197 protein-coding genes, 1 tRNA gene, 2 pseudogenes and 1 riboswitch (2 of these 201 cut by a window edge) are annotated in these 230,686 nt (G+C 54.5%); of the genes and pseudogenes, 112 read left to right on the top strand and 88 right to left on the bottom strand.

The window, feature by feature from the left end; translation table 11 throughout:
- The 4 genes from hutG to hutH all read left to right on the top strand — a co-directional run.
- A protein-coding gene (hutG, locus tag CKO_RS09980; RefSeq protein ID WP_012133208.1) for a formimidoylglutamase crosses the window boundary here: on the top strand, window positions 1–931 show its 3' portion. The gene continues 11 nt to the left of window position 1, outside the view; the window shows 931 of its 942 coding nt (coding positions 12–942); the start codon falls outside the window, past its left edge; it ends in the stop codon at window positions 929–931.
- Window positions 932–1,019: 88 nt separating this feature from the next.
- Window positions 1,020–1,739: a histidine utilization repressor gene (locus tag CKO_RS09975; protein ID WP_012133207.1), complete on the top strand. Its 720-nt coding sequence runs from the start codon at window positions 1,020–1,022 to the stop codon at window positions 1,737–1,739.
- A gap of 139 nt (window positions 1,740–1,878) precedes the next feature.
- Window positions 1,879–3,564: a urocanate hydratase gene (gene hutU, locus CKO_RS09970; protein ID WP_012133206.1), complete on the top strand. Its 1,686-nt coding sequence runs from the start codon at window positions 1,879–1,881 to the stop codon at window positions 3,562–3,564.
- Window position 3,565: 1 nt separating this feature from the next.
- Window positions 3,566–5,086 carry a histidine ammonia-lyase gene (gene hutH, locus CKO_RS09965; RefSeq protein ID WP_012133205.1) on the top strand — a complete coding sequence of 507 codons (1,521 nt, stop codon included), beginning with the start codon at window positions 3,566–3,568 and terminating at the stop codon, window positions 5,084–5,086.
- 105 nt (window positions 5,087–5,191) lie between these two features.
- Here hutH and CKO_RS09960 read toward each other — a convergent pair whose 3' ends face one another.
- Window positions 5,192–5,668, bottom strand: coding sequence for a kinase inhibitor (locus tag CKO_RS09960; RefSeq protein ID WP_012133204.1), 477 nt, complete (start codon window positions 5,666–5,668; stop codon window positions 5,192–5,194).
- Between the two features lie 65 nt (window positions 5,669–5,733).
- Window positions 5,734–7,023, bottom strand: coding sequence for an adenosylmethionine--8-amino-7-oxononanoate transaminase (gene bioA / locus CKO_RS09955; protein ID WP_012133203.1), 1,290 nt, complete (start codon window positions 7,021–7,023; stop codon window positions 5,734–5,736).
- 86 nt (window positions 7,024–7,109) lie between these two features.
- Here bioA and bioB point away from each other — a divergent pair, with 86 nt between their 5' ends.
- From bioB to uvrB, 5 genes are all read left to right on the top strand, one after another.
- Complete coding sequence (bioB, locus tag CKO_RS09950; protein WP_012133202.1) at window positions 7,110–8,150, top strand: biotin synthase BioB; 1,041 nt, start codon at window positions 7,110–7,112, stop codon at window positions 8,148–8,150.
- Window positions 8,147–9,301 (top strand): 8-amino-7-oxononanoate synthase, encoded by a 1,155-nt coding sequence (gene bioF, locus CKO_RS09945; protein ID WP_012133201.1) that lies wholly within the window; start codon window positions 8,147–8,149, stop codon window positions 9,299–9,301. Before bioB ends, bioF begins: the two co-directional genes overlap by 4 nt.
- Window positions 9,288–10,043 carry a malonyl-ACP O-methyltransferase BioC gene (bioC, locus tag CKO_RS09940; RefSeq protein WP_012133200.1) on the top strand — a complete coding sequence of 252 codons (756 nt, stop codon included), beginning with the start codon at window positions 9,288–9,290 and terminating at the stop codon, window positions 10,041–10,043. Before bioF ends, bioC begins: the two co-directional genes overlap by 14 nt.
- Window positions 10,036–10,722 (top strand): dethiobiotin synthase, encoded by a 687-nt coding sequence (bioD, locus tag CKO_RS09935; protein WP_012133199.1) that lies wholly within the window; start codon window positions 10,036–10,038, stop codon window positions 10,720–10,722. Before bioC ends, bioD begins: the two co-directional genes overlap by 8 nt.
- A gap of 567 nt (window positions 10,723–11,289) precedes the next feature.
- Window positions 11,290–13,311 (top strand): excinuclease ABC subunit UvrB, encoded by a 2,022-nt coding sequence (uvrB, locus tag CKO_RS09930; RefSeq protein WP_012133197.1) that lies wholly within the window; start codon window positions 11,290–11,292, stop codon window positions 13,309–13,311.
- Between the two features lie 102 nt (window positions 13,312–13,413).
- Here the strand turns inward: uvrB and yvcK are convergent, their stop codons facing one another.
- Window positions 13,414–14,322 (bottom strand): uridine diphosphate-N-acetylglucosamine-binding protein YvcK, encoded by a 909-nt coding sequence (gene yvcK / locus CKO_RS09925; protein WP_024130513.1) that lies wholly within the window; start codon window positions 14,320–14,322, stop codon window positions 13,414–13,416.
- A gap of 286 nt (window positions 14,323–14,608) precedes the next feature.
- Window positions 14,609–14,755, top strand: a riboswitch (molybdenum cofactor riboswitch).
- Between yvcK and moaA the strand changes: the two genes are divergently transcribed.
- The 6 genes from moaA (at window position 14,743) to CKO_RS09895 (ending at window position 18,205) form a co-directional block, all read left to right on the top strand.
- On the top strand, window positions 14,743–15,732 hold the full coding sequence (gene moaA / locus CKO_RS09920; RefSeq protein WP_024130512.1) for a GTP 3',8-cyclase MoaA: 990 nt from the start codon (window positions 14,743–14,745) through the stop codon (window positions 15,730–15,732). Its footprint overlaps the riboswitch before it by 13 nt.
- Window positions 15,733–15,756: 24 nt before the next feature.
- Entirely contained in the window at window positions 15,757–16,269 is a 513-nt protein-coding gene (gene moaB / locus CKO_RS09915) for a molybdenum cofactor biosynthesis protein B (RefSeq protein ID WP_012133193.1), read from the top strand.
- 2 nt (window positions 16,270–16,271) lie between these two features.
- Window positions 16,272–16,757 (top strand): cyclic pyranopterin monophosphate synthase MoaC, encoded by a 486-nt coding sequence (moaC, locus tag CKO_RS09910; protein ID WP_012133192.1) that lies wholly within the window; start codon window positions 16,272–16,274, stop codon window positions 16,755–16,757.
- Window positions 16,750–16,995, top strand: a complete 246-nt coding sequence (moaD, locus tag CKO_RS09905; protein ID WP_012133191.1) for a molybdopterin synthase sulfur carrier subunit — start codon at window positions 16,750–16,752, stop codon at window positions 16,993–16,995. Before moaC ends, moaD begins: the two co-directional genes overlap by 8 nt.
- Window position 16,996: 1 nt before the next feature.
- Window positions 16,997–17,449: a molybdopterin synthase catalytic subunit MoaE gene (gene moaE, locus CKO_RS09900; protein WP_012133190.1), complete on the top strand. Its 453-nt coding sequence runs from the start codon at window positions 16,997–16,999 to the stop codon at window positions 17,447–17,449.
- Window positions 17,450–17,500: 51 nt separating this feature from the next.
- Window positions 17,501–18,205: a Bax inhibitor-1/YccA family protein gene (locus tag CKO_RS09895; RefSeq protein WP_024130511.1), complete on the top strand. Its 705-nt coding sequence runs from the start codon at window positions 17,501–17,503 to the stop codon at window positions 18,203–18,205.
- A 69-nt stretch (window positions 18,206–18,274) separates the two neighbouring features.
- On the opposite strand, the gene CKO_RS09890 is transcribed toward CKO_RS09895, so the two are convergent.
- From CKO_RS09890 to CKO_RS09880, 3 genes are read right to left on the bottom strand one after another with little or no spacing between them, the layout of a single operon-like run.
- The gene (locus CKO_RS09890) at window positions 18,275–19,237 is read right to left on the bottom strand and encodes a lysylphosphatidylglycerol synthase domain-containing protein (protein ID WP_012133188.1); all 963 of its coding nucleotides are present in this window, start codon (window positions 19,235–19,237) and stop codon (window positions 18,275–18,277) included.
- Window positions 19,237–20,478, bottom strand: coding sequence for a cardiolipin synthase ClsB (gene clsB / locus CKO_RS09885; RefSeq protein ID WP_012133187.1), 1,242 nt, complete (start codon window positions 20,476–20,478; stop codon window positions 19,237–19,239). The genes CKO_RS09890 and clsB overlap by 1 nt, the downstream gene beginning before the upstream one ends.
- Window positions 20,475–21,236 (bottom strand): endonuclease/exonuclease/phosphatase family protein, encoded by a 762-nt coding sequence (locus CKO_RS09880; RefSeq protein ID WP_012133186.1) that lies wholly within the window; start codon window positions 21,234–21,236, stop codon window positions 20,475–20,477. The genes clsB and CKO_RS09880 overlap by 4 nt, the downstream gene beginning before the upstream one ends.
- Window positions 21,237–21,369: 133 nt before the next feature.
- Between CKO_RS09880 and CKO_RS09875 the strand changes: the two genes are divergently transcribed.
- Window positions 21,370–21,780, top strand: a complete 411-nt coding sequence (locus CKO_RS09875; protein ID WP_024130510.1) for a YbhQ family protein — start codon at window positions 21,370–21,372, stop codon at window positions 21,778–21,780.
- Here the strand turns inward: CKO_RS09875 and CKO_RS09870 are convergent.
- The 5 genes from CKO_RS09870 to cecR all read right to left on the bottom strand — a co-directional run bounded on the left by CKO_RS09870 (window position 21,742) and on the right by cecR (window position 27,478).
- On the bottom strand, window positions 21,742–22,848 hold the full coding sequence (locus CKO_RS09870) for an ABC transporter permease (protein WP_012133184.1): 1,107 nt from the start codon (window positions 22,846–22,848) through the stop codon (window positions 21,742–21,744). The two genes, CKO_RS09875 and CKO_RS09870, sit on opposite strands and share 39 nt — an antisense overlap.
- 105 nt (window positions 22,849–22,953) lie before the next feature.
- On the bottom strand, window positions 22,954–24,087 hold the full coding sequence (locus CKO_RS09865; RefSeq protein ID WP_012133183.1) for an ABC transporter permease: 1,134 nt from the start codon (window positions 24,085–24,087) through the stop codon (window positions 22,954–22,956).
- Window positions 24,080–25,816 (bottom strand): ATP-binding cassette domain-containing protein, encoded by a 1,737-nt coding sequence (locus tag CKO_RS09860; RefSeq protein WP_012133182.1) that lies wholly within the window; start codon window positions 25,814–25,816, stop codon window positions 24,080–24,082. The genes CKO_RS09865 and CKO_RS09860 overlap by 8 nt, the downstream gene beginning before the upstream one ends.
- Entirely contained in the window at window positions 25,809–26,804 is a 996-nt protein-coding gene (gene hlyD / locus CKO_RS09855) for a secretion protein HlyD (RefSeq protein WP_012133181.1), read from the bottom strand. The genes CKO_RS09860 and hlyD overlap by 8 nt, the downstream gene beginning before the upstream one ends.
- Entirely contained in the window at window positions 26,801–27,478 is a 678-nt protein-coding gene (gene cecR, locus CKO_RS09850) for a transcriptional regulator CecR (RefSeq protein WP_012133180.1), read from the bottom strand. The genes hlyD and cecR overlap by 4 nt, the downstream gene beginning before the upstream one ends.
- 229 nt (window positions 27,479–27,707) lie before the next feature.
- On the opposite strand from cecR, the gene rhlE reads away from it, so the two are divergent.
- Together rhlE and dinG are read left to right on the top strand one after the other, a co-directional pair.
- Window positions 27,708–29,072, top strand: coding sequence for an ATP-dependent RNA helicase RhlE (rhlE, locus tag CKO_RS09845; RefSeq protein ID WP_012133179.1), 1,365 nt, complete (start codon window positions 27,708–27,710; stop codon window positions 29,070–29,072).
- Between the two features lie 96 nt (window positions 29,073–29,168).
- A complete protein-coding gene (gene dinG / locus CKO_RS09840; RefSeq protein ID WP_012133178.1) occupies window positions 29,169–31,346 on the top strand; it encodes an ATP-dependent DNA helicase DinG in 2,178 nt (725 codons plus the stop codon).
- Here dinG and CKO_RS09835 read toward each other — a convergent pair.
- The 5 genes and pseudogenes from CKO_RS09835 to CKO_RS09815 all read right to left on the bottom strand — a co-directional run bounded on the left by CKO_RS09835 (window position 31,333) and on the right by CKO_RS09815 (window position 36,695).
- Window positions 31,333–31,836 (bottom strand): fimbrial protein, encoded by a 504-nt coding sequence (locus tag CKO_RS09835; protein ID WP_024130509.1) that lies wholly within the window; start codon window positions 31,834–31,836, stop codon window positions 31,333–31,335. The two genes, dinG and CKO_RS09835, sit on opposite strands and share 14 nt — an antisense overlap.
- Window positions 31,837–31,841: 5 nt before the next feature.
- Window positions 31,842–32,831 (bottom strand): fimbrial protein, encoded by a 990-nt coding sequence (locus CKO_RS09830; protein WP_012133176.1) that lies wholly within the window; start codon window positions 32,829–32,831, stop codon window positions 31,842–31,844.
- A gap of 22 nt (window positions 32,832–32,853) precedes the next feature.
- A pseudogene (locus CKO_RS09825) lies at window positions 32,854–35,384 on the bottom strand (fimbria/pilus outer membrane usher protein).
- Between the two features lie 30 nt (window positions 35,385–35,414).
- Window positions 35,415–36,089 (bottom strand): fimbrial biogenesis chaperone, encoded by a 675-nt coding sequence (locus CKO_RS09820; RefSeq protein ID WP_012133173.1) that lies wholly within the window; start codon window positions 36,087–36,089, stop codon window positions 35,415–35,417.
- A 69-nt stretch (window positions 36,090–36,158) separates the two neighbouring features.
- Complete coding sequence (locus tag CKO_RS09815) at window positions 36,159–36,695, bottom strand: fimbrial protein (RefSeq protein WP_024130508.1); 537 nt, start codon at window positions 36,693–36,695, stop codon at window positions 36,159–36,161.
- Window positions 36,696–36,948: 253 nt separating this feature from the next.
- On the opposite strand from CKO_RS09815, the gene ybiB reads away from it, so the two are divergent.
- A complete protein-coding gene (ybiB, locus tag CKO_RS09810; protein WP_012133171.1) occupies window positions 36,949–37,917 on the top strand; it encodes a DNA-binding protein YbiB in 969 nt (322 codons plus the stop codon).
- A gap of 122 nt (window positions 37,918–38,039) precedes the next feature.
- On the opposite strand, the gene ybiJ is transcribed toward ybiB, so the two are convergent.
- From ybiJ to mcbA, 3 genes are all read right to left on the bottom strand, one after another.
- Entirely contained in the window at window positions 38,040–38,300 is a 261-nt protein-coding gene (gene ybiJ / locus CKO_RS09805) for a DUF1471 family protein YbiJ (RefSeq protein ID WP_012133170.1), read from the bottom strand.
- A gap of 287 nt (window positions 38,301–38,587) precedes the next feature.
- Window positions 38,588–38,854 carry a DksA/TraR family C4-type zinc finger protein gene (locus tag CKO_RS09795; RefSeq protein WP_012133169.1) on the bottom strand — a complete coding sequence of 89 codons (267 nt, stop codon included), beginning with the start codon at window positions 38,852–38,854 and terminating at the stop codon, window positions 38,588–38,590.
- 192 nt (window positions 38,855–39,046) lie between these two features.
- The gene (gene mcbA / locus CKO_RS09790) at window positions 39,047–39,307 is read right to left on the bottom strand and encodes a DUF1471 family periplasmic protein McbA (protein ID WP_012133167.1); all 261 of its coding nucleotides are present in this window, start codon (window positions 39,305–39,307) and stop codon (window positions 39,047–39,049) included.
- Between the two features lie 286 nt (window positions 39,308–39,593).
- On the opposite strand from mcbA, the gene rlmF reads away from it, so the two are divergent.
- Complete coding sequence (gene rlmF / locus CKO_RS09785) at window positions 39,594–40,520, top strand: 23S rRNA (adenine(1618)-N(6))-methyltransferase RlmF (protein WP_012133165.1); 927 nt, start codon at window positions 39,594–39,596, stop codon at window positions 40,518–40,520.
- Here the strand turns inward: rlmF and ybiO are convergent.
- From ybiO to rhtA, 6 genes are all read right to left on the bottom strand, one after another.
- Window positions 40,517–42,751 (bottom strand): mechanosensitive channel protein, encoded by a 2,235-nt coding sequence (gene ybiO, locus CKO_RS09780; RefSeq protein WP_012133164.1) that lies wholly within the window; start codon window positions 42,749–42,751, stop codon window positions 40,517–40,519. The genes rlmF and ybiO overlap by 4 nt on opposite strands.
- Window positions 42,752–42,869: 118 nt before the next feature.
- Complete coding sequence (gene glnQ, locus CKO_RS09775) at window positions 42,870–43,592, bottom strand: glutamine ABC transporter ATP-binding protein GlnQ (RefSeq protein ID WP_012133163.1); 723 nt, start codon at window positions 43,590–43,592, stop codon at window positions 42,870–42,872.
- Window positions 43,589–44,248, bottom strand: a complete 660-nt coding sequence (gene glnP, locus CKO_RS09770) for a glutamine ABC transporter permease GlnP (protein ID WP_012133162.1) — start codon at window positions 44,246–44,248, stop codon at window positions 43,589–43,591. The genes glnQ and glnP overlap by 4 nt, the downstream gene beginning before the upstream one ends.
- A gap of 95 nt (window positions 44,249–44,343) precedes the next feature.
- On the bottom strand, window positions 44,344–45,090 hold the full coding sequence (glnH, locus tag CKO_RS09765) for a glutamine ABC transporter substrate-binding protein GlnH (RefSeq protein ID WP_012133160.1): 747 nt from the start codon (window positions 45,088–45,090) through the stop codon (window positions 44,344–44,346).
- Window positions 45,091–45,454: 364 nt separating this feature from the next.
- The gene (gene dps / locus CKO_RS09760) at window positions 45,455–45,958 is read right to left on the bottom strand and encodes a DNA starvation/stationary phase protection protein Dps (protein WP_012133159.1); all 504 of its coding nucleotides are present in this window, start codon (window positions 45,956–45,958) and stop codon (window positions 45,455–45,457) included.
- Between the two features lie 305 nt (window positions 45,959–46,263).
- On the bottom strand, window positions 46,264–47,148 hold the full coding sequence (rhtA, locus tag CKO_RS09755; RefSeq protein ID WP_012133156.1) for a threonine/homoserine exporter RhtA: 885 nt from the start codon (window positions 47,146–47,148) through the stop codon (window positions 46,264–46,266).
- Window positions 47,149–47,501: 353 nt separating this feature from the next.
- Here rhtA and ompX point away from each other — a divergent pair, with 353 nt between their 5' ends.
- Window positions 47,502–48,017: an outer membrane protein OmpX gene (ompX, locus tag CKO_RS09750; protein WP_012133153.1), complete on the top strand. Its 516-nt coding sequence runs from the start codon at window positions 47,502–47,504 to the stop codon at window positions 48,015–48,017.
- A gap of 152 nt (window positions 48,018–48,169) precedes the next feature.
- On the opposite strand, the gene CKO_RS09745 is transcribed toward ompX, so the two are convergent.
- Window positions 48,170–49,756 carry a phosphoethanolamine transferase gene (locus tag CKO_RS09745; RefSeq protein ID WP_012133152.1) on the bottom strand — a complete coding sequence of 529 codons (1,587 nt, stop codon included), beginning with the start codon at window positions 49,754–49,756 and terminating at the stop codon, window positions 48,170–48,172.
- Between the two features lie 289 nt (window positions 49,757–50,045).
- Window positions 50,046–50,174 (bottom strand): manganase accumulation protein MntS, encoded by a 129-nt coding sequence (gene mntS / locus CKO_RS09740; RefSeq protein ID WP_047457949.1) that lies wholly within the window; start codon window positions 50,172–50,174, stop codon window positions 50,046–50,048.
- Between the two features lie 186 nt (window positions 50,175–50,360).
- On the opposite strand from mntS, the gene mntR reads away from it, so the two are divergent.
- Together mntR and CKO_RS09730 are read left to right on the top strand one after the other, a co-directional pair.
- Window positions 50,361–50,834, top strand: coding sequence for a manganese-binding transcriptional regulator MntR (gene mntR, locus CKO_RS09735; RefSeq protein ID WP_012133150.1), 474 nt, complete (start codon window positions 50,361–50,363; stop codon window positions 50,832–50,834).
- Window positions 50,831–51,940 carry an anion transporter gene (locus CKO_RS09730; RefSeq protein ID WP_012133149.1) on the top strand — a complete coding sequence of 370 codons (1,110 nt, stop codon included), beginning with the start codon at window positions 50,831–50,833 and terminating at the stop codon, window positions 51,938–51,940. The genes mntR and CKO_RS09730 overlap by 4 nt, the downstream gene beginning before the upstream one ends.
- Window positions 51,941–52,020: 80 nt before the next feature.
- Here CKO_RS09730 and ldtB read toward each other — a convergent pair whose 3' ends face one another.
- A complete protein-coding gene (gene ldtB / locus CKO_RS09725) occupies window positions 52,021–52,941 on the bottom strand; it encodes a L,D-transpeptidase (RefSeq protein ID WP_012133148.1) in 921 nt (306 codons plus the stop codon).
- Window positions 52,942–53,159: 218 nt separating this feature from the next.
- On the opposite strand from ldtB, the gene CKO_RS09720 reads away from it, so the two are divergent.
- Window positions 53,160–54,755 (top strand): ABC-F family ATPase, encoded by a 1,596-nt coding sequence (locus CKO_RS09720; protein WP_024130507.1) that lies wholly within the window; start codon window positions 53,160–53,162, stop codon window positions 54,753–54,755.
- A gap of 82 nt (window positions 54,756–54,837) precedes the next feature.
- Here the strand turns inward: CKO_RS09720 and CKO_RS09715 are convergent, their stop codons facing one another.
- Window positions 54,838–57,201 (bottom strand): glycoside hydrolase family 31 protein, encoded by a 2,364-nt coding sequence (locus CKO_RS09715; RefSeq protein WP_012133146.1) that lies wholly within the window; start codon window positions 57,199–57,201, stop codon window positions 54,838–54,840.
- A 17-nt stretch (window positions 57,202–57,218) separates the two neighbouring features.
- Window positions 57,219–58,520, bottom strand: a complete 1,302-nt coding sequence (locus CKO_RS09710) for an MFS transporter (protein WP_012133145.1) — start codon at window positions 58,518–58,520, stop codon at window positions 57,219–57,221.
- A gap of 292 nt (window positions 58,521–58,812) precedes the next feature.
- Here CKO_RS09710 and CKO_RS09705 point away from each other — a divergent pair, with 292 nt between their 5' ends.
- Complete coding sequence (locus CKO_RS09705) at window positions 58,813–59,886, top strand: LacI family DNA-binding transcriptional regulator (protein ID WP_024130506.1); 1,074 nt, start codon at window positions 58,813–58,815, stop codon at window positions 59,884–59,886.
- On the opposite strand, the gene CKO_RS09700 is transcribed toward CKO_RS09705, so the two are convergent.
- From CKO_RS09700 to CKO_RS09670, 7 genes are all read right to left on the bottom strand, one after another.
- Window positions 59,883–61,145 (bottom strand): DUF1479 domain-containing protein, encoded by a 1,263-nt coding sequence (locus CKO_RS09700; RefSeq protein WP_012133143.1) that lies wholly within the window; start codon window positions 61,143–61,145, stop codon window positions 59,883–59,885. The two genes, CKO_RS09705 and CKO_RS09700, sit on opposite strands and share 4 nt — an antisense overlap.
- 150 nt (window positions 61,146–61,295) lie before the next feature.
- Window positions 61,296–62,111 carry a Cof-type HAD-IIB family hydrolase gene (locus tag CKO_RS09695; protein ID WP_024130505.1) on the bottom strand — a complete coding sequence of 272 codons (816 nt, stop codon included), beginning with the start codon at window positions 62,109–62,111 and terminating at the stop codon, window positions 61,296–61,298.
- 135 nt (window positions 62,112–62,246) lie between these two features.
- Window positions 62,247–62,927 (bottom strand): DUF2931 family protein, encoded by a 681-nt coding sequence (locus CKO_RS09690; RefSeq protein ID WP_012133140.1) that lies wholly within the window; start codon window positions 62,925–62,927, stop codon window positions 62,247–62,249.
- 5 nt (window positions 62,928–62,932) lie between these two features.
- Window positions 62,933–63,616, bottom strand: coding sequence for a DUF2931 family protein (locus CKO_RS09685; RefSeq protein WP_012133138.1), 684 nt, complete (start codon window positions 63,614–63,616; stop codon window positions 62,933–62,935).
- Window positions 63,613–65,598 carry an Hcp family type VI secretion system effector gene (tssD, locus tag CKO_RS09680; RefSeq protein WP_012133137.1) on the bottom strand — a complete coding sequence of 662 codons (1,986 nt, stop codon included), beginning with the start codon at window positions 65,596–65,598 and terminating at the stop codon, window positions 63,613–63,615. The genes CKO_RS09685 and tssD overlap by 4 nt, the downstream gene beginning before the upstream one ends.
- A gap of 225 nt (window positions 65,599–65,823) precedes the next feature.
- A complete protein-coding gene (locus CKO_RS09675) occupies window positions 65,824–68,256 on the bottom strand; it encodes a glycyl radical protein (protein ID WP_012133136.1) in 2,433 nt (810 codons plus the stop codon).
- A 4-nt stretch (window positions 68,257–68,260) separates the two neighbouring features.
- Window positions 68,261–69,160, bottom strand: coding sequence for a glycyl-radical enzyme activating protein (locus CKO_RS09670; RefSeq protein WP_012133135.1), 900 nt, complete (start codon window positions 69,158–69,160; stop codon window positions 68,261–68,263).
- 135 nt (window positions 69,161–69,295) lie between these two features.
- Between CKO_RS09670 and fsa the strand changes: the two genes are divergently transcribed.
- On the top strand, window positions 69,296–69,958 hold the full coding sequence (gene fsa, locus CKO_RS09665) for a fructose-6-phosphate aldolase (protein ID WP_024130504.1): 663 nt from the start codon (window positions 69,296–69,298) through the stop codon (window positions 69,956–69,958).
- 175 nt (window positions 69,959–70,133) lie between these two features.
- Here the strand turns inward: fsa and moeB are convergent, their stop codons facing one another.
- Together moeB and moeA are read right to left on the bottom strand one after the other, a co-directional pair.
- A complete protein-coding gene (gene moeB / locus CKO_RS09660; protein ID WP_012133132.1) occupies window positions 70,134–70,901 on the bottom strand; it encodes a molybdopterin-synthase adenylyltransferase MoeB in 768 nt (255 codons plus the stop codon).
- Entirely contained in the window at window positions 70,901–72,136 is a 1,236-nt protein-coding gene (moeA, locus tag CKO_RS09655; protein WP_012133131.1) for a molybdopterin molybdotransferase MoeA, read from the bottom strand. The genes moeB and moeA overlap by 1 nt, the downstream gene beginning before the upstream one ends.
- A gap of 205 nt (window positions 72,137–72,341) precedes the next feature.
- Here moeA and iaaA point away from each other — a divergent pair, with 205 nt between their 5' ends.
- The 5 genes from iaaA (at window position 72,342) to gsiD (ending at window position 78,679) form a co-directional block, all read left to right on the top strand.
- Complete coding sequence (gene iaaA / locus CKO_RS09650) at window positions 72,342–73,283, top strand: beta-aspartyl-peptidase (protein ID WP_012133130.1); 942 nt, start codon at window positions 72,342–72,344, stop codon at window positions 73,281–73,283.
- A 10-nt stretch (window positions 73,284–73,293) separates the two neighbouring features.
- The gene (gene gsiA, locus CKO_RS09645) at window positions 73,294–75,165 is read left to right on the top strand and encodes a glutathione ABC transporter ATP-binding protein GsiA (protein ID WP_024130503.1); all 1,872 of its coding nucleotides are present in this window, start codon (window positions 73,294–73,296) and stop codon (window positions 75,163–75,165) included.
- 35 nt (window positions 75,166–75,200) lie between these two features.
- On the top strand, window positions 75,201–76,739 hold the full coding sequence (gene gsiB, locus CKO_RS09640; protein WP_012133128.1) for a glutathione ABC transporter substrate-binding protein GsiB: 1,539 nt from the start codon (window positions 75,201–75,203) through the stop codon (window positions 76,737–76,739).
- Window positions 76,740–76,844: 105 nt separating this feature from the next.
- Window positions 76,845–77,765 (top strand): glutathione ABC transporter permease GsiC, encoded by a 921-nt coding sequence (gsiC, locus tag CKO_RS09635; protein ID WP_012133127.1) that lies wholly within the window; start codon window positions 76,845–76,847, stop codon window positions 77,763–77,765.
- A gap of 2 nt (window positions 77,766–77,767) precedes the next feature.
- The gene (gene gsiD, locus CKO_RS09630) at window positions 77,768–78,679 is read left to right on the top strand and encodes a glutathione ABC transporter permease GsiD (protein WP_012133126.1); all 912 of its coding nucleotides are present in this window, start codon (window positions 77,768–77,770) and stop codon (window positions 78,677–78,679) included.
- A gap of 111 nt (window positions 78,680–78,790) precedes the next feature.
- Here gsiD and rimO read toward each other — a convergent pair whose 3' ends face one another.
- Window positions 78,791–80,116, bottom strand: a complete 1,326-nt coding sequence (gene rimO / locus CKO_RS09625; protein WP_024130502.1) for a 30S ribosomal protein S12 methylthiotransferase RimO — start codon at window positions 80,114–80,116, stop codon at window positions 78,791–78,793.
- A 231-nt stretch (window positions 80,117–80,347) separates the two neighbouring features.
- On the opposite strand from rimO, the gene bssR reads away from it, so the two are divergent.
- Window positions 80,348–80,731 carry a biofilm formation regulator BssR gene (bssR, locus tag CKO_RS09620; RefSeq protein WP_024130501.1) on the top strand — a complete coding sequence of 128 codons (384 nt, stop codon included), beginning with the start codon at window positions 80,348–80,350 and terminating at the stop codon, window positions 80,729–80,731.
- Between the two features lie 103 nt (window positions 80,732–80,834).
- The gene (locus CKO_RS09615; protein ID WP_012133121.1) at window positions 80,835–81,950 is read left to right on the top strand and encodes a PQQ-dependent sugar dehydrogenase; all 1,116 of its coding nucleotides are present in this window, start codon (window positions 80,835–80,837) and stop codon (window positions 81,948–81,950) included.
- Here the strand turns inward: CKO_RS09615 and CKO_RS09610 are convergent.
- Window positions 81,947–82,573, bottom strand: a complete 627-nt coding sequence (locus tag CKO_RS09610; RefSeq protein ID WP_012133120.1) for a glutathione S-transferase family protein — start codon at window positions 82,571–82,573, stop codon at window positions 81,947–81,949. The genes CKO_RS09615 and CKO_RS09610 overlap by 4 nt on opposite strands.
- A gap of 244 nt (window positions 82,574–82,817) precedes the next feature.
- On the opposite strand from CKO_RS09610, the gene dacC reads away from it, so the two are divergent.
- Window positions 82,818–84,020, top strand: a complete 1,203-nt coding sequence (gene dacC / locus CKO_RS09605; RefSeq protein WP_024130500.1) for a serine-type D-Ala-D-Ala carboxypeptidase — start codon at window positions 82,818–82,820, stop codon at window positions 84,018–84,020.
- 50 nt (window positions 84,021–84,070) lie between these two features.
- On the opposite strand, the gene deoR is transcribed toward dacC, so the two are convergent.
- Window positions 84,071–84,829: a DNA-binding transcriptional repressor DeoR gene (gene deoR / locus CKO_RS09600; RefSeq protein WP_012133118.1), complete on the bottom strand. Its 759-nt coding sequence runs from the start codon at window positions 84,827–84,829 to the stop codon at window positions 84,071–84,073.
- Between the two features lie 71 nt (window positions 84,830–84,900).
- Window positions 84,901–85,509, bottom strand: coding sequence for an undecaprenyl-diphosphate phosphatase (gene ybjG / locus CKO_RS09595; protein ID WP_012133117.1), 609 nt, complete (start codon window positions 85,507–85,509; stop codon window positions 84,901–84,903).
- A gap of 312 nt (window positions 85,510–85,821) precedes the next feature.
- Between ybjG and CKO_RS09590 the strand changes: the two genes are divergently transcribed.
- Window positions 85,822–87,054, top strand: coding sequence for an MFS transporter (locus tag CKO_RS09590; protein WP_012133116.1), 1,233 nt, complete (start codon window positions 85,822–85,824; stop codon window positions 87,052–87,054).
- 37 nt (window positions 87,055–87,091) lie between these two features.
- On the opposite strand, the gene CKO_RS09585 is transcribed toward CKO_RS09590, so the two are convergent.
- Window positions 87,092–87,907 carry a Cof-type HAD-IIB family hydrolase gene (locus CKO_RS09585; RefSeq protein ID WP_012133115.1) on the bottom strand — a complete coding sequence of 272 codons (816 nt, stop codon included), beginning with the start codon at window positions 87,905–87,907 and terminating at the stop codon, window positions 87,092–87,094.
- Window positions 87,907–89,115 carry an MFS transporter gene (locus CKO_RS09580; protein ID WP_024130499.1) on the bottom strand — a complete coding sequence of 403 codons (1,209 nt, stop codon included), beginning with the start codon at window positions 89,113–89,115 and terminating at the stop codon, window positions 87,907–87,909. The genes CKO_RS09585 and CKO_RS09580 overlap by 1 nt, the downstream gene beginning before the upstream one ends.
- 86 nt (window positions 89,116–89,201) lie before the next feature.
- Here CKO_RS09580 and CKO_RS09575 point away from each other — a divergent pair, with 86 nt between their 5' ends.
- The gene (locus CKO_RS09575; RefSeq protein ID WP_048902397.1) at window positions 89,202–89,744 is read left to right on the top strand and encodes a TetR/AcrR family transcriptional regulator; all 543 of its coding nucleotides are present in this window, start codon (window positions 89,202–89,204) and stop codon (window positions 89,742–89,744) included.
- Between the two features lie 167 nt (window positions 89,745–89,911).
- On the opposite strand, the gene CKO_RS09570 is transcribed toward CKO_RS09575, so the two are convergent.
- Window positions 89,912–91,597, bottom strand: coding sequence for an aspartate:alanine antiporter (locus CKO_RS09570; protein ID WP_012133110.1), 1,686 nt, complete (start codon window positions 91,595–91,597; stop codon window positions 89,912–89,914).
- A 270-nt stretch (window positions 91,598–91,867) separates the two neighbouring features.
- Between CKO_RS09570 and CKO_RS09565 the strand changes: the two genes are divergently transcribed.
- A complete protein-coding gene (locus CKO_RS09565; protein WP_024130498.1) occupies window positions 91,868–92,245 on the top strand; it encodes an inner membrane protein YbjM in 378 nt (125 codons plus the stop codon).
- Between the two features lie 30 nt (window positions 92,246–92,275).
- Here the strand turns inward: CKO_RS09565 and CKO_RS09560 are convergent, their stop codons facing one another.
- Window positions 92,276–92,539, bottom strand: coding sequence for a GrxA family glutaredoxin (locus CKO_RS09560; protein WP_024130497.1), 264 nt, complete (start codon window positions 92,537–92,539; stop codon window positions 92,276–92,278).
- 172 nt (window positions 92,540–92,711) lie between these two features.
- On the opposite strand from CKO_RS09560, the gene CKO_RS09555 reads away from it, so the two are divergent.
- From CKO_RS09555 to CKO_RS09500, 12 genes are all read left to right on the top strand, one after another.
- Window positions 92,712–93,002, top strand: coding sequence for a YbjC family protein (locus CKO_RS09555; RefSeq protein ID WP_012133107.1), 291 nt, complete (start codon window positions 92,712–92,714; stop codon window positions 93,000–93,002).
- Window positions 92,986–93,708, top strand: a complete 723-nt coding sequence (gene nfsA, locus CKO_RS09550) for a nitroreductase NfsA (RefSeq protein ID WP_012133106.1) — start codon at window positions 92,986–92,988, stop codon at window positions 93,706–93,708. The genes CKO_RS09555 and nfsA overlap by 17 nt, the downstream gene beginning before the upstream one ends.
- A gap of 52 nt (window positions 93,709–93,760) precedes the next feature.
- On the top strand, window positions 93,761–94,663 hold the full coding sequence (gene rimK, locus CKO_RS09545) for a 30S ribosomal protein S6--L-glutamate ligase (protein WP_024130496.1): 903 nt from the start codon (window positions 93,761–93,763) through the stop codon (window positions 94,661–94,663).
- A 90-nt stretch (window positions 94,664–94,753) separates the two neighbouring features.
- A complete protein-coding gene (locus CKO_RS09540) occupies window positions 94,754–95,230 on the top strand; it encodes a YbjN domain-containing protein (protein ID WP_012133104.1) in 477 nt (158 codons plus the stop codon).
- 417 nt (window positions 95,231–95,647) lie between these two features.
- Window positions 95,648–96,760, top strand: coding sequence for a spermidine/putrescine ABC transporter substrate-binding protein PotF (gene potF, locus CKO_RS09535; RefSeq protein WP_012133103.1), 1,113 nt, complete (start codon window positions 95,648–95,650; stop codon window positions 96,758–96,760).
- A 97-nt stretch (window positions 96,761–96,857) separates the two neighbouring features.
- Window positions 96,858–97,991 carry a putrescine ABC transporter ATP-binding subunit PotG gene (gene potG / locus CKO_RS09530; RefSeq protein ID WP_012133102.1) on the top strand — a complete coding sequence of 378 codons (1,134 nt, stop codon included), beginning with the start codon at window positions 96,858–96,860 and terminating at the stop codon, window positions 97,989–97,991.
- A 9-nt stretch (window positions 97,992–98,000) separates the two neighbouring features.
- Window positions 98,001–98,954, top strand: coding sequence for a putrescine ABC transporter permease PotH (potH, locus tag CKO_RS09525; protein ID WP_012133101.1), 954 nt, complete (start codon window positions 98,001–98,003; stop codon window positions 98,952–98,954).
- Window positions 98,951–99,796, top strand: coding sequence for a putrescine ABC transporter permease PotI (potI, locus tag CKO_RS09520; protein ID WP_012133100.1), 846 nt, complete (start codon window positions 98,951–98,953; stop codon window positions 99,794–99,796). Before potH ends, potI begins: the two co-directional genes overlap by 4 nt.
- Before the next feature lie 60 nt (window positions 99,797–99,856).
- Window positions 99,857–100,345: a YbjO family protein gene (locus tag CKO_RS09515; RefSeq protein WP_012133098.1), complete on the top strand. Its 489-nt coding sequence runs from the start codon at window positions 99,857–99,859 to the stop codon at window positions 100,343–100,345.
- Window positions 100,346–100,385: 40 nt separating this feature from the next.
- Window positions 100,386–101,516: a 23S rRNA (uracil(747)-C(5))-methyltransferase RlmC gene (gene rlmC / locus CKO_RS09510; RefSeq protein ID WP_012133097.1), complete on the top strand. Its 1,131-nt coding sequence runs from the start codon at window positions 100,386–100,388 to the stop codon at window positions 101,514–101,516.
- A 132-nt stretch (window positions 101,517–101,648) separates the two neighbouring features.
- Window positions 101,649–102,356 (top strand): response regulator transcription factor, encoded by a 708-nt coding sequence (locus CKO_RS09505; RefSeq protein ID WP_012133096.1) that lies wholly within the window; start codon window positions 101,649–101,651, stop codon window positions 102,354–102,356.
- A complete protein-coding gene (locus tag CKO_RS09500; protein ID WP_012133095.1) occupies window positions 102,340–103,809 on the top strand; it encodes a sensor histidine kinase in 1,470 nt (489 codons plus the stop codon). The genes CKO_RS09505 and CKO_RS09500 overlap by 17 nt, the downstream gene beginning before the upstream one ends.
- Window positions 103,810–103,846: 37 nt before the next feature.
- Here CKO_RS09500 and artJ read toward each other — a convergent pair whose 3' ends face one another.
- From artJ to CKO_RS09470, 6 genes are all read right to left on the bottom strand, one after another.
- A complete protein-coding gene (gene artJ, locus CKO_RS09495; RefSeq protein WP_012133094.1) occupies window positions 103,847–104,578 on the bottom strand; it encodes an arginine ABC transporter substrate-binding protein ArtJ in 732 nt (243 codons plus the stop codon).
- A gap of 261 nt (window positions 104,579–104,839) precedes the next feature.
- Window positions 104,840–105,508 carry an arginine ABC transporter permease ArtM gene (artM, locus tag CKO_RS09490; protein ID WP_012133092.1) on the bottom strand — a complete coding sequence of 223 codons (669 nt, stop codon included), beginning with the start codon at window positions 105,506–105,508 and terminating at the stop codon, window positions 104,840–104,842.
- Window positions 105,508–106,224, bottom strand: coding sequence for an arginine ABC transporter permease ArtQ (gene artQ / locus CKO_RS09485; RefSeq protein WP_012133091.1), 717 nt, complete (start codon window positions 106,222–106,224; stop codon window positions 105,508–105,510). The genes artM and artQ overlap by 1 nt, the downstream gene beginning before the upstream one ends.
- 6 nt (window positions 106,225–106,230) lie before the next feature.
- Window positions 106,231–106,962 carry an arginine ABC transporter substrate-binding protein ArtI gene (gene artI, locus CKO_RS09480; protein WP_024130494.1) on the bottom strand — a complete coding sequence of 244 codons (732 nt, stop codon included), beginning with the start codon at window positions 106,960–106,962 and terminating at the stop codon, window positions 106,231–106,233.
- Between the two features lie 17 nt (window positions 106,963–106,979).
- The gene (gene artP / locus CKO_RS09475; RefSeq protein ID WP_024130493.1) at window positions 106,980–107,708 is read right to left on the bottom strand and encodes an arginine ABC transporter ATP-binding protein ArtP; all 729 of its coding nucleotides are present in this window, start codon (window positions 107,706–107,708) and stop codon (window positions 106,980–106,982) included.
- A gap of 392 nt (window positions 107,709–108,100) precedes the next feature.
- Window positions 108,101–108,616, bottom strand: a complete 516-nt coding sequence (locus CKO_RS09470; RefSeq protein WP_012133088.1) for a lipoprotein — start codon at window positions 108,614–108,616, stop codon at window positions 108,101–108,103.
- Between the two features lie 127 nt (window positions 108,617–108,743).
- Here CKO_RS09470 and CKO_RS09465 point away from each other — a divergent pair, with 127 nt between their 5' ends.
- The 3 genes from CKO_RS09465 (at window position 108,744) to CKO_RS09455 (ending at window position 110,810) form a co-directional block, all read left to right on the top strand.
- Window positions 108,744–109,067 carry a heavy metal-binding domain-containing protein gene (locus CKO_RS09465; protein WP_012133087.1) on the top strand — a complete coding sequence of 108 codons (324 nt, stop codon included), beginning with the start codon at window positions 108,744–108,746 and terminating at the stop codon, window positions 109,065–109,067.
- The gene (locus CKO_RS09460) at window positions 109,064–109,894 is read left to right on the top strand and encodes an N-acetylmuramoyl-L-alanine amidase (protein WP_012133086.1); all 831 of its coding nucleotides are present in this window, start codon (window positions 109,064–109,066) and stop codon (window positions 109,892–109,894) included. The genes CKO_RS09465 and CKO_RS09460 overlap by 4 nt, the downstream gene beginning before the upstream one ends.
- Before the next feature lie 292 nt (window positions 109,895–110,186).
- Window positions 110,187–110,810 (top strand): helix-turn-helix domain-containing protein, encoded by a 624-nt coding sequence (locus CKO_RS09455; protein ID WP_012133085.1) that lies wholly within the window; start codon window positions 110,187–110,189, stop codon window positions 110,808–110,810.
- Between the two features lie 86 nt (window positions 110,811–110,896).
- Here the strand turns inward: CKO_RS09455 and CKO_RS09450 are convergent, their stop codons facing one another.
- Both CKO_RS09450 and CKO_RS09445 read right to left on the bottom strand, forming a co-directional pair.
- Window positions 110,897–111,397, bottom strand: coding sequence for a hypothetical protein (locus CKO_RS09450; RefSeq protein WP_012133084.1), 501 nt, complete (start codon window positions 111,395–111,397; stop codon window positions 110,897–110,899).
- Window positions 111,397–112,974 carry an ExeA family protein gene (locus CKO_RS09445; RefSeq protein WP_012133083.1) on the bottom strand — a complete coding sequence of 526 codons (1,578 nt, stop codon included), beginning with the start codon at window positions 112,972–112,974 and terminating at the stop codon, window positions 111,397–111,399. The genes CKO_RS09450 and CKO_RS09445 overlap by 1 nt, the downstream gene beginning before the upstream one ends.
- A gap of 300 nt (window positions 112,975–113,274) precedes the next feature.
- On the opposite strand from CKO_RS09445, the gene gspC reads away from it, so the two are divergent.
- The 15 genes from gspC (at window position 113,275) to CKO_RS09370 (ending at window position 129,581) form a co-directional block, all read left to right on the top strand.
- On the top strand, window positions 113,275–114,006 hold the full coding sequence (gene gspC / locus CKO_RS09440) for a type II secretion system protein GspC (protein WP_024130492.1): 732 nt from the start codon (window positions 113,275–113,277) through the stop codon (window positions 114,004–114,006).
- 13 nt (window positions 114,007–114,019) lie between these two features.
- Window positions 114,020–115,942 (top strand): type II secretion system secretin GspD, encoded by a 1,923-nt coding sequence (gspD, locus tag CKO_RS09435; RefSeq protein WP_012133078.1) that lies wholly within the window; start codon window positions 114,020–114,022, stop codon window positions 115,940–115,942.
- Between the two features lie 14 nt (window positions 115,943–115,956).
- A complete protein-coding gene (gene gspE / locus CKO_RS09430; protein ID WP_012133077.1) occupies window positions 115,957–117,435 on the top strand; it encodes a type II secretion system ATPase GspE in 1,479 nt (492 codons plus the stop codon).
- Window positions 117,435–118,643, top strand: a complete 1,209-nt coding sequence (gene gspF / locus CKO_RS09425; RefSeq protein WP_012133076.1) for a type II secretion system inner membrane protein GspF — start codon at window positions 117,435–117,437, stop codon at window positions 118,641–118,643. Before gspE ends, gspF begins: the two co-directional genes overlap by 1 nt.
- Window positions 118,644–118,645: 2 nt before the next feature.
- A complete protein-coding gene (gspG, locus tag CKO_RS09420; protein WP_012133075.1) occupies window positions 118,646–119,095 on the top strand; it encodes a type II secretion system major pseudopilin GspG in 450 nt (149 codons plus the stop codon).
- Window positions 119,095–119,580, top strand: a complete 486-nt coding sequence (gene gspH / locus CKO_RS09415) for a type II secretion system minor pseudopilin GspH (protein WP_012133074.1) — start codon at window positions 119,095–119,097, stop codon at window positions 119,578–119,580. Before gspG ends, gspH begins: the two co-directional genes overlap by 1 nt.
- Window positions 119,573–119,953, top strand: a complete 381-nt coding sequence (gene gspI / locus CKO_RS09410; protein ID WP_012133073.1) for a type II secretion system minor pseudopilin GspI — start codon at window positions 119,573–119,575, stop codon at window positions 119,951–119,953. Before gspH ends, gspI begins: the two co-directional genes overlap by 8 nt.
- Window positions 119,950–120,615, top strand: coding sequence for a type II secretion system minor pseudopilin GspJ (gspJ, locus tag CKO_RS09405; protein WP_012133072.1), 666 nt, complete (start codon window positions 119,950–119,952; stop codon window positions 120,613–120,615). The genes gspI and gspJ overlap by 4 nt, the downstream gene beginning before the upstream one ends.
- Window positions 120,612–121,628, top strand: a complete 1,017-nt coding sequence (gene gspK, locus CKO_RS09400; protein WP_012133071.1) for a type II secretion system minor pseudopilin GspK — start codon at window positions 120,612–120,614, stop codon at window positions 121,626–121,628. The genes gspJ and gspK overlap by 4 nt, the downstream gene beginning before the upstream one ends.
- Before the next feature lie 15 nt (window positions 121,629–121,643).
- The gene (gene gspL / locus CKO_RS09395) at window positions 121,644–122,789 is read left to right on the top strand and encodes a type II secretion system protein GspL (protein ID WP_012133070.1); all 1,146 of its coding nucleotides are present in this window, start codon (window positions 121,644–121,646) and stop codon (window positions 122,787–122,789) included.
- Window positions 122,786–123,271 (top strand): type II secretion system protein M, encoded by a 486-nt coding sequence (locus CKO_RS09390; protein WP_012133069.1) that lies wholly within the window; start codon window positions 122,786–122,788, stop codon window positions 123,269–123,271. The genes gspL and CKO_RS09390 overlap by 4 nt, the downstream gene beginning before the upstream one ends.
- The gene (locus tag CKO_RS09385) at window positions 123,268–124,065 is read left to right on the top strand and encodes a prepilin peptidase (protein WP_012133068.1); all 798 of its coding nucleotides are present in this window, start codon (window positions 123,268–123,270) and stop codon (window positions 124,063–124,065) included. The genes CKO_RS09390 and CKO_RS09385 overlap by 4 nt, the downstream gene beginning before the upstream one ends.
- 264 nt (window positions 124,066–124,329) lie before the next feature.
- On the top strand, window positions 124,330–127,038 hold the full coding sequence (locus CKO_RS09380) for a glycosyl hydrolase family 18 protein (RefSeq protein WP_012133067.1): 2,709 nt from the start codon (window positions 124,330–124,332) through the stop codon (window positions 127,036–127,038).
- A 133-nt stretch (window positions 127,039–127,171) separates the two neighbouring features.
- The gene (iagB, locus tag CKO_RS09375; RefSeq protein ID WP_012133066.1) at window positions 127,172–127,615 is read left to right on the top strand and encodes a type III secretion system invasion protein IagB; all 444 of its coding nucleotides are present in this window, start codon (window positions 127,172–127,174) and stop codon (window positions 127,613–127,615) included.
- A gap of 145 nt (window positions 127,616–127,760) precedes the next feature.
- Window positions 127,761–129,581: a glycoside hydrolase family 19 protein gene (locus tag CKO_RS09370; protein WP_024130491.1), complete on the top strand. Its 1,821-nt coding sequence runs from the start codon at window positions 127,761–127,763 to the stop codon at window positions 129,579–129,581.
- A gap of 150 nt (window positions 129,582–129,731) precedes the next feature.
- Here the strand turns inward: CKO_RS09370 and CKO_RS09365 are convergent, their stop codons facing one another.
- The 4 genes from CKO_RS09365 to poxB form a co-directional block, all read right to left on the bottom strand.
- Window positions 129,732–130,745: an NAD-dependent epimerase/dehydratase family protein gene (locus CKO_RS09365; protein WP_012133064.1), complete on the bottom strand. Its 1,014-nt coding sequence runs from the start codon at window positions 130,743–130,745 to the stop codon at window positions 129,732–129,734.
- A 98-nt stretch (window positions 130,746–130,843) separates the two neighbouring features.
- Entirely contained in the window at window positions 130,844–132,274 is a 1,431-nt protein-coding gene (locus CKO_RS09360) for an SDR family oxidoreductase (protein WP_012133062.1), read from the bottom strand.
- 10 nt (window positions 132,275–132,284) lie between these two features.
- A complete protein-coding gene (gene ltaE, locus CKO_RS09355; protein ID WP_024130490.1) occupies window positions 132,285–133,286 on the bottom strand; it encodes a low-specificity L-threonine aldolase in 1,002 nt (333 codons plus the stop codon).
- A 38-nt stretch (window positions 133,287–133,324) separates the two neighbouring features.
- Window positions 133,325–135,043: a ubiquinone-dependent pyruvate dehydrogenase gene (gene poxB / locus CKO_RS09350; RefSeq protein ID WP_012133060.1), complete on the bottom strand. Its 1,719-nt coding sequence runs from the start codon at window positions 135,041–135,043 to the stop codon at window positions 133,325–133,327.
- 153 nt (window positions 135,044–135,196) lie between these two features.
- On the opposite strand from poxB, the gene CKO_RS09345 reads away from it, so the two are divergent.
- Entirely contained in the window at window positions 135,197–135,631 is a 435-nt protein-coding gene (locus tag CKO_RS09345) for a DoxX family protein (RefSeq protein ID WP_024130489.1), read from the top strand.
- An 89-nt stretch (window positions 135,632–135,720) separates the two neighbouring features.
- Here CKO_RS09345 and hcr read toward each other — a convergent pair whose 3' ends face one another.
- From hcr to aqpZ, 4 genes are all read right to left on the bottom strand, one after another.
- Window positions 135,721–136,689 (bottom strand): NADH oxidoreductase, encoded by a 969-nt coding sequence (gene hcr / locus CKO_RS09340; protein WP_024130488.1) that lies wholly within the window; start codon window positions 136,687–136,689, stop codon window positions 135,721–135,723.
- 11 nt (window positions 136,690–136,700) lie between these two features.
- Window positions 136,701–138,353, bottom strand: a complete 1,653-nt coding sequence (gene hcp / locus CKO_RS09335; RefSeq protein WP_024130487.1) for a hydroxylamine reductase — start codon at window positions 138,351–138,353, stop codon at window positions 136,701–136,703.
- A 145-nt stretch (window positions 138,354–138,498) separates the two neighbouring features.
- The gene (locus tag CKO_RS09330) at window positions 138,499–139,398 is read right to left on the bottom strand and encodes a LysO family transporter (RefSeq protein ID WP_012133055.1); all 900 of its coding nucleotides are present in this window, start codon (window positions 139,396–139,398) and stop codon (window positions 138,499–138,501) included.
- A gap of 175 nt (window positions 139,399–139,573) precedes the next feature.
- A complete protein-coding gene (gene aqpZ / locus CKO_RS09325) occupies window positions 139,574–140,269 on the bottom strand; it encodes an aquaporin Z (RefSeq protein WP_024130486.1) in 696 nt (231 codons plus the stop codon).
- Window positions 140,270–140,559: 290 nt separating this feature from the next.
- On the opposite strand from aqpZ, the gene CKO_RS09320 reads away from it, so the two are divergent.
- The 3 genes from CKO_RS09320 to macB all read left to right on the top strand — a co-directional run bounded on the left by CKO_RS09320 (window position 140,560) and on the right by macB (window position 145,425).
- Window positions 140,560–142,218, top strand: coding sequence for an ATP-dependent endonuclease (locus CKO_RS09320; protein WP_024130485.1), 1,659 nt, complete (start codon window positions 140,560–140,562; stop codon window positions 142,216–142,218).
- Window positions 142,219–142,384: 166 nt separating this feature from the next.
- Entirely contained in the window at window positions 142,385–143,482 is a 1,098-nt protein-coding gene (gene macA / locus CKO_RS09315) for a macrolide transporter subunit MacA (protein WP_370662145.1), read from the top strand.
- Window positions 143,479–145,425, top strand: a complete 1,947-nt coding sequence (gene macB, locus CKO_RS09310) for a macrolide ABC transporter ATP-binding protein/permease MacB (RefSeq protein WP_012133051.1) — start codon at window positions 143,479–143,481, stop codon at window positions 145,423–145,425. Before macA ends, macB begins: the two co-directional genes overlap by 4 nt.
- Before the next feature lie 136 nt (window positions 145,426–145,561).
- On the opposite strand, the gene cspD is transcribed toward macB, so the two are convergent.
- Window positions 145,562–145,783, bottom strand: a complete 222-nt coding sequence (cspD, locus tag CKO_RS09305) for a cold shock-like protein CspD (RefSeq protein WP_000447499.1) — start codon at window positions 145,781–145,783, stop codon at window positions 145,562–145,564.
- Window positions 145,784–145,933: 150 nt separating this feature from the next.
- On the opposite strand from cspD, the gene CKO_RS23605 reads away from it, so the two are divergent.
- From CKO_RS23605 to cas6f, 4 genes and pseudogenes are all read left to right on the top strand, one after another.
- Window positions 145,934–146,008, top strand: a complete 75-nt coding sequence (locus CKO_RS23605) for a hypothetical protein (RefSeq protein WP_213164981.1) — start codon at window positions 145,934–145,936, stop codon at window positions 146,006–146,008.
- A 98-nt stretch (window positions 146,009–146,106) separates the two neighbouring features.
- Window positions 146,107–146,427 (top strand): ATP-dependent Clp protease adapter ClpS, encoded by a 321-nt coding sequence (gene clpS / locus CKO_RS09300; RefSeq protein ID WP_012133050.1) that lies wholly within the window; start codon window positions 146,107–146,109, stop codon window positions 146,425–146,427.
- 30 nt (window positions 146,428–146,457) lie between these two features.
- The gene (gene clpA, locus CKO_RS09295; protein WP_012133049.1) at window positions 146,458–148,734 is read left to right on the top strand and encodes an ATP-dependent Clp protease ATP-binding subunit ClpA; all 2,277 of its coding nucleotides are present in this window, start codon (window positions 146,458–146,460) and stop codon (window positions 148,732–148,734) included.
- A 230-nt stretch (window positions 148,735–148,964) separates the two neighbouring features.
- Window positions 148,965–149,333, top strand: a pseudogene (gene cas6f / locus CKO_RS09290) (type I-F CRISPR-associated endoribonuclease Cas6/Csy4); the annotation flags it as partial.
- Between the two features lie 136 nt (window positions 149,334–149,469).
- Here the strand turns inward: cas6f and CKO_RS09285 are convergent.
- The 3 genes from CKO_RS09285 to CKO_RS09275 form a co-directional block, all read right to left on the bottom strand.
- Window positions 149,470–149,557: transfer RNA gene (locus CKO_RS09285), tRNA-Ser, on the bottom strand.
- Between the two features lie 146 nt (window positions 149,558–149,703).
- Entirely contained in the window at window positions 149,704–150,381 is a 678-nt protein-coding gene (locus tag CKO_RS09280) for an isochorismatase family protein (RefSeq protein ID WP_012133047.1), read from the bottom strand.
- Window positions 150,382–150,402: 21 nt separating this feature from the next.
- A complete protein-coding gene (locus CKO_RS09275) occupies window positions 150,403–151,269 on the bottom strand; it encodes a pirin family protein (RefSeq protein ID WP_012133046.1) in 867 nt (288 codons plus the stop codon).
- A 108-nt stretch (window positions 151,270–151,377) separates the two neighbouring features.
- Between CKO_RS09275 and CKO_RS09270 the strand changes: the two genes are divergently transcribed.
- Complete coding sequence (locus CKO_RS09270; RefSeq protein ID WP_012133045.1) at window positions 151,378–152,289, top strand: LysR family transcriptional regulator; 912 nt, start codon at window positions 151,378–151,380, stop codon at window positions 152,287–152,289.
- A 494-nt stretch (window positions 152,290–152,783) separates the two neighbouring features.
- On the opposite strand, the gene infA is transcribed toward CKO_RS09270, so the two are convergent.
- The 5 genes from infA to trxB all read right to left on the bottom strand — a co-directional run bounded on the left by infA (window position 152,784) and on the right by trxB (window position 158,606).
- The gene (gene infA / locus CKO_RS09265) at window positions 152,784–153,002 is read right to left on the bottom strand and encodes a translation initiation factor IF-1 (protein ID WP_001040187.1); all 219 of its coding nucleotides are present in this window, start codon (window positions 153,000–153,002) and stop codon (window positions 152,784–152,786) included.
- A gap of 284 nt (window positions 153,003–153,286) precedes the next feature.
- Window positions 153,287–153,991: a leucyl/phenylalanyl-tRNA--protein transferase gene (gene aat, locus CKO_RS09255; RefSeq protein WP_012133041.1), complete on the bottom strand. Its 705-nt coding sequence runs from the start codon at window positions 153,989–153,991 to the stop codon at window positions 153,287–153,289.
- 44 nt (window positions 153,992–154,035) lie between these two features.
- The gene (cydC, locus tag CKO_RS09250) at window positions 154,036–155,757 is read right to left on the bottom strand and encodes a heme ABC transporter ATP-binding protein/permease CydC (RefSeq protein ID WP_012133040.1); all 1,722 of its coding nucleotides are present in this window, start codon (window positions 155,755–155,757) and stop codon (window positions 154,036–154,038) included.
- Complete coding sequence (gene cydD / locus CKO_RS09245; RefSeq protein WP_012133039.1) at window positions 155,758–157,524, bottom strand: heme ABC transporter permease/ATP-binding protein CydD; 1,767 nt, start codon at window positions 157,522–157,524, stop codon at window positions 155,758–155,760.
- A gap of 113 nt (window positions 157,525–157,637) precedes the next feature.
- On the bottom strand, window positions 157,638–158,606 hold the full coding sequence (trxB, locus tag CKO_RS09240; RefSeq protein WP_012133038.1) for a thioredoxin-disulfide reductase: 969 nt from the start codon (window positions 158,604–158,606) through the stop codon (window positions 157,638–157,640).
- Between the two features lie 547 nt (window positions 158,607–159,153).
- On the opposite strand from trxB, the gene lrp reads away from it, so the two are divergent.
- The 8 genes from lrp to CKO_RS09200 all read left to right on the top strand — a co-directional run bounded on the left by lrp (window position 159,154) and on the right by CKO_RS09200 (window position 171,348).
- The gene (gene lrp / locus CKO_RS09235; protein WP_000228469.1) at window positions 159,154–159,648 is read left to right on the top strand and encodes a leucine-responsive transcriptional regulator Lrp; all 495 of its coding nucleotides are present in this window, start codon (window positions 159,154–159,156) and stop codon (window positions 159,646–159,648) included.
- Window positions 159,649–159,782: 134 nt separating this feature from the next.
- Complete coding sequence (gene ftsK, locus CKO_RS09230) at window positions 159,783–163,697, top strand: DNA translocase FtsK (protein ID WP_024130483.1); 3,915 nt, start codon at window positions 159,783–159,785, stop codon at window positions 163,695–163,697.
- A 122-nt stretch (window positions 163,698–163,819) separates the two neighbouring features.
- Entirely contained in the window at window positions 163,820–164,431 is a 612-nt protein-coding gene (gene lolA / locus CKO_RS09225; RefSeq protein WP_024130482.1) for an outer membrane lipoprotein periplasmic chaperone LolA, read from the top strand.
- Between the two features lie 10 nt (window positions 164,432–164,441).
- Window positions 164,442–165,785 carry a replication-associated recombination protein RarA gene (rarA, locus tag CKO_RS09220; RefSeq protein ID WP_024130481.1) on the top strand — a complete coding sequence of 448 codons (1,344 nt, stop codon included), beginning with the start codon at window positions 164,442–164,444 and terminating at the stop codon, window positions 165,783–165,785.
- Between the two features lie 91 nt (window positions 165,786–165,876).
- Window positions 165,877–167,169 carry a serine--tRNA ligase gene (serS, locus tag CKO_RS09215; RefSeq protein ID WP_012133033.1) on the top strand — a complete coding sequence of 431 codons (1,293 nt, stop codon included), beginning with the start codon at window positions 165,877–165,879 and terminating at the stop codon, window positions 167,167–167,169.
- A 241-nt stretch (window positions 167,170–167,410) separates the two neighbouring features.
- Window positions 167,411–169,855, top strand: a complete 2,445-nt coding sequence (dmsA, locus tag CKO_RS09210; protein WP_012133032.1) for a dimethylsulfoxide reductase subunit A — start codon at window positions 167,411–167,413, stop codon at window positions 169,853–169,855.
- Between the two features lie 10 nt (window positions 169,856–169,865).
- Window positions 169,866–170,483, top strand: coding sequence for a dimethylsulfoxide reductase iron-sulfur subunit DmsB (gene dmsB, locus CKO_RS09205; RefSeq protein WP_012132456.1), 618 nt, complete (start codon window positions 169,866–169,868; stop codon window positions 170,481–170,483).
- Window position 170,484: 1 nt separating this feature from the next.
- Window positions 170,485–171,348: a dimethyl sulfoxide reductase anchor subunit family protein gene (locus tag CKO_RS09200; RefSeq protein ID WP_024130480.1), complete on the top strand. Its 864-nt coding sequence runs from the start codon at window positions 170,485–170,487 to the stop codon at window positions 171,346–171,348.
- A gap of 97 nt (window positions 171,349–171,445) precedes the next feature.
- On the opposite strand, the gene ycaC is transcribed toward CKO_RS09200, so the two are convergent.
- The gene (gene ycaC, locus CKO_RS09195) at window positions 171,446–172,072 is read right to left on the bottom strand and encodes an isochorismate family cysteine hydrolase YcaC (RefSeq protein ID WP_012133028.1); all 627 of its coding nucleotides are present in this window, start codon (window positions 172,070–172,072) and stop codon (window positions 171,446–171,448) included.
- Window positions 172,073–172,385: 313 nt separating this feature from the next.
- Between ycaC and CKO_RS09190 the strand changes: the two genes are divergently transcribed.
- Entirely contained in the window at window positions 172,386–173,534 is a 1,149-nt protein-coding gene (locus CKO_RS09190; RefSeq protein ID WP_012133025.1) for an MFS transporter, read from the top strand.
- A gap of 78 nt (window positions 173,535–173,612) precedes the next feature.
- Here CKO_RS09190 and pflA read toward each other — a convergent pair whose 3' ends face one another.
- The 4 genes from pflA to ycaO all read right to left on the bottom strand — a co-directional run bounded on the left by pflA (window position 173,613) and on the right by ycaO (window position 179,905).
- Entirely contained in the window at window positions 173,613–174,353 is a 741-nt protein-coding gene (gene pflA, locus CKO_RS09185; protein WP_024130479.1) for a pyruvate formate lyase 1-activating protein, read from the bottom strand.
- A 191-nt stretch (window positions 174,354–174,544) separates the two neighbouring features.
- Window positions 174,545–176,827 (bottom strand): formate C-acetyltransferase, encoded by a 2,283-nt coding sequence (gene pflB, locus CKO_RS09180; protein ID WP_012133023.1) that lies wholly within the window; start codon window positions 176,825–176,827, stop codon window positions 174,545–174,547.
- A 51-nt stretch (window positions 176,828–176,878) separates the two neighbouring features.
- Window positions 176,879–177,739: a formate transporter FocA gene (gene focA, locus CKO_RS09175; protein ID WP_024130478.1), complete on the bottom strand. Its 861-nt coding sequence runs from the start codon at window positions 177,737–177,739 to the stop codon at window positions 176,879–176,881.
- Between the two features lie 405 nt (window positions 177,740–178,144).
- Window positions 178,145–179,905: a 30S ribosomal protein S12 methylthiotransferase accessory factor YcaO gene (gene ycaO, locus CKO_RS09170; protein ID WP_024130477.1), complete on the bottom strand. Its 1,761-nt coding sequence runs from the start codon at window positions 179,903–179,905 to the stop codon at window positions 178,145–178,147.
- Window positions 179,906–180,314: 409 nt separating this feature from the next.
- Here ycaO and serC point away from each other — a divergent pair, with 409 nt between their 5' ends.
- The 12 genes from serC (at window position 180,315) to CKO_RS09110 (ending at window position 194,666) form a co-directional block, all read left to right on the top strand.
- Entirely contained in the window at window positions 180,315–181,403 is a 1,089-nt protein-coding gene (serC, locus tag CKO_RS09165; RefSeq protein ID WP_012133020.1) for a 3-phosphoserine/phosphohydroxythreonine transaminase, read from the top strand.
- 70 nt (window positions 181,404–181,473) lie between these two features.
- Window positions 181,474–182,757 carry a 3-phosphoshikimate 1-carboxyvinyltransferase gene (aroA, locus tag CKO_RS09160; RefSeq protein WP_012133019.1) on the top strand — a complete coding sequence of 428 codons (1,284 nt, stop codon included), beginning with the start codon at window positions 181,474–181,476 and terminating at the stop codon, window positions 182,755–182,757.
- Window positions 182,758–182,938: 181 nt separating this feature from the next.
- The gene (gene cmk / locus CKO_RS09155) at window positions 182,939–183,622 is read left to right on the top strand and encodes a (d)CMP kinase (protein ID WP_012133018.1); all 684 of its coding nucleotides are present in this window, start codon (window positions 182,939–182,941) and stop codon (window positions 183,620–183,622) included.
- A gap of 113 nt (window positions 183,623–183,735) precedes the next feature.
- Entirely contained in the window at window positions 183,736–185,409 is a 1,674-nt protein-coding gene (gene rpsA / locus CKO_RS09150; RefSeq protein ID WP_012133016.1) for a 30S ribosomal protein S1, read from the top strand.
- A gap of 157 nt (window positions 185,410–185,566) precedes the next feature.
- Window positions 185,567–185,851, top strand: a complete 285-nt coding sequence (gene ihfB / locus CKO_RS09145; protein WP_000167332.1) for an integration host factor subunit beta — start codon at window positions 185,567–185,569, stop codon at window positions 185,849–185,851.
- A gap of 490 nt (window positions 185,852–186,341) precedes the next feature.
- The gene (locus CKO_RS09140) at window positions 186,342–188,606 is read left to right on the top strand and encodes a ComEC family protein (protein WP_012133013.1); all 2,265 of its coding nucleotides are present in this window, start codon (window positions 186,342–186,344) and stop codon (window positions 188,604–188,606) included.
- 36 nt (window positions 188,607–188,642) lie between these two features.
- The gene (gene msbA, locus CKO_RS09135; RefSeq protein ID WP_012133012.1) at window positions 188,643–190,391 is read left to right on the top strand and encodes a lipid A ABC transporter ATP-binding protein/permease MsbA; all 1,749 of its coding nucleotides are present in this window, start codon (window positions 188,643–188,645) and stop codon (window positions 190,389–190,391) included.
- Complete coding sequence (lpxK, locus tag CKO_RS09130) at window positions 190,388–191,365, top strand: tetraacyldisaccharide 4'-kinase (protein WP_012133011.1); 978 nt, start codon at window positions 190,388–190,390, stop codon at window positions 191,363–191,365. Before msbA ends, lpxK begins: the two co-directional genes overlap by 4 nt.
- Before the next feature lie 43 nt (window positions 191,366–191,408).
- Window positions 191,409–192,641: a winged helix-turn-helix domain-containing protein gene (locus CKO_RS09125; protein WP_012133010.1), complete on the top strand. Its 1,233-nt coding sequence runs from the start codon at window positions 191,409–191,411 to the stop codon at window positions 192,639–192,641.
- A 51-nt stretch (window positions 192,642–192,692) separates the two neighbouring features.
- Window positions 192,693–192,875: a protein YcaR gene (gene ycaR, locus CKO_RS09120; protein WP_012133009.1), complete on the top strand. Its 183-nt coding sequence runs from the start codon at window positions 192,693–192,695 to the stop codon at window positions 192,873–192,875.
- On the top strand, window positions 192,872–193,618 hold the full coding sequence (gene kdsB, locus CKO_RS09115; protein ID WP_012133008.1) for a 3-deoxy-manno-octulosonate cytidylyltransferase: 747 nt from the start codon (window positions 192,872–192,874) through the stop codon (window positions 193,616–193,618). Before ycaR ends, kdsB begins: the two co-directional genes overlap by 4 nt.
- 154 nt (window positions 193,619–193,772) lie before the next feature.
- Window positions 193,773–194,666, top strand: coding sequence for a YcbJ family phosphotransferase (locus CKO_RS09110; RefSeq protein ID WP_012133006.1), 894 nt, complete (start codon window positions 193,773–193,775; stop codon window positions 194,664–194,666).
- On the opposite strand, the gene elyC is transcribed toward CKO_RS09110, so the two are convergent.
- Window positions 194,643–195,422 (bottom strand): envelope biogenesis factor ElyC, encoded by a 780-nt coding sequence (elyC, locus tag CKO_RS09105; protein ID WP_012133005.1) that lies wholly within the window; start codon window positions 195,420–195,422, stop codon window positions 194,643–194,645. The two genes, CKO_RS09110 and elyC, sit on opposite strands and share 24 nt — an antisense overlap.
- A 135-nt stretch (window positions 195,423–195,557) precedes the next feature.
- On the opposite strand from elyC, the gene cmoM reads away from it, so the two are divergent.
- From cmoM to CKO_RS09070, 7 genes are all read left to right on the top strand, one after another.
- Window positions 195,558–196,337 (top strand): tRNA uridine 5-oxyacetic acid(34) methyltransferase CmoM, encoded by a 780-nt coding sequence (gene cmoM, locus CKO_RS09100; protein ID WP_012133003.1) that lies wholly within the window; start codon window positions 195,558–195,560, stop codon window positions 196,335–196,337.
- Window positions 196,338–196,340: 3 nt separating this feature from the next.
- Window positions 196,341–197,663, top strand: coding sequence for a chromosome partition protein MukF (mukF, locus tag CKO_RS09095; RefSeq protein WP_012133002.1), 1,323 nt, complete (start codon window positions 196,341–196,343; stop codon window positions 197,661–197,663).
- Window positions 197,644–198,348, top strand: coding sequence for a chromosome partition protein MukE (gene mukE / locus CKO_RS09090; RefSeq protein WP_024130476.1), 705 nt, complete (start codon window positions 197,644–197,646; stop codon window positions 198,346–198,348). Before mukF ends, mukE begins: the two co-directional genes overlap by 20 nt.
- The gene (mukB, locus tag CKO_RS09085; protein ID WP_012133000.1) at window positions 198,348–202,817 is read left to right on the top strand and encodes a chromosome partition protein MukB; all 4,470 of its coding nucleotides are present in this window, start codon (window positions 198,348–198,350) and stop codon (window positions 202,815–202,817) included. Before mukE ends, mukB begins: the two co-directional genes overlap by 1 nt.
- A gap of 272 nt (window positions 202,818–203,089) precedes the next feature.
- Window positions 203,090–204,952, top strand: coding sequence for a L,D-transpeptidase (gene ldtD, locus CKO_RS09080; protein ID WP_012132999.1), 1,863 nt, complete (start codon window positions 203,090–203,092; stop codon window positions 204,950–204,952).
- Between the two features lie 180 nt (window positions 204,953–205,132).
- Window positions 205,133–205,681, top strand: a complete 549-nt coding sequence (mepK, locus tag CKO_RS09075; RefSeq protein ID WP_012132998.1) for a peptidoglycan L,D-endopeptidase MepK — start codon at window positions 205,133–205,135, stop codon at window positions 205,679–205,681.
- 28 nt (window positions 205,682–205,709) lie between these two features.
- Entirely contained in the window at window positions 205,710–206,357 is a 648-nt protein-coding gene (locus tag CKO_RS09070; RefSeq protein WP_012132997.1) for an MBL fold metallo-hydrolase, read from the top strand.
- A 73-nt stretch (window positions 206,358–206,430) separates the two neighbouring features.
- Here the strand turns inward: CKO_RS09070 and aspC are convergent, their stop codons facing one another.
- From aspC to pncB, 4 genes are all read right to left on the bottom strand, one after another.
- On the bottom strand, window positions 206,431–207,621 hold the full coding sequence (gene aspC / locus CKO_RS09065; RefSeq protein ID WP_012132996.1) for an aspartate transaminase: 1,191 nt from the start codon (window positions 207,619–207,621) through the stop codon (window positions 206,431–206,433).
- Between the two features lie 184 nt (window positions 207,622–207,805).
- Window positions 207,806–208,894: a porin OmpF gene (ompF, locus tag CKO_RS09060; protein WP_012132994.1), complete on the bottom strand. Its 1,089-nt coding sequence runs from the start codon at window positions 208,892–208,894 to the stop codon at window positions 207,806–207,808.
- 594 nt (window positions 208,895–209,488) lie between these two features.
- Window positions 209,489–210,889 (bottom strand): asparagine--tRNA ligase, encoded by a 1,401-nt coding sequence (asnS, locus tag CKO_RS09050; protein ID WP_024130475.1) that lies wholly within the window; start codon window positions 210,887–210,889, stop codon window positions 209,489–209,491.
- 215 nt (window positions 210,890–211,104) lie between these two features.
- Entirely contained in the window at window positions 211,105–212,307 is a 1,203-nt protein-coding gene (pncB, locus tag CKO_RS09045) for a nicotinate phosphoribosyltransferase (RefSeq protein ID WP_012132990.1), read from the bottom strand.
- Window positions 212,308–212,992: 685 nt separating this feature from the next.
- Here pncB and CKO_RS09040 point away from each other — a divergent pair.
- Window positions 212,993–214,000 (top strand): Stealth CR1 domain-containing protein, encoded by a 1,008-nt coding sequence (locus tag CKO_RS09040; protein WP_012132987.1) that lies wholly within the window; start codon window positions 212,993–212,995, stop codon window positions 213,998–214,000.
- A 214-nt stretch (window positions 214,001–214,214) separates the two neighbouring features.
- The gene (pepN, locus tag CKO_RS09035) at window positions 214,215–216,827 is read left to right on the top strand and encodes an aminopeptidase N (protein ID WP_012132985.1); all 2,613 of its coding nucleotides are present in this window, start codon (window positions 214,215–214,217) and stop codon (window positions 216,825–216,827) included.
- A gap of 72 nt (window positions 216,828–216,899) precedes the next feature.
- Here the strand turns inward: pepN and ssuB are convergent, their stop codons facing one another.
- From ssuB to ssuE, 5 genes are read right to left on the bottom strand one after another with little or no spacing between them, the layout of a single operon-like run.
- The gene (gene ssuB / locus CKO_RS09030) at window positions 216,900–217,667 is read right to left on the bottom strand and encodes an aliphatic sulfonates ABC transporter ATP-binding protein (RefSeq protein WP_012132984.1); all 768 of its coding nucleotides are present in this window, start codon (window positions 217,665–217,667) and stop codon (window positions 216,900–216,902) included.
- A complete protein-coding gene (gene ssuC, locus CKO_RS09025) occupies window positions 217,664–218,455 on the bottom strand; it encodes an aliphatic sulfonate ABC transporter permease SsuC (RefSeq protein ID WP_012132983.1) in 792 nt (263 codons plus the stop codon). The genes ssuB and ssuC overlap by 4 nt, the downstream gene beginning before the upstream one ends.
- 11 nt (window positions 218,456–218,466) lie before the next feature.
- The gene (gene ssuD / locus CKO_RS09020) at window positions 218,467–219,612 is read right to left on the bottom strand and encodes an FMNH2-dependent alkanesulfonate monooxygenase (protein WP_012132982.1); all 1,146 of its coding nucleotides are present in this window, start codon (window positions 219,610–219,612) and stop codon (window positions 218,467–218,469) included.
- Window positions 219,609–220,583 (bottom strand): sulfonate ABC transporter substrate-binding protein, encoded by a 975-nt coding sequence (locus CKO_RS09015; protein ID WP_012132981.1) that lies wholly within the window; start codon window positions 220,581–220,583, stop codon window positions 219,609–219,611. The genes ssuD and CKO_RS09015 overlap by 4 nt, the downstream gene beginning before the upstream one ends.
- Window positions 220,576–221,151, bottom strand: coding sequence for an NADPH-dependent FMN reductase (ssuE, locus tag CKO_RS09010; RefSeq protein WP_012132980.1), 576 nt, complete (start codon window positions 221,149–221,151; stop codon window positions 220,576–220,578). Before ssuE ends, CKO_RS09015 begins: the two co-directional genes overlap by 8 nt.
- Before the next feature lie 243 nt (window positions 221,152–221,394).
- On the opposite strand from ssuE, the gene pyrD reads away from it, so the two are divergent.
- Together pyrD and zapC are read left to right on the top strand one after the other, a co-directional pair.
- Entirely contained in the window at window positions 221,395–222,405 is a 1,011-nt protein-coding gene (gene pyrD, locus CKO_RS09005; protein WP_012132979.1) for a quinone-dependent dihydroorotate dehydrogenase, read from the top strand.
- 170 nt (window positions 222,406–222,575) lie between these two features.
- Window positions 222,576–223,118: a cell division protein ZapC gene (zapC, locus tag CKO_RS09000; protein ID WP_024130474.1), complete on the top strand. Its 543-nt coding sequence runs from the start codon at window positions 222,576–222,578 to the stop codon at window positions 223,116–223,118.
- Here zapC and CKO_RS08995 read toward each other — a convergent pair.
- Window positions 223,115–224,224, bottom strand: a complete 1,110-nt coding sequence (locus tag CKO_RS08995; RefSeq protein ID WP_024130473.1) for a YcbX family protein — start codon at window positions 224,222–224,224, stop codon at window positions 223,115–223,117. The two genes, zapC and CKO_RS08995, sit on opposite strands and share 4 nt — an antisense overlap.
- 153 nt (window positions 224,225–224,377) lie before the next feature.
- Here CKO_RS08995 and rlmKL point away from each other — a divergent pair, with 153 nt between their 5' ends.
- The 4 genes in view from rlmKL to pqiB are tightly spaced (at most 14 nt apart) and all read left to right on the top strand, a layout consistent with a single transcriptional unit that may run on beyond the window.
- A complete protein-coding gene (gene rlmKL, locus CKO_RS08990; protein ID WP_012132976.1) occupies window positions 224,378–226,486 on the top strand; it encodes a bifunctional 23S rRNA (guanine(2069)-N(7))-methyltransferase RlmK/23S rRNA (guanine(2445)-N(2))-methyltransferase RlmL in 2,109 nt (702 codons plus the stop codon).
- Window positions 226,487–226,498: 12 nt separating this feature from the next.
- Window positions 226,499–228,406 (top strand): ABC transporter ATP-binding protein, encoded by a 1,908-nt coding sequence (locus CKO_RS08985; RefSeq protein WP_024130472.1) that lies wholly within the window; start codon window positions 226,499–226,501, stop codon window positions 228,404–228,406.
- Between the two features lie 14 nt (window positions 228,407–228,420).
- A complete protein-coding gene (gene pqiA / locus CKO_RS08980; RefSeq protein WP_024130471.1) occupies window positions 228,421–229,674 on the top strand; it encodes a membrane integrity-associated transporter subunit PqiA in 1,254 nt (417 codons plus the stop codon).
- A 4-nt stretch (window positions 229,675–229,678) separates the two neighbouring features.
- A protein-coding gene (pqiB, locus tag CKO_RS08975) for an intermembrane transport protein PqiB (RefSeq protein ID WP_024130470.1) crosses the window boundary here: on the top strand, window positions 229,679–230,686 show its 5' portion. It continues 633 nt past the right edge of the window; the window shows 1,008 of its 1,641 coding nt (coding positions 1–1,008); its start codon is at window positions 229,679–229,681; its stop codon lies beyond the right edge, outside the window.

The following is a 230,686-nucleotide window of genomic DNA, read 5'->3' as shown; positions in this document are numbered from 1 at the left end:
GCAACCCGCATCCCCCACGCTCTGGCAGGGGCGTGATGACAGCGCCGAGGCGGCTAACGCGCTGCGTCTCTTTCAGACGGTGACGCGCAGCCCGACGTTTTCTCCCGAAATGTATCGTGAAAAAATCGCCTTGCTCGGCTTTGCCTGTGACGAAGGCGTGAAGCGAAACCAGGGGCGACCTGGCGCTGCTGGCGCGCCGGATGCCCTGCGCCGGGCGCTGGCGAACCTGGCCTCTCACCACGGCCACGATCGGCTGGTGGATTTAGGCAACATTATTGCGCAAGCCCCCGATCTGGAAGGCGCGCAGCAGGCGCTTCGCGATGCGGTACGGCGCTGCCAGCAGGCGGATATGCGCACGTTTGTGCTAGGCGGCGGACATGAAACGGCGTTTGGGCATGGCGCGGGACTGCTTGATGCGTTCCCGCATGCCAGAGTCGGCATTATTAATCTTGATGCGCATCTGGATCTGCGTCGGGCTGACCACGCCACCTCCGGTACGCCGTTTCGCCAGTTGGCGCAATTATGCGATGAACAGCAGCGTGAGTTTCATTACGCCTGTTTTGGCGTCAGTCGGGCGGCAAATACGCAGGCGTTATGGGATGAGGCGCAACAACGCGGAGTGACCATCGTAGAAGACGTGGATTGTGATACCGCTCAGGCACCGTTGGCGCAGGTTATCGACAGCGTGGATAAGATCTACCTGACCATCGATCTTGATGTGCTGCCCGCCTGGGAGATGCCCGCAGTGTCTGCGCCCGCAGCGCTCGGTGTGCCGTTGGCGACGGTGATGCGGCTTGTCGATGCCGTTTGTCGCAGCGGTAAGCTACAGGCGGTGGATATGGTTGAATTTAATCCGCGCTTTGACGATGATGGCAACGCAGCGCGTGTTGCGGCACGCCTCGGCTGGCAAATCGCACACGGGTGGCGTTAATCGCGATGTTTGTCCGGCCCGAAATCGCGTTACAGGCCGGATAATGCCATCCGGCAAATAAAATCATACGCTTAAGGAAGGCTTACGCATGCTCCCATCCCGTTCTGCCCCTGTGCCTTTCTATGAAAAGGTCAAACAGACGATCAGCGACAACATCGCCAGCGGCGTCTGGCGCCCGCATGACCGTATTCCCTCGGAAGCGGAACTGGTGGCGCAATTTGGCTTCAGCCGGATGACAATCAACCGGGCGTTGCGGGAATTAACGGATGAAGGGCTGCTGGTGCGTTTACAGGGCGTCGGCACATTTGTGGCGGAACCGAAAGGGCAGTCCGCACTGTTTGAAATTCGCAGCATTGCCGATGAAATCGCCGCCCGTCACCATCAGCACCGCTGTGAGGTGCTGACGCTGGAACAGACGCAGGCGAATGCGCTTCAGGCCACGGCCCTGAATGTGCGTGAAGGCACGCTGATTTTTCATTCGGTGATGGTGCACTATGAAAACGATCTGCCGGTGCAGATTGAGGATCGCTGTGTGAATGCCGGCGTTGTACCGGATTATCTGGCGCAGGATTACAGCCAGACCACGCCTCATGCATACCTGTCGCTGATCGCCCCGCTAACGGAAGGGGAGCACATTGTGGAAGCCGTGCGCGCCACGGCGGAAGAGTGCGCGCTGCTGAACATTAAGGAGCACGATCCCTGCCTGTTAATTCATCGGCGCACCTGGTCTGCGTCGCACATTGTTTCTCACGCTCGCCTGCTTTTTCCCGGTTCTCGCTACCGGTTGCAGGGCCATTTTATGTCCTGAATGACGGCGCGATAAAAAGCGTGATTGCTGACGCAATATAACAAAAATGTATCTCAGTTGTTAAAATCAGCCTTGCGACAAGTTGTATAGACAAGTATATGTTACTTATCTGTCCGATCATCGTAAGGAGTCTGGTGTCATGCCTCAAAGCAAGTATCGTCAGCAGGATATCCGCGCCCCGAGGGGAACAACCCTGACGGCAAAAAGCTGGTTAACCGAAGCGCCGCTGCGCATGTTAATGAACAATCTCGATCCCGATGTTGCCGAGAATCCGCATGAACTGGTGGTTTATGGCGGCATTGGCCGCGCGGCGCGCGACTGGGAGTGCTATGACGCCATCATCAATGCGCTGACCAAACTGGAGGCCGATGAAACCTTGCTGGTGCAGTCCGGTAAACCGGTCGGCGTGTTTAAGACCCACGAAAACGCGCCGCGTGTCCTGATCGCTAACTCCAACCTGGTGCCGCACTGGGCGACCTGGGAACATTTCAATGAGCTGGACGCCAAAGGGCTGGCGATGTACGGCCAGATGACCGCCGGAAGCTGGATCTACATCGGCAGCCAGGGCATCGTGCAGGGCACCTATGAAACCTTCGTTGAAGCAGGACGGCAGCACTATCAGGGGAATTTGTCCGGGCGCTGGGTGCTGACCGCCGGGCTTGGCGGTATGGGCGGCGCGCAGCCGCTGGCCGCGACGCTGGCGGGGGCGTGCTCGCTGAATATCGAATGCCAGCAAAGCCGTATTGATTTCCGTCTGCGTACCCGCTACGTCGATGAACAGGCCACCTCGCTGGACGACGCGCTGGCGCGAATTGAAAAATATACCCGTGAAGGTAAAGCCGTCTCCGTTGCGCTGTGCGCCAACGCGGCGGACGTCGTGCCGGAACTGGTAAAACGCGGCGTTCGCCCGGATCTGGTGACCGACCAGACCAGCGCGCACGATCCGCTGCACGGTTATCTGCCCTCTGGCTGGCGTTGGGAGGAGTATCAGGCGAAAGCGGCGTCAGATCCACAGGGCACGGTACAGGCGGCGAAACGCTCAATGGCGAAGCACGTACAGGCGATGCTGGCGTTCAGTGAAATGGGCGTCCCGACCTTCGATTATGGCAACAATATCCGCCAGATGGCGAAAGAGATGGGCGTAGAGAACGCTTTTGATTTTCCTGGGTTCGTTCCGGCCTATATCCGCCCGCTTTTTTGTCGGGGGATCGGCCCATTCCGTTGGGTGGCGCTTTCCGGCGATCCAGAAGATATTTATAAAACCGATGCCAAAGTCAAAGAGATTGTGGCGGATGACAAACATCTGCATCACTGGCTGGATATGGCGCGCGAACGTATTAACTTCCAGGGCCTACCGGCGCGTATTTGCTGGGTGGGGCTGGCGTGGCGGCAAAAACTGGGTCTGGCGTTTAACGAAATGGTACGCCGTGGAGAGGTCTCCGCGCCGATCGTCATTGGCCGCGATCATCTGGATTCCGGCTCCGTCGCCAGTCCAAACCGGGAGACGGAAGCGATGCGCGACGGTTCTGATGCGGTATCCGACTGGCCGTTACTGAACGCGCTGCTCAATACCGCCAGCGGTGCGACCTGGGTTTCGCTGCATCATGGCGGCGGCGTCGGCATGGGGTTCTCGCAACATGCCGGAATGGTGATTGTCTGCGACGGCACCGACGAGGCGGCGGCGCGTATCGCCAGAGTGTTGCATAACGATCCGGCGACAGGCGTGATGCGTCATGCTGACGCCGGGTATGAGATTGCGGTTGAATGCGCCGCAGAACAAGGGCTGAACTTGCCGATGATCGCGGCTACTCAAGGAAAACGCTGATATGAATACGCTTACGTTAACCCCGGGTCATCTGAGTTTTGCGCAGCTTCGCGCCGTCTGGCAGCAGCCAGTGCAACTGCGTCTTGATAGCAGCGCGGTTGACGGTATTAATGCCAGCGTCGACTGCGTGAACAATATCGTCGCCGAGGGGCGCACGGCCTACGGTATCAATACCGGTTTTGGTCTGCTGGCGCAGACGCGCATCGCCACGGAGGATCTGCAAAACCTGCAACGTTCGCTGGTGCTCTCCCACGCGGCGGGTATTGGCGAGCCGCTGGACGACGCGATGGTGCGTTTGATCATGGTGCTGAAAATCAATAGCCTGGCGCGTGGTTTCTCGGGCATTCGCCTGAGCGTGATTGAAGCGCTGATTGCGCTGGTCAACGCAGAAGTCTGGCCGCTGATCCCGGCGAAAGGTTCTGTAGGGGCATCGGGCGATCTGGCGCCGCTGGCGCATATGTCGTTGACGCTGCTTGGCGAAGGGAAAGCCCGCTGGCAGGGGGAGTGGCTTCCGGCGAAAGAGGCGCTGAAAAAGGCCGGACTGGAACCGATCACGCTGGCGGCGAAAGAGGGGCTGGCGCTGCTGAATGGCACCCAGGCCTCCACCGCCTTTGCGCTGCGTGGGCTGTTCGAAGCGCAGGCGCTGTTCGCCTCTGCGGTGGTCTGCGGGGCGTTAACCACCGAAGCCGTTCTGGGGTCGCGCCGACCGTTTGATGCGCGCATTCATGCCGCGCGCGGTCAGCGTGGGCAGATTGACGCCGCCGGGCTGTTCCGCCACGTTCTGACGGAGACCAGCGCGATAGCACAGTCGCACCATAACTGTGAAAAGGTGCAGGACCCGTACTCGCTGCGCTGTCAGCCGCAGGTGATGGGCGCGTGCCTCACACAACTGCGTCAGGCGATGGAGGTGCTGCTCGTTGAAGCCAACGCCGTTTCGGATAACCCGCTGGTGTTTGCCGAAGAGGGGGATGTGATTTCCGGCGGTAACTTCCATGCCGAACCGGTGGCAATGGCGGCGGATAATCTGGCGCTGGCGATTGCGGAAATCGGCGCGCTGTCGGAAAGGCGTATCGCGCTGATGATGGATAAACATATGTCGCAGTTGCCGCCTTTCCTGGTGAAAAACGGCGGCGTCAACTCCGGTTTTATGATTGCGCAGGTGACCGCTGCGGCGCTGGCCAGCGAGAACAAAGCGCTGGCGCATCCGCACAGCGTGGACAGCTTACCGACGTCGGCCAATCAGGAAGATCATGTGTCGATGGCGCCCGCGGCGGGTCGACGACTATGGGAAATGGCGGCAAACACGCGTGGGGTCATTGCGGTAGAGTGGCTGGCGGCCTGCCAGGGTATCGACCTCCGGGAAGGGTTAACCTCAAGCCCGCTGCTGGAGCAGGCGCGAAAAGCGCTGCGCGAGCAGGTGCCGCATTATACTCAGGACCGTTTCTTCGCGCCGGATATTGAGTGCGCGACCGAACTGCTGGCGCGCGGGGACTTGTTCCGGTTATTACCTGATTTCTTGTAAAAAAATGCCGGATGGCGCTGACGCTTATCCGACCTACGGCGCTGGATGTCAGGTGCCGCAGGCCGGATAAGACGCTTTAGCGTCGCCATCAGGCAACAACGGCACTTAGCTGAACATTGCGGTAATCGACGCGCTGGCGAGCGAATGGAAATGGACGTTAAAGCCCACCATCGCGCCGCTGGCGCCTGCATCGACATTAATGCGCTCCACATCCAGCGCGTGAACGGTAAAGATGTAGCGGTGCGTTTCCCCTTTCGGCGGAGCTGCGCCGCCGTAGCCTGCTTTACCAAAATCGGTGCGCGTCTGGAGAGTCCCTTCCGGCATCGCCACCAGGCCGGAACCAAACCCTTGCGGCAGTACGCGGGTATCGGCTGGCAGGTTGGCGACAATCCAGTGCCACCAGCCTGAGCCGGTTGGCGCATCGGGATCGTAGCAGGTCACGACAAAGCTTTTCGTACCGGCGGGCACCTCGTCCCAGGCCAGGTGCGGGGAGATGTTGTCCCCGTCATAGCCCATGCCGTTAAACACATGGCGATGGGGCAGTTTTTCCCCGTCGCGCAGGTCGTTGCTGATAAGTTTCATACCGCCTCCATTAATCTACTGATTAGCAAGGAAGTGTAGTCAGAACCGCTACAGCTTACCGCTGATTAATGGATAAAAAATGTTTCATTGCGCACAGCGTCGTTCACCGCCTGCGTCAGACGATGCAATTGTTCCGGCTGGATGATATAGGGCGGCATCAGGTAGATCAGTTTACCGAACGGGCGCACCCAGACGCCTTGCCCGACAAAGAAACGCTGCAACGCCGCCATATTGACCGGGTGCGTGGTTTCCACGACGCCGATGGCGCCGAGTACGCGCACGTCAGCGACCCAGGACGATGCGCGCGCGGGCGCTAATTCCTGGCGTAACTGCGTTTCAATCGCCGCCACCTGCTGCTGCCACTCGCCCGTTTCCAGCAGGGAAAGACTGGCGCAAGCCACGGCGCATGCCAGCGGATTGCCCATAAAGGTCGGGCCATGCATAAAGCAACCGGCTTCACCGTTGCTGATGGTTTCAGCGACCAGACGGGTGGTTAACGTGGCGGAAAGCGTCATCGTACCGCCGGTGATGGCCTTACCGAGACACAAGATATCCGGCGTAATGTCTGCATGTTCGCAGGCAAACAGTTTACCTGTGCGGCCAAATCCGGTGGCGATCTCATCGGCAATCAGCAGAATCCCTTCACGATCGCACATCTTGCGGATGCGGCGAAGCCACTCCGGGTGATACATCCGCATCCCGCCTGCGCCCTGGACAATGGGCTCCAGAATCACCGCCGCAATCTCATGCCGGTGCGCCGCCATCAGGCGGGCAAAGGCCACCATATCCCGCTCGTCCCATTCGCCATCCATCCGGCTTTGCGGGGCGGGGGCAAAGAGGTTTTCCGGCAGATAGCCCTTCCACAGGCTGTGCATTGAGTTATCTGGATCGCATACCGACATCGCGCCGAAGGTGTCTCCGTGATAGCCGTTGCGAAAGGTCAGAAAACGCTGACGAGACTCGCCTTTCGCCTGCCAGTATTGCAGCGCCATTTTCATCGCCACTTCCACCGCCACCGAACCGGAGTCCGCCAGGAACACGCACTCCAGCGCTTGCGGCGTCATCGCCACCAGCTTGCGACACAGGTTGACCGCAGGGGCATGGGTAATGCCGCCAAACATCACATGCGACATGGCGTCAATTTGCGTTTTCATCGCGGCGTTGAGCTGTGGATGGCTGTAACCGTGGATCGCCGCCCACCATGACGACATGCCGTCGATCAGACGGTCGCCGTTGGCCAAAATCAGTTCGCAACCCTCGGCGCGCGCAACCGGATAAACCGGGAGCGGGGAGGTCATGGAGGTATAGGGATGCCAGATATGGCGTTGGTCAAAGGCAAGATCGTCCGTTGTCATAATCGACTTGTAAACCAAATTAAAAACATTTAGGTTTACGAGTCTACACCGAATCAAGAATTAACAACACCCTTTGGAGAGGCCCTATGGCTCACCACCCACGCTGGACATTGTCGCAAGTTACCGAATTATTTAATAAACCGCTGCTGGATCTGCTGTTTGACGCGCAGCAAATCCATCGTCAGCATTTCGATCCGCAACAGGTGCAGGTCAGCACGCTGCTGTCGATTAAAACCGGCGCCTGCCCGGAAGACTGCAAATATTGCCCGCAGAGTTCCCGCTATAAGACGGGGCTGGAAGCGGAACGTCTGATGGAAGTGGAGCAGGTGCTGGACTCCGCGCGCAAAGCGAAGAACGCCGGTTCAACCCGTTTCTGCATGGGCGCGGCATGGAAAAACCCGCACGAGCGCGATATGCCGTATCTGGAACAGATGGTGCAGGGCGTGAAGGCGATGGGGCTGGAAGCCTGTATGACCCTCGGCACGCTCAATGAATCTCAGGCGCAGCGCCTCGCCAACGCCGGGCTGGACTACTACAACCACAACCTGGATACCTCCCCGGAATTTTACGGCAACATCATCACGACCCGCTCGTATCAGGAACGTCTTGATACGCTGGACAAAGTGCGTGAAGCGGGGATTAAAGTCTGCTCTGGCGGTATCGTTGGCTTAGGCGAAACGGTTAAAGATCGCGCCGGGCTGCTGTTGCAACTGGCGAATTTGCCGACCCCGCCGGAAAGCGTGCCGATCAACATGCTGGTGAAGGTCAAAGGTACGCCGCTGGCGGATAATGAGGATGTGGATGCGTTTGATTTCATCCGCACGATCGCTGTCGCGCGCATTATGATGCCAACCTCCTACGTGCGTCTTTCTGCGGGTCGCGAACAGATGAACGAGCAAACGCAGGCGATGTGCTTTATGGCGGGGGCGAACTCCATCTTCTACGGCTGTAAGCTGCTGACCACGCCGAACCCGGAAGAAGACAAAGATCTCCAGCTGTTCCGCAAACTGGGGCTGAACCCGCAGCAAACGTCGGTGCTGGCTGGTGACAACGAACAGCAACAGCGTCTGGAACAGGCGCTGATGACCCCGGATACAGACGACTATTACAACGCGGCAGCAGTATGACCTGGCAGCAAAAAATCGACGATGCGCTTACGGCGCGTCGTTCTGCCGATGCGTTGCGTCGCCGCTATGCGGTGACGCAGGGGGCAGGGCGTTGGCTGGTGGCTAACGAACGCCAGTATCTGAATTTCTCCAGCAATGACTACCTCGGTTTAAGTCACCATCCGCAGATTATTCGCGCCTGGCAACAGGGTGCGGAGCGCTTTGGCGTCGGCAGCGGCGGCTCCGGCCACGTCAGCGGCTACTCCGTGGCGCATCAGGCGCTTGAGGAGGCGCTGGCAGGCTGGCTTGGCTATTCGCGGGCGCTGCTGTTTATCTCTGGCTTTGCGGCGAATCAGGCGGTTATCGCCGCGCTGATGGCGAAAGACGATCGGATTGTCGCGGACCGTCTCAGCCACGCCTCATTGCTGGAAGCGGCAAACCTCAGCCCGGCGACGCTTCGCCGCTTTACCCACAACGATCCTCAACACCTGGCGCGCCTGCTGGACGCCCCGTGCGGCGGGCAGCAACTGGTGGTGACAGAGGGCATATTCAGTATGGACGGCGACGGCGCGCCGCTGGCGGAGATCCACCGTGCCGCACGGCAGCGTAACGCCTGGCTGCTGGTGGATGATGCGCACGGTATTGGCGTTACGGGTGATGAGGGGCGCGGAAGCTGCTGGCGACAGCAGGTCAAACCTGAGCTGCTGATTGTGACGTTTGGCAAAGGTTTTGGCGTCAGCGGGGCGGCGATTCTCTGCTCTGAAAGCGTTGCGGATTATCTGTTGCAGTTTGCCCGCCATCTGATCTACAGCACCAGTATGCCACCGGCCCAGGCGCAGGCGCTGAGCGCGGCGCTGGCGGTGATCCGAAGCCCGGAAGGCGCAGATCGCCGGGAAAAACTGGCTGCGTTAATTCAGCGCTTCCGTTCGGGCGTTAAGGCCAGCGATTTTACGCTGGCAAATTCGCACAGTGCGATTCAGCCGCTGATTGTCGGAGACAATGCGCGCGCGTTACGGCTGGCGGATACTCTGCGGGAGCAGGGATGCTGGGTGAGCGCGATCCGACCGCCTACCGTTCCGGCCGGTACTGCCCGGTTGCGCCTGACGCTCACTCAGGCGCATGAAGCGCAGGATATTGATCGCTTACTGGAGGTGCTGGATGGCGCAGGTTGATAAGCAGGCGATTGCGGCCGCGTTTGGGCGCGCGGCGTCGCATTATGAGCAGCACGCTGAACTGCAACGCCAGAGTGCGGACGCGCTGCTGGCGCTGCTGGCAGGGCGCGAATGTGCGCACGTTCTGGACGCCGGTTGTGGGCCAGGGCGGATGAGCCGCTTCTGGCGAGAGCAGGGATGCGAGGTCACGGCGCTCGATCTCTCGGCGCAAATGCTGGATGAGGCGCGTCGTCAGCAGGCTGCTCACCATTACCTTGCGGCGGATATCGAAGCCATCCCGCTGGCGGCGGCGCGGTTTGATTTGGCATGGAGCAACCTGGCGGTGCAGTGGTGCGGCGACTTGCGCGGCGCGCTAAGCGAACTGTATCGCGTGGTGCGTCCTGGCGGCGTGGTGGCGTTTACCTCGCTGGCGCACGGATCGCTGCCGGAACTGCGTCAGGCCTGGCAGGCGGTAGATAACCGGGGGCATGCCAACCACTTTTTGTCGCCAGAGGCGATCGGCAATGCGATGCACGGCTGGCGCGTCCGTCAGCAGATCCAGGCGATCACCCTGTGGTTTGATGATGCGCTCAGCGCGATGCGTTCGCTTAAAGGCATTGGGGCGACGCATCTGCACGAGGGGCGTGAACCGCGCGTGTTAACGCGTTCGCAGTTGCGACAGTTACAGTTGGCCTGGCCGCAGCAGCAGGGGAAATATCCGCTGACGTATCAGCTTTTTTTGGGAGTCATTGAACGTGATTAAACGGTATTTTGTCACCGGGACGGACACTGAAGTCGGAAAAACGGTCGCCAGTTGCGCCCTGTTACAGGCTGCCGCGCAGAGCGGCTTTCGGACGGCAGGCTACAAGCCCGTGGCGTCGGGCAGCGAGATGACGGCGCAGGGGCTGCGCAATAGCGATGCCCTGGCGCTACAGCGCAACAGCACGCTGACGCTGGCCTATGAAGTGATCAACCCCTACACCTTTGCGGAACCGACCTCGCCGCACATTGTGAGCGCAGAGGAGGGGAGACCCGTTCAGGCCTCGGTGATGTCCGCCGGTTTACGCGCGCTGGAACGCCAGGCCGACTGGGTGTTAGTGGAAGGGGCGGGCGGCTGGTTTACTCCGCTTGGCGAAACGCTGACGTTTGCCGACTGGGTTGCGGCGGAGCACCTGCCGGTGATTCTGGTGGTGGGCGTGAAGCTTGGGTGTATCAATCATGCCATGCTGACGGCGCAGGCCGTGCAGCAAGCCGGGCTGACGCTTGCCGGGTGGGTAGCCAATGACGTGACGCCGCCCGGAAAGCGCCATGCGGAATACATGGCGACGCTAACGCGGGTGATTACGGCTCCTCTGCTGGGCGAAATCCCCTGGCTTTCCGGGAAGGCGGAAAGTGCATCAACAGGACAATATCTCGACCTGACGCGCCTGAAGGCGGTGTAAAACAGGTGAAAATGCGAGCAGGATCTCGCCTGCCGCCCGCGTTTCGTTAGCTGATAAAAATCAAAAAAAAGCGATAATTTTTTTTTAGCCCCTCATCAAGGGGCGTCCGCGCGATTTTGCCAGGCGGCAGTCCATACGGGCTGGACGCAGTTATCCACCATTCCTGTGGATAACCTTGTGTATTAGAGTTAGAAAACACAACGTAAGCGAGAGAAGACGCGGCCTGCGACTAAATTGATGCGAAAGGCGTCTTAAGTAAATAGTGCTTATGAAACAATTTGTTAGATAAAAGCAATGGCTGTAAGGAAAGTGTCACGGGTTGCCACAAATCTTTCATCACACATCTTGACAAGTGTTAAAAAAGTCTTTGGTTTGGGGATAACCGCATCTCACTGGTTTTTTATCTCGTCAGGGTCTACATTTTACGTCGCAATGCCGGGTGTTATCCCTTATTTGAGTAATACCTTAAGTCGCCACTGTTTTTTCATCCAGTATATTTTGCTGGCAATATTAGCGGCTCCGGGTAAAATTAGTGTCCTGCCCGCCCATTCCTTCAGGTAGCTGCCCATGAGTAAACCGTTCAAACTGAATTCCGCTTTTAAACCTTCAGGCGATCAGCCGGAGGCGATACGTCGTCTGGAGGAAGGTCTTGAAGATGGTCTGGCGCACCAGACGCTGTTGGGCGTAACGGGGTCAGGGAAAACGTTCACCATCGCCAATGTGATTGCCGATTTACAGCGCCCGACGATGGTGCTTGCGCCCAATAAAACGCTGGCGGCCCAGTTATACGGCGAAATGAAAGAGTTCTTCCCTGACAACGCGGTGGAATATTTCGTCTCTTACTATGACTACTATCAGCCAGAGGCGTATGTGCCCAGCTCCGACACCTTTATCGAAAAAGATGCGTCGGTGAATGAACACATAGAACAGATGCGACTGTCGGCGACCAAGGCGCTGCTTGAGCGGCGGGACGTTGTGGTCGTGGCTTCGGTTTCCGCTATCTACGGTCTGGGCGATCCCGATTTATACCTGAAGATGATGCTGCACCTGACGGTGGGGATGATCATCGATCAGCGCGCTATCCTGCGCCGTCTGGCGGAGTTGCAATATACCCGCAACGATCAGGCCTTCCAGCGCGGCACTTTCCGCGTACGCGGCGAGGTCATCGACATCTTCCCGGCGGAGTCTGACGATATTGCGCTGCGGGTTGAGCTGTTTGACGAAGAGGTTGAACGTCTGTCGCTGTTTGACCCGCTGACCGGGCAGGTTGAATCGACTATCCAGCGCTACACCATCTACCCGAAAACGCACTACGTTACGCCGCGCGAGCGCATCGTACAGGCGATGGAGGAGATCAAAGACGAACTGGTGGACAGACGCAGGATCATGCAGGAAAACAATAAGCTGCTGGAAGAACAGCGCTTAACCCAGCGTACGCAGTTCGATCTGGAAATGATGAACGAACTGGGATATTGCTCGGGGATTGAAAACTACTCCCGCTACCTTTCCGGGCGCGGGCCTGGCGAGCCGCCGCCGACGCTGTTTGATTATCTGCCAGCCGATGGCCTGTTAGTCGTGGATGAATCTCACGTCACGATTCCGCAAATCGGCGGGATGTTTCGTGGGGACAGGGCGCGCAAAGAGACGCTGGTGGAGTACGGTTTCCGTCTGCCGTCAGCGCTGGATAACCGTCCGCTAAAATTTGAAGAGTTTGAAGCGCTGGCCCCGCAAACCATCTACGTTTCCGCCACGCCGGGCAACTATGAGCTGGAGAAATCCGGCGGCGAGGTGGTGGATCAGGTGGTGCGTCCTACCGGGCTGCTGGACCCGATCATTGAAGTTCGGCCGGTGGCGACGCAGGTTGATGATCTGCTCTCTGAGATCCGCCTGCGGGCGGCGATTAACGAACGTGTGCTGGTGACAACGCTGACCAAACGAATGGCGGAAGATCTTACCGAATATCTCGAAGAACACGGCGAGCGCGTACGTTACCTGCACTCGGACATCGATACCGTTGAGCGTATGGAAATCATTCGTGATTTGCGTCTGGGCGAGTTTGACGTGCTGGTGGGGATCAACCTGTTGCGAGAAGGGCTGGACATGCCTGAGGTCTCGCTGGTGGCGATTCTGGACGCAGACAAAGAAGGGTTCCTGCGTTCAGAGCGTTCGCTGATTCAGACCATTGGCCGTGCGGCGCGTAACGTCAACGGGAAGGCGATCCTCTATGGCGATAAGATCACCCCGTCGATGGCGAAAGCGATAGGCGAAACCGAACGTCGTCGCGAGAAACAGCAGTTATACAACGAAGAGCACGGTATCGTTCCGCAGGGGCTGAATAAGAAAGTGGTCGATATTCTGGCGTTGGGTCAGAACATCGCGAAAACCAAAGCGAAGGGCAAAGGGAAGTCCCGCGCAGCGGCGAAATCGGGTGTGGTTGAGATGGATATGACGCCGAAAGCGTTGCAGCAGAAAATTCATGAGCTGGAAGGCCAGATGATGCAGCATGCGCAAAACCTGGAGTTTGAAGAAGCCGCAGAGATCCGCGACCAGTTGCATCAGCTACGTGAGCTGTTTATCGCGGCGTCCTGACGATGGCGGATGGCGACGTAAAGCGTCTTATCCGGCCTACGGTTGTGCCGCCTGTTGTGTGTAGGCCCGGTAAGCGAAGCGCCACCGGGCAAATCTGAACGCTTACCCCAACGCCTGTATCGCTTTCTCCAGCGCGTTATGCAGCAGCTGTCGGTCATGGCGATACGGAATATCGCTGGCTTCCAGCACTTCCTGAATCACAATCCGGCCCGTCACCGCCGAGGCATCCACTTTCGGGCCAACCACAATGGCGTCGATAACCTGTTTCCCGACGTATTGCTCCATAATCGCCAGTTTGTCGACAAGCGTTAAGCTGGCGGCGGGCAGACTCAATTCGCGCCCCAGATTACCGATATAGACCATCGGCGCTGGAGTACGGCGCAGCGCCTGCGCCAGCTCATCAAGCAGCAGAATCGGCATCAAACTGGTGTAGAAACTTCCGGGGCCAATCAGAATCAAATCGGCTTCGCTAATGGCCTGCACCGCTTCCCGGGTGGTGGGGACTTTCGGTGACAGCATCAGCTCCTGCGGCGGGGTTGCCAGTTGATCGATATTCACCTCGCCGTATACTTCATGCCCCTGATCGTCGATGGCCATCAGGTCTACCGGCAGCTCCGACATAGGGATTAAATGCGCATCCACCTTCAACAAATTGCGAATTAAATTTATCGCTTCGAGAGGCCGCACGCTCAGGTGATCCAGCGCCTTTAACATCAGATTTCCGAGGTTATGGCCGGAAAGTTCACCATTACCGCCAAAACGGTACTCAAACATCGCCGACGCGACGCTGGGTTCGGTAATTAACTGGTTCAGACAGTTGCGCATATCGCCCCAGGCGATGCCCCCTTCAGAGCGGCGAATACGGCCTGTGGAACCCCCGTTATCGGTAGTGGTGACAATACCGGTCAGGCGCGAGCCTAATGAAGAGAGTGAAGAGAGAACGCGTCCTAATCCATGCCCTCCGCCAAGAGCGACAACACGGTCCAGGTCTGCCAGCGTACGATTGCGCATACAAATTCCTAATATCAGAGATACTGCGCTACAGTAGCGCAAATAGCGCCTTTTCAGCAATTAGCCAACGAACAACGATGGAAAATAAATCCATCCCCTCTACCTCTTTCGGATAGGGTTAGCCTGATGGCTAACTGATGTATATCAATGCAAAAGTGTGATTTTTGCTTATTCTGTAGCGAAATAGCACGATCATGACGCTATATACATGATTATATAGCGTAAAGTGGGAATGGCAAAAATGCTATTTACACGCTAGTATCGGCATAACCACCTTTTTAAGCGATGCTTAAAAAGACACTCTAGCCTCTACGCCTGTGTCAAATTGATATGGTGTTTTGGCCGTGACAAGCCTCGAAAGAGTTTGCCACCAGGGCGCAGGAAGAAATGACTCCGCCTCCCGTATTTGGAAAGGTGTACATGGCCTCACAACTTACCGATGCTTTCGCACGTAAGTTTTATTACTTACGTCTGTCGATTACTGATGTGTGTAACTTTCGTTGCACATACTGCCTGCCGGATGGCTACAAGCCTGGCGGTGTCACCAATAACGGCTTTCTGACCGTCGATGAAATTCGCCGTGTGACGCGCGCGTTTGCCAGTCTGGGCACCGAAAAAGTGCGCCTTACCGGCGGTGAACCGTCGCTGCGTCGCGACTTTACCGACATCATTGCCGCCGTGCGTGAAAACGACGCGATTCGCCAGATTGCGGTGACCACTAATGGGTATCGTCTGGCGCGTGATGCGGCGAACTGGCGCGACGCGGGTCTGACGGGCATCAACGTCAGCGTCGATAGCCTTGACGCCCGTCAGTTTCACGCCATTACCGGGCAGGATAAATTCCAGCAGGTGATGGCGGGCATTGACGCCGCGTTTGACGCCGGTTTCGCAAAGGTCAAAGTGAACACCGTGTTGATGCGCGATGTGAACCATCATCAACTGGACACCTTTCTCGCCTGGATTCAGGCACGCCCTATTCAACTGCGCTTCATTGAACTGATGGAGACGGGAGAGGGGAGCGAACTCTTTCGTAAACACCATATTTCTGGACAGGTGCTGCGTGATGAACTGCTGCGTCGCGGTTGGATTCATCAACTGCGCCAGCGCAGCGACGGCCCGGCGCAGGTTTTTTGTCATCCTGACTATGCCGGTGAAATCGGTCTCATCATGCCGTATGAAAAAGATTTCTGCGCCACCTGCAACCGTCTGCGCGTTTCCTCGGTCGGTAAGCTCCATCTTTGCCTGTTTGGCGAAGGCGGCGTGAGCCTGCGTGACCTGCTGGAAGACGATGCACAGCAACATGCGCTGGAAGAACGCATTTCAGCCGCGCTGCTGGAGAAAAAGCAGACCCACTTCCTGCACCAGAACAATACCGGTATTACGCAAAATCTATCGTACATAGGCGGTTAACGCCTTAACGGACAAGGAGTTTTTATGAGTCAGGTAAACGCTGAGTTTATCCCTACCCGCATTGCTATTCTTACGGTTTCCAGTCGTCGCGGCGAAGAAGACGACACTTCCGGTCATTTTCTGCGCGACGCCGCGCTGGAAGCAGGGCATCAGGTCGTGGACAAAGCCATCGTTAAAGAGAACCGCTACGCCATTCGCGCGCAGGTTTCCGCGTGGATCGCCAGCGATGACGTTCAGGTGGTGCTCATCACCGGCGGCACCGGGCTGACCGATGGCGATCAGGCGCCGGAAGCGTTACTGCCGCTCTTTGATCGCGAAGTCGAAGGGTTTGGCGAAGTGTTCCGCATGTTGTCGTTTGAAGAGATTGGCACATCGACCCTGCAATCTCGCGCGGTGGCCGGCGTTGCCAACAAGACGCTGATTTTTGCGATGCCGGGCTCCACAAAAGCGTGCCGCACCGCCTGGGACAACATCATCGCGCCGCAGCTTGATGCTCGCACACGCCCGTGTAACTTCCACCCACATTTGAAGAAATAAGTATGTCGCAACTGACCCATATTAATGCCGCTGGCGAAGCGCACATGGTGGACGTCTCTGCCAAAGCGGAAACCGTACGTGAGGCGCGCGCCGAAGCGTTTGTGACGATGCGCAGTGAAACGCTGGCGATGATTATCGACGGTAGCCACCATAAGGGCGATGTTTTCGCAACCGCGCGTATCGCCGGTATTCAGGCGGCTAAACGTACCTGGGAGCTGATCCCGCTGTGCCATCCGCTGTTGTTGAGTAAGGTCGAAGTGCAATTGCAGGCGGAGCCTGAACACAACCGGGTACGCATTGAATCGCTGTGTCGCCTGACGGGGAAAACCGGCGTGGAGATGGAAGCGCTGACAGCCGCTTCCGTGGCGGCATTGACGATCTACGACATGTGCAAAGCAGTGCAAAAAGATATGGTGATTGGCCCGGTGCGCTTGCTGGCGAAAAGCGGCGGTAAATCTGGCGATTTTAAGGTGGATGCGCATGATTAAGGTTCTGTTTTTCGCTCAGGTGCGTGAACTGGTGGGAACGGATGCGTTAGAGGTCGCCGCCGATTTCCCAACCGTAGAAGCGCTGCGTCAGCATCTGGCGGCGCAAAGCGATCGCTGGGCGCTGGCGCTGGAAGACGGCAAGCTGCTGGCCGCCGTCAATCAGACGCTGGTCAGTTTTGAACATCCGCTGACGGCGGGTGATGAAGTGGCCTTTTTCCCACCGGTGACAGGAGGCTGAGATGGCTGAAACGCGAGTGATCGTTGGCCATGCGCCGTTCAGCGTCGGGGAGGAGTACCCCTGGCTGGCGGAGCGTGATGAAGATGGCGCAGTCGTGACCTTTACCGGTAAAGTCCGCAATCATAATCTGGGCGACAGCGTTAAAGCGCTGACGCTGGAACATTACCCGGGGATGACGGAAAAAGCGCTGGCGGATATCGTGGACGAGGCGCGCTCGCGCTGGCCGCTGGGGCGCGTGACGGTGATCCATCGTATTGGCGAACTGTGGCCGGGCGATGAGATTGTCTTTGTCGGCGTAACCAGCGCGCACCGCAGCAGCGCGTTTGAGGCCGGGCAATTCATTATGGATTATCTGAAAACCCGCGCGCCGTTCTGGAAGCGTGAAGCGACGCCGGAAGGCGACCGCTGGGTGGAAGCGCGCGATAGCGATCGGCAGGCGGCAAAACGCTGGTAGCAGAATGTGATACCCTTATTCAGGGGTATCACTTTTAATCAGGAGATCATCATGGACCGATTCCCACGATCCGATTCTATCGTACAGACCCGTTCCGGCCTGCAAACGTATATGGCGCAGGTATATGGCTGGATGACGGTTGGGCTGCTGCTGACCGCATTTATCGCCTGGTATGCGGCGAATACGCCTGCGGTGATGATGTTTGTCTTTTCCAGCAAAATCACCTTCTTTGGCTTGATTATCGCCCAGCTTGCGCTGGTTATTGCGCTGTCGGCAATGGTGCAAAAACTTAGCGCCGGGATGGCGACCACGCTGTTTATGCTCTATTCGGCGCTGACGGGCCTGACGCTGTCGAGCATTTTTATCGTTTATACCTATTCGTCTATCGCCAGCACGTTTGTCGTGACCGGCGGGATGTTTGGCGTGATGAGCCTGTATGGCTACACCACGAAACGCGATCTCAGCGGCTGGGGCAGCATGCTGTTTATGGCGCTGATCGGTATCATTCTGGCATCGTTGGTCAACTTCTGGCTCAAAAGCGAAGCGTTGATGTGGGCGGTGACCTATATCGGGGTGGTTGTCTTTGTTGGCCTGACCGCCTATGACACGCAGAAGCTGAAAAACATTGGCGAGCAGATTGATGTTCGTGACAGCTCGACGCTGCGGAAATACTCGATTCTCGGCGCGTTAACGCTGTATCTGGACTTCATCAACCTGTTCCTGATGTTGCTGCGTATTTTCGGTAATCGCCGTTAATTGGCGTGAACGCTGTATCCGGCCTACAGGTTAGGCCGGTAATACACCTGATAAGCAGCAAATAACCCGTCACTTCGCTAAGGCTTTCTCGTTTTTCGCCCGCAGCTTCTTTGCCCGACTTTCCAGCAGCAGATAGCAAATCAACGCCAGCAATAGCGGAATAAAATAATAGAGCACACGCCAGGCGAGCAGGGCGGCGATAATGGTGCCTTGCGACGTATGCTCACCCGCCAGCAGCGCCATAAACACGGCTTCCAGAACGCCGATCCCGGCCGGGATATGCACGATCACTCCGGCAATACTGCTCACCAGTAGCACGCCAAGTACAAAGAAATAATTAACGTCTTGCCCCATCAGCAGCCAGATAATGGCGCCCATCACCATCCAGTTCGCGCTGGAAATCCCCATCTGCGCGAGGGCGAATTTCCATGACGGAAGCATCAGCTTTTGGCCTTTAATCGTGATATGACGCCGTTTCGCAAAGGCGCAAAACCACAGGTAGACGGCAATCACCAGTAACAACACAATACCGAGAATGCGCAGCGTATTTTCATCGATATACCAGTGGGCCGGGAGTTGCACGACGCCGAAGGTAAAAATAATTCCGCCCAGCAGAATATAGCCCAGCCAGTTGGTGGTAATGCTCAGCGAAAAAATACGCGTGATGGTGCTCCCCGGTAAGCCGAGGCGGGAGTACAGACGGTAGCGCATACCGATTCCGCCGACCCAGGTGCTTAACGTCAGATTGAAGGCGTAACAGATAAACGACACCAGCATGACCTGCCGCTTCGCCAGCTTGTGGCCGCAGTAAAAACGTCCCAGCAGATCGTAGCAACCGTAAAGAAGGTAGCTGACAATCACCAGCCCAACCGCGCTCAACAGCGCAATCCGGTTGTAATCCCGGATCACCGTCCAGACATCTTCCCAGTTGACCTTTCCGGCATAAATGACCAGCAGGACAATCACCGCGATAAAAAACAGCCAGGTGAGGATCTTTTTCGCCAGCCGACATCGCGGGTGTGATGTTGACATCAGGGCTTCACCCCCGTGTTTTCCGCTTCGACCCGATCCTGCGTTTCCATCGTCGGTTGGGCGGGTGGTTCAACCTGCGCCAGATGCGGCGTGTGCGCCGGCAGCCAACCGACCAGCGCCGGGAAGTGGCGCAGGAAGTGGAACGCCAGCACGCTTTTGCTCAGATTCCACCAGGTGCGCTTCGGCAGCATAGACTCGTCCACCTGCTTGCAATCATTGGCGATAATGGCGTTCAGGTTGTCGCGCAGCGTCTGGTTAAACGTGCGGTCATGAATAATGACGTTTGCTTCAAGGTTAAGCGACAGACTGAGCGGATCGAGGTTGCTGGAGCCGACGGTCGCCCAGTGATCGTCCATCAACGCCACTTTGCCGTGCAGCGGGCGACGGCGATATTCATAGACATGGACGCCGCCTTTCACCAGATAGTTGTACAGCAGACGCGCGCCGACTTTGACGATGGGCATATCGGGTTCCCCCTGGATTACCAGTTTTACCCGCACGCCGCGTCGGGCGGCTTTGCGCATGGCATGCAGCAGGCGATAGCCGGGAAAGAAATAGGCATTGGCGATAATCACTTCACGTTTCGCCTGCGTAAGCATCTTCAGATAGTGACGTTCAATATCGTTGCGATGTTCATCATTATCGCGCCAGATAAACAGCACCTGCGCTTCGCCGGGTTTCCGGTTTTCTTCGGCGCGATGATGGCGTCGCCACCAGCGGCGCGCGGCGCTTTGCCCCGGCAGGTTTTCCAGCTCAAACTGCAAAATATCCTCCACGACCGGCCCTTCGACGCGAACGGCGTAATCCTGTTTGGCTTCCGGGCCGTAATCGGACATATGTTCTGCGGAGTAATTCAGCCCGCCGACAAACGCGACCCGATCGTCAATAACCACGATTTTACGGTGCATACGGCGAAAGAGGTTGGTGCGCATGCCGAACAGGGGAGGACGCGGATCGTAATAGCGGAAGATTATCCCCGCTGCGGTCAGTTCCCCGACAAACGCCTCGCTGAGGTCAGGTGAGCCGTAGCCGTCTAACAGCACTTCCGCTTTTACGCCGCGTCTGGCCGCTTTAAGCAGCGCTGCGTGTAGCTGCTTACCTACGTCATCTTCAAACCAGATGAAGGTTTCCAGGATGATCCTCTGCTGTGCCTGCGCGATAGCGTCAAACACGGCGGGATAGAACTGGTCGCCGTTTTCCAGTAGCTGAATCTGATTGCCTTCACGCCATCCACATTTCATAGATGTATCTCCGCGCTAAGAGGGGCATGGTCAGATAAATGTCGCCAGTTACGCAACGGCAACGCCGCAGGAGAGCTGGCATTGGCATTCTTGACGTATATACGATCGAGTCGCAGTATCGGCAGCCTGACCGGAAAGGTGCGCGCCGGGCGGCCATGCGCGCGGGTGAAGATCTCCTCCAGCCCCGCAGACGCTTTTAACGGATAGTTGGCTTTCTGCCGCCAGTCGTTGAAATCCCCGGCGACCACCACGGGTTCGGATTCGGGAAGGGCGTTAACCCATTCAACCAGCATATCCAACTGCGCCTGGCGGTGGCCTTCCCGTAAGCCGAGATGCACGCACATCACATGAATTGGCTGAGCCAGCATCGGCGGAACAATACGGCAATACAGCACGCCGCGTTTTTCACTGCCGCCGACGGAGACATCGCGATTTTCATAGTGTTCAATCGGATAGCGCGACAGCACCGCGTTGCCGTGATGCCCTTCCGGGTAGACGGCATTACGACCATAGGCGAAATCGCTCCACATGGTGTCGGCAAGAAATTCGTAATGGGTGGTATCAGGCCAGTTCTCGACGTGCAGCGGATGAACTTCATGCGCGCCCATCACTTCCTGTAGGCAGACAATATCCGCGCTGACGGTTCTGACGGCGTCGCGCAGCTCCGGCAGAATAAAGCGCTTATTAAAGGCGGTAAAACCCTTATGCGTGTTAATTGTGAGCACTTTGAATGAAAAATTTCGCGTTTGTTGGATCATTTTCTTCCTGTCCGCGTCACTATCCTGATTGAAATAGTGTAGTCGTCGTCACAAAAAGATGCGGTCTTACGGAATTTTCCGTAAAGTTCGGTACTCTGAATAATTAGATAAAAATCCTTCAGGAGAAAAAGCCATGAGGTGGCAACAACGTGTTCGTGTCGCAACGGGTCTTAGTTGCTGGCAGATAATGTTGCATTTACTGGTAGTGGCGCTGCTGGTAATGGGCTGGATGAGCGGCGCTTTAGTCCGCGTCGGCCTGGGATTATGCGTGCTTTATGGCGTGACGGTGCTGCTGATGCTGGCGTTACAACGCCACCACGAACAGCGCTGGCGCGACGTTGCGGATGTGCTGGAAGAGCTGACGACCACCTGGTATTTCGGCGCCGCGATGATTGCCCTGTGGCTGCTGTCCCGCGTACTGCACAACAACCTGCTGCTGGCGCTGGCTGGGCTGGCGATCCTTGCCGGGCCTGCTGTGGTTTCGCTGCTGGCGAAGGAGAAAAAGCTACATCACTTTGCGTCTAAACATCGCATACGCCGCTGACCCCGTTGTGGCCGTGATCACCAGTAGCGGCCACAAACTCCCCCAGACGATCTTCAGACTCGCATCTTTCAAATAAATCTGCTTGGTGATGTCCGTAAAATGGCGGATAGGGTTTATCCACGTCAGATTTTGTAGCCATACCGGCATGTTCTCGACCGGAGAAACGTATCCCGATAGCAGGATAGCAGGCATCATAAAGACGAATACGCCGATGAAAGCCTGCTGTTGGGTGGAGCAGAGCGACGAGATTAACAAGCCAAATCCAACCAGCGACAGCCCGTAAATCACCATTGTGAAGTAGAACAGCGCCAGCGAACCGGCAAAGGGGATGTGGTACGCCCAGATGCCAATAGCCAGTACGATCGTGGCCTGAAAAGTGGCGACAATCAGCGCGGGCACCGCTTTACCGATGAAAATTTGCCAGGTGGTGAGAGGGGAAACCAGCAGTTGATCCAGCGTACCCTGTTCACGCTCGCGGGCAACGGAAAGCGAGGTGACGATCATGACGCCTATCGTGGTGATCATGGCGATCAGGGACGGCACCACAAACCACTTATAGTCCAGATTCGGGTTGTACCAGTTGCGTACCACCAGCTCACTGTTGTTGGGCTTGGGTTTGCCCTCTATCAGCTCCTGCTGATAATCCTTGACGATCTGCTGGAGATAATTGGCGGCGATTTGCGCGCTGTTGGAGTTACGGCCATCAAGAATGAGCTGTAGCGGCGCGGGCTGGAGGTTATCCAGGTGACGGGAAAAATCGGCCGGAAAGCGTACCAGCAGCAGCGCTTTTTGCGTGTCGATCGTCGGCTGGATTTCCTGCGGGCTTTTCAGCAGCAGGATATGGGTAAACGCTTTGGCGCGCGCGAACCGTTGCGTCAGCTCGACGGCATGTTTGCCATTATCTTCGTTATAAATGGCAATGGTGGCATTGGTCACTTCCAGCGTGGCGGCAAAGGGAAACAGCAGCACCTGGATCAGCACCGGTAAGATCAGGATCGCGCGGGTCTGCGGCTCGCGTAACAGCGATTGCAGCTCTTTGCGGATTAATGTCCACAGGCGATGAAACATGTTTCTCTCCCTTATGCCATGCCGGATGGCGGCGTAAACGCCTTATCCGGCCTACAAAATATGTGGTCGTAGGCCTGATAAGCGAAGCGCCATCAGGCAGAAAATTTAATCCAGCCGGCGTTTGGTCTTCATCCACGTCAGGCCGATAAACATGGCTGCCGAAGCGATTAAAAATAACGTATTAACGATCAACACAATGGGGATGTTCCCCGCCAGAAACAGGCTTTGCAGAGTGCTGACGAAATAGCGCGCCGGAATAATGTAAGTCACCGCGCGGATGACGGCAGGCATACTGTCTATCTGGAAAATAAAGCCTGACAGCATAATCGACGGTAAAAAAGCGGCGTTCAGCGCGACCTGCGCGGCGTTAAACTGGTTACGGGTAATGGTGGAAATCAGCAGTCCCATTCCCAGCGTACTGAGCAGAAACAGGCTGGTGATAAGAAACAGAATCACCAGCGAGCCGCGCCAGGGCACGCCAAGAATAAACACCGACACCAGCATACACAGCAGCATCGCCAGCATGCCGAGGAAGTAGTAGGGGATCAGTTTGCACAGCAACAATTCTGCGCGCGTCACCTCGGTCGAGAGCAGGGCCTCCATCGTCCCGCGTTCCCACTCGCGTGCAACCACCAGCGAAGTGAGAATGGCGCCAATCACCGTCATAATAATGGTGACCGCGCCAGGAATGATAAAGTGCTGGCTGATGGCCGCCGGGTTAAACCAGTAGCGGGTCTGCACGTCGATCAGTGGTTCAAATTCTTCCCCACGATCTTCAGCCCGCTGCATTTGCCAGATCTGCCAGACCCCCTCCACGTAACCCTGCACGAAGTTGGCGGTGTTCGGTTCGCTGCCGTCGGTGATGACCTGTATCGGCGCGGTGTCATTCTCTCGCGCCATCTTTTGCGCAAAATCGACCGGGATCACCACCAGCCCGCGAATGCGCCCGGCCTGCATTTTCTCAATAAGCTCATGGCGGCTATCGCTGATGGTGGCGTCGATATACGGCGAACCGGTCATGGCGTGGGTGAAATCCAGCGCCTCCTCGCTCTGTTGTTCGAGCAGAATGCCGACCCGCAGCTTGCTGGAGTCGAGGTTAATCCCGTAGCCAAAAATAAACAGCAACAGCAGTGGGATCACCACGGCGATCAGCCAGCTACTGGGATCGCGGATAATCTGACGCGTCTCTTTCACGCACAGCGCGCGTACGCGCCGCCAGGAGAGCAGGGCGTTACTCATGAGTATGCTCCTTATCCCAGTCGTGAATGAGCGTGATAAAGGCCTGCTCCATCGTCGGATCCGGCGTGTCGTCGTCTGCCGCCTGCGCTTTCAGATCGTCCGGCGTCCCGCTGGCGATCAGCTTGCCGCGATAAACCAGCCCGATACGGTCGCAGTATTCCGCTTCGTCCATAAAGTGGGTGGTGACCATCACCGTGACCCCTTTTTCTACCATGCTGTTGATGTGCAGCCAGAACTCACGGCGGGTGAGGGGATCGACGCCGGAGGTGGGTTCATCGAGAAACAGAATGTCGGGTTCATGCATCAGCGAACAGGCCAGCGCCAGACGCTGTTTAAAACCGAGCGGCAGCGCATCCGTCGCATGAGAAGCGATGCTTTTCAGGCCGAAGGCTTCGCTCATGCGGGTGATTTTTTCGTTTTGCGCCCGGCCTCGCAGGCCATAAACCCCGGAGAAAAAGCGCAGGTTTTGCTCTACCGTCAGGTTGCCGTACAGGGAAAATTTTTGCGCCATATACCCTAAATGCTGGCGCGCCTTGCCGGAGCTGACTTTCAAATCCATATCCAGCACCAGCGCTTTGCCGGAAGTTGGCACCAGCAAACCGCACATCATCTTGAACGTGGTGGATTTCCCCGCGCCGTTGGGGCCGAGCAGACCGAAGATTTCTCCGCGCTCAACGGCGAAGTTAACGTGGTCGGTGGCGGCGAAGTCGCCGAATTTTTTGGTCAGTTCTTTGGCCTCAATGACCGTCTCACCCGGCGTGCCGTCAACGGTATGCAGGATCGCGCCGAGCGGAGACTCCGACGTACCCGCGCCGCCAAGCAGGTCGATAAAGGCATCTTCAAAGCGCGGCGTGGTGTCGTTAATCGTTATCTCCGGCATCCCTTCGGCCCGGCGGATATCCTCTGCGGTAGCCTCTTTTTTCAGGATCAGCCGTACCGATTTCCCCTGAATCATACCGTCGCTCACCTGCGGCAGTTTCAACGCGCGTTGCAGGAGCTTGCGGTTATTCTCCTGCGGGCTGCTCATTAAGAAACTGCGTCCTGCCATGGTCTGCGTTAGCTTAGTCGGTTCGCCCTGATACAGCAGCTCTCCTTCGTTCATCAGCAGCACGTCGCGACACTGTTCGGCTTCGTCCAGGTATGACGTACTCCACAGGATAAGCATGCCGTCACCCGCCAGTTCATGCACCATTTGCCACAGCTCGCGACGGGAGATGGGGTCAACGCCGACGCCCGGTTCGTCAAGCAGCAGCACTTTCGGCTCGCCGACCAGCGTACAGGCCAGCCCGAGTTTTTGTTTCATCCCGCCCGAGAGCTTGCCTGCCAGCCGTTTGGTGAAGGGGCCGAGGGCGGTAAATTCCAGCAGACGGGCAAACGTTTTTTGCCGTTCTTCGCCCGTTACGCTGCGTAAATCCGCATAGAGATTGAGATTCTCCATCACGGTCAGATCTTCATACAGACCAAATTTTTGCGGCATGTAACCGAGCACTGCATGCAATTCACTGTCGTTTTTGATCGGATCGAACCCGATCACCGACGCGCTGCCGCTATCGGGCTTGAGCAGCCCTGCCAGCATCCGCATCAGCGTGGTTTTGCCTGCGCCATCCGGCCCGACCAGACCCGTGACATAACCGGCGTGGATCGTACAGTCGAGCGGGGCGACCGCCGGTTTTTCCATTCCGGCGAAGCGCTTCACCAGGCCGTTTAACGTAATGACGGCGTCATTCATGCCGCGCCTCGTCGCTGAACGTCAGCGTCACCGGCATTCCCTGGCGCAGCGCATCGTCCGCGTCAGTCACCACAATGCGCAGTCGATAGACCAGGTCTGTGCGCAGATCCGGCGTTTCAACGGTTTTCGGGGTGAATTCAGCGGTCGGCGATACGAAGCCGATTTTACCGTGGTAAGGCTTGTCAGGGCGGCCATCGGTGTAGAGTAAAATTTCGCGGCCGGGCTGCGCCTGGCTGAGGTTGCGTTCATCCACGTAGGCGCGAACCCATACCGGACGAGTCAGCGACAGCGTCAGCACGGTGCTGCCTGCGTTGAGCATACTGCCGGGCTCTACCGCGCGGGTTAACAGCGTACCGTCAGAGGGGGCGATCAGCGTTGTATCCTGTAAATCGAGTTCTGATTGCGCCAGCTGCGCCTGCGCCTGTTCGAGGCTGGCTTTTGCCTGGGCGATATCCTGCTGGCGGTTACCGGTACGGTACTGGCTCAATTTGTCCTGTGCGGATTTCAGCTGCGCCTGCGCCTGATCGCGGGATGAGCGGGCGTTCTCCAGGTCGTTGGCGGAGATCGTGCGGCTTTTCCACAATCCCTGCTGGCGCTGATAAAAGTTCTGCGCATAGTCAAATGCGGCCTGCGCCTGTTTCACGGCGGCAGCGGCCTGGGCTATCTCTTCATCGCGATACCCCGCGAGCATCAGATCATACTGCGCCTGGGCGACGGAGACGCCTGCTTTAGCCTGCATCAACGCGTTCTCGTACGGGGCTTTATCCAGCACGCCCAATACCTGCCCGGACGTAATGGCGTCGCCTTCGTCAACGGCCAGCGAAGCCAGCCGGCCTCCGACGCGAAAACTCATATTGACGGTGCGAATATCCACATTGCCGTAGAGCGTCAGCCCGTTATCCTGCCGACTCTGATACCACCATGTACCACCGGCAAGCACGGCGGCCAGCGCCGCGACAGCCAGTGCGATAACGACAGGTTTTTTCATTGCTCCTGACTCCTTTGCGTTAAGCCTTGCAGAATGAGATCGATATGACAGGTGATCGTCTGGTAAATCTGTTCTGTTTTCTCTTCATCAAACGTTGACCAGCCGGTACGCAGCAAAATGGTTTCTTTCCCCAGGCGGAAAGCCAGCACTTCGCCCAGCAGCGCGTGCGTGTGGAGAATGGTTTGCGTATCTCCCGGATCGCGGCCGGTATACCCCGCAATCAGGCGCGTCAGATGCGTGTGAAGGGGGTTGAGAACCTGATCGTGTACCCGTTGATAAGCCGCCGTCGGGGAGAGCTGCTCGCGCGAAATAAATTTGCTCAGGTTAACCGTGTCGTCCTGGGTCAACAGCATGATCATATTTTTGCAGGCGCGCAGGATCAGCTCGCGCATTGCGGCGCGATCGGGCTGCGGCCGGGCGAACAGTCGTTCCGCTTCCTCGGCATGAGGGCGAAACTGGGTGCCGATGAAATCGGCTATCCACTGGGCGCAGGCGAGGTATAAATCCTCTTTGGAGCCAAAGTAGTAAGTGATGGCGGCGATATTTTGTCCGGCCTGGGCGGCAATGTCGCGCGTGGTGGCATGGAGGCCGTATTCGCCAAACTGCGCCAGCGCAGCGGCGATAAGCTGGCTTTTGGCCTGTTCGCCTTTCGTCGTCATGGTTGGGGTATTCATCGCGCAACCTAATTCTTAATCAATCGATTGATTAAGATTATGACCGATAATTGTTCTTGTCCAGTGTGGTGGTTTATTTTGTTTTTTCCAGTCACGGGGATAATTTATGCGGTATGTCACAAAAACTGCTACACTCCGCCCCTTCATGACATTGTGGTTTTTGTCATCCCTCTTGTGAGTATCTCCCTGAAAACTACACCGGTAACGGTCGGGGCGGTTCGGAGTAGTTATGTCTTTTGATTCCCTTGGGTTGAATCCTGATATTTTGCGCGCGATTGCCGAGCAGGGTTACCGTGAACCTACCCCTATTCAGCAGCAGGCGATCCCTGCGGTGCTGGAAGGCCGCGACCTGATGGCCAGCGCCCAGACGGGGACGGGTAAAACAGCCGGTTTTACGCTGCCGCTGTTACAACATCTGATCACGCAGCAGCCGCACGCGAAGGGCCGTCGCCCGGTACGCGCGTTGATTCTGACGCCGACCCGTGAGCTGGCGGCGCAAATTGGCGAAAACGTCCGGGATTACAGTAAATACCTGAACATTCGCTCTCTGGTCGTGTTTGGCGGCGTCAGCATTAACCCGCAGATGATGAAACTGCGCGGCGGCGTTGACGTGCTGGTGGCAACGCCGGGGCGTTTGCTCGACCTGGAACATCAAAACGCGGTGAAGCTGGATCAGATTGAGATTCTGGTGCTGGATGAAGCTGACCGTATGCTCGACATGGGCTTTATCCACGATATTCGCCGCGTGCTGGCAAAACTGCCGCCGAAGCGCCAGAACCTGCTGTTCTCCGCCACATTCTCTGATGACATTAAAGCGCTTGCTGAAAAGCTGTTGCATAACCCGCTGGAAATTGAAGTGGCGCGCCGTAATACCGCTTCTGAGCAGGTGACCCAGCACGTTCATTTCGTGGATAAAAAACGCAAGCGCGAACTGTTGTCGCAGATGATTGGCAAAGGCAACTGGCAGCAGGTGCTGGTCTTTACCCGTACCAAACACGGTGCCAACCATCTGGCGGAACAGCTGAATAAAGATGGCATTCGCAGTGCGGCGATCCACGGTAATAAATCTCAGGGCGCGCGTACCCGAGCACTGGCTGATTTCAAATCCGGCGATATCCGCGTCCTGGTGGCGACCGACATCGCGGCGCGCGGGCTGGATATCGAAGAGCTGCCGCATGTGGTGAACTATGAGCTGCCAAACGTCCCGGAAGATTACGTTCACCGTATCGGCCGTACCGGTCGTGCCGCCGCGACCGGCGAAGCGTTATCGCTGGTCTGCGTTGATGAACACAAACTGCTGCGCGATATCGAGAAGCTGTTGAAAAAAGAGATCCCGCGCATCACCACGCCGGGTTATGAACCGGACCCGTCAATTAAAGCGGAGCCGATTCAGAACGGTCGCCAGCAGCAGCGTGGCGGCGGTGGTCGCGGCCGAGGCCAGGGTCAGGGTCAGGGACAGGGCGGAGCAGGCCGTGCCCAGCAACCGCGTCGCAATGATGGCGGGGCGCCGAAAGCCAAACCGCGCAGCGGAGAAGGTAAGCCAGGCGGCGATAAACCGCGTCCGCCGCGCCGCCCGCGCAGACTGGCGGATTAATTGCGAGCCCGGCCGAAAGGTCGGGCTTTTCTTTTTGCGACCCGCGGCAGAAAGTGCCACAATAGTGGCTGTTTATACAGTACTTCAGGTTTTCTCATGGCATTGACCGCTGCGCTTAAAGCGCAAATCGCCGCCTGGTATAAGGCGCTTCAGGAGCAGATCCCCGACTTTATCCCCCGTGCGCCGCAGCGGCAGATGATCGCCGATGTCGCCAAAACGCTGGCGGGTGAAGAAGGGCGTCATCTGGCGATTGAGGCGCCGACCGGGGTCGGGAAAACCCTCTCTTACCTTATTCCCGGTATTGCCATCGCCCGCGAAGAACAAAAAACGCTGGTGGTGAGCACCGCCAACGTGGCGTTGCAGGATCAGATCTACAGCAAAGATCTCCCGCTGCTGCGCAAAATCATTCCTGACTTGCGGTTTACCGCCGCGTTTGGTCGTGGGCGCTACGTTTGCCCGCGTAATCTGGCGGCGTTGGCCAGCAGCGAACCGAATCAACAGGATCTGCTCGCGTTTCTGGATGACGAACTGACGCCGAATAACCAGGAAGAGCAAAAGCGCTGCGCCAGGCTAAAGGGCGATCTTGACAGCTACAAATGGGACGGGTTGCGCGATCATACCGATATCGCCATTGACGACGCGCTCTGGAAGCGCCTGAGCACCGATAAAGCCAGTTGCCTGAACCGCAATTGCCATTACTACCGCGAATGCCCTTTTTTTGTCGCCCGACGGGAAATTCAGGAAGCTGAAGTGGTGGTGGCGAACCATGCGCTGGTGATGGCGGCGATGGAGAGCGAAGCGGTGCTGCCGGAGCCGAAAAATCTTCTGCTGGTGCTGGACGAAGGCCACCATCTGCCGGATGTCGCGCGCGACGCGCTGGAGATGAGCGCTGAGATCTCCGCCCCCTGGTATCGCCTGCAACTGGATCTGTTCACTAAGCTGGTGGCGACCTGCCTGGAACAGTTCCGCCCGAAAACCACGCCGCCGCTGGCGAATCCTGAGCGCCTGAATGCGCACTGCGAAGAGTTGTACGAGCTGATTGCCTCGCTCAACAACATCCTGAATCTGTATATGCCCGCGACGCAGGACGCTGAGCACCGCTTTGCGATGGGCGAGTTACCGGATGAGATCATGGCGATCTGCCAGCGACTGGCGAAGCTGACGGAAATGCTGCGTGGGCTGGCAGAGCTGTTCCTTAACGATCTCAGCGAGAAAACCGGCTCGCACGATATTGTGCGCCTGCACCGGGTGATTTTGCAGATGAACCGCGCGCTGGGCATGTTTGAGGCGCAAAGCAAGCTCTGGCGGCTGGCGTCGCTGGCGCAGTCTTCCGGTGCGCCGGTCTCGAAGTGGGCCACGCGGGAGGCGCGCGATGGGCAGATACACGTCTGGTTCCACTGTGTGGGCATTCGCGTCAGCGATCAGCTTGAAAGGCTGCTCTGGCGCAGCGTGCCGCATATTATTGTAACGTCGGCGACCCTGCGTTCGCTTAACAGCTTCTCGCGCTTGCAGGAGATGAGCGGCCTGAAGGAGAAAGCGGGCGATCGCTTTGTGGCGCTGGACTCCCCCTTTAATCATGTGGAGCAGGGTAAAATTGTCATTCCGCAAATGCGCTATGAACCGTTGATTGATAACGAAGAGCAGCATATTGCGGAGATGGCGGCCTATTTCCGTCAGGCGCTGGAAAGCAAAAAACACCACGGCATGTTGGTTTTGTTTGCCAGCGGACGGGCGATGCAGCGCTTTCTGGAGCATGTGACCGATTTGCGTCTTTTGCTGCTGGTTCAGGGCGATCAGCCGCGCTATCGCCTGGTGGAACTGCACCGTAAGCGGGTGGCGAACGGCGAGCGCAGCGTGCTGATTGGCCTGCAATCTTTTGCCGAGGGGTTGGATCTGAAAGGCGACCTGCTGACTCAGGTACATATTCACAAGATTGCGTTTCCTCCCATCGACAGCCCGGTGGTGATCACCGAAGGCGAGTGGCTGAAAAGCCTGAATCGCTACCCGTTTGAAGTGCAGAGCCTGCCAAGCGCGTCGTTTAACCTGATTCAGCAGGTGGGCCGTTTGATTCGTAGCCACGGCTGCTGGGGAGAGGTGGTGATTTACGACAAGCGTCTGTTAACCAAAAGCTACGGGCAGCGTTTGCTGAATGCGCTCCCGGTATTTCCGATTGAACGCCCGGAAGTGCCGGAGGTAAAAAAACGCCCGACAAAAGTGGTTGCCGGGCGTAAAAAAAGCATCCGTGCGAAGGGGCGCGCTCCTACTGATAGGTAAATGTGACCTGTATAACGCTATCGAACGAGCCCGCGCTGACGGGCATGGACGTGGCGTAATAGCGGGCGGCTAACGGGAAAGTGGCCGTGTGATCGCTTTGGTTGATCAGCACGTTAAAACTTGCCTGCGGGGCGATGAGAATATTGTCCTGCCGATCGGCCAGCTCCAGCGCAAGCCCTTTCGCGCTGCCGCTGTTAGCAAATTTGGTCGGGTGTACGCTATCGGCCTGTCCGTAAAAAAACGCGTTGGCCAGCGTGAGTGTTTTTGGGCAATGCGTTACTTCCAGGGAAAACGCTTTCCATTCGCCGGTATCGCCTACGTCTTTGAAATCACTGGATGACGCCTGCCCCAAATCGACGGTTAAATCTTTACTGGCGCTGTCCACGGAGCAGGTGTTGGCATAGATGTTACCCACCATTTGCACCTGGATATCATCTGCGCAGGCATATGCCATCAGACCTGCGGCGAGTAAGAAAACCATTTTTTTCATCGCGATCACTTATAGGCCAGCGTAATCGTGGCGACGGTATTTGCCGGGCCTGGCGTAACGTCGTCGCTGATTTGCTCATAGCGGACCTGGAACGGAATATCCAGCGTTTCGTTGGCTTTTGCCTCGCTTTGCGTGTTGACGTAGTTGTCGAAGGTGGCGATATTGCCATCAAACAGCATTCTGACGCCGACGCCGGTCGCCATCCCACTTTGCTGAGTCAGCTTCATCACGCCGGCAAAACCCGATTCGTAGCCATTCGCACTGGTGATCTTCACTTCAGGCTGTACGGTGGAATTACAGTTGACCATAACGTTAAAATTCTGTGCTGGCATCGAGAGGGTGCCTACTCCCATAAAATCACTGATCGGAAAGTCGCCCAGATTGACGGTCAGGTTTTTCGGTAACACGGAGCAGGTTACGGTTTCGAGATCCACATTGCCGGCATAGGCAATGTGGTTAGGACTCCCGATACCTTCGTGACCAAACACGCCAATCCCAAACTCTGTTTGCGCCTGCACCAGTGTACCGGAGGTCACGTCACTGCCGGTTTTCACCAACTCAAGCGTGACGTTGAAGTTAAATGACTGCTGTCCATCGCTGGATACATAACCGATCGGCGTGCCGCGTGAATCGCACTGTACGCCGCCTGCGCCGCTGATCCGCTGGCCTTGCTCGTTCATCAGCGCGATACCAACGCCGGGCACCCCGGAGTCGTACACCCCTCTCAGGCCTGGTATCTCAGCGCCTGTTCCGTAATAGCAGGAGACAATTTCCAGACCGCTATCAATACTTTGATCGCACTGTCCGGCAACGTGTACGGTTTGCTCTGTTCCTGGAATGGTCTCACCAATCGCCAGCGTCGTCGGTACGGAAACAGATGCCACGTTGATCATTTTGGGCATATCCGGCGTTGTGCAGGCCGCCTTTGCATGCGGCATAAACAAGGCTGCGCTGGCCAAAATCAGGAGGAAAAAACACTGTTTAATCATTTGCATAATGTTGAGTCTGCATGGTGAATCAATGACACTGCGCGGCAGCGTTAATGATGCTGGTTTTATGTCTCTCATCCGTTAGCGTGTACTCTGCGACGCAGTGTTCGCTGGCATCCTGACCCCACGACACGAAGAGCGTTCCGTGCTGAGGTAAACCGGAGAGATAAGTCTGACCGCCGTTGCCAACAATAAACTCGCTGTCTTTATCGTCGGTGGTGACGGTTGCGCCAAAGGGCAGCGGCTTACCGTTTTGCGTGAGCATCATTAAAACCCTGCTGCCCACGCGGGTGTTAAAACTGGCGCGGACTACCGCGCCGCGCGTTGGGGTCACTATTCGCGCGGCATGGGTTACGTCGGCATCGTCTGGCAGTGTTTCTGTGTCCAGGGCAATCGTGTTGTGGCGGTAGGCTGATACAAATGGCACAACGGTATAGCCGCGAAAATCGGTTTTGACGCCGGTCTGATTGGTAATGTGCGTGCCATGTGTTCCCGGTGCTTTTACCAGCGCGATGGTTTCACCGAGCGGTTGCGTCAGAGTGATGCCGTTGGCGTGCGCCACAACGCCGCCTTGCAGACCCACATTAACGCTCCGTTGATGGCTGTCCTGGCTGACGCCGCCGCTCACTTCGCCATAGGTTCCTTTGTAATCGGCATTCATACTGGTTGAGTTGCCGCTTCCGGTATTGCTCACGCCTTCCTGGATATTCCAGTTCAGGTTGTCTTCGGCCAGAGCAGTACCGTTAAGGCCAATGTTTTGCGTGGCGCCGTCTTGACTGTTGTTCAGGTTGTACGTCGCCCAGGTGTTGTGCATCCAGTGGTCGAGTGGAACCGAAACGCTCAGCGCGAACTGGTTGTCATGGGTAACGGACTCACCGTTTTCATCGCTGTCGCTGGTGTTTTTGTTCATGCTGTAACTCAGGCTATAGCTCACGCCATGCCAGCTGTTGTTGTAGCTGAGGCTCATGGAGGTCATATCCTGGCGCTGGCTCCAGTAGGTCTCTTTGACCAGACTCAGCGTAAAAGACCCCCAGCTCTCGCCGAGCGTCTGATCGACAGTGGCTTCGGTACGCGCTCGGCGCTGCTGCGGGGCAGACCAGTCGCTGGCGCGGGTATAGGACTCCATTGTGTCTTCCAGGGTGTAAAAACCCTTACTGTTATAGCGATACCCGGCCAGGGAAAAGTTGGTGCCTGCGCCTGCAAAATCTTTGCTGTAACGCACGCGCCATGACTGCCCCGTGCTGGCCTGCTGCTGTTTCAGCAATGCTTTGGCCCGCGTGACGTCGACAGAAAACGCGCCTAAATCGCCCAGGTTTTTCCCGGTGCCGATCGCCTGCGACTGGTAATGGCGGCTTTGCTGTACGCCGCCATAGGCGGTAAAACCATAAGGTAGACCGTAGATTGCGCTCCCCTGAGCAAATGGAGTTTGCTCGACGTCTTTGTCATAGGCGCGATAGCGACCGGCAGTCACGCTGTAGCGCAGGTTTTTTTCACGCTGCAACACGGGTACGGAGGCGTAGGGCACCACGAAATGGCTTTCGCTGCCGTCCGTCTCTTTGACGGTGACCTGCAAGTCGCCGCTGCTGCCCGTCGGGTAGAGATCGTTAATTTCAAATGCGCCTGGCGCTACGGTGTTCTGATAAATGACGTAGCCGTTCTGACGAACCATCACCAGGGCGTTACTGTGTGCGGTGCCACGGATAATCGGCGCATAGCCTTTTTCGCTATCCGGCAGCATGTCGCTGTCGGAATTGAGTTGTACGCCGGTATAAGGCACGCTGTCGAACACGTCCGCCGGAGAGGCGCTTTGCCCTACCGTGAGATCGCTTTTCATCGCCACGATATCGCGCTGCGCGTAGGTATAAACCGACGAGAATTTCTGCTGTTCGTCATGGCCCGTGACGTTACGATTCCAGGTTGAGTAATTGCGCACGCGCCAGGCGCCGATGTTGAACCCGGGACGCAGGTTGACATACTGGCTGCTGTTATCCTGTTCACCCTGTCGGCGGGCGTCGCTCTGATGTAGTTCAGTAGACCGGCAGTAATGCCTTCATCGAACGTTTTTGGGTCGATATAACCGCGCGGAATCTGGCCCAGCGCTGACTGGGGAATACTGAGCAATAGCTGCTGGTTGCGTACGCGAAACGTGGCGGAGGCGGCGGGAATGGCGCTTAAATCTGCGCATTTCCCTTGTGCCATGAGCCTCGGAAACGCCTTCGTTTTAATGCCGAGACTCTTTAAATCATCCAGGCTGAAACAGGGCTGGAGTGAACGGTTGCCCTTAACATCTTTCTGTAATTTAAATGTGACATCGCGGGTGTCGACTTTATTATTATCAATAAAGATTGATACCTGGTATTTTCCTGGTGCTTGTCCTGGACCTTTTTCATATACCGATAAATCGGTTTTTTCCTGTCGGGGATTATCAATATCCAGGAGCGCCGGGTTAAAATAATCATCTGCCCGCGTTTGCTGCGCAAAACAGAACACTGCCAGGCCACATAACAGGGGCAGCAGTGTGAATAATTTGCAGGAAAACGGCTTTTTATCGCGGTACATGATTATTTTAGTTGCCTGTGCGCCGTTATCTTAATGGACAGGCTTAGACCAGGTTCGGCTGATGCTGCCGTAATCAGTAATAATGGAATAGGTCACGGTGTTACCGTCAGTATTGGCGGGCAGAGCCATGTGGGTTGCCGTTTCAGGTACTGCCCAGGTCGCTTTACTGATTTTATGACCATTAATCATCACGCTCTGGAAATTCATATAAAACGGCGTCGGGTTATTGACGACCAGATCGTGACCTTCACGATGCCATTCCAGTTTGTCAGCAACCTCTTCTGGCTTACCTTTCACGGAGGATGGGCGATACAATAGTTTAATACGCGTGTTGATCGCGATTTGCAGGGTATTTACCCCCTCAACGTGTTTTGACGATGGAATAGCCTTGATATTCAGCCAGTACAGCGATTCACGATCCTCAGGCAGATTGCCGCCTGTGCGAATAACCCGCAGAACGTTGTCTTCTTTCGCATTCAGGCGAAACAGCGGCGGCGTAATCAGAAAGGGGGTATTGCCCGGATTTTTACTGCCGGAATCGACCCAGGATTGTACCAGATAGTCCGTTGAATCTGGGTTTGAAAGACCAAGCGAGGATTCCTTTTTGTCTCCCTGGTAAACAAGACGGGTGCCGTTAATAATAACGCCAGCATGCGCTGTCGCTGCTACCAGAAAAAGAGTGCTCAGTAAATAACCGTGACGCATAAATATTTCTCAGCATGAATAAAAGATATTAGCCCTGAAGAAAGGGCTAATATCTTCGGATGGATAATATCAGTTATAGATAACGGTAAAGGTAGATACGGAATTTGCCGGGCCGGCCGTAACGGCAGCCTGAGTCTGAATATAACGCGCTGCAAATTCCAGATCGTTTACCGTGCTTCCTGCCGTCAGTGGATATTGACGGGAAGGGGTATATAAGCTGACGGGTTGCTCTGACGAGTCGAGCAACTGAATTGCCACACCGGTAGCCGTCTCCGTGTCTGGCGTTAATGCCAGGGTCGTGCTGTTATCTGTATCCGGCGTACCGCCAAAATTAATGGCGGCAGAGGTCACCATTTCCGGGCAGTCTTTTAGCTGAATATCGAATTTCGTTGGTGTGCTGGTAGAGCCTGCGCCAGAAAATACGGTTTTAGACACTCTGCCCAACTCGACATTTAGCGGGTTACTTAACCCATTAACGACCTGACAAGCGGAGTCAATGATTTCACCCGTAAAGTTAATCTGACCTTCGCCATTTGTTGCCGCAAATGCGGATGCGGAACATCCTACTGTTGCAGCGATGAATAAACCTAAAGCAACCTTGTTCATCATAAATCCTGGTGTATAAGTGGTGAAAACCAGCCTGGACGTTTTCACCGTGGACCCTCAATAACTCTTCGCCAGATATTTAATCAGATTGTTTACGGATTAGAATCGTGTATAAAAATCACAAATATTTGAACTAATGCTTGCGTTTTAATAATTACTACAAAAACAGGTGATTGATGGCTGAGATAAAAAACTAACGGCAGGGTCTCCAGAGGGGCTATATTGTTAAAAAAATGTCGCAGTGGAGAATGTCATGGATTATCGCAAAATCATCAAAGAGGTCGGTCGGGGTAAAAATCACGCCCGCGACCTGGATCAGGATACCGCGCGCGGCCTGTATACCCATATGTTGAATGGCGATGTGCCCGAACTGGAAATGGGCGGCGTGTTGATCGCGTTGCGTATTAAAGGGGAAGGCGAAGCGGAGATGCTGGGCTTTTATGAAGCCATGCAGAACCACACGATTACGCTTACGCCGCCGGTCGCCAAACCGATGCCGATTGTCATCCCCAGCTACAACGGAGCGCGCAAACAGGCGAACCTGACGCCGTTGCTGGCGATTCTGCTGCATAAACTGGGCTTTCCGGTGGTGGTACATGGCGTAAGCGAAGATCCGACGCGCGTACTGACGGAGACCATTTTCGAACTGATGGGGATTGCGCCGACGCTGCACGCCGGTCAGGCTCAGGCGAAGCTGGATGGACACGAGCCGGTGTTTATTCCTGTTGGTACGCTGTGCCCACCGCTGGAAAAACAGCTGGCAATGCGCTGGCGGCTGGGCGTGCGTAACAGCGCGCACACGCTGGCGAAGTTAGCGACGCCGTTTGCGGAAGATGCCGCCTTGCGGTTGTCCAGCGTCTCGCACCCGGAGTACGTTCCGCGCGTCGCGAAATTTTTTGCCGACATCGGTGGGCGCGGTTTGCTGATGCACGGCACGGAAGGGGAGGTGTATGCCAATCCACAGCGTTGCCCGCAAATCAGCCTGATCGACCGTTCCGGCGTGCAGGTGCTTCAGGATCGCCAGAGCGAGATGCCCGACGAGCCGGTGCCGCTGCCTGCGGCAAAAGACCCGGAAACCACCGCTCGCTGGATTGAGCGCTGCCTGGCGGGAAGCGAGCCGATCCCGGCTTCCCTGAAAATTCAGATGGCGTGCTGCCTGGTGGCTACGGGAGAAGCGGCGACGTTAACGGAAGGGCTTGCGCGGGTAGCGCAGCATTTTTAAGCGTCAGGCAAAAAAAAAGCCCGTCCAGTGGCGGACGGGCGAACAAGGGTAACACAGGTTCAATGAGGGTTGGAGCAGTGTGTCTGTCGGCAAACAGACGGGTATAACAGAAACGCGTGAAATTATTTGTAGATAACAGCAGTGCCGCTCATTTTGTTGTTGTTGGTTGCGGAAGTGATGCTATAACCGGTTGCGCCGGCAGCTGCCGCTTTCTCAGCCAGTTTCGCTTCCAGTCCATCCAGAGTGGTGGCGCCTTCCGCAGAAACAACACCGATTTTATTCATGCTTTGCGCCTGGGAAGCCGTTACCGGCTCGGCAGCGAAAACGCCAAATGACAGGGTAGACAGAGCGATAGCAGCAACAGCATATTTGATATTTTTCATGATTAATCTCTCGCAGGTTATTCTTGTGTAGTAAGACGTTGTTCCGTCGATGTGATAAGTATCACGGTTTTTTGCGGGAGATAAAATCGAATAGAATTGACGTCATCCATCAAATAATTTGAATGACAAATAACTTATTGATTATTAATAAATTCAAAACATGGATTTACGCTTCTTGCCATTTCACTTTACAGAAGAGAGAGTAACGGCACATTTTGCCACGCAGAAGGTGAAAAAGCATGAGAGTAAAAGAACATGCTTACGCTGTTGTTTTACGTAAAGAAAAGTTAGCGTAACTGGCTATCTTTCGATCCCCTGCGATTATATCCTGAGAATGTTGCGTTATGTAAATCTTTCTCCTGCTGGCAGGCAATGCATAGCCTTACTCCCGGAACGGCTTTACGCCGCGCTTCCGGGATAGGATCGCCGCACTCTTCACATTCATACAGGCTTTCGCCTTGAGGAATTTCGCCGCGAACGCGGGCGACAGCATCTTCAATAGTATTGTTGATTTGTTCATTAACGGCGTCGTCGTTCGCCCACCCGGATGCCATATACCTGTTCCTCCCCCTTTATTCCATACGGTAAGTGTAGTGAATATGGGGTCAAAAATCGTACAGTCAATAGCGCAGAAGCAGGCCGGTATATCAGTCAGCGAAAAACATCAGCGAATGAAAAAGACGGGGGGACGTTTTCCATGCTAAGGAAAACTGCATTCGGTGGGAATGCAGTTACCTGGTAGGGGGTTATTTGTAGATAGTGGCAGTGCCATACATTTGGTTATCGCCACCGGCAGAATTGACGACAAAACCTTTGGCGCCTTGTTCACGCGCTTTTTCTGCCAGTTTATTTTCAAGTTCGCTCAGCGTCGTCGCGCCCGTCGCCGAGACGGTCCCGGCGGGTCTGAGCTGGCCTGCTTCTGAGCTGCTAAGCGGCTGCGCGGCGAATGCACTAAAACTCATGCCAGTGAGCAGAGCAGCAGCCAGTACGGTGAGGCATTTTTTCATAACGGCATCCTCTTAGAAACAACAGGTGGTGCCTCATAAGTTTAGGACGTTGATGACGCAAAATTAACGCAAAAAATTGATTATGATGTGCTTGTTTTTTGAACGATATTTTTTGACGAATATTGACAAATCAATGACATACAGATTGTTGATTTTCCAGGATTTTGTCGCTAAGCCTGCGGAGCGACCCGTGTTCGTCTGCGGTATAAGCGGGCTTTCTCCGTCAGGTTTGTTTACCGCGTTGCGTTATGCGAGTATCTTACGCCGCTGCTAAAAGGAGAATGCCATGTCTGCCCAGAAACCGGGATTGCACCCACGTAATCGCCATCATCATCGTTACGATCTCGCGACGTTATGCCAGGTCACGCCAGAACTGGCGCAATTTCTTACCCGTACGCCTGCGGGTGAGCAAAGCGTTGATTTCGCGAATCCTTTGGCAGTCAAGGCGCTCAATAAAGCGCTGCTGGCGTATTTCTATCAGGTGGCAAACTGGGATATTCCCGAAGGCTTTCTGTGCCCGCCGGTGCCAGGCCGCGCCGATTATATTCACCATCTGGCGGATCTGCTGGGCGAAACCACAGGCGCGATTCCGGCGGATGCGAGCGTGCTGGATGTGGGGACAGGAGCGAACTGCATTTACCCGCTTATCGGCGTGCATGAATACGGCTGGCGCTTTACCGGCAGCGAAGTCCATGCGCAGGCGCTGGCCAGCGCCCAGGTGATCATCAGCGGCAACCCAGGATTAACCCGATCGATTCGTCTGCGTCGGCAGAAAGATCCTGCGGCAATCTTCAACGGCATCATTCATAAGAATGAACAGTATGACGCCACGCTGTGCAATCCGCCGTTCCACGATTCGGCGGCTTCTGCCCGTGCGGGGAGCGAGCGCAAACGTCGCAATCTGGGGCAGGATAAAAACGATGCCCTGAATTTTGGCGGCCAGCAGCAGGAACTCTGGTGCGAAGGCGGGGAAGTGGCGTTTATCAAAACGATGATCGCGGAAAGCCAGGCCTTTGGCCGCCAGGTGATGTGGTTCACCACGTTAGTGTCGCGCGGCGAAAATTTGCCGCCGCTGTACCGCGCGCTGACGGACGTCGGGGCGGTAAAAGTGGTCAAAAAGGAGATGGCCCAGGGGCAAAAGCAGAGTCGCTTTATTGCCTGGACCTTTATGGATGACGATCAGCGTCGCCGCTTTATGGCGCGTAAGCGCTAAAGCGTGGGTTCGCTCGGCGGCAGGGGGTCTGTCGCTGGCGCCTGACTGATCGTCGGTGCGGGCAGTACCTGATACGTTTGCACCGGCGCGCGAACGCCTGCCAGATCGAAATGTTTTTTCACCTGGCTGTCGAGCGCGAAGCGTACCGTCCACTGTTTTAAGGGCAAGGTGGTAAAGGAGACCCGCAGCGTAAAAGCGGTATTGGTCAGCCCGACGATCCCGGAGAATGACGGTTCTCCGATAATCAACCCGCGAATATCTTCCGTCTCCATCACCGCAGCCACCGCGTCCTTCAATGCCTGATTGGCTTTATCCGCATCTTCATGGCGATCCACGTCATAGTTAGCCACGACCGAACCAATGCCGCGCACAAAGTTCGCGAAGGTGGTAATCGAAGACCACGGAATAATGTGGTACGCCCCGGTATCCTGACGCACGCCTACCGAGCGAATCGACATTCGTTCCACCGTACCGGTCAGCGGGCCGATAGTCACCAGATCGCCGGTATTCATCCCGTTTTCAAACTGGATGAATACGCCGGTAATTATATCTTTCACCAGCGTTTGCGAACCGAACGAAATCGCCAGCCCCAGCGCCCCGGCGCCGGCCAGTAAGGGGGCAATGTTCACGCCAATCTCCGACAGCACGATCATGATAGTGATTGTACTGATGATCACCGCCAGGGCGTTACGAAACAGCGTAAGCAGGGTTCGGGTACGCGCGCTGGGTAAGGGGCGGCCGTGAATATCTGACGCCAGGCGGTTCTCAATCAGGCTGGCGAGGATGGTCCATCCGACCGCAGAGAAAAAGAGGATCAGCGCAATGCGGATCAGAATATCGACGGTTTTTTCTCCCGCGCCGTTGTGCAGCCAGTTCCAGAAGTCGAATAACCCCCAGGCGTTGAGCAACAGCATGATCGCCACGCAAACCGTCAAGATTCGCGCGGCTTTCAGGGCGGTTGACAGCCAGCCGTTCAGCCGTTTTTGCAGCTCAGGATAGTTGCGCTGCGTAGGGGGCGACAGCGTAATGGTTTTGGCTATCCAGCGTGAGAACATGCCGGAAACAAACGCGGCGACACCGATAATGAGCAGGCTGCGTACCGTCGCGCCCATCATAAACTTCAGGCTGTTGCCCGGGTCGAACAATGAGAAGAAAAACAGCACGATAAAATAGGCGCTGGCCAGCCAGTGCCACACCAGCGCGAAGGCGCGAATAAACAGACTGAAAAAGGCCAGCGACCGTTCCGCGAGATTCAGCAGATGTTGGGTGATCTCTTTTTTGTTTTTGAAGATCAGATACAGCGCCCACAGTGTAATGCACAGCATGATGATGACGTTCGCCATCGCGCCGACCTGGACGTTGACCTGGTTGGAGATAATCGGCACGGCGACGATCAGACCATAGCCGATCAGGCTACTGAGCGAACTCAGACGGCGATTCCAGTAGCGCGCGCTGGCGTCCTGAATCGTGAACGGACGCAACTCCGCTACGTTAGGGCAAAAGATCAGACGCAGAATGGCTTTGAAAAACTCAATCAGGGCAAACGCGTTCAGGAACAGACTTTGTTGAAAGGCGATGGTTCGGCTGCCGGCGTTCATTCTGTCGCTCAGTATCTGCCCGACAAACAGGGTCAGCGCCAGCAGGAGCAGATCGATGATAAATGCGCCGATAATCATTGCGGGAAGCTGTAGCCAGTTGCTGCGGTCACGATTTTTTGCGCGCGCCCACTGACCCATTTTGCGATACAGCGGCAGCGCGCAAAGCCGTATCAGCCAGTAAAAGACAAACACCGAGGCCGCCAGCATCAGGAAGTGGGTCAGGGCATTGGTAAATGTCTGCGTGTTAAACGGCTTATGCGGCGAGTCGGTGATGTTACGATAAAGCTGGGCAAAGCGCCCGGAGAGGGCTTCTCCGTAACGCCGGCTGATGTCGGTTACGTTCTCCAGCACCGTTTTTTCTTCCGTAACCGTGGGCGGCGTTATCGTAGGGACGGGCTCTGGCGGCGGCGTGGCGGCGACTTTTCGTAGCTGGTCGATGAGTTCCTTGCGAGAGGTCTCGTTCTCCAGCACATCCGCCAGCGCTGCGTAGGCGGCTTTCTTTTGTTCGACATCGGGTTCAGCCGCAGGCGCGGCCTCCTGACTGCCTGAGGCGTCCGTTGTGACGCCGGGGATCGCGACCGCATGCGCGGGGGCGCCCAGCAGTAAAAAGAGGATGAACAGGATCCGCCGCATGACTCCTCCTGTGAGAAATATAAGCAAAAAGATAAGTATAGATGCTTAAAGGGGAGGGATTTGAAATGGGAGGATTCCGGGGAAACCCTCCCTTCCGGGCGGAAGGGAGGGGCGTGCCTCAGGAAACGTGCTGCAAGAACTCCTGCAAACGCTGGCTGGGCGGATTTTCAATCAGGGTTTGCGGATTACCGTCTTCCGCAATGCGCCCTTTGTCGATGAAGATCAGACGGGAGGCCACTTTCTCGGCAAAGCCGATTTCGTGGGTCACAATGACCATTGTCATCCCTTCTTCCGCCAGATCCTGCATGACTTTCAGCACTTCGTGACGCAGTTCCGGGTCCAGCGCGGAGGTCGGTTCGTCAAACAGCATCATTTTCGGCTTCACTGCCAGCGCGCGGGCAATCGCCACACGCTGCTGCTGACCACCGGAAAGTTCGGAAGGGTAGTGATGCGCACGCTCTGCCAGCCCGACTTTCGCTAATAACTCTTTGGCCTGCTTTTCGGCATCTTCTTTCTTCGCGCCGCGCACGCGCAGCGGCCCGAACATGACGTTTTCCAGCGCCGTCAGATGCGGGAAGAGATAGAACTGCTGGAACACCATGCCGGCTTCCTGACGGATTAACCGCTCATCCACCTTCGGATCGTTCACTTTCAGACCATCAACAATCAACTCGCCGGACGTGATCTCTTCCAGTTTGTTGATGCAGCGCAGCAGAGTGGACTTCCCGGAGCCGGATGGCCCGATGATGACCACCACTTCACCCTGTTTGATGTTCAGATCAATATTGTGCAGCACCTGGGTTGGCCCAAAATGCTTGGAGACGTTTTTAAATTCAATCACAGGATTTTCATCCTTCTTTCCAGACGACGCAGAATGAAGCTCAGCACCAGAGTAATGATCAGATAGAACACCGCAACGGCACTCCAGATTTCCAGCGCGCGGAAGTTACCGGCGATGATTTCCTGCCCCTGACGAGTCAGTTCAGCGACGCCGATAACAATAAACAGCGAGGTATCTTTGATGCTGATAATCCACTGATTACCGAGCGGCGGCAGCATACGGCGCAGCGCGAGCGGTAAAATAACGTGGCGAATGGTTTCGCCGCGAGACAGTCCTAACGCCAGGCCCGCTTCGCGAAAACCTTTGTGGATAGACAGCACCGCACCGCGCGTGATTTCTGCAATGTACGCGCCCGAGTTAATCATGATGGTAACAACGGCGGCGCTGAAGGGATCAATTCGCAGATCGTTAAACGCCATCGGCAACGCGAAGTAGATAAACATCACCTGCACAACGATAGGCGTACCGCGAATCACTTCGATAAAGACCAGCGCAACGTGGTTGGCGATCCAACCACCAAAGGTGCGCGCAAAACCCGCAAGCAGCCCGATGACCAGGCCGCCAGCCAGACCAAGGATTGAAATCCACAGGGTCATTTTGGCGCCTTCAATCAACAGCGGGATGGCGGGCCAGATGGCACTCCAGTCAAACTCCATAAATTGTTCCTGTTACCGTGGTGAAAGTACTCAAAGGCCTGTACGCCCGGTAAGCGCAAGCGCCACCGGGCGTAACGAGCTAAAATACAGCGTTATTATTTAGGTTCAGTACCGAACCATTTTTTGTAGATTTCGTTATAGGTGCCGTTTTCACGCAGCGTTTTCAGCGCGCCGTTCACTTTCTCACGCAGTTCGTCGCTGCCTTTCGGGAAGGCGATGCCGTATTGCTGCGCTTCCAGAGACTCACCTACCGCTTTGAACTGACCATTGCCCGCGGTTTTGATGAAATAGAGGATGTTTGGCGTATCGTGCAGAACGGCGTCTGCGCGGTTGGTGCCCAGTTCCATGTAGGCGTTATCGATGTTCGGGAACTGACGCAGATCTTTGGTTTTGATGTTCGCTTTCGCGTAATCGACAGAACCGGTACCGCTCTTCACCGCAACCACTTTGCCGTCGAGGTCTTTCACGCTTTTCACATCGTTGTTATTGGCTTTCACCATGACCAACAGACCGCTTTTGTAATAGCCGTCAGAGAAGTCGATCGCTTTTTTACGTTCGTCGGTGATCGTGATGCCTGCCAGCGCCAGGTCGACGTTTTTGGTTTGCAACGCCGGGATGATGCCGCTGAAATCCATCGGTTTCAGGGTGTAGTCCAGATTCAGCTCTTTCGCGACAGCGGCCCACAGATCCACATCAAAGCCAACGTATTTGTCGCCCTGTTTGAATTCAAACGGAACGAACGCCGTGTCGGTTGCCACGACGAGTTTCTTATCCGCGGCGTGAGAAGACACCGCAAAAGCCAGGGTAAGTGCAGCCAGTGAAACTTTTAATACAGACTTCATAGCATTTCCTTTTATATCCACGGGGCGATCCCCTGCGAGAACATATGGCGTAATGAAAGAATCGTGCCAATTATGCAACTCATTGTTTTAAAAAGAAGGCGTTTCATTTTAATGCACAATAAGCGTGGCAAAACTGACGGATTGCACCGTTTTGGGGCACTGATTTAGTGCAGACCGAATCAGGTGCAAACGGTATGACTATTTAGCGCAAAAATTGTTGCTAAAACAATCTCTCGTTAACGATTGTGTGAGGTGATTATTACAAATATTTTACTTTACGGCAGGGCGGAAGAAATTTGATGCACTATAAAAGTGCAAAACCCCCGCCGAAGCGAGGGTTCATAGGTCTTACTTATCATGCTGCTTATTCGATGTTGGCTTCGATGAACCACAGGAATTTATCGAGGTCGCGGGAAGCAGCGGTAAAGATATCAGCAGTGTCTTCGTCTTTGGCTTCGCTGATGGCTTTACGAACATCATTGGCGACAACAGAGTAACGATCCGCCAGCTCTTTCAGGTGATCCTGAACGCTATGGATATCCAGCGGATAGCTTTTCAGCGGTGTTTTGCTGTTAATCACTTGCGTTGTCCCTAATGCCACGCCACCCAGCTGTACGGCACGTTCTGCCATGGTATCAAGGTGGTCGGTCAGCGCTGTACGGAAGCCATCCAGCATCTCATGTACGGCAATAAAGTTAGCACCGCGCATATTCCAGTGAGCCTGCTTAGTGATCAGTGACAGGTCAATGAACTGGATCACCTGACGATTCAGCAACTCAACCGTCGCTTTCTTATCGCTGTCTGATACATCGTTGCGGGTATAAAGCAGATTAGACGCTTTCGTTTTTACCAGTTTAGCGGTACTCATAATCTCATATCCTCTTGATGTTTTGTGTCCCAGGTAATTAACGAAACTAAGTATAGCACCGGTTTTTCATTTTGCTTTTCTGTCTGTGCCTATCACTTTAATAGCGCAGAAAGTGTTTAATATTGAAAATGATTAAAAATCAGTATGTTATTAAATTAAGTGTCAGCATGTTAATAATTCTCATTCACTATGAGCGATAAACATAAATAGGTTTGCAGGTAGCAGAAAAATAGCGGAGATAATAATAATGAGAAGGATAAAAGCAATATTCTGCATGATTATGCAAATCATGCAGAATTGTAACGTTAATTAATGTCGACTTGCTGAATTTTCGTTTCTCGCCGGATGGTGAGCGTGGACCCCATCGAGGCGGCAATGATGGCGGCTAATGCCAGAAGCTGCACCAGCGTCAGCGTTTCTCCCAGGAAAATCATCCCCGAAACGGCAGCCAGCGCGGGCTCCATGCTCATCAGCGTTCCAAACGTTCGCGTGGGCAGTCGCGTCAGCGCGATCATTTCCAGCGAGTAGGGCAGCGCCGTTGACAGCACGGCGACAGCCAGACCCAGCGGGAGAATCGACCAGTGCCATAGTGCTTCTCCCGCCTGTAGCGCGCCAACCGGAACGAAAACGATCGCCGCAATGAGCGAGCCTACCGCCACGGTCGCGGGGCCGTGTTCTTCACCCGCCCGCTGCCCGGTCAGAATATAGATAGCCCAGCAGGCGCCTGCGCCGAGCGCCAGCGCGGCGCCCGTTAAATCAACATGCGATACGCCCTGACCAAGCGGCAACAGGAACCAGAGTCCAAGCACGGCCAGCACAACCCAGATGAAATCGACAGGCCGTCTGGACGAGAACAGCGCGACCGCCAGCGGCCCGGTGAACTCCAGCGCAACGGCGATGCCGAGCGGCACCGTCTGAATAGACAGGTAAAACAGGTAGTTCATCCCGCCAAGCGACAGACCGTAAAACAGGAGCGGCAGCCGCTGTTCTCTGGCAAAGCGCAGACGCCAGGGCTTAAAGAACGCAATCAGGATTAGCGTGCCTAATGCCAGACGCAGTGCGGTAACGCCCGGCGCCCCGACGAGAGGGAACAGCGATTTCGCCAGCGAGGCTCCGCTCTGAATAGAGGACATCGCAATGAGCAAAACCAAAATAGGCAGCCAGACTGGCTTACGTGACGACCCCGGCATCCTTTCTCCTGTCAATTAATGTCAATAGAAGTAAAAAAGGCAGTGTAATAGAAATAACCTCTGACGGTTGAGTATTCGTTGAAAAAAAATCCCGGAGAATCCGTAAAATATCGATGAATTGATGGATTAATAAACTGCGTAATTAGGAATTATCTGGATGAATGTACCATATTGTGCGCGTAATAATGGTGCGCTTCACCGGAAAAGTGATGTTATTTGAAAGAGATAGCGGGTTATGGAAATGTTCTGTTACACGAAAAGACCCGTTAGACATCGCGAATCGCAAAGAGTTTCTCATCAATTTTTGATATATTTATAACTTAGGATTTACTTGAAGCACATTTGAGGTGGTTATGAAAAAAATTGCATGTCTTTCAGCACTGGCCGCTGTTCTGGCTATTTCCGCAGGTACTGCTGTAGCTGCTACTTCTACCGTTACGGGTGGTTACGCTCAGAGCGATGCTCAGGGCGCAGCGAACAAAATGAACGGTTTTAACCTGAAGTATCGCTACGAGCAGGACAACAACCCGCTGGGCGTAATCGGTTCCTTCACCTACACAGAAAAAGATCGTACTAACGGTGCTGGCGATTACAACAAAACTCAGTACTACGGCCTCACCGCCGGCCCTGCTTACCGTCTGAACGACTGGGCAAGCATCTACGGTGTTGTTGGTGTGGGTTACGGTAAATTCCAGACTGCTGCCACTCCGGCTGACAAACACGACACCAGCGACTACGGTTTCTCCTACGGTGCCGGTTTGCAGTTCAACCCGATCGAAAACGTTGCGCTGGACTTCTCCTATGAGCAGAGCCGTATCCGTAACGTGGACGTCGGCACCTGGATCGCCGGTGTTGGTTACCGCTTCTAATCACTTCGGTGATATGAAAAATCCGCCCCTCGGGGCGGATTTTTTTTGTCTGATGTGTAGGCCGGATAAGGTATTTATGCCGCCATCCGGCAATGCCTGATGGCGACGCTGAGGCGTCTTATCAGGCCTACAACATTATCAGGACTACAGGTTTAGCGCTGTTTGGTACTAAAAATATCCGTACCCAGATGGTTGTAATCCACCTTCTGCAACTTGAAGTTGGTGATGAAGACCGGTCCGGCTTTCTGCTCAGAGATAAAACGGTATTTGGTTTTAATCTCCTTCGCGCTGATCCCCGTCCATTGCGAGAAAAAGCCTAAGAAATCATTTGCCGAGCGGCGCGCTTTAATCACGCGATGCGCTTTGTCATCGCTGGAAAGCACCATAAACGGCACCTGAAAATTCTGCTGATACCTGTCGTCATGCGCCAGATACTGCACCTCTTTCCCGCGCTCTTTAAATGCGAGGCCATGATCCGAGAAGTAGACCATAGAGAAGCTGTCGCCGCTGTTACGCAACTGCGCGTACAGTTTTCCCAGCAGCGCGTCCGTTTGGGTCATGGTGTACAGGTAGCAAGAGGTCTCTTTCGACTGCACGAAAACGTCGTATTTTCCCTGCGTGCGATCGCAGGCCTGCGGGTGCGATCCCATCAGGTGCAGCACGATTAACTGCGGCTGCGTGCGTTCTGTCTCCAGTACCTGAGCGGTCATTTTTAACAGCGCATCGTCACGCGTATTCTTGTCGGCTTCGAAGTCTCCGCTTTTCAGGAAGTGCGCTTCATCGGCACGTTTCGCGATGCTGGCGATAGCCGTATCGTATTCGCCGATTTGCCCCTGATTCGAGAACCACCAGGTCTGGAAACCGGCACGGTTGGCCAGCGTCACAAAGTTATCCTGGAATTGCGGCTTGTTGTCGACCACGCGGTTGAGCGTTAAACCGAGCGATTTTTGCGTTGAGCCGCTGGCGGCAACGTAATCCATGAAAAAATAACCGTTGGCGGTACTGGCGAACGGGGTGTTATCCCAGTGACCGCCGAATGCGCCCATTGCGTCACGCCGAGCGCTTTCACCGATCACCACCACGTAGGTATGGTATCGGGGCTTAACCGCAGTGACCGTCCAGGTATCCTTCATCCCGGACAGCTTCGCCATCCGCTCTTGCTCCTCAATCACCTCATTGTTGTTAACGATGACATCCTTCACGAAGCGAAAAACCGGGTAGCCGGTGTCTTTTAATTTAAACACGCCGCCCCACGCCAGGTTTTGCACCGGCGCGACAAAAAAGGCGATGAGGCTGAACAGCAGACACACGCTGTCCACAACGCGCCAGGCTTTTTTCTCCGTCTCTTGCTTACGGCGAACGGCAATCACGCCCAGTGCAAAGATAAAGAGGCCTACCAGATAGTTGTACCACGGGAAGATGGTCAGGATTTCGGTGGACTCTTCCACGTTGGTCGAATGCAGCGCCAGCAGCGTATTAAAGTTTGGCGAGCCGTAGGCCTGGCCGAACGGGAAATACATGGCGGCGATCAGCGAGCATAGCCCGATCAACACCTTTTGCGCGCGCGGCGAGGTGCGCCAGAGCAACAGCAATAGGCAGGTAAAGGCCGCTGTATAGAACAGGCTAAACGGGTAGCCCGACGCGAGGTTAATCAGCAGCGACTGTAAAAAGTAGAAGCCAGTCCACGGGCTAATGGCCCTGCTGCGGGCAATAAGCGAGTCTTTGAGGGTTAAATTCATATGCCACTATTGCAAAAACGCCATGTGCTCACCCTGGCGTTAAGGGTCAATACCTGCCGGAAAGTGCGTGAAGAGGGGATGGGGTCCGCATCTGCGAGCCGCAATATATGCAGGGCTGCGCAACGATAGAGCGTGTGTATAAGAAGGTCAACTACTACAAGGAAAATGTTTTGCGAAGGGGGCAGCAAAACCGACAAAAAGAAAGGGTATTGAGATAAAACACAGCGCGAGCGCGCCTTGATGGCCGCGAAGATGGCGTCAAAATGGAGCGGCGTACCGCGACGCCGCGTTATTTTGACGAGGGCTGATCCTGCTCGGGTTTGCCGTTGATCATGTCACACAGCATGGACAGCAGCATTAACCGTACTTTAAAGGGAGAGTGGCTAAACACGCGCATACACCTCTTAAATTCGTTCATAGAAACCTCCTGACTTTACGATCCCATCAATCCGTGAGGGATGCCTGCATTACATACAGATATAGCACAGGCTATATTATATAGCTATTGCTAAAACGTTAAATTTTTGAGCCTGTGCAACTCTGGTTTACAATGGACCCACTCCAGCCAGATGCAATTAACGCGTCACAGTAACGAGGAAGCAGAATGAGTCGTCGCGCAGGTACGCCAACAACAAAAAAAGTGACGCAATTAGTGAATGTCGAAGAACACGTCGAAGGGTTCCGCCAGGTCAGGGAAGCGCATCGCCGTGAACTGATTGATGACTACGTTGAGCTGATTTCCGATTTAATTATCGAGGTCGGTGAAGCGCGTCAGGTTGATATGGCGGCGCGACTTGGCGTTTCCCAGCCGACAGTCGCCAAGATGCTCAAGCGTCTGGCGTCGGTAGGGCTTATCGAAATGATCCCCTGGCGCGGGGTATTCTTGACCGCAGAAGGCGAGAAGCTGGCGCAGGAAAGCCGTGAACGCCACCAGATCGTGGAAAACTTTTTACTGGTGCTGGGTGTCAGCCCGGAAATCGCACGCCGCGATGCGGAAGGGATGGAGCACCATGTAAGTCAGGAAACGCTTGAGGCTTTCCGCCTGTTTACGCAAAAGCACGGAACGCCTTCTGAATGAGTTTTCCTTTTCTGCGGGCATTAAGACGCGATCGTTTCCTGCTGTTATTACTCCTTGTCGGGGCCGGACTCAGTCTGTTCGTCCCGTTTACTCCCCGCACCTGGCCGGGTGCAATTGACTGGCACACCATTATTACGCTGAGCGGTTTGATGTTGCTGACCAAAGGCGTTGAGCTGAGCGGATATTTTGATGTGCTGGGCCGCAGAATGGTTCGTCGTTTTAAAACGGAACGCCGCCTGGCAATGTTTATGGTGCTGGCGGCGGCGGTGCTGTCAACGTTCCTGACCAACGATGTGGCGCTGTTTATCGTCGTTCCGCTGACCATTACCCTGAAAAGACTGTGTGCGATTCCGGTAAACCGGCTGATTATCTTTGAGGCGCTGGCGGTCAATGCCGGTTCGCTGCTCACGCCGATTGGCAATCCGCAAAATATTTTGTTGTGGGGGCGTTCCGGTCTCTCATTTGCGGCTTTTGTCTGGCAGATGGCGCCGCTTGCCGCCGTGATGATGCTGACGCTGTTGGTGCTGTGTGGCCTTTGTTTTCCGGGGAAGGCGTTGCAGTACCATACCGGTACGCGCGCCCCTGAGTGGCAACCGCGCTTGGTGTGGAGCTGCCTTGGGTTGTATATCGTGTTTCTGACCGCGCTTGAACTGAAGCAGGAACTCTGGGGGCTGGCGATTGTGGCGGCAGGGTTCATCGTCCTGGCGCGCCGCGTGGTACTGAGCGTCGACTGGACGTTACTGCTGGTGTTTATGGCGATGTTTATCGACGTGCATTTATTGATACAGCTACCGGTGTTACAGGGCGTACTGCGCCATGTTGAAACGCTCTCTGCGCCGGGGCTTTGGCTGACTGCACTCGGTCTGTCGCAGTTTATCAGCAATGTGCCCGCCACGATTTTATTGCTCAACTACGTTCCGCCGACCGCGTTGCTGGCCTGGGCGGTCAATATCGGTGGTTTTGGTTTGCTACCGGGATCGCTGGCGAATCTGATTGCATTGCGGATGGCAAATGATCGGCGTATCTGGTGGCGGTTTCATTGGTATTCGTTGCCGATGCTGCTCTGGGCGGCGCTGGTGGGATATGGATTGTTGCTGCTGAAGTGATGGCCCGATGGCGCTACGCTTATCGGGCCGATGCGGTAGGCCGGGTAAGGCGAGAGTCGCCACCCGGCACATGGCTCTGATCAGTTCAGACGAACCGGCATACCGGAACGGTTCTGAACGGCCTGCTCAACCACAGACTGATCGACATCAGGCTGGCTGGTGACGCTCTGAACGCTTTTGTTCAGGTTAATCGGTACGATCTCGCCGCCTTCGAACTGCGCTTCCGTGGTAGACAGAGGGTTATGGACTTCAATGTAACGGCTGCCATCTGGCTCAGTGGTCGCTTTCACCGGCTCGTCGATAAACTGTACGCGGGTGCCGACCGGCACATTTTCAAACAGGAACTTGATGTCGTCGTTACGCAGACGGACGCAGCCGTGGCTGACGCGCAGGCCGATACCGAAGTTGGCGTTGGTGCCATGAATCGCATACAGACGACCAATGTACAGCGCGTACAGACCCATCGGGTTATCCGGGCCAGCCGGCACGACGGCAGGCAGCGGTTCGCCCGCCGCGCGGTATTCGGCATGCATTTTCGCCGTCGGCGTCCAGGTCGGGCCTGCTTTCTTACGCTCAACTTTCGTTGTCCAGTTGATTGGCGTGTCTTTCCCTAACTGACCGATACCAATCGGCAGGACGATCACCGTATTGGTGCCTTTCGGGTAGTAGTACAGACGCATTTCCGCACTGTTAATGACAATGCCTTCATGCACGGTGTCCGGCAGGATCAGCTGCTGAGGAATGTTCAGCACCGTACCGCCTTTTGGCAGGAAGGTATCAACACCCGGATTCGCTTCCAGCATGTTAGACAGCCCCATCTGGTATTCAGCCGCAAAATACTCCAGCGGTTGGGTATTGCCTTCCGGGATAGTGATCACCTGGTTTTGACCAACGACGCGACTGCCATCGGTCGGTAAAGGATAAGTCACCGCTGAGGCGGTGCTGCAAAAGCCAACTACAGCGAGGGCCGCCGCGAAAAACGTTGTTAATTTCATATTCATGTTATGCGAGATTCAGTGCCTGGCAGGCTATTGGGTTGAGAATTCTGTCATGTTGGGAGCGCATTATATGTGCATTCCCGTTAAGTGGGAATTCAGATGTGTACGAAATCACATTTTTTTCCCGTGAGGACAATTTTAGCGGCTTACCGTGAGGCGCGATCTTATTTAAGACTTGTGGCATAATAAGCGGTTTGTCACATATTTTTCAGGATACGCCAGTGTTAGTTTCCAGCAACGTCACCATGCAGTTCGGCAGCAAGCCGCTGTTTGAAAATATTTCCGTCAAATTTGGCGGCGGCAACCGTTACGGCCTGATTGGCGCCAACGGTAGCGGTAAATCCACCTTTATGAAAATCCTCGGCGGCGATCTCGAACCGACGCTGGGCAACGTCTCTCTCGATCCGAACGAGCGTATCGGTAAGCTGCGCCAGGATCAGTTTGCCTTCGAAGAGTTCAGCGTACTCGACACGGTGATCATGGGGCATGTTGAGCTGTGGGAAGTGAAACAGGAACGCGACCGCATCTACGCGCTGCCGGAAATGAGCGAAGAAGATGGCTATAAAGTGGCCGATCTGGAAGTGAAATACGGCGAAATGGATGGTTACTCTGCCGAAGCGCGCGCGGGCGAACTGCTGCTGGGCGTGGGGATTCCGGTTGAGCAGCACTACGGCCCGATGAGCGAAGTTGCGCCAGGCTGGAAGCTGCGTGTCCTGTTGGCGCAGGCGCTGTTTTCCGACCCCGATATCCTGCTGCTTGATGAACCGACCAACAACCTCGACATCGACACGATCCGTTGGCTGGAACAGGTACTGAACGAACGTGACAGCACCATGATCATCATTTCGCACGACCGTCACTTCCTGAATATGGTGTGCACCCACATGGCGGATCTGGATTACGGCGAACTGCGCATTTACCCGGGTAACTACGACGAGTATATGACTGCCGCCACCCAGGCGCGTGAACGCCTGCTGGCCGATAACGCCAAGAAAAAGGCGCAGATTGCAGACCTGCAATCTTTCGTCAGCCGCTTTAGCGCTAACGCGTCTAAGTCTCGCCAGGCAACGTCTCGTGCCCGTCAGATTGATAAAATTAAGCTTGATGAAGTGAAGGCCTCCAGCCGTCAGAACCCGTTCATCCGTTTTGAACAGGATAAGAAGCTGTTCCGTAACGCGCTGGAAGTGGAAGCGCTCGTGAAAGGCTTTGATAACGGCCCGCTGTTCAAGGGCGTCAATCTGCTGCTGGAAGTGGGCGAAAAGCTTGCGGTACTCGGGACTAACGGCGTGGGTAAATCCACGTTGCTGAAAACGCTGGTGGGCGATCTGGCGCCGGACAACGGCACCGTGAAATGGTCAGAGAACGCGCGCATTGGGTATTACGCGCAGGATCACGAATATGAGTTCGAAAATGACCTGACGGTGTTTGAATGGATGAGTCAGTGGAAGCAGGAAGGCGATGACGAGCAGGCGGTACGCAGCATTCTTGGCCGTCTGTTGTTCAGCCAGGACGATATCAGAAAACCGGCGAAGGTGCTCTCCGGTGGTGAAAAAGGGCGTATGTTGTTCGGTAAGCTGATGATGCAGAAACCGAATATCCTGGTGATGGACGAACCGACCAACCACCTGGATATGGAATCGATCGAATCGCTGAACATGGCGCTGGAGATGTATCAGGGCACGCTGATTTTCGTTTCTCACGACCGTGAGTTTGTTAGCTCGCTGGCGACGCGCGTGCTGGAAATTACGCCGCAGCGCGTGGTGGACTTCAGCGGCAACTACGAAGATTATCTGCGTAGTAAAGGGATCGACGGCTAAAAAAAGCCCGGTGGCGCTATGCTTACCGGGCCTACGCTACAGTTTGTAGGCCGGGTAAGGCGAAGCCGCCCCCCGGCAGCTTTCAGAGCACCCACTCACTCCCTTCAACGCCATTCACCCGCAGCGTGCGTTTTTCCCCCGCCGGTAACGATACCTGCAACGCGTTCCACGCCGGACGATAGTCTCCACGCGCGTTGATCTTCAGGTTGACGGTCGCCCCATCGCACACCATCTCCCATTCCACCCACAGGGCATTGCCCGTCTGATAACCCCAGCTTTCGCCATCGTCTTCAAACAGCAGACCGGACGTTGTCCCCACACCTTTGACCGGGAACAGTTTCAGCTCGCGGGTATCGTCTCGTTCAGCGCTGACATGGGTGATCCGTTCGCTCAGCGGCAGGCCTGCACCGGCGCGTACCAGCAGCGGCAGTTTTTCCAGCGGCGCGTTCAGCGTGATCCACTGGCCGCCAGAGAACCATTCGTGGCTATCGAAATCGTACCAGCCGGTTTCGTTATCCGGCAGCCAGACGCGGCGTTCACGTTGACCAGGTTCCACCACGCTTGCCACCAGAATATTGCGGCCAAGCAGGAAGTCGTCGCACTCTGCGAAGGTTTGCGCGTCGTGCTCGTGGTCGAGGAAAGTGGGGCGCAGCATCGGCTCGTCGTCGGCGTGCGCCTGCCACAGCAGCGTGTAGAAGTAGGGCAGCAGACGGTAACGTAGCTCAATCGCGCTACGAATCGCCGGCGTCACGCCCGGGTACATCCACGGCTCATTCACCGTATGATCGTCATTCCATGAGTGGATGGTAAAGCGAGGGTGCATCACGCCGTTCTGTACCCAGCGCACGAACAGCTCCGCATCCGGTTTATCACCAGAGAAACCGCCGACGTCGTGACCCACGTTATACAGCCCGGACAGACTCATCCCCAGCCCCATGCGGGTGTTGTAGCGCAGGGTATCCCAACTGGTGCGGTTATCGCCGCTCCAGGTTTGCACGTAACGCTGCATCCCGGCGCAGCCGGAACGGGAGATCAGGTACGGGCGTTTTTCCGGCGCAAAGCGCTGCTGCGCTTCCAGCGAGGCGCGCATCATTAACAGCGGCATGACCGGGCGAATATGTTTGATGGCGATTTCGCGGCCAAAGCCGTGGCAGCGGGCTTCGCCATCCCACACTTCAAACTCGTTGTTGTCGTTCCAGGTGGAGTCGATCCCCATCTCCAGCAACTGCGTGGTGACGCCTTCCTGCCACCAGGCGACGGTTTGCGGATTGGTGAAATCAAGGTTAGAACCTTCGTCATCCCAGAAACTTGAATGTTCCGGCGCATCGGTTTCCGAATCACGGATAAATAACCCTCTTTCCGCGACTTCGTTGTAGCGCGGGTGATCCTGCAACAGACACGGTTTAATGTTGGCCGCCAGCTTCAACCCCGCATCGTGGAATGCCTGGGTCATCACTTTCGGCTGCGGCACCTTGTCGTAGTTCCAGTTAAAGACGTAGCGTTTGCCGTTAATGGAGGTGTAGCCAGATGAAAGCTGGAACGAATCGCACGGAATCGCGTGTTCATTGCACAGACGGATAAAGTTCATCAGCTGGTTTTGCGCGTCCGACGCATCGGTGTAATGCATGGTCGAGCCGCTGTAACCCAGGCTCCACTTCGGCCCGAACAGGGTTTTCCCCGTCAGGCGCACAAAGGCTTTGGTGACATCCAGCACACGCTTGCCGGTAAAGATGTAGTAATCGATATCGCCCGCTTCCGCCTGCCAGCGGCGATAGGCAGTGTGATAGTTGTCGATTTCATTGCCCAGATCCAGCCAGCAGCTGCTCAGGTTGTCGTAAAACAGACCGTAGCTGACGTCATCGCGGCGGGCGATGGTGAATGGAATATGTTTGTACAGCGGATCGGTGCTGACCGCGTTATAGCCCATCGCGTCAAGGTTGCGCATCTCATAGCGTTGGCCGTTGCGTTGCAGGTCGCCCGCTTTCTCGCCCAGACCGTAAAAACGTTCATCTTTACGGCGGCTTAAATAGTGCGCCACGCCGTCGCCGTGAGCGTTCAGCAGATAGGCGCTGGTGGGGCGGTCGTTGACCAGCGGCTGCCAGTCGCCCGCCTCATCGCGATAGTGCCACTCCAGCCACAGCGGCTGGTGGACGGTCACGCGCAGTTGCTCAGTAGCGACAATCAGCGCGCCATCCTGCTGCGTCAGTTGCCAGGCCGGGCAGCTAAAGCCGCTTACATCTTCGCGGCTGCGGCCTTCCCACGGCACATCCTGCGCCGGGGCGATACTCCAGGTTCTGTCTAATGCCAGTTCGCCTTTACGTTTGATCAGCACGCGAAACAGATTTTCTTCCAGTACGTACAGGCACAGATGGTGTTGACCATCGACCAGCAGTTCCAGATGATGGGCCGACTGTTTCTCTACAATCCAGTTTTTCAGGGTTTTCATACGCAATACATCCACTATCAGGCGCGCTTGGCGCGACGTTCAGCAATAAATGCCACCAGGAAAACAGCGCCAATCAGGTCAAAGAACCCCATGGCGATAAAGAGCGGGTTAAAGCCGATTTTGTCGGCGGTAACGCCAATTAACAGAGAGAAGAGGAAGCTGGCGATCCACGCCGCAGAGCCGCGCATTCCGTTGACGGTCGCCATCTGGCCTTTATCAAACGACTCCACGACCAGTGCGCTCAGCATGCAGGAGATGATCTGATGACCGAAGCCGCCGATGGAGATCAGCACGATGGTGATATACGGATCGCGGGTAATGGCCACGATGCCGAGAGAAATCATCAGAAACGCGCCGGTCACGGAGCTTGCCACCACGGAATTAACGCGAGAGCAGCCAAACAGACGGGTATACAAGCGGGTGAGGTAGCCGCTCGCCACGCTGCCGAGATCGGCGGCGAGGAACGGCAGCCAGGCAAACATGGCGATCTGCTTCAGATCCATGCCGTGTTCCTTCGCCAGATACAGCGGCACCCAGAAGCTCAGCACCGCCCAGGCCGGTTCTGCCATAAAGGCCGGGATCGCGATACCGTAGAAACGTTTATTTTTCGACACGGTTTTCAGCGCGGTCAGGAAGGGCAGTTTCACGGCCGGAGGCTCGTTATCCTGCTTGATATACTCCAGCTCCTCTTCACTCAGGTTCGGGTGCTGTTCCGGGTTATGGTAGAACGCCCACCACAGGATCACCCACAGCAGTGCCAGCACGCCGGTAAACATAAATGCGCCCTGCCAGCCGAATGAGGCGTGCGCGAAGTAGATGATTGGCGGCGCCAGCATGGCGCCAATTGAGAAGCCGACGCCTGCCCAGCCCGCCGCGACCGGACGCTCTGATTTCGGGAACCATTCGCCGATGGTTTTGGCGTTGGCTGGCGTAGCGGCCGCTTCAGATGCGCCCATAAAGAAGCGCAAAATCGCCAGATGCAGCCAGCTTCCGGCGCCCGCGTGGAAGATACACATCAGCGCCCAGATCCCGGCGCAGACCATAAAGCCAATCTTCAGGCCAATCACATCGATCAGCCAGCCGCACAGGGGCTGGAAAATGGTGTAGGCAATCTGGAACGCGCCGACAATCCAGGAGTATTGCTCGGTGGTGATCCCCAGACTCTCTTTTAGCTCCGGCGCCAGGATACCCAGCGAGTTACGCGTGATGTAGTTAACGGTCACACCCAGTAAGAACAGCACCAGCACATACCAGCGCAAATTTTTGATGACGCGGCGGGTTTTACTCGCGGCGACAGTGTTATTGATGTCCTGACTCATTTCTTTTCTCCACAAGACGGACGGTAGGGGAAACAAACGTTTTGGTGTCACACAAATTTTGTTATCTCATTGAAAATTATCTTTTTATTTATTCTTAGTTGCTATACAACTAGTATGTAAGTTGTGTGACAAGTTCAGGTTAAGTGAGAAAATGGGCGGGCAATAGTGGATTTTGTGCAAGTTTTCTCATTACTAACGGTATCGCTCTGGCAAGATGGACGTTAAGCCAGTTATTTCCCTGTTTGTGCGTTATGAAAATTTTTTCATTTAGCAAATGGAGCAAGATCACAAAATGGATAAAAGGCTCAAAATCAGCGAAATTGCCGCGCGGACGCAGCTTTCCGTCAGCACCGTCTCCCGCGTGCTGGCGGGGAAGGCAAATACCAGTGAAAAAGCGCGCAACAAAGTGCTGGAGTGCGCGCGGGAGCTGGGCGTCATGGACGGGATGGCGGCAGGCAGGCTGTTGCTGAATAGTCTGGTGGTCTTTGCGCCGCAGCGGGCGTTTGATGAGCGGTCCGACATCTTTTACTACCGCGTGATTCAGAACGTGAGTAAAGGGCTGACGGCGTATGAAGTACGGCTGCGTTATTGCGCGCTTGAGGAGCTGGACAGTGACGCGCAGCTTTTCCTCGCGCGGATGAACGAAGCGGAAACGCAGGCGGCGATTTTGTTAGGGATTGACGATCCGCATATTCACGATTTGGCAGTGGACGTGGGGAAACCCTGCGTACTGATTAATTGCCGCGACCAGCGAATGCGTTTGCCAGCCGTTTCGCCCGATCACCGCGCCATTGGCGAACTTGCCGCTGATTATCTTTTTTCAATGGGGCATCGCGACGTGATGACGGTGCTCTGTCTGCGTCGCTACACGATGGAGCTGCGTCTGGCCGGCATTCGCGACGCCTGGCAAACCCATAATCTGAAATTTAACGATAAGCGGGATTTACTGGTATCGCCGAGTTTCAGTGCGAAAGAGGCGGAGCAGCGGGTCAGCGAATGGCTGGCGAATACGCCGGATAAGGCGTTGCCGACGGCGTTTTTGGTCGGCGGTGATTTTATGGCGGCGGGCGTCATCAGCGCGTTGCAAAAGCGCGGCCTTCGCGTGCCGCAGGATGTGTCGGTGATGAGTATTGACGGCTTTAATCTGGCGGAAATTCAGGATGTGCCGTTAACAGCAGTGCATGTGCCGCGCGATGAGCTGGGGACGGAGGCGGTACATATGCTGCAACAACGTCTGGTTCGTCCGAATGCGCCAATCGGTACGCTGTTGCTGAACGGCACGTTGACGGTGCGGGAGTCGGTGCGGCGGATACGTCCAGGGAAACGACGCACCGCCGTAGAGCGGGAAGGGCTGTATGACGCTTAACTCATGCCCAGCGCGCGTTTTCCGTGAATGTTCAGATCGCTCAGCGTAAAACGGCCTTCCCAGTTTGTTTCGTAATCTTCACGCGGGAAATCGCCTGGCGATGCGCCCGTTTCCAGCGCGGCTTTGACCTTGTGCGCGTAAGCCAGGTTTTTCTCACACATCGGCGCGGCGGGGATGTACATCACGTTCCCCCAGCCTTGCTGATTTTCCACCGGCGCGACGGAGTGGATCACATCGCAATGCCACCAGACGGAGTCCCCGGCCTCCAGTTGCGGAATACTGGTCAATGCCTCAATCAGCAGCGGATGCCATTGTTGCGAAACCGGCAGCACCCGGCCTGGTGCAACGCCGCACAGTTCATCTTCAGGAACGTCATCCAGCAGGGGGCGTAACAGAATATACGCCATCGCTTCTGGAATCGGCACCACATGCAGCAAGCCCTGGCCCGGCAGCATATCTGACAGCGCCGTCCACCCCTGGAAGGTGCGGAAAACCGAGCATTTGGTGGTGTTATCGACCGTATACTCTTCGACTTCGGTACGGTAGGCGGCATGCCAGGGATCGTACTTCTCCAGTTCGCCGTTAAAGATACTGGCGAAAACCCGTTGATAGGCGGGCAGCAGCCAGCGTTCCAGCGCGCCGGAATCGGTATGCGCCCCCAGACCTTTTGAGGTGGTGCCGGGCGGGCGGCGGCGGATGCGATCCGGGTAGATCACGCTGATATCCGGGTTGAACCACTGTCTGCCGTCGCTTTCAAATGTCCACAGCCGATTAAGGAAAGACTGAACGTTCGCCATCTCTTCGCTCTGACGAGCCTGCATCTGCGCCTGCGACCAGTAAATCGGATAAATTTCAGGGCGGGAGGCGGTTAATGTGCCGAAGAAGTTATCGCCGGGACCTTTGTACACCTCATCAAAATGGTTGCGATCCAGATAATCCAGCATAGATTGATCCCATGCCAGCGCCTGTTCCCGCGGGAAATGGCCCTTAATGACCGCGCATCCGCGCCGCTTGATCTGTTCACGCTGCGCTGCCGTGATGGCGCCGGACTGGATATCCGCGTAAGACAGCGCAGGCCAGACGGCATCGCCCTGCGCTTTGAGCGTATTGATTTCCGCCACGCGTGTGGCAATCACCTCGCTGAGCCTGTCAAAAACGCCCTGCACATCACCGAGCTGCGCCCGCAACGCCTGCTTCATCTGCCGGATCGCCGCTTTATGATCGGCCGGTAATGTATCGCTTGTGAAGGTTAAAGCCATAACCACCTCGCATTGACTTTCATTCGAAACTTAAATTAATTACAAATGACAATATAAGTTATAAATAAGTTAATGCAAGTTTAAAAACTTGATGCGGTACGCAGAATGGAAAAGCAGGAGGAAACCGGAGCAGCGCTCCGGTATCTGGAATCAGATGTTAAAAGGCGGGGCGTTATCCAGTACGGCCTGAATCACGTTTAACGCTCCCTGATGGTTGTTATCATCGGTATGATAACGGCTGAGGGCTTTGATGTTGTCTGCGGCGTTCGCCATCGCGAAAGCATACCGCGCCATTTTCAGCATTTCCGCATCGTTGTCGCTGTCGCCAATCGCCACCACATTTTGCGGCGAAAGATCCCAGCGTTTCAACAGACGGCTGATGCCGTTCGCTTTGTGTAATCCCGGTATGATTAAGTCGATGAAGCCGAAGCCGCTGGTCACGGGTTTCATAATGCCGTCCAGCGACGTATGCAGCGCATCAACCACGAAGGGGATCTGCTGGTCTGGCAGGTTCAGTGAAAACTTAAACAGAACATCGTCAATGTCCTGGTAATCCTTCACGGGTTGCAGACGGTGGTAGTGCTTCGACATCAGCGCCACAAAAGATTCCGGCGCATGTTCGCTGACATAAGCGCTTTTCAGGCCGCAGGCGACAAAATTAAGCTGCTTATCTTTTAACAGCTCGCCAATCACAATACGGGATTCATGCCGGGTCAGTTCGCCATGAAACAGCTGCTTGCCATGCTCATAAACCAGCGCGCCATTTTCCGCGACGAAGGAAATTTCGTCTTTCAGCTCGGGGAAAAAGGAAATAAGTTGGTAATACTGATTGCCGCTGGCGACGACAAATTCGATGCCGCGTTTTTTTAGTTCCTGATACTGCGCCATAAATCGTGCGTGATCGTACTTTTTGGCGTCGTCGAGAAAAGTTCCGTCCATATCAATGACGATAACTTTAACGGTCATACATTGCTCCTGGGTCACTGCGTTTTGAAACATTCTAATAACAAGGTGACGGGGAGCACAAATTTAATTTCATTCGAAAGTGAAACGGCAACTGAAGTCGCCGTATTTGTAGTTGCCTGTCGGGTAAGGATATTGTTAATCCCAGTTTCCATACGGGTAGGTTTTGCCTTTAATGAAATTCTGAGTCGACTGAATGAAATTAAACGTGCCGCCGGGGACGATGTAGTCTTTGCAGAGCGTCATCTCGTTGCCTGTGAGGGTCCACATTTTCAGCGGTTTTACGGGAAGGCTGGGACGCCCGGCGACATCGGGGAACCAGACGTTGACTTTGCCACCAGGGGATAGGCCGAAGAGAAGATTATCGTACCAGACGGCATCCCCGTCCCAGGTATGATCGGCAGGGGTTTTCATCCGTAGCCAGGTTTCTGGTCCGAACACGGCGCTGGTCTCGTAAGTTTGTTTGTCGATATAGGATTCCCAGCAGAAGACAATGTACTGAGGCGGTTTTTTGACTTTGTTGAAAACGACGCTACCGCCAAAGGCCACATCAGTCCATTTGTCCACGGATTCTGAGTCGCGGGACGTCGGGTCAAGCGTATTAAAGGTATACAGATAACCATCCGTGTCTATCACCCGAGCATGAAGCGTTTCCGCTGGTAGCTCATAGGGCGTGATAAAGGAAAAACTCCACTTGCCATAAGGCAGCGTCCAGTCACCACTGGCGGCCTGTTTTGACTGCAAAGGTTCAGGTTTCTGCGGGCTGCAGCCAGAGGCGATTATCAGCAGTGGGATTAAAAGCAGTTTGTTTATATTCATCCGCGTTATTCCCAGTCGCCGTACGGGTAGGTTTTGCCTTTAATGAAATCCTGCGTCGACTGAATGAAATTAAACGTGCCGCCGGGGACGACGTAGTCTTTGCAGAGCGTCATCTCGTTGCCTGCGAGGGTCCACATTTTCAGCGGTTTTACGGGAAGGCTGGGACGTCCGGCGACATCGGGGAACCAGACGTTGACTTTGCCACCAGGGGACAGGCCGAAAGTTATATTGTCGTACCAGACGGCATCCCCGTCCCAGGTATGATCGGCAGGGGTTTTCATCCGTAGCCAGGTTTCTGGTCCGAACACGGCGCTGGTCTCGTAAGTTTGTTTATCGATATAGGATTCCCAGCAGAAGACAATGTACTGAGGCGGCTTTTTGACTTTGTTGAAATTATTAAAGCTGACACCATGAACAGCAGTAGCCCAATTGTCGATAGAATCAGGACTTCGGGAAGTCGGATCAAGCGTATTAAAGGTATACAGATAACCATCCGTATCAATAACCCGGGCATGAAGGACTTCTGCGGGTAGTTCAGAAGGGGTGACAAAAGAAAAACTCCACTCGCCATAAGGCAGCGTCCAGTCACCACTGGCGGCCTGTTTTGACTGCAAAGGGTGAGGTTTCTGTGGGCTGCAGCCAGTGATTGACAGTAATAGTGTAAGTGTCAGTACGTAATGCCTTTTCATCGTTTTTTTCCGTCCATGTTGTAAATCGTTCTTAGCCAGTTCTCGTCCGGCCGGTTCACAAAACTGATGGTTTCGCAGGCTGAAGCGCCACCCTGTAATTCCCCGTTCTGTCTGAGATCTACGGCGTTCCAGTGGGCTGAGCAGTGGATATAGTTTTGGGCAATCAAATCCATGTCTTCTGGTGAAAAACCGTTGACGGCTGCATGCCGGCGAGCTGCTTTTCCCATCTCACGTGCATGTTCGCAGAACGGTTTCAGTTCGTCAGGCAGCGCGTGTCCTCTGGTTTTGTCTACGTCAGCAAACAACGCCCCAGCTTCGACTGCGGCATCGACCATTACCCGTAGCGCAACCTTCGACCAGTCATAGCTGACCGTGCGATGGCGCAACGTCAGCGCGGCAAAGGTGCGTTTTTGCTGCTGGCTGTAGCGATCCGCTGGTGCTAAATCGTCCTGCCATGCTTCCGGGGTGATCGCATTGGTACGAATGACGGGCATGATGGCCGGCGAATGCTCCAGCATACGCAGCTGCGCCATTGTCTGCCGGTAAACGTGAGATTGTGCGCTTGGTTGATTATGAGGCAGGGTTTCCACCAGCGGACGGGTGAGAAAGAGGTCTTCCCGCAGCTGCGGCAGATATCCGCCGCCGATATCGGAATGGGCGCCGGGAAGCGACAGCTCCGGCCAGGCTGGGGCAACGCTGTTAAGAGCGAAGTTATAGCGGCACTCGTGTTGGGCGATAATGTGAAACACCTTTTGCGCCACGCCGGGGCGCAGGCGGATGTTGACGTTACCGGTATTTGCGCTGTGAGGATTAAGGCCGTTTGCCACCGTACCCACTGCCGCCACGGTGTCCATAATGCCGAGAAAGCGGGTTTTGCCCGATGATGCACCGCTATAGCTCACTTTGCCCATGCCTGCCGAAATTGCATTGGCAATAGCGGGATCTGCTGACTGGACGCGGTTGGCAAAGTGGCGGGCAGCGGCTGCACCGCGACTGAAACCGAAGATATCAAACAGCAGGGTATCGACAACATACTTACCGTTTAAACGAGATCGTGTTTTCTTTATCCCGGCTTCAAGTTGCGCCACCGCATCGTCAGTTTTGGCGATTATCCCGGTTTCTGCGGTGCCCAGCCCCAGGCCTATCGGGTTATCAGGCTCGCCAGCGCGGGTGCCAATGCCCTCAACATAGACAGCACCTTGAATATAGTTACCATCAGTTTGAAAGTTTTGCTCATATAACTCATTCAACCAGTGAATGTTCGTGTAATACCCCAGATAACTACCCGCCCCAATCCCGCTAATCCCCATCTTCTCCGATGCATTCTTGGAGAGAATGGTTGCCGCATCCGGGCTGTTGATATCAAAGTGCTGCGCCGTTAGCGCCTCAAGCATGTTCCGGGTATTCACCGCGTTATTACCCGTGCCATCAAAGAATACCCCCAGCACCAGCGTTACCTTACGCTCCGGCGGCTCTTTGAGAAGCGTGACCTTCTGCATCACCGGGAAAAGACGACCATAATTCTCCGGCGTCAGCAGGTAATCGAATTCGGTACCGGCGATGAGATGACGACTCAGAATATAATCGTAATCCACCGATATATATTCATAGTGCATATCGTTCATTTTAGCTAACTGATTAACAGATCGTATTGTTGCACCGCGAAGTTCGATAAGATAAAACTTTTCCATGTGTCCGTGTTTATTAGTACGGTAAATATCAAACGTCAGTTTTAGACGTTCATTATTATTAATGGCGTTATTGAGTAATGGAGAGCTTTTATCCAGGAGTTTGCAAAATTGCAGAACGTGGTGATGGATACGTCCGTTAACGCCGTCCACTGCCTGCGTCAGGCTGAAGACAAAGATTTCATTTTCGTGTCCCAGCTGATAGCGGTTACCAACAGAGGCCTGTGAACCACAACCTGCAGAAATCTTTCCCTGAATATCACCCTCCAGCGTTAAATAAATAATGTTACTCATTTGCTTTCCTGAGTGGGGTGTTTAATCAGGAATAAGCCTAATGATAAAACTGAGGTGTTAACCTGTTATTAATCAAATTAAACGGAAAAAGTGGCCATTATTTAAACGTAAAAGGAATAACTAACATGTTAAATTATAGTGAGTACGGAAAGAAGTATCTTATTATCAGCGTAGTCATATGCAAAAAATCCCCAGCAATGTATGCCGGGGATTTGTGTCTACAAATTAAAGTGTATGCTCAGTACGGGCGATGATATCGTCCTGCGCATCCGGCGACAGCGCGGTAAAGAAGGCGGAATAACCGGCCACCCTGACCACCAGATCGCGATACTGATCCGGGTGCTTCTTCGCGTCCAGCAGCGTTTCGCGCGACACGATGTTGTACTGAATATGCCAGCCTTTATGCACTTCGAAGAAAGTGCGCAGCAGTATCATCAGCTTCTGCTTGTCGGATTCGTTCTCCAGCGTCGCCGGGTTCAGCTTCTGGTTCAGCAACACGCCGCCGAGAATTGAGCCGGTAGGCAGTTTGCCGACGGAGCCAATAACCGCCGTTGGACCGAGATGGTCAGTACCGGAAGCCGGGCTTGCCCCTTCCGCCAGCGGGGTATGCGCTTTACGGCCATCCGGCGTCGCCATCGTTGCCGCGCCAAACGGTACGTTTGCAGAGATGGACGAGGTTCCGGCGTAATAGTTGCCGCCCGTCGGGCCGCGACCGTAACGCGGGTTGTGATACTGCTTCAGCTCGTCGATATAGGTCTGATAAGCGCGGGCCAGCAGGGTATCGACGGTGTCATCGTCGTTACCGTATTTTGGCGCGCCGTTGATCAGTCGCTGGCGTAACTGTTCATGAGTGAGGCCTTCAAAGTCATCGGCCAGTGCGGCGGCAAGCTGCTGTTGGCCGATAGCCCCCTGTTCAAAGACCAGTTTTTTCACCGCCGCCAGGCTGTTGCCGAGGTTAGCGATACCGACCTGCAAACCGGAAACCCAGTCATATTTCGCGCCGCCTTGCTTGATGCTCTTCGCGCGTTCGATGCAATCATCCACCAGCGCCGAGCAGAGAATGTCATGGACGTTCTCTTCCAGCATGGTGTCAACCACGTACTCGATTTCGATCGACTTGCGCGTGTAGTAGCGAATCTGCGTATCCCAGGCATCCATCACTTCATCGAAGCTGGTGAAGTTACCAGCGGAGAGCGCCTTTTCCTGCGGCAGGAAGACCTTACCGCTGGTGGCGTCGCGACCGCCTTCCAGCGCTGCCAGCATCACGCGGGCAAAGTTAATGAAGCTCATGCCGGTGCAGCGGTAGCCCCATTTGCCACCCACGGCGGTTTCGATACAGCCGATGGCCGCGTAGTCGTAAGCGTCTTGTGGGTCGATACCGAGTTTAATAAATTCCGGGATAACGATTTCGTCGTTATTGAACGCGGGCATCCCAAAGCCGCAGCGGATAACCTGCACGCAGGCATCGAGGAAGTCGTTGCTCATTCCGGCGTGATAGCGCACGCTGAGGTTCGGCTGGGTGGAACGCAGGCGGCCGCAGGACTCCAGAATAGCGTAAGAGAGCGGATTGACCGCATCCACCGGCTGACCGTTGACCAGACTCTGACCGCCAATGGTGACGTTCTGATACAGCGGGCTGCCCGCAGAGGCTTTGGAGTGAGAGCCGGAGCGGATCTTGTTCACTTCCAGCAGCTTCAGCCAGCAGCTGTGCAGCAGTTCAATCGCGTGTTCGCGATCCAGCGTCTGGTTTTGCTCTACATCACGACGGTAATACGGCCAGAGATACTGGTCCATACGTCCAAACGAGACGGAGTGGCCGTTAGACTCGATTTGCAAAATCAGCTGGATGAAATAGCACAGTTGCAGCGCCTGCCAGAACGTCTGCGGCGGCTGATGGGCGATGAGATCGCAGTTCTCCGCCATCGCCAGCAGTTCGTCACGGCGGCTTTCACGGCTTTCTGTCGCCGCCATCTGACGCGCCAGGTCGGCAAAACGTTTGATGTGCAGGCTGACCGCCTCCAGCACGATATCAATCGCCTTCAGGAATTGCTCGCCGTGCAGGTCTTCCAGTACGGTCAGGTTAATGCGCGAACGGCGTTCTGCCACCTTGTCACGCAGACCATCAAGACCTTTTTCCAGCAGCAGCGGGAAGTTTACCGCCAGATGCGCGTCGCCGGAGGTCATGTTGCCCTCGGCTTTAATGATGCCGGTTTCCAGCAGGCCTTTTTGCTCATCGGTAAACATGCCGTAGCAGCGGTCCTGTACCGTCTGACCACGCCACCACGGGCACACGGCGTGTAAAACGCGTTTGTTCTCTTCGCTGACCGCAAAACCGGCGCCAGGGCGATCGGCCAGATCGTCGATCTCTTTTTCAATCCACGAGACGGTGTATTCCGGGAAGATCGGCGCGGCGCGCACTTCGCTTGCCTGGTTGCCGATAATCAGTTCGTCATGTTTGATCCAGATAGTGCGTTCCGCCAGATGGTGCGCCAGCGCCAGCGCGCGACGAACCGGAATCGGCTTATCCAGATGTTGCTGATACATCTCGGTGTAGTGCTGCGCGCGCTCCGTACATACGGGCGGCTTCACAATGTGCACCAGCGCGGTTTTATGCGCTTTGATGCGGTCGCTGAGCGTATCCAGTTTCAGTGTGGTCATGGGATTATCCTCGTAAAGTCGCGGTTAAACCTTTGCTGCTGGCGTACTGCTGCGCAAAATCAAGCAACGCGGGCGCATCAAGTGGTTTGTCCGGGGCATAGTAGGGCTGACTGAGTAAGTGGTATTTATTGATGCCCAGCGTGTGATAGGGCAGAAAATGGATCTCACCGACGTGCAGTTCGTCGGCGGCAAAATCGGTAATGGCTTTGATCGCCTCTTCATCGGCGTTAAAACCCTGAATGAGCGGCACGCGGATGATCATTTTTTTACCGGCGGCAGCGAGCTTTTTCAGGTTTTCCAGTACGCGAGAAGCGCTGCCATCGGTCCACTGCTTAAACGGCGCCTCAGCAACGTGTTTTAAATCGGCGAGGAACAGATCGACATTCGGCAGGGACGGTTCGATATATTTCCACGGTACGTGCAGACAGGTTTCGACTGCGGTATGGATACCCGCATCATGGCTGGCTTTGAACAACGCGGCGGCCAGTTCCGGCTGCATAAAGGGCTCGCCGCCGGAGAGCGTTATACCGCCGCCGCTGCGATCGTAAAACGGCTTGTCGCGCAGTACGGTGTCCATGATCTCTTCCACGCGCTTTGTTTCGCCGCAGACGGTTAACGCCTGAGTGGGGCAGCAGTGGGTGAGGGCATCCATATGTGCATCGGTCAGTTTTTCGCGATGAATAAGCAGGCCGTTCAGCGCGCGTTCGATCACCTCTGGCGCGGCTTGCGCGCACAGCGTGCACCCGTCAAGGCACAGGCGCGCATCGTATAAGAGATCTCTGGCGCGTGCGCGGCTTTCCGGGTTCTGGCACCAGCGGCAGCCCAGCGAGCAGCCTTTCAGGAAGACAACGGTGCGAATGCCGGGGCCATCATGGGTAGAATAGCGCTGAATATTGAAAATCATAAACGGCCTCTCTTTCTTTCGTATAAAGATTAAATAACTTTCGAATGAAAGTTATGTTGACGCAGGTCAACTCTCAGAGAGGTTTTGTCGTGATAGTCTTAAACTATGCAAAATCTCACAGTTTGAGGAATGGTTATGGAACTCTATCTGGATACGTCTGACGTTGAGGCCGTGAAATCGCTGGCGCGTATATTCCCGCTGGCAGGGGTGACGACGAATCCCAGTATCGTGGCGGCAGGTAAAAAACCGTTGGAGGTGTTACTCCCGGAATTGCACGACGCGATGGGCGGGCAGGGGCGTTTATTCGCTCAGGTGATGGCGAGCACGGCGCAAGGAATGGTCAGTGATGCGCGTAAGCTGCGGGCGATTATTCCTGATATCGTGGTAAAAGTGCCGGTTACAGCCGAAGGACTGGCAGCGATTAAATTGTTGAAAGCGGAAGGTATTCCGACGCTGGGGACGGCGGTTTACGGCGCGGCGCAGGGGCTGTTATCCGCGCTGGCGGGTGCCGACTACGTGGCGCCTTACGTTAACCGCGTGGACGCACAGGGCGGGAACGGTATTCAGACGGTTAATGATTTGCAGCAGCTACTGAAAATGCACGCCCCGCACGCCAAAGTGCTGGCGGCCAGTTTTAAAACGCCGCGTCAGGCGCTGGACTGCCTGTTGGCCGGGTGTGAATCCATCACCCTGCCGCTGGATGTCGCGCAGCAGCTTATCAGTTACCCGGCTGTCGATGCCGCAGTAGCGAAGTTTGAGCACGACTGGCAGGGCGCGTTCGGACGAACGTCACTTTGAGCGACGCGTAGGCCGGATAAGGCGTCAGCCGCCATCCGGCAACATGCCCGGGGCGCTGCGCTTGCCGGGCCTACAAACCATCGTCAGGCCGGATAAGGCGTTAGCCGCCATCCGGCAACATGCACGGGGCGCTGCGCTTGCCGGGCCTACAAACCATCGTAGGCCGGATAAGGCGTCAGCCGCCATCCGGCACCTGTGCTCCGCACACCTCGCAACCCGGATTGCGCATTAATTTCATTTCGCGGAACTGACAGGTCATCGCGTCGTACATCACAATTTTGCCGGATGCGGGTTGACCGTAATGCGCCAGCAATTTGATGGCTTCCATCGCCTGTAATGAACCGATCACCCCTATCAGCGGCGCCATGACGCCCGCTTCCACGCAGGTGAGGGCGTTCTCGCCAAACAGACGGCTCAGACAGCGGTAGCAGGGTTCGCCTTCCTGCCAGGTAAAGACGGTGATCTGTCCTTCCATACGGATGGCGGCGCCGGAAACCAGCGGCACTTTGGCGGCGAAACATCCGGCATTAAGCTGATTACGGATGGCAACATTGTCAGTACAGTCCAGCACCAGATCGTGCCCGGCGATAAGCGCATTCAGCGCCGGTTCGTCCAGCAGGGCGTTGATCGGTGTAAGGGTGATATAAGGGTTGATGCGCGCCAGCGCCTCGCGCGCCGAATCCACCTTCGGCTGCCCGACGGTGGCATCGCTGTGCAGCGTCTGGCGTTGCAGGTTCGACACTGAAACGGTGTCAAAGTCGAGCAGCGTGAGCTGCCCAACGCCCGCGCCCGCGAGGTACTGCGTTGCCGCACACCCGAGTCCGCCCAGGCCAACGACCAGCACCCGTGCATCCTTTAGTGCTTCCTGTCCTTCAAAATCGAACCCTCGCAGAATGATTTGCCGGTTGTAGCGCATCATCTCCTGGTCGCTGAGTTCCGCCATTACAGGCCTCCAAACAGCGCGTTAAACGGCTCGACTTCCACCCATTCGCCCGCGTCAACGTTGCCGCGATCGCGTTCCAGCACGATAAAACAGTTACCCATGCTAAAGGAGCTGAAAATATGCGAACCCTGGTGTCCCGTGGTGGTGACTTCCAGTTCGCCGTCGGCCGTGCGTTGCAGAATGCCGCGCTGAAAATCAAGACGACCCGGCGTTTTCTTCAGCCGTGAAGCGGTACGCACGCGCTGACGCGCTGGCAGACCGCTGGCGATATTGCCGCTAAGTTTCGCCAGCAACGGCTGCACGAGCTGATAGAACGTCAGCGCCGCAGAGACCGGGTTACCCGGCAGACCGCAGAACCAGCTGTTGCTCAGTTTACCGAAGGCGAACGGTTTGCCCGGTTTAATCGCCAGTTTCCAGAACGCGATTTCCCCCAGCTCTTCGAGGATCGTTTTGGTGTAATCCGCCTCGCCCACTGAAACGCCGCCAGAGCTGATAACCACATCGGCCTGGCTGTCGGCTTCGATAAAGGCGGCGCGTAGCTGCTGCGGGTTATCGCGAATGATCCCGAGATTGATCACCTCGCAGCCTAACTGCTCAAGCATCAAGTGTACGGTTAAGCGGTTGGTATCATAAATTTGCCCGTCGCCCAGCGGCTGACCCGGCAATTGCAGTTCATCGCCGGTGGAGAACAGCGCCACGCGCACTTTGCGCACGACCTGCGCTTCGGCGATGCCCAGCGAAGCCAGTACCGGCAGTTCTGCGGTGGTCAGGCGAGTCCCCGCCGGGAAAACCACGGCGTCATGGGTGATGTCTTCCCCACGGCGGCGGATGTTTTGTCCGTTACGAACGTCAGCGGTAAAGCGGATGCCCTCGTCGGTTTGCTCCGTCTGTTCCTGCATGACCACCGCCTCACACCCCGCAGGCACCGGCGCGCCGGTCATAATGCGGATACAGGCGCCAGCAGGCCATTCCCCCTGGAACGGTTGCCCGGCAAAGGCTTTCCCCGCCACCGGCAGCGGTTGACCAGCGGTCAGATCCGCCAAACGCACCGCGTAACCGTCCATTGCGGCGTTATCGAATCCCGGAACGTCCAGCGGGGAGACCACATCGTTTGCCAGGATGCGGCCAAAACAGTGAACCAGCGGCAGGGTTTCGAATGCCGTGAGTGGCGTAATGCGCGACAACATCTGGGTGAGCGCCGTTTCAAGCGGCATCAGTCCGGCGGTAAATTCCATGAAAACACTCCTGCGAGGCAAAATCGAATCCGTCTATTATGTCAGAAAATGCGGGCAGGCTGTATGCCACCTCAGACTTAGGGGCTGGCCCTTTACCTTTACATGCCGCCTGCATCTTTCTATATTCAAAAATCGAATCAATAACTCACAACAATTCTGATATTTATAGGGAAAGTTGTGTGCCACCGCTAACGGACGACAAATAATGGGCAAAGCAGTCATTGCTATTCACGGCGGCGCAGGCGCAATTACGCGCGCACAGATGAGCCAGGAGCAGGAACAGCGCTATATTCAGGCGCTGTCGGACATCGTCGAAACAGGACAGAAAATGCTGGAGGCGGGCGAAAGCGCGCTGGATGTGGTGACGGAAGCGGTGCGTTTGCTGGAAGAGTGCCCATTATTTAATGCCGGGATCGGCGCGGTTTACACGCGCGACGCCACCCACGAGCTGGATGCCTGCGTTATGGACGGCAATACGCTTAACGCAGGCGCTGTCGCTGGCGTTCGCCATTTACGCAACCCGGTGCTGGCCGCCAGGCTGGTGATGGAGCAAAGCCCGCATGTGCTGATGGTGGGGGACGGGGCGGAAGCGTTTGCGGCTTCCCGGGGGATGGAGCGCGTTTCTGCCGATCTTTTCTCCACGCCTGAGCGCTATGCGCAACTGCTGGCGGCGCGTGACGCCGGAGAAACGGTGCTCGACCATAGCGGCGCGCCGTTGGATGAAACCACCAAAATGGGCACCGTGGGCGCGGTGGCGCGGGATCGGTTTGGTAATCTGGCGGCGGCCACGTCGACGGGCGGCATGACGAATAAACTGCCTGGTCGCGTAGGCGACAGCCCGCTGGTCGGGGCTGGGTGTTACGCCAACAACGCCAGCGCGGCGGTTTCCTGTACCGGAACGGGCGAGGTGTTTATCCGCGCATTGGCGGCCTACGATATCGCCGCGCTGATGGATTACGGCGGACTCAGCCTGGCGGAAGCCTGCGAGCGTGTGGTCATGGAGAAATTGCCTGCGCTGGGCGGCAGCGGTGGGCTGATTGCCGTCGATCACGAAGGCAACGTCGCCCTACCTTTTAACAGCGAAGGCATGTATCGCGCCTGGGGATATGCCGGAGATACGCCAACGACGGGGATCTACCGGGAGTGAGGAGCAACAGGTGCCACACAGTCACGAATTAGACGCCAGCGACGTACTGGCGGTCAAAAATTTGAACATTGCGTTCGAGCAGGAGCAGCAACGCGTCAGCGCGGTGCGCAATGTGTCGTTTCGGCTTCAGCGAGGCGAAACGCTGGCGATTGTCGGTGAATCGGGATCGGGGAAATCCGTTACGGCGTTATCGTTGATGCGCCTGATCGAGCAGGCGGGCGGCGACGTTCACTGCGATCAGATGCTGCTTCGACGGCGTAATCGCCAGGTCATTGAACTGGGAGAGCAAAGCGATGCGCAGATGCAGCGCGTGCGCGGCGCGGATATCGCCATGATCTTTCAGGAGCCGATGACCTCGCTTAACCCGGTATTTACCGTGGGCGAGCAGATTGCCGAGTCCATTCGCCTGCATCAGGGGGCGAGTCGCGAAGAGGCAATGGCGGAAGCGAAACGGATGCTTGACCAGGTGCGTATTCCTGAGTCGCAGGCCATCTTATCGCGTTACCCGCATCAGCTTTCCGGCGGGATGCGCCAGCGGGTGATGATCGCGATGGCGCTGTCGTGCCGCCCGGCGGTGCTGATTGCCGATGAGCCGACCACCGCGCTGGACGTCACGATTCAGGCGCAGATCCTGCAACTGATCAAAGTGCTGCAACAGGATATGTCGATGGGGGTGATTTTTATCACCCATGATATGGGCGTGGTGGCCGATATTGCCGACCGCGTCCTGGTGATGTATCAGGGCGAAGCGGTGGAAACCGGCAGCGTTGAGCAAATTTTCCACGCGCCGCAGCACCCTTATACCAAAGCGCTGCTGGCCGCCGTGCCGCAGTTAGGCGAGATGAGCGGACACGATCTGCCGCGCCGCTTTCCGCTGATTTCACTGAACGATCCCGATCGTGTGGAACCGCAAACCGAGCAGGACACGGTGGTGGCAGGCGATCCGATCCTGCAAGTGCGCAACCTGGTGACGCGTTTTCCGCTGCGTAGCGGCATTCTTAACCGCGTGACCCGTGAAGTGCATGCGGTGGAAAACGTCAGCTTTGATCTCTGGCCTGGCGAAACGCTCTCGCTGGTGGGGGAATCCGGCTGCGGTAAATCGACCACCGGGCGGGCGTTGCTGCGGCTGGTGGAGTCGCAGGCTGGCGAAATTACCTTCAACGGGCGGCGGATCGACACGCTTCCTGCCGGTAAGTTACAGCCGCTACGGCGAGATATTCAGTTTATTTTTCAGGACCCTTACGCTTCGCTCGACCCGCGCCAGACGGTGGGTTACTCCATAATGGAACCATTGCGGGTGCATGGTTTGCTGGAAGGCGAGGCGGCCGCGTCGCGGGTGGCGTGGTTGCTTGAGCGTGTAGGATTGCGCCCGGAACATGCGTGGCGCTATCCGCATGAGTTTTCTGGCGGCCAGCGTCAGCGTATCTGCATCGCCCGCGCGCTGGCGCTGAATCCAAAAGTGATTATCGCCGATGAGTCAGTCTCCGCGCTGGATGTCTCGATTCGCGGGCAGATCATTAATCTGTTGCTCGATTTGCAGCGGGAAATGGGCATCGCGTATCTGTTTATTTCACACGATATGGCGGTGGTGGAGCGCATCAGTCATCGCGTGGCGGTGATGTATCTGGGGCAGATTGTGGAAATCGGCCCCCGCCGGGCGGTGTTTGAAAATCCGCAGCATCCCTATACCCGTAAATTAATGGCGGCAGTACCGGTGGCCGATCCTTCCCGGCACAGGCCGCAGCGCGTGCTGCTGTCGGACGATATCCCCAGCAACATTCGTAAACGTGGGGAGGAGATCGCGCCCGCTCCATTGCAGTTAGTCGGGCCGGGGCATTATGTCGCGCGCCCGCAGGCAGAAAATGCGTTATCGCGTTTATAACATCTCATAAAACAGGCAGGGTTCAGGAGAATAATATGACAACATTTGTAACCCGTAATTGGCTGGTTGCGCTGGGCGTCGCTTCTGCACTGGCGGCATCTCCGGCGTTTGCTGCTAAAGATGTGGTGGTAGCGGTAGGCTCTAATTTCACCACGCTCGATCCGTACGATGCGAACGACACTTTATCGCAGGCGGTGGCGAAGTCGTTTTATCAGGGGCTGTTTGGTCTTGATAAAGACATGAAGTTAAAAAATGTGCTGGCTGAAAGCTACACCGTTTCCGACGATGGCCTGATCTACACCCTGAAGCTGCGCCAGGGGGTAAAATTCCAGGACGGCACCGACTTTAACGCAGCGGCGGTGAAGGCTAACCTCGATCGCGCGAGCGATCCAGAAAACCATCTCAAACGCTACAACCTGTATAAAAACATCGATAAAACCGAAGCGGTCGATCCGACGACGGTAAAAATTACGCTGAAACAACCGTTCTCGGCGTTTATCAATATTCTGGCGCACCCGGCGACGGCGATGATCTCTCCGGCCGCGCTGGAAAAATACGGTAAGGACATTGGCTTCCACCCGGTCGGCACCGGGCCGTATCAGCTGGATACCTGGAACCAGACTGATTTCGTGAAAGTGAAGAAATTTGCCGATTACTGGCAGAAAGGTTTACCTAAACTGGATACGATCACCTGGCGTCCGGTAACGGACAACAACACCCGCGCGGCAATGCTGCAAACCGGGGAAGCGCAATTTGCGTTCCCGATCCCTTACGAGCAGGCGACAATTCTGGAGAAAAACAAAAACCTACAGTTGGTTGCCAGCCCGTCGATCATGCAGCGTTACATCAGCATGAATGTGACGCAAAAACCGTTCGATAATCCGAAGGTGCGGGAAGCGCTGAACTACGCCATCAACCGTCAGGCGCTGGTCAAAGTGGCCTTTGCCGGTTATGCGACGCCTGCCACGGGCGTAGTGCCGCCAGCCATTGCGTATGCGCAGAGCTACGCGCCGTGGCCTTACGATCCGGCGAAAGCGCGCGAGCTGCTGAAAGAGGCGGGCTATCCGAATGGGTTTAGCACCACGCTGTGGTCGTCTCATAACCACAGCACCGCACAGAAAGTGCTGCAATTTACGCAACAGCAGCTGGCGCAGGTCGGTATTAAGGCGCAGGTAACGGCGATGGACGCCGGGCAGCGTGCGGCAGAAGTGGAAGACAAGGGGCAGAAAGAGAGCGGTGTGAGGATGTTCTACACCGGCTGGTCGGCTTCCACGGGGGAGGCGGACTGGGCGTTGTCACCGCTGTTTGCCTCGCAAAACTGGCCGCCAACGCTGTTCAATACTGCGTTCTACAGCAACAAGCAGGTTGATGACGACTTAGCGGCAGCGCTGAAAACCAACGATCCGCAGGAGAAAGCGCGCCTGTATAAAGAGGCGCAGGACACCCTCTGGAAAGAGTCCCCCTGGATTCCGCTGGTGGTGGAGAAACTGGTCTCAGCCCACAGTAAAAATTTGACGGGTTTCTGGATCATGCCGGACACTGGCTTCAGTTTTGATGACGCGGATTTGCAGTAAGCAACGCGCGCCCGATGGTTTTATCCGGCTTGCAGACGCAGTTCGTTGCAGGTCGGATAAGGGATTTACGTCGCCATCCGGCAAAAGGTTTGTAAAGGGAGCCTGATGCTTAATTATGTGCTTAAGCGCCTGCTGGGGTTGATTCCGACTCTGTTTATTGTGGCGGTGCTGGTGTTTTTATTTGTTCATCTGTTGCCTGGCGATCCGGCGCGGCTGATTGCCGGGCCGGAGGCTGACGCGCAGGTGATTGAACTGGTGCGCCAGCAGCTTGGTCTCGATCGGCCGTTGCATATCCAGTTCTGGCATTACATGACTAACGTGTTGCAGGGTGATTTCGGCACGTCGATGGTGTCTCGTCGTCCGGTATCGGCAGAGATTGCCAGCCGCTTTATGCCGACGCTGTGGTTGACCATCACCAGTATGGTATGGGCGGTACTGTTCGGGATGACCGCCGGGATTATCGCCGCCGTCTGGCGTAATCGCTGGCCGGACAGACTCAGCATGACGCTGGCGGTAACCGGGATTTCGTTCCCGGCGTTCGCGCTGGGGATGCTGCTGATGCAGATATTCTCCGTTGAGCTGGGGTGGTTGCCGACCGTGGGCGCAGATAGCTGGCAGCACTATATTCTTCCCTCCATCACGCTTGGCGCCGCCGTTGCGGCCGTGATGGCGCGCTTTACCCGAGCGTCGTTTGTGGATGTCCTCAGTGAAGACTATATGCGCACCGCGCGCGCGAAAGGGGTCAGCGAAACCTGGGTGGTGCTGAAACACGGTCTGCGTAACGCCATGATCCCGGTTGTGACCATGATGGGGTTGCAGTTTGGCTTTCTGCTCGGCGGTTCGATTGTCGTCGAGAAGGTCTTTAACTGGCCCGGACTGGGGCGGTTGCTGGTTGATTCAGTGGAAATGCGCGACTACCCGGTGATTCAGGCTGAAGTGCTGCTGTTTTCCCTGGAGTTTATTCTTATCAATTTAGTGGTGGATGTGCTCTATGCCGCCATTAACCCGGCTATCAGGTACAAGTAAGGATGCGATTATTTAACTGGCGCCGTCAGGCGGTTTTAGATGCCATGCCGCTGGTCAAACCCGACCGGGTGCGTACGCCGTGGCATGAATTCTGGCGGCGTTTTCGCCGTCAGCATGTGGCGATGATCGCAGGGATATTTGTGCTGTTGCTGATCCTGGTGGCGATATTTGCCCGCTGGCTAACGCCTTTCGATGCGGAAAATTACTTTGATTACGATCGCCTGAATGACGGTCCTTCGGCGGCGCACTGGTTTGGCGTGGACTCGCTGGGGCGGGATATTTTCAGCCGCGTCCTGGTCGGGGCGCAAATTTCGCTGGCGGCAGGCGTTTTCGCCGTCTTTATCGGCGCGGCGCTCGGCACGGTGCTTGGGCTGGTCGCGGGCTATTACGAAGGCTGGTGGGACCGGCTGATTATGCGTATTTGCGATGTGCTGTTTGCGTTTCCAGGCATTCTGTTAGCGATTGCGGTCGTGGCGGTGCTCGGTAGCGGTATTGCGAATGTGATTATCGCCGTCGCCATCTTTTCTATCCCCGCGTTTGCCCGTCTGGTGCGCGGAAATACATTAGTGCTGAAACAGCAGACGTTTATTGAGTCGGCGCGCAGTATTGGCGCCAGCGACGCGACGATTTTGTTCAACCATATTTTGCCCGGCACGGTCTCGTCGATCGTGGTCTTTTTCACTATGCGCATCGGGACGTCGATTATTTCTGCGGCAAGCCTGTCGTTTCTGGGGTTAGGCGCGCAGCCGCCAACGCCGGAGTGGGGGGCGATGCTCAATGAAGCGCGGGCGGATATGGTCATCGCGCCGCATGTGGCGATTTTTCCGGCGGTGGCGATTTTCCTGACGGTGCTGGCGTTTAACCTGCTGGGCGACGGGCTGCGCGACGCGCTGGACCCGAAGATTAAGGGGTGAATGTCGAACCGTAGGCCGGATAAGGCATTTATGCCGCCATCCGGCGCAATGCCTGATGGCGACGCTGAAGCGTCTTATCCGGCCTACGGGTTTTACGATAATTTGGGCGAATTAAACGCGGCTGCCCCACAGGTCATATTCATCGGCGTTATCAACTTTCACGCGGATAACGTCGCCGGGTTTAACGTTGGTTTCACCGTTGAGGTAGACCGCGCCGTCGATTTCCGGTGCGTCAGCCATGCTGCGGCCAATCGCGCCTTCTTTGTCAACCTCGTCGATAATGACCAGGATTTCGCGACCCACTTTCTCTTGCAGACGTTCTGCGGAGATCTGCTGTTGCAGCTGCATAAAGCGGTTCCAGCGCTCTTCTTTCACCTCTTCCGGCACCTGATCCGGCAGCGCGTTCGCGCCAGCGCCTTCGACCGGGCTGTACTTGAAGCAGCCAACGCGATCCAGGCGCGCCTCTTTGAGGAAGTCGAGCAGCATCTGGAAATCGTCTTCCGTCTCGCCAGGGAAACCGACGATAAAGGTTGAACGCAGGGTCAGCTCCGGGCAAATCTCACGCCACTGTTTGATGCGCGCCAGTTGGCGATCGACAGCGCCCGGACGCTTCATCAGTTTGAGAATGCGCGGGCTGGCATGTTGCAGGGGGATATCCAGATACGGCAGGATTTTGCCTTCCGCCATCAGCGGGATCACGTCATCAACGTGCGGATAAGGGTAGACGTAGTGCAGGCGCGTCCAGATGCCCAGTTTTGACAACTGCTCGCAAAGGTCGACCATGCTCGTTTTTACCGGCTCGCCGTTGTGGAAACCGGTGCGGTGCTTCACATCCACGCCGTAAGCGGAGGTATCCTGGGAAATGACGAGGATCTCTTTCACGCCCGCATCGACCAGACGTTTGGCCTCGCTTAACACTTCGCCAATCGGACGGCTGACCAGATCGCCGCGCATGGACGGAATAATGCAGAAGGTGCAGCGATGGTTGCAGCCTTCAGAAATCTTCAGGTAGGCGTAGTGACGCGGGGTCAGCTTAACGCCCTGTTCCGGCACCAGGCTCAGGAACGGGTTGTGCTTTGGTTTTGGTACGTAATGGTGAACGTGTTCCAGAACCTGCTCATAGCTATGCGGCCCGGTGATTTCCAGCACTTTAGGGTGCACTTCACGGATCTGATCGACTTTCGCGCCCAGGCAGCCGGTGACGATCACCTTGCCATTTTCAGTCAGCGCTTCACCAATCGCTTCCAGAGACTCCTGTACGGCGCTGTCGATAAAGCCACAGGTATTGACGATCACCATGTCGGCGTCGTCGTAGCTCGGTACGACGTCATAGCCTTCGGTACGCAGTTCAGTCAGGATTCGCTCCGAATCAACCAGGTTTTTCGGGCAGCCCAGGGAAACGAAGCCGATTTTCGGCTGGCGGGTTACATTGCTCATAGCTTAAAAATTGTTCAGTTATTGGAATGGTCAGGGCAGGGATTCTACAGAGATCCGGGCAAAAAATGTATCGCTATCTCATCGCCTGTGCGGGTAAGCGCGCCACGGAGTTTATAGCAAATATGTAAAGTATGTTAATACCGAGTGAATTATTGATCTCAGGCAGCACTTTGTTCAAAAAATGACCATACTATTAAGTTGCAGTATGGTTGGAAAGAGGAGGAACAAGGTATGGTCGTTGACAGACTAAGAACCGAGCTACTTAACAAGCTGATAAACGCCCGAATCGATCTCGCCGCTTATTTGCAGTTAAGAAAGGCGAAAGGCTATATGTCAGTCAGCGAAAGTGATCATCTGCGTGACAACTTTTTTGAACTGAATCGTGGGCTTCACGATAAATCACTGCTGCAAGGTCTGCATCTGGATCAGGAAGAATGGAATGCTTTACATCGTGCTGAAGGCGCACTGGCAGCCGCCGCAGTATGTCTCATGAGCGGACACCATGACTGTCCGACGTTTATCGCCGTCAACGCAGAGAAACTTGAAAACTGTCTGACAACATTGACGCTGAGTATCCAGAGCCTGAAAGCGCAATCACCGCTTGAACAGGTCTAAGTCAGGGGGAGGCGACTCCCCCTTTTCGTTAAGTTTTTGTAAAAATCATTCCGCGCTGTCCCTTGCTGACTACGCTTTAACGCAGGGTCATACAGGAGGCGGTATGCGTCGGACACTTTTCTCTGTTGCCTTATTGGCACTGTTTTCTCCTTTCGTGAATGCAGAAACCCCGGCGGTGAAGGTGGAGGTTTTGCAGACCAAACTTGATCACCCCTGGGCGCTGGCTTTTCTGCCGGATAATCGCGGTATGTTGATAACTCTCAGAGGCGGCCAGCTTCGTCACTGGCAGGCGGGTAAAGGGCTTTCCGATCCGATAACGGGCGTGCCGAAGGTCTGGGCGAACGGGCAGGGGGGATTGCTGGACGTGGCGCTCGCGCCTGATTTTGAGCAGTCTCGCCGCGTCTGGCTCAGTTTTTCTGAGGCCGATCGCGAGGGGAAAGCCGGAACGGCGGTAGGCTTCGGGCGACTTAGCGATGACCTGAAGCATCTGGAGGAATTCCAGACCGTTTTTCGTCAGATGCCGAAACTCTCAACCGGTAATCATTTCGGCGGACGACTGGTTTTTGATGGCAAAGGCCATCTGTTTATCGGGCTTGGCGAAAATAATCAGCGCCCTACCGCACAGGATCTGGACAAGTTGCAGGGCAAAGTGGTGCGCCTGACCGACCAGGGGAGCGTGCCGCCGGATAATCCCTTTGTGAATCAGACCGGCGCGCGCCCTGAGATCTGGTCGTACGGCATACGTAACCCGCAGGGTATGGCGATAAACCCGTGGAGCGATGCGCTGTGGTTGAATGAGCATGGCCCGCGCGGCGGCGATGAAATCAATATCCCCGAAAAAGGTAAAAATTATGGCTGGCCGCTGGCAACCTGGGGCATCAACTACAGCGGCTTTAAAATCCCGGAAGCGAGAGGTGAAATTGTCGAGGGAACGGAGCAGCCGATCTTCTACTGGAAAAAATCGCCAGCGGTCAGCGGCATGGCGTTTTATAACAGCGACACGTTCCCTCAATGGAAGCAGAAACTGTTTATCGGCGCGCTGAAAGAGCAGGATGTGATTGTCCTGAGCGTTAACGGCGATAAGGTGACGGAGGACGGACGGATTCTGGGCGACAGAGGGAAACGTATTCGCGATGTGCGCGCAGGACCCGACGGTTATTTATATGTCTTAACCGACGAGTCCGACGGAGAACTGCTGAAAGTCAGCCCACGCGCTTAGCTGACCGGGATCATCACCGTTTTACGAAACGCCGGGCGTTCGGTAAGTTGCTGATACCAGCGCTCAAGGTGAGGACGCGGCGTCCAGCTCAGGCCAACGTTAAACAGGTTGTAGACGAAGGGGGCGATCGCGATATCCGCCGTGCCGAACTCCGCGCCGGAGAACCAGGTCTGGCTGGCCAGCGCCTCATCAAGAATGCCAAACAGGCCGTCGCAGACGTTGGCGCCGGCGTCGATCGCCGCCTGGTCGCGCTGCTCCGGCGGGGTGCGGACTAAACCCATCAGGATCACGCGATGCGCCGGGCTTAACGTCTGGTTTGCCCAGTCCATCCACTTTTCCCCTTCTGCCCGTTGCGCCGGAGAGTCTACCCACAGACGCTTTTGCCCATACTGCGCCGCCAGATAGCGGACGATGGTATTGGACTCCCAGAGCAAAACGTCCGTTTCATCATCGCGCAGCAGCGGCACCAGGCCATTCGGGTTCATCGCCAGATAGTCAGCGTCATGATTCAGCCCGAACTGCCCGCCTGCCAGAATTTGCGTATAAGGCAGCTCCAGTTCGTCGAGCGTCCATCGCACTTTTTTGACGTTGGTTGAGTTATTCCGTCCCCACAGCGTAATCATAGTTACCCCTCAAATTGTTCTGCAATCGGTATCCGACTCGTCCCATGGTGGGATAAAGCTAACATTTACGCAACAGCTTGCAAAAAAATCCTCACGGAGGCAGCGCAGCGTGGCGTTATTGCATAAACTTTAAAAACTTTACCAACTTACGGTTTCTTTAAGTTCGTTAGTGCGTTATTACTCACCGCACTTATAACACGGTGGTATGGCGTGTTTTTTTGGAATGGATACTCGGGTGGCATTTATGACGCAATACTCTTCTTCCCTTCGTAGTCTTGCTGCGGGTTCAGCACTCTTATTCCTTTTTGCGCCGACGTTACAGGCGGCTGAGCAGACAACGGCGCCGCCGAGCGTTGATGCGCGCGCGTGGATTTTAATGGACTATTCCAGCGGCAAGGTGCTGGCGGAAGGCAACGCCGACGAGAAACTGGACCCCGCCAGCCTGACCAAAATTATGACCAGTTACGTCGTCGGGCAGGCGCTGAAGGCCGGAAAAATTCAGCTCACGGATATGGTGACGGTAGGAAAAGACGCCTGGGCCACGGGCAACCCGGCTCTGCGCGGTTCGTCGGTCATGTTCCTTAAGCCCGGAGATCAGGTCTCGGTATCCGATCTCAACAAGGGCGTGATTATCCAGTCGGGTAACGACGCCTGTATTGCGCTTGCGGATTATGTTGCCGGAAGCCAGGAGTCGTTCATTGGTTTGATGAATGGTTACGCGAAAAAACTGGGGCTGACCAACACAACGTTCCAGACGGTTCACGGCCTGGATGCGCCGGGGCAGTTTAGTACCGCGCGTGATATGGCGCTGCTGGGCAAAGCGCTGATCCATGATGTGCCGGAAGAGTACGCCATTCACAAAGAAAAAGAGTTCACTTTCAACAAGATTCGCCAGCCGAACCGTAACCGCCTGCTGTGGAGTTCTAATCTGAACGTTGACGGCATGAAAACCGGGACAACGGCAGGCGCCGGATACAATCTGGTGGCCTCTGCGACTCAGGGAGATATGCGTTTGATCTCCGTCGTGCTGGGGACGAAAACCGATCGCATCCGTTTTAATGAGTCAGAGAAATTGTTGACCTGGGGCTTCCGCTTCTTTGAAACGGTGACACCCATTAAACCTGACGCGACGTTCGTGACTCAGCGCGTCTGGTTTGGGGATAAGAGCGAGGTGAATCTGGGCGCGGGAGAGGCGGGTTCCGTGACGATTCCGCGCGGACAGCTGAAAAACCTGAAGGCCAGCTTTACGCTGACGGAACCGCAGCTGACCGCGCCGTTGAAGAAAGGCCAGGTTGTCGGCACCATCGACTTCCAGCTCAACGGAAAGTCCATTGAACAGCGTCCGCTGATGGTGATGGAAAACGTGGAAGAGGGCGGCTTCTTTGGGCGGATATGGGACTTCGTCCTGATGAAATTCCACCAGTGGTTTGGCGGCTGGTTCTCTTAATCGCGGTGACGGTGCCGGATAAGCGTTAGCGCCATCCGGCAAACCCTACATCAATACATCAACGTAATGCGCTGCGCTTTGGCATAATCGACAAACTCATCGTCAGGGCGGCAGTCGCTCACTACCGCATCAAAACGCGTTAATTCCCCCATCCGCGCGGGTCGCACCTTGCCGAATTTACTGTGATCCACCACCAGAACATGGTATTGCGCCATCGACATGGCCCAGTGTTTCACCGGCAGTTCTTCGAGGTTAAAACAGGTTGCCCCTTTGCTGATATGAACGCCTGCGGCGGAATAAAAGGCGATATCAGGGCAGATATTATTCAGGGTTTCCTGAAAATCGAGCGGTTTGAAAATGGCGTTGCTGGCGTGAAATTCCCCGCCGCACAGAATCGCCCGGCACAGGGGTTTTTCCTGGAGCGCCAGAAACGTATTCAGGGAATAACAGACGGCGGTGAAAGGCAATTCGTTATCAATGGCTTCAATGATCCACGGCGTGGTGGTGCCGCAGTCAAAAAAAATCGTCTGATGCGTCTGTACCAGACCGGCGGCCAGCTGAGCGGCGCGGCGCTTCTCTTCAACCAGGCGGGATTTTTGATCGCTCAATAAATAATGGCTGGCGCTGCGGGGTTCCAGAACAATATACCCGCCCAGCAACACGACGGGCGCGCTTTTATTATTCAGGTCGCGACGAATGGTCATCTCCGATACGCCCAGCAGAGTCGCGGCTTCTTTCAGGTGTAATTTATCGCTGCGTTTTAGCGCTTGCAGCAATTGACCAATACGCTCGTCGCGTCGTGTTTCCATAATTCCCCTGGACAGTTGAATAAGCACTCTGCACAGTACAGAGCGCTTAATACTACTCTTTTTTCACCAGGTTAGTCACGTACCCAGCCTTTACGAATGGGTAGCGCGAAGCAGACGCGGTAGCACGTTTGTAGGCCGTGGTAGAGAGCAACCCCATATTTTTGCCACAGCATTTGCGTGCTCAGGCAGCCGATCATCCCGACCAGCAAACCGCCGAGCATATCCAGCGGCCAGTGAACGCCGAGGTAAACGCGTGACCAGGCGACCGTCACGGCCAGCGCCATGAGCAGTACGCCAGACCAGACGCGGTGCCAGAATAAAAACGCCAGCGCAAAGGTAAAGACAACGGTGCCGTGGTCGCTCGGGAAGGAGTCATCGGGCGCGTGATGCAGGAAGTTATAGCCGATACGATCGACAAAAGGGCGATCGTGCGGGAAAAGATGCCCCATTATCCAGGAGATCGTCAGGCTGATGAGCAGCGCGATACCCATTTTAATCACCAACTGGCGTTGAGCGCAGACCCGATCGCGCGGCCCCCATAACCAAAGCACAACGGCCAGCAGCGGCACGATGTTAATCAAATCTCTGGCAATGAAAATGGCCAGAGCGATCATCCACTGTGCGGAGTCGGGGGTGGCATTGATTAAGTAAAACAGCGAGTTGTTAAGGTTTTCCAGCATAACATCCAGACTCAGTGCAGTGATTAAACGAAACGACCCTACGTGCTCCGGGTAAGGGCGAGAATACAAAGTGCCGCAACGAGGGGAAAGCGGTATTGTCTTATTTACCTGTAAAATGAGGAAATTTAAGACAATGGCGCGAGCTTATTCGCCATGATAGCGCCAGCAACTTAAATTAACCTTAAAGCAAAAGGTCACGAAGGATGATTATGTAAAAATGTGCGCATTTTGTTTGTAAATCACATAATTCGCTATCTCAGGTAACGTACTTTCATTACACTTTGCGCGATTTTTTATTTGCGAAGAGATTGCATGCAAAACCTTTCACAAACAGGCGTCCGGCTCGGACGTCAGGCACTGCTTTTCCCTCTCTGTCTGGTGCTTTACGAATTTTCTACGTATATCGGCAACGATATGATCCAGCCGGGGATGCTGGCGGTGGTGGAACAGTATCAGGCCGGGATCGACTGGGTTCCGACCTCGATGACCGCCTACCTGGCGGGCGGGATGTTTTTGCAGTGGCTGTTAGGGCCGCTGTCGGATCGTATTGGACGCCGCCCGGTGATGTTAGCGGGCGTGATCTGGTTTATCGTCACCTGCCTTGCCACACTGCTGGCGCAAAACATTGAGCAGTTCACCCTGCTGCGTTTTTTGCAGGGGGTAAGCCTGTGCTTTATTGGCGCCGTGGGGTACGCCGCCATTCAGGAATCCTTTGAAGAAGCGGTGTGTATCAAAATTACGGCGTTAATGGCTAACGTTGCCCTGATTGCGCCGCTGCTGGGGCCGCTGGTGGGCGCCGCCTGGGTGCATGTTCTGCCGTGGGAAGAGATGTTTGTTCTGTTTGCCGTACTGGCGGCGATTGCTTTTGTCGGCTTACAGCGCGCGATGCCGGAGACCGCGACCCGCCTCGGCGAGAAGCTGTCGCTTAAAGAACTGGGGCGGGATTACAAGCTGGTGCTGAAAAACGTGCGGTTTGTTGCCGGCGCGCTGGCGCTGGGGTTCGTCAGCCTGCCGCTGCTGGCGTGGATTGCCCAGTCGCCGATCATTATCATCAGCGGTGAGCAGCTCAGCAGCTATGAATATGGCTTGTTGCAGGTTCCTGTCTTTGGCGCGCTGATTGCCGGGAATCTGGTGCTGGCGCGGTTGACCTCCCGGCGAACGGTGCGCGCATTGATTATCATGGGCGGCTGGCCGATTGTGGCGGGATTGCTGATCGCCGCAGCCGCGACGGTGGTCTCTTCCCATGCATATTTATGGATGACGGCGGGTCTGAGCGTCTACGCCTTTGGCATCGGCGTGGCGAACGCGGGGCTGGTGCGTCTGACCCTGTTCGCCAGCGATATGAGCAAAGGCACGGTTTCTGCGGCGATGGGGATGTTGCAGATGCTGATCTTTACCGTGGGTATTGAAGTGAGCAAGCATGCTTATCTGAGCGGCGGCAACGGCTTATTCAGCCTCTTCAACTTGGCGAACGGCATTCTCTGGCTGCTGCTGATGGTTATCTTCCTGAAAGACAAACGGGTAGGGGATTCACGGGAAGGGTGAGGCCCTCCGGCGCAGCGCCATCAGGCCTCAAGGGGCATTACCCACTGAACGGGGCTTCGTTTTTCAGCACGCGGTCGATAACGTCCAGCACGCCTTCCGCGTTATTCGAGCCCGCCCGATATTTCGCCGCAGAGGCCACCGCCGCTCCGGCGTTTTCCATCGCAAAACTGAAGCCGGCCTGACGCAGCATCTCAATATCATTGCCGCCGTCGCCAAACGTCACGACCTCATCATTGTTAATCCCCCAGCGTTGTTGCAGCAGACGCAAGCCGTTCGCTTTGTGTACGCCGGGAATGATCAAATCGATGCTGCCGTAACCGGTATGAACTGGCACCATGATATCGCCAATCGCATCATGCAGCGCCGTCTGAACCTGGGGAATACGGTCATCAGTAATGTTGAGGCCGAATTTAAAGAACACGTCATTGATGTTGTCGAAGCTGTCCACGAACTCAAGGCGATGGTAGTACATCGCCGCAACCTGTTTCAGTTCATCGTTGTACTGTTTCAGGGTATAGGCGCTGTTTTTACCGCAGGCGATGATTTCAATATCCGCGCGGGTCAGCAGATGATCGACAACGGCAGCAAAATCCTCTTTCGCCAGTTCGCCGTTGAACACGTCTTCGCCCTCGCTGACCACCCAGCCGCCGTTTTCAGCGACAAAGGCGATTTCGTGGGCGATCTCTGGAAAGAAAGAGATTAACTGGTAATACTGATTACCGCTGGCGACCACAAAACGGATGCCTTTCTGCTTCATTAGCCGATACTGCGCCATAAACCGGTCGCGATTATAGGTTTTTTGATCGCTCAAAAAGGTGCCATCCATGTCTACCGCAATTAGCTTGATACCCATTAACTATTCTCCATAACAGATTGAGTGTTTGATGTTGGTTTGGCGACAGCCTTTGCGACAAGAGCGGCAAGGATGACCAGCGCCAGCACAACCAGCATTGCGCTGCGCAAACCATAATGTTCGCCAAGATAGCCCAGCAGCGGCGGCCCCACCAGGAAGGCCAGATAACCGGTTGTCGCCACCACGCTGACGCGGGTTGGCGCGTCCGGGCCGGTATCGCTGGCCGCTGAAATCGTTAGCGGGAAGCCAAGCGACGCCCCAAGCCCCCAGAGAATAACGGAAACGCCCGCGACCCAGGCGCTGTCGACGAAGATAATCAGACCAATACCGAGCGCTCCCATTAGCGCGCTGGCGCGGACTACCGCCACGCGGCTATAACGGTCGATAAACCAGCCGCCGGTAAAGCGCCCGACGGTCATACCGAGCGTAAAGCCCGCATAAATCAGCGAGCCAGACGTTGGGCTGAAGCCGTGACCATCCACCATCAGAAGCGGCAGCCAGTCGTTGGCGGACCCTTCAGCGAAAGCCATTGCCAGTACCACCACGCCGATCAACAGTAGCTGGACATCGCGATAAAAAGGTACGCCTTTTTCCGTTGTGTGGGCGCCGTCGGCGGCGTTTTTCCCCGTGCCGTCGGGAATGGCGCGAATAGCAATAAAAATGGGGACGATCGCGACGAGAGCCGCCAGCAGGATATGAGCGTTGGCAGGGACGTTAAAGGCGGTTAGCGCCATGCCGACGCCAGCGCCAGCCAGCGTACCGAAGCTGTAAAAACCGTGCATCATCGGCAGGACGGTTTTATTCATTTCACGTTCAACCGCCGCCCCTTCGACGTTGATAGCGACTTCGGCGGCGCCAAAGCTGGCGCCGAATACGCCTAAGCCAAGCGCAAAAACCAGCGGAGAAGCGAACCACAGCGCAATGCTGAGGATAACCATCCCCGCAACGGCGCAGGACATGGTGGTCTGAATGACGTTGCGCGTGCCAAATCGTTTTACCAGCCAGGCGGAACACAGAATACCGCTCATCGAACCGATGGAAAGCCCAAACAGCACCGCCCCCATTTCTGCCGTTGATACCGAAAGGATATCGCGAATGGCGGGGGTGCGGGTTGCCCATGAGGCCATCAACAGCCCTGGCAAGAAGAAGAACATAAAAAGCGCCCAGGTCCGGCGTCTTAAGGCTTTACGTGATGAGATGGCGGTCATTGATTCAAACTGAAAAAAGAGAATACAGGGGACAACACTAGCAAGTTTGTGTACATTTGTACACAAACGTGATGAGAGGAAAAGCAGTGCGACGAGCTAACGATCCCCTGCGGCGAGACAAAATCGTTCAGGCCACGCAGGAAGCGATAATAACGCATGGCATTCACGGCGTTACGCACCGCAAAATCGCGGCGATAGCGCAGGTGCCGCTCGGGTCGATGACCTATTATTTTTCGGGAATCGATGAGTTGCTGATCGAGGCGTTAAGCCGGTTTACAGAAACAATGTCGCACCAGTTTCAGTTATTCTTTGCCGATGTCACGAACGTTCAGGACGCCTGTCACGCCATTACCGACATGATCTACAGCTCGCTGGTGACCACGCCAGATAATATGGAGCTGATGTACCAGCTGTATGCCTTCGCCAGCCGAAAACCGGCGCTGAAAACGGTGATGCAGAACTGGATGCAGCGCAGTCAGCAAACGCTGGAGCAGTGGTTTGAACCGGTGACCGCCCGTGCGCTGGATGCGTTTATCGAAGGCATGACCCTCCATTTCGTCACCGACAGAGCGCCTTTAACGCGGGAAGATATTCTGGTCATGGTGAAGCGTATTGCCGGGCAGGCGTGAAATTCAGGCAACAAAAAACCCATCAACCTTGAACCAAAATGGCGGGGTTGATGGGCTCCACAAATTGGGGACATCAAAGAAAAGCAGTGGCACTAGTTATGACTGACGCCTTGAAGAAAAGTTCTGCTTACCTGCAAAAATTTTTCACTTAAAGGCAAACTTCAGTTTTATCCTAAGCCCGGCCAGATGATGACAATAAGTGTCCCCGCCAGCGTTAACAGAACGTTGGCTATCGCATAGGTTCCCGCATAGCCTAATGCCGGAATGTTGCTGCGCGCCGTGTCGCTGATGATCTCCATCGCCGGAGCACAGGTGCGCGCGCCCATCATGGCGCCGAAGAGCAGGGCGCGGTTCATACGTAATACATAAGCGCCGAACAGGAAGCAGATAATGACCGGCACCAGGCTCACCACAAGACCGGCAATCAACATTTGCCCGCCGACCGCGCCAAGCCCGTTCCCGATGCCGCTGCCCGCGCTCAGGCCGACGCCGGCCATAAAGACCATCAGACCAAACTCTTTCACCATGTTCAGCGCGCCCTGCGGGATGTACCCGAAGGTGGGGTGGTTAGCTCGCAGGAAACCGAGCATGATCCCGGCGAACAACAGCCCGGCGGCGTTGCCGATGCCGAAGCTGAAATTACTGAACTGGAAGGTGATCATCCCGATCATCAGGCCGATGATAAAGAAGGCGCAGAAGGCCAGCAGATCGGTTACCTGACTGTGAATCGAGATAAAGCCAATACGGTCCGCGACGGTTTTCACGCGACGCGCATCGCCGCTCACCTGCAAGACGTCGCCTTTATTCAGCACCACGTTGTCGTCGATCGGCATTTCAATCTGGCTGCGGATCACGCGGTTAAGGAAGCAGCCGTGGTCGGTCAGCTTCAACTGGGCGAGACGGCGGCCTACGGCATTGTGGTTTTTCACGACGATCTCTTCGGTTACGATGCGCATGTCGAGCAGGTCGCGGTCGAAGACTTCTTTGCCGTTACGGAAGCTGGGGTCCAGCCGGGCGTGTGCATCCGGGTAACCGACCAGGGCAATCTCATCACCCATCTGCAATACCGCGTCGCCATCCGGGTTAGCCAGAATACCGTTACGGCGGATGCGCTCAATGTAGCAACCGGTCTGACGGTAGATGCCCAGCTCGCGCAGATTTTTCCCGTCGGCCCAGGCCACCAGTTCCGGGCCGACGCGATAAGCACGGATGACCGGCAGATAGACCTTGCGGTTGGCGTCGGTATCCAGGCCGCGCTCGCGGGCAATCTGCTGGGCGCTGGTTTGCAGATCCTGATGTTGCAGTTTCGGCAGGTAACGTGCGCCGACAATCAGGCTGACCAGGCCGATGAGGTAGGTCAGCGCGTAGCCCAGGCTCAGGTTGTCCAGCGCGACAGAGAGCTGCGAACTCTCCATACCGGAATGGCGTAACGTGTCGCCTGCGCCGACCAGCACAGGGGTCGAGGTCATGGAGCCCGCCAGCATACCGGCGGTCAGGCCGATATCCCAGCCAAAGAGCTTACCCAGCCCTAATGCGATCAGCAGCGCGCTACCGACCATGACCAGAGCAAGCATCAGGTAATTTTTGCCGTCGCGAAAAAAAATAGAAAAAAAGTTGGGGCCAGCTTCGACGCCGACACAAAAAATAAACAGCATAAAGCCCAGATTTAGTGCATCGGTGTTAATACTAAAGTGCTGCTGCCCTAATAATAGGGAGACCACTAAAACGCCAATGGAATTACCGAGTTGGACTGAACCCAGGCGTAACTTACCCAGACATAGCCCGAGAGCCAGGACCACAAATAATAACAGGATGTAATTCCCATTTAACAAATCTGCGACGTTTATATTCACGGAGACTAACTTCTTGTTTACCAGTAAGCTGTTGAAAGAAATGACAATTTACGCTAATGTTTTTGCCAGAAATTATGAGGCGTCGGCATCGTATCGGCGCTCAAATAAAAGCAGCACAACAATTTAATTCGCTAGTTTAATCTCATTACGTATCAACGGCTATAAGAATCGTGTGGGTGTGTTTTTGGCATGGAATGCCGAACGACTTTATCTGACTGGACGCCTTCGGGCGAAAAAAGTGTTCGATAGAGATAGTGTCAGGAGGAACGATTGAAACATAAACAAGGTTGGGCGGGTGCAATCTGCTGCTTTGTACTCTTTATTGTGGTGTGCCTTTCATTAACGATGCATATGAAAGGGGCATTTCGGGTTGCCGGGCATCCTGAGATTGGGCTGTTGTTTTTTACGTTACCTGGCGCGGTGGCCAGTTTTTTTTCCCATCGCAGAGAAGTCATTAAACCTCTTATCGGCGCCATGCTGGCCGCACCATGTTGTCTGGTCCTGATGCGATTTGTTTTTATGCCTACGCGCTCCGTATGGCAAGAACTGGCGTGGTTGTTCAGTGCGGTGTTCTGGTGTGCGCTCGGCGCGCTTTGCTTTTTATTTATCAGCAGCCTGTTTAGTCAGCGGCGTAAAAAGAACCGATAACGCCCTCCGGGAGAGGGCGTAAAGCAGCGATCAGGCGAACAGGTTCAGATTCTCTTTTGCCCAAGCCTCAAAATCGGTGTAACCGCCGATGTGTTTCTGATCGACAAAAATCTGCGGTACGGTCTCTACCGGTTTACCCACGGTTTTTTCCAGATCCGCTTTGGTAATGCCTTCAGCATGAATATCAATATAGCGATAGTTAAAATCGTCGCGCTCAGTGCTCAGTTTTTCTGCTAACTCTTTCGCACGCACGCAATACGGGCACCCTGGGCGACCAAAAATAACGGTAAACATTGTTTTTTTCCTCGAACTCATAGCCTTGTGACGAATGGCGGCTATGATGCCGTTAAACGACGCATCTGAAAAGCAGGTTGCGCCTGTTGCTTTGATACCTATAGGCTATATCGTGTTAAACACGATAAACCTGAACGCGTTACACTGAGCATCCGTTATCCGGGAGGCCCTTATGCGCTCGATTAGCGCTTTACCCAAAAGCGTGTTGATTCTGGAAATTCTCGGTATGATTTTGCTGGCAGCGGCGTTGCTGTCGCTCAATCAGTACCTCACATTACCCGCGCCGATGAACAGCCCGCTGGCGGTAACGGTGATGATATTTCTCGGTATCCTGCTTATGCTTCCCGCTGCGGTGGCGCTGATGTGGCGGATCGCGCAGCTTATTGCGCCGCAACTGATGACGCGCTCACCCGATTCTTCTTCCCGTTCAGCAAGAGAAAAACCGCATGACTCCAACCATTGATTTAATCCGTGGTCACCGTTCTATTCGTCATTTCACCGATGAGCCAATTTCCGATGCGCAGCGTGAGTCGATTATTGCCGCCGCGCGGGGAACCTCAAGCTCCAGTTTTTTACAGTGCAGTTCCATTATCCGCATTACCGATAAAGCCATGCGCGAAGCGCTGGTGCCCCTGACGGGCGGGCAAAAGCACGTTGCGCAGGCCGCGGAATTCTGGGTTTTCTGCGCTGATTTTAATCGTCACTTACAGATTTGCCCGGACGCGCAGCTCGGGCTGGCGGAACAACTGCTGCTGGGCACGGTCGATACGGCGATGATGGGGCAAAATGCGCTGACCGCTGCCGAATCCCTGGGGCTGGGCGGCGTCTACATCGGCGGTATCCGCAATCATATTGAAGCGGTTACGGAACGGCTGAAATTACCGAAATATGTCCTGCCGCTGTTTGGGCTGTGCCTCGGCTGGCCTGCGGATAACCCTGGCGTTAAGCCGCGTTTGCCCGCAGAACTGGTGGTGCATGAAAATCACTATCAGCCTGTGGATGCCGCGCTGCTGGCGCAATATGATGAGCAGATCGCGGAGTACTACCTGACCCGCGACAGCAATACGCGCCGCGATACATGGAGCGACCATATCCGTCGTACCATCATCAAAGAGAATCGCCCGTTTATTCTGGACTATTTGCATAAACAGGGTTGGGCGACGCGCTAACACCCGGTGTATGATACGCAGGCTTTTACCAGGTCTTTTAGAGAGGTGCAGGGTGAAAATTGCCATATTGTCCCGGGACGGAACGCTCTATTCTTGTAAACGCCTGCGCGAAGCGGCGATGAAGCGCGGCCATCTGGTCGAAATACTCGATCCGCTTTCCTGCTATATGAACATCAGCCCGGCGGCCTCTTCTATTCACTATAAAGGCCGCCAGTTGCCGCATTTTGATGCCGTCATCCCCCGTATTGGCTCCGCCATCACGTTTTACGGTACAGCGGCGCTGCGTCAGTTCGAAATGCTGGGTAGCTATCCGCTGAACGAATCCGTGGCGATTACCCGCGCGCGCGATAAACTGCGTTCGCTACAGTTACTGGCCCGGCAGGGAATTGACTTGCCCGTTACCGGCATTGCGCATTCGCCGGATGACACCAGCGATCTGATCGACATGGTCGGCGGCGCGCCGCTGGTGGTAAAACTGGTGGAAGGTACGCAGGGCATTGGCGTGGTGCTGGCGGAAACCCGGCAAGCCGCAGAGAGCGTGATTGATGCGTTTCGCGGTCTCAACGCGCACATTCTGGTGCAGGAGTACATCAAAGAGGCCAGAGGGCGTGACATCCGTTGTCTGGTCGTGGGCGACGAAGTGGTGGCGGCCATTGAGCGGCGGGCAAAAGAGGGCGATTTTCGCTCCAACCTTCATCGCGGCGGTATGGCGAGTATCGCCAGTATCACGCCGCGTGAACGAGAGATCGCGATAAAAGCGGCGCAGACGATGGGGCTGGATGTCGCTGGCGTCGATATTCTGCGCGCGGAGCGTGGGCCGCTGGTCATGGAAGTGAACGCCTCTCCGGGTCTGGAAGGGGTAGAAAAAACGACGGGTGTGGATATCGCCGGGCGAATGATCCAGTGGATCGAGCGTCACGCCACTCCCGAATTTTGCCTTAAAACGGGCGGTTAATCGCAATATCGTTCCCGATCGTGGTATGACGCGGTCTTTTTGCGTAAGCTGTGCCGGTAATTTTTTTATCGTAAGAGGTAGCACATTATTATGACATCACTGGTCGTTCCTACTCTGGATACGTTGCGTCAATGGCTCGACGACCTGGGCATGAGTTTTTTTGAATGTGATACCTGTCAGGCGCTGCATTTGCCCCATATGCAAAATTTTGACGGCATTTACGATGCGAAAATCGACCTGGTGGATAACACGGTGCTGTTTTCCGCAATGGCGGAAGTGAGGCCCTCTGCGCTGCTGCCGCTGGCTGCCGATCTGTCGGCAATTAACGCCAGCTCGTTAACGGTGAAAGCGTTCCTGGATATGCAGGATGATAATCTGCCAAAACTGGTGGTTTGCCAGTCTTTATCCGTTATGCGGGGCGTGACGTATGAACAGTTCGAGTGGTTTGTTCGTCAGAGCGAAGAGCAGATTTCTATGGTGATTCTGGAAGCCGGAGCGCATCAGCTGCTGTTCAGCGCAGAAGAGGACGCGCAAAAAAGTCGCGCTGAAAATCATTTTCTTCACTGAAATCTGCGCACATACAACCTGAAGAATGACGCGTATAACGCAGTCGCTGCCAGAGCGGCTGCTGTTTGCATTTTTTTATTCTGCCTTTAACCTTTCTTTAAAGAATAATTCACCTCCTTTCCGCCTGTTTCGCTTTATCACATAGACAAAACCTGCATAAAAAATTGATAAAAGGCGTTTTTTAATCTGAGCTATAGCCTCGAACCCTGGCTAAAGTTATTCTTGCGAAGCTTTTACACGTCATCCTTCAGACAACCTCCTGAATGATTTTGTGTATTTATGGCGAGCAATGACGGCAGGGAGAGAGCCCTCTCTTCTGTAACTGTGTCGAGTGACAAAATATGCACGTTTCTTGCATATCTTAGAATGCAACTTTTTTGGTTCGTTTGTTAACGAACTTTCAGAAGGAAAGAGATTATGACCGCCTTAAATAAAAAATGGCTATCGGGTCTGGTTGCGGGTGCTCTGATGGCCGTCTCTGCCAGCACGCTCGCCGCTGAACAAAAAACACTGCATATCTATAACTGGTCTGATTATATCGCCCCGGATACGGTCGCGAACTTTGAAAAAGAGACCGGTATCAAAGTGGTCTATGACGTCTTCGACTCCAACGAGGTACTGGAAGGGAAACTCATGGCCGGGAGCACCGGTTTTGACCTGGTTGTCCCGTCGGCCAGTTTTCTGGAACGCCAGCTCACTGCGGGTGTATTCCAGCCGCTGGATAAAAGCAAATTACCAGGCTGGAAAAACCTCGATCCAGAGCTGTTGAAGCTGGTAGCGAAGCACGATCCCGACAACAAATACGCGATGCCGTATATGTGGGCGACCACCGGTATCGGTTATAACATCGATAAAGTCAAAGCGGTGCTGGGGGCTGACGCACCGGTCGATAGCTGGGATCTGGTGCTGAAACCTGAAAATCTGGAAAAACTTAAAAGCTGCGGCGTCTCCTTCCTTGATGCGCCTGAAGAGGTGTTCGCGACCGTGCTGAACTACCTGGGGAAAGATCCCAACAGTACCAAAGCGGATGACTACACGGGGCCTGCGACCGATCTGCTGCTGAAGCTGCGCCCGAACATTCGTTATTTCCACTCGTCTCAATACATAAACGATCTGGCGAACGGCGATACCTGCGTGGCGATTGGCTGGGCAGGGGACGTATGGCAGGCGGCTAACCGCGCGAAAGAAGCGAAAAACGGCGTGAATATCTCCTTCTCCATTCCGAAAGAGGGGGCGATGGCGTTCTTTGATGTGTTCGCGATGCCTGCTGATGCGAAAAACAAAGAAGAGGCTTATCAGTTCCTCAACTACCTGCTGCGCCCGGACGTGATCGCCCACATTTCCGACCATGTGTTCTACGCCAACGCCAACAAAGAAGCGACGGCGCTGGTCAGCGCTGAAGTGCGTGACAACCCGGGCATTTATCCGCCTGCGGATGTGCGAGCGAAAATGTTCACGCTGAAAGTGCAGGAACCGAAGATCGACCGTGTGCGTACGCGTGCCTGGACGAAGGTGAAAAGCGGTAAATAAGCCGCTGTATCAGAACGTTGCCCGGTGAGGTTTACCGGGCAATGCGCACTTTTATGGTGCGTTTGCACTGATTTTTGTTTATGCCGGAGAGCACCCCGTGAACGACGCGACCCCCCGCCCACAGGCGAAAACCCGTAAAGCGCTGACGCCGCTTCTTGAAATCCGCAACCTGACAAAATCATTTGATGGTCAACACGCCGTGGATGATGTCAGCCTCACCATCTATAAAGGCGAAATATTTGCGCTGCTTGGCGCATCGGGCTGCGGGAAATCCACGCTGCTGCGTATGCTGGCCGGATTTGAACAACCCTCCGCCGGGCAAATCATGCTCGATGGCGTCGATCTGGCGCATGTCCCGCCTTATCTGCGCCCTATCAATATGATGTTTCAGTCTTATGCGCTGTTCCCCCATATGACGGTGGAACAGAACATTGCGTTTGGGCTAAAGCAGGACAAGCTGTCGAAGGCGGAAATCACCGCGCGCGTGAACGAAATGCTGGGGCTGGTGCATATGCAGGAGTTCGCTAAACGTAAGCCTCATCAGCTTTCCGGCGGCCAGCGTCAGCGTGTGGCGCTGGCGCGTAGCCTGGCGAAACGCCCGAAGCTGTTGCTGCTCGACGAACCGATGGGCGCGCTGGATAAAAAGCTGCGCGACCGGATGCAGCTGGAAGTCGTCGATATTCTTGAGCGCGTTGGCGCGACCTGCGTGATGGTGACGCACGATCAGGAAGAGGCGATGACGATGGCCGGGCGAATTGCGATCATGAACCGTGGGAAATTCGTGCAGATTGGCGAACCGGAAGAGATTTATGAACATCCGACCACCCGCTACAGCGCGGAATTTATCGGTTCTGTGAATGTCTTTGAAGGCTTGCTGAAGGAACGTCAGGATGATGGGCTGGTTATTGATTCGCCGGGGCTGGTGCATCCTCTGAAGGTGGATGCGGATGCGTCCGTTGTCGATAACGTTCCGGTGTATGTCGCGCTGCGCCCGGAAAAAATCATGCTGTGCGACGCGCCGCCAGAAGACGGTTACAACTTTGCCGTGGGTGAAGTGGTGCATATCGCCTACCTCGGCGATTTGTCGATCTATCATGTGCGGTTGAAAAGCGGCCAGATGTTGAGCGCTCAGCTACAGAACGCGCATCGCTATCGCAAAGGGTTGCCGACCTGGGGCGATGAAGTGCGTTTATGTTGGGATGCGGACAGCTGCGTGGTGTTGACGGTTTAAGGAGCGAAAATGAGTACACTTGAACCTCCGGCTCGCGATAAAAAGCCCGGCGGCCTGACGCTGTGGCTGGCGCGGATGCAAATGAAGCATGGGCGTAAGCTGGTCATCGCGGTGCCGTACCTTTGGCTGATCCTGCTTTTCCTGCTGCCGTTTCTGATCGTGTTTAAAATCAGCCTGGCGGAGATGGCGCGGGCGATCCCGCCCTATACCGATCTGATGGCGTGGGCCGACGGGCAGCTATCCCTGACCCTCAACCTGGGAAACTTCCTGCAACTGACGGACGATCCGCTCTATTTTGACGCCTATTTGCAGTCTTTGCAGGTGGCGGGCGTTTCGACTCTCTGCTGTTTGCTGCTGGGGTATCCGCTGGCCTGGGCGGTGGCGCACAGCAGGCCGTCAACGCGTAATATTCTGCTGTTGCTGGTGATCCTGCCGTCCTGGACCTCGTTTTTGATCCGCGTTTACGCCTGGATGGGGATTCTGAAAAATAACGGCGTGCTGAACAACTTCCTGATGTGGCTGGGGGTTATCGATCATCCCCTGACGATTTTGCATACCAATCTGGCGGTGTATATCGGTATTGTCTACGCCTATCTGCCGTTTATGGTGCTGCCGATTTATATCGCGCTGACGCGCATTGACTATTCGCTGGTGGAGGCCTCGCTGGATCTGGGCGCGCGTCCGCTGAAAACCTTCTTTAGCGTCATTGTGCCGTTAACGAAAGGGGGAATAATTGCCGGATCGATGCTGGTGTTTATTCCGGCGGTGGGGGAATTTGTGATCCCGGAACTGCTCGGCGGGCCAGACAGCATTATGATCGGCCGCGTACTGTGGCAGGAGTTCTTCAACAACCGCGACTGGCCGGTGGCCTCTGCGGTGGCTATCATCATGTTATTACTACTGATTGTACCGATTATCTGGTTCCATAAGCATCAGCAAAAAAGCGAGGGGGAACTCGGATGAATACTTTACCGGTGGTTCGTTCGCCCTGGCGAATTGTTATTCTGGTGCTCGGGTTTACCTTCCTGTATGCGCCGATGCTGATGCTGGTCATCTATTCGTTTAACAGCTCGAAGCTGGTGACCGTCTGGGCGGGATGGTCTACGCGCTGGTATGGCGAGCTGTTCCGGGATAGCGCGATGATAAGCGCCGTCGGCCTGAGCCTCACGATTGCCGCTTGTGCCGCGACAATGGCGGCTATTCTGGGGACGATTGCCGCCGTGGTAATGGTGCGTTTTGGCCGTTTTCGTGGAGCGAATGGCTTTGCGTTTATGATCACCGCGCCGCTGGTTATGCCGGATGTGATTACCGGGCTGTCGCTGTTGCTGCTGTTTGTGGCCCTGGCCCATGCTATCGGCTGGCCCGCAGATCGCGGAATGCTGACAATCTGGCTGGCGCACGTTACCTTCTGTACGGCCTATGTGGCGGTGGTTATTTCATCGCGTCTGCGCGAACTGGATCGCTCGATTGAAGAGGCGGCGATGGATCTTGGCGCGACGCCGTTAAAAGTGTTCTTTGTGATTACGCTGCCGATGATCATGCCTGCGGTGATCTCTGGATGGCTGCTGGCTTTCACGCTGTCGCTGGACGATCTGGTGATCGCCAGTTTTGTCTCTGGCCCGGGGGCGACGACATTGCCGATGCTGGTCTTCTCCAGCGTGCGTATGGGGGTTAACCCGGAGATTAACGCGCTGGCGACCCTTATCCTCGGCGTGGTAGGCATTGTCGGTTTTATCGCCTGGTATCTGATGGCGCGCGCAGAAAAGCAGCGAATGCGTGATATCCAACGTGCAAGACGCGGCTGAAGAAACTAAAATCTGCCAACCTGGCAACACGTTACCGTGGGCAAACGCGGTAACGTTTTCATGGAAGACGATTCGTTGGGATTTTTTAAGAAATCATCCTCATCACATGCCCGTTTAAATGTACCCACGCTGGTGCAGGTGGCGGCGCTCGCGATTATTTTGATCCGCTGCCTCGATTTGCTGATGATTTTTAACACGCTCGGCATGCGGGGAATGGGGGAGTTTATTCATCGCAGCGTGCAAACCTGGAATCTGACGCTGGTGTTTTTAGGCAGCCTGGCGCTGGTCTTTACTGAAATATATTGCGCGTTTTCGCTGGTGAAAGGGCGCAACTGGGCGCGCTGGGTGTACCTGCTCACGCAGGTTATTGCCACAGGTTATCTGTGGGCGGCGTCGCTGGGCTATGGCTACCCGGAGCTGTTCAGTATTGCCGGGGAGTCGAAACGCGAAATTTTGCGCACACTGGTGATGCAGAAATTGCCGGACATGCTGGTTCTGATGCTGCTCTTTATCCCTGCGGGCAGCAGGCGGTTCTTCCGTTTGCAATAACGTGTATAATCCTCGCCCCTGGTAATATGAAGGTCTTTGTATGCAGTGCGCACTCTACGACGCCGGTCGCTGTCGATCCTGTCAGTGGATAGTCCAGCCGATCCGCGATCAACTCTCCGCCAAAACCGCCGATCTGAAGGGGCTGCTTGCCGATTTTTCGGTTGAACAGTGGTGCGCGCCGGTCAGCGGCCCGGAACAGGCCTTTCGTAATAAAGCCAAAATGGTGGTCAGCGGCAGCGTGGAAAAGCCGCTGTTAGGCATGTTGCATCGCGACGGCACCCCGGAGGATTTGAGCGACTGTCCGCTCTATCCCGACACGTTTGCTCCCGTTTTCGCCACGCTGAAGCCGTTCATCGCCCGTGCCGGGTTAACGCCTTACAACGTGGCGCGCAAACGCGGCGAGCTGAAATACATCCTGCTGACGGAAAGTCAGTTCGATGGCGGCATGATGCTGCGGTTCGTGCTGCGCTCAGAAACCAAACTGGCGCAGCTGCGCGCGGCGCTGCCGTGGCTACAGGCGCAGTTACCGCAGCTGAAGGTTATTACCGCGAATATTCAACCGGTACACATGGCGATTATGGAAGGGGAAACGGAGATCTTCCTGACGGAGCAGCAGGCGCTGGCAGAACGTTTTAACGATGTGCCGCTGTGGATCCGTCCGCAGAGCTTTTTCCAGACCAACCCGGTCGTTGCGAGCCATCTGTATGCGACAGCGCGTGACTGGGTGCGTCAGCTGCCTGTTCATCACATGTGGGATCTGTTTTGCGGCGTCGGGGGATTTGGTTTGCACTGCGCCACCCCGGAGATGACGTTGACGGGCATTGAGATCGCACCAGAGGCAATCGCCTGCGCGAAGCAATCCGCCGCAGAACTGGGGCTGACGAATCTTCATTTTCAGGCGCTGGATTCTACGCAATTCGCGACCGGGCAAGGAGAGGTGCCGGAACTGGTGCTGGTGAACCCGCCGCGTCGTGGCATTGGAAAAGCCCTGTGTGACTATCTTAGCCAGATGGCGCCGGAATACATCATCTACTCCAGCTGCAACGCGCAGACGATGGCAAAGGACATTGCCAACTTGCCGGGCTACCGTATTGAGCGTGTTCAGCTTTTCGATATGTTCCCGCATACCGCGCATTATGAAGTGTTAACGCTGTTGACCAAAACACGCTGACCGGTAGGCCAGGTAAAGCGAAGCCGCCGCCTGGCGCAACGTCCGCACAAAGTTCAACAAAATGTGAACTCTTCCCCCCTGTGAAATCGGGTAAGCTTAAGTCATTGGCATTGAGAGAATGAAGGCTTACCCATGAAGCAGATCCTGCTGGTGGAAGATGACCACGACATCGCGGCGCTCCTGCGCCTCAATTTAGAAGACGAAGGCTACGCCATTACTCACCAACCGGATGGGGGCAAGGCGTTACAGTGCCTTGAAACCCAACCCTGGGATGCCGTGATCCTCGACCTGATGCTCCCCAACGTTGACGGTCTGGAAATTTGTCGTCGCATCCGTCAGATGACCCGCTACCTGCCGGTGATTATCATCAGCGCCCGCAGCAGCGAAACGGACCGCATTACCGGGCTGGAAACCGGGGCAGATGATTACCTGGCAAAACCCTTCTCGGTGCAGGAGCTGATCGCGCGCATCAAAGCGCTGTTTCGCCGTCAGCAGGCTATGGGGCAGGCACAGACTGCCGGGCATATTCAGGCTCATGGCCTGACGCTTGATCCGCTGGCGCGTACGGTGCGCCTGCACGGTCAGGATGTGGACCTCACGCCGCGTGAATTTGAGCTACTGTACTTCTTTGCCCGTCATCCAGGCGAAGTCTTTTCGCGTCTGGCGCTGCTGGAACAGGTCTGGGGCTATCAGCACGAAGGGTATGAGCACACCGTCAACACCCACATTAATCGCCTGCGTATCAAGATTGAAAAAGATGCCGCTGAACCGGAGATTATTCGTACCGTCTGGGGCAAAGGTTACAAATTTGCGGAGCTGAACCATGATACGGCGCTTTAGCCTGAGTCAGCGGCTGACGCTGCTGTTCATTCTGCTGCTGATGCTCTGCGCCACCGTTGCCTGCGCGGTGCAACTCTACAGCAGCATGCAGTACGGCAACGCGATGGTGCAGCGGCTGGCCGGCGGGCTGGCGCAACAGATTGTGCAGCGTGAACCCATTCTGGATGCGCAGGGCAGGGTTGACCGCAGCGTGCTGAAGCCGCTGTTTGACCGCCTGATGACCTTTAACCCGAGCGTTGAGCTGTATGTCGTCTCTTCTGACGGCGAACTGCTGGCCGATGCCGCGCCGCCGGGCCATATCCAGCGGCAAAAGATCGATATTAGTCCATTGCAAACCTTTCTCAGCGGCGCAGCGATGCCCGTCTATGGCGACGATCCGCGTAGTCAGAGTCAGAAGGTTTTCAGCGTTACCCCTTTACGTCAGGATGGTGAGCTTAAAGGCTATTTGTACATCATCCTGCAAGGCGAAGAGTCAAATGCGCTGGCAGAAATGGCCTGGCATAAAGCACTCTGGAGTACGGTGTTGTGGTCCCTGCTATGGGTGGCGCTGTTCGGCCTGCTGGCGGGGTTACTGATCTGGTACTGGGTGACGCGCCCGGTAAAACGCCTGACGATGGACGTTGCCGGGCTGGAGCAGGACAGCATTACCGCCATCAAACAGCTGGCGGCACAGCAGCCGGAGACCACGGTGAGTGATGAAGTTGCGGTGCTGCGCAATACTTTTATCGAGCTGGCGCGCAAAATCGCCGGTCAGTGGGATCAACTGGCCGACAGCGACCGGCAGCGCCGGGAGTTTATCGCCAATATCTCGCATGACTTACGCACGCCGCTGACGTCATTGCTGGGCTACCTGGAAACGTTATCGCTTAAATCCGCTACGCTGACGCCGCAGGAAACGCAGCAATATCTCGCCACTGCGCTGCGTCAGGGGCACAAGGTGCGGCACCTGTCGCAGCAGCTTTTCGAGCTGGCGCGGCTTGAGCATGGCAGCATTAAACCGCAACTGGAGCGCTTTGCTATTGGTGAGCTGATTCAGGATGTGGCGCAAAAATTCGATCTGACAATAGAGACCCGGCAGTTGCATTTGCAGGTCGATATGCCGCATTCCCTGCCGCTTATCAATGCTGACGTCTCAATGATAGAGCGGGTAGTGACGAATCTGCTGGATAACGCCGTGCGCCATTCGCCGCAGGGGAGCACTATCCGGCTGAAGGTATGGCAGGAGGAGGCGCAGCTACAGGTAGAGGTCAGCGACAGCGGGCCAGGTATCGACGAAGCGTTGCGTGAACAACTGTTCCAGCGACCATCGGTGCTGGGGCATCAGGCGTCGCGGGAAGATCGCGGAGGGTTAGGGCTGCTGATTGTAAGACGGATGCTGGAACTGCACGGCGGTGGGATCAGGCTGATGGATTCGGTGAGTGGCGCGCGGTTTAGGTTCTTTGTGCCCTTATAGAATTGCCGGATGGCGCAGCGCCATCCGGCAAGGAAGATTACTGCGGGAACCACTGATCGCTGATTTTCTGATAAGTGCCATCAGCTTTGATTGCCGCCAGCGCGGTGTTCAGTTTTTCCAGCAGCGCTTTATTATCCGGGCGCACAGCGATGCCAAGGCCGGTGCCGAAGTATTGCGGATCGGTCACTTTTTCTGTTGCCGCGCCCAGTTGCGGATTGGTTTTCAGCCACTCATTCACCACGGCGGTATCGCCGAATACGCCATCAATGCGGCCATTTTTCAGGTCGATAATCGCATTCTGGTAGCTGTCATAAGCCACGGTTTTCACTTCAGGATGCTTATCTTGCAGGTATTTCTGGTGCGTGGTGCCGTTTTCCATGCCGATACGTTTTCCTTTCAGGTCGGCAAAGGTTTTATAGCTGTCTTTTTTCGCAATCACCAGCGCGGAGTTGGCATAGTAAGGGCTGGTGAACGTCACCTGTTTGCTACGCTCAGGGGTAATATCCATACCAGAGATAACCGCGTCATATTTTTTGAATTTCAGCGCCGGGATCAGGCTGTCAAACGCGTGGTTGGTAAAAGTACAGTCGGCCTGCATTTGTTTGCATAACGCAGTCGCCAGATCGATATCGAAACCGACGATTTTATTGCTCGCATCCAGTGATTCGAACGGCGGGTAAGTGGCGGAAACGCCGAAATTGATTTTATCGGCAGCTGAGGCGCCAGCGGCGAAAGTAGCGAGTAATGCGGCCAGAACTAACTTTTTCATGGTGGAACTCCCGTCTGTCAATCTTATGATTATTCACCGTGTCTGCGGCATGGGTTTACAATGCCATTTAATGAATTTATATGCAATAAAAATGATTAAGTATTTTTGTTGTTATAAAAAAAGACGGACAGCTTAGTGGCTTGTCCGTCTTTATGATTTCGTTTTATGCATTTATGTCGATGATTTTGTAGGCTGGATAAGGCGCTTGCGCCATTGCCTGATGGCGACGCTGACGCATCTTATCAGGCCTACATGGTGTTCTTAATTCCTGCGCTCAAACGCCAGCGCTTTACGCTCGATGAGGCGCATCAGCAAGGTTAGCAAACCGTTGACGATCAGATAAATCACGCCAGCCGCGCCAAATACCATCACATCGTAGGTACGACCGTACAGCAGCTGGCCGTGGCCCATCACTTCCATCAGCGTAATGGTGTACGCCAGAGACGTACTCTTGAAGACCAGCACCACCTCATTGGAGTAAGAGGAGAGGGCGCGTTTAAACGCGTACGGCAGCAGGATCGCCAGGGTATCTTTTTTGCTCATCCCCAGCGCGCCGCAGGACTGCCACTGGCCTTCCGGGATCGCACGGATCGCGCCATAGAACAGCTGCGTGGTATAGGCCGCGCTGTTGAGCGACAGGGCAAGTAAGGCGCATAGCCACGGCTCGGACAGCAGGTGCCAGAGTACCGGGTAATCCTGTAACGACGGGAATTGCCCTGGGCCGTAGTAGATCAGGAAGATTTGCACCAGCAGCGGCGTACCGGTAAACAGCGTAATGTAGCCGCGAACCAGCCATACCAGCACCGGCGTTTTCAGCGTCAGAATGATGGTGAAAATCAGCGCCAGGATCAGCGCGACGATGATAGACGCAACCGTCAGCGTCAGGCTGGTGTGCAGCCCTTTCATCAGTTCAGGTAAATACTCAAACATCAGCCTGGTCTCCGCTCAAAACGTGTCGCGCGCAGGTCAATGCGTTTGAGAATGTACTGACTCACCAGCGTAATCACCAGATAGATAGCCGCAGCCACAATGTACCAGGTGAACGGCTCCTGAGTGCGCGTGGCGATGCTTTTTGTTTGCAGCATCAGATCGTTCACGCTGATAAGGCTGACCAGCGCGGTATCTTTCAGCAATACCAGCCACTGGTTGCCCAGCCCTGGCAGCGCATGACGCCACATTTGCGGCATCACCAGGCGGAAAAAAATCGCGGTTTTTGATAAGCCCAACGCCTGACCGGATTCCCACTGTCCAGACGGAACCGCTTTCAGCGCGCCGCGCAGCGTTTGCGACGCGTATGCCGCATACAGCAACGACAGCGCGATGACGCCGCACAGGAACGGACTGACGTCGAAGTCTTCAATCTGCATCTGCAACGGGATTTGCACAAACCCCAGGTTGATGGTGAAGCCATCAGACAGCATCAGCAGAAGCTGAGAGGAACCGAAATAGATAAACAGCACCACCAGAATTTCCGGCAGGCCGCGCAGAATCGTGACCACTGCGGAACCTGTCCAGGCTATCGGGCGCCATTTTACGGACTCCCAGACGGCAAAAATCATAGCGAGGACGAGGCCGATGATCAGCGCACAAACGGCAAGGCCGACGGTCATCCCGGCGGCGCTTGCTAAAGGAAAAAATTCGTTCATCAAGTCTTACTTCTGGAACCATTTGTTGTAGATGGTTTCGTACGTGCCATCTTGCTTCACTTTTTCCAGCGCAGTGTTGAATTTCTGCTGTAGTTCCGTGTTGCCCTGGCGTACCGCGATGCCGAGGCCGGTGCCGAAGTAATCTTTGTCGGTCACTTTATCGCCAACCGGCGCCAGCTTCGGATTATCTTTCAGCCATTCAGTGACCACGGCGGTGTCGCCGAACACACCGTCAATACGACCATTTTGCAGATCCAGCTTCGCGTTCTGGTAGCTGTCATAAGGCACGGTGGTGATTTCCGGGTGCTTATCCATGATGAACTTCTGGTGGGTAGTGCCATTCTGTACGCCCACTTTTTTGCCTTTCAACTGGTCGATGCTGGTGTATTTACCCTGCTGACCGATGAACAGCGCGGAGTTGTCATAGTAAGGCGTGGTGAACAGAACCTGCTTTTCACGCTCAGGCGTGATGTCCATACCGGCCATCACCGCGTCGAAACGACGGAACTTCAGGCTTGGGATCAGGCTGTCAAACGCCTGGTTGGTAAAGGTGCAGGTCGCGTCAATCTCTTTACACAGCGCATTGGCCAGATCGACGTCAAAGCCAACGATTTTGTTACTGGCATCCATAGATTCGAACGGAGGGTAGGATGCTTCCGTGGCGAAACGGATGGTTTGAGCTGCTGTAGCGGAAAGGCTAAAGCCTGCAATTAGCGCGGCAATCAGAACTTTTTTCATTGTCATTGTCCCGAATCTTAGTGAGATAAATAGTTTTTGAATGCATCGGTCTGCGGGTTTGCAAAGCAGCTCGCATCCCCTTGCTCGACGATGTGACCGTTTTCCATATAGATCACCCGGCTGGCGGTTTTACGCGCCACTTCTACTTCGTGAGTGACGATCACCTGGGTAATTTTGGTTTCCGCCAGTTCACGAATAATACTGACGATTTGCGCGGTGATTTCCGGGTCCAGCGCGGCGGTTGGCTCGTCAAACAGTAGCACCTGCGGCTCCATCATTAACGCACGAGCGATAGCCACACGCTGTTGCTGACCGCCGGAAAGATGCAGAGGATAGCGATCGCTGTAAGGTTTCAGACGCAGACGTTCCAGCAGCTTCTCGGCACGCGCCAGCGCCTGGTCTTTTGACAGACCCAGCACGCGGCAGGGCGCTTCAATCAGGTTTTGTTGTACCGTGAGATGCGGCCAGAGATTGTATTGCTGAAAAACCATGCCTACGTTCTGGCGTAATTCACGAATCGCCTTATCGGAAGGCGTTTTCGTGAAGTCGAAATGATTTCCTGCGATAGTGAGCGTGCCGGAGCGCGGCATCTCAAGCAGATTGAGTACACGCAGCAGCGAGCTTTTACCCGCTCCGCTTGGGCCAAGTAACACCAGCGTTTCGCCCTGAGGGCAATCCAGCGTGATATCGAACAGCGCCTGATGCGCGCCGTAGAAGCAATTAATGCCGTTTAATTGAATACTCATTGATTCTCGTATGCTGGCAGTCTGATAACTGTACACGTCATCCTTCATGCTGCCTCTTTGTTGGCTGCTGAGTGACTCATCTCACCCTGAGACTCGCCCTTACGGACCGTTGCTCGCGACGTTCAAATCTGTTCCTGACAGATTTGTCACTCCAGTCACTTGCCGCCTCGACGCATCATGAATGATTTTGTGTATGTTGAGGCCGCAGATAGTACCTTTGACAGAATAGTTATGCAATATTTATGCGTTAAAAGTTAAATGCAAACCGCATTCTTCACTAAACATAGCACAAAATAGCGGGGGCGGTAGGCGGCAAGAATAATTGTCGGCATTCTATGCAGAATGCCAGACAATTTGTGGGGCTTATGATTTATCGACGTTTTGTCGGGTGATCAGCGGTTTTCGACGGACTGGCGCAGCGTACCGGCTGGCGCGTGGACGCTGCCGCCAAGATAACGCACATCATCAATAACCCAGCACTGACCCTCATGGATCATCAGCACTTCGTCGCGCCAGGTCTGGTCGCCTTGCTTCAGCTCCACGCGCAGTGGGATGTTGCGGGCGTCGCGATTAGGAATGGTGGACGCGCTGGCTACGCTGGCGCTATCCGGGAAGGTGGTGCGGCTGGAGAACGGGTCGCTGCTCATCAACTGGCGGTGTTCGCCATCACGGCTGGCGTCAGAGAGCAGTTTTGCCAGGTTGTCGCTTAAGTAAGGGCGAAGGGCGGTAATGTCGTTAGTACGGTTTTGAATGCGGTAGTCATAAAATTGTTGAGCCACGCTGTCCGGCCCGCCTTCTATGCACGACCCGCTGCGCGGGCCATTGTCTTTATAAGCAGGAGTGACGGTTGTGCAGGCACTGAGCAGCAGTGCGCAAGGGACGAGCAGAGAGAGTTTGCTGTAGCGCATAGTGATTTCCTTATAAGCGATCTGCCAAAAAGCGATCTACGATAATCAATTATATCTTTTCAATGATAGCGTATCGGTCTGATAATGCGTTTGAGATCGAGTGCTTAGGTAAACAAGGAGATCGGCTATGCAGTTTTCGACAACCCCGACGCTGGAAGGGCAGAACATCGTGGAATATTGCGGTGTGGTAACGGGTGAAGCCATTTTGGGCGCCAACATTTTCCGTGACTTCTTCGCGGGTATTCGCGATATCGTCGGCGGACGTTCGGGTTCCTATGAAAAAGAGTTGCGTAAAGCGCGTGAAATCGCTTTTCAGGAACTGGGCGAACAGGCGAAAGCGCTGGGTGCGGATGCGGTTGTGGGCATTGATATTGACTATGAGACCGTAGGCAAAGACAGCAGTATGCTGATGGTGAGCGTCAGCGGGACGGCGGTAAAAACGCGCCGATGAGACGCCTGCTCTGGCTGGTCGCGTTCGCGATTCTGTTAACCGGGTGCGCGGGCGAGAAAGGGATTATTGATAAAGACGGGTATCAGCTGGATACCCGTCATCAGGCACAGGCGGCGTACCCGCGCATCAAAATCCTGGTCATCCACTACACGGCGGATGACTTTGATACCTCTCTGGCGACGTTAACGGATAAAAACGTCAGCTCGCACTATTTAATTCCTGCTGTACCGCCGCTTCACCGCGGCAAGCCGCGTATCTGGCAACTGGTGCCAGAGCACGATCTGGCGTGGCACGCGGGCATCAGCTTCTGGCGCGGCGCAACGCGCATCAACGACACGTCCGTTGGTATCGAACTGGAAAATCGCGGCTGGCAAAAGTCGGCGGGAATGAAATACTTCGCCCCGTTTGAACCTGCGCAAATTCAGGCCCTGATCCCACTGGCGAAAGAGATCATTGCCCGCTACGACATTAAGCCGCAAAACGTGGTGGCGCATGCGGATATTGCCCCGCAGCGTAAAGACGATCCCGGCCCTCTGTTCCCCTGGCGCGATCTGGCGGCGCAGGGCATTGGCGCCTGGCCTGATGAACAGCGCGTGGTGTTTTATCTGGCGGGACGCGCGCCCAATACGCCAGTCGATCCCGCATCATTGCTCGACTTGCTTTCGCGTTATGGTTACGAGGTCAAACCGGAGATGACCGCGCGTGAACAGCAGCGGGTGATCATGGCGTTCCAGATGCATTTCCGCCCGGCGTTATGGAACGGGGTGGCGGATGCGCAAACGCAAGCGATTGCTAATGCGTTACTGGAAAAATATGGCCAGAATTAATGGCGCTGACGTCGTGATAAAAGTCAGTTAACTTGTTTATTTTCATCGAAATTCATTTTGGATAAAAATCAAATTAATCTATGGTTAATTGACTTTAAATTCCCCTCATCTATGATTGATTTTATCAGGAAGATATTTCTTATACGCTAAAAGTCGTGAAACTTAGCGCGCACAATCTTTTTTTTGCTTAATTTTATTTTTAACCAGGTTGAATCAGTGAGTGACATTAAGCTGAGGTTATCGCTCGTCGCTTGTCATTAAATTTAAATCAATATTCTTTGAAAGGCATAATATGTTAAGCATTTACGGTAAGAAAATTCGTCCGCATCATGAAATGGAACGTATTATTTCTTTAACGTCAGGTTATAAAGAAAAAACCTTAAAAAAATGGCAGAAAATCACCACCAGTGACTCGGAATATATTCATATTATCGTGAGCGGAGACGTTGAATTTCGCCGTACCTCCGATGAGTTATGTATGTTTACCCTGCAAGGGCAGTGTATCTTTGGGCTGTCTGCCATATTTTATGGTTCTCTGCATATGTATGGGCTTGCTCGTACCAATACCGTCGTGCGCTCAATCAAAAAAGATGAGTTTATGCGCCTGTTGACTGAACACAGTTTATGGCCAGATCTCACCAGGGTGCTGTCATGGTATATTTGCCTGCTTAGCAAACGTGATGATGTTTTGGTTGCCCGTAGCGCTTACTCTGTTATTCGTGAATTTTTAATCGAAATTAATGAGCTGATTATTCACCATAACCGTGACATCAATGTATACGACTATATTCAGGAGTATACGAATTTTGCCCGCAGTACGATCATCAAAATTCTCTCTGACCTTAAAAAAGGAAACTATATCGTCATTGAGAAAAGCCGATTAATGTCGATGACGACCTTGCCAGAAAAATATTAATCACATTTCCCATTGTCTCCTCTTCAGCTAATGAAGCGGAGGCCGTTGGGGGGCGCATTAAGGCGTAATGATGTTTTCTTGCGTCATCAGTCATCGGGCGGTTCCGGTATCTTTCCCTGCTGATAGTCCTCTTTTTGCTCCTGTAACGCTTGCAGGAAACGCGCTTTCAACGATGGCGTCTGTTCTTCCGCGCCGGGCAATGCCCGATCCGAGAGATCGCCTTCCGGCGCTTGCCGCCAGTCGTTGTCTTGACTTACCGGCGCTTCATCCTGCAATGGGGGTAACGCCTGGGGAGCAGGGGCCGGTTTGGGGGCTGGCTGCGGGAATGGCTTCGAAATATAAACATAGTGCATCTCAGAAAGCCGGGTATCCGGGTTTTCCACTTTTGTCGGTTTCGGCTCAGGCGTCGGATGCTGACAGTTCCAGTAAATATGGGCATACAGTCCGGCAATAATAAACGTGCAGAGGGTCAGCAGCCACATCATGGCGCGGAACAGCACTTTTTGGGGCGCCGGAAGGCGCCAGGCAAAATAGACCGCTTCTCCCGTCGTGAAACTGCGCTGTGCAGCAAGGCAAATGGTGGACATTATTTCGTGTTCCCTTGCGTTTTATGTTCCTGCTTCTGGCTTAGTGTTTGCGCCAGTACGCCCGGAACGCTGTTGGTTGCGCGCATTAACTGCATCAGCGTCTCTTCGCCGGCGATGCCGTCGACATGCAGTCCTGCCTTATCCTGAAATTCACGGGTGCGTTTTGCCAGTTCAGCCGTCCAGCTTCGCGAGTGGGTCAGCGGTTCATTCAACGTCTGGCTTAGCGTTTGATCCAGCCATGCCAGGTCTTTATCGCCGCTGGTCGCGCTAATCTCATCTTTCCCTTGCGGCGTTAAACGATGCAAAAGCGTGTAATTTCCGGTGGCGTGTTGATTAAACCAGTGCCTGCTTACCTGCCAGGTTCGGTTATTGATCAGAAGATCGAGCGACTGTTTATCAACGTGGGCCACGACGGCGTAATTCAGGTGATTACCCGTTTTGATCTCTCCTGCCCACGGATAACCTTCCTGTTCCAGCGCCTGTAAAGACGAATTCCCCTGACGACACATCAGGTTCACTCGCGCTGCGTTCTGGCATAGCGCATCGTTCGCGGAAGCATCATAACCCCACATAAGATAGAGCTGATGCATGGCGTCCGACTGATTCACCACCTCATTTTCAATGGTGGGCATAACAGGCGCAGTCGCCTCAGGCAGCGTCTTTTTCCAACTGGCCGGAACCGGCACTTGTTGCGGCAGGCGAGACGCGATCGCGCCGGAAAAGTACCAGCCGCAGCAGGCGAACAGGACGGAGGCAAACAGCCCTGCGGTTGCCAGGCGTTTACCGCGCGGCGTGGGCGGCAGGAGTTCACCGGCAGCCAGACGTAAATGGCGTGGGGAAACCTGTATCGCCCGCTCGGTCCATGCGGCAAGCAGCGCCAGATGCGCCAGTTTATTGAGTCCGGTCACGCGGCCTTTGGTCAGCGCATGCATTCTGCGCACCCGCGCGGGCGTCAGTGGCGAGGTATCGACGTTTTGTTCGTCCATCTGTGCCCCGACGTAGTCGAGATATTCACGGCAGGTCAGCGAACGTAGCGCAAGGCAGGTATGAACGCGGGGCTGTAAACCAGAATGATCCAGAAGACGGGATTTCTGATCGGGAGAGCCGGTCAGAAGAATCGTGAGCGGGAAGTTCAGCTCTTGCGCCCGCGTCAGCAACATACCCAGAATATCCCAACAATTATCTTTCATGGCTTGTGCCGTGGAGAGGATCAGCAGTTTGCCTTTTTTATTACGCGAAGGCGTTTCCTCATGCCATTGGCGCAAAATGGCATCAATGGCATAAATTTTGTTTTTACCCTCTTTAACGGCAGGGTTCAGTTTATAGAGCAGCGTACTGGCGCTCAGTTTGGGGAAGGCGTTAATGGCCAGCGCAGGTGTGCCGCCGTTACGCAGTTTTTCCACAAAGGCATTGTCTAATTCAGGTTCGTCAGAAAACAGACCGATGATGCCGGGCACGTTGGTTTTTTCCTGCAACAGGGAAAAGATGTCCTGATGATAATGAACGAAAAACTCCCCCGTTCGCCGGGTGAGTTTGCCAAACGGCTGAGCGGAAAATTTAAAATGATGCTGATACATGGTGTCTCGCTGTACTTTCTGGCTTCTGGAAACGTTGCGCTAAAAATAATTGAGCGGGTTTATTCGGGCAAATACCGGACAGGAGAAAATTACTCTGATTATTTTCGCTAACACCAGTAAGTGAAATCGTCAATGTTTTTCTGCAATAAAGTTGCCGGGAAAGCGAGTGGTCGACTTTCTTGCCGCTCATTACTATTTGCCGCACCGATTGGCGCAGCTGGTGCTGCAAAATTTAGCTTTATTAAAGGCATTTAAATAATGAGGATGCAGCTTTTCTCCCGATTGATTGCACCCTGCATGATGTTTGTTTTACTGATATTCAGCGGACATCAAGGGTATGTCGTTTTTAAAAACTATAATAAGGTTACAAACAAGTTAAATAACAGAAAAATTAACGTGCGTAAAAATGACGAAAAAGAAAAGTCATTTGCGCTTTTTCAACCTGCCGTCTGGCAGCGAAATACGCCAGCAGCGGTTAAATCGCCGCTCTCTGCCGAGATTGAAGGCATCGTCAGCAGCGATGAAAAATGGCTATCGTTTGCCGTTATTAAAACGCCTGCGGGACAGCAAAGTTATCGCGAAGGCGAAAGCCTCGTGGGAGTGAGTGACGCCTGTATTGAGGAGATCAATAACGACAATGTGGTGGTTAATTATGAAGGTACTACGCAGGTACTGGCATTAAAGAAACCTGATTATTTCAGAGGCGGTGTTGAAAGCGGCCCGCTACAAAAACCGACAAACGATGCCGGTGCAGAGAGCCTGCATCTTAATGATGTCCTGGTGCTAAAACCGTTTATTGAAAAAGGTCGTCTGGAAGGGTACGAAATCAACCCGCGCAATGCTTCGTCTTTCTTTCAGAACAGTGGGCTGGAGAAGGGCGATGTGGTTGTGAAGGTGAACAGTACCGATATGACGAAAGAAGAGCAGGCGAAAAGCATCATTGCTGGCTGGTCAAAAATGAAAGAAGCGGCGGTAGTCGTAAGACGTCACGCTCACCTGGAAAATATTCAGGTCAATGTTTTAAACAACTAACAAGTGAATTGCCATGAAGAAATTTCCATGGGCGTGCGTGGCGCTGACAACTCTGGCGTTATATTCCAGTTCGCTCTTTGCGGCGAATTTTAGCGCCAGCTTTAAAAATACTGATATTCGTGAATTTATTGATACGGTTGGCCGTAATCTTAATAAAACGATTCTGGTCGATCCGTCGGTACAGGGAACCGTATCAGTTCGGACGTATAACGTCCTGACCGAAGATGAATACTATCAGTTTTTCCTCAGCGTGCTGGATTTGTACGGACTTTCCGTGATTCCGATGGATAACGGCATGGTGAAAGTGGTTCGTTCGTCCGTTGCGAGAACCGCGGGAACGCCGATTGCCGACAGCAAAAATCCCGGTAAAGGGGATGAAATTATTACCCGCGTCGTGCGGATGGAAAATGTACCGGTACGCGAACTGGCGCCGCTGTTGCGCCAGCTGAACGATGCGACCGGTATCGGCAACGTGGTGCATTTTGAGCCGTCGAACGTCCTGCTGCTCACCGGTAAAGCCTCGGTGGTGAACCGCCTGGTCGATCTGGTTCAGCGCGTCGATCGTTCCGGCGTACAGCGGCGCGAAATCGTTCCGCTGCATTACGCCTCTGCGAAAGAACTTTCGGATATGTTGAATAACCTCAACAACGAAGAGCAAAAAGGGCAGAACGCACCGCAACTGGCGACCAAAGTGGTGGCGGATGAGGAGACGAATAGCCTGGTCATTAGCGGCAGCGAAGAAGCGCGGGCGCGTACCCGCACGCTGATAGCGCAGCTTGATCGCGAGCAGAATAACGAGGGGAATACCCGCGTCTTTTACCTGAAATATGCCAATGCCGCCAAAGTGGTGCCGGTGTTAACGGGCATTGGAGAGCAGATGAAGGACAAGCCGGGCGCGGCGAAAAGTAAATCGCCGGTTGCCGCGACCGATCTGAATATTACTGCCGACGAGTCGACAAACTCACTGGTGATCACCGCGCAGCCGAACGTGATGAACTCGCTTGAGAAGGTGATCGACAAGCTGGACATTCGCCGTCCCCAGGTACTGGTGGAAGCCATTATCGCTGAAGTGCAGGATGGCGCCGGAACCGATCTCGGCGTGCAGTGGACGAGTAAACACGGCGGCGTACAGTTTGGCGCAACCGGTCTGCCGATCGGCCAGGTTAAGAACGGGACGATAAAAGGCGTGAATTTTACCGGTATGGCGACAGGTTTCTTTAACGGCGATTTCGGCGCGCTGATGACGGCGCTGTCGACCAACGGCAAAAACGACATTCTCTCCACGCCGAGCGTGGTGACGCTGGATAACAAAGAAGCGTCGTTTAACGTTGGTCAGGATGTGCCGGTGCTTTCTGGTTCGCAGACGACGACGGGCGACAACGTCTTTAACACCGTTGAGCGTAAGACGGTGGGGACGAAGTTGAAGATCCTGCCGCAGATTAATGATGGCGACATGATCCACATGAAGATCGAGCAGGAAGTTTCCAGCGTGGACGCCAGTTCGACGGAGGATTCGTCTTTAGGCCCAACCTTTAACACCCGCACGATCAATAACGAAGTGATGGTTCACAGCGGGCAGACGGTAGTGCTGGGAGGGCTTATCGAAAATGTCACCAAACAGAATGTGTCGAAAGTGCCGCTGCTTGGCGATATTCCTCTGGTGGGGCAACTGTTCCGCTACACCTCGCAGGATACCACCAAGCGAAACCTGATGGTCTTTATCCATACCACCGTTCTGCGCGATGACGACAACTACAGCGCCGCGTCGAAAGAGAAATACGACCAGGTGCGCGCGCGCCAGCAGCAGCGTATGGAGGAGAAAAAAATGGGCATCCTGGAGCCGGGTGATAACGCCATTCTGCCCGCGTTCCCGTCGCCCGTAAACACCAGCACTGCTGCGCCAGCCACGGCGTCGCGCAATCCGTTTAAAGAGTAAGCCGGGGGTGTCGCGTGGATGAATTAAGCAAAAATTTGTGCAGCAGCAGCTTCGCAAAAGACAACGGTGTGCTGCTTTATCACAACGACGTATATATCCGTGAGGATGCGCCCGCGTTTGCCCTGCTGGAGATGCGTCGCGTGCTGGGGCGTGCCTTTACGCCGGTAACATTAACGCCAGAAGCGTTTGAAGAGATGCTGGCTAAAATCTGGCAGCAGAATAGCGGTGTTTCGCAGCAGCTGGTTGATGATATGGATGCCAATATCGATCTGATGGCGTTAACCGAGGAGATCCCCGATAACGAGGATTTGCTGGATAACGATGAAAACTCGCCGGTTATCCGTCTGATTAACGCCATTCTTGGCGAGGCGGTGAAGGATGGCGCGTCGGATATCCATATCGAAACCTTTGAGCGCACGCTGAGTATCCGTTTTCGCGTTGACGGCGTGCTGCGTCCTGTATTGCAGCCCGCGCGTAAGCTGGCGCCGCTGCTGGTATCGAGGATTAAGGTGATGTCTAAACTGGATATCGCCGAAAAACGCCTGCCGCAGGACGGTCGCATCTCCCTGCGCATTGGGCGTAAAGCGGTGGATGTGCGTGTCTCAACCATCCCGTCGCAGTATGGCGAGCGGGTGGTCATGCGTCTGCTGGATAAAAGCAACCTGAAGCCGGATATCAATAAACTGGGGCTGATCGACGAAGAACTCGAACAGCTCAAAGGACTGATTGGCCGCCCGCACGGGATTATCCTGGTGACCGGGCCGACCGGGTCCGGTAAGAGCACGACGCTTTACGCCATCCTCTCGGCGCTAAACGGCCATGAACGCAATATTCTTACCGTTGAAGATCCGATCGAATATGAACTGGAAGGCGTGGGGCAGACGCAGGTTAACCCGCGAGTGGATATGACGTTCGCCCGAGGCCTGCGCGCGATCCTCCGTCAGGACCCGGATGTGGTGATGATCGGTGAAATTCGTGACGGCGAAACCGCGCAGATTGCGGTTCAGGCGTCGCTTACCGGCCATCTGGTCATGTCTACGCTGCATACCAACAGCGCGGCGGGAGCGATTACCCGGTTGCGCGATATGGGGCTGGAGTCGTTTTTAATTGGTTCATCGCTGCTTGGCGTCATTGCCCAGCGTCTGGTTCGTCGGCTGTGCCCTCACTGCCGTGCCGTCAGTCCGCTGGATGATAATGAAAAACCGCTGTTCAGTTTTATGGAGAGTCCCCCCGACGTGATTTATCGCGCCGTGGGGTGTGAACAGTGCCGCCAGAGCGGTTACCAGGGACGCGCCGGTATTCATGAGTTTCTGCTGGTGGACAGCGCGATGCGCCGCGCTATTCATGAAGATAAAGACGAAATGTCGATTGAAACTCAGCTGTTTAAGCAGGCCTACAGCCTGCGGGAAAATGGTTTGTTGAAGGTGATCTCCGGCGTCACCTCGCTGGAGGAAGTGATGCGTGTTACCGCCGAGCGCGGAGGTGACGAATAATGGCCTGGTTCGCATGGACGGCTACGGATGCCGCCGGGAAAACCCGGCGCGGCGCCTTGCAGGCTGAAGGCCCAAAGCAGGTACGCCAGACGCTGCGCGAACAGAAGCTAATGCCGATCAGCATTACGCTCACCCGCGAGCGCGCCGCCGGAAAGGGGGCTCAGAAAGGCGCAAAACTTTCGACACCGGTGCTCTCAATGTTTACCCGCCAGCTGTCGACGTTGGTTAATGCCGCACTGCCGCTGGAGAGTGCGCTGAAGGCGATTTCTAAGCAGACGGAAGACAAAAAGCTGGCGGTGATGGTCGGTGAGATCCGCGATAAAGTGGTGGAAGGGCACACGCTTTTCGACGCTTTCAGCCAGTTTCCGCGTACTTTCGACAAGCTCTATTGCACGCTGGTGATGGCAGGGGAAAAGACCGGGCATCTCGGCGGCGTGCTGGAAAAGCTGGCTGAATACAACGAACAGCGACAGAAAATGAAAAGCAAGTTGTCGCAGGCGATGGTCTATCCCATCACCCTGACGGTGGTGGCGATTGCGGTTATCTCCATTCTGCTGGTGGCGGTGGTGCCGCAGGTCATCGAACAGTTTGTGCATATGAAGCAGCAGTTGCCCGTCACCACCCGTACCCTGATTGCGGTCAGCGATTTTTTGCAGGCTTACGGAATGGTTATCGGCGGCGGCCTTGTCGGATCGTTTATCGCTTTTAACGCCTGGCTTAAAAAAGAGCGTTATCGTTTTGCATATCACCGCTGGCTGGTGAACCGTTCGCCGCTGAAAAAACTGGTCTGTGCAATAAACAGCGCCCGTTACATCCGCACCCTGAGCATTTTACAGGCCAGTAGCGTGCCGTTGCTGGAAGGTATGTATATCGCGATGGACGGTATTGAGAATCTGTATGCGCGTCAGGTACTGGAACAGGCGGCGGATACCGTGCGTCAGGGCGCGTCATTATATAACGCACTGGAGCAGGCCAGATTATTTCCGCCAACCATGCTTTATATGATTGCTTCTGGCGAAGAGAGCGGCGAACTCGGTTCATTAATGGATCGCGCCGCCGAAAACCAGGAGTCGGCATTACAACATCGCATTACATTAACGCTGTCGGTATTCGAACCGGCGCTGGTGGTGACGATGGCGACGGTGGTTTTATTTATCGTACTGTCAATATTACAACCGCTTCTTCAGCTCAATAATATGGTGGGTTAATTATGTCTGTGAAAAAAAATAGCCTGAAAGGTCAGGCTGGGTTTACTTTGCTCGAATTAATGGTGGTCATCGTTATTCTTGGCGTTCTGGCCAGCATGGTGGTGCCGAATCTGATGGGGAATAAAGAGAAAGCGGATGCGCAAAAAGCGACCAGCGATATTGTCGCACTGGAAGGCTCGCTGGATATGTATAAGCTCGATAACCATCGCTACCCAACCACCGAACAGGGGTTGCAGGCGTTGGTGACGAAGCCGGAGATCGCGCCGATTCCCAACGGCTATCGTGCTGACGGTTATATTCGCCGTCTGCCGCAGGACCCGTGGGGAAATGATTACATTCTGGTTAGCCCTGGCGAACATGGCGCGGTAGATGTTTTCTCCTCCGGCCCGGATGGTGAAGCGAATACCGCCGATGATATAACGAACTGGTCTTTAGATAAAAAAGATAAGTAATGAATAAGCAACGTGGATTTACATTGCTGGAAATTATTCTGGCGCTGGTTATTTTTGCCAGCTGCGCCATGATGGTGGTTTCGACAATACCCTCACGCAGCGGCGCAGATATATTAGGCCAGCAATTACAATCCCTCGTTGAATATGGTTCTGATCGGGCAGTGATGGACGGAAATATAGTCGGGCTGGTGATGACGCCAACGGAATATCAGCTGGTGAAGTGGGCCGGGGAAAACGGCGGGCGTCATTGGGCGCCGCTGACAGCCGGGCGTATTTTCACCCACGGACAGTTTCCTGAAGAGATGCATGTTTCGCTCGCTCCCCAGCGTCTGGCGGCCACGCCTGATGCCGACCCGCAGGTGCTCTTTTTACCGGATGGGGAAATTAGCCGATTCACGCTGACGTTGCAGAGCTATGACAAACAGCACCATTTCCGCGTGGTGTCGCAGGGCGCTTCACCCGTTTTGGTAGAGAACAATGACTAAACCGGAAGCGAAAGAACAGGGCATGACGCTGTTGGAAGTCATGGTGGCGCTGGTGATCTTTTCTACCGCAGCGCTGGCGTTGATGAATTCCGTCTCGCTGAATGTGCGTTTTACGCACGGTCTTGCCGATACGCTACAGGCCAGTTGGGTTGCGGAAAACCAGCTCGCGCAAGCGCAGCTTGCAAAAAGCGTTTTTCCCTACGTCGCTGAAGAAGGCAGTGAAACGATGGGTGGACGCAGCTGGAACTGGCGCAAACAGCGGGTGAAAACCGATGACAAGGCGTTTGCCGATGAAGTCCAGGTGTATGCCGAAGGCGAAGAGGGCCAGCCGGTCATCACGCTGCGGGTTGTCCCGCCGAAGGAGCGCAAATGAATACGCCACTCCGTCGCCAGCAAGGTTTTACGCTGCTGGAGATCATGATTGCGCTGACGATTTTTGCCGTGATCAGCACCCTTGCCTGGCAAATCCTTGACGGCGCGATGCGCACCACCACGGCAACGGATGCTGCTGCGACGACGCTTAATCAGCTTCAGCGAGCCTGTAACCTGCTGGAGCGCGATTTCTCTCAGCTCCAGCCGCGCGCGCCGCGCAATGAAACGGATGTGTTCCGTCTGGATCAACATGCCGTCGAGCTGACGACGGTAAGCGGCGTCAGTGGGCAAATTCAACTGGAACGCGTGCGCTGGCGGCTGGAGGCGCATCGCCTGTGGCGTGATGTCTGGCCTGACATTGATAGCCCGGCTGACGTGAGTCCAGAAGAAGTACCGATTTTAAGCAACGTTAAAGCGATGAAGTGGCGATTCTGGCGACAGGGCTGGCAGACGACATGGCTTGAAACCGCCCATCAGCCGGAAGGCGCCGAACTGACGCTGACGATGGAAAACGGGGATACCTGGCGCTGGGTGTTTATGACGCCGGGAGACATGCCGGAAATCCAGGGAGCAAAGAAAGACGAAAGCGCTGAGGCTGCACAACCCACGCCTGCTGACGTTACGGCATCGGTTCCGCCAGCACGCGGTGGAGAACGGCAATGAACACGCAATCGGCGCAAAAACAGCGCGGAGTCGCGCTGCTGGTGGTGTTGATTTTGCTGGTGATGATGTCAGCGCTGGCGGCAAAGATCGGTCAGCAGTTTTGCCGAAATTTGCAGAAAACCCGCTATCAGGTCAGTCAGCAGCAGCTGCGCTGGGCGATGCAAGGCCAGGCTGCGGCGATAAAAGATCGTCTGCAAACCGACGCCAGCGGTGAGAGCAATGGATTATCGCCAGAAGGCGCGTGGCACGAACCGCTGGAAACTCAGGGTGAGAACTATACCGTCGTGAGCCAGATTGAGGACGCCCAGACCTGCTTTAACGTGAACAGTCTGCTGGCCATTGACCCTGCGCCTCCTGCGGATAGCGCCGCCGCGCAGCCGACAAAGCCGGTGAAAGAGCAGATTGTTGAACAGTTGCTGATCGACAGCGGCATCAGTACGGCAGTGGCGGAAGAGGTTTATCAACAACTGGTGGATTATCTGGACGCTGACAACACAACCGCAAAAGAGGCTCTGGAAAGCGACGCCTGGGCGGGTGTGACGCCGCAGCGCCTTCCTGCGAATCAGATGATGCGCACCATCAGCGAGATAAAACGGTTGCCGGGTTTTCCGGTGGCGGCTTATCCCCGCGCCAGCAAGGTGCTGTGCGCGCTGCCTGATACGGAGAGCAAAGTGGACGTGAATACCCTGAAGCCCGGGCAGGCGCCGCTGTTGTCTGCGATGTCTGCGGGGACGTTAAGTGAGGATGACGCAGCACGGCTGATTGCCTCGCGCCCGGAAGAAGGGTGGGCGTCGGTTGACGCGTTCAGTAAAACGCTCGAAACAAACTATCCGCAGAGCAAAGCGATCCTCGCGCAGATGCAGGCGTTTGTTGCGGTGAACAGTCACTATTTCCGGGTCGAGAGTACCGGTAATACTGATGATTTAACGCTGCGCGTTGTCAGCCAGATTCATGTCGATCGTGACTCTGGCGAGGTGAGAACCTGGCAACGCCGTTACCGAATGATTGAATAAGAAAAGTCATAGTCTATGAAACAGGTACTTTTTATTCGTCCCGATGCAAACGTGGACGGGAAAATCGAATGGTGCGTCTCCGGTAGCCAGCAGGTGGCAACGCTGGAAAGTCGGGATGCGCTGAGAACGCTTGCCGTACATCCCCTGGCGACACGCGTTTGTTTGCTGTTGCCCGCCAGTGAGATGGTGTTCCGTCATTTTACCCTGCCCAAAAAAGGGTTATCGACGGCCTCCACACCGTTTTCATGGCTGGCGGAAGAGACGCTGATCGGCGATGTGGACTCGCTGCACTGGACGGTATTGCGGAAACAAGGGCGGGAAGTGGATGCCGTGGCCATTGACGCCACCTGCTTTGAGCGCTGGCTTGCGCTGTGCGAAGAGGCCGGACTGAAGGTGATTCAGGTATTGCCGGACGCCATTCTGCTGCCGGTAAACGAAGGTGGCAGTACGCTGGTTTCCTGTGACGAAAGCTGGTGGCTGCGTTTCCCGCCGTTCGGCGCCTGCGAAGCGGATGCTACGCTGCTGCCGCTGTTGCTGGCGCAAGGCGGCGATGGCGAAGTGTGCTGCTACGGCGAAGCGCCTGCGGGTATTGATGTCGTTGAGCAACTGCCGTGGCAGCATCCGCTGGTATTGATTCAGCCGCAATGGAAAGCGTGTCGCGCCAATATGCTGCATGGCGCATTTGCCGCCTGCGGCAAAGAGGTGGGGCGATTTCGTCATCTGAGGACAGCAATGGCGGTGTCTGCGCTGCTGTCGATGGGGTTGCTGATTGGCCCACGCGTGGCAATGGCATGGATGTTGGTTCAGCAGGAAAATCAGGTACAGGCCGAGATTGCCCAGGTCGCTCAACACTATTTCCCGAGTCTGCGGCAGAAAACCAATATCAAATACCATTTTGGTCAGAATATTAAAAAACAGAGTAAAGGTATTTTTCTGCAACTTGAGGCGCTGGAACAGGTTAAACAGTCTGTGCCTGCTATTGAGATAAATGAAGTGGAATATGACAACGCGCAGAATGTGTTGACGCTGAACGCGGCCTCGCCGAACGCGCAGGCGCTACAGGATTTCGTTACGCAGGCCAGCCCCCATTTTGACTTTGCGTTACAACCGGTTTCGAACCAGTCACCCTATACGGCGATCGTGACGGGGAAATATAAATGAAAGAGCGAATTGCACAATTAAAAGCACGCTATCAAAACTACAGCGATCGCGAGCGTGGTCTTATTACGCTATGTGCGGCGGCGATGTGCTGCGCGGTAATTTATTACGGCGGCATTATTCCGCTGGATCATATGATTCAAAACAGCCAGTCCACGTTAATGCGGCAAAAAGAGACGCTGCGCTGGATGCGGGACGAAATCGATAAAAATCATTTACAGGCGAAAGTCTTAAAAACGAACAACCCGCGAACGGTTATTGAAGAGAGCGCGAAAGAGATCCATCTCGCGTTGTCTGATATTCGTCAGGATGAACGCTCACTCTCTTTTGTTGTTGAACAGGTCAATATTTATGAACTGAAAAACTGGCTACGTGAAGTGAATGTCACGTCCGGCGTTCAGTTGCAAAAAATGGATTTGCGGCCGGTCGATCGTCAAAGCGACGTGAAAGCCAATATTACGCTGAGCTGGAATAAAAACGCATGAATACGATCATGTTGTTTCGGGAAAGCTGGCCGATTGGGTTTTGCATAATGAGCGCCTGTCTGGGCGGGATCCTCGGCAGTTTTCTTGGTGTAGTCAGCGAGCGCGTTCCCGCAATGGTGATGGAAAAGGAAGGGGCGGGGAATTTACTTTTTCCTGCCTCGCACTGCGCGGACTGTGGGCATCAACTGGCCTGGTGGGAAAATATTCCGTTACTGAGCTGGTGCTGCCTGCGCGGTCGTTGCCGTCATTGCCAGTCTGTGATTCCCCTGCGCTTGCTGTTGGTAGAGTTAGCCAGCGCGCTTTTTTTTGCGGCAACGGCGGCGGTGATCCCTTCCTTTGTCACGCTGATCGCGCTGTGGGTTTTATGGTGCGGTCTGCTGCCGCTCACGATGATTGATGCGAAATATATGCTGTTGCCGGATAGTCTCACGCAGCCGCTGCTGTGGGCTGGGCTGCTGCTGCATTGTGTTTTCCACACGATGCCGTTGGCGAGCGCGTTATATGGTGCCGTTGCGGGGTATCTCATTCTGTGGCTGGTGTACTGGAGTTTTCGCCTGCTGACGGGGCGGGAAGGGCTTGGACAGGGCGATTTTAAGCTACTGGCGGCGCTGGGGGCCTGGTGCGGCTGGCAGGCGTTACCGTTATTAATTCTGGTTGCGGCATTAAGCGGTATTGTGCTGTATGGACTTTTTTACTCTGGCGTAAGTAAATCGGGGCAAATTCCTTTTGGTCCCTGTCTGGCCTTTTCGGGAATGGCGATGTTTATCTTCCAGACATTGCAATTCACATTCTGACGCGGTTGGTCAAGTGTTTTTTTAAATTCTTTCGCCGAGGGAATAAAGGGAACTTATTTATTTTCCAGATTATCATTGTCGCATAAGTTAATAGAATTAATGCTTATGCCATTTTAGGGAGGAGCGTAAAGCGAAATAGATTATTTCATTTTTATAATGGGTTGGTTTCCGTTGTCTTAAATAAATTACTGTTTGCAATTCGTCCATGCTCTAAGGAATGCATGACTGTTAAATATTCACGAATAAAATTATCAGGAATTAATAATGAAATTTATGAAGCCTAAATATCTGGCACTTTTTGTGGCAGCAGCGACAAGTCCGGTTTTTGCCGCTGCGCCGGGTACGCCGTCTATTACCAGCGGCAATGATAAATTCGCCATTGTGGAAGTGGATCAGGCTGCGCAGGATTATAACAACCTGGTGAAAGTTCATAACGATGGCGTGGACGTCAAGGTGGAATGGAACGTCTGGAGCGGCGATGCGCCGACCTCCGCGAAAGTGCTGTTGGATGGTAAGACCGTATGGTCTGGCGCAGGTAGCGCTGCCGGTTCTGCGACCTTCAAAGTCAAAAAAGGCGGTCGTTATCAGGAGCAGGTTGAATTATGTAATACCAGCGGGTGTACGAAAAGCGCCAGCAAGCTGATTATTGTGGCGGATACCGACGGTAGCCATCTGCTGCCGCTGAATACCACCATGAAGGAAAACAATAAAACGTTTGCTCAGCATACCGATAAAGTGGTGGGCGCGTACTTCCCGGAATGGGGCGTGTATGGCCGTAATTTCCCGGTGGATAAAATCCCGGCGGCTAACCTGAACCATATCCTGTACGGCTTTATTCCCATTTGCGGCGGCGACGGCATCAATGACAGCCTGAAATCCATCGAGGGCGGTAACAGTTTTGAAGCGCTGAAACGCGCCTGTAATGGCCGACAGGACTATACCGTGGCGATCCACGATCCGTGGGCGGCGCTGCAAAAACCGCAGGCTGGCGTCTCTAACTGGGATGACCCGTATAAAGGCAACTTCGGTCAATTGATGGCGCTGAAAAAAGCGCACCCGGATCTGAAAATCCTGCCATCGGTTGGGGGATGGACGCTTTCCGATCCGTTCTTCCAGATGCATGACAGCGCGATTCGCGCGCGGTTTGTTGCTTCCGTTAAGGATTTCCTGAAGACCTGGAAATTCTTCGACGGCGTAGATATTGACTGGGAATTCCCGGGCGGCGGCGGTCAGAATGAAACGCTGGGCAACCCGCAGCAGGATAAAGCGACCTACACGGCACTGATGCACGATCTGCGCACCATGCTTAACGAACTGTCTGCCGAAACCGGTCGGACTTACGAGTTGACCTCCGCTATCGGTTCCGGTCAGGACAAAATCGAAGACGTGGACTACGCCCAGGCGCAGCAGTATATGGATCACATCTTCCTGATGAGCTACGACTTCTACGGCGGCTGGAGCAACACCGATCTGGGGCACCAGGCGGCGCTGCACGGCGCAGAGTGGAAACCGGACACCAAATACACCACGGAAAATGGCGTTAATGCGTTGCTGGCGCAGGGCGTGCAGCCAGGCAAGATCGTGGTGGGCGCGGGGATGTATGGCCGTGGCTGGACTGGCGTGCATGGCTATACCGGCGACAATCCGTTTACCGGTACGGCTACCGGCCCGGTGAAAGGCACCTGGGAGCCGGGCGTGGTTGATTATCGTCAGATTGTTAACGAATACAAAGGCAAACCAGGCTGGGAATACCGTTACGACGCTGCGGCGGAAGCGCCGTATATTTTCAATAAATCCACCGGCGACCTGATTACCTATGAAGACGCCCGCTCTGCGGCGGCGAAAGGTAAATACGTCCTGGCTAACAACCTCGGCGGCCTGTTCTCCTGGTCTATTGACTCTGATAACGGCGACATTCTGAACGCGATGAACGAAAGCTTGCTGGGTGGGGGTTCTACGCCGGTTGAGCCGGTTGTAACCAACCATGCGCCAGTCGCGACCGCAGTTGACCAGGTCGTCACCGGCCCGGCGACGGTCACGCTGGACGGTTCTGCCTCTACCGACCCGGATGGCGATGCGATCACCTATAAGTGGACGCAGATCTCCGGTCCGTCCGTAACGCTGAACAAGAGCACCAGCGCGAAAGCGAGCTTTAACGTCGCCGCCGTCTCCAGCAATCAGAATCTGGCGTTCCGTCTGACCGTTACCGATGCGAAAGGTCTGAGTAACGCCATTGACGTTCAGGTTGTGAACAAAGCGCCAAAAGCGAACCAGGCCCCGGTTGTGAATCCGCTGGAAACGGTGTCGCTTGAAGCAGGCGCAACCTACACGCTGAATGCGCAGGCTGCCGATCCTGATGGCGACGCGTTGACCTACGCCTGGAGCGTGCCGGGCGACATGAACGCGACGGGGACGGACACCTCCAGCGTGACCATCACCGCGCCGGAAGTAAGCTCCGCCTCGACTTACACCGTCAGCGTCGTGGTCAGCGATGGTAAAACCAGCGTGCAGTCCAACGTGCAGATTAACGTTACGCCAAAAGCGGCGCCGGTGCCGTCCGACGAAGGGACAACACCGTCTGATGAAGGCACCACGCCAGCCGATGAGGGGACGACGCCGTCTGATGAAGGCGCGGCAACCGGCGGTTGCGACAGCCCGGTTGATGCCAATGCCAGCCACTACGCGGCATGGGACGCCAGCAAAATCTACAACAATGGCGATACCGTCAGTTTCGATCACCTGGTGTGGAAAGCGAAGTACTGGACGCAGGGCAATCAGCCAGGTTTTGGCGTGGACGCGTGGGAACTGGTCAGTCAGGTGAAATTCAACTGGCGTTCCGATGTGGTTTACAACGGCGGTGAGACTACCACCTATCAGGGGTCTGTATACCGCGCCAAATGGTGGACGCAGGGTGATAAACCCGGCAACAGTGATGTGTGGGTGAAAGAAGGCGCCGCCGCAGACTGTCAATAATCCTCTTACCTTAATAATGCGGATACGTTATCTATCCGCGAAGGGTAGCCGCCCCTGTCTGGGGGCGGCCATCTCTAAAAAATAATGTGCATAACGAACAAGGAGCAGATCACCCCGACAACCGGATGAAAATATGAAACGTTTAATTTTGTTGTTATTGATGTTAAGTCAAAGCGCGTTTGCCAACTGCTGGGACAGAGCCGCAAATTATTATCATGTTGACCCTTATTTATTATTTGCCATTGCGCAAGTTGAGTCTGGCATGAATCCCTATGCGGTAGGACGAAATCACGACGGAACGAGGGATGTCGGGTTGATGCAAATAAATAGCTCGCATTTTTCAGCGCTGGAACGCCGTGGCATTGATGAGTATCGACTGATGCTGGAACCCTGTACATCTATTATGGTCGGCGCGTCGATCTTATCCGATATGATCAAAGTATATGGTTATAACTGGGAGGCGGTAGGCGCATATAACGCCGGGGTTAAAAAAGAGAATTACCCGCAGCGCATGATTTACGCGCATAAAGTCTGGGAAACATACCAGCGTATAAAAATGACCACGCAATATAAATAAATCCAGCTGCTTTTATTTTTTGAAGAATTCCTGCTGGTGTTCTTCGAAAAGTAAAACCCCAGGTTCTGATGTTTGTTTATTCGTGTTGTTAATGGACAACGCAGAATTTGAATTAATCACTATTGTACATAAAGGAAAAATTGAAATGAGCAAAAGGACATTATTGAGTGTACTCATTGCGGGTGCCTGTGCGGTGCCGTTTATGGCGCAAGCAAATACATTGCAGGCCAGCAGCAGTGAGCCTTACACCATAAAAGCCAGCGATCTGGCGAAAAAGGAGCAGGAGCTGACAAATTTCCCGTTGATGGCTTCGGTGAAAGAGACGATCCAGACGCTGGATAATGCCCAGGTAGAACTCATTGAACCCGGTCGCGCCGCCAACCCGGAAAACGTCAAACGCGTTGAGGGGATCATCAAAGCCAGCGACTGGGAATATCTTTTCCCGCTGCGTGCTAAAGAATATACCTACAGCAATTTCCTGAAAGCAGTCGGCAAATTTCCGGCGCTGTGTAAGACCTATAACGATGGTCGCGACAGTGATGCGATTTGCCGCAAAGAGCTGGCAACGATGTTCGCCCACTTTGCGCAGGAAACCGGCGGCCATGAGAGCTGGCGTCCAGAGGCCGAATGGCGTCAGGCGCTGGTGTATGTGCGTGAAATGGGCTGGAGCGAAGGGCAGAAAGGCGGCTATAACGGTGAATGTAACCCGAGCGTCTGGCAGGGGCAAACCTGGCCTTGCGGCAAAGACAAAGATGGTGAATTCCTGAGTTACTTTGGCCGCGGTGCGAAACAGTTGTCCTATAACTACAACTACGGGCCGTTCTCCGAAGCGATGTATGGCGACGTTCGCACGCTGCTGGATAAACCGGAGCTGGTTGCCGATACCTGGCTGAACCTGGCGAGCGCTATTTTCTTCTTCGCCTACCCGCAGCCGCCGAAACCTAGCATGTTGCAGGTCATCGATGGCACCTGGCAGCCGAACGCGCACGATAAGGCTAACGGTCTGGTGCCCGGCTTTGGCGTCACCACCCAGATTATCAACGGCGGCGTTGAATGCGGCGGCCCGACGGAAATCGCGCAGTCGCAGAACCGTATCAAATACTACAAAGAGTTCGCTAACTACCTGAAAGTACCGGTTCCGGCAGATGAAGTGCTGGGCTGCGCCAACATGAAGCAGTTCGATGAAGGCGGCGCGGGCGCATTGAAGATCTACTGGGAACAAGATTGGGGATGGAGCTCGGATACGCCGGACGGCAAAACCTATGCCTGCCAACTGGTGGGTTATCAGACGCCATTCAGCGCGTTTAAAGAGGGGGATTACACGAAATGTGTACAGCATTTCTACAATGTGAACATCATTAATGATGACGGTTCTTCGACTAAACCGGATGAAGAGCCCGTAACGCCAACACCGGCTGATGATACGCCCGCACCTGCGCCAGTGCCGGATGAAACGCCAGCAGAGCCGACCACCGTTAACCATGCGCCGGTAGCCCATATCGCAGGGCCGATTGGCGCGGTAGATGCGGGGGCGCAGGTCTCTTTGAGCGCGGAGGGTTCGACTGACGAAGACGGCAACAAGCTGACCTACACCTGGCGTGCTCAGGATGGTCAGACCGTGTCTGGCGAAGACAAAGCGGTCGTAACCTTCGCCGCGCCGGAAGCGGCGACCGCTCAGCAGTACGAGGTGAGTCTGACCGTCAGTGATGGTGAGCTGAGCAGCACCACCTCTTATCTGCTCAACGTGAAAGCGAAAGCGGCAACGCCATCTCAGGACGACGGCGCTTCGGGTTCGTATCCGGCATGGAGCGCGAACAGCAAGTACAATGCGGGCGATATCGTGAATAACCACGGTAAGCTGTTCCAGTGCAAACCATTCCCGTATAGCGGCTGGTGTAATACGGCGCCGGCCTATTATGAACCCGGCGCGGGTCTGGCATGGTCTGACGCGTGGAGCGCGCTGTAATGACAATATAAAACGACAACGCCTGAAATGCCCGATGGCGCAGGTTTATCGGGCCTGCGGTGGGTGAGTCGTATCTATTGTGCCATCCGGTACAATAACAATCTGACGGCAACCTGATGGTTGCCGTTTTTTGTGTTCACTGTGCGCCGGTCAGCGCGGTAGCTTGCCGTGATCGCGCAGCCAGGCGGCGGTACGCTCAATGCCTTCATCCAGCGTGACGATGGGCTGATAGCCCAGTTCTTCCTGGGCGCGCGTGGTGTCCAGCGTAAAATCGAAATTCAGCTTGGAAACGCCGTAGTGCGTCAGCGTCGGCTCTTTCGCCGATTTATTGCCGAAACGCTCCATGCTGCGGGCGATCATATCCAGCATCGGATACGGAACCGAACGGATTCGACAATCAATGTTTAATTCATCAATCAGCTTCTGCACAATGCTGCGCAGCGTCCGGTGTTCACCGTTTGTGATGTTATAGACCCGACCAGAAGGCAGCTTGTCACTGCTTTCCTGGCTTGCCAGCCACATCGCGTGGACGGCATTTTCATAATAAGTCATATCCACCAGCGCGCTGCCGCCGTGCGGCAACAGAACGCTGCCGTAGTGGTGCATCATATGCGCCAGACGCGGAATAAAGACTTTATCGTGTGGGCCAAACAGGCTTTGCGGACGCAGGACGGTAAAACGCGTCTGCGGGTTGGCCTGCGCCAGCAGGTTAATCACCTCTTCACCGGCCGCTTTGCTGCGTGCAAATTCGTTGGCGAAGCGGTGCGGACGAAAATCCTCTTTGATATCGCGATGGTGGTGATAATCAAAATAGAGTGACGGAGAGGAGATATGAATAAAGTTACGTACGCCCCAGGCGACGGCCCATTCGCCGAGGCGTCGGGTGGCGCGAACGTTCGCCAGATCGAAGGCTTCCTGGGTTCCCCACGGCGAGGTGAAACTGGAGCAGTGCCACAGCGTATCAATGCCTGCGAGCATCACTTTTGCCTGCGAAGAGACCAGCTCGGTCAAATCCGCATGGACAAATTCCGCTCCCATTTTTTGCAGCAGCTTGCCCATCGCTTCATTGCGACCGGTAGCTCTGACGCTGATGCCTTTATTGCGCAAAAACTCAACCGCGTTTCGACCTAAGCCGCTGGTGGCGCCGGTAACCAGTACCTTCATATCAATCCACTGTGGTTAATAGAACTTCGTGCGCATTCTTCCGTGAATTACGTCGGTATGCAATGGGAAACATGAAAGAATACAGTATGTTTTTATGATTAATCTGTGATTTGTTCTGCAAGCCGGGCAATTCGCTTTGCCATGCCCCGGAAAATAAAGAGATGCGCCGGAATCATCAGCAGCCAGTAGAAAAGGCCGGGCATCCCGTGCGGGTGCCACCAGGCGCGCACGTCAATTTGCCGGTGATCGCCTTTATCTTCAAGGGTAAAGCTCAGACGGCCAAGGCCCGGCGCTTTCATGCCAAACAGTAAGGTCAGCTGCTTTTCCGGCTCGACAATGATGACTTTCCAGCTGTCCACCGTGTCGCCGGTCTGAAGAAGCGCGTGTTCAGGTCGGCCTTTTGCCAGTCGATGCCCCACCAGCAGATCCATTGCCGCACGCGTCTTCCAGAGAATATTGCCAAAGAAATAGCCTTCTTTGCCGCCGAGACGGTTGATCACCTGCCACAGGGCTTTCCGGCTGGCGGAGGTTTTAACCGTGAATCCGGCCTGTTTGGCAAAATAGCCATACTCTGGTCGCCAGCGGGCAAACGCCTGGGCGTCGTATCCCCAGTCGCTGGAGTTGACCAGTTTTTCTTCCTCCTTCAGCGTGCGACGCACGGCATCGTCAAAGGAGATGAGCGTCTGGGGGACCAACGCCCGCAGTTCGGTATCATCGGCCAGCAGGTCATGTTTCAGCCCCTGGATCAGCGCTTTTGCCGTGGTCGGTGGAACGGACGTAATGACATTTAAAAACCAGACTGAAATCCAGCGGGTCGGAAAAGGGATGGGGATCAGCAGGCGATGTTTGCCGCTGACGGCCATAAAGTGCTTGAACTGCTCCTGATAGCTTAAGACCTGCGGCCCGGCGGCTTCGAGAACCCGGTGCTCGCAGGCAGGGTGATCCAGCAACGCCACCAGATAGTGCAGCAAATTTTCCAGCGCGATGGGCGTGGTTCGGGAGCGCACCCAGCGAGGTGGCGTCAGCACCGGCAGGTTGTAGACCATATCGCGCATCACTTCGAAGGCGGCTGAACCTGCGCCGACGATAATGCCGGCGCGCAGTTCAGTCACCAGCACGCCGGATTCGCGCAGCGTCTCCGCAGTTAACTGCCGGGCGCGCAAATGGTCAGACTGCTCATGTTTCGGCGCCTGCAACGAGCTGAGGAATATGAGCTGTTTGACCGGTACTTCACGCAGCGCATCGCGCACGTTCATCGCAACCTGGCGCTCATGGGCAATAAAATCGCCGCCTTCGCCCATGCCATGCACCAGATAATAGACGGTGTCGACTTCGCGGAGCAGCGCGGGCAGATTATCCGGCCAGTTGAGATCGACTTTATGACAACTGACGTTAGCCAGTTGCTGTTTTTCCAGCCGTTCGATGCGACGTGCCGCCGCCAGAATCTGATGCCCTTGCGCGCTGAGCGCCCGCACCAGATGTTGACCAATGTAACCACTGGCGCCAAGAACCAAAATACGTTGCGGCACGTCCGTCTCCTTAGCGGGTTAAAAAGGCGCGCCAGTGGGCGGCGACTTCAGCAAGCTGTTCACGCGATACGTCCAGATGCGTCACCAGACGCACGATCGGCGACGCGTTGATCAGCACGTCATGTGCCTTCATGTATTCGCCCAGCGCCGCCGCGTTCTCTTCACCAACGCGGACAAACAGCATATTGGTGTCGTGACGCATAACATCCGCGCCAGCTTCACGCAGTTGCTCCGCCATCCAGGCCGCGTTGTCGTGATCGTCCTGTAAACGTGCGACGTTATTCTTCAACGCGTACAGCCCGGCAGCCGCCAGAATGCCCGCCTGACGCATACCGCCGCCGGTCATTTTGCGCCAGCGGATGGCGCGCTTAATGTAGTCCTGGTTGCCGACTAACAGTGAGCCTACCGGCGTCCCCAGACCTTTTGACAGGCAAATGGTGAATGAATCGCAGTATTGAGTAATGTCTTTCAGTTCGCAGCCGTAGGCGACGACCGCGTTAAAAATACGCGCGCCGTCAACGTGCAACGCCAGACCGCGCTCGCGGGTAAATTCCCACGCCTGTTTTAAATATTCGCGCGGCAGCACTTTACCGTTGTGGGTGTTTTCCAGACTGAGTAAGCGAGTGCGGGCAAAATGGATATCATCCGCCTTGATCTTCGCGGCGACCTTATCCAGCGGCAACGTACCGTCTGCGGCGGCATCAATGGGCTGCGGTTGAATGCTGCCCAGCACCGCCGCGCCGCCTGCCTCGTACAGATAGTTATGCGCGCCCTGACCGGCGATATACTCTTCGCCGCGTTCACAGTGGCTGAGCAGAGCGACCAGGTTAGCCTGAGTGCCGGTGGGTAAAAAAATCGCCGCGTCTTTGCCAGAAAGCTCAGCGGCGTATTGCTGGAGGGCGTTGACGGTTGGGTCATCTCCGTACACGTCGTCCCCGACCGGGGCGGCCATCATCTCTTCGAGCATGGCACGACTCGGCCGGGTAACGGTATCACTACGTAAATCGATCATTGCACATCCCTATAGTTTAAAAGGCGATGTGCATTGTTTTACCTTAGCCAGTTGGTTTTCGCCAGTTCGATCACTTCATCACCGCGCCCGCTGATGATCGCGCGCAGCATATACAGGCTAAACCCTTTGGCCTGCTCCAGTTTGATTTGCGGCGGAATGGCCAGTTCTTCTTTCGCCACGACCACATCGACCAGTACCGGACCGTCGATAGACAGCGCGCGTTGCAGCGCCTCGTCGACGTCGGCGGCTTTTTCAACGCGGAGCCCTGTAATGCCGCAGGCTTCAGCAATGCGGGCGAAGTTCGTGTCGTGCAGTTCGGTGCCGTCGGTGAGGTAGCCGCCCGCTTTCATCTCCATTGCCACAAAGCCCAGCACGCTGTTGTTGAAAACAACAATTTTTACCGGCAGCTTCATCTGTACGACAGAGAGGAAATCGCCCATTAGCATACTGAATCCCCCATCGCCGCACATGGCGATCACCTGACGGCCCGGTTCGGTGGCCTGGGCGCCTAACGCCTGCGGCATGGCATTGGCCATTGAACCGTGGTTAAACGATCCCAGCAGACGGCGCTTACCGTTCATTTTCAGATAACGCGCCGCCCATACGGTCGGCGTGCCGACGTCGCAGGTAAAGATGGCGTCATCTGCGGCGAAATGGCTGATCTGCTGCGCCAGATATTGTGGGTGAATCGCTTTCTCGCTCGGTTTGGCTAAATCATCCAGCCCTTTGCGCGCGTCGCGATAGTGCTCCAGCGCTTTATCAAGGAATTTACGATCGGTTTTTTCTTCCAGCATCGGCAATAACGCGGCGAGCGTGGAGCGAATATCGCCGACCAGCGCCATATCGACTTTACTGTGCGCGCCAATGCTTGCCGGGTTGATATCGATTTGAATGATTTTGGCGTCGGTCGGGTAAAAGGCGCGATAGGGAAACTGGGTGCCGAGCAGGATCAGGGTGTCAGCATTCATCATCGTATGGAAACCGGATGAGAAGCCGATCAATCCCGTCATGCCCACATCGTAAGGGTTATCGTACTCTACATGCTCTTTGCCGCGCAGCGCATGAACAATTGGCGCTTTAATTTTGGCGGCGAATTCCACCAGCTCTTTATGCGCGCCCGCGCAGCCGCTGCCGCACATCAGGGCGATATTGCTGGAGTAACGTAATAGCTGTGCCAGTTTTTTCAGCTCTTCTTCGGCCGGGGTCACGACCGGCAGCGGGGCATGATACCAGTGGGCGCTGGCGCTTTCCGGCGCCGGTTTCAGCGCAACGTCGCCCGGCAGCACCACGACGGAGACGCCACGGTTAAGCACCGCTTTACGCATGGCGATCGCCAGTACCTGCGGGATCTGCTCCGGGGTGGAAACCAGCTCGCAATAGTGGCTGCATTCGCGAAACAGCTCTTGTGGGTGGGTCTCCTGAAAGTAGCCGCTGCCGATTTCGCTGGAAGGAATGTGGGCGGCGATAGCCAGAACCGGGACGTGATTACGGTGGCAATCGAACAGACCGTTAATCAAATGCAGGTTGCCAGGCCCGCATGAACCCGCGCACACCGCCAGTTCACCGGTGAGTTGCGCTTCCGCGCCAGCAGCAAAGGCGGCGACCTCTTCATGGCGCGTCGACATCCAGTCAATTGTCCCCATCCGGTTCAGGCTGTCGCTCAGGCCGTTCAGGGAGTCGCCCGTCACGCCCCAGATACGTTTCACGCCAGCCTGTTCAAGTGTTTTTGCAATGTAAGCGGCAACGGTTTGTTTCATGGTTTTCCATCTCCTGTAATGTGATACCGGTTACAAGTTTAGATGAAGATAATCGTTACGCTTTGTCATCACCCCTTATTTTCAGCAGCTATATTTCAACCGACAGAACGCGTAATTTAATGGCAAACCAGCCGGAACCAGGAGTCAATTCAGATGGTTACAACGTTATTAAATGCAGTGAACCGTATGCTGACGCATGAAGATTTTGGCAAGTTTCTGTTACGCCTCGCAGTAGGGGGGCTGATGCTGTTTCACGGCCTGCATAAACTGTTCGACGGTATTGATGGCATTAGCAATATGCTGATTGCAAAAGGATTGCCCGGGTTTATCGCCTATGGCGTGCTGGTGGGCGAGGTGATTGCGCCTTGCCTGATTGTGCTGGGTATTCTTACGCGTCCTGCCGCGCTGGTACTGGCATTGACGATGGTGGTGGCGTGGTTAATGGTCGGCACCGGGAAAACCTGGCAACTGGATGCCGTCGGCGCATGGGCGATAGAAAGTTTAGTTTATTTCTTTATTGGCGCGCTGGCGGTGGCGTTTCTGGGGGCGGGGCGGTTCTCTGTTGCGGGAAATTCGGCCTGGCGGTGAAGAATTGCCGGATGGCGGCGTAAATGCCTTACCCGGCCTGCCGAAAGATGGCAGGCCGGATAAGCGAAGCGTCATCCGGCAATGGGAGCTTATGCCAGAACTAAATCGCCCTGCGGATGGCAGGAGCAGGCCAGCACATAACCGTCGGCGATTTCCGCATCGGTCAGCGTCATGGTGCTGCTGACCGTATATTCACCGGAAACCACTTTGGTTTTGCAGCAGCCGCATACGCCAGCACGACATGCCACAGTCACTGGAACTTTATTGCTTTCCAGCGCGTCCAGCAGCGTGGTGCCGACAGGCGCGTAAAACTCCTGCGCCGGTTGCAGTTTGGTGAACTTCAGACCCTCCGTTGCCGCTTCGGCAACTGGTGTAAAGAACTTCTCTTTAAAGAAGCGCGTTACGCCGAGCGCTTTCACTTCCTGCTCAACCATGTCCATATACGGCGCCGGGCCGCAGGTCATGACGGTGCGCGATGCCAGATCCGGCACGTTTTTCAGTAATTCAGTGGTCAGGCGACCAGCCACGAAACCGTGGGTCGCATTGTTCTCCGCCACCAGCGTGACCGGGTACTGACGCCATTCCTCAGCGAAAATCACATCCTGCGGCGAACGCACGTTGAAGATCACCTGCACATCTGCCTGCGGGCGGTATTTTGCCAGCCAACGACGCATCGACATAATTGGCGTGACGCCGCAACCGGCCGCCAGCATCAGGAACTTGTCTTCGGCTTTGTCTTCACAGATAAAGTCGCCCATCGCATCGGACAGCCAGATATAGTCGCCGCGTTTCACCTCGCGGGTTAACCACTGTGAACCTGCGCCTTCATCAATGCGACGGATCGTCAGCGTAATGTACTCGCTCACGCCCGGCGTGGACGAAATGGTGTAGGCCCGCAGCGTATCCGCAGAGTTGCGAACGCTGACCAGCGCATACTGACCGGCACGGTACGGATAGTGATCGTGACACAGTAATGAGAGAGTCCACACATCCGGGGTTTCCTGATGGATGTGATGTACCTGCATCCGCCACGGACACTGAGTGGTTGGCATCGTCATTCTAAAACTCCTTACGCGCTCAACAGTTGCTGCATATCTTCTTCAACGGTGGTGACCTGACGCAGGCCAAATTTCTCGTTGAGGACAGCCAGCAGATCCGGGGTGAAGAAACCTGGCGCAGTCGGCCCGGTCACGATGTTTTTCACGCCCAGAGACAACAGCGTCAGCAGGATGACGATCGCTTTCTGTTCGAACCAGGAGAGCACCAGAGACAGCGGCAGGTCGTTCACGCCACAGCCCAGTTTTTCTGCCAGCGTGACGGCCAGAATGATGGCGGAGTAAGCGTCGTTACACTGACCGGCGTCAACCAGACGCGGCAGACCTTCGATGTCGCCGAATTCCAGTTTGTTGAAGCGGTATTTACCACAGGCCAGCGTCAGAATCAGGCAGTCATCCGGTACGCTGGTCGCGAAATCGGTGAAGTAGTTACGTTCGCCACGCGCGCCGTCACAGCCGCCCACCAGGAAGATGTGACGCAGTTTTTCGCGGCTGACCAGGTCGATCAGGCTGTCTGCTGCGCCCAGCAGCGTCTGGCGACCGAAACCAACGGTGATCAGATGCGGGATTTCGCTGTACGGGAAGCCTGCCATCTGCTGCGCCTGAGCGATAACCGGAGAGAAATCTTCGCCTTCCAGGTGGTTTACGCCCGGCCAACCGACGATGCTGCGCGTCCAGATACGGTCGTCATATGCGCCAACGGTCGGGTCGATGATGCAGTTAGAGGTCATCACGATAGGGCCAGGGAAGCGGGCGAATTCAACCTGCTGGTTCTGCCAGCCGCTGCCGTAGTTACCGACCAGGTGTTTGAATTTACGCAGTTCCGGGTAACCGTGCGCGGGCAGCATTTCACCGTGGGTATAGACGTTCACGCCAGTCCCTTCGGTCTGCTCCAGCAGGTTGTACAGATCTTTCAGGTCGTGACCGGAGATCAGGATGCACTTACCTTCAACCGCTTTCACGTTAACCTGAGTCGGGGTCGGGTGGCCGTATTTGGTGGTTTCACCGGCATCCAGGATGCTCATCACTTTGAAGTTCATCTGGCCGATTTCCATAGAACATTCCAGCAGAGCGTTCATATCGGAAGGCCAGGTGCCCAGCCACGCCATGATTTTGTGGTACTGCGCGTAGATGTCGTTGTCATACTGACCCAGAACGTGGGCGTGCTCCATGTACGCTGCCGCACCTTTCAGGCCATACAGGCAAAGCAGACGCAGGCCGAGGATGTTCTCGCCAATAGCGGCTTTGTCTTTGTTCGGGGTGAACTCGGCGGCCTGACGTTGCAAATCGCCCAGATCGTCGCTGACCAGTTGCAGGTCGGCCATCGGGTTGTTTACCGTGGCGCTTGCATCGATGTTCTGGCACTGCGCTTTCAGCGATTCGCGCAGGGCGATCGCTTCACGGGCATAGCCGACGATACGCGGAGAATCGAAGTTAACGTTGGTCAGAGTAGAGAAAAATGCACGCGGGGCAAAGTTGTCAACGTCATGATCGATGATGCCATATTCACGGGCTTTAGCAGCCCATGCAGACAGACCTTGCAGGGACGCAATCAGCAGATCCTGGAGATCGGACGTTTCCGCTGTTTTACCGCACATACCCTGCGCGTAGGAGCAGCCGTTCCCCGCCGGAGTACGGATGGTTTGTTCACATTGCACACAAAACATGGTCACACCTTTTTTAAAGTTATATTTAATATACATGTTTAAGGTTATGCCTGCGCGCAAAGGGATAAAAGTGATTTCTTACATAATTTACAGGGAGATTGATTTAGCGCAATTTTGGCGGCAGGGTTCTACCGCCAGGGAGGTATCAGGCTGAGAAAAAGGCCATCAGGATCGGCACCAGCAGGCTGAGGATAAAACCGTGAACGATGGCGGCAGGCACCATCTCCAGACCGCCTGTACGCTGAAGCACCGGCAACGTGAAGTCCATCGACGTGGCGCCGCATAACCCTAACGCGGTGGAGCGACTGCGACGAACCAGACCGGGGATCAGCATAATCGCTATCAGCTCGCGCGCCAGATCGTTAAAGAAAGCGGCGCTGCCAATTACCGGGCCGAACGATTCGGTCAATAAAATGCCGGACAGGGAATACCAGCCGAAACCCGATGCCATTGCCAGCGCGGTTTTGATCGGCAGGCCGAGAATGAGCGCATTGATAACCCCGCCGAGCATAGAGCTGGCGACCACCACCACGGCGACAATCATCCCCCGGCGATTCAGCACAATCTGTTTTAAGGTCATGCCATTGTTTCGCAACTGGATGCCGATCAGGAATAATAAGAAGATCAGCGTATATTCGCTGGCTTCCGTAGCGTGTTTGAGAAATGCCAGCCCGCTGAGGCCAAGCAGAAAACCCAGCACCACGACGCCGCATAATTTAAGTGACTCAAGCGCCATCGCGATACGTGAAGGTAATTTCTCCTGCTGGTGGTTGTGTCGCCACGGTAGCGAACGTTCCAGCCAGAATAATGCCGCGATGTTGCACAGCAAAATAACGGTAATACTGACAGCGGAATAATGAAAAATAGCGAGCAAATTACTGGCGAGATTATCCAGGAACGCCAGGCTGATCCCCATAAAAAAGAGAATGACGTAGACAATCCAGCTTAACAGCCGGTTGATCAGTTTTAATGCGGCCTGATGCTGAAGTGGAATGAGGTAGCCCACAATCAGTGGAACCAAAATGATTAAAAGTCCTGAAAACATGAACAACCGGGTCCTTTATATGCGAGACAGCGCAATGACACTACCCAATAAAGGCGGTCAGGTAAAGGAGCAAAAAAAAGCCGGGTGGCGCTAACGCTTACCCGGCCTGCTTATTGTACTGTATCGCAGGTCGGGTAAGGCGTAGTCGCCACCCGACACCACGGACTTCACTCAATTAATCGCGTTTTTCAAGCAGCGTGCGGTACAGCACGCCACCCAGAATACCGCCGATAATCGGCATCACCCAGAACAGCCACAGTTGTTGTAATGCCCAACCGCCCTGGAAGATCGCAACCGCGGTGCTGCGCGCCGGGTTCACAGAGGTGTTGGTGACCGGAATACTGATCAGGTGAATCAGGGTTAACGCCAGACCAATGGCGATCGGGGCAAAACCCGCCGGGGCGTGTTTGTCCGTCGCGCCATGAATGACCAGCAGGAAACCGGCGGTCAGCACGATTTCAATGACGATGGCGGAAAGCATGGAATAACCGCCAGGGGAATGTTCGCCGTAACCGTTAGAGGCAAAACCGCTGGCAGCGGCATCAAAGCCTGCTTTACCGCTGGCAATCAGATACAGCACCGCCGCAGCAATAATACCGCCGACAACCTGAGCGATAATATAGCCAATGACCTCTTTTGCCGGAAAACGACCGCCAGCCCATAAACCTAATGTCACTGCCGGGTTAAAATGTCCGCCGGAAATATGACCTACGGCGAATGCCATTGTCAGTACGGTCAGACCAAAAGCCAGCGCGACACCCGCAAAACCAATTCCCAGTTCAGGGAATGCCGCAGCCAGAACGGCGCTTCCGCAGCCACCGAAAACGAGCCAGAATGTACCGAAACATTCGGCTGCTAATTTTCTAAACATAACCACCTCAAATAATAAAATTAACCACATTGAATATGCGGCTGTTTTTTTATCGTCATAAAAGGGTGACGACATAATGCAGGAAACTGTATTTTAAGAACGAACGTCACCCAATCACCAGTTAAAAAAATTCAGTTAGTTTGATTTAGGGCAATGTGGTGTGAGTCCTTGTTCTGATTTGTCTTAATAAAGAGTGTAGTGCACGGACTTAATGCTGCAATTATCACGCCATGCAACGGATTTTGTCGTTATACTGCGGAAAGGATAAGTTGTTCATTTCTGGAGGATACATGATTCTCGAACGCGTTGAGATTGTGGGTTTTCGCGGGATCAATCGATTATCGTTGATGCTGGAGCAAAACAACGTGCTGATTGGGGAGAACGCGTGGGGGAAATCCAGCCTGCTGGATGCCTTAACTCTGCTGCTGTCGCCAGAATCGGAACTGTATCATTTCATCCGCGAGGATTTCTGGTTTCCCCCCGGAGATCTTCAGGGACGTGAACATCATCTGCATATTATCCTCACTTTCCGTGAATCTCAGCCGGGCCGCCATCGGGTGCGTCGATACCGCCCGCTGGAGGCATGCTGGTCTCCCTGTCAGGATGGTTTTCACCGTATTTTCTACCGTCTGGAGGGGGAGAGCGCGGCAGATGGCAGCGTGATGACGCTGCGCAGCTTCCTTGATGGCGACGGCCACCCGCTGCCGGTCGATGATATTAATCGCCAGGCACACCATCTCATTCGTTTGATGCCGGTACTGCGCCTGCGCGATGCGCGCTTTATGCGACGCATCCGTAACGGTACGGTGCCCGATGTTCCCGATGTTGAAGTTACCGCCTGCCAGTTGGACTTTCTGGCGCGAGAGCTGGCGACCCGTCCGCAGAATTTAACGGACGGGCAGATCCGCCAGGGGCTTTCGGCGATGGTACAGCTGCTGGAGCACTACTTTTCCGAGCAAGGCGCGGGGCAATCCCGTCATCGGTTGATGCGTCGCCGTTCGAACAACGAACAGCGTAGCTGGCGCTATCTGGACATTATTAACCGGATGATCGACAAACCCGGCGGCCGCACGCATCGCGTGATCCTGCTGGGGCTGTTTTCCACGCTGTTACAGGCGAAAGGGACGCTGCGGCTGGATAAAGATGCCCGACCATTATTATTGGTTGAAGACCCGGAAACGCGTCTGCATCCGATTATGCTGTCGGTGGCATGGCAGTTGTTGAATCTTTTACCGCTGCAACGTGTGGCAACGACCAATTCCGGCGAGCTGCTGTCGCTGACGCCTGTGGAGCACGTTGTCCGTCTGGTGCGTGAATCTTCACGGGTCGCAGCCTGGCGACTGGGGCCTGGCGGGCTGAGCGCGGAAGATGGTCGCCGCATCGCCTTTCATATTCGTTTTAACCGGGCCTCGTCGCTGTTTTCCCGCTGCTGGCTGCTGGTGGAAGGCGAAACGGAAACCTGGGTTATCAACGAACTGGCGCGCCAGTGTGGGCACCACTTCGATGCCGAAGGGATTAAAGTGATCGAATTCGCCCAGTCAGGCCTGAGACCGCTGGTAAAATTCGCCCGCCGGATGGGGATTGAGTGGCATGTGCTGGTGGATGGCGACGAAGCCGGGAAAAAATATGCCGCAACGGTGCGCGGTTTGCTGAATAACGACCGGGAAGAAGAGCGTGAGCACCTGACGGCATTGCCTGCTCTGGATATGGAACATTTTATGTATCGGTCAGGATTTGCTGATGTCTTTCATCGGGTGGCGCAAATACCGGAAAACGTCCCGATGAATATGCGGAAAATTATTTCGAAGGCGATCCACCGTTCGTCAAAGCCTGACTTAGCCATTGAAGTGGCGATGGAGGCAGGGCGACGCGGCGTTGACGCGGTGCCGACGCTGTTCAAAAAAATGTTCTCCCGCGTACTCTGGCTGGCGCGCGGGAGAGCGGATTAACGGCGAAACAGCCGCGACATCTGTGGCGGAATGCAGCCCAGCAATGGATAGCGACGGCGATATTCGGCGCGTTTTTCAGTGTTTGTTTATTTACCGTTAAGGTTTATCTTCCCACTCTGGTGGATATCTCGGGGAATGTTGGATCGTTATGAAACTCAAGGGAAAAATGAAAAAGCGCTATATTCTCATCGCCCTCATTATCATCGTGGCGATGTTTACGCTCTGGCGAACGTTAAATGCGCCGCTACCCCACTATCAAACGCTGATTGTCCGTCCGGGCGACCTCCAGCAGAGCGTGCTGGCGACGGGGAAACTGGATGCGCTGCGCAAAGTGGATGTCGGGGCGCAGGTCAGCGGCCAGCTTAAAACGCTGTCGGTCGCAATTGGCGACAAGGTGAAAAAAGATCAGCTGCTTGGCGTTATCGATCCTGAACAGGCGGAAAACCAGATCAAAGAGGTGGAAGCCACGCTGATGGAATTACGCGCTCAGCGCCGACAGGCTGAAGCCGAGTGGAAACTGGCGCGCGTCACCCTGTCACGCCAGCAACAGCTGGCGAAAACCCAGGCGATTTCGCGACAGGAACTGGATACGGCCGCGACGGAAATGGCCGTCAAACAGGCGCAAATCGGCACGATTGACGCGCAGATTAAACGTAATCAGGCTTCTCTTGATACGGCAAAAACCAACCTGGATTACACCCGCATTGTCGCCCCGATGGCAGGCGAGGTGACGCAAATCACCACCTTGCAGGGACAGACGGTGATTGCCGCTCAACAGGCGCCAAATATCCTGACGCTGGCGGATATGAGCACCATGCTGGTGAAGGCGCAGGTTTCCGAAGCGGACGTTATTCACCTGCGTCCCGGACAAAAAGCCTGGTTTACCGTGCTGGGCGACCCTCAGACCCGCTATGAAGGCGCGCTGAAAGATGTCCTGCCCACGCCTGAAAAAGTGAACGACGCTATTTTCTATTATGCGCGTTTTGAAGTTCCTAACCCGAAAGGGATTTTGCGCCTGGACATGACCGCACAGGTGCATATTCAGCTCACAGACATTAAAAACGTGCTGACGATTCCGCTGGCGGCGCTTGGCGACCCGGTCGGCAATAACCGCTACAAAGTCACGCTGTTGCGTAACGGCGAAACCCGTGAGCGCGAGGTGTCGATTGGCGCGCGTAACGATACCGACGTGGAGATCGTCAAGGGACTGGAAGAGGGCGATGAGGTGGTGATCAGCGAGAGCAAACCTGGAGCCGCGCAATGACGGCATTGCTTGAGCTGAGCAATATTCGCCGCAGTTATCCGTCAGGTGAAGAACAGGTCGAGGTGCTGAAGGGCATCTCCCTGCAAATTCATGCCGGAGAGATGGTGGCGATTGTCGGCGCGTCCGGCTCCGGTAAATCGACCCTGATGAATATCCTCGGCTGTCTGGATAAACCCACCAGCGGCACCTATCGGATTGCGGGGCGGGATGTCTCCACGCTCGACAGCGACGCGCTGGCGCAACTTCGCCGCGAACATTTTGGTTTTATCTTCCAGCGTTATCATTTGCTCTCACATCTGACGGCGGCGCAAAACGTTGAGGTACCCGCCGTTTATGCCGGTACGGAGCGCAAACGACGGCTGGAGCGGGCCGAAGAGTTGCTGCAACGGCTGGGGCTGGGCGATCGGGTGGATTATCAGCCTTCGCAGCTCTCCGGCGGGCAACAGCAGCGGGTGAGTATTGCGCGCGCGCTGATGAACGGCGGGCAGGTGATCCTCGCCGATGAACCGACGGGGGCGCTCGACAGCCATTCCGGTGATGAAGTGATGGCGATTCTGCATCAACTGCGCGATCGGGGGCATACGGTCATTATCGTGACCCACGATCCGCAGGTTGCCGCTCAGGCCGAACGGGTGATTGAAATCCACGATGGCGAGATCGTGCGTAATCCGCCGTCGCAGAAAACGCAAGCGGGGCAAGGCATCGCAGAGCCCGTCGTCAAAACGGCCTCCGGCTGGAGCCAGTTTGTCAGCGGATTTCGTGAGGCGCTCACGATGGCGTGGCTGGCGATGGCCGCCAATAAAATGCGCACCTTGCTCACCATGCTGGGGATTATTATCGGGATTGCGTCGGTGGTGTCGATCGTGGTGGTCGGCGATGCGGCAAAACAGATGGTGCTGGCGGACATTCGCGCCATTGGCACCAATACTATCGATATTTACCCCGGTAAAGACTTCGGCGACGACGATCCGCAATATCAGCAGGCGCTGAAATATGACGATCTGAACGTGATTCAGAAGCAGCCGTGGGTAACGTCCGCGACGCCTGCCGTATCGCAAAATCTGCGGCTTCGCTACGGCAACATCGACGTGGCCGCCAGCGCCAATGGCGTCAGCGGCGACTATTTTAACGTCTACGGCATGACCTTTAGCGAGGGGAACACGTTCAACAGAGAGCAGTTGAATGGCCGGGCACAGGTGGTGGTGCTCGACAGCAACACGCGGCGTCAACTTTTCCCCAATAAAGCGAAAGTGGTGGGCGAAGTGATCCTGGTCGGTAATATGCCTGCAACGGTGATCGGCGTGGCCGAAGAGAAACAGTCTATGTTCGGCAGCAGTAAGATCCTCCGCGTCTGGCTGCCGTACAGCACGATGTCCGGGCGGGTGATGGGGCAGTCATGGCTGAACTCCATCACCGTTCGGGTGAAAGAGGGATTTGACAGCGCACAGGCTGAGCAGCAGCTTACCCGCCTGCTGACGCTGCGCCACGGGAAGAAGGATTTCTTTACCTGGAATATGGACGGCGTCTTGAAAACCGCCGAAAAGACCACACGTACTCTTCAACTGTTCCTGACGCTGGTTGCGGTGATCTCACTGGTGGTAGGGGGGATCGGCGTAATGAACATTATGCTGGTTTCCGTCACTGAACGAACCCGGGAGATTGGCATCCGTATGGCGGTAGGCGCGCGCGCCAGCGATGTGCTGCAACAGTTCTTAATTGAAGCGGTGCTGGTGTGTCTGGTCGGCGGCGCGTTGGGGATCGGGCTGTCGATGTTGATCGCCTTTACGCTACAGATGTTTTTACCCGGCTGGGAAATCGGCTTCTCGCCCGTTGCGCTCCTGACGGCGTTCTTGTGCTCGACGTTTACCGGGATACTGTTTGGCTGGTTGCCCGCACGTAATGCGGCACGACTCGATCCGGTAGATGCGCTGGCGCGGGAGTGAATCTTGCCGGATGTTTGTCCGCCGGGTAAGGCGCGTCAGCGTCGCCATCCGGCAAAAAGCAGTGGCGCAGAAATAAAAATGCCAGCCGATCGGGCTGGCATTTTGACTGCGGGATGTACACAATGAGACAGAAGAGCTATGCAACGGCTTCTGCTTCGATGGGCACGATGACACTGGCATGATTGCCTTTTGGCCCCTGGTGGACATCAAACCGGACAGACTGCCCGGCTTTAAGCGTTCTGTAACCATCCATTTGAATGGTGGAGTAATGGGCGAAAATATCTTCGCCGCCGCCTTCAGGGCAGATGAAACCAAACCCTTTGGCATTGTTGAACCACTTTACAGTACCCGTTTCCATGCTTCGACATCCTTCGTAAATCTTATATAAGTAAGATGGAATGAACCGGTGGCGGAGTGGGGGCTGTTCAAAACCTCGCCAACTCTCGAAACTACAATTTAGAGAAATCAGGCGGGGCGTCAAGCGCCAGGCGGGGTGGATGGGGTAAAAATGAATCAAAAATTTGAAGCAGTTAACGCTATTGCCGGTAATGTGACAGATGTCGCGGATGACAGAGATAGATGATAGTTATCTATTAATTGGGGTAGATTGATTGCGTGCATAGGCTCTTGTCAGCGGCAGTACGTTCTGCCGGTAACCGTAACCGAAGATGACGACTGACAATGGGTAAGACGAACGATTGGCTGGATTTTGACCAGCTGGCGGAAGATAAGGTGCGCGACGCGCTAAAACCGCCATCTATGTATAAAGTGATATTAGTCAATGATGATTACACTCCAATGGAGTTTGTTATTGACGTGTTACAAAAATTCTTTTCTTATGATGTAGAACGTGCAACGCAACTGATGCTTGCGGTTCACTATCAAGGTAAAGCTATCTGCGGCGTATTTACCGCCGAGGTCGCGGAGACCAAAGTGGCGATGGTGAACAAGTATGCGAGGGAGAACGAGCATCCGTTGTTGTGTACGCTGGAAAAAGCCTGAATGCAGGCGTAAAAATTGGGGGAGGTGCCTATGCTCAATCAAGAACTGGAACTCAGTTTAAACATGGCTTTCGCCAGAGCGCGCGAGCACCGACATGAGTTTATGACCGTCGAGCACTTGTTACTGGCGTTGCTCAGTAACCCATCGGCCCGCGAAGCGCTGGAAGCGTGCTCCGTGGATTTGGTGGCGCTCCGTCAGGAACTTGAAGCCTTCATTGAACAAACCACACCCGTACTGCCTGCCAGCGAAGAAGAGCGCGACACACAGCCGACGTTGAGTTTTCAGCGCGTGCTGCAACGTGCGGTCTTTCACGTTCAGTCCTCCGGGCGCAGTGAGGTAACTGGCGCGAATGTGCTGGTGGCTATCTTCAGCGAACAGGAATCCCAGGCGGCCTATCTGCTGCGTAAGCATGAAGTCAGCCGCCTCGACGTGGTGAACTTTATTTCTCATGGGACGCGAAAGGACGAGCCGAGTCAGTCTTCTGACCCCGGCAATCAGCCAAATAGCGAAGAACAAGTTGGCGGGGAGGAACGTATGGAGAACTTCACGACTAACCTTAACCAGCTTGCTCGCGTGGGCGGAATCGATCCGCTGATTGGCCGTGAAAAAGAGCTGGAGCGTGCCATTCAGGTGCTGTGTCGCCGCCGGAAAAATAACCCGCTGCTGGTGGGTGAGTCCGGCGTCGGTAAGACGGCGATTGCCGAAGGTCTGGCCTGGCGTATTGTCCAGGGCGATGTGCCGGAAGTGATGGCGGATTGCACCCTCTACTCGCTGGATATCGGTTCGCTGCTGGCGGGCACCAAGTATCGCGGCGATTTCGAAAAACGTTTTAAAGCGCTGCTCAAACAGCTGGAACAGGACACCAACAGCATCCTGTTTATTGATGAGATCCACACCATTATCGGTGCGGGTGCGGCGTCGGGCGGCCAGGTGGATGCCGCAAACCTGATTAAACCGCTGCTCTCCAGCGGTAAGATCCGCGTGATTGGTTCCACGACGTATCAGGAATTCAGCAACATTTTCGAGAAAGACCGCGCGTTAGCGCGTCGCTTCCAGAAAATTGATATCACTGAGCCGTCCGTGGATGAGACTGTGCAGATCATCAACGGCCTGAAACCGAAGTACGAAGCGCACCACGATGTTCGCTACACGGCGAAAGCGGTGCGTGCGGCGGTAGAGCTGGCGGTGAAATACATCAACGACCGTCATCTGCCGGATAAGGCGATTGACGTCATCGACGAAGCCGGTGCGCGTGCTCGTCTGATGCCGGTCAGCAAGCGCAAGAAAACCGTCAACGTGGCGGATATTGAGTCCGTTGTGGCGCGCATCGCGCGTATTCCTGAGAAGAGCGTCTCGCAGAGCGATCGCGATACGCTGAAAAACCTCGGCGACCGCCTGAAAATGCTGGTCTTCGGGCAGGATAAGGCAATTGAAGCGCTGACCGAAGCGATCAAAATGAGCCGTGCGGGTCTCGGTCATGAACATAAACCTGTCGGTTCGTTCCTGTTCGCGGGGCCTACCGGGGTAGGGAAAACCGAGGTAACGGTACAGCTCTCCAAAGCACTGGGTATTGAGCTGCTGCGGTTTGATATGTCCGAGTATATGGAACGCCACACCGTAAGCCGCCTGATCGGCGCGCCTCCGGGATATGTCGGTTTCGACCAGGGCGGTCTGCTGACCGATGCGGTTATCAAACATCCGCATGCGGTTCTGCTGCTGGATGAAATTGAGAAGGCGCATCCAGATGTCTTTAACCTGCTGTTGCAGGTGATGGACAACGGCACGCTGACGGACAACAACGGGCGTAAAGCGGATTTCCGCAACGTGGTGCTGGTGATGACCACCAACGCCGGTGTGCGTGAAACTGAGCGTAAATCGATTGGCCTCATCCATCAGGACAACAGTACGGACGCGATGGGTGAAATCAAGAAAGTGTTTACGCCGGAGTTCCGTAACCGTCTCGACAACATTATCTGGTTCGATCACCTGTCTACTGAAGTGATCCATCAGGTTGTCGATAAGTTTATCGTCGAGTTGCAGGTTCAACTGGATCAGAAAGGCGTCTCCCTGGAAGTGAGTCAGGAAGCGCGTGACTGGCTGGCAGAGAAAGGCTATGACCGCGCGATGGGCGCACGTCCAATGACGCGCGTCGTCCAGGACAACCTGAAAAAACCGCTGGCAAACGAGCTGCTGTTCGGTTCGCTGGTTGGCGGCGGCCAGGTGACCGTTGCGCTGGATAAAGAGAAAAATGAGCTGACGTATGGTTTCCAGAGTGCGCAAAAGCACAAACCGGAAGCTGCGCATTAATCTCGTAACCGGTAAAATCTGAACGCCAGTCGCGTTCAGATAAACTCGCTAAAATCCGTAATCTCTTTTGAGGTTACGGATTTTTTTTGCCGCCATGCCCCGGATACCTGGAAACCCTTTTTTTGAGTGTTTTTTAACGCTATGATTTTTATGTGTTTATATTTTTCTTTATTAACACCATGATAGCGACGAACAGCTTCAGTTCACTGCCGTACAGATAGCTTAGAAAAGCGTTACAGGAACTTGAGGCTGGTTCATGGCGTAAGGGGCTGAATGATTATTGCCAGTGTATGGCGATAACCCCTGTTCCGGCTGTAAAAGGCTGGCGCACGGTGAGTCGGGTGCAGGTGAAAAGCAGTCCACAACGGTTATTGCGGCGTTCCGTCAGGAAGGGATGGTTGACGGAAGAGCAGGCGCAACTGCGCCTGGTGGAGTCAACCGAACAGCATAGCGATTTGCCTTACCTGAACGTTAAGAGCTTGTCGAATCAGCAACAATTTCGGGTGTTTATTCGCCACAGTGAACTGCGTTCTGAACCTGTTAGCGGGACATTCACAAGCTATGGATTAAGTTCTACGGCGACCATTCCCTGGTTCTGAGAAGCCTGATGGCGCTTCGCTTATCAGGCCTACAGAGCGCCACTCGTAGGCCGGATAAGGCGCGAGCGCCGCCATCCGGCGATGTGCAACATGCGAAAAAAAAGCCCGTACTTTCGTACGAGCTCTTTTCTGAATATGGCGGTGAGGGGGGGATTCGAACCCCCGATACGTTGCCGTATACACACTTTCCAGGCGTGCTCCTTCAGCCACTCGGACACCTCACCATATTGTATTGCTGCCTGACCGCTTGGGGGCAACGGGGCGCTACTATAGGGAGTTGCGCCAAAACGGTCAAGCAGAATTTACGCTTTAATTATCGTTTGGTTACGCAATGAACATATTCCCTGCCCTGGGGGAGCAGGGAATACGATTAGCGCTGTGAATCCAGTATCTCACCGTTTTTCACCACTTCCTGCGCTTTGCTGTAACTCTCGATCAACAACTGATACGCCGGGAACACTTTGGTGTAGACCTCAGCCCACTCTGCTGCGTCTTCACGGTTCCAGGTGCCCTGCAACTCAGAAGCCACTGCGGCGGTATCCATCGGTACGACGCCAGCCTGAACAACGCGTGCCAGCGTGATTTCCTGGGCCATTTTGCTGTAGGTGCCGGAAGCATCAATGACAGCAAACACTTTATAACCTTCCGCGACTGCGCTAATCGCCGGGAATGCCATGCAAACGCTGGTAATCGTGCCGGCGATGATCAGCGTTTTACGGCCGGTCGCTTTTACCGCCTGGACGAAATCAGCGTTATCCCAGGCGTTGATCTCGCCTTTACGGGCAATATACTGCGCGTGCGGTGCATTGGCGTGGATCTCCGGGATCAGCGGGCCGTTCGGTCCCTGCGGTACAGATGCCGTCGTAATGACCGGCATCTTCGACAAGGTCGCCATTTTGGCCAGCGCGGCCGCACGGGCGCGCAATTCAGGCATTGGCATATCACCAACGGTCTGGAAAAGCCCGCTCTGGTGGTCGATTAACAGCATAACGGAATCGTTAACGTCAATTACCGGGCGCAAACCATTAAAATTAGCAGGACTGGACATATTGTGTACTCCTCAATGTTTTCAGATTTGGCCAAAACGGCCGGAGTTGAAATCGCGTACGGCTTCTGCGATTTCTTGTTTTGTGTTCATGACAAATGGGCCGTAACCGACAATGGGTTCATTCAGCGGCTCGCCTGACAACAGCAGAACGCTGGCATCGCTACTGGCTTCGAGATACAGGTTTTCACCTTCCTGGCTTAACACCACCAGTTGCGCTTCATTTACCGGTGTTGTGCCATTCACCGTAATACTTCCTTTCAGGACGACCAGCGCGGTGCTCCACCCTTCAGCGACGGGCAGCGTAAGATGACGATCGCGTTGCAGGCGCATATCCCAGACATTCAACGGCGAGAAGGTATGCGCCGGGCCTTTCACATCCTGATAGCGGCCCGCAATAATGCGCGCGGTTCCGGCTTCGTCAGGCAGCGTTACGGCAGGGATGAGATCGCTGCTGATGCTTTGATAACCCGGCACCGCCATTTTGTCTTTCGCGGGCAGGTTCACCCACAGTTGCACCATTTCCAGCTTGCCTCCCTGTTGGGTAAAGGCTGAAGAATGAAACTCTTCATGCAAAATGCCTGCGCCTGCGGTCATCCACTGCACATCGCCAGGGCCGATGACGCCGCCGCGGCCTGTTGAATCGCGGTGCTCAACTTCGCCGCTGTAAACAATCGTGACGGTTTCAAAGCCGCGATGCGGGTGTTCTCCCACTCCACGTTTTTCGTTTTCGGCGCCAGGGGCAAAGGTATGCGGCCCGGCATAGTCCAGCAGCAGGAACGGGCTTAACTGCTCTGCATGGGACTGATAAGAGAAGAGCGAACGAACCGGAAATCCATCGCCAACCCAGTGCGGGCGAGGTGCGGTATAGACGCCTGTAATCTGTTTCATGGTGGTCTCCTCGGTGGCGTTGTCTTGATGTAAATAAGCTTATATCTATGACAATGATCTGAGTAGTCGCTAAAATAGACCTTACCGTTCTATAAACAGGACAATGTAATGACAAAACCGGATCTCAATGATTTTGCGTGGTTTGTTCATGTCGTCGAGGAGGGGGGATTTGCGGCGGCAGGGCGAGCGCTGGATGAACCAAAGTCAAAGCTTAGCCGACGTATTGCGCAACTGGAGGAACGGCTGGGCGTTCGCCTTATTCAACGAACCACGCGGCAATTTAATGTCACTGAAGTCGGGCAGACCTTTTATGAACATTGTAAGGCAATGCTGGTGGAAGCACAGGCGGCGCAGGATGCGATAGCCGCCTTACAGGTCGAGCCGCGCGGCATTGTAAAACTGACATGTCCAGTGACGTTGCTACATGTACATATCGGCCCAATGCTGGCGAAGTTTATGGCGCGTTATCCCGATGTGTCGTTACAACTTGAAGCAACCAACCGCCGTGTTGACGTGGTTGGCGAGGGCATTGACGTTGCAATTCGCGTCCGGCCGCGTCCTTTTGAAGACAGCGATCTGGTGATGCGCGTGCTGGCGGACAGGGGGCACCGTTTGTTTGCCAGCCCGGCGCTGGTACAGCGTATGGGGAATCCTTCTTCGCCAGCAGAACTGCATCACTGGCCCGGACTGAGCCTGGCTTCAGGTAAACATATCCACCGTTGGGAACTCTTTGGTCCACAGGGCGCGCGCGCTGAAGTTCACTTTACACCGCGTTTGATCACTACAGACATGCTGGCGCTGCGTGAAGCGGCCGTTGCGGGCGTCGGCCTCGTTCAGTTACCTGTTTTAATGGTGAAAGACCAACTGGCTGCGGGGGAGCTGGTTGCCTTGCTGGAAGGATGGGAACCCAGAAGAGAGGTGATTCATGCGGTATTCCCGTCCCGCCGTGGATTATTGCCGTCCGTACGCGCGCTGGTGGATTTTTTGACAGAAGAGTATGCGCGGATGGTGGAGGATTAAAACAGAGCGCAATATACCCTTTTTTATTTCATGTTACTAACTTATTGATTTTATTTTATATATATAACTTGGGTGAAAAAGGGTCTGACAGGAAGACGTTGCGTTTTTCTTCAATAAATCAACGTGATTGTCTGATATTATTCCTGTTCACTGCCGTACAGGCAGCTTAGAAACGTTAAACCAGCGTCGAACCTGAATTACACTGTGTTCACTGCCGTACAGGCAGCTTAGAAATCGCAGAACTTCGCCCATCAGCACGCCAAGTTGTTCACTGCCGTACAGGCAGCTTAGAAAAAGTTGATCACCGTTGTTCGCCGTAGCGTTTCGTTCACTGCCGTACAGGCAGTTCAGTATTGAATGTAGAAGGAAGGGACGCTGCGGGGAATAAAAATAATGTTAATTCGCATCAACGGTATTCATGCAGGAAAGGGACAACAAAAAGGCCGGATAAACCGACCTTTTTTTATCTTTACGCCACCCGGGCGTGAAAACAATCAGCGACTACGGAAGACAATGCGGCCTTTGCTCAGGTCGTACGGGGTCAGTTCAACAGTCACTTTGTCGCCCGTCAGGATGCGGATGTAGTTTTTACGCATTTTACCGGAGATGTGTGCAGTAACCACGTGACCGTTTTCTAATTCTACGCGGAACATGGTATTAGGTAACGTTTCGAGAACGGTACCCTGCATTTCAATATTGTCTTCTTTGGCCATCTAATCCTCTGGGGTATCACTACCGTAATTTGAACCGGCAAGATAATGCCGAAGTTCTTTAAATAAGTAAAGATTTGCGCGTTTAAAACGCAGCAAATCAGGTTTGGCGCATTACTCCGAAAAACACGGCAAAGCCGCACTTGAAGCGCAACGTATAAGGGAGCGATGAGATAAACGATGGGCGTTACCTGACGCGAACGGTTCCTTAACGGCGGCGGGGTAATGGGCATAACCTGCTCTGCGGCACAATTATAACACCCTGACAAAAAATGTGCCGAAAACATTCACGCCTGAGGCGAAAATAACGTGCGCGGCACCCAGAAATGACCCGGTAATCGCTGTTGCCGTAATGATCCCAGATGTTCAAGGTATTGCCTGCGGGGAATTTCGACAGCGCCAAGCGATGCCGTGTGGCTATTCAGCACCTGGCAGTCGATTAATTTTCCACCCTGACGAATAAATTCAGCGCAAAAAACAAGCAGCGCGGTTTTGGAGGCGTTCTCCTGGCGACTGAACATCGATTCGCCGCAAAACAGGGTGCCTTGTGAAACGCCATACATGCCGCCGACGAGCGCGTTGTGTCGCCATACTTCGATGGAATGCGCATGCCCCAGCTCATGTAAGCGGTGATACGCTTCCACGACATCGCGCGTGATCCAGGTTCCTTCGTCACGATCGTTGGCGCAGCCTTCAATAACCTGACCAAACGCATAATTAAGCGTGACGCGATAGGGCGATCGTTTGTGAAAACGCTTCATGCTGCGGCTGATGTGTAATGTTTCAGGCTGCAAAATAGCGCGAGGATCGGGTGACCACCAAAGAATCGGGTCGCCCGGTGAAAACCACGGGAAAATACCCCGCTGATAGGCCATCAATAAGCGGGCAGGGCTGAGATCGCCACCAAGCGCCAATAAACCATTGGGTTCACGTAACGCGCCTTCCGGCGAGGGGAAGGCGATTGAGTGGCGAGAAAGCTGAACCAGGCGCATGACCGCAGAACTCCAGTACGCAAGTCGGATCGTTCAATAATAGCTTACAGACGTTGCTTAAACTGGTAATAACGACCCTGCCTGGCTAACAGATCTGCGTGATTACCTTGCTCAATAATTTGCCCGTTGTCCATCACTATTATTTGATCAAAACGTGACAACCCGCGCAGACGGTGCGTGACCATTAAAACGGTTTTCCCGCGCATAACCTTTGCCAGCAATTCAAGCATCTGGCTTTCGGTTGTCGCGTCCAGCCCCTCAGTGGGTTCATCGAGCAGCATGAGCGGCGCATCGTGCAGCAGGGCACGGGCGATAGCCAGACGACGAAGCTCGCCGCCTGACAGCTGACGTCCGCCTTCGCCTAGCCAGCTGTTAAGTCCGCCATCCTCCAGCAGCTTTTCCAGCCCGACACGGCGCAGCATCTCTGAGAGCGTATCGTCGTTTGCGTCTGGCGCTGCCAGCAGCAGGTTGTCACGCAATGTGGCGCTGAACAGGTGTACTCGCTGCGACATCACGCTAATGGTGCGACGCAGGGCTGCTTCATCCAGCGTTGAAATCGGTTGATCGTTAAGCAGAATATCGCCGCTCTGCGGGTCCCAGGCGCGGGTGAGCAGTTGCAGCAATGTCGATTTCCCGCAGCCAGTGCGTCCGAGAATAGCGATATGTTCTCCGGGCGCGACTTGCAGAGAAAGGGCATCCAGCGCTTTTTGCGGCTGCTCCGGGTAACTGAATGAAACGTCACGCAGCGTCAGCGTTACCTGCCGGGGAGCCGCTGCTTCGTCATCCGGGAAGGTCACTTCAGGCTGCTGCTCGGTCAGTTCGGTAATACGCAGCGCAGAGGCGATGACCTGGCCAAGATGTTGAAACGCGCCGGTAACGGGGGCAAGCGCTTCAAATGCCGCCAGTGCGCAAAAGACAAACAGTGCTATCAGCGCGCCAGGCTGGCTGTTATTGCCGACGCCGCCGGAAGCCATCCATAACATTAGCATTACCGCCAGTGCGCCAATCAGCAGCATTAAGGCCTGGGATAGCGCCGTTAATTCAGACTGACGTCGCTGGGCTTCATGCCACTGTAATTCCGTGGCTTCCATTTGTGCCCGATAGCGCGAGCTGGCGCCAAATATTGTCAGTTCCGCCTGACCCTGTAGCCAGGCGGTTAACTGCTGGCGATACTGACCGCGTAAATGGGTTAAGTTCTGCCCGGTGCTTTTTCCGGCGCGATAGAAGAGCGGAGGCATAATAAACAGCGTCAGCAGCATAATGCCACCCAGCGTAATCGCGAGGGTGAAATCGAGAACACTCAGCCCCAGCGTGACCACCATAATCACCACAAACGCGCCAACCAGCGGAGAAATAACGCGCAGGTAGAGGTGATCCAGCGTATCGACATCGGCGACGACGCGGTTCAGCAGCTCGCCCTGACGATAGCGGGCAAGACCAGCAGGGGAGAGCGGCAGCAGCTTGCTGAACGTATGAATACGCAAATGTTGCAATACGCGGAAGGTGGCGTCATGGCTGACCAGACGCTCGAAATACCGGCCCGCAGTACGGGTGATCGCCGCACCGCGTACGCCAGCAGCCGGCAGCATGTAGTTAAAGCTATAGATACCCGCCACACCGACTACGGCTGAAGCGGAGAGGAACCAGCCAGAGAGCGTCAGCAAACCGATACTGGCCAGTAGCGTGACGATGGCCAGAATAATACCGAGCGTTAACATCCACTTATGACGTTTATACAGCGTCAGATACGGTAGCAAGGCACGCATTTAAATGTCCTCCTGACGATGAGCCAATAGTGTCGCAAACGCGCCGTTGGCGCTGCTGAGTTGGGCATAATCACCTTGCTCGATGATTTGCCCGTCCTGCATAACCCAGATCACGTCCCAGTCGGCAAGATCTTCTAACTGATGCGTTACCATCAGCGTGGTCTGGCGTTTTGATGCGGCATTCAGCGCCTGCATTACACGCTGCTCGCTGTGGGCATCCAGACTGGCGGCGGGTTCATCCAGCAACAACAATTTGCAGGGATTCAGCAGGGCGCGGGCAACCGCAACCCGCTGCGCCTGACCGACGGAAAGGCGACCCGCGTGATCGCCAGTCGGCGTGTCTACACCTTGCGACAACAGAGGTAAAAACTCACTGACCCAGGCGCTGTCGAGAGCCGCCTGTAGCGCTTGTTCACTGGCATCCGGGCGGGCAAGCAGGACGTTTTCACGGAGCGTGCCAGCCGGTAATTGTGGGTTTTGCCCCACCCAGGAGAGATGTTTTCGCCAGGATTCCGGGGATAAATCACGAAGTTCAACGCCGTTAATGCACAGGGAGCCCTGATAAGAGAGAAAGCCAGACAGCGCGTTTAACAGCGAACTCTTTCCTGAACCGCTGCGACCAACCAGTACGGCGCGCTGACCTGCGGCCAGTGTGAAATTCAGCGGTCCGGCAAGCGTTTTACCTTCCGGCGAGGTAATTATCAGATCCTGCGCTTCAAGGGTTACCGGTTCTTTCCCGGAAAGTTCGACATCGCCGCGTTCCGGGTGAGCGAGAGGTGTTTCCATAAAGGTTTTCAGGCTGTCAGCCGCACCTACCGCCTGCGCTTTGGCATGGTAAAAGGTGCCCAGATCGCGCAGTGGCTGGAAAAACTCCGGCGCCAGAATCAGCGCCAGGAAGCCGGCGGCAAGCGTGACGCCTGTCCCGTAATGGCCGAAATTAAGTTCGCCGAGGTAGGAGAAACCGAAATAAACCGCGACCAGAGCAATGGACAGCGACGTGAAGAACTCCAGTACCCCGGAGGATAAAAAGGCGAGACGCAGGACTTCCATTGTGCGCTGGCGAAAATCTTGTGAAGCGACACGAATGCTTTCCGTTTCTGCTTCACCGCGCCCGAAGATGCGCAGCGTTTCCATACCGCGTAAGCGGTCGAGGAAATGCCCGCTCAGGCGGGCAAGCGCCTGGAAATTACGGCGGTTAGCGTCGGCGGCGCCCATTCCCACCATCGCCATAAATAATGGGATCAGCGGTGCGGTGCCGAGCAAAATCAGCGCGGCGGCCCAGTTTGACGGGAAGATCGCCGCCACAATCAACAAGGGAACGCAGACAGCAAGCGCCATTTGCGGCAGATAGCGGGCATAGTAATCATGCATATCGTCAATCTGCTCCAGCACCAGCGTCGCCCAGCTACCAGCCGGTTTACCCTGAATCCAGGCTGGCCCTGCCTGTTGCAGGCGATCCAGCACCTGGCGGCGGATCTCAAATCGGATATGCTGCCCGGCATGAAAACCCACCCGCTCGCGCAGCCAGACCACCCAGGCGCGCAGGACAAACACCAACATCAGTACGATGAAGGGGAGCAGGAGGGCTTCGCGGGGAATATTGTCCATGATCATGTGCTGGAGAATGCGAGCCATGATCCAGGCCTGAGCGACAATCAGTACGCCACTCACGAAACCCAACAGGCGTGAAATGTTCAGCCAACGTTGGGAAATTACACTTTGCTGTTTTAACCAGCGGGTCAATTCTTTTTGACGGGTTTTATTCATTGCACGCTTAGCAGGTGAGTTATCGGAATTTTTGGCACGGCAATGTTACAACGGGGCAAAAATAAAGGCGACTTATAGTCGCCTTTTTTACTTTTGTTACTGATTTGTAAAAACTATTTGCACGCGTCAGCCAGACCGTCAAGGTAGCGTTCAGCGTCCAGCGCCGCCATGCAACCTGTGCCCGCTGAGGTGATTGCCTGACGATAAATATGGTCCATCACGTCGCCTGCGGCGAACACGCCGGGAACGCTGGTCTGCGTGGCGTTACCGTGGATGCCGGACTGGACTTTGATATAGCCGTTTTCCAGTTCGAGCTGACCTTCAAAAATCGCGGTGTTCGGGCTGTGGCCGATGGCGACAAACAGGCCTGCAACGTCAAGGGATTCAATGTTGTCCGGGTTTTGCGTATCACGCAGACGCAAACCGGTAACGCCCATCTGATCGCCGGTCACCTCTTCCAGAGTGCGGTGGGTGTGCAGCACGATGTTGCCGTTTTCCACTTTATCCATCAGGCGCTTGATCAGAATTTTTTCGGCGCGGAAGCCGTCGCGACGGTGAATCAAATGCACTTCAGCGGCGATGTTCGCCAGGTATAACGCTTCTTCAACCGCCGTGTTGCCGCCGCCGATGACCGCGACCTTCTGGTTGCGATAGAAGAAACCGTCGCAGGTGGCGCAGGCAGACACGCCACGGCCTTTAAATGCTTCTTCAGACGGCAGGCCGAGGTAGCGTGCGGAAGCGCCGGTTGCGATGATCAGCGCATCGCAGGTGTATTCGCCGCTGTCGCCGGTCAGACGGAAAGGACGGTTTTGCAGATCCACGCTATTGATGTGATCGAAGATGATTTCAGTATCAAATTTCGTCGCATGTTCGTGCATGCGCTCCATCAACAGCGGCCCGGTCAGATCGTTCGGATCGCCAGGCCAGTTTTCCACTTCCGTCGTGGTGGTCAGTTGACCGCCTTTCTCCATACCGGTAATCAGAACCGGTTGCAGGTTTGCGCGCGCAGCGTAGACCGCAGCGGTATATCCCGCCGGTCCAGAACCCAGGATAAGCAGTTTACTGTGTTTGGTCGTGCCCATGAGATCCCCATAGTTGTTGGCAGGCAATGGGCAGGATTGTAGGGAATTTGCAGACGTAAAAAAAGAGTATAGCGATTTTGTTAACAATATGTGTAATAGCAGGAACCGATGAATGGGCGGATTTAGAGCTGCGATATAACGCTTTCTACTTAAAATCGGTCAGTTATAAGGTGATAAAATGACGATTTAGCGCCGCTCTTAATGAATAACTGGCATGTTGTACTAAAAATCGATGTTTTGCTTTGACAATCCCCTGCTGTTTTGCGAAAACATCTTCTGGAAGAAAAAAACAGTGTTATGTGTGTGCTGCATAATCATGCATATAAGCACCATGTTTACCGGGCTAGTGAAATCTACGCATGGCGTGGACAGACGCCATTCGTGATGTCGATAGCTGCCATCCGGCAACGGTCTTCTCACCATAGGCCCTGGCATTGCGCGCCGTTAATCCCTCTGGGTTCGGTCTATTGTGATGGGCATCGACTCTGAACAGTGATGTTAGTAGAGTCAGGCAGGAGTAGGGAAGGAATACAGAGAGACAATAATAATGGTAGATAGCAAGAAGCGCCCTGGCAAAGATCTCGACCGTATCGATCGTAACATTCTTAATGAGTTGCAAAAGGATGGGCGTATTTCTAACGTCGAGCTTTCTAAACGAGTGGGACTTTCACCGACGCCTTGCCTTGAGCGTGTCCGTCGGCTGGAAAGACAGGGTTTTATTCAGGGCTATACGGCGCTGTTAAACCCGCATTATCTGGATGCATCACTTCTGGTTTTTGTTGAGATTACTCTGAATCGTGGCGCTCCAGATGTGTTTGAACAATTTAACGCCGCAGTACAAAAACTTGAAGAAATTCAAGAGTGTCATTTAGTTTCCGGTGATTTCGACTACCTGTTGAAAACACGCGTGCCGGATATGTCAGCGTACCGTAAGCTGCTGGGTGAAACCCTGCTGCGTCTGCCTGGCGTGAATGACACACGTACTTACGTGGTAATGGAAGAAGTCAAACAGAGCAATCGTCTGGTAATTAAGACGCGCTAACACGGAACAGGTGCAAAATCGACGTAGTTTGATTACACTCCTGTTAATCCATACAGCAACAGTGCCGGGGCAACCCGGTGCTGTTGTCCGTTTTAGCATCGGGCAGGAAAAGCCCGAAACCTGGAGAGCCTTTTTTGAGCCAGGAATACACTGAAGACAAAGAAGTCACATTGAAAAAGTTAAGCAGCGGGCGCCGACTTCTGGAAGCGTTGCTGATCCTTATTGCCCTTTTTGCCGTCTGGTTGATGGCAGCCTTACTTAGCTTTAACCCTTCAGATCCCAGTTGGTCGCAAACCGCATGGCATGAGCCTATCCATAATTTGGGCGGCGCGCCGGGCGCATGGCTGGCTGACACGCTGTTCTTTATCTTTGGCGTGATGGCCTACACCATCCCGGTGATTATCGTTGGCGGCTGCTGGTTTGCCTGGCGGCACCAGAGCAACGACGATTACATCGACTATTTTGCCGTGTCGCTGCGCATTATCGGCGTCCTGGCGTTGATTCTTACCTCCTGCGGATTAGCCGCAATTAATGCTGATGATATCTGGTACTTCGCGTCCGGCGGCGTCATTGGCAGCCTGTTAAGCACCACGCTTCAGCCTCTGCTGCACAGCAGCGGGGGAACGATTACGCTGCTGTGCGTCTGGGCAGCCGGTCTGACGCTCTTCACCGGCTGGTCCTGGGTGAGCATTGCAGAAAAACTGGGTGGCTGGCTGCTGAATATTCTCACTTTCGCCAGCAACCGTACTCGCCGCGATGACACCTGGGTCGATGACGACGAGTATGAAGATGATGACGAATACGAAGATGAAGCGGTGGGCGCACAGCGCGAATCCCGACGTGCGCGCATCCTTCGTGGCGCACTGGCGCGCCGTAAGCGGTTGGCAGAGAAGTTCAGCAATCCGCGTGGGCGACACACGGATGCGGCGCTTTTCTCCGGCAAGCGTATGGATGATGAAGACGATATCGAATACAGCGCGCGTGGCGTGGCCGCCGATCCTGATGATGTGCTGTTCTCCGGCCATCGTGCGACGCAGCCGGAATATGAGGAATACGATCCTCTGCTGAATGGGCATTCGGTCACGGAGCCTGTTGCCTCCGCTGCTGCGGCGACAACGGCAACGCAAGCCTGGGCGGCGCCTGTCGATCCGGTTATGTCTGCACCGTCGGTGCCGGGTGCTGAAGCCGCGTCTGCGCAACCGGTGGTGGAATGGCAGCCTGTTCCGGGGCCGCAAACCGGCGAACCGGTCATTGCACCCGCGCCGGAAAGTTATCCGCCGCAACCACAATATGCGCAGCCGCAAGCGCCACATCATGAACCGTGGCAGCAGCCTGCGCCGACCGAGCCGCAAGCGCAGTATTACGCTGAACACGCGTATGAACAGCCTGTGCCGCAGGTGCAGGAACCTGCGGCGGAACAACCCTGGCACCCTGAGCCGGTTTATCCGCAAGAGCCTGTTTATCAACACGAGCCGACTTTCGAGCCGCAATCGGCTTACCCGCAGGAACCGGTTCAGGATACGTATTATCAGCAGCAGCCCGCTGTTGAGCCGCCGTCTGCGGTGGAGCCTGAGCCTGTAGCGGAAGAAATTAAACCCGCTCGTCCGCCGCTCTACTACTTTGAAGAAGTGGAAGAGAAACGCGCACGTGAGCGTGAGCAACTGGCTGCATGGTATCAGCCGATTCCTGAGCCAGCGAAAGCGCCGGAGCCGGTTAAACCATCGGCACCGACAGCAGCTTCTGTGCCGCCTGTTGAATCCGTTGCCGCGGTTGCGCCGTTGGCGGCAGGCGTCAAAGATGCAACGCTGGCCGCAGGCGCGGCGGCATCCGCTGCACCTGCGTTTAGCCCGGTAAGCGGTGGTGCGCCACGCCCACAGGTTAAAGAGGGGATTGGCCCGCAACTGCCTCGCCCTAACCGCGTTCGCGTTCCGACCCGCCGTGAGCTGGCCTCGTATGGCATAAAATTACCGTCTCAGCGTATCGCGGAAGAGAAAGCGCGTGCGGCGGGGCGTCATCAGTATGATGCCGAAACGCAGTATAGCGATGATGAAATTGATGAGATGCAGCAGGATGAGCTGGCACGTCAGTTCGCCCAGTCTCAGCAGCATCGTTATGGTTCCGAATATCAACATGATGCTCCTCAGGCAGAAGATGAGGATGCAGCAGAAGCTGAACTGGCTCGCCAGTTTGCCTCTTCACAGCAGCAGCGCTATGCCGGGGAACAGCCTGCGGGAGCCCATCCGTTCTCGCTGGATGATTTTGAATTCTCGCCGATGAAAGCGCTGGTAGATGAAGGCCCGCATGAGCCGTTGTTTACTCCCGGCGTGATGCCTGAGCAGCCCGTCGCGCCACAGCAACAGTATCAGCAGCCGCAACAGCCGGTTGCGCCACAGCAGCAGTATCAGCAGCCGGTTGCGCCACAGCAACAGTATCAACAACCACAGCAGCCCGTCGCGCCGCAGCAACCGTATCAACAGCCGCAACAACCGGCCGCGCCACAGCCGCAGGAAAGCCTGATCCATCCGTTGTTGATGCGTAATGGCGACAGTCGTCCGTTGCAGAAACCTACCACGCCGCTGCCGTCGCTGGATCTGCTGACGCCGCCGCCGAGCGCAGTGGAACCGGTCGATACTTTCGCGCTGGAACAAATGGCGCGCCTGGTCGAAGCGCGGCTGGCGGATTTCCGCATTAAAGCTGACGTGGTGAACTATTCCCCAGGGCCTGTTATTACCCGTTTTGAGTTGAATCTGGCGCCGGGCGTGAAAGCCGCGCGTATTTCTAACCTGTCACGCGATCTCGCGCGTTCACTGTCAACCGTTGCGGTACGCGTGGTAGAAGTGATCCCTGGTAAGCCTTACGTGGGCCTCGAACTGCCGAACAAAAAACGTCAGACCGTCTACCTGCGTGAAGTGCTGGATAACGCTAAATTCCGCGAGAATCCGTCGCCGCTCACCGTGGTGCTGGGTAAAGATATCGCTGGCGATCCGGTTGTGGCCGATCTGGCGAAAATGCCTCATCTGCTGGTTGCGGGGACGACGGGTTCCGGTAAATCGGTTGGGGTCAATGCCATGATCCTCAGCATGCTGTATAAAGCGCAGCCGGAAGACGTGCGTTTCATCATGATTGACCCGAAAATGCTGGAACTTTCGGTCTATGAAGGCATTCCGCATCTGCTGACCGAAGTGGTTACCGATATGAAAGACGCCGCCAACGCACTGCGCTGGAGCGTTAATGAAATGGAACGCCGCTATAAGCTGATGTCGGCGCTTGGCGTGCGTAATCTGGCGGGCTATAACGAGAAAATTGCCGAAGCGGCACGGATGGGGCGTCCGATTCCAGACCCGTACTGGAAGCCGGGCGACAGCATGGATGCCCAGCATCCGGTTCTGGAAAAACTGCCGTATATCGTGGTTCTGGTCGATGAATTCGCCGATCTGATGATGACCGTCGGTAAGAAAGTTGAAGAGCTGATTGCGCGTCTGGCGCAGAAAGCGCGTGCCGCAGGTATTCACCTGGTGCTGGCGACTCAGCGCCCGTCGGTTGACGTTATTACCGGTCTGATTAAGGCCAACATTCCGACGCGTATCGCCTTTACCGTATCCAGTAAGATCGACTCACGCACGATCCTCGATCAGGGCGGCGCGGAGTCCCTGCTGGGGATGGGGGATATGCTTTATTCCGGCCCGAACTCGACCATGCCGGTACGTGTTCATGGCGCGTTTGTCCGCGACCAGGAAGTGCATGCGGTGGTGCAGGACTGGAAAGCGCGTGGTCGCCCGCAATACATTGACGGCATCACCTCGGATAGCGAAAGCGAAGGGGGCGGCGGCGGCTTTGACGGCGGCGAGGAGCTGGACCCGTTATTCGATCAGGCGGTGAGCTTTGTGACCGAAAAACGCAAAGCGTCCATTTCTGGCGTTCAGCGCCAGTTCCGTATCGGTTACAACCGTGCGGCGCGCATTGTCGAGCAGATGGAAGCCCAGGGCATTGTCAGCGAACAAGGCCATAACGGGAATCGCGAGGTGCTGGCGCCACCGCCGTTCGAATGATTGCAAAGATCGGTAAATAAATAAGAATTCAGTATTTTCTTCTTTCCTCATGCTGATTTTTGGCCTGGAATAGAGAGCAGAGGGAACTCCCCATCGGGAGTGACGTATTTTGAGGAATAATGATGAAAAAAATCGCAATCACCTGCGCATTACTCTCCGGCTTTGTGGTGAGCAGCGTATGGGCGGATGCCGCCAGCGATCTGAAAAGCCGTCTGGATAAAGTCAGCAGCTTCCACGCCAGCTTTACACAAAAAGTGACTGACGGCAGCGGCGCCGCCGTTCAGGAAGGCCAGGGCGACTTATGGGTTAAGCGTCCTAATCTGTTTAACTGGCATATGACGCAGCCCGACGAGAGCATTCTGGTCTCTGACGGGAAAACGCTATGGTTCTTTAACCCGTTTGTCGAGCAGGCAACGGCGACCTGGTTAAAAGATGCGACGGGCAATACGCCGTTTATGCTGATAGCCCGCAACCAGTCCAGCGACTGGCAGCAGTACAACATCAAACAAAATGGCGATGACTTTGTGCTGACGCCAAAAAGCAGTAGCGGTAACCTGAAACAGTTCACCATTAATGTGGGTCGTGACGGGACTATTCATCAGTTCAGCGCAGTGGAACAAGACGATCAGCGCAGCAGCTATCAGCTGAAATCTCAGCAGAATAGCGCTGTCGATGCATCAAAATTTACCTTTACTCCGCCGCAAGGTGTAACGGTAGACGACCAACGTAAGTAGAGGCGCATGAGTGAGCAATCTGTCGCTCGATTTTTCTGATAATACCTTTCAGCCACTGGCCGCGCGTATGCGGCCAGAAAATTTAGCGCAGTATATTGGTCAGCAGCATCTGCTGGCTGCGGGTAAGCCTTTGCCTCGTGCAATTGAGGCCGGGCACCTGCACTCGATGATTTTGTGGGGGCCGCCCGGTACGGGCAAAACCACGCTGGCCGAAGTGATTGCCCGCTATGCCAATGCTGACGTCGAACGTATTTCCGCCGTGACTTCTGGCGTAAAAGAGATCCGTGAAGCCATTGAACGCGCCCGCCAGAACCGTAATGCCGGGCGCCGCACTATTCTGTTTGTCGATGAAGTCCATCGCTTCAACAAGAGCCAGCAGGATGCGTTTCTGCCGCATATCGAAGACGGCACGATTACGTTTATTGGCGCGACGACCGAAAACCCGTCCTTCGAGCTGAACTCGGCTTTGCTGTCACGCGCCCGCGTGTATCTCCTCAAATCCTTAACGACTGAAGATATTGAGCAGGTGCTGAATCAGGCGATGGATGACAAAGCGCGTGGTTATGGCGGCCAGGATATCGTTCTGCCGGACGAGACGCGCCGGGCGATCGCCGAACTGGTGAACGGAGATGCGCGTCGGGCGTTAAATACGCTGGAAATGATGGCAGACATGGCGGAAGTGGATGACAGCGGTAAGCGAGTATTATTGCCCGCATTACTGACCGAAATCGCCGGGGAGCGCAGCGCGCGCTTTGATAATAAAGGCGACCGCTTTTACGATCTCATCTCCGCATTGCATAAATCGGTGCGTGGTAGCGCCCCGGACGCGGCGCTTTACTGGTATGCCCGGATCATTACTGCTGGCGGCGACCCGCTGTATGTCGCCCGACGTTGCCTGGCGATTGCTTCTGAAGACGTCGGCAATGCCGATCCTCGCGCAATGCAGGTGGCGATTTCTGCGTGGGATTGCTTTACCCGCGTCGGCCCTGCGGAAGGGGAACGGGCGATAGCCCAGGCGATTGTTTATTTAGCCTGTGCGCCGAAAAGTAACGCGGTTTATACCGCGTTCAAAGCGGCGCTGGCTGATGCCCGTGAACGCCCGGATTATGATGTGCCTGTGCATCTGCGCAATGCGCCGACGAAACTGATGAAAGAAATGGGCTATGGCCAGGAATACCGCTACGCGCATGATGAGCCAAACGCCTACGCCGCAGGCGAGGTTTATTTCCCGCCGGAAATAGCGCAAACACGCTATTATCATCCCACAAACAGGGGTCTTGAAGGCAAGATTGGCGAAAAGCTCGCCTGGCTGGCTGAACAGGATCAAAATAGCCCCACAAAACGCTACCGTTAGCGCGATCGTTGCGGTAATGTTGGCACTGTATCCCTGTGACTGCAGGCTGTGGTCACGTTTCCTATTTTAATTCGATAAGCACAGGATAAGCATGCTCGATCCCAATCTGCTGCGTAATGAGCCAGACGCAGTCGCTGAAAAACTGGCACGCCGGGGCTTTAAGCTGGATGTAGATAAGCTGCGCGCTCTTGAAGAGCGTCGTAAAGTTTTGCAGGTCAACACGGAAAACCTGCAAGCAGAGCGTAACTCTCGATCGAAATCCATCGGCCAGGCGAAAGCGCGCGGGGAAGATATCGAGCCTTTACGTCTGGAAGTGAACAAGCTGGGCGAAGAGCTGGATGCGGCAAAAGCCGAGCTGGAGAGCTTACAGGCTGAAATTCGCGATATCGCGCTGACCATTCCTAACTTACCGGCTGATGATGTACCGGTAGGTAAAGATGAAAACGACAACGTTGAAGTCAGCCGTTGGGGAACCCCGCGTGAGTTTGATTTCGACGTCCGCGATCATGTGACGCTGGGTGAAATGCACGCCGGTCTCGACTTCGCGGCTGCGGTTAAACTGACCGGTTCTCGTTTTGTGGTAATGAAAGGGCAGATTGCCCGTATGCACCGCGCGCTGTCGCAGTTCATGCTGGATCTGCACACTGAACAGCATGGTTACAGTGAAAACTACGTGCCGTATCTGGTGAACCACGACACGCTGTACGGTACAGGGCAGTTGCCGAAATTTGCGGGCGATCTGTTCCATACTCGCCCGCTGGAAGAAGAGGCTGACAGCAGCAACTATGCGCTGATCCCGACGGCGGAAGTGCCGCTGACTAACCTGGTGCGTGATGAAATCATCGACGAAGATGCGCTGCCGATCAAAATGACTGCGCATACGCCATGCTTCCGTTCTGAAGCGGGTTCTTACGGTCGTGACACGCGCGGTCTGATCCGTATGCACCAGTTCGATAAAGTTGAGATGGTGCAGATTGTGCGTCCAGAAGAGTCAATGGATGCGCTGGAAGAGATGACCGGTCATGCTGAGAAAGTGCTTCAGTTGCTGGGTCTGCCGTACCGTAAAATCGTTCTGTGTACCGGTGACATGGGCTTTGGCGCATGTAAAACCTACGATCTCGAAGTATGGATCCCGGCGCAGAACACCTATCGTGAAATCTCTTCCTGCTCGAACGTATGGGATTTCCAGGCGCGTCGTATGCAGGCACGCTGCCGCAGTAAGTCCGACAAGAAAACCCGTCTGGTTCATACCCTGAACGGTTCCGGTCTGGCGGTTGGGCGTACTTTAGTTGCCGTGATGGAAAACTACCAGCAGGCTGATGGCCGCATCGAAGTTCCAGAAGTATTACGTCCGTATATGAACGGGCTGGAATATATCGGCTAATCCCCGCTCCTCTCTGCTTAAAAAGCGCCTCCGGGCGCTTTTTTTTATGCCTGTTTGACACCGGACAAGAATGGTTACCCCTTTGGGGGTAATACTACCTTCGAATGAAGATTAGCATTTATCGCTGATTTTTCTCATATTCATTATATACAAAACTATATAGCGATTTATTCGTTGTATAAATAACTACATAACGAAGTGTCTGGCTTTTATCAATCGTGAGCAAGCAAAGTGAGTCATCATGAAAACGAATATCCCCGATGCTGTACTGGCAGCTGAGGTAACTCGTCGAGGCCTGGTAAAAACGACAGCAATAGGCGGGCTGGCAATCGCCAGTAGCGTATTGACTCTGCCATTTACCCGGATCGCCAATGCGGCTGACGCTATCAGCCCCAACGCATCCAGCGAAAAAATTATCTGGAGCGCTTGCACCGTTAACTGCGGAAGCCGCTGCCCGCTGCGCATGCATGTGGTGGACGGTGAAATCAAATATGTTGAAACGGACAATACGGGCGATGATAACTATGACGGTCTGCATCAGATTCGCGCCTGTCTGCGCGGGCGTTCTATGCGCCGCCGGGTTTATAACCCCGATCGTCTGAAATATCCAATGAAGCGCGTTGGCAAGCGTGGTGAAGGTAAGTTTGAGCGCATCAGCTGGGACGAAGCCTATGACATTATCACCACCAATATGCAGCGTCTTATCAAAGACTACGGCAACGAATCCATCTATTTAAACTATGGTACGGGTACGCTTGGCGGCACGATGACGCGCTCCTGGCCACCAGGAAAAACACTGGTTGCCCGGCTGATGAACTGCTGCGGCGGTTACCTCAACCACTATGGCGATTACTCATCCGCGCAAATTGCCGCCGGGTTAAATTACACCTACGGCGGCTGGGCGGACGGTAATAGTCCTTCCGACATTGAAAATAGTAAGCTGGTTGTGCTGTTTGGTAACAATCCGGGGGAAACCCGTATGAGCGGCGGCGGGGTAACCTATTACCTCGAACAGGCACGGCAAAAATCAAATGCGCGGATGATTATTATCGATCCGCGTTATACCGATACCGGCGCGGGTCGTGAGGATGAGTGGATTCCGATTCGCCCGGGTACGGATGCGGCGCTGGTAAATGCGCTGGCATACGTCATGATCACCGAGGATATGGTCGATCAGCCGTTCCTCGACAAATACTGCGTGGGTTATGACGAAAAAACCTTACCCGCCAGCGCGCCGAAAAATGGTCACTACAAAGCCTATATTCTGGGACAGGGTAGAGACGGTACTGCGAAGACGCCGGAGTGGGCGTCGCAGATCACCGGTATCCCGGCGACGCGCATTGTAAAACTGGCGCGTGAAATCGGTAGCGCCAAACCCGCTTATATCAGCCAGGGCTGGGGGCCGCAGCGTCATGCCAACGGCGAAATCGTTACTCGCGCAATCTCTATGCTGGCGATCCTGACCGGCAACGTCGGCATTAACGGCGGCAACAGCGGTGCGCGTGAGGGATCTTACGATTTGCCGTTTGAGCGTATGCCAACGCTGGAAAACCCGGTCGAGACCAGCATTTCGATGTTCTTATGGACCGATGCCATTGAGCGCGGGCCGGAAATGACGGCGTTGCGTGACGGGGTTCGCGGCAAAGATAAACTCGACGTTCCCATCAAAATGATCTGGAACTATGCCGGTAACTGCCTGATTAACCAGCATTCCGAAATTAACCGTACGCATGAAATTTTGCAGGATGACAAGAAGTGCGAAATGATCGTCGTTATCGACTGTCATATGACCTCTTCAGCGAAATATGCCGATATTCTGCTGCCGGACTGCACCGCTTCTGAGCAGATGGACTTCGCGCTGGATGCCTCCTGCGGGAACATGTCCTACGTTATTTTCACCGACCAGGCCATTAAACCGCGCTTTGAGTGCAAGACTATCTATCAGATGACCAGCGAGCTGGCGAAGCGTCTCGGCGTGGAGCAGCAGTTTACCGAAGGGCGTACGCAAGAAGAGTGGATGCGTCATCTGTACGAACAGTCGCGTCAGGCTATTCCCGAACTGCCGACATTTGAAGCATTCCGCAAGCAGGGCATCTTTAAGCAGCGCGACCCTGAAGGTCATCACGTTGCCTATAAAGCGTTCCGTGACGATCCGCAGGCTAACCCGCTGACAACGCCGTCGGGCAAAATCGAGATCTATTCGCAGGCGCTGGCAGAGATTGCGGCAACCTGGGAACTGCCGGAAGGCGATGTGATCGATCCGTTGCCGATCTATACGCCGGGCTTCGAAAACTACAGCGATCCGTTGACCAAAGACTATCCGTTGCAATTAACGGGCTTCCACTACAAATCTCGCGTGCACTCTACCTATGGCAACGTGGACGTTCTGAAAGCTTCCTGCCGCCAGGAGATGTGGATTAACCCGATGGACGCGCAAAAACGCGGCATCAGCAACGGCGACAAAGTGCGTATCTTCAACGGTCGCGGCGAGTTGCATATTGAGGCGAAAGTGACGCCGCGCATGATGCCGGGCGTCGTTGCGTTGGGCGAAGGCGCCTGGTATGACCCGGATGCAAAACGCGTGGATCAGGGGGGATGTATTAACGTCCTGACGACCCAGCGTCCTTCTCCTCTCGCTAAGGGGAATCCGTCCCATACGAACCTCGTTCAGGTTGAGAAGGTATAAGGAGTAACCGATGACAACCCAATATGGATTTTTTATTGACTCCAGTCGTTGCACCGGTTGCAAAACCTGCGAACTGGCCTGCAAAGACTACAAAGATTTAACCCCGGACGTCAGCTTCCGCCGCATCTATGAATATGCGGGCGGCGACTGGCAGGAGGATAACGGCGTCTGGCACCAGAATGTCTTTGCCTACTATCTTTCCATTTCCTGCAACCACTGCGAAGACCCGGCCTGCACGAAAGTGTGCCCGAGCGGCGCGATGCACAAACGCGAGGACGGTTTTGTGGTGGTGGATGAGGACGTCTGCATCGGCTGTCGCTACTGCCATATGGCCTGCCCGTACGGTGCGCCGCAGTACAACGCCGCCAAAGGCCACATGACCAAATGCGACGGCTGTCATGACCGCGTTGCCGACGGCAAAAAACCGATCTGCGTCGAGTCCTGCCCGCTGCGCGCGCTGGACTTTGGTCCGATAGAAGAGCTGCGGAAGAAACATGGCACGCTGGCGGCCGTTGCGCCGCTGCCGGGCGCGCACTTCACCAGACCGAACATTGTGATTAAACCCAACGCCAACAGCCGCCCGACCGGGGATACCACGGGTTATCTGGCAAATCCGAAGGAGGTGTAAGATGGGAAGTGGATGGCATGAATGGCCGCTGATGATCTTCACGGTTTTTGGTCAGTGCGTGGTCGGCGGTTTTATCGTTCTGGCTCTGGCGCTGATGAAAGGCGAGTTGCGTACCGAATCTCAACAGCGTGTGCTGACCGGCATGTTTGCTCTGTGGGTGCTAATGGGAATTGGCTTCATCGCGTCTATGCTGCATCTGGGGTCGCCAATGCGCGCCTTCAATTCGCTGAACCGCGTGGGCTCGTCGGCATTGAGTAATGAAATTGCCAGCGGCTTGCTCTTTTTTGCCGTCGGCGGGATCGGCTGGTTACTGGCGGTGCTGAAAAAGCTCTCTCCGGCGCTGCGTAATCTCTGGCTGGTTGTGACGATCGTGCTGGGCGTTATCTTTGTCTGGATGATGGTGCGCGTGTATAACAGCATTGATACCGTACCGACCTGGTACAGCATCTGGACGCCGCTGGGCTTCTTCCTGACGCTGTTTATGGGGGGGCCGTTGCTGGGTTATCTGCTGCTGCGTATTGCGGGCATCGATGGCTGGGCGATGCGTCTGCTGCCCGTAATTTCAGTCCTCGCACTGGTGGTCAGCGCCATTATGTCAGTGATGCAGGGAGCGGAGCTGGCGACAATTCATAGCTCCATCCAGCAGGCTTCTGCGCTCGTACCGGATTATGGTTCGCTGATGGCCTGGCGTATTGTGGTGCTGGTCGTGGCACTGTGCTGCTGGATTGTGCCGCAGTTGAAAGGTTATCAACCTGCGGTTCCGCTGCTGTCGGTGGCGTTTATCCTGCTGCTGGTGGGGGAACTGATTGGTCGCGGCGTATTCTACGGGCTCCATATGACCGTGGGAATGGCGGTGGCGAGTTAATCCATAATATGCCGGATGGCGGTTCGCGCCTTATCAGGCCTACGGATCGTGTAGGCCTGATAAGCGAAGCGCCATCAGACAATATGTCCCTGGTCTTTTACTTCTGCTTAGTTAACGTGTCGTAGCTGGTCATCAGATTGCGATAATCAGGAATGTGATTAGAGAACAGCGTCGCCAGACCTTCGATATCATTACGCCAGTCGCGGTGTAACTCACACGCCACGCCAAACCATGTCATTAATTGCGCGCCAGCCTGCGACATGCGATCCCAGGCGGAGTGACGGGTAATTTCATTAAAGGTGCCTGACGCATCGGTCACGACAAACACATCGAACCCTTCTTCAATCGCAGAGAGGGCGGGGAAGGCCACGCACACTTCCGTGACAACCCCCGCAATGATGAGCTGCTTTTTACCTGTCGCCTTAACGGCTTTCACGAAATCTTCATTGTCCCACGCGTTGATGTTCCCGGGGCGTGCAATGTAGGGGGCATCGGGGAACTGTGCTTTCAATTCCGGCACCAGCGGCCCGTTTGGCCCCGTTTCGAAACTGGTGGTAAGGATGGTGGGGAGGTTGAAGTATTTGGCTAAATCGCCAAGTGCGAGAACGTTATTTTTGAATTTGTCAGGATCGATGTCTCGTACAAGAGACAGCAGCCCCGCCTGGTGATCAACTAAAAGAACCGCGGCATCATTTTTATCGAGACGAACGTAAGGCTTAGTCATTATCTTCTCCTGATGAGAGTTAGCGTTACATCAAAAGCCATTCCGGTGTGTTGTCTTCCCCAAAAGCATAGACCGGAAAAATGATGTTGCAGGAACCATGAAATTTTTCGACTGAACGAAACGCGGCAGTTTTGTTTTAGGTCAATTAAAACAATAACATGATGTTTATCAGACGCTGCTCTTTCATGCCATGAATCAGTATTTCAAATCGAAGGGCGGGAAAGCGCGTGATGCCGCGATTCGGGTAGATTGACAATGTTTTTGTTGGTGGCATGATGCGCATGAAATTTGAACTTCCTCACGGTTTTTATCCATGTCCATCTATACCCGGCCCGTTATGCTTTTGCTGTGCGGCCTGCTTTTGTTGACCCTGGCGATCGCAGTATTAAACACGCTCGTCCCCTTGTGGCTTGCCCAGGAAAGCCTGGCAACCTGGCAGGTCGGTATGGTCAGTTCGTCCTACTTTACCGGGAATCTGGTTGGGACGTTGCTTACCGGGTATTTAATCAAGCGCCTGGGCTTTAACCGCAGTTACTATATTGCCTCGCTCATTTTTGCGGCGGGTTGCGTAGGGCTGGGCATGATGATTGGTTTCTGGAGCTGGCTGGCCTGGCGCTTTGTTGCCGGCGTGGGCTGCGCCATGATTTGGGTCGTGGTGGAAAGCGCTCTGATGTGCAGCGGAACATCCCGCAATCGTGGGCGGTTGCTGGCTGCGTACATGATGGTCTATTACGTGGGAACGTTTTTGGGGCAACTGCTGGTCAGTAAAGTTCCGACAGAATTAATGAGCGTTCTGCCGTGGGTAACCGGCATGATTCTGGCGGGCATTTTGCCGCTGCTCTTTACCCGTATCCTGAATCAGCAGTCGGAAGAACACGATACGACGCCGATTACGTCAATGCTGAGACTGCGTCAGGCGCGGTTAGGTGTAAACGGGTGCATTATTTCCGGGATTGTACTGGGATCGCTGTATGGCCTGATGCCGCTGTATCTTAATCATCAGGGGATTAGCAATGCGAGCATCGGTTTCTGGATGGCCGTGCTGGTGAGCGCCGGTATTTTAGGCCAATGGCCGATTGGTCGTCTGGCCGATAAGTTTGGTCGTCTTCTGGTGCTGCGTGTACAGGTCTTTGTGGTGATCCTCGGCAGTATTGCCATGCTGACTCAGGCTGCGATGGCGCCCGCCTTATTCATTCTGGGGGCGGCAGGCTTTACGCTCTATCCCGTCGCGATGGCCTGGGCTTGTGAAAAGGTAGAACGTCATCAGCTTGTGGCAATGAACCAGGCGTTGCTGCTCAGCTATACCGTAGGCAGCCTGCTGGGGCCGTCATTTACCGCGATGCTGATGCAGAATTACTCTGATAATCTGTTGTTTATTATGATTGCCAGCGTCTCGTTTGTTTATTTGCTCATGCTGCTGCGCAACGCAGGACATACGCCGACGCCTGTGGCGCACGTTTAATTTATGTGATCAGGTATGAAGTCTGTAGGCCGGATAAGACGCTTTCGCGTCGCCATCCGGCGATACCGACAAAATAACTCAGTACATCACTTTATGACCGTACTGCTCAAGAATACCTTTTACGCGCTCCATGGTTTCTTTCTTCGGCGGTTTAACGCCATCAAGCTTGTATTCTTCGCCCATTGCGACCCATTTGTGTTTGCCTAACTCGTGATAGGGCAGCAGTTCGATTTTTTCAACGTTGCCCATATCGCGGGTGAATTCGCCCAGGCGGTGTGCGGAGTCGTCATCGTCAGACCAGCCCGGCACCACAACGTAGCGAATCCAGGTCTTAATGCCCTTTGCAGAGATGTATTTGGCGAACTCCAGAGTGCGATGGTTGGATACGCCAACCAGATTCTGATGAATCTCGTCATTCATCTGCTTCAGGTCAAGCATCACCAGGTCGGTGACTTCCAGCAGTTCATCGATGACCGGATCGTAGCGGCGAACAAAGCCGTTGGTATCAAGACAGGTATGGATGCTTTCTTTCTTACAGGCGCGGAACCAGTCGCGAACAAACTCTGCCTGTAAGATCGCTTCGCCGCCGGAAGCCGTTACGCCGCCGCCGGATGCGTTCATAAAGTGGCGGTAGGTGACGACCTCTTTCATCAGATCTTCAACGGTAACTTCTTTGCCGCCATGCGTATCCCAGGTGTCGCGGTTATGGCAATACAGGCATCGCATCAGACAGCCCTGGAAGAATGTAATAAAGCGGATGCCCGGGCCGTCAACGGTGCCACAGGATTCAAAGGAGTGAATGCGACCAATAACTGACATTGCGGTGTTTCTCCAGATGTGGCCCATCCGGGGCCGTGTTAGTGCACAGTTATTAACTGTGTCGAGTCTGTTTTGGCAGTCATCCATTGAGTATAGATAGCTGGCGAAAGAGACTTAGTTGTTAAAAAGGCCCCACTTACGTGGAGCCTTTATTGTACGCTTTTTACAGTACGATTTCAGTCAAAACCCAATTACATGGTCTGAGTGAAGGTACGAGTAATAACGTCCTGCTGTTGTTCTTTCGTCAGGGAGTTAAAACGTACTGCGTAACCTGATACACGGATGGTCAGCTGCGGATATTTTTCCGGGTGTTCCATCGCGTCCAGCAGCATTTCACGGTTCATCACGTTCACGTTCAGGTGCTGACCACCTTCGATGGACGCTTCGTGGTGGAAGTAACCATCCATCAGACCCGCCAGGTTGGTTTTACGTACTTCGTCGTCTTTACCCAGAGCGTTCGGAACGATAGAGAAGGTGTAAGAGATACCATCTTTAGCGTAAGCAAACGGCAGTTTTGCAACGGAGGTCAGAGAGGCAACAGCACCTTTCTGGTCACGGCCGTGCATTGGGTTAGCACCCGGTCCGAACGGCGCGCCAGCACGACGACCGTCTGGGGTGTTACCGGTTTTCTTACCATACACAACGTTAGAAGTGATGGTCAGAACAGACTGAGTCGGGATAGCGCCACGGTAAGTGGTCAGTTTCTGAATTTTCTTCATGAAACGTTCTACCAGGTCAACCGCCATGTCATCAACGCGAGAGTCGTTGTTACCAAACTGCGGGTATTCGCCTTCGATTTCGAAGTCTACAGCCAGGCCGTCTTCGTCACGAATCGGTTTAACTTTCGCATATTTGATTGCAGACAGGGAGTCAGCAGCAACGGACAGACCTGCGATACCACACGCCATGGTGCGGATAACGTCACGGTCGTGCAGCGCCATCAGAGAGGCTTCGTAGCTGTACTTGTCGTGCATGTAGTGGATAACGTTCAGCGCGGTGACATACTGTTTAGCCAGCCAGTCCATGAAGTGATCCATGCGGTCCATCACTTCGTCGAAGTTCAGAACGTCGCCTTTGATCGGTTCAGATTTAGGACCAACCTGCATTTTCAGTTTTTCATCAACGCCGCCGTTGATTGCGTACAGCATGGTTTTCGCCAGGTTTGCACGCGCACCGAAGAACTGCATTTGTTTACCAACAACCATCGGGCTTACGCAGCAAGCAATAGCGTAGTCATCGTTGTTGAAGTCTGGACGCATCAGGTCATCGTTCTCGTATTGCAGAGAAGAGGTGTCGATGGACACTTTAGCGGCGAATTTCTTGAAGTTCAGCGGCAGTTTTTCAGACCACAGAACGGTGATGTTCGGCTCAGGAGACGGACCCATGGTGTACAGGGTGTTCAGGAAGCGGAAGCTGTTTTTGGTAACCAGAGTACGGCCGTCAACGCCCATACCGCCGATAGATTCAGTTGCCCAAATCGGGTCGCCAGAGAACAGTTCATCGTATTCCGGCGTACGCAGGAAGCGAACCATACGCAGTTTCATGACCAGGTGGTCAATCATTTCCTGTGCGTCTTGTTCGGTGATTTTGCCTGCTTTGATATCACGTTCAATGTACGCATCCAGGAAGGTGGATACGCGACCGAAGGACATTGCTGCACCGTTCTGAGACTTAACAGCGGCCAGGTAGCCGAAGTAGGTCCACTGGATAGCTTCCTGAGCGTTGGTAGCCGGACCAGAGATATCGCAGCCATATTTAGCCGCCATCTCTTTGATCTGACCCAGCGCGCGGTGCTGTTCAGCAATTTCTTCACGCAGACGGATAGTCGCTTCCAGGTTTACGCCGTTTTCCAGGTCAGACTGCAAAGAGACGAACTGGGCGTATTTGTCTTTCATCAGGAAGTCGATACCGTACAGCGCAACGCGACGGTAGTCACCGATGATACGGCCACGGCCATACGCATCTGGCAGACCAGTCAGAACACCAGATTTACGGCAGTTCAGAATGTCTTTGGTATAAACATCGAATACACCCTGGTTGTGGGTTTTGCGGTATTCGGTGAAGATTTTTTTCAGCATTGGGTCCAGCTCGCGATTGTACGCTTTGCAGGAACCTTCAACCATTTTGATACCACCGAACGGGATGATCGCACGTTTCAGCGGAGCTTCAGTTTGCAGACCAACGATTTTCTCAAGCGCTTTATTGATGTAGCCAGCGTCGTGAGAAGTGATGGTAGAAGCAACGGAGGTGTCAAAGTCAACAGGCGCGTGAGTGCGGTTTTCCTGTTTAACGCCTTCCATTACGCTGTCCCACAGTGCAGTGGTCGCATTCGTCGCGCCAGCCAGGAAGGACTCATCACCCTCGTACGGAGTGTAGTTTTTCTGAATGAAGTCACGGACGTTTACTTCATTCTGCCAGTCACCTTTGGTAAAACCTTCCCAGGCTGTGGCTAACTTTTCATTAAGCTCGGACATGTAACACCTACCTTCTTAAGTGGATTTTTTATTTACTGCGTATAACGCTCATCAGCAATGATGATCGTCGCCACGCAGGTAAATGACCCAGTATGTCAACCCGACCAATAAACCGCCGCCGATAATGTTACCGATTGTGACCGGAATCAGGTTATCGGTGATGAAATTCATCACGGTCAGGTGAGAAAAACTTTCCGGACTGGAGCCCACTGCGGCCCAGAATTCCGGTGTGGCGAAGTCACGGATTACAATCCCCATCGGAATCATAAACATGTTTGCGATGCTGTGCTCAAAACCGCTGGCAACAAACATGGCGACGGGCAATACCATGATAAACGCTTTGTCCATCAGGCTACGGCCCGAGTAGCTCATCCACACGGCCAGGCAAACCATCAGGTTAGCCAGGATACCCAGGCAGACAGCTTCAATAAAAGTATGATGCATCTTGTGGTCGGCGGTTTGCAGGACGTTAAGCCCCCATCCGCCGTTGGCGGTCATATACTCGCCGGAAAGCCACATCAACAACACAAAGAGCAGACAACCGATCAGGTTACCAAAATAAACGTTGAGCCAGTTTTTTGCCAGTTGGCCCCATGTGATTCGGCCGCTCGCTTTCGCGACAACAATCAGCACTGTTGATGTGAAAAGATCTGCGCCGCAGATAACACAGAGAATCAGCCCCAGCGAGAAGCAGATGCCTCCAACCAGTTTCGCCATACCAAAAGGCATTGTGCCTGTACCGGTTGTGGCGGTGATATAGAAAACAAAGGCAATGGAAATGAACACACCCGCGGTAATCGCCAGATAGAAAGTCTTCAGCGGATGTTTCGTTGCTTTATAGACACCTGCCTCTTCGGCCACTTTGGCCATTGCAGCAGGGAGTAATAGATCAAAAGGGTTGTCAGCTTTCACACTAACTCTCTCTTTATTAAGTCGGCGACGAGATACTAACAAAGCATTATAGATGAGAATTTGATATAGATCATATCTCGCCTGGCTTATAGGCCCGCAAGATGCGTGGTTTTTACGCGATTGCGGTGTAAATATTTGATTATCCAAATAAAAATAAATTTTAAAAATTATAAAGTGAGTTGAATTTTTTCGCTGAGCCTCCCCGATGGCAGTTAATTAAAATGGAGTAATTGGCAAATAAAGTAACACCAGCACATTAATATCTGTAATATCAACTACCAATATTTAACCTTGTTATTACATTTATTTTCGTTTGCCAAAAAAATAAAAAAACAGGGCGCATAAAGCGCCCCGTAATATAGCTCAGTCGATTGTTTAAACCTACCTACAGTAGGTTATTCGCTTCTATTTTGACCAGTGAGCGGCCTTGGCGCGCTGCAATTTCTCATAGGCTTTCAGCAGAGACTGATGTGATGCGAAAGCATGCAGATCGCTATCAACCGCTTGCAGCCCATAAAATGCCGCTTCGCCGCTCAGTGCCGCGCTGGCCGCTTCAACAGCTTCGGCGCCATACATCCGAACGAAAGCATTCAGGTATTGCAGCGGTTCGCGGTCTTCTTCCTGCGCCAGAAGCAGCAGCGTTTGCAGACAGCGGTAGTAGTTCGCACGTTCAGCGCTAAAGATGGAGGCGTTGAATTCCATCGTCCACTCTGTCCAGATCAGCGCCTGCTCCAGATCGCCGCCAGCCAGCGCCAGCATTGCTTTAAGCTCACCGATGCGCAGGGTATACCAGCCATTATCCGGGCCTGTCGCCAGGCCAAGTAACTCGCGCACGCGGGTAAAGTCATCAAAGCCTTCTTCATCTAATTGTTCAATCAGATTGAGGTAAGCCTCTTTCTCCCATGCGCTGCCCGGCAGGGCGAGGAGGGTTTCGCGCAGATGGCTGCCCATGCTGTTGTTGGCGAGCCACAGATCTTCTGCCGGATAAATATCAGACATGCCCGGCACAATAATGCGGCAGGCATAAACGCCGAGGTGCTCATAGTCGGCAATATAGACCTCTTTATCTTCCGCATTGAAGATTGCCATCAGCGTGGCGAACTCTTCTTCCGTAGTGCCGGAGAAACTCCAGTCAGCAAACGGATAGTCGGCATCCTGCTTGAACAGATCCCAGGAGATCAAACCGCTGGAGTCAATGAAGTGCGTCTCAAGGTTAGTATGTTCAGCCACTTCTTCGTCGTCGAACGTTGGCGGGGTAAAGACATCAAGATCTTTCAGCCCACGGCCCTGCAACAGCTCGGTGACGGTGCGCTCCAGCGCAACGCCGAAATCAGGATGCGCGCCGAAGGAGGCGAAGCAGGTGCCGTTGGCCGGGTTGAACAGGACGACGCAGATAACCGGATACTGACCGCCCAGCGAGCCGTCATAAGCGAAGATTGGGAAACCTTCCGCCTCCAGCTTAGCGATGGCCTCTACCACTGCCGGGTAGCGTGCCAGCACATCGGCTGGAATTTCCGGTAGGCTAATGCTTTCGGCGATGATGCGGTTTTTAACATGACGTTCGAACACTTCAGACAAACCCTGCACACGCGCTTCGTTGCGGGTGTTACCAGCCGACATTCCGTTGGAAACGTACAGGTTGCCGATAATGTTCATCGGAATATACACGGTGTGATTATCAGACTGGCGGGTAAACGGCAGGCCGCAGATACCGCGATCTTCGTTACCGGATTGCAGATCGATAAGCATGCTTCCAGCCAGCTCGTTTTCCGGGTCGTAGAACGCGCGCAGACGGTCATCCAGTAACCCTTCCGGCAGGGCGTCGTCATCGGTTAGCGGGAACCATTTTTCATTCGGATAATGCACGAACGGGCCATTGGCGATGGTTTCACCCAGCCAGAAATCGGCGAAGAAATAGTTGGTGGACAGACGCTCAAAATATTCACCCAGCGCGGAAGCCAGCGCGGCTTTTTTGGTTGCGCCTTTGCCGTTGGTAAAGCACAACGCGCACTCTTTGTCGCGAATATGCACCGACCAGACGTTAGGCACCGGATTCAGCCAGGAGGCCTCTTCAATATGAAAACCGAGGTCGAGCAGTTTTTGCTGGAAGCGAGCGATGGAATCTTCCAGGGCGGCGTCTTTGCCGGGGATAAATGTTTGCGTCATGAAAATCACTTTTGTCGTACGGAAAGCGCGCAATGATACGGGTTTTATGTTGACGGCGCTATCGCCGCCGCCCCGGCAGCGTAAATAAAAGTGCGTAGTAGCGTCGTTCCTGTGAATGCCGGGGATCGTCAATGACGCCCGCGCGGCGCAAATCCAGAATGGTCGAAGGCCAGCCGGGTAAAACGGGCTACCTGACAGCGAATCTATCGGTTTTATGTCGTCAATCCGATAGATTCTGTTGTGTGACGTAGCGCGCATTTTTGGCCTGATGAGTTTTACCCATTGCGGCGCGTGTCACTGAATGATAAAACCGATATCCACAGGAATAACTTATACCCAATATCCGTCGTCCTGCCTTGCGCAGACGTTCGGGTGTTGAGGCGATAATAACGCAACGTGGTGAGGGGAAATGGCTCAGGTCTTCAATTTTAGTTCAGGTCCGGCAATGCTACCGGCGGAAGTGCTTAAACTGGCTCAACAGGATCTGCGTGACTGGCACGGTCTTGGCACGTCAGTAATGGAAATTAGCCACCGTGGCAAAGAATTTATCCAGGTCGCAGAGGAAGCGGAACAGGATTTTCGCGATCTCCTCAGCATCCCCTCCAACTACAAAGTATTGTTCTGCCACGGCGGCGGCCGTGGGCAGTTTGCGGCAATTCCGTTAAATATTCTGGGCGATAAAACGTCGGCGGATTACGTTGATGCCGGTTACTGGGCGGCCAGCGCCATCAAAGAAGCGAAAAAATACTGTTCGCCAAACGTGATTGACGCCAAAGTCACGGTTGACGGTCTGCGTGCGGTCAAACCGATGAGCGAGTGGCAGCTTTCTGATAACGCCGCTTACGTTCATTATTGCCCGAACGAAACTATCGACGGTATCGCAATTGATGAAACGCCGAATTTTGGTTCGGATGTCGTTGTGGCTGCGGATTTCTCATCCACAATTCTTTCCGCGCCGCTGGATGTGTCGCGTTATGGCGTGATCTACGCCGGGGCGCAGAAAAACATCGGCCCGGCGGGGCTGACAATTGTGATCGTGCGTGAAGATCTGTTAGGTAAAGCGAACATCGCTTGCCCGTCTATCCTTGATTACACCGTGCTGAACGACAACGACTCTATGTTCAATACCCCGCCGACCTTTGCCTGGTATCTTTCTGGCCTGGTGTTCAAATGGCTGAAAGCGCAGGGCGGCGTTGCGGCGATGAACAAAATCAATCAGCAAAAAGCGGAACTGCTGTATGGCGTGATTGATAACAGTGATTTCTACCGTAACGATGTGGCGAAATCGAATCGTTCACGTATGAACGTGCCTTTCCAGCTAGCGGACAGCGCGCTTGATAAAGTCTTCCTGGAGGAATCTTTCGCTGCGGGTCTGCATGCGCTGAAAGGTCATCGCGTGGTGGGCGGAATGCGCGCCTCTATCTATAACGCAATGCCGCTTGAAGGCGTGAAGGCGTTGACGGATTTCATGGTCGATTTCGAGCGTCGCCACGGCTAATTCGTTTTCTTTTTTCATCCCCACAGCCAGCCTGTGGGGTTTTTATTTCTGTTTTTGAGAGTTGAGTTTCATGGAATCCCTGACGTTACAACCCATCGCGCGGGTCGATGGCACCATCAATCTGCCTGGCTCCAAGAGTGTTTCGAATCGCGCTTTGTTACTGGCGGCATTAGCAAGCGGCACCACTGTTCTGACAAACCTGCTGGACAGCGATGATGTTCGCCATATGCTGAACGCGCTGAGTGCGTTGGGGGTCAGTTATACCCTTTCCGCCGACCGTACCCGTTGTGAAATTACCGGGCAGGGCGGCGTATTACATGCCGAAGGCGCGCTGGAACTGTTCCTGGGCAATGCGGGAACGGCGATGCGTCCGCTTGCCGCCGCGCTGTGCCTGGGGGCAAATGATATCGTGCTGACCGGTGAGCCTCGCATGAAAGAGCGCCCGATCGGTCATCTGGTCGATGCGCTGCGTCAGGGCGGTGCGAAGATTGATTATCTGGAGCAGGAAAACTATCCGCCTCTGCGTCTGCGCGGCGGTTTTAGCGGCGGTCATGTTGAGGTTGATGGCAGCGTCTCCAGTCAGTTCCTCACCGCGCTGCTGATGACCGCGCCGCTTGCGCCGCAGGACACGACGATCGCAATTAAAGGCGATCTGGTGTCCAAACCGTATATCGACATCACGCTGAACCTGATGAAAACATTCGGCGTTGAGGTTGAGAACCAGAATTACCAGCGTTTTGTGGTGAAAGGGGAGCAGCAGTATCGTTCACCGGGTCAATATCTGGTGGAAGGCGACGCGTCATCCGCTTCTTATTTCCTTGCCGCTGGCGCCATTAAAGGCGGAACGGTAAAAGTGACGGGGATTGGCCGCAACAGTATGCAGGGCGATATCCGCTTTGCCGACGTACTGGAGAAGATGGGCGCCACCATCACCTGGGGTGATGACTTCATTGCCTGTACGCGCGGTGAACTGAACGCTGTGGATATGGACATGAACCATATCCCGGATGCGGCGATGACCATCGCCACGGCGGCGTTGTTTGCTAAAGGCACCACCACACTGCGTAATATCTATAACTGGCGTGTGAAAGAGACTGACCGCCTGTTTGCGATGGCGACGGAACTGCGTAAAGTCGGCGCTGAAGTGGAAGAGGGGCATGATTTCATTCGTATCACGCCACCGGCTCAGTTGCAGTTTGCCGAAATCGGCACCTATAACGATCACCGTATGGCGATGTGTTTCTCGCTGGTCGCGTTGTCGGATACGCCGGTGACGATTCTCGATCCGAAATGTACCGCTAAAACCTTCCCGGATTACTTCGAGCAACTGGCGCGTATTAGTACGCCTGCCTGATAAAAGTAAAACATTGTCATCTTTTGGGCTGGCTCTTCGCCAGCCCGCTATAATTGCGCAAATCTTCCTCATCTGATGACAGACAAAATGGGTTTTTGCATACAAAGATAACGATTGTGAGCGTTGGCGCGTATAATGCGCGGCGTTCACGTTAACGGTATGCCTGTTTAAGGAGAAAAAGATGACGGCAATTGCCCCGGTAATTACCATTGATGGCCCAAGCGGTGCAGGTAAAGGCACCTTGTGCAAGGCAATGGCGGAAGCATTGCAATGGCATCTGCTGGACTCGGGCGCGATTTATCGTGTACTGGCGCTGGCGGCCTTACATCATCATGTTGATGTCACCTCTGAAGACGCTCTTGTACCGCTTGCGTCTCATCTGGATGTTCGTTTTGTCTCAACCAATGGCAATCTGGAAGTCATTCTGGAAGGGGAAGATGTGAGCGGGGAAATCCGCACGCAAGAAGTCGCGAACGCGGCATCTCAGGTCGCTGCGTTCCCGCGCGTGCGCGAAGCGCTTTTGCGCCGCCAGCGTGCGTTTCGCGATGCGCCAGGGTTGATTGCCGATGGCCGCGACATGGGAACGGTGGTATTCCCTGATGCGCCAGTAAAAATTTTCCTGGATGCGTCTTCTGAAGAACGCGCTCACCGCCGTATGCTACAGTTGCAGGAGAAGGGCTTTAGTGTTAACTTTGAACGCCTTTTGGCCGAGATAAAGGAACGTGACGACCGCGATCGTAATCGCGCTGTCGCGCCGCTGGTTCCTGCTGCCGATGCTTTAGTTCTGGATTCTACCCGATTAAGCATTGAGCAAGTGATTGAAAAAGCGTTACAATACGCGCGCCAAAAACTGGCACTCGCTTAAGTGCGACCGAATTTGTAGTACCCCCGCTGCAATGGATTGACAGTGGGTATGTGAAACAACCCCATCCGGCATGGAGCCAGGTGGACGTTAAATATGAAACCTGAAGATTAAACATGACTGAATCTTTTGCTCAACTCTTTGAAGAGTCCTTAAAAGAAATCGAAACCCGCCCGGGTTCCATCGTTCGCGGCGTTGTTGTTGCTATTGATAAAGATATCGTACTGGTTGACGCTGGTCTGAAATCTGAATCCGCCATTCCGGCTGAGCAGTTCAAAAACGCCCAGGGCGAACTGGAAATCCAGGTTGGCGACGAAGTTGACGTTGCTCTGGATGCAGTAGAAGACGGCTTCGGCGAAACCCTGCTGTCCCGTGAAAAAGCGAAACGTCACGAAGCCTGGATCACGCTGGAAAAAGCTTACGAAGATGCTGAAACTGTTACCGGTGTTATCAACGGCAAAGTTAAGGGCGGCTTCACTGTTGAGCTGAACGGTATTCGTGCGTTCCTGCCAGGTTCCCTGGTAGACGTTCGTCCGGTGCGCGACACGCTGCACCTGGAAGGCAAAGAGCTTGAATTCAAAGTCATCAAGCTGGATCAGAAGCGCAACAACGTTGTGGTTTCCCGTCGTGCCGTTATCGAATCCGAAAACAGCGCAGAACGCGATCAGCTGCTGGAAAACCTGCAAGAAGGCATGGAAGTTAAAGGTATCGTTAAGAACCTCACTGACTACGGTGCATTCGTTGATCTGGGTGGCGTTGACGGCCTGCTGCACATCACCGACATGGCATGGAAACGCGTTAAGCATCCGAGCGAAATCGTAAACGTTGGCGACGAAATCACTGTTAAAGTGCTGAAGTTCGACCGTGAGCGTACTCGTGTATCTCTGGGCCTGAAACAGCTGGGCGAAGATCCGTGGGTAGCTATCGCTAAGCGTTATCCAGAAGGTACCAAACTGACTGGTCGCGTGACCAACCTGACCGACTACGGCTGCTTCGTTGAAATCGAAGAAGGCGTTGAAGGCCTGGTTCACGTTTCCGAAATGGATTGGACCAACAAAAACATCCACCCGTCCAAAGTTGTTAACGTTGGCGATGTAGTGGAAGTTATGGTTCTGGATATCGACGAAGAACGTCGTCGTATCTCCCTGGGCCTGAAACAGTGCAAATCCAACCCGTGGCAGCAGTTTGCGGAAACCCACAACAAGGGCGACCGTGTTGAAGGTAAAATCAAGTCTATCACTGACTTCGGTATCTTCATCGGCCTGGACGGCGGCATCGACGGCCTGGTTCACCTGTCTGACATCTCCTGGAACGTTGCAGGCGAAGAAGCAGTTCGTGAATACAAAAAAGGCGACGAAATCGCAGCAGTTGTTCTGCAAGTTGACGCAGAGCGTGAGCGTATCTCCCTGGGCGTTAAACAGCTCGCAGAAGATCCGTTCAACAACTGGGTTGCTCTGAACAAGAAAGGCGCTATCGTAACCGGTAAAGTCACTGCTGTTGACGCTAAAGGCGCAACCGTAGAACTGGCTGACGGCGTTGAAGGCTACCTGCGTGCTTCTGAAGCATCCCGTGACCGCGTTGAAGATGCGACTCTGGTTCTGAGCGTTGGCGACGAAGTTGAAGCTAAATTCACCGGCGTTGATCGTAAAAACCGCGCAATCAGCCTGTCTGTTCGTGCGAAAGACGAAGCTGACGAGAAAGATGCAATCGCAACTGTTAACAAACAGGAAGATGCAAACTTCTCCAACAACGCAATGGCTGAAGCTTTCAAAGCAGCTAAAGGCGAGTAATTCTCTGAAACTTCGGGTGTTTTATCCCGAAGTTTGATGAGTTTACTTGACAGATTACAAGATTCGTCCTGTAATCAAGCACTAAGGGCGGCTACGGCCGCCCTTAATCAATGCAACAACAGCAGCAGCCAATTTGCTTACAGGAACCGGAGGAATCATGACCAAGTCAGAATTGATTGAAAGACTTGCAACCCAGCAATCTCACATTCCCGCGAAAGCGGTTGAAGATGCAGTAAAAGAGATGCTGGAACATATGGCCTCGACTCTTGCGCAGGGCGAGCGTATTGAAATCCGCGGTTTCGGCAGCTTTTCTTTGCACTACCGCGCACCTCGTACCGGACGTAACCCGAAGACTGGCGATAAAGTAGAACTGGAAGGAAAGTATGTTCCGCACTTTAAGCCGGGTAAAGAACTGCGCGATCGCGCCAATATTTACGGTTAAGTTTTAACGAAAAACTTGATCCAGAAAAAAGCACCTGAAAGGTGCTTTTTTCATTTCTGCATTCCGACCGGAAAAGAGACTTCAACGCCATCATCCGGCACAAAGCAGCGCCTGATGGCGCTACGCTTATCAGGCCCACAGATATGCTCCCGTGACTCCGTAGGCCGGATAAGACGCTTCGCGTCGCCATCCGGCATAAAGCAGCGCCTGATGGCGCTACGCTTATCAGGCCTACAGGTATGCTCCCGTGACTCCGTAGGCCGGATAAGACGCTTTGCGTCGCCATCCGGCACAAAGCAGCGCCTGATGGCACTACATTCATCAGATCTACAGATACGTGCTCGTAGGCGTAACTGGAAAGCCTCTCGCATTTTTATGTGCATCTTGCATTCCCAACGCGAAAACCACGGAATTTGCGCCGAATAACCACAAATTGTCGCCAGACAAACGTTAGCCAAATCTGCACACTTCTTGTAACAGGGAGGTGTCTATGAAAATAACAACGGTCAGCGTGTGTGCATTATGCGGAATTCTTCCGCTAATATTCTTACCTGTACTTCCCGGTTCGTTGTGTCTCATTGGCATATTTTGTTTTGCCTGCGCGCTGTCCTTTGTTCCATATAAATATACGCAGTACGCCAGCTTGACCCTGCTGTTTTTTCTCTGGGGAATACTTGCTGCAAAGCAAGCCGTCTGGCCGGGTAATACCTTGCCTGGCGCAACACAAGAAGCCGTGGTGCAAATTACGGCGACCGATCATGCCACCACACATTACGGGCAAATTACCCATGTACAGGGGAAACGCCTGTTTCCCTCGGTGGGCGTTGTTCTTTATGGGCAATATTTGCCCGGCGAGGTGTGTGCAGGTCAACGTTGGGCGATGAAACTAAAAGTCCGTGCCGTGCATGGTCAGCTTAATGAGGGGGGATTTGATAGCCAGCGTTATGCGCTTGCGCAACATCAGCCTCTGAGCGGCCGGTTTCTGCATGCGACGGTCATTGAATCGTCATGTAGTTTACGCGCGCGTTATCTTGCTTCCCTCAATACCACGCTGGCGCGCTACCCCTGGCAGCAGGTTATCCTGGCATTAGGCATGGGCGAGCGTTTATCAGTATCGCAAGAGGTCAAAAATATTATGCGCGATACTGGTACGGCGCACCTGATGGCCATTTCAGGGTTGCATATCGCCTTTGCCGCACTGCTGGCCGGAGGATTGATTCGTGGCGCGCAATTTTTACTTCCCACCCGCTGGATTCACTGGCAAACGCCGTTAGTGGGAGGGATTGTGTGCGCGACGTTTTACGCCTGGCTCACGGGGTTACAACCCCCCGCGTTGCGTACGGTTGTGGCGCTGGCAGCGTGGGGATTACTGAAGCTGAGCGGTCGGCAATGGAGCGGTTGGGAGGTCTGGTTCTGCTGCCTGGCGGCAATAGTGATTGCCGATCCGATTGCTGTTCTGTCGCAAAGTCTGTGGCTTTCGGCCTTTGCCGTCGCAGCGCTTATTTTCTGGTATCAGTGGTTTCCTGTACCGGCCTGGGCGTTGCCTCGGGCAGGGAAAGTCGCGTTGGATCTCGTTCACTTACAGTTGGGCATTACGCTTCTGCTCTTACCTGTGCAAATAGCGCTTTTTCATGGCGTAAGTGTGACCTCTTTTCTGGCGAATCTGTTTGCTGTCCCTTTGGTTACATTTATCTCTGTACCACTGACACTGGCGGGAATGATCGGCCATTTGACCGGGCCGCTGATGGTTGAAGAAGGCCTCTGGGCGCTGGCTGACGCTTCTCTGGATGTGTTGTTCCGGGCGCTGAAAAGTCTGCCGGAAGGGTGGATTAATATTGATTATCGCTGGCAATACCTGTCTTTGGCTCCCTGGTTAACGCTTATGGCGTGGCGATTGAATGCCTGGCGAACTTACCCGGTGATCTGTTTGTTTGGCGTGTTGCTGTTGAGCTGGCCGTTCTGGCGTACGCCGCGCACGGAGGCGTGGCAGGTTCATATGCTGGATGTCGGACAGGGGCTGGCGATGGTTATCGCACATAACGGGAAAGCGATACTTTATGATACGGGACGCGCCTGGCCGGATGGCGATAGCGCACAGCAGCTCATCATTCCCTGGCTGCGCTGGCACAATCTGGAACCTGAGGGGATTATCCTGAGCCATGAACATCTGGATCATCGGGGTGGCCTGTCATCATTACAGAAGACGTGGCCTTCGCTCTGGATACGAAGCCCATTAGGCTGGAAGGGCCATCTGCCGTGCTTTCGTGCGGAGCAGTGGACGTGGCAGGGGCTATCCTTCAGCGCACACTGGCCGATTAAAGGAAACAGGGAAAAGGGCAACAACCATTCCTGCGTGGTTAAAGTGGATGACGGAAAGCAGAGTATTTTGCTGACGGGCGATATTGAATCTCCGGCTGAACAAAAAATGCTAAGTCGTTATTGGCGGCATTTGCAGGCGACAATTATTCAGGTTCCGCATCATGGCAGTAATACATCGTCGTCATTAGCGTTAATTCAACGGGTTGAGGGCCTGGCCGCGCTGGCGTCGGCATCGCGCTACAACGCCTGGCGTCTGCCTTCCTGGAAGGTAAAACAGCGCTATCAACAACAAGGTTATCAGTGGCTGGATACCCCGCATCAGGGGCAAATTTCGGTGGATTTTTCCCCGCAAGGCTGGCGCATACGAGGTTTACGGGAGCAAATTTTACCTCGTTGGTATCATCAGTGGTTTGGCGTGTCAGAGGATAACGGGTAGAATATGCGGCTATTTCAACAAATGCTGGTTTTTTGAATGCATAACGATAAAGATCTCTCTACGTGGCAGACGTTCCGCCGACTGTGGCCTACCATTGCGCCTTTCAAAACTGGGCTGATCGTGGCGGGTGTCGCGTTGATCCTCAATGCGGCCAGCGATGCTTTTATGTTATCGCTCCTCAAACCATTGCTGGACGATGGTTTTGGTAAAACAGATCGATCGGTGCTGCTTTGGATGCCGCTGGTGGTTATTGGCCTGATGATATTACGTGGTATCACCAGCTATATTTCCAGCTACTGTATTTCATGGGTATCGGGCAAAGTGGTGATGACCATGCGCCGTCGTCTGTTTGGTCATATGATGGGGATGCCTGTTGCATTCTTTGATAAACAATCAACGGGGACACTGCTTTCTCGTATTACCTATGACTCAGAACAGGTTGCGTCATCGTCTTCCGGGGCGTTGATTACGGTCGTGCGTGAAGGTGCATCGATCATCGCTTTGTTTATCATGATGTTCTATAACAGCTGGCAACTGTCGATCATTCTGGTCATTTTGGCGCCCGTTGTGTCTATTGCGATTCGCGTGGTATCGAAGCGTTTTCGTAGCATCAGTAAAAACATGCAGAACACGATGGGGCAGGTGACCACCAGTGCAGAGCAGATGCTGAAAGGCCACAAAGAAGTGCTTATCTTTGGCGGTCAGGAAGTTGAAACGAAGCGTTTTGACAAAGTCAGCAATAAAATGCGTCTGCAAGGGATGAAAATGGTGTCTGCATCATCCATCTCTGATCCGATCATTCAGCTGATCGCGTCTCTGGCGCTGGCCTTTGTTCTCTATGCGGCTAGCTTCCCGAGCGTAATGGACAGCCTGACTGCGGGTACGATTACCGTCGTATTCTCATCAATGATTGCCCTGATGCGTCCTCTGAAATCGCTGACCAACGTCAATGCGCAGTTCCAGCGTGGTATGGCGGCATGCCAGACGCTGTTTGCTATTCTGGATAGCGAGCAAGAGAAAGATGAAGGCAAACGCGTAATTGAACGTTCGACAGGCGATCTGGAATTCCGCAATGTGACCTTTACCTATCCGGGGCGTGAAACACCTGCGCTGCGCAATATCAATCTGCATATTCCGGCGGGTAAGACGGTTGCACTGGTCGGGCGTTCCGGTTCAGGTAAATCAACCATTGCCAGTCTGATCACGCGCTTCTACGACATCAATGAAGGGAATATCCTGATGGATGGACACGATCTGCGTGAATATACCCTGTCTTCATTGCGTAATCAGGTCGCGCTGGTTTCGCAGAATGTGCACCTGTTTAACGATACGGTTGCGAACAACATCGCCTATGCGCGTACTGAAGAGTACAGCCGCGAGCAAATTGAAGAAGCGGCGCGTATGGCGTATGCCATGGACTTTATCAGCAAGATGGATGACGGTCTGGATACGGTTATCGGCGAGAACGGCGTACTGCTTTCTGGTGGCCAGCGTCAGCGTATCGCGATTGCCCGTGCGTTGCTGCGTGACAGCCCAATCCTGATTCTGGATGAAGCCACCTCTGCGCTGGACACCGAATCCGAACGCGCGATTCAGTCCGCACTGGATGAGTTGCAGAAAAACCGTACTTCGCTGGTTATCGCGCACCGCCTCTCAACGATTGAACAAGCTGATGAAATTGTCGTGGTGGAAGACGGGATTATTGTTGAGCGTGGAACCCATCGCGAATTGCTGGAGCAGCGCGGTGTGTATTCGCAACTGCATAAAATGCAATTTGGCCAATGATCGCCCGCATCTGGTCTGGTGAATCGCCCCTGTGGCGTCTTTTGCTCCCACTCTCCTGGCTGTATGGCCTGGTGAGTGGGGGGATTCGCTTGTGCTACCGGCTGGGAATTAAACGCGCCTGGCGTGCGCCGGTGCCGGTCGTTGTCGTCGGGAACCTTACGGCGGGGGGCAACGGAAAAACGCCGGTCGTTATCTGGCTGGTCGAGCAACTGCAACAGCGCGGCATTCGCGTGGGGGTTGTTTCGCGGGGGTATGGCGGTAAAGCGGCGTCTTATCCGCTGTTGCTTACTCCACAAACGTCCTCTGCGGAAGCGGGCGATGAGCCGGTACTGATCTATCAACGAACCGGCGCACCTGTTGCTGTCTCGCCGGTTCGCTCAGACGCAGTAAAAGCGATTCTCGCGCGTCACGATGTACAAATTATCGTGACGGATGACGGGCTACAGCATTATCGTCTGGCGCGCGATATTGAAATCGTTGTCATCGACGGCGTGCGTCGGTTTGGCAATGGCTGGTGGTTGCCCGCAGGGCCGATGCGTGAGCGCGCCAGCCGGCTTAAATCGGTAGATGCGGTGATCGTCAACGGCGGCGTTGCCAGACCAGGAGAAATTCCGATGCAGCTGGCGCCAGGGCTGGCGGTCAATTTATGCACCGGTGAGCGCCGTCATGTCGCGGAGTTAAGCAACATTGTTGCGATGGCGGGGATTGGCCATCCTCCACGTTTCTTTGCTACGCTCGAAGCGTGTGGGGCATCGCTACAGAAATGCGTTCCGTTGGCCGATCATCAGTCTCTCGCCTTTAACGATGTGAAGGCGTTAGTAACCGACGGGCAAACGCTGGTCATGACGGAAAAAGATGCCGTTAAATGCCGGGGATTTGCCGAGGACAACTGGTGGTATTTACCTGTAGACGCGCGTTTGTCGGGTGAACAACCTGATGCACTGCTTGAACAACTCATCTCGCTGGCTCGCTAGCACAAATTGATGTGGCGGCAGCGAACGATTCCCGGAGTTATACATGTCGTTGCCGCATCTCTCTCTTACGGATGTTCGTCATCTCCATCTTGCTGCGCAAGGTTTGCTGAAAAAGCCCCGCCGTCAGGCATTGCCTGCGGATATTCTCGCGACGATTTCGCGCATGTCTTTATTGCAAATCGATACGGTCAACGTTGTGGCGCGCAGCCCCTATCTGGTGCTGTTTAGCCGTCTGGGCCACTACCCGCAACAGTGGCTGGACGACTCGTTGTCGCGTGGCGAACTCATGGAATACTGGGCGCATGAGGCCTGTTTCTTACCGCGTAGCGACTTTACGCTAATTCGTCACCGTATGCTGGCACCTGAGAAGATGGGCTGGAAGTACAAAGCATCGTGGATGCAGGAACATGCCGATGAGATCGCGCAGTTGATCCAGCATATTCACCATAACGGCCCTGTGCGCTCAGCGGATTTTGCGCATCCACGCAAAGGTGCCAGTGGATGGTGGGAATGGAAGCCGCATAAGCGCCATCTTGAAGGATTGTTCACTGCCGGGAAAGTCATGGTTGTAGAACGGCGCAACTTTCAGCGCGTGTATGACCTGACGCAACGCGTGATGCCGCACTGGGACGATAAACGCGATTTACTGTCGCAGGCAGAAGCAGAAATCGCCATGCTGGATAATAGCGCGCGCAGTCTGGGGATTTTTCGCGAGCAGTGGCTGGCGGATTACTATCGCCTGCGGCGACCTGAAGTGAAAACGTGGCGTGATATCCGTGTTGAACAAGGGCAACTGGTTCCCGTTCAGGCCGACAGGCTGGGGGCAATGTGGCTACACGCCGATCTGTTGCCGCTACTGGAGCAGGCGCTGAACAATAAGCTCACCGCTACGCATAGCGCGGTTTTATCCCCTTTTGATCCCGTCGTCTGGGACCGGAAACGGGCAGAGCAGTTGTTCGATTTTAGCTACCGCCTGGAGTGCTATACCCCGGCGCCTAAACGCCAGTACGGCTATTTTGTTTTGCCGCTGCTGCATCGGGGGCAGTTAGTTGGGCGTATGGATGCCAAAATGCATCGCAAAACGGGCGTGCTGGAAGTCATCTCGCTCTGGTTGCAGGAGGGGGTTAAACCGGGCCCGACGCTGCAAAAAGGGTTGTTACAGGCGATTAATGCGTTCGCTCGCTGGCAACAGGCCAGCCGCGTCACGCTAGGGAACTGCCCATCCGCCTTGTTTGCAGAAAATCGTCATGGCTGGGAAATAGACGCGGTCTCATAAACGATTATGTTAATATTGATGGATTCACAATCCGGTCCATCTGGAGGAACTATGGATCATCGTCTACTTGAAATCATTGCCTGCCCGGTATGCAACGGCAAACTCTGGTATAACCAGGAAAAACAAGAACTGATTTGCAAACTGGATAACCTGGCTTTCCCATTGCGCGATGGCATTCCGGTATTGCTGGAAACGGAAGCGCGTTCCATTACTGCTGATGAGAGTAAATCATGAGTTTTGTGGTCATTATTCCCGCTCGTTTTTCGTCCACGCGTCTACCCGGTAAGCCTTTACTGGATATCAACGGCAAACCGATGATCGTGCATGTTCTGGAACGCGCGCGCGAATCTGGCGCTGAACGCATTATTGTCGCGACGGACCATGAAGATGTCGCTCGCGCGGTAGAAGCGGCGGGTGGGGAAGTCTGCATGACGCGCGCTGACCATCAGTCCGGGACGGAGCGTCTGGCGGAAGTCGTCGAAAAATGCGGTTTTAGCGACGATACCGTTATTGTGAACGTGCAGGGCGATGAGCCGATGATCCCGGCGGTGATTATTCGTCAGGTGGCGGAAAACCTGGCGCAGCGCCAGGTTGGTATGGCAACGCTGGCGGCGCCGATTCACGGTGCTGAAGAAGCCTTTAATCCTAATGCAGTGAAAGTTGTGCTGGACGCTGAAGGCTATGCGCTTTATTTCTCGCGTGCGACGATCCCCTGGGATCGCGATCGTTTTGCGAAAAGCCTTGAGACCGTGGGCGACACGTTCCTGCGCCATCTGGGAATTTACGGCTATCGCGCCGGGTTTATTCGCCGCTACGTGAACTGGCAGCCCAGCCCACTTGAGCATATTGAGATGCTGGAGCAGCTTCGTGTGCTGTGGTATGGCGAAAAAATCCATGTTGCCGTCGCCAAAGAAGTCCCGGGAACGGGCGTTGATACAGCCGAAGATCTTGAGCGCGTTCGCGCCGAAATGCGCTGATATCCGCTATCGCACTCCTCTCACAAATGGGAGGAGTGTCGTATCGTTACGATTTTCCCTTCATTTTTCTTTTCATCAATTGATCTCATCCGGGTGACATCTGTCCATACGGCGCTCATTATAAAAGCAGTGGCGTTTATGAGGGCAATCTGAAATGGAACAGCTGCGAGCCGAACTGAGTCATCTGCTGGGCGAAAAACTCAGCCGTATAGAGTGCGTGAGTGAAAAGGCGGATACGGCCTTGTGGTCGCTGTACGACAGTCAGGGAAACCCGATGCCGCTGATGGCGAGAAGTTTTACGACCCCTGGCGTGGCGCAGCAACTGGCATGGAAAACGACCATGCTGGCGCGTAGCGGCACGGTACGCATGCCGGTTGTCTATGGCGTGATGACGCATGAGGAACACCCCGGGCCTGATGTCCTGCTGCTGGAGCGTCTGCGTGGCGTCTCTGTGGAAGCGCCCGCCCGCACGCCTGAGCGCTGGGAGCAGTTGAAGGATCAGATTGTAGAAGGTTTGTTAGCCTGGCATCGACAGGACAGCCGGGGTTGCGTAGGCGCGGTGGATCATACGCAGGAAAATATCTGGCCGTCCTGGTATCGCCAGCGTGTTGAAGTGCTATGGACGACGTTAAACCAGTTCAACAACACCGGGTTAACCATGCAGGATAAACGCATTCTGTTTCGTACCCGGGAGTGCCTGCCTGCGCTGTTTGAAGGATTTAATGATAATTGTGTGCTCATCCACGGCAATTTTAGCCTGCGCAGTATGCTGAAAGACGCCCGCAGCGATCAGCTTCTGGCGATGGTGGGGCCTGGCGTTATGCTGTGGGCGCCACGAGAGTATGAACTGTTTCGGCTGATGGACAATGCGCTGGCGGAAGGGTTGCTCTGGCATTATCTGCAACACGCGCCAGTGGCGGAATCGTTCATCTGGCGGCGTTGGCTTTATGTGTTATGGGACGAAGTCGCGCAACTGGTCAATACCGGGCGTTTTAGCCGCTCCAACTTTGACCTCGCGACAAAATCACTGCTGCCCTGGCTCGCCTGACGCGCCTTTCAGCCACTGCCAGATGCGCCCCAGCGTTTCATAACCGGCGCGATCGCTATGCATCAACCATACCGGGGAGGGAATTGCTCGCTCCCACGGATTTAACGGTGAATCTATCGCCAGTTGATTGGCTGGCGCAGGCAGCGGATGTAACCCAACATGCTGGAAGAAGATCATGGCGCGCGGTAAGTGGGAGGCGGAAGTGACCAGCAGGAAAGGGGCATCGCCGATGGCCTGTTTCACCGCTTCCGCCTCTTCTTCGGTATCTTTTGGCTGATCCAGCGTGATGATGTCGCTGCGCGGCACACCCAGCGATTGTGCCACTCTTGCGCCCGCTTCTGCCGTACTCACGCGATTGGTTTTTGCCGCCGCGCCCGTAAAGATCAGTTTCGATCCCGGATTGGCCAGCCAGAGGCGTACGCCTTCGTTCAGACGTGGGAGGCTGTTATTGATCAGATTCGAACTGGGCGCCCACTGGGGGTTCCAGGTGTAGCCGCCGCCCAGCACCACGATATAGTCTACTTTTTGCGTTCCCTGCCAGGTGGGGTAACTGTCTTCAATCGGTTTGAGTAAACGGTCAGCAACAGGTTGCAGGCTTAACAGAAATATTGCCAGCCATCCCAGGCTGATAAACGCCTTCCCGGTTTTCTGAAAGCGGCTAAACCATACCAGCGCCAGCCCCACGCCCATGATGAGCAGCATAAAGGGAAGCGGCAGCAACAGACCGCCAGTCACTTTCTTCAGAGTAAAAAGCATCCTTTTTGGTTCCTTTTTTGACCATACAGCAGGGGATCAGCAGGGATATTACACCAGACAGGTTAAATATCGCCGCGACTATGACAAAATAGCTTCTTTTTAAAAGCACACCTGAGCCAGCCTGTGGAGAGTCCGATGCGGGACCGCAATTTTGATGACATTGCTGAAAAGTTTTCCCGTAACATCTACGGAACCACCAAAGGACAGCTGCGACAGGCGATTCTGTGGCAGGATCTTGATCGGTTGCTGGCGGAATTCGGCGAGCAAAAACTGCACATCCTGGATGCTGGCGGCGGAGAGGGGCAAACGGCCATCAGAATGGCGGAGCGTGGGCACCAGGTTACATTGTGCGATCTGTCCGGCGAGATGATCGCGCGTGCGCAGCAGGCGGCAGAAGCAAAAGGTGTGAGCGGAAACATGCATTTTATACAATGCGCCGTTCAGGATGTCGCTTCGCATTTGGAAACCTCCGCTGATCTGATATTGTTTCATGCTGTGCTGGAGTGGGTGGCGGAACCGGTCGGCGTGTTAGAGACGCTTTGGTCAGTTTTGCGCCCCGGCGGAGCACTGTCGTTAATGTTCTACAATGCTAACGGCCTGTTGATGCATAACATGGTGGCAGGGAACTTTGACTATGTGCAGGTGGGGATGCCAAAACGCAAAAAGCGTACGCTTTCGCCAGACTATCCACGTAAACCCGAGCAGGTTTATCAGTGGCTGGAAGATATTGGCTGGCAGATTACCGGTAAGACCGGCGTACGCGTATTTCATGATTATCTGCGTGAGAAGCATCAACAGCGTGACTGCTATGAGATGTTAGTTGAATTAGAAACGCGTTATTGCCGCCAGGAGCCGTATATTAGCCTTGGCCGCTACATTCATGTCACCGCGCGCAAACCGCAGATGCAAGGATAACTTATGAGTGAATTTTCCCAGACAGTCCCCGAACTGGTTGCCTGGGCCAGAAAAAATGACTTTTCCATCTCTCTGCCGGTAGACCGACTTTCGTTCCTGCTGGCGGTAGCCACGCTGAACGGCGAGCGCCTGGACGGGGAGATGAGTGAAGGCGAACTGGTGGATGCGTTCCGCCATGTCAGTGATGCGTTTGAGCAAACCAGCGAAACCATCGGCGTACGCGCCAACAACGCGATCAACGATATGGTACGTCAACGTCTGCTGAACCGCTTTACCAGCGAGCAAGCGGAAGGCAACGCCATTTATCGCCTGACGCCGCTCGGGATTGGCATTACCGATTACTACATCCGCCAGCGTGAGTTTTCCACGTTGCGCCTTTCCATGCAGCTATCCATTGTCGCGGGTGAACTGAAGCGGGCGGCGGATGCGGCAGATGAGGGCGGCGACGAATTTCACTGGCATCGCAACGTTTATGCGCCGCTGAAATATTCGGTCGCGGAAATTTTCGACAGCATCGACCTGACCCAGCGCATCATGGATGAGCAGCAGCAGCAGGTAAAAGACGACATTGCGCAGTTGCTGAACAAAGACTGGCGCGCGGCGATTTCGAGTTGCGAACTGCTGCTTTCTGAAACATCCGGCACGCTGCGTGAGTTGCAGGATACGCTCGAAGCGGCTGGCGATAAATTGCAGGCTAATCTGTTACGCATCCAGGACGCCACGATGGCGCATGACGACCTGCATTTTGTGGATCGTCTGGTGTTCGATCTGCAAAGCAAACTCGACCGCATTATTAGCTGGGGTCAGCAATCCATCGACCTGTGGATTGGCTATGACCGACACGTACACAAATTTATCCGTACCGCGATTGATATGGATAAAAACCGCGTCTTTGCCCAGCGACTGCGCCAGTCCATCCAGGGCTATTTTGATGAGCCGTGGGCGCTGACCTATGCCAACGCCGATCGTCTGCTGGATATGCGCGATGAAGAGATGGCGCTGCGCGATGAAGAGGTGACCGGCGAACTGCCGCCGGACCTGGAATATGAAGAATTTAACGAGATCCGCGAACAACTGGCGGCGATTATCGAAGAACAGCTGGCTATCTATAAATCCAGACAAGCCCCACTGGATCTCGGCCTGGTAGTGCGCGAATATCTGGCGCAATACCCACGAGCGCGTCACTTCGACGTGGCGCGTATTGTTATCGATCAGGCGGTACGTCTTGGCGTAGCGCAAGCAGACTTCACCGGACTGCCAGCCAAATGGCAGCCGATTAATGATTACGGAGCCAAGGTACAGGCGCATGTCATTGACAAATATTGAACAAGTGATGCCGGTTAAGCTGGCGCAGGCGCTGGCAAACCCGTTATTTCCGGCGCTGGATAGCGCATTACGCTCCGGCAGACATATCGGTCTGGATGAGCTGGATAATCATGCCTTCCTGATGGATTTCCAGGAGTATCTGGAAGAGTTTTACAGTCGCTATAACGTCGAACTGATTCGCGCGCCGGAGGGTTTTTTCTACCTGCGCCCGCGTTCCACGACGATTATCCCGCGCTCCGTCTTGTCTGAACTGGACATGATGGTGGGTAAAATCCTCTGCTATCTCTATCTCAGCCCGGAGCGGTTGGCGAATGAGGGGATTTTTACCCAGCAGGAACTGTACGATGAGCTGCTCGCCCTGACAGACGAAGCCAAATTGCTGAAACTGGTCAATAACCGCTCAACGGGGTCTGACGTGGATCGTCAGAAACTACAGGAGAAGGTGCGCTCGTCGTTAAACCGTCTGCGTCGCTTAGGGATGGTGTGGTTTATGGGCCATGACAGCAGCAAATTCCGCATCACGGAATCGGTGTTCCGCTTTGGCGCGGATGTGCGTACCGGTGACGATCCGCGTGAAGCGCAGCGTCGCTTAATCCGCGATGGGGAAGCCATGCCGGTTGAAAATCACCTGCAACTCAACGATGAGACCGAAGAGAATCAGCCGGACAGTGGAGAGGAAGAATAATGATTGAACGCGGTAAATTTCGCTCACTAACGCTGATTAACTGGAACGGCTTTTTTGCCCGCACCTTTGACCTCGATGAGCTGGTCACCACGCTGTCCGGCGGGAACGGCGCCGGTAAATCCACCACGATGGCGGCGTTCGTCACGGCGCTGATCCCGGACTTAACCTTACTGCATTTCCGTAACACCACGGAGGCCGGGGCCACCAGCGGATCGCGCGATAAAGGCCTGCACGGTAAGCTGAAAGCGGGCGTCTGTTATTCCATGCTCGACGTCCTCAATTCCCGCCATCAGCGTGTTGTGGTGGGCGTACGTTTGCAGCAGGTCGCCGGACGCGATCGCAAAGTTGATATCAAACCGTTTGCCATTCAGGGCTTGCCGATGTCGGTGCAGCCGACGCAGCTGGTGACGGAAACGCTGAACGAGCGCCAGGCGCGCGTGTTGACCCTCGCGGAGCTGAAAGAGAAGCTCGATGCGATGGAAGGCGTGCAGTTTAAGCAGTTTAACTCGATCACCGATTATCACTCGCTGATGTTCGATCTGGGCATCATTGCCCGCCGTCTGCGTTCTGCGTCCGATCGCAGCAAGTTCTATCGTCTGATTGAAGCCTCGCTGTACGGCGGGATCTCCAGCGCGATTACCCGTTCCCTGCGTGACTACCTGCTGCCGGAAAATAGCGGCGTGCGTAAAGCGTTCCAGGATATGGAAGCCGCGCTGCGTGAAAACCGTATGACGCTGGAAGCGATCCGCGTAACCCAGTCGGATCGTGACCTGTTCAAGCATTTGATTAGCGAAGCCACTAACTACGTGGCGGCGGACTACATGCGCCACGCCAACGAACGTCGGGTTCATCTGGATAAAGCGCTGGAGTTTCGTCGCGAGCTGTACACATCGCGTAAGCAACTGGCGGCGGAACAGTACAAACACGTCGACATGGCGCGTGAACTGGGCGAGCACAACGGTGCGGAAGGGGATCTGGAAGCGGATTACCAGGCCGCCAGCGACCACCTGAACCTGGTGCAGACCGCGCTGCGCCAGCAGGAGAAGATCGAGCGCTACGAAGCGGATCTCGATGAGCTGCAAATTCGTCTCGAAGAGCAAAATGAAGTGGTGGCTGAAGCCGCCGACATGCAGGAAGAGAACGAAGCCCGTGCGGAAGCCGCCGAGCTGGAAGTGGATGAACTGAAAAGCCAACTGGCGGACTATCAGCAGGCGCTGGATGTGCAGCAGACGCGCGCGATTCAGTACAACCAGGCGATCCAGGCGCTCGACCGCGCCAAAGCGCTTTGTCATCTGCCTGACCTGACGGCGGACAGCGCCGCAGAATGGCTGGAAACGTTCCAGGCGAAAGAGCAGGAAGCAACGGAAAAACTGCTTTCGCTGGAACAGAAAATGAGCGTGGCGCAAACCGCGCACAGTCAGTTTGAACAGGCATATCAGCTGGTGGCCGCCATTAATGGCCCGCTGGCGCGTAATGAAGCCTGGAGCGTGGCGCGTGACCTGCTGCGCGAAGGCGTGGAACAGCGTCACCTGGCGGAGCAGGTTCAGCCGCTGCGTATGCGTCTGAGTGAACTGGAACAGCGTCTGCGCGAACAGCAGGAAGCTGAACGCCTGCTGGCGGAATTCTGTAAACGTCAGGGCAAACATTTCGACATTGATGAGCTGGAAGCGCTGCACCAGGAGCTAGAAGCCCGCATCGCCGCCCTGTCGGATAGCGTTTCTAACGCCCATGAACAGCGTATGACGCTGCGTCAGGAGCAGGAGCAACTCCAGTCCCGCATTCAGCACTTAATGCAGCGCGCCCCGATCTGGCTGGCGGCGCAAAACAGTCTGAATCAGCTGTGCGAACAGAGCGGTGAAGAGTTTACCTCCAGCCAGGATGTAACCGAGTATCTGCAACAGTTGCTGGAGCGCGAGCGTGAAGCGATTGTAGAGCGCGACGAAGTTGGCGCGCGTAAGAATGCGGTTGATGAAGAGATTGAACGCTTAAGCCAGCCGGGTGGCTCGGAAGACTCGCGTCTGAACGCGCTGGCGGAGCGTTTTGGCGGCGTGTTGCTGTCGGAAATCTATGATGACGTCAGCTTCGAAGACGCGCCGTACTTCTCCGCGCTGTACGGCCCGTCCCGTCATGCTATCGTGGTGCCGGATCTGTCGCTGATCGCCGAACAGCTTGAAGGGCTGACGGATTGCCCGGAAGATCTCTATTTCATCGAAGGGGACCCGCAGTCGTTCGATGACAGCGTCTTCAGCGTTGATGAGCTGGAAAACGCGGTGGTGGTGAAAACCGCCGAGCGTCAGTGGCGTTATTCCCGTTTCCCGACGGTGCCGATCTTTGGTCGCGCCGCGCGTGAAAACCGTATTGAAAGTCTGCATGCTGAGCGCGAAGGGCTGTCTGAACGCTTTGCGACGTTGTCCTTCGACGTGCAGAAAACTCAGCGTCTGCATCAGGCGTTCAGTCGTTTTATCGGCAGCCATCTGGCGGTCGCGTTTGAGGCCGACCCGGAAGCGGAAATTCGCCAATTGAATGGCCGTCGCGTTGAACTGGAACGCGCGCTGGCTACGCATGAAAACGACAACCAGCAGCAGCGTATTCAGTTTGAACAGGCGAAAGAGGGCGTCTCCGCTCTGAACCGCTTACTGCCGCGCCTGAACCTGCTGGCGGACGACACGTTGGCTGACCGCGTGGATGAAATTCAGGAACGTCTGGATGATGCGCAGGAAGCGGCGCGTTTTATACAGCAACACGGTAATCAGTTAGCCAAACTGGAGCCGATCGTCTCGGTTCTGCAAAACGATCCCGAACAGTTTGAGCAACTGAAAGAAGATTACGCATACTCCCAGCAAACGCAGCGGGATGCGCGTCAGCAGGCTTTTGCGCTGACCGAGGTCGTACAGCGTCGGGCGCACTTCAGCTATTCCGACTCGGCCGAAATGCTGAGCGGCAACAGCGATCTGAACGAAAAACTGCGTCAGCGTCTGGAACAGGCGGAAGCCGAGCGTACCCGTGCCCGTGAAGCGTTACGCGGTCATGCCGCGCAACTCAGCCAGTACAATCAGGTTCTGGCCTCACTGAAAAGCTCGTATGACACCAAGAAAGAGCTGCTGGGCGACCTGCAACGTGAATTGCAGGATATCGGCGTGCGCGCCGACAGCGGTTCGGAAGAGCGCGCGCGTATCCGCCGTGACGAACTGCATACGCAACTGAGCAATAACCGCTCACGTCGTAACCAACTGGAAAAAGCGCTGACCTTCTGTGAAGCGGAGATGGATAACCTGACCCGCAGACTGCGCAAACTGGAACGCGATTATCATGAAATGCGCGAGCAGGTAGTCACCGCGAAAGCCGGGTGGTGCGCGGTGATGCGGATGGTGAAAGATAACGGGGTAGAGCGTCGTTTGCATCGTCGCGAGTTGGCTTATCTGTCGGCAGATGAACTTCGCTCCATGTCGGATAAGGCGTTGGGTGCGTTGCGTCTGGCGGTGGCGGATAACGAACACCTGCGTGATGTATTACGTATGTCGGAAGATCCAAAACGACCGGAACGTAAAATCCAGTTCTTCGTGGCGGTTTACCAGCATCTGCGGGAGCGTATTCGCCAGGATATCATCCGTACCGATGACCCGGTTGAGGCCATCGAACAGATGGAAATTGAGTTGAGTCGCCTGACGGAAGAGCTAACCTCCCGCGAACAGAAGCTGGCGATCAGCTCGCGCAGCGTGGCGAACATTATTCGTAAGACGATTCAGCGCGAACAAAACCGTATTCGTATGCTGAACCAGGGGCTGCAAAACGTCTCGTTCGGTCAGGTGAACAGCGTGCGTCTCAACGTCAACGTGCGGGAAACGCATGCGACCTTGCTGGATGTTCTTTCCGAACAGCATGAGCAGCATCAGGATCTGTTTAACAGCAACCGCCTGACCTTCTCTGAAGCGCTGGCGAAGCTGTATCAGCGCCTGAATCCGCAGATTGATATGGGGCAGCGTACGCCGCAGACCATTGGCGAGGAGCTGCTGGATTACCGTAACTATCTGGAGATGGAAGTCGAGGTCAACCGTGGTTCAGACGGCTGGCTGCGTGCGGAGTCCGGCGCGCTGTCTACCGGTGAAGCGATTGGTACCGGGATGTCCATTCTGGTGATGGTAGTACAAAGCTGGGAAGACGAAGGCCGCCGCTTGCGCGGAAAAGATATCTCCCCATGCCGCCTGCTGTTCCTTGATGAGGCTGCGCGTCTGGATGCGCGTTCCATCGCGACGCTGTTCGAACTGTGCGAACGTCTGCAAATGCAGCTTATCATCGCAGCGCCGGAAAACATCAGCCCTGAGAAAGGCACCACCTATAAGCTGGTGCGTAAGGTTTTCCACAATACCGAACACGTTCATGTGGTCGGACTGCGTGGCTTCGCCCCACAACTGTCGGAGACGCTACCTGGCACCGGCACCGAAGATGCTTCGTCGCAGGCCGCCGGGTAAGTAAGATGAAGACGGCCTTCGCGCCGTCTTTTTTCATCATAAAATCGATAAACAGAAGTCTGAAAAGCACCTTACACCAGGTGCTTTTTCTTTAAACTTCTTTACATTAGGTTAGGCAAAACCTTTTTGATGTTTATATACTGAAGGTAAGCCTGACGAGTAAGCAGGCTTGCTCGTCATACTTCAGAAGGTATTGGCGTTTTCAGGTTTTTACCCAATGTGAGCGGGCAACCTGGCTATTCAAAGTATGATAAAGAAACAGGGGGCAAGGGATGTTGCTTAACAAAATTTGTAGTCGTCGGCTGTCGGCAATCAGTTTATGCCTGGCCGTAACATTTGCTCCACTGTTCAGTGTGCAGGCCGATGAGCCTGAAATGATTCCTGGCGACAGCTCTGCGACCGTCAGCGAACAGCCTACCGCGTTGTCACAGCCGCAAGCGCAATCGCCTGCGACAGCGGTAATGGCGGGGATTCAGCCGCTGCCGGAGGGGATCTCTGCGGAGAAAGCCCGGGCTGAATTACAATCGCAACTTCCTTCTGGTTATACGCCGGTTTATCTGAATCAACTGGAACTGCTGTATGCCGCCCGCGATATGCAACCAATGTGGGAAAATCGCGATGCGGTGAAAGCGTTTCAGCAGCAGCTGGCGGAAGTGGCCATCGCCGGGTTCCAGCCGCAATTCACCACCTGGGTCGCGCTGCTGACCGACCCGTCAGTCACCGGTCTGGCGCGAGATGCTGTTTTATCCGACGCCATGATGGGCTATCTCCATTTCATCGCCAATATTCCCGTAAAAGGGACGCGCTGGCTGTACAGCGACAAACCTTATGCGCTGGCAACACCGCCGCTTTCGGTGATCAACCAGTGGCAGATTGCGCTGGACAACGGTCAACTGACGACGTTTGTCGCCAGCCTTGCGCCACAGCATCCGCAATACGCCGCGCTGCATGATTCACTGAAAAAGCTGGTTAGCGACGCTCGCCCCTGGCCGCAGTTGACCAGTACCGCGACGTTGCGTCCTGGTCAGTGGAGCAATGATGTGCCTGCGCTGCGTGAGATTTTACAGCGCACCGGTATGCTGGAAGGCGGGCCTAAGATAGCGCTCCCGGGGGATGACGTGGCGGCCGATGTGGTTGTCAGCCCTTCCGCCGTCGCAGTGGAGCCTGCCGCCGTGAAACCTGTCGCCCGGCAATCCACTCAGCGCAGCCAACCCGCTCCGGCAGTCCGTGCGGCTTATGATCGTGAGCTTGTTGATGCGGTGAAACGTTTTCAGACCTGGCAAGGACTGGGAGCGGATGGCGCTGTCGGCCCGGCGACGCGCGAATGGCTGAATGTGACGCCTGCGCAACGTGCGGGGGTGCTGGCGCTGAATATTCAGCGTTTGCGTTTACTGCCAGGAGAATTATCAACGGGCATTATGGTCAATATTCCGGCCTATTCGCTGGTTTATTACCAGAACGGCAACCAGGTGTTGGCTTCCCGGGTGATTGTTGGCCGCCCCGATCGGAAAACGCCAATGATGAGCAGCGCGCTTAATAACGTGGTGGTTAATCCGCCCTGGAATGTGCCGCCAACGCTGGCCCGAAAAGATATTCTGCCCAAAGTCTGGAATGATCCGGGGTATCTGGAACGCCACGGTTATACCGTTATGCGCGGCTGGAACAGCAAAGAGACGATTAACCCGTGGCAGGTGGACTGGTCGACCATTACGCCATCGAACCTGCCGTTCCGCTTCCAGCAGGCGCCGGGCGCGCACAACTCGCTGGGGCGTTACAAATTTAATATGCCAAGTTCAGACGCGATTTATCTGCACGATACGCCGAATCACAATCTGTTCCAGAAAGATACGCGAGCGCTCAGCTCCGGCTGCGTGCGTGTGAATAAGGCCTCTGAGCTGGCAAATATGCTGCTTCAGGATGCTGGCTGGAACGATACGCGGATTTCGGATGCGCTGAAGCAAGGTGATACCCGGTACGTCAACATCCGTCAGAATATTCCGGTGAATCTGTATTACCTGACGGCGTTTGTGGGAGCAGACGGACGCACTCAGTATCGTACAGATATTTACAATTATGATCTGACTGCGCGATCCAGCGCACAAATTGTGTCAAAAGCAGAACAATTAATCAGGTAAATGAAGAAGTTCTGATAAATCTGTTGTCGTAATATTGGTCATCGGCAGGGCTGATTCGCTGCAAGCCCCGCCGTTGCTGGGGATGGGCCACCTTGACGTCGGCTTTTTTGCCAGTTAAGGTGCCCCTCGTGCGCCAGAAGTGCATATTAACGAAAACATTTACCTGTAGACCTGATTATCATGGACAAATTTGACGCTAATCGCCGCAAGTTGCTGGCGTTTGGTGGCGTTGCTCTCGGCGCTGCCATCTTGCCTACGCCAGCATTTGCCACACTCTCCACCCCACGTCCGCGTATTTTGACACTGAACAACCTCCATACCGGAGAGTCAATTAAAGCGGAGTTTTTCGACGGAAGAGCCTATATTCAGGATGAATTAGCAAAACTAAACCATTTTTTCCGTGATTTTCGCGCGAATAAAGTGAAAGCCATCGACCCAGGATTGTTCGATCAGCTCTTCCGCCTGCAAGGCCTTTTAGGCACCCGTAAGCCCGTACAGCTCATCTCGGGTTACCGCTCACTGGATACCAATAACGAACTGCGTGCGCACAGTCGTGGAGTGGCGAAAAAAAGCTACCACACGAAAGGGCAGGCGATGGATTTCCATATTGAAGGCGTTTCGTTAAGTAATATTCGCAAAGCTGCGTTATCTATGCGCGCAGGTGGTGTAGGATACTACCCACGCAGTAACTTTGTGCATATTGACACCGGGCCGGCACGGCACTGGTGATCCGCAGACTTAACGAAACAGGAGCAGTATGAACTATCGTATTATTCCGGTCACCGCATTCTCCCAGAACTGTTCATTGATCTGGTGTGAGCAAACCCGTCTGGCCGCGCTGGTCGATCCCGGCGGCGACGCACAGACCATCAAACAGGAAGTGGACGCCAGCGGCGTGACGTTGATGCAGATCCTGCTTACGCACGGTCATCTCGATCATGTTGGCGCGGCGGCGGAACTGGCGAAGCATTATGGCGTGCCAGTGATCGGCCCGGAAAAAGAAGATGAGTTCTGGCTACAGGGTTTACCGGCGCAAAGTCGCATGTTTGGTCTGGAAGAGTGTCAGCCGCTGACGCCTGACCGTTGGCTGAATGAGGGAGATCGTATTAGCGTAGGGAATGTGACTTTACAGGTGTTGCATTGTCCTGGGCATACGCCGGGCCATATCGTCTTCTTTGATGAGTCTTCACGGCTACTGATTTCCGGTGACGTGATCTTCAAAGGCGGCGTTGGGCGCAGCGATTTCCCGCGTGGCGATCACGCTCAGCTGATTGATTCGATCAAGCGTAAATTATTGCCGTTGGGCGATGATGTGACGTTTATTTCGGGTCATGGGCCGATGTCGACGCTTGGTCATGAGCGACTGCATAACCCGTTCCTGCAAGATGAAATGCCGGTCTGGTAAATTCTTGTCCGGTCTGCAATGGGAAACCACTGTAGACCGGGTAAGCGCCAGGCACTACCTGGCGCTATGATACTTACAGTACGGCGACAATGGCTTCGCACAGCGGAGCCATGTTATCCGGCGTCATTCCAGCCACGTTGACGCGACCAGAAGCCACCGCATATACGCCAAACTCTTCACGCAGACGCAGTACCTGCTCTTTCGTCAGGCCGCTGAATGAGAACATGCCATTCTGTTTGGCGATAAAGCTGAAATCGCGATCTGCGCCTTTTTCCTGCAACGTATTGACGAACAACAGACGCATGCGCTGAATACGCTGGCGCATATCGGTCAGTTCCTGTTCCCAGATAGCACGCAGGGCATCGTTGCTCAGGATAGTCGCTACAACGGATGCGCCGTGTGCCGGAGGGTTAGAGTAGTTGGCGCGAATGGCGGATTTCATCTGGCTGAATGCGCGGTCAACGGTTTCCGCATCTGCGGCAACCAGCGTACAGGCACCGACACGCTCGTTATACAGGCCAAAGTTTTTAGAGTAGGAACTGGCGACGATCAGCTCTTTATGCAGTGCTGCGAACGCACGCAGACCTTCCGCGTCCTCTTCCAGACCGCGAGCAAAACCCTGATAGGCGAAGTCAAACAGCGGCAGCCAGCCTTTTTCGACAGAAAGCTGAGCCAGCGTTTGCCACTGTTCCAGCGTCGGATCGATACCGGTTGGGTTATGGCAGCAGCCATGGAACAGAACGACGTCACCAGCCTGCGCGTTATTGAGGCTTGCCAGCAAGGCATCGAAATCAAGCGCGTGGTTTTCTGCATCGTAATAAGCGTATTCGCACACTTCCAGACCGGCGGAATTAAACACGCCCTTATGGTTTGGCCAGCTTGGATTACTTACCCACACGCGTTTTACCGCCGTATTTTTTGCCAGAAAGTCCGCGGCAACACGGAGCGCGCCAGTACCGCCTGGCGTTTGCGCGGTGCGAGCGCGTTTGTCATTGATCAGCGCGCTACCTTTGCCAAACAGTAATTCCTGCGTGCAACGGCCGAATTCTGGAATACCATCAATACCGAGATAGTTTTTGGTGGTTTCATTTTCCAGTAAATACTGCTCGGCTTTTTTAACGCTGGTTAACACCGGCGTTTTGCCTGTCTCATCTTTATAAACGCCGATACCAAGGTTAATTTTTCCGGGACGGTCATCGACACGAAACAGATCGGCCAGGCCCAGAATAGGGTCGGCAGGGGCGGCGGTAATGTTCTCAAACATGACGAGGTTCCATTGTGGTTACAGAAGGGAAATCCGTAATCAGGTTAACGGCAGATTTACAAAATGCCAACTGTTAGTGACAAAAAGCCTGAGTGTTTTTTTAAGACGCCAGATTTTGCTGGCAGACATAAAAAAACAGGACCGAAGTCCTGTTTTTTAGGCATTTAACAAAGAGGTCTGCTGATTAGAACTGGTAAACGATACCTACAGCAACCGTGTCGTCAGAGCCTACGCCCAGTTTGTTGTCAGAATCAATCTGGTTGATGATGTAGTCAACATAGGTGGACATGTTTTTGTTGAAGTAGTAAGTCGCGCCAACTTCTACGTAGTTGACCAGATCTTCGCTACCCACGCCTTCAACGTTTTTGGCTTTGGACTTGGTGTAAGCGATGGACGGACGCAGACCGAAGTCGAACTGATACTGAGCAACTAACAGGATGTCCTGAGTTTTGTTGGCGAAGCCGCTATTGTTAGTAAGGCCGTTGGTGAAACGGGTAGCGTTACGGGTTTCGCCATAGTTTGCTGCCAGATAGATATTGTTGGCGTCATATTTCAGGCCAGTAGCCCACTGCTCAGCTTTTTCACCGTTGCCATAGAATGCAGCTTCCTGAGCGTTAGTACGGTCAGCGGCACCGTAAGCACCAACGATACCAAAGCCTTCGAATTCATAGCTCAGAGATGCACCCCAGCCGTCGCCGTTGGAGCGGTTGGCGCTGTCACGCTCGTTTTTGCCCAGGTACTGAACGCCGAAGTTCAGGCCGTCAACCAGACCGAAGAAGTTGGAGTTACGGTAGGTTGCCACACCGCCAACACGGCCAACGAAGAAGTTGTCGCTGTATGCGGTGTCACCACCAAACTCTGGCAGCATATCGGTGTAGCCCAGTGCATCGTAAACGATACCGTAGTTACGACCGTAGTCCAGAGAACCCGCATCGCCGAATTTCAGACCAGCAAATGCCAGACGGGTTTTGTTGCCAGACTGAGCGTCAGAGCCTTCAGAGTTGTTACCCTGGAACTGGTATTCCCACTGGCCATAACCGGTCAGTTGATCGTTGATCTGGGTTTCACCTTTAAAGCCCAGACGCGCATAGGTCTTGTCGCCATCACCTTCGTAGCTGTTTTTGCCGTTGTCTTTAGAGAAGTAGTGCAGCCCTACCGCTTTACCGTAGATGTCCAGCTTGTTGCTGTCTTTGTTGTACACTTCGGCTGCGTTTGCGGCGCCAGCTGCCAGCAGGGCAGGGATTACCACTGCCAGGATATTACGCTTCATCATTATTTATTACCCTCATTGGTTTTTATATGACACCTGCCACTGCCGCCAATAAATTCTGTCAATAAAAATTTACGGAACTATTGATGAGAGTTTGGTGTCTTTATGTGTCTGACAAGCATCTTTCCATTCAAACCACCGTTTCGCTACCGTGAAAGTGCTACAAAGATAAAGAATTAGTTTCAAAAAGAAAAAATGTGTAACTAAATGTTTTATTTTTGGCGCTTTGTGAACGACTTCAAATTTCAGGCCAATTTCAGCCACCATTTCCCATTTTTATTTCTATTTATATGATTTCCTTATGTTTAATTTTTCTAAACATAGCACTTACTGCAAATGTGATTGAACGAGGGTGTGATTGATAACTTTTTTCAGACGTCTGGAATGCCGTGCGATTGATTAAAAATTATGCTATCAGGTGAGGAAAAACTAATCCGCAATGATCGGAGGGATTATTTTTTGTACTGAGATGTTGCAATGAAATATCAGGTAACAGGAAGGGGGAGCTGAGGGGCTTGTTTTTAGATTTGTTTACTTCTTATCCATAAAACTTGACATTCTGAGAGAGAAAAGGCCAGCAAAGCTGGCCTTCTAAAATCAGAAACTGGCGTTACGTGGAGTACGCGGGAACGGAATCACATCACGAACGTTTTGCACGCCGGTGACATAAGCGATCAGACGTTCGAAGCCGAGACCGAAACCTGAATGCGGAACAGTACCGTAGCGGCGCAGATCGCGATACCACCAGTAATCTTCTTTATTCAGGCCCATTTCCGCCATACGGGCATCCAGCACGTCCAGACGCTCTTCACGCTGGGAACCCCCAATGATTTCACCAATGCCCGGCGCCAGAACATCCATTGCCGCCACGGTTTTACCGTCTTCGTTAAGGCGCATATAAAACGCTTTAATGTCTTTCGGGTAGTTTTTCACTACCACTGGCGCTTTAAAGTGCTCTTCTGCCAGATAGCGTTCGTGCTCAGAGGAGAGATCCACACCCCAGTAAACCGGGTTTTCGAATTTCCTACCGCAGTTTTCCAGAATTGTGACCGCATCGGTGTAATCAACCTGGGCGAAGTCTGCATCAATAAAACGTTCCAGACGAGAAATCGCATCTTTATCGACACGCTCGGCGAAGAATTTCATATCATCCGCGCGTTCATCCAGTACGGCTTTGAAGACGTATTTCAGCATCGCTTCGGCAAGGCCAGCTACGTCATTCAGGTTGGCAAAGGCGACTTCCGGCTCCAGCATCCAGAACTCAGCCAGGTGGCGGCTGGTGTTGGAGTTTTCTGCACGGAATGTAGGGCCAAAGGTATAGATTTTGGACAGGGCGCACGCATAGGTTTCGCCGTTCAACTGGCCGGATACGGTCAGGAAAGATTCTTTACCAAAGAAGTCTTTATCAAAATCGACTTTGCCCTGGTCGTTACGCGGCAGGTTTTCCAGATCCAATGTTGATACACGGAACATTTCACCCGCGCCTTCGGTATCGGAGGCGGTAATCAACGGCGTCGAAACCCAGAAGAAACCCTGCTCGTCAAAGAAACGGTGCAGCGCTTGCGCCAGCGTATGGCGCACGCGCGCGACTGCGCCAATCATATTGGTGCGCGGACGCAGGTGCGCGACTTCACGCAGATATTCGATACTGTGGCGTTTTGCCGCCATCGGATAGGTATCAGGATCTTCAACCCAACCGGTTACTTCAACCGTGGTGGCCTGAATTTCAAAACTTTGCCCTTGTCCTGGAGACGCAACGACTTTACCTGTGACGATAACCGAGCAGCCGGTTGTCAGGCGCAATACGTCTTCATTGTAATTGGGCAGAGAATTATTAATGACAGCCTGTACAGGATCAAAGCAGGAACCGTCATAAACGGCGAGGAAGGAGATGCCAGCTTTTGAATCTCGGCGGGTACGCACCCATCCGCGCACGGTGACTTCGCTGTCAACGGCTACGCGGCCCTGGAGTACGTCGGCTACAGGCACAACGCTCATAATATTCTCTCTGTTAATAGTCGGAAAAAATAAACACTTGTCCCCCCTGCTTGGGGGGATACCTATGTTACCTGGCATCTGCAATCAGACAAGCAGAATTCGCAGCTGGAACGAAAGATTTCGGAAATAAACATGAAAAGGGAAGCAAAGTCGCGATAAGACGCGCTTTCTGTCGACCGGATAGCGGCGCAAGCGCGTTATCCGGCCAACAATGATTAACTGGCTTTCTTTATATGAGGAAGGTCAAAAGCTTTACGTAATGCACGCACAAAAGCTTTGTCATGACAGATTGTTTTCCCCGGGCTGTCTGACAATTTGGCGACCGGTTTGCCGTTACATTCCACCAGTTTGATGACAATATTGAGCGGCTTCACCTGCGGGATATCGCAGGTCAGACGGGTGCCAATACCAAAGCTCAACTGCACGCGTGAAGAGAAGTGACGATAGAGATCGACCGCTTTCTTCAGATCGAGGTTATCTGAGAAGACCAGCGTCTTACTCAGCGGGTCAATGCCCAGCTTCTGGTAATGGGCGATGGCTTTTTCACCCCATTCAACCGGATCGCCAGAATCGTGGCGTAAGCCCTGATAACGCGTGGCAAATTCGGTGCCGAAGTCGCGTAAGAAAGCGTCCATCGTGATGCAGTCCGTCAGCGCGATACCGAGCTGGTTAGGGTATTCATTCAGCCAGGCGGCGAGAGCTGCGCGCTGGCTGGTCGCCAGATCCGGGCTGATTTGCTGATGCGCCTGGAACCATTCATGCGCCTGTGTGCCCATAGGCGTAAGCGACAGCCGACGGGCGAGATCGTAGTTACTGGTGCCGACAAACCACGGTTCCTGCTGAAGGCGTTTGACGATGGCCTGCTGCACTTCGCGAGAGAAACGGCGACGGGTGCCGAAATCCATCAGATGGAAGCGGGACATATTGAGATCGGCGGTTAATGCAGAGAAATCGACGAGTTTACTTTCCAGCGCATCAAGCGCCTGCGCCACACCCATTTCCGGCGAGCGGTAACGGTGCACCAGTTCGCTGATCACCGCCAATAGCGGGACTTCCCACATGATGACTTCGCGCCACGGACCGGTTAAGCGGATGTTTAGCTTCCCGTTATCGTTAGTCACGCAGACCTGTTCCGGGTTATAGCGGAAGTCACGTAACCAGTTGAGATAATCAGCTTTAAAGAAGGGCAGGCCGGAGAGCCACTGGAACTCGTCCTCCTGAAGTTGCAGGTGTTGCATTGCATTCACCTGCTCGCGAATAGCGTCGGCGTAAATACCGAGCAGGTCGTCACCACGGCAACGAAATTCAGCCGCTACATGCACATCATAGTAGTGGTGAAAAACGGCTTGCTGCATATGCAACTTATAAGCGTCTGTATCCAGCAACGAGTGCAGAACAGGAGAAGCGAATTGTGTCATAGGTGCGCAGTAGCATCCTCTCACGGGAGCGTTTAGTACAATAAACAACTAAGAAAACCGCTGGAGTATACCTTGTTTAGCGATTTATTGAACCCCGATCACAACATAAGCTGTCTTTGCGGTCGAGTGCATTTCGTGCCGCGTGTTATGAAAATGTAGAACGTATGCTATTAACTCTTTGAATTTAATCACTGTTAGCCCCCGATGCCGCGCCCCGAGGGGCTGGTGGAGACAATGTTCATCCCGCCCCCAATAATCAAATTGATCAGATCGTGAAATATCGACGTGTAAGAATCATCTTATCGTTTATTTTTTCTTCAAAAATCATTCTGCATTACCGGATAACAGGGCGATTCTATGACTTCTGTCCTTGATTTCATCTGAATCCGTCATGTATCATTTTCGCGATAAAGTATCGCAGAGCCTGTTCGAACCCAGGAAAACCCTCTATTACCTGGGCTTATCAATATTGAATCTTTATTCTCAAAGGCTTAAAGGGTATGAAAACGTGCCCGGCTGATGCTTTTATTACCTGATTATTTATGCGCGACTCACCGCTCCGGCGGGTTCATCGTCAGGCAATTTAACCGTGCTCATCTTGTTTGCCTTTGCCTTGATGGGGTTAAAAATAGCCTTTCGGACTTGTTATATTTTATGAGCGCAATGATTATTTGAGATAAAAACGATGAGTGATATTGATTTTGTTGTTTTATGGGTTGATTCAACCGATGTAGCCTGGCAAGAAAAGTTTACTGAGTTCAAAGGAAAAGGTAGCCACGGTGAGAGAGCCGTCCACCCTGCGCGGTTCAGGGATATGGGTATCTTTAAATATTGGTTCAGATGTGTCGAAAAATATGCGCCATGGGTAAGAAAAGTACATTTGGTTACCTGTGGACAAATTCCGTCATGGATCAATGTAGAACATGAAAAATTAAATATTGTCTTTCATGATGAGTTTATTCCGTCTGAATATTTACCAACGTTCAACTCTAATACGATAGAGCTAAATCTTCATCGGATAAAAGATCTCAGTAATAAATTTGTTTTATTTAATGACGATACGTTCATTACCTCTCCTTTGCGGGAAGATTTTTATTTTGATAATGGCTATCCTAATGACTTCCTCATCATAAAAAAACAATCACCTAAAAATAAAGACGAGATCATAATGAGGTCGTCAGAATTTCTTAATGTCAGTGTTTTAAATACGCATATTAATAAAAAGACAATAATCAAAGAAAACAGACGTAAATACTATAGCTTACGTTATAAAAAAGGTCTGTTGAAAAATTTTATGAACCGTCGTGCAAGTTATTTTGAAGGCTTCTACGGTAAGCATCTTCCGCAGCCATTCCTGAAAAGTACATTCACTGAGATATGGCAGGCCGAAGAGGAGTTGTTGAAAAAATCATCAAGTAAAAGGTTCAGAGAGCCATTATGTTTAACGCAGTATTTATTCAGGTACTGGCAACTGGCCCACGGTAACTTTAATCCTAAGAACCCGGAAGGGCGTGGAGTATATTTCAATTTGTCGTCCAGTAACATAAACGAGGCCATCAAGACGCTGTCAAATGGCACCGCACAGGCCTGTTTTAATGACACTGAAAAGTTACACGATTTTGAAAAGGTAACGACTACGCTAAGAAATGCCTTTGAAATGAGGCTTGGTCATAAATCAAGTTTTGAGATTTAAGCCTGTGGTTCTCATTGTACTGGCGATGTGACGTTTTCATTTGGCTGGCGGGCGCCTGAACGGCCTCCGTGATTTTAAACGTGACGCCTTTATGTTATAAAAATGTAGCAAAAAGAGTGTTTGTGTCTGAAAAGATGAACATTCTGCATAGCGCGATTTCGACAACAGGAATAGACTGGAGTCGGGACTCTACAAAAGATGCTAAAGGTTTTTTATGACACAACAGCCACAAGCCAAATACCGTCACGACTACCGTGCCCCGGATTACCAGATTACTGACATTGATTTGACCTTTGACCTGGATGCTGAGAAAACCGTCGTTACAGCACTGAGTCAGGCTGTCCGTCATGGCGCATCTGACGCGCCCCTTCGCCTGAGCGGTGAAGATCTGCGACTGGTATCCCTCCATGTAAACGATGCGCCGTGGACCGACTACAAAGAAGAAGAGGGCGAGCTGGTGATCGGCAGCCTGCCCGAGCGCTTTACTCTGCGCATTGTGAATGAGATCAGCCCGGCGGCGAACACGGCGCTGGAAGGCCTGTACCAGTCAGGCGACGCGCTGTGTACGCAGTGTGAAGCGGAAGGTTTCCGCCACATAACCTGGTATCTCGACCGCCCGGATGTGCTGGCGCGGTTTACCACCAAAATCATTGCCGATAAATCCAGATATCCGTTCCTGCTTTCCAACGGCAACCGTATTGCGCAGGGGGAACTGGATAATGGCCGTCACTGGGTGCAGTGGCAGGACCCGTTCCCGAAACCCTGCTACCTGTTTGCGCTGGTGGCGGGCGATTTCGATGTACTGCGCGATACCTTCATCACGCGTTCTGGCCGGGAGGTGGCGCTGGAACTGTATGTTGATCGCGGCAATCTGGACCGTGCGCCGTGGGCGATGACTTCGCTGAAAAATTCCATGAAATGGGATGAAGAGCGTTTCGGCCTGGAGTATGACCTCGACATATACATGATCGTGGCGGTGGACTTCTTCAATATGGGCGCGATGGAGAATAAAGGTTTGAACGTCTTTAACTCCAAATATGTGCTGGCCCGCACCGATACGGCGACCGACAAAGATTATCTCGACATTGAGCGCGTTATTGGTCACGAATATTTCCACAACTGGACGGGTAACCGCGTTACCTGTCGCGACTGGTTCCAGTTGAGTCTGAAAGAAGGCCTGACTGTTTTCCGCGACCAGGAATTCAGTTCCGATCTCGGCTCCCGCGCGGTGAACCGCATCAGCAACGTGCGCACCATGCGTGGTCTGCAATTTGCTGAGGACGCGAGCCCAATGGCGCATCCTATCCGCCCGGATAAGGTCATTGAGATGAACAACTTCTACACCCTGACCGTCTACGAGAAGGGCGCGGAAGTGATTCGCATGATCCACACGCTGCTGGGCGAAACGAATTTCCAGAAAGGGATGCAGCTTTATTTTGAGCGTCATGACGGCAGCGCCGCTACCTGTGATGACTTTGTGCAGGCAATGGAGGATGCGTCGAATGTCGATTTGTCTCACTTCCGCCGCTGGTACAGCCAGTCCGGCACGCCGGTTGTCAGCGTACGGGACGACTATAACCCGGAAACGGAACAGTACACGTTGACCATTAGTCAGCGTACGCCTGCGACGGCGGATCAGGCAGAAAAGCAAGCGCTGCATATTCCGTTCGCGATTGAGCTGTACGACAACGAAGGCAACGTTATTCCGTTGCAGAAGGGCGGTCATCCGGTCAATTCCGTGTTGAACGTGACCCAGGCGGATCAAACCTTTGTCTTTGACAATGTGTATTTCCAGCCGGTGCCAGCACTGCTGTGCGAATTCTCCGCGCCGGTGAAACTGGAGTACAAATGGAGCGATCAACAACTGACGTTCCTGATGCGTCATTCGCGCAATGACTTCTCACGTTGGGACGCGGCGCAAAGCCTGTTGGCGACGTATATTAAGCTGAACGTTGCGCGCCACCAGCAGGGGCAGCAGCTGTCGCTGCCGGTACATGTGGCGGATGCCTTCCGGGCGGTTCTGCTGGATGAGAAAATCGATCCGGCGCTGGCGGCGGAAATTCTGACGTTGCCTTCGGTGAATGAGATCGCGGAACTGTTCGAGATCATCGATCCGCTGGCAATTGCCGAAGTCCGCGAAGCGTTGACCCGCACGCTGGCGGCGGAACTGGCAGACGAGTTCCTGGCAATCTATAACGCGAATCATCTTGATGAGTACCGCGTTGAACACGCCGACATTGGCAAGCGTACGCTACGCAATGCCTGCCTGCGCTTCCTGGCCTTTGGTGAAACCCACCTGGCGGATACGCTGGTGAGCAAGCAGTACCATGAAGCCAATAATATGACCGATGCGCTGGCGGCGCTGTCGGCGGCGGTCGCGGCGCAATTGCCGTGCCGTGACGCGTTGATGCAGGAGTATGATGATAAGTGGCATCAGGACGGACTGGTCATGGATAAATGGTTTATCCTGCAATCCACCAGCCCGGCGGATAACGTGCTGGAAACGGTGCGTGACCTCCTGAAGCATCGTTCTTTCAGTATGAGCAACCCGAACCGTATTCGTTCGTTGATTGGCGCATTTGCCGGGAGCAATCCGGCGGCGTTTCATGCTGAAGACGGCAGCGGCTATCAGTTCCTGGTCGAAATGCTGACGGACCTCAACAGCCGTAACCCACAGGTGGCATCACGCCTGATTGAGCCGCTGATTCGTCTGAAACGTTACGATGCGAAGCGCCAGGAAAAAATGCGCGCCGCGCTGGAGCAACTGAAAAGGCTGGAAAACCTCTCTGGCGATCTGTTCGAGAAGATTACCAAAGCGTTAGCCTGATAATATTGCCGGATGCGTCCGGCCTACCATTTACGTGTAGGCCGGATAAGCAACTGCGCCATCCGGCATTTTTTAACCGTGCTTGCGTAGCGGAGCCTCATTTTCGCCACGTTGCATCACCCGGCCCAACACTTCCGCTTCCAGTTCCGCTAAACGTACCGTCCCCAGACGGCGCGGCCTCGCGATATCCACCGTCAAGTCCAGACCAATTTTCCCGTCCTCGATCAACAGAACCCGATCGGCCATCGCCACGGCCTCGCTGACGTCATGCGTGACCAGCAGCACTGTAAAACCGTGTTCTTGCCATAACGAGACGATCAAATCCTGCATTTCCAGCCGGGTCAGGGCATCCAGCGCGCCGAGAGGTTCATCCAGCAGCAATAATCCAGGCCGGTGGATCAGCGCGCGGGCCAGCGCGACACGCTGTTTCTGCCCGCCGGACAGCGCCGCAGGCCACTCCGTCGCCCGGTTTTCGAGACCGACCGCCGCCAGCGCCTGACGCGCCGCATCTCGCCAGCCGCCTTTCAGACCCAATCCAACATTATCGATCACCGACTTCCACGGCAGCAGACGCGCATCCTGGAACATCATACGCGTGTCGTCCTGGATCTCGGCCAGCGGCGTTGTTCCGGCAAGCAATTCGCCAGCTGTAGGGGATTCCAGACCGGCCAGCAGACGCAGCAGCGTACTTTTCCCGCCACCGCTGCGTCCAACCACCGCCACAAATTGCCCGGCGGGAATATGCAGATCCAACTGGTTCAGCACCGTGTTGTCAGCATATTGTTTGGTTACCGCGTTGAGCAGTAGCGGCGTTCCCTGATTAAGACGAGCGGTATTCATACGGTTGCCTCTTTCGTGTAATAAGCAGGATTCCAGCGCAGCCAGACGCGCTCTAACAGCTGCGCGCTGACGTCGGCGAGTTTACCGAGCAGGGCATACAAAATAATCGCGACCACGACGATGTCCGTTTGCAGGAATTCCCTGGCGTTCATCGCCAGATAGCCGATCCCGGCGTTCGCCGAAATGGTTTCCGCCACAATCAGCGTCAGCCACATCAACCCGAGCGCAAAACGGACGCCAACCATAATAGAGGGCAGGGCGCCGGGGAGGATCACATGCACAAACAGCGGGAAGCCGGATAAGCCATAGCTGCGAGCCATCTCCACCAGACCCCGATCGATATTACGAATCCCATGCCAGGTATTGATATAAATTGGAAACAGCGTTCCCAGCGCCACGAGAAAAATCTTCGCGCTTTCATCAATCCCGAACCATAAAATCACCAGCGGGATCAGCGCCAGGTGTGGCACGTTACGCAGCATTTGTACTGAAGTATCCAGCAGACGTTCTCCCCACCGCGACAAACCGCTGATCAGCCCCAGCGTCAGACCGATAGAACCGCCAATTGAAAAGCCGATGAAAGCGCGCCACGAACTAATGGCCAGATGCTGCCAGAGTTCGCCGCTGGCGGAGAGTGTCCAGAATGCCGCGATCACCCCTTCGGGAGAGGGGAGTATGCGGGTTGACAACCAGCCCATCGAAGAGGCTATTTGCCAGACCGCCACGATGCCCACCGGTAAAAACCAGGGGGCAACGCGCAATAACCATTTGTTTGTGGGCGTTGCCATTGGTGTACTCCTTAACTCTGCGCGGCTTTACGGGGGATAAATTCATTGGCAACCGCTTCGCCTTGCTGGTGCAGAGGCTGCGGCTGCGGAATTTCCGGGATGGCGACGTCCAGATGCGGGAACAGCAGTTCGCCCACGTTGTAGGCCTCTTCCAGATGCGGATAACCGGAGAGCACAAAACTGTCGATACCCAGCGCCGCGTACTCATTAATACGTGCGGCGACGGTCGGGCCATCACCCACCAGGGCGGTTCCCGCGCCGCCGCGCACCAGCCCGACGCCTGCCCACAAGTTAGGGCTGATCTCCAGTTGATCACGCTTACCGTTATGCAGCGCGGCCATCCGGTGCTGACCGACAGAATCCGTTCTGGCGAATGCGGCTTGCGCTTTGGCGATCGTATCGTCATCCAGGTGAGCAATCAGGCGATCGGCCGCACGCCAGGCCTCTTCATTGGTTTCACGCACAATAACGTGCAGGCGGATGCCGAAACGGATTTTACGCCCGCGAGCCGCTGCTTTGGCGCGTACCTGTTCAATTTTCTCTTTTACCTGCGCAGGCGGTTCGCCCCAGGTGAGATAGAGATCGACCTGCTCAGCGGCGAGATCCTGTGCGACATCCGATGAACCGCCAAAATAGAGCGGTGGATACGGTTGCTGAATGGCAGGGAAGAACAGTTTTGCGCCACGAACATGAATATGTTTACCGTTGAAGTCCACCGTCTCGCCTTGCAGCAGGCGTCGCCATACCTGCGTAAACTCGGATGAGGCTTCATAGCGTTCGGTGTGGTCAAGGAAGACGCCGTCACCGGCCAGTTCCTGCGGATCGCTACCGGTAACCAGATTAAACAGCGCGCGGCCATTGGAGAGTCTGTCCAGCGTTGCGGCCTGACGGGCGGCAACCGTTGGCGACGTGACGCTTGGGCGCAGGGCGACCAGGAATTTCAGTCGCTGTGTGACCGGAATCATTGAGGCGGCAACCAGCCAGGCGTCTTCGCAGGAACGCCCGGTTGGGATCAATACGCCCGTAAAGCCCAGGCGGTCCGCCGTTTGCGCGATTTGTTGCAGGTAACCGTGATCGACCGGGCGCGAGCCTGCTTCGGTTCCCAGATAATGCCCGTCACCGTGGGTAGGTAAAAACCAGAACATATTCAGGCTCATAATTTTGCTCCTTCTTGTTGAGTGGGCTGCCAGATACGCTGGCGAATATCAATTTTTTTCGGCACCAGACGGTTGTCGTAAAACAGATCGGCGGTTTGCTGCTGCAAGGTTGCGACAGAGGCGCTCACCGGCGTAATGGTGGTTGGCGGGCGATGATCCAGATAGGTGGCAATCACCGGTTCAGGCAATCCCATCGTTTTTGCCAGCAGGGTGATACTTTGTTCACGCTGGCTTATCGTTAACGCATCGGCCTGGCTGAAGGTGTCCAGAACGCCCTGAATGAAGCTGCCGTTCTTTTCGGCATAAGGGCGCGCCGCCAGATAGAACGAACCGGTTTGTTTCAGGTCGGTCCCGTCTTTCAGGACGCGAACGCCACCCTGCAACAGCGCAGCGGAATAGTAAGGGTCCCAGATTGCCCACGCATCGACATTCCCCTGCTGGAATGCGGCGCGGGCGTCTGCTGGCGTCAGGTATGTGGCCTGGATATCGGTAAATTTAAGTCCGGCCTGTTGCAGTGCGCGCAACAGCAGATTGTGCGAACTGGAACCTTTCTGGAAGGCGACTTTGTGTCCTTTCAGATCCGCGACGGTTTTAATCGGACTGTTTTCAGGGACGAGAATGACCTCGGCTTTTGGTTTGGGAGGCTCAACGCCAACATAAACCAGGTCCGCCCCGGCAGCCTGCGCAAAAATAGGGGGAATATCGCCGGTACTGCCGAGATCGATACTGCCGACATTCAATGCCTCCAGCATTTGCGGGCCCGCCGGGAACTCAACCCAGGAGATTTTGGTTTGCGGGTAACGCTTCTCCAGCAGTTGGTGGCTTTTCGCCAGCACCATACTGATGCTGCCTTTCTGATAGCCGATGCGCAGTGCGTCAGGCGCTGACTCTGCCGCGTGTGACCAGGCCGAAAGCGAGAGTAATCCGGCCAGCGCCAGCCATTGAGGACGATGTCTGAAAAATTTAAACATGGGCAACGCCTCGTGGTGAATGAATGACGGGAACCGGCACATCGCGGCGGTGCAACGCTTGCCAGAATGTTTCAAGCGCGCTGTCAAGGCGATGTTGTAAATTAGGGGTGAACTGCGGTTTATGCTGGTAATCAATCACCTGGGAATCGTCGGCAAATACGCCGTGCAGGATCTCTTGTGCTTTCAGCGCGCTCAGCACCGGCTTGAGCGCGTAGTCAACGGCCAGTAAATGGGCGACAGTACCGCCGGTTGCCAGCGGTAATACGGCTTTGCCTTCCAGCGCTCGTTCAGGAAGCAGGTCGAGCAACGTTTTTAACGCCCCGGAATAGGCGGCTTTATAAACCGGCGTTGCGACGATCAGCCCGTCTGCATCCTGTAATTGTTCTATAAATGTTTTTAACGCCGGGCTGTCGAAACGCGCATATAGCAAGTCTTCGGGGTCAAAGTTATGCAAATTCCAGTGGCTGACTTCGACGTCCAGACTGTTCAGTTTTTCCCGGGAATATTCCAGTAACGCACTGGAACGAGAGGGAAAGCGTGGGCTTCCCGCCAGAGTGATGACGCGCATAATCTCAATCTCCCCTTATAACTAATTATTCGATTTTCATTAACATTGATAACAATTTGTGCAGTCTGACAGAGAGATTTTGTTTACCGAAATGATTTATGCGGGATAGAAAAGTTGGAAATTGAATAAAAAGAGGACAACAAGGAAAACGATTGCTATTTATTGCCGCAAGTCAATTCCCTTTTCGCTGGATATCGCACATAATACGCCCCCGGTCTGCACACCGGGAATCCAGGAGAGTTCATGTACTACCCCTTCGTTCGTAAAGCCCTTTTTCAGCTCGATCCAGAGCGCGCTCATGAATTTACGTTTCAGCAATTACGCCGTGTAACAGGCACGCCGCTGGAAGCGCTTGTCCGACAGAAAGTCCCTGCGAAGCCAGTAAGCTGCATGGGGCTGACATTTAAGAACCCGCTCGGCCTTGCTGCGGGTCTGGATAAGGACGGAGAGTGCATCGACGCTCTGGGCGCAATGGGATTCGGATCGATTGAGATCGGAACCGTGACGCCGCGCCCTCAGCCTGGTAACGATAAGCCGCGCCTTTTCCGCCTGGTTGATGCCGAAGGGTTGATCAACCGGATGGGCTTTAATAATTTGGGCGTTGATAACCTGGTAGAGAATGTCAAAAAAGCGCATTTCGACGGTATCCTCGGAATTAATATCGGCAAAAATAAAGATACGCCGGTAGAGAATGGCAAAGATGACTATCTGATTTGTATGGAAAAAATCTATGCATATGCCGGTTATATCGCCATTAATATCTCTTCGCCAAATACCCCTGGGTTACGTACGCTACAATATGGAGAGGCGCTGGATGATTTGCTGACGGCAATTAAAAATAAGCAAAATGATCTCCAGACGATCCACCATAAATATGTTCCGATCGCGGTAAAGATCGCCCCGGATCTTTCTGAGGACGAATTGATCCAGGTGGCCGACAGTTTAGTTCGCCATAATATTGATGGTGTGATTGCGACAAATACGACGCTCGATCGTTCTCTGGTTCAGGGAATGAAAAATTGCGATGAAACGGGTGGTTTAAGCGGTCGACCATTACAGTTAAAAAGTACAGAAATTATTCGCCGACTGTCCCAGGAATTGAAAGAACAGTTACCGATTATTGGCGTCGGCGGGATAGATTCTGTCATCGCGGCGCGTGAGAAGATGGCTGCTGGCGCTACGCTGGTACAAATTTATTCCGGCTTTATTTTTAAAGGCCCGCAACTGATTAAAGAAATCGTTACCCATATTTGATTCTTTTCTCTCATTATCAGACAACCAGGGCTTTATTTCCGGCCCTGGTTGTTTTATATTCCTTCATTGTTGCTTATTTAAACATTTTAGGCTTTGCTTATTAAGGTAATAAACGAAGCGGTGAAAAAGGACATTTTTGCAACAGGGTGATGGAAACGGGAGAGAGTACAATGCGAATTAAACCTGACGATAACTGGCGCTGGTATTATGATGAAGAGCATGACCGTATGATGCTCGATTTAGCCAATGGCATGTTATTTCGCTCGCGCTTTGCTCGCAAAATGCTCACGCCGGATGCATTTTCGCCGTCTGGTTTTTGTGTCGATGATGCCGCGCTCTATTTCTCTTTTGAAGAAAAATGTCGCGATCTCGAATTATCGAAAGAACAAAAAGCGGAACTGGTGCTCAATGCGCTGGTGGCGATCCGTTATCTGAAACCACAGATGCCAAAAAGCTGGCATTTTGTCGCACACGGCGAGATCTGGACGCCAACGGTGGGTGATGCCGCCTGCGTGTGGCTTAGCGACACCGAAGAGCAGGTGAATTTACTGGTGGTTGAGCCGGGTGAAAACGCGGCGCTATGCCTGCTGGCCCAGCCCGGTGTCGTCGTGGCTGGACGCACTATGCAGCTCGGCGATGCGATTAAGATCATGAACGACAGACTGAAGCCGCAACAGCGACTCGCCAGCTTCAGCCTTGAACAAGCGGTTTAATTTCCCAGCCTGAGCGCGGTTTTTGGCACGCAGCTACAGCTAAGAATCGTTCCGTCATCGTTAATCGCTGATTTTTTCAGCGGACTCACTTCGCCTTCCAGCAGCGTTATCCGGCAACTGCCGCAGATCCCGGCCCGACATGAATAAGGGATGCGGATACCCTGATTCTCCAGTTGTTCAAGCAGCACCTGTTGGTTATTCCCACGAAAGGTTTGCCCCTGCCAGTCGATAGTGACTGTCGTATCAGGCTGTTTTTCCGGCGCCACCGCATCATCAGAATTTGCGGCGCCATAAGGTTTGGCGGGGGCGGTTGCGAGAATGTCAACCTCATCGCCTACGCGAATGACGCCACTGTTACGCGCAATCAGGTTCTGCCCGAAATCAACATCGCCGTTGTCCTGCGCCGTGCGAAAGGCTTGCAAGGTTGCCAGCGGCTCACCCGTTGGGTGTTTTTGCCCTTTCTCAGGGCTGACGGTGGTGAAAATACAACGGCTGCACGGTTTTGCGACATCAAAGACGACGTCGCCGATACGAATGACCTTCCAGGTGTCTTCTTCCCAGGGCGCCGCGCCGGAAACGACCAGATTGGGGCGAAACTGTTCTATTTTCACGCCAGCCGGGCAACGCTGCTGTAAGTCGCGCAGTGAGGCTTCGTTGGCCAGCAGAAAGGGATAACCATCGGCAAATGACAACGGCACGTCGTCGCGGCGTTTGACTCTACGCGTAAGTTGGGGGCCGACCCAGCGTAATTGCACGTCACGGGAAAAGAATCCGCTTAACCACTGATTTATCGCGTCCGGGGCGATACGGGCAGTAAAATGGTTTCCCCAGACTTCGGTTGGCGCATCCTGCGCGGCGAAATCAGCAAAGCGCACCACCACGCTGCTGCCATCCGGGGCGCTAAGATGTAATCCGTCGTGTAGCGGAGAAGGCGTAAAGCGCACCATTTGCGGAAACTGGCGGGCGGTAATAAAGGTGCCATCAGGTTCAGTAACCATAAAGATACGATCGAAAGCCAGGCCACTGATGTCTGCCAGCGCATGCGTCAGGCCGATGCCGCGCATCGATTTGACCGGATGAATAAAAAGCCGGGTTAACGTCACCACTGTACAGCCCTCGAACGAAAATAAGCTTTCAATCTTATGACATGAGCGCCAGATTAGCTATATAAGCCCCATCCTTCACGCTTGTCGCTGCGAGGCAACGCGAAAGATTTTGTGTATAATGCGCAGCAATTTTCTTAGAGTAAAAGTGACAATATGAATTCTCTGTTTGCCAGTACGGCCCGCGGGCTGGAAGAGCTGTTAAAAACTGAACTTGAAAACCTGGGCGCTGCGGATTGCCAGGTGGTTCAGGGTGGTGTCCATTTTCAGGGCGACACGCGGCTTGTGTACCAGAGTTTAATGTGGAGCCGCCTGGCCTCGCGCATTATGCTGCCGATGGGAGAGTGCAAGGTCTACAGCGATTTAGACCTGTACCTCGGCGTGCAGGCAATCAACTGGACAGAGATTTTTAATCCAGATGCCACCTTTGCCGTGCATTTTAGTGGGCTGAACGACACCATTCGCAACAGCCAGTATGGTGCGATGAAAGTAAAGGATGCGATTGTTGATGCGTTCACGCGTAAAAACCTGCCGCGTCCTAATGTCGATCGTGAATCTCCAGATATTCGCGTTAACGTCTGGCTGAACAAAGACACTGCCAGCATTGCCCTCGATCTGAGCGGCGATGGTCTGCACCTGCGCGGCTATCGCGATCGTACCGGTCTGGCGCCAATTAAAGAGACGCTGGCGGCGGCCATCGTGATGCGTTCCGGCTGGCAGCCGGGAACGCCGCTGCTCGACCCGATGTGTGGTTCCGGTACGCTGCTGATCGAGGCCGCAATGTGGGCGACCGATCGCGCGCCGGGTCTGCATCGTGGTCACTGGGGCTTTAGCGGCTGGGCGCAGCATGATGAGGCTATCTGGCAGGAAGTCAAAGCAGAAGCGCAAACCCGCGCCCGTAAAGGGCTTGCGGAATATAGCTCGCATTTTTATGGTTCTGACAGCGATGCCCGCGTGATTGAACGTGCGCGCAGCAACGCCCGTCGCGCAGGCATCGGTGAGTTGATTACCTTCGAGGTAAAAGATGTCGCCCAACTGAGCAACCCGCTGCCGAAAGGGCCGTACGGTACGGTAATCAGCAACCCGCCGTATGGTGAGCGTCTGGACAGCGAACCGGCGCTGATTGCGCTGCACAGCCTGCTGGGGCGCACCATGAAAAATCAGTTCGGCGGCTGGAGCCTGTCGCTGTTCAGCGCCTCGCCGGATCTGCTGAACTGCCTGCAACTGCGCGCGGATAAGCAATTCAAAGCCAAAAACGGCCCGCTGGACTGCGTGCAGAAAAACTATCATCTGGCGGAAAAAACGCCAGACAGCAAGCCTGCGACGGTGGCGGAAGATTACGCCAACCGCCTGCGCAAAAATATTAAGAAGCTGGAGAAATGGGCGCGCCAGGAAGGGATCGAATGCTATCGCCTGTATGATGCCGATCTGCCGGAATACAATGTGGCGGTCGATCGCTACGGCGAGTGGGTGGTGATTCAGGAATATGCGCCGCCGAAAACGGTTGATGCGCAGAAAGCGCGTCAGCGTCTGTTCGACATCATCGCCGCCACGCTGTTGGTACTGGAGATTGCGCCGAATAAACTGGTGTTAAAAACCCGTGAGCGGCAGAAAGGCAAAAGCCAGTATCAAAAGATGAACGAGAAGGGTGAGTTCATTGAAGTCAGCGAATATAACGCGCGTTTATGGGTTAACCTGACCGACTATCTTGATACCGGTCTGTTCCTCGATCACCGTATTGCGCGCCGGATGCTGGGTCAGATGAGCAAAGGTAAAGATTTCCTTAACCTGTTCTCCTATACCGGCAGCGCCAGCGTACATGCGGGGCTGGGCGGCGCACGCAGCACCACTACGGTGGACATGTCGCGTACCTATCTGGAGTGGGCTGAACGCAACCTGCGTCTGAACGGGCTGAGCGGCCGTGCGCACCGCCTGATTCAGGCCGACTGCCTGGGCTGGCTGCGTGAGGCGAATGAACAGTTCGATCTGATTTTTATCGATCCGCCGACGTTCTCCAACTCAAAACGGATGGACGAGTCGTTTGATGTGCAGCGCGATCACCTGGTGTTAATGAAAGATCTGAAACGTCTGCTGCGCAAAGGCGGCACGATCATGTTCTCCAACAACAAACGCGGATTCCGTATGGATCTGGATGGCCTGGCGGCGCTGGGACTGAAAGCACAAGAAATTACGCAAAAAACGCTTTCTCAGGACTTTGCCCGTAATCGTCAGATCCACAACTGCTGGCTGATTACCGCAGCCTGAAAGGAAAAGTAAATGTCATTAATCAGTATGCATGGCGCATGGCTGTCGTTTAGCGACGCGCCGCTTCTCGATAACGCAGAGCTGCATATCGAGGATAACGAACGCGTGTGCCTGGTGGGCCGTAATGGCGCCGGGAAGTCAACGCTGATGAAGATCCTCAACCGCGAACAGGGACTGGATGACGGACGCATCATTTACGAGCAGGATCTGATCGTCGCGCGTCTGCAACAGGATCCGCCGCGTAATGTCGAAGGCAGCGTTTATGATTTTGTTGCGGAAGGGATCGAGGAGCAGGCTGAATACCTGAAACGTTACCACGATATTTCCCGCCTGGTGATGACCGACCCCAGCGATAAAAATCTCAATGAGATGGCGCGGGTGCAGGAACAGCTCGACCACCACAACCTGTGGCAACTGGAAAACCGTATTAATGAAGTGCTGGCGCAGCTTGGGCTCGATCCTAACGCGGCGCTCTCTTCGCTTTCCGGCGGCTGGCTGCGTAAAGCGGCGCTGGGCAGGGCGTTGGTCAGCAACCCTCGCGTATTGTTGCTGGATGAGCCGACCAACCACCTGGATATTGAAACGATCGACTGGCTGGAAACGTTCCTGAAATCTTTCAACGGGACGATTATTTTCATTTCCCACGACCGTTCGTTTATCCGCAATATGGCTACCCGCATCGTCGATCTCGATCGCGGCAAACTGGTTTCTTATCCGGGAGATTACGATCAGTATCTGCTGGAGAAAGAAGAAGCCCTGCGCGTGGAAGAGTTACAGAATGCCGAGTTCGATCGCAAACTGGCGCAGGAAGAAGTCTGGATCCGCCAGGGTATTAAAGCGCGCCGTACCCGCAATGAAGGTCGCGTACGTGCCCTGAAAGCGATGCGCCGCGAGCGTAGCGAACGCCGTGAAGTGATGGGGACGGCGAAGATGCAGGTCGAAGAAGCGGCCCGCTCCGGCAAGATTGTTTTCGAGATGGAAAACGTCAGCTATCAGGTTGACGGCAAGCAGCTGGTAAACGATTTCTCCGCGCAGGTGCAGCGTGCCGACAAGATTGCTTTAATTGGCCCTAACGGCTGCGGGAAAACCACGTTGCTGAAACTGATGCTGGGCCAGCTTCAGGCAGACAGCGGACGTATTCATGTCGGCACGAAGCTGGAAGTGGCTTATTTCGATCAGCATCGCGCAGAACTGGATCCCGATAAAACCGTAATGGATAACCTTGCTGAAGGTAAGCAAGAGGTGCTGGTTAACGGTAAGCCGCGTCATGTGCTGGGCTATCTTCAGGACTTCCTGTTCCATCCTAAGCGCGCCATGACGCCGGTTCGCGCCCTGTCTGGCGGAGAACGTAACCGTCTCTTACTGGCTCGTTTGTTCCTGAAACCCAGCAATTTGCTGATTCTCGATGAACCGACTAACGATCTGGACGTTGAAACGCTGGAACTGCTGGAAGAGTTGATTGACGGCTATCAGGGAACTGTCCTGCTGGTGAGCCATGACCGTCAGTTTGTGGATAACACCGTGACCGAGTGCTGGATCTTCGAGGGCGGCGGTAAGATTGGTCGCTATGTCGGCGGATACCATGATGCGCGTGGTCAGCAGGAACAGCATCTGGCGTTTAAACAACCCGTCGTCAAGAAAACTGAGGAAGTGGTTGCCCCGAAAGCAGAAATTGTAAAGCGCGGCAGTAACAAACTAAGCTATAAACTGCAACGCGAACTGGAACAGCTCCCCCAGTTACTGGAAGAGCTGGAGGCCAAACTGGAAGCGTTGCAGGCGCAGGTGGCGGATGCCGCCTTTTTCAGCCAACCGCATGATCATACGCAAAAAGTTCTGGCCGATTTGAGTCACGCAGAGCAGGAACTTGAACAAGCCTTTGAGCGCTGGGAGTATCTTGAAGCCTTGAAGAATGGCGCATAATTAAAGGAGCGCATATGTGCGAACATCATCATGCTGCGAAGCACATTTTATGCTCGCAATGTGACATGCTGGTGGCGTTGCCCCACCTTGAGCATGGGCAGAAAGCGGCATGTCCAAGATGTGGCACAACGCTGACGACCGAGTGGGACGCGCCAAGGCAGCGTCCCACCGCCTATTCGTTAGTGGCGTTGTTTATGCTGTTGCTTTCCAATCTTTTCCCTTTCGTGAATATGAACGTCGCGGGTGTGAGGAGCGAAGTCACGCTGCTTGAAATCCCCGGCGTCATGTTTTCGGAAAATTACGCCAGCCTTGGCACCTTCTTTTTGCTGTTTGTCCAGTTGGTTCCGGCTTTTTGTCTGGTGACGATATTATTGCTTGTGAATCGCGTCGAATTGCCGCTACGTGTGAAAAAGGTTCTAGCGCGCGTGCTGTTCCAGCTAAAAACCTGGGGAATGGCGGAGATCTTCCTCGCAGGCGTGCTGGTCAGTTTTGTTAAGCTGATGGCTTACGGGGATATCGGGGTTGGAAGCAGTTTTATTCCGTGGTGTTTTTTCTGCATCCTGCAATTGCGCGCGTTTCAGTGCGTCGATCGCCGTTGGTTATGGGACGATATTACGCCGATGCCTGTGCTGGCGCAGCCGCTGAAACCTGGCGTTACCGGCATCCGCCAGGGACTGCGTTCCTGCTCCTGCTGTACGGCCATTCTCCCGGAGAATGAATTAGTGTGTCCGCGCTGTCATGCAAAGGGTCATGTGCGACGCAAAAACAGCCTGCAATGGACGCTGGCCCTGTTATTTACGTCGATCATGCTTTATCTGCCCGCGAATATCATGCCGATCATGATCACCGATTTATTGGGATCGAAGATGCCTTCTACGATCCTCGCCGGGGTCGTTTTGCTCTGGAGTGAAGGGTCTTATCCGGTGGCGGCGGTTATTTTTATTGCCAGTATTATGGTGCCAACGCTAAAAATGATTGCGATTGCCTGGCTGTGCTGGGATGCGAAAGGGCATGGCAAACGCGACAGTGAAAGAATGCACCTGATTTATGAGGTGGTGGAATTTGTTGGCCGCTGGTCAATGATTGATGTGTTTGTAATTGCCGTACTCTCTGCGCTGGTGCGCATGGGGGGGTTAATGAATATTTATCCAGCGATGGGTGCATTGATGTTTGCTTTAGTCGTCATTATGACAATGTTTTCTGCGATGACCTTTGATCCGCGTCTGTCGTGGGATCGTGAACCTGAACCAGGCCATGAGGAGTCCTGACAGTATGGAATCTAAAAATGGGGAAGCCAAAGTGCAGAAGGTAAAAAACTGGTCTCCCGTGTGGATATTCCCTATCGTCACTGCGCTGATTGGGGCATGGGTGCTGTTTTATCACTACAGCCATCAGGGGCCTGAAGTCACCTTGATCACCACGAATGCTGAAGGTATTGAAGGCGGTAAGACCACCATCAAGAGCCGTAGCGTGGATGTGGGGGTGGTGGAAAGCGCGACGCTGACCGACGATCTTACGCATGTAGAGATCAAGGCCAGACTGCATTCCGGCATGGAAAAACTGCTGCACAAAGATTCGGTCTTTTGGGTGGTGAAACCGCAGGTCGGGCGTGAAGGGATCAGCGGCTTAGGCACGTTGCTGTCCGGGGCTTATATTGAGTTGCAGCCGGGGACGAAAGGTAACAGGCTGGAGGATTACCAGTTGCTGGATTCCCCACCTCTGGCGCCGCCAGATGCGAAAGGCATCCGCGTTATTCTTGACAGCAAAAAAGCCGGGCAGCTCAGTCCGGGCGATCCGGTGCTTTTCCGTGGTTACCGCGTTGGCTCGGTTGAAACCAGCACCTTCGATCCGCAAAAACGCTCCATCAGCTATCAACTCTTCATTAATGCGCCAAACGATCGGCTGGTGACCAGCAACGTCCGTTTCTGGAAGGATAGCGGTATTGCGGTGGATCTGACTTCCGCCGGTATGCGGGTTGAAATGGGATCGCTAAGCACGCTGTTTGGCGGTGGCGTGAGCTTTGACGTGCCGGAAGGGCTTGAACTGGGGCAGCCGGTTGCGGAAAAAACCGCTTTCAGCCTGTATGACGATCAGCGAAGCATTCAGGATTCGCTGTATACCGACCACATCGACTATCTGATGTTCTTTAAAGATTCGATTCGCGGCCTGCAACCGGGCGCACCGCTGGAGTTTCGCGGGATTCGCCTGGGGACGGTCAGCAAAGTGCCTTTCTTTGCGCCGAATATGCGTCAGGTGTTTAACACTGACTACCGTATTCCG

Source organism: Citrobacter koseri ATCC BAA-895, assembly GCF_000018045.1.
Lineage (GTDB): Bacteria > Pseudomonadota > Gammaproteobacteria > Enterobacterales > Enterobacteriaceae > Citrobacter_B > Citrobacter_B koseri.
This window is presented reverse-complemented; position numbering and strand designations above follow the sequence as displayed.

Coding starts and splice junctions, on each gene's coding strand:
- mntS (WP_047457949.1), bottom strand. CDS start 50,174: ATGAACGAATTTAAGAGGTGTATGCGCGTGTTTAGCCACTCTCCCTTT.
- CKO_RS09015 (WP_012132981.1), bottom strand. CDS start 220,583: ATGTTTAAATTTTTCAGACATCGTCCTCAATGGCTGGCGCTGGCCGGA.
- mukB (WP_012133000.1), top strand. CDS start 198,348: ATGATTGAACGCGGTAAATTTCGCTCACTAACGCTGATTAACTGGAAC.
- CKO_RS09070 (WP_012132997.1), top strand. CDS start 205,710: ATGAACTATCGTATTATTCCGGTCACCGCATTCTCCCAGAACTGTTCA.
- CKO_RS09865 (WP_012133183.1), bottom strand. CDS start 24,087: ATGAGTAACGCCCTGCTCTCCTGGCGGCGCGTACGCGCGCTGTGCGTG.
- ssuC (WP_012132983.1), bottom strand. CDS start 218,455: ATGGCAACGCCCACAAACAAATGGTTATTGCGCGTTGCCCCCTGGTTT.
- CKO_RS09500 (WP_012133095.1), top strand. CDS start 102,340: ATGATACGGCGCTTTAGCCTGAGTCAGCGGCTGACGCTGCTGTTCATT.
- CKO_RS09700 (WP_012133143.1), bottom strand. CDS start 61,145: ATGGCTTTAACCTTCACAAGCGATACATTACCGGCCGATCATAAAGCG.
- cmk (WP_012133018.1), top strand. CDS start 182,939: ATGACGGCAATTGCCCCGGTAATTACCATTGATGGCCCAAGCGGTGCA.
- clpA (WP_012133049.1), top strand. CDS start 146,458: ATGCTCAATCAAGAACTGGAACTCAGTTTAAACATGGCTTTCGCCAGA.
- hcr (WP_024130488.1), bottom strand. CDS start 136,689: ATGACGATGCCAACCACTCAGTGTCCGTGGCGGATGCAGGTACATCAC.
- aat (WP_012133041.1), bottom strand. CDS start 153,991: ATGCGCCTGGTTCAGCTTTCTCGCCACTCAATCGCCTTCCCCTCGCCG.
- dmsB (WP_012132456.1), top strand. CDS start 169,866: ATGACAACCCAATATGGATTTTTTATTGACTCCAGTCGTTGCACCGGT.
- infA (WP_001040187.1), bottom strand. CDS start 153,002: ATGGCCAAAGAAGACAATATTGAAATGCAGGGTACCGTTCTCGAAACG.
- ybiO (WP_012133164.1), bottom strand. CDS start 42,751: ATGCGGCGGATCCTGTTCATCCTCTTTTTACTGCTGGGCGCCCCCGCG.
- glnP (WP_012133162.1), bottom strand. CDS start 44,248: ATGGAGTTTGACTGGAGTGCCATCTGGCCCGCCATCCCGCTGTTGATT.
- CKO_RS09670 (WP_012133135.1), bottom strand. CDS start 69,160: ATGATTTTCAATATTCAGCGCTATTCTACCCATGATGGCCCCGGCATT.
- CKO_RS09455 (WP_012133085.1), top strand. CDS start 110,187: ATGTTAAGCATTTACGGTAAGAAAATTCGTCCGCATCATGAAATGGAA.
- hlyD (WP_012133181.1), bottom strand. CDS start 26,804: ATGAAAAAACCTGTCGTTATCGCACTGGCTGTCGCGGCGCTGGCCGCC.
- deoR (WP_012133118.1), bottom strand. CDS start 84,829: ATGGAAACACGACGCGACGAGCGTATTGGTCAATTGCTGCAAGCGCTA.
- CKO_RS09125 (WP_012133010.1), top strand. CDS start 191,409: ATGTCGTTGCCGCATCTCTCTCTTACGGATGTTCGTCATCTCCATCTT.
- CKO_RS09715 (WP_012133146.1), bottom strand. CDS start 57,201: ATGAAAACCCTGAAAAACTGGATTGTAGAGAAACAGTCGGCCCATCAT.
- gspJ (WP_012133072.1), top strand. CDS start 119,950: ATGAATACGCCACTCCGTCGCCAGCAAGGTTTTACGCTGCTGGAGATC.
- moaC (WP_012133192.1), top strand. CDS start 16,272: ATGTCGCAACTGACCCATATTAATGCCGCTGGCGAAGCGCACATGGTG.
- CKO_RS09580 (WP_024130499.1), bottom strand. CDS start 89,115: ATGACCGCCATCTCATCACGTAAAGCCTTAAGACGCCGGACCTGGGCG.
- CKO_RS09975 (WP_012133207.1), top strand. CDS start 1,020: ATGCTCCCATCCCGTTCTGCCCCTGTGCCTTTCTATGAAAAGGTCAAA.
- ssuB (WP_012132984.1), bottom strand. CDS start 217,667: ATGAATACCGCTCGTCTTAATCAGGGAACGCCGCTACTGCTCAACGCG.
- CKO_RS09450 (WP_012133084.1), bottom strand. CDS start 111,397: ATGTCCACCATTTGCCTTGCTGCACAGCGCAGTTTCACGACGGGAGAA.
- aqpZ (WP_024130486.1), bottom strand. CDS start 140,269: ATGTTTAGAAAATTAGCAGCCGAATGTTTCGGTACATTCTGGCTCGTT.
- CKO_RS08985 (WP_024130472.1), top strand. CDS start 226,499: ATGTCATTAATCAGTATGCATGGCGCATGGCTGTCGTTTAGCGACGCG.
- gspI (WP_012133073.1), top strand. CDS start 119,573: ATGACTAAACCGGAAGCGAAAGAACAGGGCATGACGCTGTTGGAAGTC.
- gspC (WP_024130492.1), top strand. CDS start 113,275: ATGTTTGTTTTACTGATATTCAGCGGACATCAAGGGTATGTCGTTTTT.
- dacC (WP_024130500.1), top strand. CDS start 82,818: ATGACGCAATACTCTTCTTCCCTTCGTAGTCTTGCTGCGGGTTCAGCA.
- mukF (WP_012133002.1), top strand. CDS start 196,341: ATGAGTGAATTTTCCCAGACAGTCCCCGAACTGGTTGCCTGGGCCAGA.
- CKO_RS09860 (WP_012133182.1), bottom strand. CDS start 25,816: ATGAATGACGCCGTCATTACGTTAAACGGCCTGGTGAAGCGCTTCGCC.
- potI (WP_012133100.1), top strand. CDS start 98,951: ATGAATACTTTACCGGTGGTTCGTTCGCCCTGGCGAATTGTTATTCTG.
- cydC (WP_012133040.1), bottom strand. CDS start 155,757: ATGCGTGCCTTGCTACCGTATCTGACGCTGTATAAACGTCATAAGTGG.
- ompF (WP_012132994.1), bottom strand. CDS start 208,894: ATGATGAAGCGTAATATCCTGGCAGTGGTAATCCCTGCCCTGCTGGCA.
- mepK (WP_012132998.1), top strand. CDS start 205,133: ATGGACAAATTTGACGCTAATCGCCGCAAGTTGCTGGCGTTTGGTGGC.
- gspH (WP_012133074.1), top strand. CDS start 119,095: ATGAATAAGCAACGTGGATTTACATTGCTGGAAATTATTCTGGCGCTG.
- CKO_RS09320 (WP_024130485.1), top strand. CDS start 140,560: ATGATTCTCGAACGCGTTGAGATTGTGGGTTTTCGCGGGATCAATCGA.
- moaE (WP_012133190.1), top strand. CDS start 16,997: ATGGCTGAAACGCGAGTGATCGTTGGCCATGCGCCGTTCAGCGTCGGG.
- CKO_RS09815 (WP_024130508.1), bottom strand. CDS start 36,695: ATGAACAAGGTTGCTTTAGGTTTATTCATCGCTGCAACAGTAGGATGT.
- CKO_RS09590 (WP_012133116.1), top strand. CDS start 85,822: ATGCAAAACCTTTCACAAACAGGCGTCCGGCTCGGACGTCAGGCACTG.
- CKO_RS09470 (WP_012133088.1), bottom strand. CDS start 108,616: ATGCGCTACAGCAAACTCTCTCTGCTCGTCCCTTGCGCACTGCTGCTC.
- pncB (WP_012132990.1), bottom strand. CDS start 212,307: ATGACACAATTCGCTTCTCCTGTTCTGCACTCGTTGCTGGATACAGAC.
- CKO_RS09385 (WP_012133068.1), top strand. CDS start 123,268: ATGAATACGATCATGTTGTTTCGGGAAAGCTGGCCGATTGGGTTTTGC.
- ybiB (WP_012133171.1), top strand. CDS start 36,949: ATGGATTATCGCAAAATCATCAAAGAGGTCGGTCGGGGTAAAAATCAC.
- zapC (WP_024130474.1), top strand. CDS start 222,576: ATGCGAATTAAACCTGACGATAACTGGCGCTGGTATTATGATGAAGAG.
- bioA (WP_012133203.1), bottom strand. CDS start 7,023: ATGACAACGGACGATCTTGCCTTTGACCAACGCCATATCTGGCATCCC.
- pqiA (WP_024130471.1), top strand. CDS start 228,421: ATGTGCGAACATCATCATGCTGCGAAGCACATTTTATGCTCGCAATGT.
- CKO_RS09610 (WP_012133120.1), bottom strand. CDS start 82,573: ATGATTACGCTGTGGGGACGGAATAACTCAACCAACGTCAAAAAAGTG.
- ycaO (WP_024130477.1), bottom strand. CDS start 179,905: ATGACGCAAACATTTATCCCCGGCAAAGACGCCGCCCTGGAAGATTCC.
- cydD (WP_012133039.1), bottom strand. CDS start 157,524: ATGAATAAAACCCGTCAAAAAGAATTGACCCGCTGGTTAAAACAGCAA.
- rimO (WP_024130502.1), bottom strand. CDS start 80,116: ATGAGCAATGTAACCCGCCAGCCGAAAATCGGCTTCGTTTCCCTGGGC.
- CKO_RS09615 (WP_012133121.1), top strand. CDS start 80,835: ATGCGTCGGACACTTTTCTCTGTTGCCTTATTGGCACTGTTTTCTCCT.
- CKO_RS09835 (WP_024130509.1), bottom strand. CDS start 31,836: ATGAAAAAAATGGTTTTCTTACTCGCCGCAGGTCTGATGGCATATGCC.
- bioC (WP_012133200.1), top strand. CDS start 9,288: ATGGCGCAGGTTGATAAGCAGGCGATTGCGGCCGCGTTTGGGCGCGCG.
- CKO_RS09685 (WP_012133138.1), bottom strand. CDS start 63,616: ATGAAAAGGCATTACGTACTGACACTTACACTATTACTGTCAATCACT.
- ybiJ (WP_012133170.1), bottom strand. CDS start 38,300: ATGAAAAATATCAAATATGCTGTTGCTGCTATCGCTCTGTCTACCCTG.
- lpxK (WP_012133011.1), top strand. CDS start 190,388: ATGATCGCCCGCATCTGGTCTGGTGAATCGCCCCTGTGGCGTCTTTTG.
- CKO_RS09465 (WP_012133087.1), top strand. CDS start 108,744: ATGCAGTTTTCGACAACCCCGACGCTGGAAGGGCAGAACATCGTGGAA.
- dinG (WP_012133178.1), top strand. CDS start 29,169: ATGGCATTGACCGCTGCGCTTAAAGCGCAAATCGCCGCCTGGTATAAG.
- gsiB (WP_012133128.1), top strand. CDS start 75,201: ATGACAACATTTGTAACCCGTAATTGGCTGGTTGCGCTGGGCGTCGCT.
- rhtA (WP_012133156.1), bottom strand. CDS start 47,148: ATGCCGGGGTCGTCACGTAAGCCAGTCTGGCTGCCTATTTTGGTTTTG.
- CKO_RS09280 (WP_012133047.1), bottom strand. CDS start 150,381: ATGTCCAGTCCTGCTAATTTTAATGGTTTGCGCCCGGTAATTGACGTT.
- potF (WP_012133103.1), top strand. CDS start 95,648: ATGACCGCCTTAAATAAAAAATGGCTATCGGGTCTGGTTGCGGGTGCT.
- CKO_RS09820 (WP_012133173.1), bottom strand. CDS start 36,089: ATGCGTCACGGTTATTTACTGAGCACTCTTTTTCTGGTAGCAGCGACA.
- dmsA (WP_012133032.1), top strand. CDS start 167,411: ATGAAAACGAATATCCCCGATGCTGTACTGGCAGCTGAGGTAACTCGT.
- CKO_RS09110 (WP_012133006.1), top strand. CDS start 193,773: ATGGAACAGCTGCGAGCCGAACTGAGTCATCTGCTGGGCGAAAAACTC.
- CKO_RS09675 (WP_012133136.1), bottom strand. CDS start 68,256: ATGACCACACTGAAACTGGATACGCTCAGCGACCGCATCAAAGCGCAT.
- nfsA (WP_012133106.1), top strand. CDS start 92,986: ATGACTCCAACCATTGATTTAATCCGTGGTCACCGTTCTATTCGTCAT.
- hutU (WP_012133206.1), top strand. CDS start 1,879: ATGCCTCAAAGCAAGTATCGTCAGCAGGATATCCGCGCCCCGAGGGGA.
- uvrB (WP_012133197.1), top strand. CDS start 11,290: ATGAGTAAACCGTTCAAACTGAATTCCGCTTTTAAACCTTCAGGCGAT.
- CKO_RS09515 (WP_012133098.1), top strand. CDS start 99,857: ATGGAAGACGATTCGTTGGGATTTTTTAAGAAATCATCCTCATCACAT.
- gspL (WP_012133070.1), top strand. CDS start 121,644: ATGAAACAGGTACTTTTTATTCGTCCCGATGCAAACGTGGACGGGAAA.
- ompX (WP_012133153.1), top strand. CDS start 47,502: ATGAAAAAAATTGCATGTCTTTCAGCACTGGCCGCTGTTCTGGCTATT.
- CKO_RS09270 (WP_012133045.1), top strand. CDS start 151,378: ATGACAAAACCGGATCTCAATGATTTTGCGTGGTTTGTTCATGTCGTC.
- iagB (WP_012133066.1), top strand. CDS start 127,172: ATGAAACGTTTAATTTTGTTGTTATTGATGTTAAGTCAAAGCGCGTTT.
- ssuD (WP_012132982.1), bottom strand. CDS start 219,612: ATGAGCCTGAATATGTTCTGGTTTTTACCTACCCACGGTGACGGGCAT.
- rhlE (WP_012133179.1), top strand. CDS start 27,708: ATGTCTTTTGATTCCCTTGGGTTGAATCCTGATATTTTGCGCGCGATT.
- ihfB (WP_000167332.1), top strand. CDS start 185,567: ATGACCAAGTCAGAATTGATTGAAAGACTTGCAACCCAGCAATCTCAC.
- CKO_RS09505 (WP_012133096.1), top strand. CDS start 101,649: ATGAAGCAGATCCTGCTGGTGGAAGATGACCACGACATCGCGGCGCTC.
- hutH (WP_012133205.1), top strand. CDS start 3,566: ATGAATACGCTTACGTTAACCCCGGGTCATCTGAGTTTTGCGCAGCTT.
- CKO_RS09710 (WP_012133145.1), bottom strand. CDS start 58,520: ATGAGTCAGGACATCAATAACACTGTCGCCGCGAGTAAAACCCGCCGC.
- moeA (WP_012133131.1), bottom strand. CDS start 72,136: ATGGAATTTACCGCCGGACTGATGCCGCTTGAAACGGCGCTCACCCAG.
- ldtD (WP_012132999.1), top strand. CDS start 203,090: ATGTTGCTTAACAAAATTTGTAGTCGTCGGCTGTCGGCAATCAGTTTA.
- CKO_RS09890 (WP_012133188.1), bottom strand. CDS start 19,237: ATGTCAACATCACACCCGCGATGTCGGCTGGCGAAAAAGATCCTCACC.
- rpsA (WP_012133016.1), top strand. CDS start 183,736: ATGACTGAATCTTTTGCTCAACTCTTTGAAGAGTCCTTAAAAGAAATC.
- ldtB (WP_012133148.1), bottom strand. CDS start 52,941: ATGAATATGAAATTAACAACGTTTTTCGCGGCGGCCCTCGCTGTAGTT.
- aroA (WP_012133019.1), top strand. CDS start 181,474: ATGGAATCCCTGACGTTACAACCCATCGCGCGGGTCGATGGCACCATC.
- ycaR (WP_012133009.1), top strand. CDS start 192,693: ATGGATCATCGTCTACTTGAAATCATTGCCTGCCCGGTATGCAACGGC.
- CKO_RS09695 (WP_024130505.1), bottom strand. CDS start 62,111: ATGACCGTTAAAGTTATCGTCATTGATATGGACGGAACTTTTCTCGAC.
- iaaA (WP_012133130.1), top strand. CDS start 72,342: ATGGGCAAAGCAGTCATTGCTATTCACGGCGGCGCAGGCGCAATTACG.
- clpS (WP_012133050.1), top strand. CDS start 146,107: ATGGGTAAGACGAACGATTGGCTGGATTTTGACCAGCTGGCGGAAGAT.
- mntR (WP_012133150.1), top strand. CDS start 50,361: ATGAGTCGTCGCGCAGGTACGCCAACAACAAAAAAAGTGACGCAATTA.
- ybjG (WP_012133117.1), bottom strand. CDS start 85,509: ATGCTGGAAAACCTTAACAACTCGCTGTTTTACTTAATCAATGCCACC.
- artJ (WP_012133094.1), bottom strand. CDS start 104,578: ATGAAAAAGTTAGTTCTGGCCGCATTACTCGCTACTTTCGCCGCTGGC.
- gspK (WP_012133071.1), top strand. CDS start 120,612: ATGAACACGCAATCGGCGCAAAAACAGCGCGGAGTCGCGCTGCTGGTG.
- cecR (WP_012133180.1), bottom strand. CDS start 27,478: ATGAATACCCCAACCATGACGACGAAAGGCGAACAGGCCAAAAGCCAG.
- artQ (WP_012133091.1), bottom strand. CDS start 106,224: ATGAACGAATTTTTTCCTTTAGCAAGCGCCGCCGGGATGACCGTCGGC.
- glnH (WP_012133160.1), bottom strand. CDS start 45,090: ATGAAGTCTGTATTAAAAGTTTCACTGGCTGCACTTACCCTGGCTTTT.
- cspD (WP_000447499.1), bottom strand. CDS start 145,783: ATGGAAACGGGTACTGTAAAGTGGTTCAACAATGCCAAAGGGTTTGGT.
- elyC (WP_012133005.1), bottom strand. CDS start 195,422: ATGCTTTTTACTCTGAAGAAAGTGACTGGCGGTCTGTTGCTGCCGCTT.
- potH (WP_012133101.1), top strand. CDS start 98,001: ATGAGTACACTTGAACCTCCGGCTCGCGATAAAAAGCCCGGCGGCCTG.
- pflA (WP_024130479.1), bottom strand. CDS start 174,353: ATGTCAGTTATTGGTCGCATTCACTCCTTTGAATCCTGTGGCACCGTT.
- lolA (WP_024130482.1), top strand. CDS start 163,820: ATGAAAAAAATCGCAATCACCTGCGCATTACTCTCCGGCTTTGTGGTG.
- CKO_RS09275 (WP_012133046.1), bottom strand. CDS start 151,269: ATGAAACAGATTACAGGCGTCTATACCGCACCTCGCCCGCACTGGGTT.
- dps (WP_012133159.1), bottom strand. CDS start 45,958: ATGAGTACCGCTAAACTGGTAAAAACGAAAGCGTCTAATCTGCTTTAT.
- ltaE (WP_024130490.1), bottom strand. CDS start 133,286: ATGATCGATTTACGTAGTGATACCGTTACCCGGCCGAGTCGTGCCATG.
- bioB (WP_012133202.1), top strand. CDS start 7,110: ATGGCTCACCACCCACGCTGGACATTGTCGCAAGTTACCGAATTATTT.
- mcbA (WP_012133167.1), bottom strand. CDS start 39,307: ATGAAAAAATGCCTCACCGTACTGGCTGCTGCTCTGCTCACTGGCATG.
- CKO_RS09445 (WP_012133083.1), bottom strand. CDS start 112,974: ATGTATCAGCATCATTTTAAATTTTCCGCTCAGCCGTTTGGCAAACTC.
- CKO_RS09960 (WP_012133204.1), bottom strand. CDS start 5,668: ATGAAACTTATCAGCAACGACCTGCGCGACGGGGAAAAACTGCCCCAT.
- poxB (WP_012133060.1), bottom strand. CDS start 135,043: ATGAAACAAACCGTTGCCGCTTACATTGCAAAAACACTTGAACAGGCT.
- CKO_RS09560 (WP_024130497.1), bottom strand. CDS start 92,539: ATGTTTACCGTTATTTTTGGTCGCCCAGGGTGCCCGTATTGCGTGCGT.
- rlmKL (WP_012132976.1), top strand. CDS start 224,378: ATGAATTCTCTGTTTGCCAGTACGGCCCGCGGGCTGGAAGAGCTGTTA.
- CKO_RS09140 (WP_012133013.1), top strand. CDS start 186,342: ATGAAAATAACAACGGTCAGCGTGTGTGCATTATGCGGAATTCTTCCG.
- msbA (WP_012133012.1), top strand. CDS start 188,643: ATGCATAACGATAAAGATCTCTCTACGTGGCAGACGTTCCGCCGACTG.
- fsa (WP_024130504.1), top strand. CDS start 69,296: ATGGAACTCTATCTGGATACGTCTGACGTTGAGGCCGTGAAATCGCTG.
- CKO_RS09555 (WP_012133107.1), top strand. CDS start 92,712: ATGCGCTCGATTAGCGCTTTACCCAAAAGCGTGTTGATTCTGGAAATT.
- CKO_RS09830 (WP_012133176.1), bottom strand. CDS start 32,831: ATGCAAATGATTAAACAGTGTTTTTTCCTCCTGATTTTGGCCAGCGCA.
- artP (WP_024130493.1), bottom strand. CDS start 107,708: ATGAGTATTCAATTAAACGGCATTAATTGCTTCTACGGCGCGCATCAG.
- rlmC (WP_012133097.1), top strand. CDS start 100,386: ATGCAGTGCGCACTCTACGACGCCGGTCGCTGTCGATCCTGTCAGTGG.
- CKO_RS09330 (WP_012133055.1), bottom strand. CDS start 139,398: ATGTTTTCAGGACTTTTAATCATTTTGGTTCCACTGATTGTGGGCTAC.
- CKO_RS09200 (WP_024130480.1), top strand. CDS start 170,485: ATGGGAAGTGGATGGCATGAATGGCCGCTGATGATCTTCACGGTTTTT.
- rlmF (WP_012133165.1), top strand. CDS start 39,594: ATGTCTGCCCAGAAACCGGGATTGCACCCACGTAATCGCCATCATCAT.
- trxB (WP_012133038.1), bottom strand. CDS start 158,606: ATGGGCACGACCAAACACAGTAAACTGCTTATCCTGGGTTCTGGACCG.
- serS (WP_012133033.1), top strand. CDS start 165,877: ATGCTCGATCCCAATCTGCTGCGTAATGAGCCAGACGCAGTCGCTGAA.
- CKO_RS09365 (WP_012133064.1), bottom strand. CDS start 130,745: ATGAAGGTACTGGTTACCGGCGCCACCAGCGGCTTAGGTCGAAACGCG.
- gsiC (WP_012133127.1), top strand. CDS start 76,845: ATGCTTAATTATGTGCTTAAGCGCCTGCTGGGGTTGATTCCGACTCTG.
- CKO_RS09390 (WP_012133069.1), top strand. CDS start 122,786: ATGAAAGAGCGAATTGCACAATTAAAAGCACGCTATCAAAACTACAGC.
- CKO_RS09380 (WP_012133067.1), top strand. CDS start 124,330: ATGAAATTTATGAAGCCTAAATATCTGGCACTTTTTGTGGCAGCAGCG.
- aspC (WP_012132996.1), bottom strand. CDS start 207,621: ATGTTTGAGAACATTACCGCCGCCCCTGCCGACCCTATTCTGGGCCTG.
- CKO_RS09540 (WP_012133104.1), top strand. CDS start 94,754: ATGACATCACTGGTCGTTCCTACTCTGGATACGTTGCGTCAATGGCTC.
- CKO_RS09460 (WP_012133086.1), top strand. CDS start 109,064: ATGAGACGCCTGCTCTGGCTGGTCGCGTTCGCGATTCTGTTAACCGGG.
- pyrD (WP_012132979.1), top strand. CDS start 221,395: ATGTACTACCCCTTCGTTCGTAAAGCCCTTTTTCAGCTCGATCCAGAG.
- pepN (WP_012132985.1), top strand. CDS start 214,215: ATGACACAACAGCCACAAGCCAAATACCGTCACGACTACCGTGCCCCG.
- asnS (WP_024130475.1), bottom strand. CDS start 210,889: ATGAGCGTTGTGCCTGTAGCCGACGTACTCCAGGGCCGCGTAGCCGTT.
- CKO_RS09585 (WP_012133115.1), bottom strand. CDS start 87,907: ATGGGTATCAAGCTAATTGCGGTAGACATGGATGGCACCTTTTTGAGC.
- serC (WP_012133020.1), top strand. CDS start 180,315: ATGGCTCAGGTCTTCAATTTTAGTTCAGGTCCGGCAATGCTACCGGCG.
- CKO_RS09870 (WP_012133184.1), bottom strand. CDS start 22,848: ATGTTTCATCGCCTGTGGACATTAATCCGCAAAGAGCTGCAATCGCTG.
- yvcK (WP_024130513.1), bottom strand. CDS start 14,322: ATGCGCAATCGTACGCTGGCAGACCTGGACCGTGTTGTCGCTCTTGGC.
- bssR (WP_024130501.1), top strand. CDS start 80,348: ATGGTCGTTGACAGACTAAGAACCGAGCTACTTAACAAGCTGATAAAC.
- artM (WP_012133092.1), bottom strand. CDS start 105,508: ATGTTTGAGTATTTACCTGAACTGATGAAAGGGCTGCACACCAGCCTG.
- CKO_RS09730 (WP_012133149.1), top strand. CDS start 50,831: ATGAGTTTTCCTTTTCTGCGGGCATTAAGACGCGATCGTTTCCTGCTG.
- gspF (WP_012133076.1), top strand. CDS start 117,435: ATGGCCTGGTTCGCATGGACGGCTACGGATGCCGCCGGGAAAACCCGG.
- kdsB (WP_012133008.1), top strand. CDS start 192,872: ATGAGTTTTGTGGTCATTATTCCCGCTCGTTTTTCGTCCACGCGTCTA.
- cmoM (WP_012133003.1), top strand. CDS start 195,558: ATGCGGGACCGCAATTTTGATGACATTGCTGAAAAGTTTTCCCGTAAC.
- hcp (WP_024130487.1), bottom strand. CDS start 138,353: ATGTTTTGTGTGCAATGTGAACAAACCATCCGTACTCCGGCGGGGAAC.
- CKO_RS09745 (WP_012133152.1), bottom strand. CDS start 49,756: ATGAATTTAACCCTCAAAGACTCGCTTATTGCCCGCAGCAGGGCCATT.
- macA (WP_370662145.1), top strand. CDS start 142,385: ATGAAAAAGCGCTATATTCTCATCGCCCTCATTATCATCGTGGCGATG.
- CKO_RS09370 (WP_024130491.1), top strand. CDS start 127,761: ATGAGCAAAAGGACATTATTGAGTGTACTCATTGCGGGTGCCTGTGCG.
- lrp (WP_000228469.1), top strand. CDS start 159,154: ATGGTAGATAGCAAGAAGCGCCCTGGCAAAGATCTCGACCGTATCGAT.
- gsiD (WP_012133126.1), top strand. CDS start 77,768: ATGCGATTATTTAACTGGCGCCGTCAGGCGGTTTTAGATGCCATGCCG.
- moaB (WP_012133193.1), top strand. CDS start 15,757: ATGAGTCAGGTAAACGCTGAGTTTATCCCTACCCGCATTGCTATTCTT.
- artI (WP_024130494.1), bottom strand. CDS start 106,962: ATGAAAAAAGTTCTGATTGCCGCGCTAATTGCAGGCTTTAGCCTTTCC.
- CKO_RS09190 (WP_012133025.1), top strand. CDS start 172,386: ATGTCCATCTATACCCGGCCCGTTATGCTTTTGCTGTGCGGCCTGCTT.
- bioF (WP_012133201.1), top strand. CDS start 8,147: ATGACCTGGCAGCAAAAAATCGACGATGCGCTTACGGCGCGTCGTTCT.
- CKO_RS09875 (WP_024130510.1), top strand. CDS start 21,370: ATGAGGTGGCAACAACGTGTTCGTGTCGCAACGGGTCTTAGTTGCTGG.
- CKO_RS09880 (WP_012133186.1), bottom strand. CDS start 21,236: ATGATCCAACAAACGCGAAATTTTTCATTCAAAGTGCTCACAATTAAC.
- ssuE (WP_012132980.1), bottom strand. CDS start 221,151: ATGCGCGTCATCACTCTGGCGGGAAGCCCACGCTTTCCCTCTCGTTCC.
- ycaC (WP_012133028.1), bottom strand. CDS start 172,072: ATGACTAAGCCTTACGTTCGTCTCGATAAAAATGATGCCGCGGTTCTT.
- CKO_RS09040 (WP_012132987.1), top strand. CDS start 212,993: ATGAGTGATATTGATTTTGTTGTTTTATGGGTTGATTCAACCGATGTA.
- CKO_RS09895 (WP_024130511.1), top strand. CDS start 17,501: ATGGACCGATTCCCACGATCCGATTCTATCGTACAGACCCGTTCCGGC.
- CKO_RS09690 (WP_012133140.1), bottom strand. CDS start 62,927: ATGAATATAAACAAACTGCTTTTAATCCCACTGCTGATAATCGCCTCT.
- moeB (WP_012133132.1), bottom strand. CDS start 70,901: ATGGCGGAACTCAGCGACCAGGAGATGATGCGCTACAACCGGCAAATC.
- gspD (WP_012133078.1), top strand. CDS start 114,020: ATGAAGAAATTTCCATGGGCGTGCGTGGCGCTGACAACTCTGGCGTTA.
- CKO_RS09345 (WP_024130489.1), top strand. CDS start 135,197: ATGGTTACAACGTTATTAAATGCAGTGAACCGTATGCTGACGCATGAA.
- moaA (WP_024130512.1), top strand. CDS start 14,743: ATGGCCTCACAACTTACCGATGCTTTCGCACGTAAGTTTTATTACTTA.
- macB (WP_012133051.1), top strand. CDS start 143,479: ATGACGGCATTGCTTGAGCTGAGCAATATTCGCCGCAGTTATCCGTCA.
- pflB (WP_012133023.1), bottom strand. CDS start 176,827: ATGTCCGAGCTTAATGAAAAGTTAGCCACAGCCTGGGAAGGTTTTACC.
- CKO_RS09795 (WP_012133169.1), bottom strand. CDS start 38,854: ATGGCATCCGGGTGGGCGAACGACGACGCCGTTAATGAACAAATCAAC.
- moaD (WP_012133191.1), top strand. CDS start 16,750: ATGATTAAGGTTCTGTTTTTCGCTCAGGTGCGTGAACTGGTGGGAACG.
- mukE (WP_024130476.1), top strand. CDS start 197,644: ATGTCATTGACAAATATTGAACAAGTGATGCCGGTTAAGCTGGCGCAG.
- CKO_RS09705 (WP_024130506.1), top strand. CDS start 58,813: ATGGATAAAAGGCTCAAAATCAGCGAAATTGCCGCGCGGACGCAGCTT.
- gspG (WP_012133075.1), top strand. CDS start 118,646: ATGTCTGTGAAAAAAAATAGCCTGAAAGGTCAGGCTGGGTTTACTTTG.
- clsB (WP_012133187.1), bottom strand. CDS start 20,478: ATGAAATGTGGATGGCGTGAAGGCAATCAGATTCAGCTACTGGAAAAC.
- tssD (WP_012133137.1), bottom strand. CDS start 65,598: ATGAGTAACATTATTTATTTAACGCTGGAGGGTGATATTCAGGGAAAG.